General features: G+C 72.7%; 202 protein-coding genes, 3 tRNA genes, 4 pseudogenes and 2 riboswitches (1 of these 211 only partly in view). Of the genes and pseudogenes, 89 read left to right on the top strand and 120 right to left on the bottom strand.

Going from position 1 to position 226560, the window contains the following annotated elements:
* Positions 1–453 precede the first annotated feature (453 nt).
* Genes IO33_RS0121840 through IO33_RS0121850 form a run of 3 tightly spaced genes read right to left on the bottom strand, consistent with a single transcriptional unit; the run spans position 454 to position 4789 of the window.
* On the bottom strand, positions 454–1920 hold the full coding sequence (locus IO33_RS0121840) for an NAD(P)/FAD-dependent oxidoreductase (RefSeq protein ID WP_037685788.1): 1467 nt from the start codon (positions 1918–1920) through the stop codon (positions 454–456).
* Positions 1917–3362 (bottom strand): FAD-dependent oxidoreductase, encoded by a 1446-nt coding sequence (locus IO33_RS0121845; protein WP_031167573.1) that lies wholly within the window; start codon positions 3360–3362, stop codon positions 1917–1919. The genes IO33_RS0121840 and IO33_RS0121845 overlap by 4 nt, the downstream gene beginning before the upstream one ends.
* Entirely contained in the window at positions 3359–4789 is a 1431-nt protein-coding gene (locus IO33_RS0121850) for an FGGY family carbohydrate kinase (RefSeq protein WP_031167576.1), read from the bottom strand. Before IO33_RS0121850 ends, IO33_RS0121845 begins: the two co-directional genes overlap by 4 nt.
* 250 nt (positions 4790–5039) lie before the next feature.
* On the opposite strand from IO33_RS0121850, the gene IO33_RS0121855 reads away from it, so the two are divergent.
* The 7 genes from IO33_RS0121855 (at position 5040) to IO33_RS0121885 (ending at position 13947) form a co-directional block, all read left to right on the top strand.
* Positions 5040–6026, top strand: a complete 987-nt coding sequence (locus IO33_RS0121855; RefSeq protein WP_031167578.1) for a hypothetical protein — start codon at positions 5040–5042, stop codon at positions 6024–6026.
* Positions 6027–6078: 52 nt separating this feature from the next.
* On the top strand, positions 6079–7608 hold the full coding sequence (locus IO33_RS0121860; protein ID WP_031167580.1) for an amino acid permease: 1530 nt from the start codon (positions 6079–6081) through the stop codon (positions 7606–7608).
* Between the two features lie 182 nt (positions 7609–7790).
* Complete coding sequence (locus tag IO33_RS0121865) at positions 7791–8876, top strand: mechanosensitive ion channel family protein (protein ID WP_031167582.1); 1086 nt, start codon at positions 7791–7793, stop codon at positions 8874–8876.
* A gap of 19 nt (positions 8877–8895) precedes the next feature.
* The gene (locus IO33_RS0121870; RefSeq protein ID WP_031167584.1) at positions 8896–9306 is read left to right on the top strand and encodes a DUF4186 domain-containing protein; all 411 of its coding nucleotides are present in this window, start codon (positions 8896–8898) and stop codon (positions 9304–9306) included.
* 253 nt (positions 9307–9559) lie between these two features.
* Positions 9560–11779 (top strand): NADP-dependent isocitrate dehydrogenase, encoded by a 2220-nt coding sequence (locus IO33_RS0121875; protein WP_031167587.1) that lies wholly within the window; start codon positions 9560–9562, stop codon positions 11777–11779.
* 107 nt (positions 11780–11886) lie between these two features.
* The gene (locus IO33_RS0121880) at positions 11887–12666 is read left to right on the top strand and encodes an N-formylglutamate amidohydrolase (protein WP_031167589.1); all 780 of its coding nucleotides are present in this window, start codon (positions 11887–11889) and stop codon (positions 12664–12666) included.
* A 63-nt stretch (positions 12667–12729) separates the two neighbouring features.
* Positions 12730–13947, top strand: coding sequence for a cytochrome P450 (locus IO33_RS0121885; protein ID WP_031167591.1), 1218 nt, complete (start codon positions 12730–12732; stop codon positions 13945–13947).
* Positions 13948–13953: 6 nt separating this feature from the next.
* Here the strand turns inward: IO33_RS0121885 and IO33_RS0121890 are convergent, their stop codons facing one another.
* The 3 genes from IO33_RS0121890 to IO33_RS0121900 form a co-directional block, all read right to left on the bottom strand.
* Positions 13954–14385, bottom strand: a complete 432-nt coding sequence (locus tag IO33_RS0121890) for a hypothetical protein (protein ID WP_051926920.1) — start codon at positions 14383–14385, stop codon at positions 13954–13956.
* A 131-nt stretch (positions 14386–14516) separates the two neighbouring features.
* Entirely contained in the window at positions 14517–15155 is a 639-nt protein-coding gene (locus IO33_RS0121895; protein WP_209438895.1) for an RNA polymerase sigma factor, read from the bottom strand.
* Complete coding sequence (locus IO33_RS0121900) at positions 15152–16576, bottom strand: S8/S53 family peptidase (RefSeq protein WP_031167599.1); 1425 nt, start codon at positions 16574–16576, stop codon at positions 15152–15154. Before IO33_RS0121900 ends, IO33_RS0121895 begins: the two co-directional genes overlap by 4 nt.
* A gap of 84 nt (positions 16577–16660) precedes the next feature.
* Here IO33_RS0121900 and IO33_RS0121905 point away from each other — a divergent pair, with 84 nt between their 5' ends.
* Positions 16661–19264 carry a CHAT domain-containing protein gene (locus tag IO33_RS0121905; RefSeq protein WP_031167601.1) on the top strand — a complete coding sequence of 868 codons (2604 nt, stop codon included), beginning with the start codon at positions 16661–16663 and terminating at the stop codon, positions 19262–19264.
* A 43-nt stretch (positions 19265–19307) separates the two neighbouring features.
* Here IO33_RS0121905 and IO33_RS0121910 read toward each other — a convergent pair whose 3' ends face one another.
* On the bottom strand, positions 19308–21026 hold the full coding sequence (locus tag IO33_RS0121910; protein WP_031167603.1) for a LuxR family transcriptional regulator AbsR2: 1719 nt from the start codon (positions 21024–21026) through the stop codon (positions 19308–19310).
* A gap of 94 nt (positions 21027–21120) precedes the next feature.
* Here IO33_RS0121910 and absR1 point away from each other — a divergent pair, with 94 nt between their 5' ends.
* Positions 21121–22203 carry a beta-glucuronidase AbsR1 gene (gene absR1, locus IO33_RS0121915; protein ID WP_031167605.1) on the top strand — a complete coding sequence of 361 codons (1083 nt, stop codon included), beginning with the start codon at positions 21121–21123 and terminating at the stop codon, positions 22201–22203.
* A 65-nt stretch (positions 22204–22268) separates the two neighbouring features.
* On the opposite strand, the pseudogene IO33_RS47590 reads toward absR1, so the two are convergent.
* From IO33_RS47590 to IO33_RS53560, 3 genes and pseudogenes are all read right to left on the bottom strand, one after another.
* Positions 22269–22550, bottom strand: a pseudogene (locus tag IO33_RS47590) (F420-dependent methylene-tetrahydromethanopterin reductase); the annotation flags it as partial.
* A 135-nt stretch (positions 22551–22685) separates the two neighbouring features.
* Positions 22686–22799, top strand: a riboswitch (SAM riboswitch).
* A 190-nt stretch (positions 22800–22989) separates the two neighbouring features.
* Positions 22990–23877 carry a glutathione S-transferase C-terminal domain-containing protein gene (locus tag IO33_RS0121925; protein WP_031167609.1) on the bottom strand — a complete coding sequence of 296 codons (888 nt, stop codon included), beginning with the start codon at positions 23875–23877 and terminating at the stop codon, positions 22990–22992.
* Between the two features lie 78 nt (positions 23878–23955).
* The gene (locus IO33_RS53560; RefSeq protein WP_280921806.1) at positions 23956–24078 is read right to left on the bottom strand and encodes a putative leader peptide; all 123 of its coding nucleotides are present in this window, start codon (positions 24076–24078) and stop codon (positions 23956–23958) included.
* A gap of 176 nt (positions 24079–24254) precedes the next feature.
* Here IO33_RS53560 and IO33_RS0121930 point away from each other — a divergent pair, with 176 nt between their 5' ends.
* The 9 genes from IO33_RS0121930 (at position 24255) to IO33_RS0121970 (ending at position 33739) form a co-directional block, all read left to right on the top strand.
* Entirely contained in the window at positions 24255–25487 is a 1233-nt protein-coding gene (locus IO33_RS0121930) for an NAD(P)/FAD-dependent oxidoreductase (RefSeq protein WP_051926893.1), read from the top strand.
* Positions 25484–25786, top strand: coding sequence for a (2Fe-2S)-binding protein (locus tag IO33_RS0121935; protein ID WP_031167613.1), 303 nt, complete (start codon positions 25484–25486; stop codon positions 25784–25786). Before IO33_RS0121930 ends, IO33_RS0121935 begins: the two co-directional genes overlap by 4 nt.
* The gene (locus IO33_RS0121940; protein ID WP_031167615.1) at positions 25779–27167 is read left to right on the top strand and encodes an NAD(P)/FAD-dependent oxidoreductase; all 1389 of its coding nucleotides are present in this window, start codon (positions 25779–25781) and stop codon (positions 27165–27167) included. Before IO33_RS0121935 ends, IO33_RS0121940 begins: the two co-directional genes overlap by 8 nt.
* A gap of 96 nt (positions 27168–27263) precedes the next feature.
* Positions 27264–28169 carry a dihydrodipicolinate synthase family protein gene (locus IO33_RS0121945; RefSeq protein WP_031167618.1) on the top strand — a complete coding sequence of 302 codons (906 nt, stop codon included), beginning with the start codon at positions 27264–27266 and terminating at the stop codon, positions 28167–28169.
* A gap of 2 nt (positions 28170–28171) precedes the next feature.
* On the top strand, positions 28172–29173 hold the full coding sequence (locus tag IO33_RS0121950; protein ID WP_031167620.1) for a proline racemase family protein: 1002 nt from the start codon (positions 28172–28174) through the stop codon (positions 29171–29173).
* A gap of 34 nt (positions 29174–29207) precedes the next feature.
* Positions 29208–29909, top strand: a complete 702-nt coding sequence (locus tag IO33_RS0121955) for a GntR family transcriptional regulator (RefSeq protein ID WP_031167622.1) — start codon at positions 29208–29210, stop codon at positions 29907–29909.
* A gap of 204 nt (positions 29910–30113) precedes the next feature.
* Positions 30114–31520, top strand: a complete 1407-nt coding sequence (locus IO33_RS0121960) for an amino acid permease (protein WP_031167623.1) — start codon at positions 30114–30116, stop codon at positions 31518–31520.
* Between the two features lie 41 nt (positions 31521–31561).
* Complete coding sequence (locus IO33_RS0121965; RefSeq protein ID WP_031167624.1) at positions 31562–32689, top strand: ABC transporter substrate-binding protein; 1128 nt, start codon at positions 31562–31564, stop codon at positions 32687–32689.
* Positions 32690–32818: 129 nt separating this feature from the next.
* Positions 32819–33739, top strand: coding sequence for an amidohydrolase family protein (locus tag IO33_RS0121970; protein WP_031167625.1), 921 nt, complete (start codon positions 32819–32821; stop codon positions 33737–33739).
* Here the strand turns inward: IO33_RS0121970 and IO33_RS0121975 are convergent.
* Positions 33716–36694 (bottom strand): tetratricopeptide repeat protein, encoded by a 2979-nt coding sequence (locus IO33_RS0121975; protein ID WP_031167627.1) that lies wholly within the window; start codon positions 36692–36694, stop codon positions 33716–33718. The two genes, IO33_RS0121970 and IO33_RS0121975, sit on opposite strands and share 24 nt — an antisense overlap.
* A 74-nt stretch (positions 36695–36768) precedes the next feature.
* Complete coding sequence (locus IO33_RS51270) at positions 36769–37320, bottom strand: hypothetical protein (protein WP_051926894.1); 552 nt, start codon at positions 37318–37320, stop codon at positions 36769–36771.
* Positions 37321–38236: 916 nt separating this feature from the next.
* Here IO33_RS51270 and IO33_RS52575 point away from each other — a divergent pair.
* From IO33_RS52575 to IO33_RS0122000, 4 genes and pseudogenes are all read left to right on the top strand, one after another.
* Positions 38237–39066 (top strand): annotated as a pseudogene (locus IO33_RS52575) (transposase); the annotation flags it as partial.
* 26 nt (positions 39067–39092) lie between these two features.
* Positions 39093–39464 (top strand): reverse transcriptase domain-containing protein, encoded by a 372-nt coding sequence (locus IO33_RS52580; RefSeq protein WP_051926896.1) that lies wholly within the window; start codon positions 39093–39095, stop codon positions 39462–39464.
* A gap of 64 nt (positions 39465–39528) precedes the next feature.
* A complete protein-coding gene (locus tag IO33_RS52585; RefSeq protein WP_245235847.1) occupies positions 39529–39678 on the top strand; it encodes a group II intron maturase-specific domain-containing protein in 150 nt (49 codons plus the stop codon).
* 569 nt (positions 39679–40247) lie between these two features.
* Complete coding sequence (locus IO33_RS0122000; protein ID WP_031167631.1) at positions 40248–40685, top strand: hypothetical protein; 438 nt, start codon at positions 40248–40250, stop codon at positions 40683–40685.
* A gap of 135 nt (positions 40686–40820) precedes the next feature.
* Here the strand turns inward: IO33_RS0122000 and IO33_RS47605 are convergent, their stop codons facing one another.
* The 23 genes from IO33_RS47605 to IO33_RS0122115 form a co-directional block, all read right to left on the bottom strand.
* The gene (locus IO33_RS47605; RefSeq protein ID WP_157857884.1) at positions 40821–41735 is read right to left on the bottom strand and encodes an AfsR/SARP family transcriptional regulator; all 915 of its coding nucleotides are present in this window, start codon (positions 41733–41735) and stop codon (positions 40821–40823) included.
* Positions 41736–42032: 297 nt separating this feature from the next.
* Positions 42033–42347 carry a hypothetical protein gene (locus IO33_RS0122010; RefSeq protein ID WP_031167636.1) on the bottom strand — a complete coding sequence of 105 codons (315 nt, stop codon included), beginning with the start codon at positions 42345–42347 and terminating at the stop codon, positions 42033–42035.
* A gap of 40 nt (positions 42348–42387) precedes the next feature.
* Entirely contained in the window at positions 42388–45681 is a 3294-nt protein-coding gene (locus IO33_RS0122015) for a DUF6519 domain-containing protein (protein ID WP_031167638.1), read from the bottom strand.
* A 32-nt stretch (positions 45682–45713) separates the two neighbouring features.
* Positions 45714–47933 carry a hypothetical protein gene (locus IO33_RS0122020; protein WP_031167640.1) on the bottom strand — a complete coding sequence of 740 codons (2220 nt, stop codon included), beginning with the start codon at positions 47931–47933 and terminating at the stop codon, positions 45714–45716.
* Positions 47930–50542 carry a baseplate J/gp47 family protein gene (locus tag IO33_RS0122025; RefSeq protein ID WP_031167641.1) on the bottom strand — a complete coding sequence of 871 codons (2613 nt, stop codon included), beginning with the start codon at positions 50540–50542 and terminating at the stop codon, positions 47930–47932. The genes IO33_RS0122020 and IO33_RS0122025 overlap by 4 nt, the downstream gene beginning before the upstream one ends.
* Entirely contained in the window at positions 50539–53100 is a 2562-nt protein-coding gene (locus IO33_RS0122030) for a putative baseplate assembly protein (protein WP_031167643.1), read from the bottom strand. The genes IO33_RS0122025 and IO33_RS0122030 overlap by 4 nt, the downstream gene beginning before the upstream one ends.
* Entirely contained in the window at positions 53097–53462 is a 366-nt protein-coding gene (locus IO33_RS0122035; protein ID WP_031167645.1) for a GPW/gp25 family protein, read from the bottom strand. Before IO33_RS0122035 ends, IO33_RS0122030 begins: the two co-directional genes overlap by 4 nt.
* Positions 53459–53761 carry a hypothetical protein gene (locus IO33_RS0122040; protein WP_031167648.1) on the bottom strand — a complete coding sequence of 101 codons (303 nt, stop codon included), beginning with the start codon at positions 53759–53761 and terminating at the stop codon, positions 53459–53461. The genes IO33_RS0122035 and IO33_RS0122040 overlap by 4 nt, the downstream gene beginning before the upstream one ends.
* Before the next feature lie 5 nt (positions 53762–53766).
* On the bottom strand, positions 53767–54483 hold the full coding sequence (locus IO33_RS0122045; protein WP_209438896.1) for a phage baseplate assembly protein V: 717 nt from the start codon (positions 54481–54483) through the stop codon (positions 53767–53769).
* Positions 54480–55583: a phage late control D family protein gene (locus IO33_RS0122050; protein WP_031167652.1), complete on the bottom strand. Its 1104-nt coding sequence runs from the start codon at positions 55581–55583 to the stop codon at positions 54480–54482. The genes IO33_RS0122045 and IO33_RS0122050 overlap by 4 nt, the downstream gene beginning before the upstream one ends.
* Positions 55580–55885: a hypothetical protein gene (locus tag IO33_RS0122055; RefSeq protein ID WP_051926898.1), complete on the bottom strand. Its 306-nt coding sequence runs from the start codon at positions 55883–55885 to the stop codon at positions 55580–55582. The genes IO33_RS0122050 and IO33_RS0122055 overlap by 4 nt, the downstream gene beginning before the upstream one ends.
* Positions 55886–55902: 17 nt before the next feature.
* Positions 55903–56571, bottom strand: coding sequence for a hypothetical protein (locus IO33_RS0122060; RefSeq protein ID WP_031167654.1), 669 nt, complete (start codon positions 56569–56571; stop codon positions 55903–55905).
* Positions 56572–59751 (bottom strand): eCIS core domain-containing protein, encoded by a 3180-nt coding sequence (locus tag IO33_RS51740; RefSeq protein ID WP_031167657.1) that lies wholly within the window; start codon positions 59749–59751, stop codon positions 56572–56574. It abuts the gene before it with no gap.
* Complete coding sequence (locus IO33_RS0122070; protein ID WP_031167659.1) at positions 59748–59996, bottom strand: hypothetical protein; 249 nt, start codon at positions 59994–59996, stop codon at positions 59748–59750. The genes IO33_RS51740 and IO33_RS0122070 overlap by 4 nt, the downstream gene beginning before the upstream one ends.
* Complete coding sequence (locus IO33_RS0122075) at positions 59996–61942, bottom strand: ATP-binding protein (protein WP_051926899.1); 1947 nt, start codon at positions 61940–61942, stop codon at positions 59996–59998. Before IO33_RS0122075 ends, IO33_RS0122070 begins: the two co-directional genes overlap by 1 nt.
* Positions 61943–61947: 5 nt before the next feature.
* Complete coding sequence (locus tag IO33_RS44395; RefSeq protein ID WP_037685789.1) at positions 61948–63189, bottom strand: Pvc16 family protein; 1242 nt, start codon at positions 63187–63189, stop codon at positions 61948–61950.
* 844 nt (positions 63190–64033) lie between these two features.
* Positions 64034–64807 carry a hypothetical protein gene (locus IO33_RS46000; protein WP_051926900.1) on the bottom strand — a complete coding sequence of 258 codons (774 nt, stop codon included), beginning with the start codon at positions 64805–64807 and terminating at the stop codon, positions 64034–64036.
* Positions 64804–65322 carry a phage tail protein gene (locus IO33_RS0122090; RefSeq protein ID WP_031167665.1) on the bottom strand — a complete coding sequence of 173 codons (519 nt, stop codon included), beginning with the start codon at positions 65320–65322 and terminating at the stop codon, positions 64804–64806. The genes IO33_RS46000 and IO33_RS0122090 overlap by 4 nt, the downstream gene beginning before the upstream one ends.
* 31 nt (positions 65323–65353) lie before the next feature.
* Entirely contained in the window at positions 65354–67273 is a 1920-nt protein-coding gene (locus tag IO33_RS0122095) for a phage tail sheath C-terminal domain-containing protein (protein WP_031167668.1), read from the bottom strand.
* A gap of 159 nt (positions 67274–67432) precedes the next feature.
* Complete coding sequence (locus IO33_RS0122100; protein ID WP_037685791.1) at positions 67433–68125, bottom strand: COG4705 family protein; 693 nt, start codon at positions 68123–68125, stop codon at positions 67433–67435.
* A 15-nt stretch (positions 68126–68140) separates the two neighbouring features.
* Positions 68141–68266 (bottom strand): mycothiol transferase, encoded by a 126-nt coding sequence (locus IO33_RS47610; protein ID WP_078963841.1) that lies wholly within the window; start codon positions 68264–68266, stop codon positions 68141–68143.
* Between the two features lie 151 nt (positions 68267–68417).
* Positions 68418–68491 (bottom strand) — tRNA-Pro (locus IO33_RS0122110).
* Positions 68492–69919 (bottom strand): MFS transporter, encoded by a 1428-nt coding sequence (locus IO33_RS0122115; protein ID WP_031167673.1) that lies wholly within the window; start codon positions 69917–69919, stop codon positions 68492–68494. It lies immediately after the preceding tRNA gene.
* A gap of 220 nt (positions 69920–70139) precedes the next feature.
* On the opposite strand from IO33_RS0122115, the gene IO33_RS0122120 reads away from it, so the two are divergent.
* A complete protein-coding gene (locus tag IO33_RS0122120) occupies positions 70140–70718 on the top strand; it encodes a TetR/AcrR family transcriptional regulator (protein WP_031167674.1) in 579 nt (192 codons plus the stop codon).
* A 31-nt stretch (positions 70719–70749) separates the two neighbouring features.
* On the opposite strand, the gene IO33_RS0122125 is transcribed toward IO33_RS0122120, so the two are convergent.
* A complete protein-coding gene (locus IO33_RS0122125) occupies positions 70750–71265 on the bottom strand; it encodes a hypothetical protein (protein WP_031167676.1) in 516 nt (171 codons plus the stop codon).
* 128 nt (positions 71266–71393) lie between these two features.
* On the opposite strand from IO33_RS0122125, the gene IO33_RS0122130 reads away from it, so the two are divergent.
* Positions 71394–71738 (top strand): cupin domain-containing protein, encoded by a 345-nt coding sequence (locus tag IO33_RS0122130; protein ID WP_031167679.1) that lies wholly within the window; start codon positions 71394–71396, stop codon positions 71736–71738.
* Positions 71739–71817: 79 nt separating this feature from the next.
* On the opposite strand, the gene IO33_RS0122135 is transcribed toward IO33_RS0122130, so the two are convergent.
* Positions 71818–72849 (bottom strand): LacI family DNA-binding transcriptional regulator, encoded by a 1032-nt coding sequence (locus IO33_RS0122135; protein ID WP_031167682.1) that lies wholly within the window; start codon positions 72847–72849, stop codon positions 71818–71820.
* 148 nt (positions 72850–72997) lie between these two features.
* On the opposite strand from IO33_RS0122135, the gene IO33_RS0122140 reads away from it, so the two are divergent.
* On the top strand, positions 72998–74155 hold the full coding sequence (locus tag IO33_RS0122140; protein ID WP_031167684.1) for a Gfo/Idh/MocA family protein: 1158 nt from the start codon (positions 72998–73000) through the stop codon (positions 74153–74155).
* A gap of 30 nt (positions 74156–74185) precedes the next feature.
* On the opposite strand, the gene IO33_RS46005 is transcribed toward IO33_RS0122140, so the two are convergent.
* Entirely contained in the window at positions 74186–74854 is a 669-nt protein-coding gene (locus tag IO33_RS46005) for a poly-gamma-glutamate hydrolase family protein (RefSeq protein WP_031167686.1), read from the bottom strand.
* 10 nt (positions 74855–74864) lie between these two features.
* Positions 74865–75896 carry a LacI family DNA-binding transcriptional regulator gene (locus IO33_RS0122150; RefSeq protein WP_031167688.1) on the bottom strand — a complete coding sequence of 344 codons (1032 nt, stop codon included), beginning with the start codon at positions 75894–75896 and terminating at the stop codon, positions 74865–74867.
* Between the two features lie 110 nt (positions 75897–76006).
* Here IO33_RS0122150 and IO33_RS0122155 point away from each other — a divergent pair, with 110 nt between their 5' ends.
* From IO33_RS0122155 to IO33_RS0122165, 3 genes are all read left to right on the top strand, one after another.
* The gene (locus tag IO33_RS0122155) at positions 76007–77173 is read left to right on the top strand and encodes a phytanoyl-CoA dioxygenase family protein (RefSeq protein ID WP_031167691.1); all 1167 of its coding nucleotides are present in this window, start codon (positions 76007–76009) and stop codon (positions 77171–77173) included.
* A 19-nt stretch (positions 77174–77192) separates the two neighbouring features.
* Positions 77193–77981, top strand: coding sequence for an SDR family oxidoreductase (locus IO33_RS0122160; protein ID WP_031167693.1), 789 nt, complete (start codon positions 77193–77195; stop codon positions 77979–77981).
* 107 nt (positions 77982–78088) lie between these two features.
* A complete protein-coding gene (locus IO33_RS0122165; RefSeq protein WP_031167696.1) occupies positions 78089–79093 on the top strand; it encodes a Gfo/Idh/MocA family protein in 1005 nt (334 codons plus the stop codon).
* Positions 79094–79140: 47 nt separating this feature from the next.
* Here the strand turns inward: IO33_RS0122165 and IO33_RS0122170 are convergent, their stop codons facing one another.
* The 5 genes from IO33_RS0122170 to IO33_RS0122190 all read right to left on the bottom strand — a co-directional run bounded on the left by IO33_RS0122170 (position 79141) and on the right by IO33_RS0122190 (position 83405).
* The gene (locus IO33_RS0122170) at positions 79141–79335 is read right to left on the bottom strand and encodes a hypothetical protein (protein ID WP_031167697.1); all 195 of its coding nucleotides are present in this window, start codon (positions 79333–79335) and stop codon (positions 79141–79143) included.
* A gap of 147 nt (positions 79336–79482) precedes the next feature.
* Positions 79483–80391: a sugar phosphate isomerase/epimerase family protein gene (locus tag IO33_RS0122175; RefSeq protein ID WP_031167699.1), complete on the bottom strand. Its 909-nt coding sequence runs from the start codon at positions 80389–80391 to the stop codon at positions 79483–79485.
* A 2-nt stretch (positions 80392–80393) separates the two neighbouring features.
* Positions 80394–81305 carry an ATP-binding cassette domain-containing protein gene (locus IO33_RS0122180; RefSeq protein ID WP_031167703.1) on the bottom strand — a complete coding sequence of 304 codons (912 nt, stop codon included), beginning with the start codon at positions 81303–81305 and terminating at the stop codon, positions 80394–80396.
* Positions 81306–81309: 4 nt separating this feature from the next.
* Positions 81310–82386: an ABC transporter permease gene (locus tag IO33_RS0122185; protein ID WP_031167706.1), complete on the bottom strand. Its 1077-nt coding sequence runs from the start codon at positions 82384–82386 to the stop codon at positions 81310–81312.
* Positions 82386–83405 (bottom strand): substrate-binding domain-containing protein, encoded by a 1020-nt coding sequence (locus tag IO33_RS0122190; RefSeq protein WP_031167708.1) that lies wholly within the window; start codon positions 83403–83405, stop codon positions 82386–82388. Before IO33_RS0122190 ends, IO33_RS0122185 begins: the two co-directional genes overlap by 1 nt.
* Before the next feature lie 176 nt (positions 83406–83581).
* On the opposite strand from IO33_RS0122190, the gene IO33_RS0122195 reads away from it, so the two are divergent.
* The 6 genes from IO33_RS0122195 to IO33_RS46010 all read left to right on the top strand — a co-directional run bounded on the left by IO33_RS0122195 (position 83582) and on the right by IO33_RS46010 (position 90641).
* Positions 83582–84373 carry a GntR family transcriptional regulator gene (locus IO33_RS0122195; RefSeq protein WP_051926902.1) on the top strand — a complete coding sequence of 264 codons (792 nt, stop codon included), beginning with the start codon at positions 83582–83584 and terminating at the stop codon, positions 84371–84373.
* 224 nt (positions 84374–84597) lie between these two features.
* Positions 84598–85911, top strand: a complete 1314-nt coding sequence (locus tag IO33_RS0122200) for an ABC transporter substrate-binding protein (protein WP_031167711.1) — start codon at positions 84598–84600, stop codon at positions 85909–85911.
* An 8-nt stretch (positions 85912–85919) separates the two neighbouring features.
* Positions 85920–86900, top strand: a complete 981-nt coding sequence (locus IO33_RS0122205) for a carbohydrate ABC transporter permease (RefSeq protein WP_031167713.1) — start codon at positions 85920–85922, stop codon at positions 86898–86900.
* Positions 86897–87784 carry a carbohydrate ABC transporter permease gene (locus IO33_RS0122210; RefSeq protein WP_031167715.1) on the top strand — a complete coding sequence of 296 codons (888 nt, stop codon included), beginning with the start codon at positions 86897–86899 and terminating at the stop codon, positions 87782–87784. The genes IO33_RS0122205 and IO33_RS0122210 overlap by 4 nt, the downstream gene beginning before the upstream one ends.
* Before the next feature lie 349 nt (positions 87785–88133).
* On the top strand, positions 88134–89468 hold the full coding sequence (locus IO33_RS0122215; protein ID WP_078963843.1) for a PP2C family protein-serine/threonine phosphatase: 1335 nt from the start codon (positions 88134–88136) through the stop codon (positions 89466–89468).
* Positions 89469–89555: 87 nt separating this feature from the next.
* On the top strand, positions 89556–90641 hold the full coding sequence (locus tag IO33_RS46010) for an MASE1 domain-containing protein (protein WP_107069354.1): 1086 nt from the start codon (positions 89556–89558) through the stop codon (positions 90639–90641).
* On the opposite strand, the gene IO33_RS0122225 is transcribed toward IO33_RS46010, so the two are convergent.
* Positions 90620–90696 (bottom strand) — tRNA-Pro (locus IO33_RS0122225). The two genes, IO33_RS46010 and IO33_RS0122225, sit on opposite strands and share 22 nt — an antisense overlap.
* A gap of 116 nt (positions 90697–90812) precedes the next feature.
* Here IO33_RS0122225 and IO33_RS0122230 point away from each other — a divergent pair.
* Both IO33_RS0122230 and cobF read left to right on the top strand, forming a co-directional pair.
* Positions 90813–91319 (top strand): DUF309 domain-containing protein, encoded by a 507-nt coding sequence (locus IO33_RS0122230; RefSeq protein ID WP_031167722.1) that lies wholly within the window; start codon positions 90813–90815, stop codon positions 91317–91319.
* 67 nt (positions 91320–91386) lie between these two features.
* Positions 91387–92160, top strand: a complete 774-nt coding sequence (gene cobF / locus IO33_RS0122235; RefSeq protein ID WP_031167724.1) for a precorrin-6A synthase (deacetylating) — start codon at positions 91387–91389, stop codon at positions 92158–92160.
* A 69-nt stretch (positions 92161–92229) separates the two neighbouring features.
* Here the strand turns inward: cobF and IO33_RS0122240 are convergent, their stop codons facing one another.
* A complete protein-coding gene (locus tag IO33_RS0122240; RefSeq protein ID WP_031167726.1) occupies positions 92230–92976 on the bottom strand; it encodes a cobalt-precorrin-6A reductase in 747 nt (248 codons plus the stop codon).
* A gap of 70 nt (positions 92977–93046) precedes the next feature.
* On the opposite strand from IO33_RS0122240, the gene IO33_RS0122245 reads away from it, so the two are divergent.
* Positions 93047–93826: an HAD-IIA family hydrolase gene (locus IO33_RS0122245; protein WP_209438903.1), complete on the top strand. Its 780-nt coding sequence runs from the start codon at positions 93047–93049 to the stop codon at positions 93824–93826.
* Here the strand turns inward: IO33_RS0122245 and IO33_RS0122250 are convergent.
* The 3 genes from IO33_RS0122250 to IO33_RS0122260 all read right to left on the bottom strand — a co-directional run bounded on the left by IO33_RS0122250 (position 93815) and on the right by IO33_RS0122260 (position 97482).
* Positions 93815–94594 (bottom strand): sulfite exporter TauE/SafE family protein, encoded by a 780-nt coding sequence (locus IO33_RS0122250; protein ID WP_031167729.1) that lies wholly within the window; start codon positions 94592–94594, stop codon positions 93815–93817. The genes IO33_RS0122245 and IO33_RS0122250 overlap by 12 nt on opposite strands.
* 112 nt (positions 94595–94706) lie before the next feature.
* Entirely contained in the window at positions 94707–96221 is a 1515-nt protein-coding gene (locus IO33_RS0122255) for a long-chain-fatty-acid--CoA ligase (protein WP_031167732.1), read from the bottom strand.
* Positions 96222–96294: 73 nt separating this feature from the next.
* Positions 96295–97482, bottom strand: coding sequence for a thiolase family protein (locus IO33_RS0122260; RefSeq protein WP_031167734.1), 1188 nt, complete (start codon positions 97480–97482; stop codon positions 96295–96297).
* A 162-nt stretch (positions 97483–97644) separates the two neighbouring features.
* On the opposite strand from IO33_RS0122260, the gene IO33_RS0122265 reads away from it, so the two are divergent.
* The 4 genes from IO33_RS0122265 to IO33_RS0122280 all read left to right on the top strand — a co-directional run bounded on the left by IO33_RS0122265 (position 97645) and on the right by IO33_RS0122280 (position 100077).
* The gene (locus IO33_RS0122265) at positions 97645–98454 is read left to right on the top strand and encodes an alpha/beta hydrolase (RefSeq protein ID WP_031167736.1); all 810 of its coding nucleotides are present in this window, start codon (positions 97645–97647) and stop codon (positions 98452–98454) included.
* 93 nt (positions 98455–98547) lie between these two features.
* A complete protein-coding gene (locus IO33_RS0122270) occupies positions 98548–99039 on the top strand; it encodes a Dps family protein (protein ID WP_031167739.1) in 492 nt (163 codons plus the stop codon).
* Positions 99040–99071: 32 nt separating this feature from the next.
* On the top strand, positions 99072–99413 hold the full coding sequence (locus tag IO33_RS0122275) for a DUF3140 domain-containing protein (protein WP_031167741.1): 342 nt from the start codon (positions 99072–99074) through the stop codon (positions 99411–99413).
* 16 nt (positions 99414–99429) lie between these two features.
* Positions 99430–100077, top strand: a complete 648-nt coding sequence (locus tag IO33_RS0122280) for an endonuclease (protein WP_031167743.1) — start codon at positions 99430–99432, stop codon at positions 100075–100077.
* Positions 100078–100143: 66 nt separating this feature from the next.
* Here IO33_RS0122280 and IO33_RS0122285 read toward each other — a convergent pair whose 3' ends face one another.
* Entirely contained in the window at positions 100144–100998 is an 855-nt protein-coding gene (locus IO33_RS0122285; protein ID WP_031167745.1) for a Cof-type HAD-IIB family hydrolase, read from the bottom strand.
* Between the two features lie 139 nt (positions 100999–101137).
* Between IO33_RS0122285 and IO33_RS0122290 the strand changes: the two genes are divergently transcribed.
* From IO33_RS0122290 to IO33_RS0122310, 5 genes are all read left to right on the top strand, one after another.
* Entirely contained in the window at positions 101138–101989 is an 852-nt protein-coding gene (locus tag IO33_RS0122290; protein WP_425347972.1) for an SAM-dependent methyltransferase, read from the top strand.
* A gap of 53 nt (positions 101990–102042) precedes the next feature.
* Complete coding sequence (locus tag IO33_RS0122295) at positions 102043–103446, top strand: type I glutamate--ammonia ligase (protein ID WP_031167748.1); 1404 nt, start codon at positions 102043–102045, stop codon at positions 103444–103446.
* Between the two features lie 2 nt (positions 103447–103448).
* On the top strand, positions 103449–104630 hold the full coding sequence (locus tag IO33_RS0122300) for an amidohydrolase family protein (RefSeq protein ID WP_031167750.1): 1182 nt from the start codon (positions 103449–103451) through the stop codon (positions 104628–104630).
* Between the two features lie 16 nt (positions 104631–104646).
* Positions 104647–105174 (top strand): NUDIX hydrolase family protein, encoded by a 528-nt coding sequence (locus IO33_RS0122305; protein WP_031167752.1) that lies wholly within the window; start codon positions 104647–104649, stop codon positions 105172–105174.
* Positions 105175–105357: 183 nt separating this feature from the next.
* Positions 105358–106155 (top strand): COG4705 family protein, encoded by a 798-nt coding sequence (locus IO33_RS0122310; protein WP_031167754.1) that lies wholly within the window; start codon positions 105358–105360, stop codon positions 106153–106155.
* A gap of 113 nt (positions 106156–106268) precedes the next feature.
* On the opposite strand, the gene IO33_RS0122315 is transcribed toward IO33_RS0122310, so the two are convergent.
* The 4 genes from IO33_RS0122315 to IO33_RS0122335 form a co-directional block, all read right to left on the bottom strand.
* Positions 106269–108110, bottom strand: a complete 1842-nt coding sequence (locus IO33_RS0122315; protein WP_031167756.1) for an APC family permease — start codon at positions 108108–108110, stop codon at positions 106269–106271.
* Positions 108111–108344: 234 nt separating this feature from the next.
* Positions 108345–110540 (bottom strand): bifunctional polysaccharide deacetylase/glycosyltransferase family 2 protein, encoded by a 2196-nt coding sequence (locus tag IO33_RS0122325; protein ID WP_245235848.1) that lies wholly within the window; start codon positions 110538–110540, stop codon positions 108345–108347.
* Positions 110541–110554: 14 nt separating this feature from the next.
* Positions 110555–111256, bottom strand: coding sequence for an RAD23 family protein (locus IO33_RS50485; protein ID WP_031167761.1), 702 nt, complete (start codon positions 111254–111256; stop codon positions 110555–110557).
* A 112-nt stretch (positions 111257–111368) separates the two neighbouring features.
* A complete protein-coding gene (locus IO33_RS0122335; protein ID WP_031167763.1) occupies positions 111369–111863 on the bottom strand; it encodes a DUF1877 family protein in 495 nt (164 codons plus the stop codon).
* A 181-nt stretch (positions 111864–112044) separates the two neighbouring features.
* On the opposite strand from IO33_RS0122335, the gene IO33_RS0122340 reads away from it, so the two are divergent.
* Together IO33_RS0122340 and IO33_RS0122345 are read left to right on the top strand one after the other, a co-directional pair.
* Positions 112045–112677 (top strand): RNA polymerase sigma factor, encoded by a 633-nt coding sequence (locus IO33_RS0122340; RefSeq protein ID WP_031167765.1) that lies wholly within the window; start codon positions 112045–112047, stop codon positions 112675–112677.
* Positions 112674–113600, top strand: coding sequence for a hypothetical protein (locus IO33_RS0122345; protein WP_157857886.1), 927 nt, complete (start codon positions 112674–112676; stop codon positions 113598–113600). Before IO33_RS0122340 ends, IO33_RS0122345 begins: the two co-directional genes overlap by 4 nt.
* Positions 113601–113732: 132 nt before the next feature.
* Here the strand turns inward: IO33_RS0122345 and IO33_RS44410 are convergent.
* Together IO33_RS44410 and IO33_RS0122355 are read right to left on the bottom strand one after the other, a co-directional pair.
* Positions 113733–114447: pseudogene (locus IO33_RS44410) on the bottom strand (SDR family NAD(P)-dependent oxidoreductase).
* Positions 114448–114508: 61 nt separating this feature from the next.
* Positions 114509–115900: an MFS transporter gene (locus tag IO33_RS0122355; protein WP_245235863.1), complete on the bottom strand. Its 1392-nt coding sequence runs from the start codon at positions 115898–115900 to the stop codon at positions 114509–114511.
* 224 nt (positions 115901–116124) lie between these two features.
* On the opposite strand from IO33_RS0122355, the gene IO33_RS0122360 reads away from it, so the two are divergent.
* A complete protein-coding gene (locus tag IO33_RS0122360) occupies positions 116125–116691 on the top strand; it encodes a TetR/AcrR family transcriptional regulator (protein ID WP_031167770.1) in 567 nt (188 codons plus the stop codon).
* Positions 116692–116818: 127 nt separating this feature from the next.
* On the opposite strand, the gene IO33_RS0122365 is transcribed toward IO33_RS0122360, so the two are convergent.
* Positions 116819–116892 (bottom strand) — tRNA-Pro (locus IO33_RS0122365).
* A gap of 70 nt (positions 116893–116962) precedes the next feature.
* Between IO33_RS0122365 and IO33_RS0122370 the strand changes: the two genes are divergently transcribed.
* Complete coding sequence (locus tag IO33_RS0122370) at positions 116963–117670, top strand: thiamine pyrophosphate-dependent enzyme (protein ID WP_031167772.1); 708 nt, start codon at positions 116963–116965, stop codon at positions 117668–117670.
* A 33-nt stretch (positions 117671–117703) separates the two neighbouring features.
* The gene (locus tag IO33_RS0122375) at positions 117704–118618 is read left to right on the top strand and encodes a transketolase family protein (protein ID WP_031167773.1); all 915 of its coding nucleotides are present in this window, start codon (positions 117704–117706) and stop codon (positions 118616–118618) included.
* 89 nt (positions 118619–118707) lie between these two features.
* On the opposite strand, the gene IO33_RS0122380 is transcribed toward IO33_RS0122375, so the two are convergent.
* The 12 genes from IO33_RS0122380 to IO33_RS0122435 form a co-directional block, all read right to left on the bottom strand.
* Complete coding sequence (locus IO33_RS0122380; RefSeq protein ID WP_031167776.1) at positions 118708–119067, bottom strand: MmcQ/YjbR family DNA-binding protein; 360 nt, start codon at positions 119065–119067, stop codon at positions 118708–118710.
* A 30-nt stretch (positions 119068–119097) separates the two neighbouring features.
* Positions 119098–119613, bottom strand: coding sequence for a GNAT family N-acetyltransferase (locus tag IO33_RS0122385; protein WP_037685798.1), 516 nt, complete (start codon positions 119611–119613; stop codon positions 119098–119100).
* Between the two features lie 2 nt (positions 119614–119615).
* Positions 119616–120185, bottom strand: a complete 570-nt coding sequence (locus IO33_RS0122390; RefSeq protein WP_031167780.1) for a helix-turn-helix domain-containing protein — start codon at positions 120183–120185, stop codon at positions 119616–119618.
* A gap of 46 nt (positions 120186–120231) precedes the next feature.
* Positions 120232–121137: a LysR family transcriptional regulator gene (locus IO33_RS0122395; RefSeq protein WP_031167782.1), complete on the bottom strand. Its 906-nt coding sequence runs from the start codon at positions 121135–121137 to the stop codon at positions 120232–120234.
* 31 nt (positions 121138–121168) lie between these two features.
* Positions 121169–122362, bottom strand: coding sequence for a glycine C-acetyltransferase (locus IO33_RS0122400; protein WP_031167784.1), 1194 nt, complete (start codon positions 122360–122362; stop codon positions 121169–121171).
* A 43-nt stretch (positions 122363–122405) separates the two neighbouring features.
* A complete protein-coding gene (tdh, locus tag IO33_RS0122405; protein ID WP_031167787.1) occupies positions 122406–123434 on the bottom strand; it encodes an L-threonine 3-dehydrogenase in 1029 nt (342 codons plus the stop codon).
* 192 nt (positions 123435–123626) lie between these two features.
* The gene (locus tag IO33_RS0122410) at positions 123627–124202 is read right to left on the bottom strand and encodes a GAF domain-containing protein (RefSeq protein WP_031167789.1); all 576 of its coding nucleotides are present in this window, start codon (positions 124200–124202) and stop codon (positions 123627–123629) included.
* A 61-nt stretch (positions 124203–124263) separates the two neighbouring features.
* Complete coding sequence (locus IO33_RS0122415) at positions 124264–124863, bottom strand: GTP-binding protein (RefSeq protein ID WP_031167792.1); 600 nt, start codon at positions 124861–124863, stop codon at positions 124264–124266.
* The gene (locus IO33_RS0122420; RefSeq protein WP_031167794.1) at positions 124841–125212 is read right to left on the bottom strand and encodes a DUF742 domain-containing protein; all 372 of its coding nucleotides are present in this window, start codon (positions 125210–125212) and stop codon (positions 124841–124843) included. The genes IO33_RS0122415 and IO33_RS0122420 overlap by 23 nt, the downstream gene beginning before the upstream one ends.
* Positions 125213–125214: 2 nt before the next feature.
* Entirely contained in the window at positions 125215–125649 is a 435-nt protein-coding gene (locus tag IO33_RS0122425; RefSeq protein WP_031167797.1) for a roadblock/LC7 domain-containing protein, read from the bottom strand.
* Positions 125650–125738: 89 nt separating this feature from the next.
* Positions 125739–128315, bottom strand: coding sequence for a sensor histidine kinase (locus IO33_RS0122430; RefSeq protein ID WP_209438898.1), 2577 nt, complete (start codon positions 128313–128315; stop codon positions 125739–125741).
* Between the two features lie 522 nt (positions 128316–128837).
* Positions 128838–130004, bottom strand: coding sequence for an MBL fold metallo-hydrolase (locus tag IO33_RS0122435; protein WP_031167801.1), 1167 nt, complete (start codon positions 130002–130004; stop codon positions 128838–128840).
* Between the two features lie 470 nt (positions 130005–130474).
* Between IO33_RS0122435 and IO33_RS0122440 the strand changes: the two genes are divergently transcribed.
* Positions 130475–131659: a Glu/Leu/Phe/Val dehydrogenase dimerization domain-containing protein gene (locus IO33_RS0122440; protein ID WP_031167805.1), complete on the top strand. Its 1185-nt coding sequence runs from the start codon at positions 130475–130477 to the stop codon at positions 131657–131659.
* A 179-nt stretch (positions 131660–131838) separates the two neighbouring features.
* Complete coding sequence (locus IO33_RS0122445; RefSeq protein ID WP_031167807.1) at positions 131839–132453, top strand: TetR/AcrR family transcriptional regulator; 615 nt, start codon at positions 131839–131841, stop codon at positions 132451–132453.
* Between the two features lie 238 nt (positions 132454–132691).
* On the opposite strand, the gene IO33_RS0122450 is transcribed toward IO33_RS0122445, so the two are convergent.
* The 3 genes from IO33_RS0122450 to IO33_RS0122460 all read right to left on the bottom strand — a co-directional run bounded on the left by IO33_RS0122450 (position 132692) and on the right by IO33_RS0122460 (position 137099).
* A complete protein-coding gene (locus IO33_RS0122450) occupies positions 132692–133477 on the bottom strand; it encodes an SGNH/GDSL hydrolase family protein (protein WP_031167810.1) in 786 nt (261 codons plus the stop codon).
* Positions 133478–133695: 218 nt separating this feature from the next.
* Positions 133696–134559, bottom strand: coding sequence for a M23 family metallopeptidase (locus tag IO33_RS0122455; RefSeq protein WP_031167812.1), 864 nt, complete (start codon positions 134557–134559; stop codon positions 133696–133698).
* A 2-nt stretch (positions 134560–134561) separates the two neighbouring features.
* Positions 134562–134725: riboswitch (cyclic di-AMP (ydaO/yuaA leader) on the bottom strand.
* A gap of 301 nt (positions 134726–135026) precedes the next feature.
* Positions 135027–137099: an alpha-galactosidase gene (locus tag IO33_RS0122460; protein ID WP_031167814.1), complete on the bottom strand. Its 2073-nt coding sequence runs from the start codon at positions 137097–137099 to the stop codon at positions 135027–135029.
* 173 nt (positions 137100–137272) lie between these two features.
* On the opposite strand from IO33_RS0122460, the gene IO33_RS0122465 reads away from it, so the two are divergent.
* Positions 137273–138070, top strand: a complete 798-nt coding sequence (locus tag IO33_RS0122465) for a tyrosine-protein phosphatase (RefSeq protein WP_031167815.1) — start codon at positions 137273–137275, stop codon at positions 138068–138070.
* A gap of 51 nt (positions 138071–138121) precedes the next feature.
* On the opposite strand, the gene IO33_RS53565 is transcribed toward IO33_RS0122465, so the two are convergent.
* The gene (locus tag IO33_RS53565) at positions 138122–138244 is read right to left on the bottom strand and encodes a DUF6126 family protein (RefSeq protein WP_037685801.1); all 123 of its coding nucleotides are present in this window, start codon (positions 138242–138244) and stop codon (positions 138122–138124) included.
* Positions 138241–138864 carry a helix-turn-helix domain-containing protein gene (locus tag IO33_RS0122475; protein WP_031167817.1) on the bottom strand — a complete coding sequence of 208 codons (624 nt, stop codon included), beginning with the start codon at positions 138862–138864 and terminating at the stop codon, positions 138241–138243. The genes IO33_RS53565 and IO33_RS0122475 overlap by 4 nt, the downstream gene beginning before the upstream one ends.
* A gap of 137 nt (positions 138865–139001) precedes the next feature.
* Between IO33_RS0122475 and IO33_RS44420 the strand changes: the two genes are divergently transcribed.
* Entirely contained in the window at positions 139002–139283 is a 282-nt protein-coding gene (locus IO33_RS44420; protein WP_051926903.1) for a hypothetical protein, read from the top strand.
* Between the two features lie 17 nt (positions 139284–139300).
* On the opposite strand, the gene IO33_RS0122485 is transcribed toward IO33_RS44420, so the two are convergent.
* From IO33_RS0122485 to IO33_RS0122565, 17 genes are all read right to left on the bottom strand, one after another.
* Complete coding sequence (locus IO33_RS0122485; RefSeq protein ID WP_031167821.1) at positions 139301–140686, bottom strand: aspartate aminotransferase family protein; 1386 nt, start codon at positions 140684–140686, stop codon at positions 139301–139303.
* Positions 140683–142581 carry a 1-deoxy-D-xylulose-5-phosphate synthase gene (gene dxs, locus IO33_RS0122490; protein ID WP_031167823.1) on the bottom strand — a complete coding sequence of 633 codons (1899 nt, stop codon included), beginning with the start codon at positions 142579–142581 and terminating at the stop codon, positions 140683–140685. The genes IO33_RS0122485 and dxs overlap by 4 nt, the downstream gene beginning before the upstream one ends.
* Before the next feature lie 35 nt (positions 142582–142616).
* Positions 142617–143750: a flavodoxin-dependent (E)-4-hydroxy-3-methylbut-2-enyl-diphosphate synthase gene (gene ispG / locus IO33_RS0122495; protein ID WP_031167825.1), complete on the bottom strand. Its 1134-nt coding sequence runs from the start codon at positions 143748–143750 to the stop codon at positions 142617–142619.
* A gap of 4 nt (positions 143751–143754) precedes the next feature.
* The gene (hpnH, locus tag IO33_RS0122500; RefSeq protein WP_031167827.1) at positions 143755–144777 is read right to left on the bottom strand and encodes an adenosyl-hopene transferase HpnH; all 1023 of its coding nucleotides are present in this window, start codon (positions 144775–144777) and stop codon (positions 143755–143757) included.
* Positions 144778–144782: 5 nt separating this feature from the next.
* On the bottom strand, positions 144783–145424 hold the full coding sequence (locus tag IO33_RS0122505; protein WP_031167829.1) for a phosphorylase family protein: 642 nt from the start codon (positions 145422–145424) through the stop codon (positions 144783–144785).
* 1 nt (position 145425) lies between these two features.
* Positions 145426–147459 (bottom strand): squalene--hopene cyclase, encoded by a 2034-nt coding sequence (shc, locus tag IO33_RS0122510; RefSeq protein WP_031167831.1) that lies wholly within the window; start codon positions 147457–147459, stop codon positions 145426–145428.
* A 118-nt stretch (positions 147460–147577) separates the two neighbouring features.
* Positions 147578–148711 carry a polyprenyl synthetase family protein gene (locus IO33_RS0122515; protein WP_078963846.1) on the bottom strand — a complete coding sequence of 378 codons (1134 nt, stop codon included), beginning with the start codon at positions 148709–148711 and terminating at the stop codon, positions 147578–147580.
* Positions 148711–150144: a hydroxysqualene dehydroxylase HpnE gene (gene hpnE, locus IO33_RS0122520; RefSeq protein WP_031167835.1), complete on the bottom strand. Its 1434-nt coding sequence runs from the start codon at positions 150142–150144 to the stop codon at positions 148711–148713. Before hpnE ends, IO33_RS0122515 begins: the two co-directional genes overlap by 1 nt.
* A 223-nt stretch (positions 150145–150367) precedes the next feature.
* Complete coding sequence (hpnD, locus tag IO33_RS0122525) at positions 150368–151330, bottom strand: presqualene diphosphate synthase HpnD (protein WP_031167836.1); 963 nt, start codon at positions 151328–151330, stop codon at positions 150368–150370.
* A complete protein-coding gene (hpnC, locus tag IO33_RS0122530; RefSeq protein ID WP_031167837.1) occupies positions 151327–152223 on the bottom strand; it encodes a squalene synthase HpnC in 897 nt (298 codons plus the stop codon). Before hpnC ends, hpnD begins: the two co-directional genes overlap by 4 nt.
* Positions 152224–152582: 359 nt before the next feature.
* On the bottom strand, positions 152583–153278 hold the full coding sequence (locus IO33_RS0122535) for an ABC transporter ATP-binding protein (RefSeq protein ID WP_031167838.1): 696 nt from the start codon (positions 153276–153278) through the stop codon (positions 152583–152585).
* Positions 153271–154200, bottom strand: a complete 930-nt coding sequence (locus IO33_RS0122540; protein WP_031167840.1) for an ABC transporter permease — start codon at positions 154198–154200, stop codon at positions 153271–153273. Before IO33_RS0122540 ends, IO33_RS0122535 begins: the two co-directional genes overlap by 8 nt.
* Positions 154201–154260: 60 nt before the next feature.
* Entirely contained in the window at positions 154261–155106 is an 846-nt protein-coding gene (locus IO33_RS0122545) for a glycosyltransferase family 2 protein (protein ID WP_051926923.1), read from the bottom strand.
* A gap of 32 nt (positions 155107–155138) precedes the next feature.
* Complete coding sequence (locus tag IO33_RS0122550) at positions 155139–155918, bottom strand: CDP-alcohol phosphatidyltransferase family protein (RefSeq protein WP_078963847.1); 780 nt, start codon at positions 155916–155918, stop codon at positions 155139–155141.
* The gene (locus IO33_RS0122555) at positions 155896–156957 is read right to left on the bottom strand and encodes an iron-containing alcohol dehydrogenase family protein (RefSeq protein WP_031167845.1); all 1062 of its coding nucleotides are present in this window, start codon (positions 156955–156957) and stop codon (positions 155896–155898) included. The genes IO33_RS0122550 and IO33_RS0122555 overlap by 23 nt, the downstream gene beginning before the upstream one ends.
* Positions 156945–157697, bottom strand: coding sequence for a phosphocholine cytidylyltransferase family protein (locus tag IO33_RS0122560; RefSeq protein ID WP_031167847.1), 753 nt, complete (start codon positions 157695–157697; stop codon positions 156945–156947). The genes IO33_RS0122555 and IO33_RS0122560 overlap by 13 nt, the downstream gene beginning before the upstream one ends.
* Complete coding sequence (locus IO33_RS0122565; RefSeq protein WP_031167849.1) at positions 157694–159496, bottom strand: DUF5941 domain-containing protein; 1803 nt, start codon at positions 159494–159496, stop codon at positions 157694–157696. The genes IO33_RS0122560 and IO33_RS0122565 overlap by 4 nt, the downstream gene beginning before the upstream one ends.
* 394 nt (positions 159497–159890) lie before the next feature.
* Between IO33_RS0122565 and galE the strand changes: the two genes are divergently transcribed.
* From galE to idi, 3 genes are all read left to right on the top strand, one after another.
* Positions 159891–160862, top strand: coding sequence for a UDP-glucose 4-epimerase GalE (galE, locus tag IO33_RS0122570; protein ID WP_031167851.1), 972 nt, complete (start codon positions 159891–159893; stop codon positions 160860–160862).
* 156 nt (positions 160863–161018) lie between these two features.
* Complete coding sequence (locus IO33_RS0122575; RefSeq protein ID WP_031167853.1) at positions 161019–161960, top strand: cation diffusion facilitator family transporter; 942 nt, start codon at positions 161019–161021, stop codon at positions 161958–161960.
* A gap of 178 nt (positions 161961–162138) precedes the next feature.
* A complete protein-coding gene (idi, locus tag IO33_RS0122580; RefSeq protein ID WP_031167855.1) occupies positions 162139–162732 on the top strand; it encodes an isopentenyl-diphosphate Delta-isomerase in 594 nt (197 codons plus the stop codon).
* A 36-nt stretch (positions 162733–162768) separates the two neighbouring features.
* On the opposite strand, the gene IO33_RS0122585 is transcribed toward idi, so the two are convergent.
* Together IO33_RS0122585 and IO33_RS0122590 are read right to left on the bottom strand one after the other, a co-directional pair.
* A complete protein-coding gene (locus tag IO33_RS0122585; RefSeq protein WP_031167857.1) occupies positions 162769–163263 on the bottom strand; it encodes an ATP-binding protein in 495 nt (164 codons plus the stop codon).
* Positions 163264–163462: 199 nt separating this feature from the next.
* Complete coding sequence (locus IO33_RS0122590) at positions 163463–164044, bottom strand: HdeD family acid-resistance protein (protein ID WP_031167859.1); 582 nt, start codon at positions 164042–164044, stop codon at positions 163463–163465.
* A 121-nt stretch (positions 164045–164165) separates the two neighbouring features.
* Between IO33_RS0122590 and IO33_RS0122595 the strand changes: the two genes are divergently transcribed.
* Entirely contained in the window at positions 164166–164915 is a 750-nt protein-coding gene (locus IO33_RS0122595) for an enoyl-CoA hydratase/isomerase family protein (RefSeq protein WP_031167862.1), read from the top strand.
* Here the strand turns inward: IO33_RS0122595 and IO33_RS0122600 are convergent.
* Together IO33_RS0122600 and IO33_RS0122605 are read right to left on the bottom strand one after the other, a co-directional pair.
* Positions 164893–165537 carry a DJ-1/PfpI family protein gene (locus IO33_RS0122600; RefSeq protein WP_031167864.1) on the bottom strand — a complete coding sequence of 215 codons (645 nt, stop codon included), beginning with the start codon at positions 165535–165537 and terminating at the stop codon, positions 164893–164895. The genes IO33_RS0122595 and IO33_RS0122600 overlap by 23 nt on opposite strands.
* Positions 165538–165571: 34 nt before the next feature.
* On the bottom strand, positions 165572–166531 hold the full coding sequence (locus tag IO33_RS0122605) for a GlxA family transcriptional regulator (protein ID WP_031167866.1): 960 nt from the start codon (positions 166529–166531) through the stop codon (positions 165572–165574).
* Between the two features lie 203 nt (positions 166532–166734).
* On the opposite strand from IO33_RS0122605, the gene IO33_RS0122610 reads away from it, so the two are divergent.
* A complete protein-coding gene (locus tag IO33_RS0122610) occupies positions 166735–169149 on the top strand; it encodes a Tex family protein (protein ID WP_031167868.1) in 2415 nt (804 codons plus the stop codon).
* 63 nt (positions 169150–169212) lie between these two features.
* Here IO33_RS0122610 and IO33_RS0122615 read toward each other — a convergent pair whose 3' ends face one another.
* Together IO33_RS0122615 and IO33_RS0122620 are read right to left on the bottom strand one after the other, a co-directional pair.
* Positions 169213–170853: an ABC-F family ATP-binding cassette domain-containing protein gene (locus tag IO33_RS0122615; RefSeq protein ID WP_031167870.1), complete on the bottom strand. Its 1641-nt coding sequence runs from the start codon at positions 170851–170853 to the stop codon at positions 169213–169215.
* A 35-nt stretch (positions 170854–170888) separates the two neighbouring features.
* Positions 170889–171920, bottom strand: a complete 1032-nt coding sequence (locus tag IO33_RS0122620; protein ID WP_031167872.1) for a hypothetical protein — start codon at positions 171918–171920, stop codon at positions 170889–170891.
* A 101-nt stretch (positions 171921–172021) separates the two neighbouring features.
* Here IO33_RS0122620 and IO33_RS0122625 point away from each other — a divergent pair, with 101 nt between their 5' ends.
* Positions 172022–172936 (top strand): FAD-dependent oxidoreductase, encoded by a 915-nt coding sequence (locus IO33_RS0122625; RefSeq protein ID WP_031167874.1) that lies wholly within the window; start codon positions 172022–172024, stop codon positions 172934–172936.
* A 277-nt stretch (positions 172937–173213) separates the two neighbouring features.
* Here the strand turns inward: IO33_RS0122625 and IO33_RS0122630 are convergent, their stop codons facing one another.
* Positions 173214–175190 carry a Xaa-Pro dipeptidyl-peptidase gene (locus IO33_RS0122630; protein ID WP_031167876.1) on the bottom strand — a complete coding sequence of 659 codons (1977 nt, stop codon included), beginning with the start codon at positions 175188–175190 and terminating at the stop codon, positions 173214–173216.
* Between the two features lie 187 nt (positions 175191–175377).
* Here IO33_RS0122630 and IO33_RS0122635 point away from each other — a divergent pair, with 187 nt between their 5' ends.
* Positions 175378–176874, top strand: coding sequence for a M1 family metallopeptidase (locus IO33_RS0122635; protein WP_031167878.1), 1497 nt, complete (start codon positions 175378–175380; stop codon positions 176872–176874).
* 160 nt (positions 176875–177034) lie between these two features.
* Here IO33_RS0122635 and IO33_RS0122640 read toward each other — a convergent pair whose 3' ends face one another.
* Genes IO33_RS0122640 through IO33_RS0122650 form a run of 3 tightly spaced genes read right to left on the bottom strand, consistent with a single transcriptional unit; the run spans position 177035 to position 179961 of the window.
* Positions 177035–177952 (bottom strand): PfkB family carbohydrate kinase, encoded by a 918-nt coding sequence (locus tag IO33_RS0122640; RefSeq protein WP_031167881.1) that lies wholly within the window; start codon positions 177950–177952, stop codon positions 177035–177037.
* Positions 177949–178437 (bottom strand): macro domain-containing protein, encoded by a 489-nt coding sequence (locus tag IO33_RS0122645; RefSeq protein WP_031167883.1) that lies wholly within the window; start codon positions 178435–178437, stop codon positions 177949–177951. The genes IO33_RS0122640 and IO33_RS0122645 overlap by 4 nt, the downstream gene beginning before the upstream one ends.
* A 54-nt stretch (positions 178438–178491) precedes the next feature.
* On the bottom strand, positions 178492–179961 hold the full coding sequence (locus IO33_RS0122650; protein WP_031167885.1) for an amino acid permease: 1470 nt from the start codon (positions 179959–179961) through the stop codon (positions 178492–178494).
* A 235-nt stretch (positions 179962–180196) separates the two neighbouring features.
* On the opposite strand from IO33_RS0122650, the gene IO33_RS0122655 reads away from it, so the two are divergent.
* A complete protein-coding gene (locus IO33_RS0122655; protein WP_031167887.1) occupies positions 180197–180904 on the top strand; it encodes a MerR family transcriptional regulator in 708 nt (235 codons plus the stop codon).
* Here the strand turns inward: IO33_RS0122655 and IO33_RS0122660 are convergent.
* The 3 genes from IO33_RS0122660 to IO33_RS0122670 are packed head-to-tail and all read right to left on the bottom strand — an operon-like array spanning position 180890 to position 185541.
* Positions 180890–183082: a 3-hydroxyacyl-CoA dehydrogenase NAD-binding domain-containing protein gene (locus IO33_RS0122660; protein WP_031167889.1), complete on the bottom strand. Its 2193-nt coding sequence runs from the start codon at positions 183080–183082 to the stop codon at positions 180890–180892. The genes IO33_RS0122655 and IO33_RS0122660 overlap by 15 nt on opposite strands.
* A gap of 39 nt (positions 183083–183121) precedes the next feature.
* On the bottom strand, positions 183122–184336 hold the full coding sequence (locus IO33_RS0122665) for an acetyl-CoA C-acetyltransferase (protein WP_031167890.1): 1215 nt from the start codon (positions 184334–184336) through the stop codon (positions 183122–183124).
* A gap of 44 nt (positions 184337–184380) precedes the next feature.
* Positions 184381–185541 (bottom strand): CaiB/BaiF CoA transferase family protein, encoded by a 1161-nt coding sequence (locus IO33_RS0122670; RefSeq protein WP_051926905.1) that lies wholly within the window; start codon positions 185539–185541, stop codon positions 184381–184383.
* A gap of 294 nt (positions 185542–185835) precedes the next feature.
* Between IO33_RS0122670 and IO33_RS0122675 the strand changes: the two genes are divergently transcribed.
* Together IO33_RS0122675 and IO33_RS0122680 are read left to right on the top strand one after the other, a co-directional pair.
* Positions 185836–187035, top strand: coding sequence for a saccharopine dehydrogenase family protein (locus IO33_RS0122675; RefSeq protein ID WP_031167894.1), 1200 nt, complete (start codon positions 185836–185838; stop codon positions 187033–187035).
* A gap of 114 nt (positions 187036–187149) precedes the next feature.
* Positions 187150–187338, top strand: coding sequence for a hypothetical protein (locus IO33_RS0122680; RefSeq protein ID WP_031167896.1), 189 nt, complete (start codon positions 187150–187152; stop codon positions 187336–187338).
* Here the strand turns inward: IO33_RS0122680 and IO33_RS0122685 are convergent.
* Positions 187302–188042 (bottom strand): endonuclease V, encoded by a 741-nt coding sequence (locus tag IO33_RS0122685; protein WP_031167897.1) that lies wholly within the window; start codon positions 188040–188042, stop codon positions 187302–187304. The two genes, IO33_RS0122680 and IO33_RS0122685, sit on opposite strands and share 37 nt — an antisense overlap.
* A gap of 60 nt (positions 188043–188102) precedes the next feature.
* Here IO33_RS0122685 and IO33_RS0122690 point away from each other — a divergent pair, with 60 nt between their 5' ends.
* Positions 188103–188399: a YciI family protein gene (locus IO33_RS0122690; RefSeq protein ID WP_031167899.1), complete on the top strand. Its 297-nt coding sequence runs from the start codon at positions 188103–188105 to the stop codon at positions 188397–188399.
* A 10-nt stretch (positions 188400–188409) separates the two neighbouring features.
* Here IO33_RS0122690 and IO33_RS0122695 read toward each other — a convergent pair whose 3' ends face one another.
* Both IO33_RS0122695 and IO33_RS0122700 read right to left on the bottom strand, forming a co-directional pair.
* Entirely contained in the window at positions 188410–188748 is a 339-nt protein-coding gene (locus IO33_RS0122695; protein WP_031167902.1) for a hypothetical protein, read from the bottom strand.
* Positions 188749–188826: 78 nt separating this feature from the next.
* Positions 188827–189894, bottom strand: coding sequence for a WD40/YVTN/BNR-like repeat-containing protein (locus IO33_RS0122700; protein ID WP_031167904.1), 1068 nt, complete (start codon positions 189892–189894; stop codon positions 188827–188829).
* A gap of 246 nt (positions 189895–190140) precedes the next feature.
* On the opposite strand from IO33_RS0122700, the gene ssgD reads away from it, so the two are divergent.
* Together ssgD and IO33_RS0122710 are read left to right on the top strand one after the other, a co-directional pair.
* On the top strand, positions 190141–190557 hold the full coding sequence (gene ssgD, locus IO33_RS0122705; protein WP_031167906.1) for a spore wall synthesis regulator SsgD: 417 nt from the start codon (positions 190141–190143) through the stop codon (positions 190555–190557).
* A gap of 282 nt (positions 190558–190839) precedes the next feature.
* Positions 190840–192465, top strand: a complete 1626-nt coding sequence (locus IO33_RS0122710; RefSeq protein ID WP_031167908.1) for an ABC-F family ATP-binding cassette domain-containing protein — start codon at positions 190840–190842, stop codon at positions 192463–192465.
* Positions 192466–192557: 92 nt separating this feature from the next.
* On the opposite strand, the gene IO33_RS0122715 is transcribed toward IO33_RS0122710, so the two are convergent.
* Positions 192558–193073 carry a hypothetical protein gene (locus IO33_RS0122715; RefSeq protein WP_031167910.1) on the bottom strand — a complete coding sequence of 172 codons (516 nt, stop codon included), beginning with the start codon at positions 193071–193073 and terminating at the stop codon, positions 192558–192560.
* A gap of 135 nt (positions 193074–193208) precedes the next feature.
* Here IO33_RS0122715 and IO33_RS0122720 point away from each other — a divergent pair, with 135 nt between their 5' ends.
* The 4 genes from IO33_RS0122720 to IO33_RS0122735 all read left to right on the top strand — a co-directional run bounded on the left by IO33_RS0122720 (position 193209) and on the right by IO33_RS0122735 (position 197782).
* On the top strand, positions 193209–194483 hold the full coding sequence (locus tag IO33_RS0122720) for a sensor histidine kinase (protein WP_031167913.1): 1275 nt from the start codon (positions 193209–193211) through the stop codon (positions 194481–194483).
* Positions 194471–195121: a response regulator transcription factor gene (locus IO33_RS0122725; protein ID WP_031167915.1), complete on the top strand. Its 651-nt coding sequence runs from the start codon at positions 194471–194473 to the stop codon at positions 195119–195121. Before IO33_RS0122720 ends, IO33_RS0122725 begins: the two co-directional genes overlap by 13 nt.
* A gap of 648 nt (positions 195122–195769) precedes the next feature.
* Positions 195770–196546 (top strand): dimethylargininase, encoded by a 777-nt coding sequence (ddaH, locus tag IO33_RS0122730; RefSeq protein WP_031167916.1) that lies wholly within the window; start codon positions 195770–195772, stop codon positions 196544–196546.
* A 261-nt stretch (positions 196547–196807) separates the two neighbouring features.
* Positions 196808–197782, top strand: a complete 975-nt coding sequence (locus IO33_RS0122735; RefSeq protein WP_031167918.1) for an acyl-ACP desaturase — start codon at positions 196808–196810, stop codon at positions 197780–197782.
* 22 nt (positions 197783–197804) lie between these two features.
* On the opposite strand, the gene IO33_RS0122740 is transcribed toward IO33_RS0122735, so the two are convergent.
* On the bottom strand, positions 197805–198050 hold the full coding sequence (locus IO33_RS0122740) for a WhiB family transcriptional regulator (RefSeq protein ID WP_031167920.1): 246 nt from the start codon (positions 198048–198050) through the stop codon (positions 197805–197807).
* 267 nt (positions 198051–198317) lie between these two features.
* On the opposite strand from IO33_RS0122740, the gene IO33_RS0122745 reads away from it, so the two are divergent.
* Complete coding sequence (locus IO33_RS0122745) at positions 198318–199109, top strand: VOC family protein (protein ID WP_031167925.1); 792 nt, start codon at positions 198318–198320, stop codon at positions 199107–199109.
* A 10-nt stretch (positions 199110–199119) separates the two neighbouring features.
* On the opposite strand, the gene IO33_RS0122750 is transcribed toward IO33_RS0122745, so the two are convergent.
* Positions 199120–200226 (bottom strand): LacI family DNA-binding transcriptional regulator, encoded by a 1107-nt coding sequence (locus IO33_RS0122750; protein ID WP_031167933.1) that lies wholly within the window; start codon positions 200224–200226, stop codon positions 199120–199122.
* Between the two features lie 108 nt (positions 200227–200334).
* Positions 200335–201354, bottom strand: coding sequence for a non-homologous end-joining DNA ligase (gene ligD, locus IO33_RS0122755; RefSeq protein ID WP_031167934.1), 1020 nt, complete (start codon positions 201352–201354; stop codon positions 200335–200337).
* Between the two features lie 74 nt (positions 201355–201428).
* Here ligD and IO33_RS0122760 point away from each other — a divergent pair, with 74 nt between their 5' ends.
* On the top strand, positions 201429–202505 hold the full coding sequence (locus IO33_RS0122760) for an ATP-dependent DNA ligase (RefSeq protein WP_031167935.1): 1077 nt from the start codon (positions 201429–201431) through the stop codon (positions 202503–202505).
* Positions 202506–202540: 35 nt separating this feature from the next.
* On the opposite strand, the gene IO33_RS0122765 is transcribed toward IO33_RS0122760, so the two are convergent.
* Together IO33_RS0122765 and IO33_RS0122770 are read right to left on the bottom strand one after the other, a co-directional pair.
* Positions 202541–203731 (bottom strand): zinc-dependent alcohol dehydrogenase, encoded by a 1191-nt coding sequence (locus tag IO33_RS0122765; protein WP_031167936.1) that lies wholly within the window; start codon positions 203729–203731, stop codon positions 202541–202543.
* A gap of 98 nt (positions 203732–203829) precedes the next feature.
* Complete coding sequence (locus IO33_RS0122770; protein ID WP_031167937.1) at positions 203830–204294, bottom strand: MarR family winged helix-turn-helix transcriptional regulator; 465 nt, start codon at positions 204292–204294, stop codon at positions 203830–203832.
* A 182-nt stretch (positions 204295–204476) separates the two neighbouring features.
* Here IO33_RS0122770 and IO33_RS0122775 point away from each other — a divergent pair, with 182 nt between their 5' ends.
* The 7 genes from IO33_RS0122775 to IO33_RS0122805 all read left to right on the top strand — a co-directional run bounded on the left by IO33_RS0122775 (position 204477) and on the right by IO33_RS0122805 (position 210687).
* Positions 204477–205232 (top strand): CoA transferase subunit A, encoded by a 756-nt coding sequence (locus IO33_RS0122775; RefSeq protein WP_031167939.1) that lies wholly within the window; start codon positions 204477–204479, stop codon positions 205230–205232.
* Positions 205232–205876 carry a CoA transferase subunit B gene (locus IO33_RS0122780; RefSeq protein ID WP_031167941.1) on the top strand — a complete coding sequence of 215 codons (645 nt, stop codon included), beginning with the start codon at positions 205232–205234 and terminating at the stop codon, positions 205874–205876. The genes IO33_RS0122775 and IO33_RS0122780 overlap by 1 nt, the downstream gene beginning before the upstream one ends.
* Positions 205877–205953: 77 nt before the next feature.
* A complete protein-coding gene (gene pcaH, locus IO33_RS0122785; protein ID WP_031167943.1) occupies positions 205954–206727 on the top strand; it encodes a protocatechuate 3,4-dioxygenase subunit beta in 774 nt (257 codons plus the stop codon).
* Positions 206728–206731: 4 nt separating this feature from the next.
* Positions 206732–207343 carry a protocatechuate 3,4-dioxygenase subunit alpha gene (gene pcaG, locus IO33_RS0122790; protein WP_031167945.1) on the top strand — a complete coding sequence of 204 codons (612 nt, stop codon included), beginning with the start codon at positions 206732–206734 and terminating at the stop codon, positions 207341–207343.
* The gene (gene pcaB, locus IO33_RS0122795) at positions 207340–208680 is read left to right on the top strand and encodes a 3-carboxy-cis,cis-muconate cycloisomerase (protein WP_031167947.1); all 1341 of its coding nucleotides are present in this window, start codon (positions 207340–207342) and stop codon (positions 208678–208680) included. Before pcaG ends, pcaB begins: the two co-directional genes overlap by 4 nt.
* Positions 208677–209831, top strand: a complete 1155-nt coding sequence (gene pcaDC, locus IO33_RS0122800) for a bifunctional 3-oxoadipate enol-lactonase/4-carboxymuconolactone decarboxylase PcaDC (RefSeq protein ID WP_031167949.1) — start codon at positions 208677–208679, stop codon at positions 209829–209831. Before pcaB ends, pcaDC begins: the two co-directional genes overlap by 4 nt.
* 64 nt (positions 209832–209895) lie before the next feature.
* On the top strand, positions 209896–210687 hold the full coding sequence (locus tag IO33_RS0122805) for an SDR family NAD(P)-dependent oxidoreductase (RefSeq protein ID WP_031167951.1): 792 nt from the start codon (positions 209896–209898) through the stop codon (positions 210685–210687).
* A gap of 7 nt (positions 210688–210694) precedes the next feature.
* Here the strand turns inward: IO33_RS0122805 and IO33_RS0122810 are convergent, their stop codons facing one another.
* Positions 210695–213376, bottom strand: a complete 2682-nt coding sequence (locus IO33_RS0122810) for an ATP-binding protein (protein ID WP_031167953.1) — start codon at positions 213374–213376, stop codon at positions 210695–210697.
* 172 nt (positions 213377–213548) lie between these two features.
* On the opposite strand from IO33_RS0122810, the gene IO33_RS0122815 reads away from it, so the two are divergent.
* From IO33_RS0122815 to IO33_RS0122825, 3 genes are all read left to right on the top strand, one after another.
* Positions 213549–214898, top strand: coding sequence for an MFS transporter (locus IO33_RS0122815; protein ID WP_078963848.1), 1350 nt, complete (start codon positions 213549–213551; stop codon positions 214896–214898).
* The gene (locus IO33_RS0122820) at positions 214889–216058 is read left to right on the top strand and encodes an anhydro-N-acetylmuramic acid kinase (RefSeq protein ID WP_031167955.1); all 1170 of its coding nucleotides are present in this window, start codon (positions 214889–214891) and stop codon (positions 216056–216058) included. The genes IO33_RS0122815 and IO33_RS0122820 overlap by 10 nt, the downstream gene beginning before the upstream one ends.
* A 105-nt stretch (positions 216059–216163) precedes the next feature.
* Complete coding sequence (locus tag IO33_RS0122825; RefSeq protein ID WP_031167957.1) at positions 216164–217231, top strand: DUF2510 domain-containing protein; 1068 nt, start codon at positions 216164–216166, stop codon at positions 217229–217231.
* A 203-nt stretch (positions 217232–217434) separates the two neighbouring features.
* On the opposite strand, the gene IO33_RS0122830 is transcribed toward IO33_RS0122825, so the two are convergent.
* On the bottom strand, positions 217435–218061 hold the full coding sequence (locus tag IO33_RS0122830; RefSeq protein ID WP_031167959.1) for a TetR/AcrR family transcriptional regulator: 627 nt from the start codon (positions 218059–218061) through the stop codon (positions 217435–217437).
* Positions 218062–218301: 240 nt separating this feature from the next.
* On the opposite strand from IO33_RS0122830, the gene IO33_RS0122835 reads away from it, so the two are divergent.
* A complete protein-coding gene (locus IO33_RS0122835) occupies positions 218302–219102 on the top strand; it encodes a phosphatase PAP2 family protein (RefSeq protein ID WP_031167961.1) in 801 nt (266 codons plus the stop codon).
* Complete coding sequence (locus IO33_RS0122840; protein WP_031167963.1) at positions 219099–220064, top strand: DMT family protein; 966 nt, start codon at positions 219099–219101, stop codon at positions 220062–220064. Before IO33_RS0122835 ends, IO33_RS0122840 begins: the two co-directional genes overlap by 4 nt.
* Before the next feature lie 103 nt (positions 220065–220167).
* Here the strand turns inward: IO33_RS0122840 and IO33_RS0122845 are convergent, their stop codons facing one another.
* The 4 genes and pseudogenes from IO33_RS0122845 to IO33_RS0122860 form a co-directional block, all read right to left on the bottom strand.
* Positions 220168–221034: an LURP-one-related family protein gene (locus IO33_RS0122845; protein ID WP_031167965.1), complete on the bottom strand. Its 867-nt coding sequence runs from the start codon at positions 221032–221034 to the stop codon at positions 220168–220170.
* 66 nt (positions 221035–221100) lie between these two features.
* Positions 221101–223149 carry a phosphocholine-specific phospholipase C gene (locus IO33_RS0122850; RefSeq protein ID WP_031167968.1) on the bottom strand — a complete coding sequence of 683 codons (2049 nt, stop codon included), beginning with the start codon at positions 223147–223149 and terminating at the stop codon, positions 221101–221103.
* A 293-nt stretch (positions 223150–223442) separates the two neighbouring features.
* Positions 223443–223728, bottom strand: a pseudogene (locus IO33_RS0122855) (discoidin domain-containing protein); the annotation flags it as partial.
* Between the two features lie 115 nt (positions 223729–223843).
* Positions 223844–224515, bottom strand: a complete 672-nt coding sequence (locus tag IO33_RS0122860) for an MmyB family transcriptional regulator (RefSeq protein WP_031167972.1) — start codon at positions 224513–224515, stop codon at positions 223844–223846.
* A 240-nt stretch (positions 224516–224755) separates the two neighbouring features.
* Here IO33_RS0122860 and IO33_RS0122865 point away from each other — a divergent pair, with 240 nt between their 5' ends.
* From IO33_RS0122865 to IO33_RS0122875, 3 genes are all read left to right on the top strand, one after another.
* Entirely contained in the window at positions 224756–225412 is a 657-nt protein-coding gene (locus tag IO33_RS0122865) for a helix-turn-helix domain-containing protein (protein ID WP_031167974.1), read from the top strand.
* 32 nt (positions 225413–225444) lie between these two features.
* Positions 225445–225984: a toxin-antitoxin system, toxin component gene (locus IO33_RS0122870; RefSeq protein ID WP_078963873.1), complete on the top strand. Its 540-nt coding sequence runs from the start codon at positions 225445–225447 to the stop codon at positions 225982–225984.
* Between the two features lie 211 nt (positions 225985–226195).
* Positions 226196–226423, top strand: coding sequence for a hypothetical protein (locus IO33_RS0122875; protein ID WP_031167976.1), 228 nt, complete (start codon positions 226196–226198; stop codon positions 226421–226423).
* A 48-nt stretch (positions 226424–226471) separates the two neighbouring features.
* Here IO33_RS0122875 and IO33_RS0122880 read toward each other — a convergent pair whose 3' ends face one another.
* Positions 226472–226560 carry the final stretch of a 4'-phosphopantetheinyl transferase family protein gene (locus IO33_RS0122880; RefSeq protein WP_031167977.1) on the bottom strand. Its footprint extends 592 nt past the window's final position, so only the last 89 of its 681 coding nucleotides appear in the window; its start codon lies off the right edge, out of view; it ends in the stop codon at positions 226472–226474.

Below are 226560 nucleotides of genomic sequence, written 5' to 3' on the forward strand. Positions count from 1 at the left end.
CACCACCCCCCAGGTCATCCGTTCGACAGGGGGGAACAGTCATGCCGGGCCCGGAGGCCAGCGGTCCTCTTGCAGGACCGCGGAAAACATAACGGGGGGACGGGCGGGAAGGGGCTTGGGGTGGCGCCAGTGGCGGGGGGCCGGCCTGCGGGGCGCGAGGCTTGAGACGGAACCGCTGGCGGGGGGCGGCCCGGGACGCCATCACGGGCGGACGCTGGGCGGAGCGTTGTGAGGACCGGGGCGGCGAGCGTAGCCACTGGCGGAGCCGGACCAAGCCACACGGGGGCGGAGCGGAAGCCCTGTTGCGCGGCCGGTCGAGCCCTGTCATTCGCCAGGGCCGGTCAGACCCTCGGCGGAGGGGCCGGGCGCAGCCCATGGCACGGGGCGGGCGAAGGCTCCGGAGCCCCGGAAGGGGGCGGTGGCGGAGTGTTGTCGGGGGTGGGGGCGGGGTGGTCAGGCTGTGCTCACCCGGACCTCCCCGCCCTTCGGGTCGACTCGGTCGTGCCAGTGTGCGCTGAGGGTGAGCGTGCGGTTCGGCAGTGCGGTGCCGAGTACCGGCCGCTCATGGTGCAGGAGGCGGCCGTCCTGGTGGATCCGCAGGACCGGGCGGGTGAGCGGGGCGCCGGTGCGCAGGACGTAACGGGCGGGCGGCCCGGTGGGGGTGACGCGGTTCGGGGCGATCCAGCGCAGCGGCTCCTCGACGACGAGCGGGACGCCGGGGTCCGGCCAGGGGGCTCCCGCCAGGAAGTCCAGCACCGCGCCGGCGGCCCTGGCCCCCTCACCGGCCGCCGCACCGGCGCGTTCGACGGCGTGCAGGACGTTCCCGGCGGCGAAGACCCCGGTCCGGGAGGTGTGCAGGGTGCCGTCGACGGCGGGGCCGCGGGTGCCGGGGTCCAGGGCGAGGGCGCCGCGCCGGGCGAGTTCGTGATCGGGTACGAAGTCGCCGGTGAAGACGACGGTGTCGCAGGCCAGCAGGGTCGTACGGCCGTCGCGGTGCCGGACGCGGACGCCGGACAGGCGGCCGTGGCCGAGGAGTTCGGCGACCGTGGTCCCCGTCAGCAGCGGGATGCCGTGGCGCAGCCGGGCGGTCTGGGCGCGGGCCCGTCCGGTCTGGGCCCGCGGGTGCTCGGTCAGCAGGGCGACCACCTCGGCGCCGGCCGCGCGCACGGTGGCGGCCGCCGCGTACGAGACGTCCTCGGCGCCGACGACGACCGCGCGGGTGCCGACGCGCTGCCCGTAGAGATGGACCGCCTGCTGGAGTTCACCGGTGGTGTAGACGCCGGCGGGGCGGGTGCCGGGCACCAGCCGGGCGGCGCGCGGGCGCTCCCGGGCACCGGTGGCCAGGACGACGACCCGTGCCTCGACGGTCTCGGGGCCGCCGGGACCGACGACGTGGAGCGCCGGGCCGGTACCGGAGCCGGTGGCGGGGGGCACCCGGCCGGTACCGGAGCCGGCGAGGGGCACGCTCGTGGACGCGCACGGGCCGGTTGCGGCGGCGGTCTGCTCCGGCGGGCCGCTGGTCGGCGTGGGGGACGCCTCGGCTGCGGCCTCCTCCGGAACGCCCGCCCCGGACTCCCCTGCCACCGCCGGATCCGCGGCCCCCGGCCCCGGACCGAAGAGACCCACCGCCCCGGGCGCCCCGGGCCCTGCCCAGTCCAGGGCCGTCACGCCGGTCCGGACCACCGCGCCCGCGCGGGCGGCGGCCTCCGCGAGCAGGCGGGCGTACCCCGGACCGGTCAGCGGACGCGTCCACGTGCCGAAGCCGCCGTGTACGCAGTGCCGTGGGACTCCCCCCGGCTCGGCCTCCCGATCCAGCACCTCCACGTGCCCGGCACCGGCGGCGGCCAGCCGTGCGGCGGCGGCGAGTCCGGCGGGGCCGGCACCGACGACGAGGACGTCGACCCGGCGCGGGCTCGTCATGGCCGCCCCTTTCCCCACGGCCCCCGGCCGGCCGGACCGGCCTCCGCGAGACCCTGTTCCAGCAGGTCCCGTACGGCCGCGCCGCAGTAGAACCCCTGGCACCGGCCCGCCCCGGCGCGGGTGCGTCGGCGCAGGGCCTCCAGGGTGCGGGGCGGGATCGGAGCGGCGAGGGCGTCGCGGATCTCTCCCCGGGAGACGCGCTCGCAGTGGCAGACGAGGGCGCCGTACTCGGGGTCGGCGGCGATGAGGTCGGGCCGTTGGCAGGGGCGCGGGAGGACCTCGCCGAGGTCGGGCATGGTCACCGGGTCCGGCTCGCGCACCGGGCCGAGGTCGAGGCCCGTGCCGGCCAGCAGGCCGGTGACGTGGGCGGCGATGGCCATCGACGCGGTCAGGCCGGTGGAGCGGATGCCGCCGACGGTGACGTACCCCTGCTCGGGGTGAGCGGTGATCCGGTAGTCCTCCTGCCCGGTGGCCGCGCGCAGCCCGGCGTAGACGGCGGTGACCTCCTCGTCGAGGAGGTCGGGCAGGATACGGCGGCCCTTGTCCCGCAGTCCGGCGAGGCCCTCGGCGGTGGAGCCCGTGGCCCGCTTGTCGTCGAGGTCCTCGGCGGTGGGCCCGAGCAGCACGTTGCCGTGGACGGTGGGCGCGACCAGGACACCCTTGCCGAACGCGGTCGGCACGGGCAGGAGGATGTGCCGGACGAGCGGGCGGGCGAGCCTGTCGTACACCAGGAGCTGGCCGCGGCGCGGGGTGACGGTGAAGTCCTCGTGGCCGAGCAGCCGGTCGACGGTGTCGGCGTGCAGTCCGGCCGCGTTGACCAGCCGGCGGGCGCGCAGGGTTCCCCGGGACGTGGCCAGGTGGTGGCCGGCCTGCCAAGTCGCCCGTGCGACCGCGGTGTTCAGGTGCAGGTCCACTCCGGCGCGGACCGCCTGGGTGGCGTAGGCCAGGGTCGTCGTCCAGGGGCAGACGATGCTCTCGCCGGGCACGTGCAGGGCGCCGAGGGCTCCGGGTCCCAGGCGGGGTTCGCGGGCGTACACCTCGCCGGAGCCGAGCAAGGACGTCTCGCCGTAGCCGTTGCGCTCGGCCTTCCCGGCCAGCCGGGGCAGGGCGGCCAGCTGTTCCTCGTCCCAGGCGACCAGCAGGGCGCCGACGCGTTCGACGGGGATGCCGGTCTCGGTGGCGTAGGCGCCCAGCCGGTGGTGGCCCTCGCGGACCAGCCGGGCCTCCAGGGTCCCCGGGACGGCGTCGAAACCGGTGTGCAGGATCGCCGTGTTCGCCTTGGACGTGCCCTGGCCGACGTCGTCCTGGGCCTCCACCAGGGCGACGCTCAGCCGGGGCCGGCGGGCGAGTTCACGGGCGAGGGCGCAGCCGACGACTCCGGCGCCGACGATCACGACGTCGTACGTCCGACCGGGCAGCGGGCCTTCCCGGGTGACGGTCATGAGCCGAGCAGCGCGGCCACGGCGGTACGGAAGCGGTCGCGGCGTTCGGCGGCCTGGTCGGCGGTGACGCGGGGTTCGTACACGGCGGCGGGCTTCCAGTCGGGCAGTGCCTGTTCGACGGTGAGGGTACGGTCCGCGCCGAGGCGGGCGAGGGCGGCCGCGCCGAGTGCGGTCGCGTCGGGCAGCGCGGACACCTCGACAGGGCGTTGCAGCAGGTCGGCCTGGGTCTGCAGGAGCAGCGCCGAGCGGGTCAGGCCGCCGTCGACACGGAGCGTGTCCAGCGGGGCGCCGAGGTCGGCGGCGGCCGCGTCGGCGAGTTCGGCGACCTGGGCGGCGATGCCTTCGCACAGGGCGCGCACCAGATGGCCTGGGCCGGTGTCGAGGCCGAGGCCGGTGAGCGAGCCGCGCAGGTCGCCGCGCCACCAGGGGGCGGCGAGTCCGGCGAGGGCGGGCACGAAGGTGACCCCGCCGCTGTCGGGGACGGCACCGCCGACGGGGTCGAGGTCGGCGGCGGAGGAGATGACGCCGAGTTCGGTGAGCCAGCGGACGGCGGAGGCGGCCGTGTAGACCTGGCCGTCGAGGCAGTAGGCGGGCGTTCCGGCGAGCCGCCAGGCGACACAGCTGACCAGGCCGGAGCTGCCGCGCCGGGGGCGGTCGCCGGTGTGTGCGAGCAGGAACGCGCCGGTGCCGTAGGTGCACTTGGCGGCGCCGGGCGCGGTGACGCGCTGGGCGAGCAGCGCGGCCTGCTGGTCGACGATCAGTCCGGTGAGCGGGATCTCGCGGCCGAAGGCCGTGGTGGTGCCCACCGGTCCGGCCGTGTCGGTCACCTCGGGGAGGCGTTCGCCGGCCAGGCCGTACAGGTCGAGGGCGCGCGGGGACCACTCGGCGCGGTCGAGGTCGAGGAGCTGGGTGCGGCCGGCGGTGGCGGCGTCGGTGACACAGGCGCCGGTGAGGCGGTGGACCAGCCAGGCGTCGGAGGTGGTCACGACGCCCTCGCGGGTGAGGTGGCGGCGGATCCAGGCCATCTTCGGCGCGGCGAAGTACGGGTCGAGGGGCAGCCCGGTCAGCCGGCGCAGTTCCTCGGCGTGCTCGGCGAGTTCGGCGCACACCGATTCGGCGCGCCGGTCCTGCCACACCAGGGCGTCGGTGAGCGGGCGGCCGTCGGCCGGGTCCCAGGCGAGGACGGTCTCGCCCTGGTTGGCCAGGCCCAGGGCCACGACGTCCTCACCGGCCTCGGCGAGCGCCTGCCGGCCGGCGTGGACCACGGAGTCGTACAGCTCGGCCGGGTCCACCTCGACCAGGCCGCCGGGCAGGTACCGGGGGCGGACCTCGGCGAACCCGGAGCCCAGGACGCCGCGTTCCGGGCAGACCACGAGGGCCTTGGTGCCGGACGTGCCCTGGTCGACGGCGAGCACCGGCTTCGCCATCACACCTCCCGCCACTTCGCACCGAAGATCACCGCGTCAGCCTGCCGCCGCGCCCTGGCCGCCGTCAAGCTTCTTCCCGCCGCTCAACTCGCCTGAACAGGTGGTTGAGTTGGCAACAATGGCAAGGCGGAACCGGCACCTCTATAGTGACCGCCGACCCGCGCGCCACCCCACGACCGCCGCCCACAGGAGGGCCGTTGCCACGCGACCCCGTCAGCTCGCCCGTGCGCCGGCCCGGGACCGACGGCTGATGGCCAGAGAAGCCCCCCGCCCCTCCTACGACCCCGCCGGCCCCGACCACGCCCTGCGCGCCGCGCTCCAGGATCTGCGCACCGGCCGCTGGATGGCGATGCGCGCGCTGCTGGCGGACACCGCGCACGGCTGGCAGTGGACCCAGCGCACCCAGGTCCTCGCGGCGGCCGCCGCCGGCACCGACGTGGTGCGCGCCTGGCTCGCGGAGGAGCCGGAGAGCGTCCATGCCGCGGTGATGCACGCGCGGGTCGGGGTGGAGCGGGCGCTGCGGGCCCAGCGGGAGAGGCACCGCCGTACCCACGAGTTGTGGATCGAGTCCTGGGACGCCGCCCAGTCCGCCACCCGGATCGCCCCGCAGGACCCGGTGCCCTGGGTGTGCCTGCTGGCGCTGGCGCAGCTGGATCCGGAGCAGCGGTGGGAGGAGCACCGGGTGGCCGCGCCCGAGCCGGTGCTGCCGCCGGGTCCCTGGGGACTGCTGGCCGAGGCGGACAAGCGCGACCCGTACAACCGCGAGGCGCACCACCGGATGCTGCAGTTCCTGTATGTGCGGGGCGGCTCGGGCCGGCTCGCGGAGGCCGCCGGCTACGCGCAGTGGGCCGCCGCGCGGGCCCCGCACGGTTCCGCGCTGCACGTGCTGCCGCTGTACGTCCGCGTCGAGCGCTACCGGCGTGCCAGCGGGCACGACGCGGCGCTCGACCTGCACTGGGTGGCGGAGGACTCGGCCCGGGAGGCGCGGCGTGCCCTGGAGTCCTGGTTCGGGCACACGCGGCCCGCCGAGCGCTCCCTGCTGGACCTCAACCACCTGGCCCACGCCCTGTGGGGCTCGCTGCAGTTCCGCGACGCGGCCCGGGTGTTCGACGCCATCGGCCCGTACTTCACGCCCCCGCCGTGGCTGTACCGCACGCCCGACCGTGCCCGTGCCGTGGAGGTGTTCACCCAGGCCCGGGAGCGCAGCCGGGCGGCCGCGGACGGCACCAGCCCCTGAAGACCCCCTGAACGTGCCCTGTCCCCAGCCCGTCGACCCGGAGGTCCCCCGCATGTCCACCCCCGATCCCGCGCCCGCCCCGGGCCTGCCCCAGCAGGACGAGGAGCAGCGGCTGCGCGAACTCGGCTACCGGCCGGTCCTGGCCCGCCGCATGGGCGGCTTCGGCAACTTCGCGATCAGCTTCTCGGTGATCTCGGTCCTGTCCGGCTGCATGACCCTGTACGGCTTCGGCCTGAACACCGGCGGACCCGCCGTGATGCTGTGGGGCTGGGCGGGCGTCGGCCTGTTCGTGCTGTGCGTCGGCCTGGCGCTCGCCGAGGTCACCAGCGCCTATCCGACCTCCGGCGCCCTGTACTACATGGCCGACCGGCTCGGCGGCCGGCGCTGGGGCTGGTACACGGGCTGGCTGAATCTGCTCGGGCTGCTCGGCGCGATCGCCGGCATCGACTACGGCGCCGCGCTGTTCACCGGCGCGTTCGCGAACCTGCAGTGGGGCTTCACGCCGACGCCGGGCCGGACCATGCTCATCTTCTGCGCCATTCTGCTCCTGCACGCGGTGCTGAACCTGTTCGGCGTCCGCCTGGTCAGCGTGCTCAACTCGGTGAGTGTGTGGTGGCACCTGGCGGGCGTCGCGCTCATCGTCGGCGCGCTCGCGATCGTCCCCGACCACCACCGGTCGGTGTCCTTCGTGTTCACGAAGTTCGTCAACGAGACCGGCTGGCACAACCCGCTGTACGTGGCGGCGGTCGGCCTGCTGCTCGCGCAGTACACCTTCTCGGGTTACGACGCCTCCGCCCACCTGTCCGAGGAGACCGCGCAGGCCTCGGTGGCGGCGGCGCGTGGCATCGTCAGGTCCATCTGGGCGTCCTGGATCGCCGGGTTCGTGCTGCTCGCCGGACTGACCTTCGCCATCCAGGACTACGACGCCACGCGCACCACCGCGACCGGGGTGCCGCCCGCGCAGATCCTGCTCGACGGCCTCGGCACCGGCGGCGCCAGCGCGCTGCTGCTGGTCGTGATCATCGCCCAGCTGTTCTGCGGCAACGCCGAGGTCGCGGCGGCCAGCCGGATGCTCTTCGCGTTCAGCCGGGACGGCGCGCTGCCCGGCTCGCACCTGTGGCGCAAGGTGAGCAGCCGCACCCAGACGCCGGTCGCCGCCGTGTGGCTGGCCGTCGTGGTGGCCGGCGTCCTCGCCCTGCCGTCGCTGTACTCGGCGACGGCGTACAACGCGGTGACCGCCATCAACGTCATCGGCATCACCCCGGCCTACGCCATCCCCGTGCTGCTGCGGCTGCGCGCGGGCGACCGTTTCCGGCCCGGGCCGTGGCATCTGGGCCGCTGGAGCAGGCCGGTCGGCTGGATCGCGGTGATCTGGGTGGCCTGCGTGACCGTGCTGTTCTGCCTGCCGCAGACCTCACCGGTCACCGTGGACACGATGAACTACGCCTCGGTGGCGCTCGCCGTCGTGCTGGTCCTGGCGAGCGTGTGGTGGTACGTCGCCCGCCGGTCCTACGGCACTCCCACCGCCGCCGCGTACGGCAGCGACCGCGACCAGGCCGAACTGGCGGAGGGCATCGTCTGAGCCACGTGCCCGAAGAGCGCCGGTCCCGGTGCGAACTGGTGTGCCGGATACGGCAGGATGAACGATCGCGCCGGTCACCGGAGTTCCCGGACCGGCGCGTTCGCACTTCCCGCACATCGAGCAGGTGACCACGTGACGAGACCTCCCCACTCCGCAGCCGGCGCACGCCGCGGAGGTGACCGGTGAACCGCGCGCTGACCCTGGACGACCTCGTCCTCGCCGGCATCTCCCTCGCGGCGGGCCTGTTGCTCGCGTTCCTGTCGCGCACGCTGCTGCGCTGGCTCGCGGGGCACGCCAAGCGGACCCGCTGGAGCGGCGACGACGTCATCGTGGACGCGCTGCGCTCGGTCGTCCCGTGGGCGGCGATCGCGGGCGGCGCGGCGGCGGCAGCGGTCGTGCTGCCGCTGACCCGGACCGTGCAGCACCACACGAACCAGATCCTCGAAGTGTGGCTGATCTTCGTGGTGACCCTGTCCGCGGCCCGGGTGATCTCCGGCCTGGTCAGCTCGGTCACCCAGTCCCGCTCCGGCGTGGCGGGCTCGGCGACCATCTTCGTCAACATCACCCGGGTGCTGGTCCTGGCGATCGGCTTCCTGGTCGTCCTGCAGACGCTCGGAATCTCGATAGCGCCCCTGCTGACCGCCCTGGGCGTCGGCGGCCTGGCCGTGGCCCTGGCCCTGCAGGACACCCTCGCCAACCTCTTCGCGGGCATCCACATCCTGGCCTCCAAGACCGTGCAGCCCGGCGACTACATCCGGCTGAGCGGCGGCGAGGAGGGGTACGTCGTGGACATCAACTGGCGCCAGACGACGGTCCGTCAGCTGTCCAACAACCTGGTGGTCATCCCCAACGGCCAGCTCGCCAAGGCCAACATGACCAACTACACGCACCCCGAGCAGCGGTTGACGGTGCTGGTGCAGGCCGGGGTGGGCTATGACTGCGACCTGGAGCGCGTGGAGCGGGTGACGGCGGAGGTCGTCACGGAGGTCATGCGCGAGGTCGAGGGCGCCGTCCCGGACCACGAGCCCGCCATCCGCTTCCACACCTTCGGCGACTCCCGCATCGGTTTCACCATCGTCCTCGGGGTCGGCGAGTTCAGCGACCAGTACCGGATCAAGCACGAGTTCATCAAGCGCCTGCACCGCCGCTACCGCGCGGAGGGCATCAGCATCCCGCCCCCCACCCGTACCGTGGCGCTGCAGCAGGGCGCGGTGGTGATTCCGCAGCAGCGCAGCGGGGAGGACGTCGTCTCGGGGGCCGCCGAGTAGCTCGTATGCTCGAAGCAGCATGACCGCCTCGCCCGACCCCCGTGCCCTGGACCGGAAGCTGGACGCGCTCGCGCGCCAGCCGTTCCGTGCGAGGTTCCGCCTGCGGGGGCGGGACCGGGCGACCGCGGAGCTCAAGGGCCCGGCCACGATCCGGTGGCACGCCTACGACCTGATCGCGCGGCGGCTGGCGCCGGCCCGGCCGCACAAGGACGGCAAGCAGACGCCGTACCGCGGCCACCCGGTCTTCGTCGCCCAGCACGCGACCGCCACCTGCTGCCGGGGCTGTCTGGAGCGCTGGCACGGGATCCCGAAGGGGCGGGAGCTGACCCGGGCCGAGCATGTGTACGTGGTGGACGTGATCTGCCGGTGGATCGAGCGCGAGATGACGGGCGGGACGCCGGGCGGGCCAGGCCCCGCCCGGCCGGGCTGACCGGGGCACCGCCGCATCTTCGCCGTCGCCGCGTGCGTGGCCCCGGGCGACGGCGAGCGCAGCGGGCACGCCGGCCGGCCGCCCTCACCCACCTCGCCGCCGCTGAGCAGGCCGTTCGCGACCGCGTGCGGCCGGCGCGGGCCTGCGGCCGCGCGGACGGGAACGATTTCCGGTCAGGACCCCTGTCGAGCCGGACTCCATCACGAGATATCTTGATGTCGAGCAATGTTGCAGACGTGGAGCGGAGCACCCGGTGACTGACTCGACCATCATCTACACCTACACAGACGAGGCCCCGGCCCTGGCGACGCATTCGTTCCTGCCGGTGATCCAGGCGTACGCCTCGCAGGCCGGTGTGCCCGTGACCACCCGGGACATCTCGCTGGCCGGGCGCATCATCGCCGTCTTCCCGGAGTACCTGAACGAGGACCAGCGCATCCCGGACGCGCTGTCCGAGCTGGGCGAGCTGGCCAAGACCCCCGCGGCCAACATCATCAAGCTGCCGAACATCTCGGCGTCCCTCCCGCAGCTGAAGGCCGCCGTCGCCGAGCTGCAGGGCAAGGGCTACGCGCTGCCGGACTACCCGGACGACCCGAAGACCGACGAGGAGCGCGAGATCCGCGCCCGTTACGACAAGGTCAAGGGCTCCGCCGTCAACCCGGTCCTGCGTGAGGGCAACTCCGACCGCCGCGCCCCGGCCTCGGTGAAGAACTACGCCAAGACCCACCCGCACCGCATGGGCGCCTGGACCTCCGAGTCCCGCACCAACGTGGCCACGATGGGCGAGAACGACTTCCGCTCCACCGAGAAGTCCGTCGTCATCGCCGAGGACGGCGCGCTGAGGATCGAGCTGGTCGCCGCGGACGGCACCACCACCGTCCTCAAGGAGTCCGTACCGGTCCGCAAGGACGAGGTCGTCGACGCCTCCGTCATGCGCGTCGCCGAGCTCGAAGCGTTCCTCGCCGCGCAGGTCGCCCGCGCCAAGCAGGAGGGCGTCCTGTTCTCCGTGCACCTGAAGGCGACGATGATGAAGGTCTCCGACCCGATCATCTTCGGTCACGTGGTGCGCGCCTTCTTCCCGAAGACGTTCGCGAAGTACGGCGAGACGCTCAAGGCGGCGGGTCTCACCCCGAACGACGGTCTCGGCGGCATCCTGAAGGGCCTGGAGAACCTGCCCGAGGGCGCCGAGATCAAGGCCTCCTTCGACGCCGAGATCGCCGACGGCCCGGCCCTCGCCATGGTCGACTCCGACAAGGGCATCACCAACCTGCACGTGCCCTCCGACGTCATCATCGACGCCTCCATGCCGGCGATGATCCGCACCTCCGGCCACATGTGGGGCCCGGACGGCCAGGAGGCCGACACCCTCGCCGTCGTCCCGGACTCCTCCTACGCCGGCGTCTACCAGGCCGTGATCGAGGACTGCCGGGCCAACGGCGCCTTCGACCCGTCCACCATGGGCTCGGTCCCGAACGTCGGCCTGATGGCGCAGAAGGCCGAGGAGTACGGCTCCCACGACAAGACCTTCGAGGTCGCCACGGCCGGCACGGTCCGCCTGGTCGACACCGCCGGCAACGTGCTGATCGAGCAGCCGGTCGCCGCCGGCGACATCTTCCGCGCCTGCCAGACCAAGGACGCCCCGATCCGCGACTGGGTCAAGCTGGCCGTCACCCGCGCCCGCACCACCGGCGACCCGGCCGTGTTCTGGCTGGACGAGGGCCGCGCGCACGACGCCAACCTGATCGCCAAGGTCAGGCAGTACCTGCCCGAGCACGACACCGAGGGCCTGGACATCAGGATCCTGACCCCCGTCGAGGCCACCAAGCTGTCGGTGGAGCGCATCCGCCGCGGCGAGAACACGATCTCGGTCACCGGCAACGTCCTGCGCGACTACCTGACCGACCTCTTCCCGATCCTGGAGCTGGGCACCAGCGCCAAGATGCTGTCGGTCGTCCCGCTGATGGCGGGCGGCGGCCTGTTCGAGACGGGCGCCGGCGGCTCCGCGCCGAAGCACGTCCAGCAGCTGGTCAAGGAGAACTACCTGCGCTGGGACTCCCTCGGTGAGTTCTTCGCGCTCGTGCCCTCCTTCGAGCAGTACGCGACGACCACCGGCAACACCCGCGCCAAGGTCCTCGCCGACACCCTCGACCGCGCCACGGCGACCTTCCTCAACGAGGACAAGTCCCCGACCCGTCGCGTCGGCGGCATCGACAACCGCGGCAGCCACTTCTTCCTGTCCCTGTACTGGGCGCAGGAACTGGCCCGGCAGACCGACGACGCCGACCTGGCCAAGGCGTTCGCGCCGCTCGCCGAGACCCTCGCCGCGAACGAGCAGCAGATCGTGGACGAGCTGATCGCGGTCCAGGGCTCCCCGGCCGACATCGGCGGCTACTACCAGGTCGACCAGGCCAAGGCGGACGCGGTCATGCGCCCGTCGGCCACCTGGAACGAGGCGCTGGCGTCCCTGAGCTGACGCCTGCGGCGCCCGAGCCGCTCACCCGCGTGATCCTCCGCCCCGGCCGGCGACCCCGGCCGGGGCGGAGCCGTGTCCACACCGCCGACAACGCCCCGGAGCAGCCCGTGTCCTCGTTCGAACTCCTGCCCGGCGCCCCCGGCTCACCCGTGCTGCTGCACGTGCCGCACTCCGCGCGGGCGGTCCCCGCGGACGTGCGGGCCGGCATCGTGCTGGACGACGCCGCACTGGAGCGGGAGCTGGACCACATCACGGACGCGCACACCGCCGAGCTCGCCGAGCGGGCCGCGGAGCTGGCCGGCGTCACGCCGTGGCGGTTCGTGAACCGGCTGTCCCGGCTGGTCGTGGACCCGGAGCGGTTCCCGGACGAGCGGGAGGAGATGACGGCCGTCGGTATGGGCGCCGTCTACACCCGGACCACGCACCGCGCCGGGCTGCGGCCCGCGGACACCGATCCGGAGCCGCTGCTGGCGCGGTACTTCCGGCCGTACGCGCGGGCCATGACCGAGGCGGTCGCGGACCGGCTGGCCGCGACCGGACGGGCCGTGGTGATCGACGTCCACTCCTATCCGAGCGAGCCGCTCCCCTACGAGCTGCACGGCAGCGGGCCGCGTCCGCCGGTGTGCCTGGGCACGGATTCCCTGCACACCCCGCCGGACCTGGCCAAGGCCGCCCGCAGGGCGTTCACGGCCTGCGGTGGGACGGGGCTGAACAGCCCCTTCGCCGGGACATACGTGCCGCTGGACTTCTACGGCACCGACACCCGGGTCGCGGCCCTGATGGTGGAGATCCGCCGCGACACCTACATGACGGAACCGGGCGGCCCGGCCGGGCCGGGACTGGAACGGCTGGCGACCGCCCTGGCCGCACTCGTGGACGCGGCCTGAAGCGCCCCCCGCCTGGCGCAGGCCCACGAGACAGCCACCGCCGCCCGTACCAGTGTGGTGCGCATGACCGAGGAGACCACGCTCACCGGCCGGCCCCCCGTGCGCGACTGGCCCGCGTCCGACCTGGACGGGACGGACTTCGACCCGGTGCTCGCCGATCTCATGCGCGAGGGCCCGCTGACCCGCATCCGGCTGCCGTTCGGCGAGGGCTGGGCGTGGCTGGCGACCCGCTACGACGACGTGAAGCTGATCACCAACGACCCGCGGTTCAGCCGCGCCGAGGTGACCCGGCGTCAGATCACCCGGCTCGCACCGAACTTCGCGCCCCGGCCCGGCTCGCTGGCCTGGGCCGACCAGCCCGACCACAACCGGCTGCGCAAGCCGATCGCCGGCGCGTTCACGGTGAGCGCGATGAAGCGGCTGCGGCCCCGCGCGCAGGCGATCCTGGACGAGCTGGTGGAGGGTGTCGTCCGGGACGGGCCGCCGGCCGACCTGGTCGAGCGGGTGCTGGAGCCGTTTCCGATCAGCGTCGTCAGCGAGGTCATGGGGGTGCCGCCCGCCGACCGGGACCAGGTGCGCACCTGGACCCGGGAGATCATCTCCACCACCGGGGCCGAGGCCGCCGGCCAGGCCAAGGACGGTCTGTACGGCTGGATCGGCTCCCTCGTGCGGGCCCGCGCGCACAGCACGGGCGAGGACGTCTACGCGCTGCTCGGCCGGGCCGTGGCGGCCGGGGAGATCAGCGAGGAGGAGGCCGTCGGACTGGCCGGCCCGCTGCAGATCGGCGGCGAGGCCGTCACGCACAACTGCGGGCAGATGCTGTACCTGCTGCTGACCCGGCCGGAGCTGATGGAGCGGATGCGGGCACGGCCCGAGGCGCGCGGTCCGGTGCTGGACGAGCTGCTGCGCCACATCCCGCACCGCAGCACGGTCGGGCTCGCCCGGATCGCGCTGGAGGACGTGGAGATCGCCGGTCACCGGATCACCGCGGGCGAACCGGTCTACGTCTCCTACCTCGCCGCCAACCGGGACCCGGACGTCTTCGCGGACCCGGACCGCATCGACCCGGACCGCGCTCCCCGTCCGCATCTCGCGTTCGGCAACGGCCCGCACTTCTGCACCGGCGCGGTCCTGGCCCGGCTGCAGACCGAGCTGCTGGTGGACACGCTGCTGGACCGGCTGCCCGGGCTGCGGCTCGCCGTTCCGGCCGAGCAGGTGCGCTGGCGGCACAAGACCATGATCCGCGGCCCGCGGACGCTGCCCGTGACCTGGTCCCGCTGACCGGGTTCAGGCGCGCAGCCACTCCGTGACGATCACCTCCGCGCCGGTGCGCAGCCTGAGGGCGAACGGGCCGGCGGGCGCCGTGTCGCTCCTGAAGCGGCCGAGGGTGTCGACCGTGACCGGGCGGGCGGTCTGCGGGCCGCCGAGCACCTCGATGCGCGCCGACTGCGGCGGCAGCAGCTGGCCGATCAGCCCGTGGTCGGTGACCTCGACGTCGACGGTGACCTCACCCGCCCGGAACGTCAGCATCCGGGGCGCGTCCGTGACGCCCCTGACGGGCAGCGCGTCCACGAGCGAGTCGAAGGTCAGCTCCGCGAGCTGCGCGTCCAGGTCGTGCAGGGCGTAGGCGTCCAGGGCCAGTTGGCGCAGGAAGTCCGGGACGGGGTCCAGGACGGCGGCGGCCTGGCGCAGCCCCTCCTCCAGCACGGCGTCCGCCAGCTCCTCCTCGTCCCCGGCCCGTCGGTACTCGTCCCCGGCCGGGCGATGCTCGTCCCCGGCCTGCCGATACCGGTCCCCGGCCTGTCGCTGTTCGTCCGCGCCGTGTCGCGGGAACCGGTCCTCGTCGTCGCTCACGCCACACCCCGTGCGTCCATCCGGGCCCGCAGCCGGCGCAGACAGCGCTGGCGCAAGGGGCCGATGCTGCCGACCGCGATACCGAGCGCGGCCGAGATCTCCCCGTAGCTGGGCGGCGGGGAGGCCACGAGCACGCGCAACAGCTGCCGGCAGCGCTCCCCCAGTCCCTCCAGCTCCTGCCACAGGCAGCGCACCCGCTCGGCCCGGTCCGCCGCCTCCTCCGAATCGATCAGCGACTCCTCGGGGGTCCGGTCGTCGCTGGCCCGGTCCAGCACCCGCGGGTCGTCCGTCAGGGTCAGCCGGGTCAGGGCCTTGAGCACCTTCAGGCACTCGTGGCGGGTGGTACTGGCCAGCCAGGAACCGGCCTTGTCGGGTTCGCGGATGCGGCCCAGGTTCTGGGCGAAGCGGAACCAGACGGTCTGATAGACCTCGTGCCCGTCGGCGTCGGAGAGCCGGTGTGCGCGCACGACCGACCACACGAGCGGACTCATCCCTTCCACCAGCGCTTTCCAGGCCGCGGCGTCCCCGTCGACGGCGGACTGGACCAGCGCGCCGACCTCTGTTCGGTCCACGGCTCCACCCCTCGTGTACGGCACGTCATGGTACGCCGTGGAGCGGAGGGTTCCGGCCCTCATGCGGGCAGGGCCGGGACGACGACGGGGACGGGGCGCCAGCTGGGCGGCCGGAGCGCCGGGACGTGCGCCCCGCGCACATCGGCCGTGTCGGTGGTGGCCGCCAGCAGGCGCGTGCGCGCGGCGCGCGGGTCACGTTCCCGATGCGCCGTCATATGGGCGGCGACCAGGCCCGCGGCGACCGGCGTGGCGAAGGACGTGCCGCTCCACTGCGCGAGTCCGTCGAACATCACCTGGTCCGGCTTGGCACCGGTGCTCTCCCGGCCCTCGCTCAGCACACCGGTGTGGCGCGGGAACTGGCAGGTGCACAGGTAGTCGGAGCCGTACCGGCAGCTGTCGTAGGTGGAGTGCTGGTAGACGTACGGCACGGGGGTGCCGAACCCGGTGAGGGCGCTGGTGAGGCGCTCACCCGGGGCGTAGGCCCGCACCCAGGGGCCGTGGTTGCTGAAGCAGGCGGCGCCGTCGCCGTCCGCGCGCAGCGCGCCGACCGACAGCACGCTGTCGGCGTACTCGGGCAGGGCGGCGTAGGCGGCGGGCCAGAACGGCGTGTCGCTGGCGTTGTTGCCCGCGGCGGCCACCAGCAGGGTGCGCCGGCCGCGCAGTTCGCGCATGAACGCGTCCAGGCCGATCAGGCCGTCGCCGCCCTCGGTGGGGGTGCCGGCGGAGAGGCTGATGATGTCGGGCCAGCCGCCCCGGTCGACCGCCTCGAAGAGCCGGGCACCGAACTCGGACTCCAGGATCGCCCCGGCGTCGTTGAGGGTGCCCCGGACGGTGAGGGCGGTGTTGGGCGCGACTGCCGCGAGCACCCCGGCGATGAACGTGCCGTGGCCGACGTACTGGCCGAGCACGCCGTCGGCGTCGGTCTCGGCCGCCTGGGCGTCGCCCGTGGTGTGGGCGAGCAGCGGGTAGGAGCCGTGGTCGTGCACGAGGCCGGTGTCGATCACGAGGACGCCGACGGCGCTGTCCGCGTCGTAACGGCCTTCGGCGGCGGCCGGGTTGGCCGGCTGGGTGCGCGCGACGGGCACCGGCTCGTCGCCGGGGCAGGCGTTGACCGCGATGTGCACCACGTGGTTGCGGCTCACCAGCCGGCGGCCCCGGCGGTCCTCGGCCTCCCGCAGGGCGCGCAGCGCGTGCCCGACGGTGTCCTCGCCGGCGTCCGGGGCGCCGGTGCGGATGCGGGTGACGCCGGTGCGGCCGGTCTCCGGGCCGTCCCGGCGGACGTGGTCGGGGACGAGACCCTCGGTCGCGGTGAAGTGGGCGCGCACGGTGTCCTCGACGACGCGGGCCTCCTCGCCGTCGCGGGCCAGGACGACCCCCTTCTCGTAGAGGAAGTGGGCGTCCTCCTCCGGCCCCATGGCCAGCGCCACGCCGGGCATGGAGTGCTGGATGTGTGCGAACTGCTCGTGGAACCGCTGTGGTGCCATGACCTTCCTCCCCCTGAAGACGGTGTTCGACAGTGAGAGTCGTGGGACCACCGTCTGATACAGCAGGCCACTACCATGCGAGACGTGACAGCGGGAAGCGAGTCGGTGCTCGAACTGCTGCCCTTGGTGTTCGCCGACCCGGGCGAGGCCCGGGCACGCGCGGAACAGGTGCTGCACGCCGCTCCGCCGCCGCTGCACGCCAGCGTCGCCCACCAGGTGCTCGGCATCTGGCAGCGGGACTTCGGGGACCTGCGGATCGCGCTCCGGCATCTGCGCCGGGCCCGGGACCTGGCCGCGCGCGCCGAGTCGGCTGACCGTGAGGCGGACGTGCTCGCGACGCTCGGGGTCGCACTGGTGCACGCGGGGCGCACGCGGCAGGGGCTCACCTCCTTCGAGCGCGGGGTCGCCCGGGGCTCCGGGCACACCCGGGCCCGGGTGCTGTACCGGCGGGCGTATGTGTGGTGGGTGCTGGGGCATCACCGGGAGGCGCTGGAGGACGTACGGCGGGCGCTGCCGGTGCTGCGCCAGGTCGGCGACGACATCTGGACCGCGCGGGCGCTGACCCTGCGGGCCACCGTGCATCTGGCGCTCGGCGCGGTGGACCGGGCGGTCGCGGACTTCACGGCGGCGGAGCGGCTGTGGGACACCACCGGCCAGGAGCACGACAAGGCCGACGCGGTGGAGAGCCGGGGCCTCGCCGCGTTCCGCTCGGGGGACATCCCGGCGGCGCTGCGGCTGCTGGACGAGGCCGAGGAGCGGTACGCGAAACTCGGCACCCCCACCTACATGCTGTCCATCCGGCGCTGCGAGGTGCTGATGGCGGCCGGTCTGGCCCCGGAGGCGCTGGCCGAGGCGGACGCGACGATCGCCCTGCTGGACCGGATCGGCGGGCAGTCGACGCGCAAGGCCGAGCTGCTGCTGGCGGCCGCGCGGGCCGCCCGCTCGGCCGGGGACCCGCACACCGCCGTGGCCCGCGCCGCCGTCGCCGTACGGCTGTTCGCGGCACAGCGGCGGCTGTGGTGGCAGACCCATGCCCGGCTGGTGCTGATCGAGGCACGGGTGGCGGCCGGGCGCCGCTCGGGGCGGCTGGTCGCGGACGCGGCGGCGGTCGCCGGGAAGCTGGCCTCCTTCGGCTCGCCCGCCGCACCGGAGGCGTCGCTGCTCGCGGGCCGGATCGCGCTGGCGCTGGGCTGGACGGCCGACGCGGAGCGGCACCTGGCGGTGGCCGCGCGCAGCCGGCGCGGCGGCCCGCCGCCGGCCCGGGTGACCGGCTGGGCGGCGCAGGCGCTGCGGGCGCGCGCGGCGGGGTCCCGGCGGGGCGTGCTGGAGGCCTGCCGGCGGGGGCTGGAGGTGCTGGACGACCACCGGATGACGCTCGGCGCCTCGGAACTGCGCGCCCACGCCTCCGCGCAGGGCGCCGAACTGGCCGCGCTGGCCCAGGAGGTGAGCCTCGCCCACGGCACACCGCGCCGGCTGCTCCAGTGGAGCGAGCGCTGGCGGGCGACCGTGCTGTCCGCGCCGCCCACCCGGCCGCCCGCCGACCCGGCGCTGCTGAGCGGTCTGACCGCCTACCGGGAGATCGCGGCCCGCGCGGAGGAGGCCCGGATGGAGGGCCGCCCCATACCCGCGCTGGAGCGTGAACAGCGGCGCCTGGAACGGGAGATCCGCTCCCGCACCCACCACATCCGCGGCGCCGCCCCGCACGAGGGCGACCGCTTCGACGTGGCCCGGCTGCTGGACCGGCTGGGCGAGGCGCACCTGGCCGAACTCGCCGTGGTCGACGGGCGGGTGCACGTCCTGCTGTGCGGGCAGGGCCGGGTACGGCGGTTCAGCGGCGGCCCGCTGGCCGAGGCGGTGGCCGAGGCCGAGCACGTCCAGGCCGGACTGCGGCGGCTCGCCCACCCCGGCGCCGAGGCGCGGCTGCCCCTGGTGGAGGCCGCGGGACTGCGGCTGCAGGAGCTGCTGCTGGGCGGGGCGGCGGCACAGCTCGGTCCGGGTCCGGTGGTGATCGTTCCGCCGGGAGCGCTGCACCGGGTGCCGTGGGCGCTGCTGCCCGCGCTGCGGGACCGCGTCCTCAGCGTGTCGCCGTCGGCGGGCAGCTGGCTGCGCGCCCGCGAGACGGAGCCCCCGCCGGGCGGCCGGCACGTCCTGGTGCGCGGCCCCGGCCTCGCCACCGGCGGCGCGGAAGTACCGGAACTGGCCGGCCGCTACGGCACGGCGACGGTCCTGGAGGGCGACGCGGCCCAGGTCCCCCGCGTCCTGGAGCACCTGGACGGCGCGGCTCTGGCGCACATCGCCGCCCACGGCACGTTCCGCGGCGACAGCCCCCTCTTCTCGGCCCTGCGCATGGCCGACGGCCCGCTGATCGTGCACGACTTCGAACGGCTCGCCCGCAGCCCGTACCGGATCATCCTCTCCAGCTGCGACACGGCCCGCCTGGCGTCCGTCGGCGCCGACGAACTCCTCGGCCTGGTCACCGCGTTGCTGCCGCTGGGCACGGCCGGGGTGGTGGCGAGCAGCGCCCCGGTCAACGACGCCGCCGTGGTCCCCCTGATGCTGGCCCTGCACAAGGGCCTGGGCGCGGGCCTGTCGCTGGCGGAGGCGCTCCGGGACGCCCGTACGACCCTGCCCGAGGACCCGGTACACCAGGCGACGGGCTGGGCGTTCGCGGCTTTCGGGGCGGCGTGAAGAGGCTCTCGGGCCGTGCAGGGGCGGGTGCGGCCGGCGGACGCTAGGCGGACTGGCACAGCGCCGGCAGAGCCCCCCGGTCGCCGGTACCGAGGCGGCTGTACGCGCTGTACAGATGATTTCCCACGGTCCGCACGGACAGGGTCAGCCGCTCCGCGATCTCCCGGTTGCTCAGGCCCGCAGCGGCGAGTGTCACGATCTGCCGCTGCCGAGCCGTGAGTTCGCCAAGGACCAGCCCCGCCAACGCCGGCGTGCGCGCCCCCTGGCACCGCCGTGCGAGCGAGACCGCCCGGGTCCGGGACATCCGTGCCGACCGCGGATCGCGATGCACCCGCACGGCCTGGGCCCGCGCCTCGGCCGCGAACAGCAGGAAGCCCCGCTCCTCCAAGGCCTCGGCGGCACGGTCCAGCGCGGCCCCGTCACCACGCGACAGCGCCTCCGCGTGCCGGGCGACCACACTGCCCGCCGGCAGCGTCCCGGCGACCCGCTCCGGCGCACCGAGGCGTACGCAGTCGTAGCGGGCGAACACGTCGCCATCACGACCGGCCTTCAACTCACCTTCCGCCAGGGCGAGTTCCTCACCGCAGCCGACATCCCCCGGCGTCCGCCGCAGCCCCTGACGAGCCCAGGCCGCGGCGTCCCGGACCTCGCCGCGCAGCCGGGCGAACCGGGCGCGGACGGCGGCGTACCCGGCGGGCAGCCCGGCGGCCTCGGTGACCAGCCACTCCCCCACCGGCGTCGGCACCGGCCGGACGTCCAGCTGCTCGATCCGCCGTGCCAGCAGCCGTTGTTCGGCCTCCAGGGCCGCCGCGTACGAGCGGGGCGCGCCGGCCCGACGGCGTGCCCGCAGCCGCCCGGCCGTGGCGCGCAGGAACGGTCCGTGCAGCGGATGCGCGAGCGTGACCGCACCCTGATCGCCGACGTGGACCAGGCCGTCCGTCTCCAGTCGCTCCAGCACCTCCAGATCGAGGTCGGCCGGCGCCGGCGACAGCTGCAGGGGCAGCGGCTCGGCGAAGGCCAGGCGTTCCAGGATGTCCCGCTCGCCCCGCGCGCAGCGCTCCAGCGCCGGGGCGAGCCGCTCGCGCACGGCCGGGGTGACCGGCAGCTCTCCCCGCCAGGCCCGCTCCCGCGTACCGGGAACGGGCAGCAGCCGCCCGGCCCGGTCGAGCGCGTCGACCAGGTCGCGCAGCAGCCGCAGGTCGCCGCGGCACATCCGGTGCAGGCGGCGCACGGTGAGCGGTTCCAGCCCTGCGGCGGCGAGCAGGTGGGCGACGTCCTCGCAGGGCAGCGGGTCGAGGGTCAGCCGGGGCAGCAGCTCCCCGGTCCACAGCCGGGACACCGCGCCGGGTGCGGGCGCGCCGTCCACCGCGGCCACCACGAGCCGGGTGCGGCCGTGCACGGCGAGCTGGTGGACGAGGGCGGCGGAGGCGTCGTCGAGCAGATGGGCGTCGTCCACGACGAGGAGCCGCAGTCCGGACAGGATCCGCACCGCGCGCTGCGGCGAGACGGCGTCGGGCAGCAGGTGGGCGAAGGCCGCGAAGGGCAGGTCCCGGGCCTCGGGCGTGCCGGTCACCCGGGCGTGCCCGGTGCCCCGGACCGCCTCGGTGATCAGCCGGGTCTTGCCGTGGCCGGGCGGCCCGGTCACCACGATGCCGGGCCGGCCGGCGGCCGACGCCGCGCGCACCAGCTCCCGTTCGTCCTCGCGACCGGTGAACGGCCAGGGCTGCTCCAGCGTCTTCGCGTCCAGTTCTTGAGTCCTCACAGTGTTCTGAGCGCGCCTACTCACCTTTGATACAGGGTGACTTGAGTAGCTCCCGACTCAGGCGCCCGGCGCGGGCGGACGGCACGCTGGCCGCATGACCCGACGCCTGTGCGCGCTTGTACGGCGGCCGGCCCCGTGCTTCGCACCGGGGCTGACCGCCGAGCGGCTGGGCGCGCTGCTCGCCGGGCGGCGGATGTGGGTCAACGGCACGGTGCTGCACTACTGGTTCTTCGACGGCTGCGACGCCTCGGTGATCCCGGTACCCGGGACCGGTGAGCTGCGCCGCGTGCCGTGGGCCGGGGGCGCGGAGCAGCGGGACGTGGTCCGCGACTGCTTCCGCGAGTGGCAGGGGCTCGGCATCGGCCTCACGTTCGCCGAGGCCGATGACCGGGCCGAGGCGGAGCTGCGGATCGGGTTCCAGGCCGGCGGGGGTTCCTGGTCGGCGGTGGGGCGTGAGGCGCTGTCGGCCGGCCGGAGCGAACGCACCATGAACCTGGGCTGGGACGTGACCGGGCCCGGGGAGCGGGGGACGGTCCTGCACCAGATCGGGCACGCGCTCGGCATGGTGCACGAGCACCAGAGCCCGTACGCCGGGCTCCACTGGGACGACGAGGCCGTGTACGCCGAGCTGGCGGGCCCGCCGAACCACTGGAGCCGGGAGACGACGTACACGAACGTGCTGCGGGAGCTGGACGCCGGCGAGGCGAGCGCCTCGGTGTGGGATCCGCAGTCGGTGATGACGTTCCCGTTCGGGCCGGGGCTGGTGCTGGAGCCGGAGCAGTACCGCGGGGGGCTGTCTCCGTCCGCCGGCCCGTCCCCGGCCGACAAGGAGTTCGTGCTGCGCTGGTATCCGCCCGCCGGCCCCGCGAGGCCGGCCGGGCTGGTGCCGTTCCGGTCGGTGCCGCTCGGTCTCGGGCCGGGCGAGCAGGCCGACTTCACCGTCGAGCCGCCGGAGACCCGCGAGTACACCGTGGGCACCTTCGGCGACGCCGACACCGTGCTCGTGGTCTTCGAGGAGCGCGACGGGGTGCCGCGCTTCCTCGCGGGGCACGACGACGGCGGCGGCCCGGACAACGCCGCCGTCCGCGTCCGGCTCGTCAGGGGCCGGCGCTATGTCGTCCGCGTCCGCCTGTACTCCACGTGGGGTTGCGGGCAGACAGCGGTCATGTGCTGGTGACGGCACACGACCGGGGACGACCACGGTCCGGCGCCGGGGGATCGGCCGCGGACGTCACCTACGGGGGAGGTGACGTCCGCGGCCGCGCCGGCGTCCGGGGGGGCGAGGCCGAGGTGGTCGCGCAGGGTCGTGCCCTCGTACTCGGTGCGGAAGACGCCCCGTTCCTGGAGCAGGGGCACGACCTGGTCGGCGAAGGGGTCCAGGCCGCCGGGGGTGATGTGCGGGACGAGGATGAAGCCGTCGGAGGCGTCGGCCTGCACGAAGTCGTCGATGGTCTGCGCGACCGTGGCCGGGGAGCCGACGAAGGTCTGCCGGTTGCCGGTGTTGATGACGAGGTCCCGGATGGACCCCTTGTACGGATTCGGACACCCCGCGACCGCGGCGGGCGGGTGCGGGCCGCGACGGCGCTACGCACGAGGCGGCGCACGGTGGCGCGCGGGAACCGGGGGCTGGGCGGGCGTGACTTGCTTACGGCTCAGAACGGTCATGAGCGTCAGCGCCAAGCCCTGGCTCGCTGACCGGCAACCCTCGCATCGCGGTGGGGGTGCCCCAGGTGAGGACCGGACCGGAACAGACGTTTTCGGTAAGCGCGAGGGCCCCGCGGGGCCGGACAGTGACAGGTGACGCCATGCACGCAGCTCCCAGGACGGCCGCGAGCCGCCCGCAGGGCCGCGTACGGTCGTACGCCGGGCTCCTCGTCGCCGACCGCGCCGTCGATCTGCTCCGCGTCAAGCCGTCCGCCGGAAGTCAACGGCCGTCCGCTCATCGGACATCGCCCGACCGCTCTCACCTGCGAGAAGTGTCCCCGGCATCCGCGGCATGGCCCGCCCAGTCCAGGATCTGGACAGCGGCTCCGGCGGCTTCCAGGCCCCTGCAACGGCCGTGGTGGCGGCGGGAGATGCCGTCGAGGTCGAGGTGGCGGCCGAAGGCCGGGTGGGCGGCGAGCCGGCGGGCGTAGGCCCACAGGGCGCCGTGGCCGGCGATGCGGTGCACGGCGGAGGCGTCCAGGTGGCAGCGGTGGACGGTGTCCAACTGCACCAGCGCCGCCCACAGTTCCACGTCGGCGGCGGTGAGCCGGTCGTCGACCAGGTACTCCTCACCGGCCAGCCGGTTCTCCAGTCGGCCCAGGGTGTCGAGGAGCGCGTCGAGGGCGGCGGCCCGTTCGGCCGGGTCGCCGCCGGCCCGCCCGGCGCGCTGCGCGGCCTCCTCGATCCCTTCGGAGCACATCCGTTCGGCGGCCTCGATCACCGACTCCAGGCCGCAGGGGCGGAGGGAGACCTGCCCCTCGTGCGGGAAGCGGTCGAGGTCGCGCAGGATGTCGGGGGCGTGGGTGCTGACGATCCGGCCGGACCAGTCGTCGCTGAGCACGGGTCCGAGAGCGGGGCCGGTGTAGTGGTGGGCGCTCGCCTCGTACAGCGGGCGCAGCGCGGAGTGACCGCCGCCGGGACAGTCGGGGACGGCGGGCAAGAGGCTGACCGGACAGCTGTCGTCGAGGCCGAGGAGGCTGTGGCCGACGGCGAGGCGCAGTCCGTCGGGGCACGCGGTGGACAGATGGAGCCGGTAGCGGTGCGGCACGGCGTGGTGGCCGCTGCGCGCGTCCCGGCCGAGCCGGCCCCGGAAGAGGGGAGCGGCGCGGTGGACGGGCGGGACGGCGGCGAGCTGGGTGATGGACATGCGTCTCCCCGGGTGGTGGGCATGCGAAGGTGCGCGCCGGCGGGCGGCGCGGGGCCGGTGCGTGCGAGGGGCCCCGGCTCAGCGGTGGAGGCTGATGGCGCTGCAGACGCGCAGCAGATCGATGTGGCGACGGGAGGTGAGCAGGGGGGCGCGCAACGGCGTACGGCCCGTTCGGCCGGTGACCGCTTCGAGGCGCCTCATGATTTCCTACCTGTTCACTAGGATTCCCTGACTGGAGTGTCGATCCGGCTCAAGTCGGCGTCAAGGGGGCGTCCACGCCTGGAAACAGGTGACGTGTGCGGCGCCGGTCGGGCGGAGCCGGGACCCATGTCTTCCGAGGTCTCCTCAGAACCAGCGCCATGTGACATAGTACTGGCGTGCCGAAGCGACTGACCTGCGACGTCGTGGTCGTAGGAGCCGGAATGGTGGGCGCGGCCTGCGCGTGGTACGCCGCGCGGGCCGGCCTCGACGTACGAGTGGTGGACCGGGGCCCGGTGGCCGGCGGCACCACCGGGGCGGGTGAGGGCAACCTGCTGGTCTCCGACAAGGAACCCGGCCCCGAGCTCGATCTCGCCCTGCTGTCCGCCCGGTTGTGGGCAGAGCTGGGCGACGAACTGGGCACGGCGGTCGAATACGAACCCAAGGGCGGCCTGGTCGTCGCCTCCTCTCCCGGCGCCCTCACGGCGCTGCACGCGTTCGCCGACGGCCAGCGGTCCGCCGGAGTCGTGGCGGACCCGGTCCGCGCGGACCAACTCCCCTCCCTGGAGCCCCACCTGGCCACCGGCCAGGCGGGCGGCGTGTTCTATCCGCAGGACGCCCAGGTCATGCCCGCCCTCGCCGCCGCCCATCTGCTCCGCGCCTCCGGCGCCCGTCTGCACACGGGCTGGACCGTGACCGGTGTACTGCGCACGGCCGACGGCGCGGTGGCCGGGGTGCGCACCGACCGGGGCGACCTGCACGCACCGGCGGTGGTCAACGCGGCCGGCACCTGGGGCGGCGACCTCGCGGCGCTCGCCGGCGTCCGGCTGCCGGTGCTCCCCCGGCGCGGCTTCGTCCTGGTCACCGAGCCCCTGCCGCGGATGGTCCGGCACAAGGTGTACGCCGCGGACTACGTGGCGGACGTCGCCAGCGACTCGGCCGCCCTGCGCACCTCCCCGGTGGTGGAGGGCACGGCCGCCGGACCGGTGCTGATCGGTGCCAGCCGGGAGCGGGTCGGCTTCGACCGCTCGCTGTCGCTCGCAGCGGTACGGGCGCTCGCGGCCGGGGCGATCGGTCTGTTCCCGTTCCTGGAGCGGGTGCGCGCGATGCGGACGTACGCGGGCTTTCGGCCGTACCTGCCCGACCACCTCCCGGCGATCGGCCCCGACCCCCGCGCGCCGGGCCTCTTCCACGCGTGCGGGCACGAGGGCGCCGGCATCGGACTGGCCGTCGGCACGGGGCAGTTGATCGCGCAGCGGCTCACCGGGAAGACACCGGAGCTGGATCTCAGACCGTTCCGTCCGGAGCGGTTCGAGACCTGTGAGGAACACGAGGCGTTCGCGGACTCCGAGGACTCCGAGGACTACGAGGGCTTCAAGGACTACGACACCGACGGAGGCGACACACCGTGAACCCCCTGGAGCTGGCCCGGGCCCGGCCGGGCGAGGCCTTCACCGTCACCTTCGACGGCCGCCCCCTCACCGTCCTGCCTGGGCAGACGGCCGCGGCGGCGCTGTGGGCGGCGGGCGTCACGGCCTGGCGCAGCACCCGCGGCTCCGGCCGGCCGCGCGGCGTCTTCTGCGGGATCGGGGTGTGCTTCGACTGCCTGGTGACCGTCAACGGCCGGGCGAACCAGCGGGCCTGCCTGGTGCCGCTGCAGCCGGGCGACGAGATCCGCACACAGGAGGGGACGGGACGGGATCATGAGTGAGCGAGCGCATCTCGCCGTCGTCGGGGCGGGTCCGGCGGGACTCGCCGGGGCACTGGCGGCCGCCTCCAGAGGCGTGCGGGTCACCCTCGTGGACGCGGCCGAGCAGGCGGGAGGGCAGTTCTACCGGCAGCCCGCCCGTGCCCTCGGCGCCCGCCGCCCCGAGGCCCTGCACCACCAGTGGCGCACCTGGGAACGGCTGCGGGACGGCATCGGCCGGCACCTCACCGCCGGGCGTGTCACCCATCTGACCGGTCATCACGTCTGGTGCGTGCAACGGGAGCCGGACTCCTTCACGGTGCACGCCCTGCGGGGCCGGGCACAGGAGGAGGGGGTCACCGTCCGCGCCGACGCCGTACTGCTCGCCACCGGCGGCTACGAGCGCGTCCTCCCCTTTCCCGGCTGGACGCTTCCCGGCGTCGTGACGGCGGGCGGCGCACAGGCCATGCTCAAGGGCGGCCTGGTGCTGCCCGGCCGCACGGTCGTGGTGGCCGGTACCGGGCCGCTGCTGCTGCCGGTGGCCACGGGGCTCGCCGCGGCGGGCGCGCACGTGGCCGCGCTGGTGGAGTCCGCCGGTCCCGGGGCCCTGCTGCGCCGCACGCCGGCCGTCGCCGCGGAGCCCGGCAAGCTCGCCGAAGGCGCCTGGTACGCGGGGCGGCTGCTGCGGCACCGGGTGCGTACGCTGCTTCGGCACACCGTGGTGGAGGCGCACGGCACCGACCGGCTGGAGGCGGTCACGGTCGCCGCACCGGAGCGCGACGGGCGGACCCGGCCCGGCAGCGCGCGCCGCATCCCGTGCGACACCCTCGCCGTCGGACACGGCATGCTGCCGCACACCGACCTCGCCGAGACCCTCGGCTGCACCCTGACCGGCACGGCCGTACGGGTCGACGAGGAGCAGCGCACCGACGTACCCGGGGTCTGGGCCGCCGGGGAGAGCACCGGCATCGGCGGGGCGGCCCTGGCGCTCGCCGAGGGCCACATCGCCGGCCGCTCGATCGCCGCCCGCCTGTACGGCGCCGTACCCGACCCGCGGACCTGGGCCGCGGCCGCCCGGGCCAGGGCCCGGCAGCGGGCGTTCTTCGCGGCACTCGACCCGGTGTACGCGCCGCCCGCCGGCTGGGCGGACCGGATCACGGACGACACGGTGGTGTGCCGGTGCGAGGAGGTCACCGCCGGCGAGGTCCGTACGGCCGCCGGCCCGCTCGGCGCGGGGGACCTGCGCACCGTGAAGCTGCTGACGCGGGCCGGCATGGGCTGGTGCCAGGGCCGCGTGTGCGCGCCCGCGGTGGCCGGCCTGACCGGATGCCCGCTCACCCCCGGGCGCCGGCCGTTCGCCCGCCCGGTGCCGCTCGGCGTCCTGGCCGAGCCGCCGGACGCCTGACCGACCGCACCGAGGCCGGAGCCGAAGCCGGACGAGCTCCTGTCCAGAAGGCACATCACTCAGTAATATGTCACACGCCATAGAGGGGGATCACCCATGACCCACGCACCGAACCGCCCCTGGCGGGGCGTCCTCGTCGCCACGGCCCTGCCCCTGCGCGAGGATCTGTCCGTCGACCACGACCGCTATGCGGAGCACTGCGCCTGGCTGGTCGCGAACGGCTGCGACGGCGTCGTACCGAACGGCTCGCTGGGCGAGTACCAGGTGCTCGGCCCCGACGAGCGCGCCCGCGTGGTGGAGACGGCCGTGGCCGCGATCGGCGGCGAGCGGGTGATGCCGGGCGTCGCCGCCTACGGTTCGGCCGAGGCCCGGCGCTGGGCCGAGCAGGCGGCCGAGGCCGGCTGCGCGTCCGTGATGCTGCTGCCGCCCAACGCCTACCGCGCCGACGAGCGCTCCGTCCTCGCCCACTACGCCGAGGTGGCGCGCGCGGGGCTGCCGGTGGTGGCGTACAACAACCCGATCGACACCAAGGTCGACCTGGTGCCCGAGCTCCTCGCCCGGCTGCACGGCGAGGGACACATCCACGGCGTCAAGGAGTTCTCCGGCGACGTCCGCCGCGCCTACCGCATCGCCGAACTCGCCCCGGAGCTGGACCTGTTGGCCGGCGCCGACGACGTCCTGCTGGAACTGGCGGTGGCGGGAGCCAAGGGCTGGGTGGCCGGCTACCCGAACGCGCTCCCGCGTGCCTCGGTGGAGCTGTACCGCGCCGCGGCCGCCGGGGACCTCGGCACCGCGCTGCCCCTGTACCGGCAGTTGCACCCGCTGCTGCGCTGGGACTCGAAGGTCGAGTTCGTCCAGGCGATCAAGCTGTCGATGGACGTCGTCGGCCGGTACGGCGGCCCGGTGCGCCCGCCCCGCGTGCCGCTGGCGCCCGAACAGCAGGCCGCCGTCCGGGCGGCCACCGAGAAGGCCGTCGCCGCCGGTCTCGCCCAGGGAGTCTGACCATGCGCAGCAAGCTCGTCCTGCACGCCGTCGACTCGCACACCGAGGGCATGCCGACCCGGGTGGTCACCGGCGGGATCGGCACCGTACCGGGTGCGACGATGAACGAGCGGCGGCTGTACTTCCGCGAACACCGCGACTCCCTCAAGCGGTTGCTGATGAACGAGCCGCGCGGCCACTCGGCGATGAGCGGCGCGATCCTGCAGCCGCCGACCCGGCCCGACTGCGACTGGGGTGTCATCTACATCGAGGTCTCCGGCTGTCTGCCGATGTGCGGGCACGGCACCATCGGGGTCGCCACGGTGCTGGTGGAGACCGGCATGGTGGACGTCGTGGAACCGGTGACCACCATCCGGCTGGACACCCCCGCCGGACCGGTGGTCGCCGAGGTGGCGGTGGAGGACGGCGCCGCGCGGAACGTGACCCTGAGGAACGTGCCGTCGTTCGCCGTCGGCCTGGACCGCACGATCACCCTGCCCGACGGCCGCACGGTCACCTACGACCTCGCCTACGGCGGCAACTTCTACGCGATCCTGCCGCTCGACGCCTTCGGACTGCCCTTCGACCGCGCCCGCAAGGACGACATCCTCGCGGCCGGTCTGACGCTGATGGACGCGATCAACGCCGAGGCGGAACCGGTACACCCCGAGGACCCCTCCATCCACGGCTGCCACCACGTCCACCTCCACGCACCGGGCGCCACCGCCCGCCGCTCGCGCCACGCCATGGTCATCCACCCGGGCTGGTTCGACCGTTCCCCGTGCGGCACGGGCACGAGCGCGCGCATGGCGCAACTGCACGCACGCGGCGAACTGCCCCTGCACACCGAGTTCGTGAACGAGTCGTTCATCGGCACCCGCTTCACCGGACGGCTGCTGGGCACGACGGAGGTCGCCGGCCGCCCGGCGGTCCTGCCCAGCTTCACCGGGCGGGCGTGGATCACCGGCACCGCGCAGTACCTCCTCGATCCCACCGACCCCTTCCCGGAGGGCTTCGTCCTGTAGAGCGTCCTCTAGACTCACCCCGGTGATGCGTGACATGGCACAGAACACGCGGGGCACGGAGATGCCCGCACTCCCCCGGCTGGGCGGCCGGCGCAGCAGTTACCGCGAGCGGGTCGCCGACGCGCTGCGCGCCGCGCTGATCGCGGGGGAGCTGCGACCGGGCGAGGTGTACTCCGCGCCCTCGCTCGCCGCCCGCTTCGGCGTCTCCGCGACGCCGGTGCGCGAGGCGATGCTGGACCTGGCCAAGGAAGGCCTGGTCGACACCGTGCCGAACAAGGGTTTCCGGGTCACCGCGGTCTCCGACCAGCAGCTGGACGAGTACACGCACATCCGCGCCCTCATCGAGATCCCGACCGTGGCCGAGCTGGCCCGCACCGCCGACCGCGTCTCGCTGGAGGCGCTGCGCCCGGCGGCCCGGGAGATCGTCACCGCGGCGGTGGCGGGCGACCTGATCGCCTACGTCGAGGCCGACACCCGCTTCCACCTCGGCCTGCTGGCCCTCGCGGGCAACGCCCACCTGGTCGAGGTGGTGGCCGACCTGCGGGGCCGCTCCCGCCTGTACGGCCTGACGGCCCTGGTGGAGGCCGGCCGGCTGCTCGCCTCCGCCGAGGAACACCTGGAACTCCTCGACGCCCTGCTGGAGCGGGACGGGAAGGCCGTCCACGCGATCATGACCCGGCACCTTGGGCATGTGCGCAGCCTGTGGGCCGGCGGCGAGTCCGACCGCGGCGCCTGACGCCGCGCCGCGTACGAGCCGCGTAGCCGCGTCCGAGCCGCCGGACATTTCACTGCACACAGGCCGCAACAGTGCACTTTTTGCAGGATCGGCGGGGTCGGACGGCACAAGGAACGGCGATTTTGCGGCGGATGGGCCCGTCCCCGACCATGGGCTGCGCCCCGGCGATCCCGGGACGTCTGTTCGATGAGAGGTCCACCCCCCATGCACGTCACCGGAACCGTCCCCCCGTCGGCTCCGGCCCCTTCGGAGAGCCCCGAGGCTCCCACAGCGGGCACCCACGGCAGCACCAGCAAGCACGCCCGCCGCTTCGGACTGCCGGTCGCGACCGCGCTGGTCATGGGCAACATCATCGGCGGCGGCATCTTCCTGCTGCCCGCCTCCATCGCCCCCTACGGCACGGTGAGCCTGGTCGCCTTCGCCGTCCTGACCGTCGGCGCGATCGCGCTGGCCCTGGTCTTCGGCCGGCTCGCCGCGCGGGACCCCCGTACCGGCGGCCCCTATGTCTACGCGCGCGAGGCCTTCGGTGACTTCGCGGGCTTCCTCGCCGCCTGGTCCTACTGGATCACCACCTGGGTCTCGAACGCGGCGCTCGCCGTCGCCGCCGTCGGCTACCTGGACGTACTGATCCCGGTCGACGACCACCGGTGGACCGCCTGCCTGGCCGCCCTGGCCCTGCAGTGGCTGCCCGCCCTCGCCAACTTCGCCGGCACCCGGTACGTGGGCGCCGTCCAGCTGGTGTCGACGGTGCTCAAGTTCGTGCCGCTGCTGCTCGTCGCGGTCGGCGGTCTGTTCTTCTTCGACCCCTCCCGGCTCGGGCCCTTCAACGCCGGCGGTCACAGTGCCGTCGGTGCCGTCTCCGCCTCCGCCGCGCTGCTGCTCTTCTCCTACCTCGGTGTGGAGTCCGCCGCGGTGAGCGCCGGCGAGGTCAAGAACGCCCGCCGCAACGTGGGGCGCGCCACCGTCATCGGCACCGCGGGCGCCGCGCTGGTCTATCTGCTGGGCACGCTGTCCGTCTTCGGCACGGTCGCGCACCACCGGCTGATGACCTCCACGGCCCCCTTCTCCGACGCCGTGAACACGATGTTCGGCGGCAGCTGGGGCGGTACGGCGGTGGCGCTGGCGGCGCTGGTGTCGATGACCGGCTGCCTGAACGGCTGGACGCTGCTGAGCGCCCAGACCCCGTACGCCGCGGCCAAGGACGGCCTGTTCCCGGCCGCCTTCGCCCGCCGCCGACGGGGCGTGCCGACGGCCGGCGTCGCCGTCACGGTCGTCCTGTCCTCCCTCCTGACCGCGTACAACTACCTGTCGGGCTCGGCGAAGGTCTTCGACGTCCTGGTCCTCGTCACCACGTTCACCGCGACCGTGCCGTACCTGCTGGCGGCGGCCGCGCAGATCTTCCACCTGGTCTGCGGCAAGTCCGTGGACCGCGCGCGTCTGGTGCGCGACTCGCTGATCAGTGCCATCGCGGCGGCCTTCTCCCTCTGGCTGATGGCCGGCGCCGGCTACGCGGCGGTGTACCAGGGCGCGCTGTTCCTGTTCGCCGGCGTCGTCGTCCACGCGGTACTGGCGGCCCGGCAGCGGCGCAGGTCTGCCGGGACACCCGCATAATCGGTTGTCCGCCGGCGACGGTGGCCGATGCAATGTCCCGCATGGTCACCCCTGCGCCACCAGCACCCCCCTCGCCGCCCGGAGCGGAGCGGCCCGGCGGCTCATCCGTCCGGGTCGGCGCTCTCGTCCCGCTGACCCCGCCCGGCTGGGTCGGGGCGGGCCGGCACCTGCTCGCCGGGCTGGAGCTGGCCGTGCGCGAGGTCAACGAGGCCGGCGGGATCGCCGGAAGTCCACTCGAACTGGTGGTCCGGGACACCGCGGCTGATCCGCACAGGGCCGCGGCAGCCGTGGACGAACTGGGCCGCCTGGGCGTGTCCGCCCTGGCGGGGGAGTATCACAGCGTCGTCGCCCGCGCCGCCGCCGCCAGGGCCGACGCCCTCGGGCTGCCGTTCCTCTGCTCGTCGGCGGTTCTCGACGCGCTCACCGAAGAGCCGACGGAATGGGTCGCGCGCCTCGCCCCGGCGCAGTCCCGCGGCTGGCGGGTCTACGCGGACTTCGTCCTCGGCGCGGGACACCGCCGCATCGCCGTGGCGGCCGACCCGAGTGTCTACTGGGCCTCCGGGACCCGCATCCTGCGGGACCACCTCGCTCCACGGGGCGGTACCGTCGTCGAACTCGACATGCGCGCCCTGTCCCCCGCGGACGTGTGCGACGAACTCGTCGCCCGTCGTGCGACAGCCCTCCTGCTTCTCGTGGGCCACCCGGAACCGGCCGTGCCGATCGTCAGGTCCGTCCGCCGCGACCAGCGCCTCACCGACATCATGATCGGTGCCCCGGCCGGGCAGCCGGAGTTCGCCGAATGGGCGACGCCGCTGGGCGACGACGGCGCCGCGATCCCGTTCCTGCGCTACCTTCCCGAGCGCCTCGGCCCCCTCGGTGTCCGCGTCGGGACGGCCCTTGGCGAGCGGCTGGGTGAAGCGCCCTCCTTCGTCGCCTTCGAGGGCTACGACACGATCGCCGTGCTCGCCGATGTGCTGCGTACCCACGGCACGGACCGGGCGCGCACTGCCGGATCCTGGCCGCGCGTCGCCGTCGAAGGCACCCGCGGGCGGATCCGGTTCACCCGCACGCCGGGCATCGGCGTCTGGCAGTGGGCCTGGCCGCCGATCCAGGTCGTCGACCGGGATCCGGCGCGACCCGACCGCTTCCGGGTCCTCCACGCCGGCTGAGGGCGCACGGTCGCCGGCCCGCCGAACGCCTGCCGTGGGCGCTCGGGCACCGGAGCACGGCGAACTCGCCAGGCGCGGGCGGCCTTGCGACACTGCGGGCGACCGTGTTCGAGAGAGAGGCGGTATCAGGTGAGTTCCCCCCGCACGGGAGTGGAAGACGAGGCCGGTGAGGTCCGCCGGTTCTGGAACGGGCTCGGTCTTCCCGGGCTGATCGACGTCCACACCCACTTCATGCCCGAGCGTGTCCTGCACAAGGTCTGGAACTACTTCGACGCCAACGGGCCGCTGACCGGCGGACTGCGGTGGCCGATCACCTACCGCAGGCAGGAGGAGGAGCGCACGGCCCTGCTGCGACGGTTCGGCGTCCGGGCCTTCACCGCCATGCTCTACCCGCACAAGCCCGGCATGGCCCGATGGCTGAACGGATGGGCGGCCGACTTCGCCCGCCGCACCCCCGACTGCCTGCACACCGCCACCCTCTACCCCGAGCCGGACGTCGAGGGCTACGTCCGCGAGGCCGTCGCATCGGGCGCGCGCGTGTTCAAGGCTCACGTACAGGTGGGAGCGTACGATCCGGCCGACGAACGTCTCCAGCAGGCGTGGGGGGTGCTGGCCGAGGCCGGGATCCCCGTGGTGGTGCACTGCGGCTCCGGGCCCGCCCCCGGCAAACACACCGGCCCCGAACCCATCGCGCGCGTCCTGGCACGGCACCCGCGACTGCGGCTGATCGTCGCGCACCTGGGCATGCCGGAGTACGAGGAGTTCCTCGGCCTCGCCGAACGGTACGACCAGGTGCGCCTCGACACGACGATGGCGTTCACCGGCTTCACCGAAGCACTGATGCCGTTCCCCCGCCAGGCCCTGCCCCGGCTCGCCGCGCTGGGCGACCGCGTCCTGCTCGGCTCCGACTTCCCCAACATCCCCTATCCCTATCTGCACCAGCTGCACGCCCTGGAACGGCTGGGCCTCGGCGACGAGTGGCTGCGGGCCGTGTGCCACGACAACGCGGCAGAGCTGTTCGGCCTGTCACCCGGGCAGGCCGGCGCGTGAATCGGCCGGAGCCCCGCTCGCGTACTCTCCGACGCGTGTGCGGACCTGTTCGGCGTCCTCCCCCCGGTCGAGCCGGGCGTAGAGGGCTGCGGCCAGCTCTCCGGTGGCGACCGCCGCGGCGGTTTCGCCCGCCCCGGCGAGCGTTTCCGCGAGGTTGAACAGGGACAGGGCCTCGCCGGGTTCGTCGCCCGCGGCGCGGCAGATGCCGAGATCCTCGCGGATGGCGCTCTCCGACGCGGCGTACCGCTCCATGCCGCGCAGGGTGACGCCCAGGTTGTTCAGGGCGCACCCGCGCATATGGAGCTCACCTGCCTGGCCGAAGAGGTCGGCGGCGCGGTGCAGTTGGTGCGCCGACTCCTTCAGGCGGCCTCCCTTCTCCAGCAGCAGGCCGGCCGAGTTGCGCAGCCATCCCTCGTGCACTCTGAGGTCTTTGCGCCTCAGCAGTGCGGCCGCCGCCAGCAGCGCGTCGATCGCGTCGTCCCGCGCGGACTCCTCTCTGCCGAGCGCCGCACGGATGCCCGCCAACAGCCTGACGGCCTCTTCCTGCTGCTCCCCTTCCAGCAGCAGGACCGCGCGGGCACAGGGGACCGCGGCGGCGGCGTACCGGCGTTGATTCCACAGGGCCGCCGCCGCGCTGGCCCACGCGTTGCCCTCGCCGGCCCGCTCGTCGAGGGCGCGCAGCAGGGCGGCCGCGCGACGGCAGATGCCGACGACCCCCGCCCAGTCCGCGGCGGACTGCAACTCCCGCCCGGCGGACGCGAGGACGTTGGCCTCGCCGGCCGGGTCACCGGCGTCCCGGAGCAGATCCGCGATCGCGAGCCAGGCGCCGGCCGCCTCGGAGTGCCGGCCGGCTTCCCCCAGGTAGCCCGCGAGGTTCGACAGGGCGTGGATCTGCCCGGACTTGTCGCCGGCGGCCCGGAAGAGGACCTCTGACCGCCGGAACGCGGCCGTACTCTCCTCGAACCGTCCCGCGTCCCCGAGCGCGTTGGCGAGGTTGTACAGTGCCTTGGCCTCCATGTAGCCGTCGCCGAGCTCCCGGCACGCTCGCACGGACCGCTGGTGGACGTCGACGGACTCCGTATGGCGTCCCGCACCGCGCAAGGCGTTGCCGAGGTTGTTGAGTGCCCACTGCCGCTGCCGGGGCCGTCCGATGCCGGAGTAGACCGCGATGGCCGCCCGGCTGTGCTCGGCCGATTCCTCGTACCGGCCCGCCGCCTTGCAGGCGATGCCCAAGGCGACCCGGATCATGGCCACTTGCTCGGGTTCGGCGCCCGGGTCCGCGGCGCCGAGCGCCGCGCGCAGGATCTCCACGGCCTCCAGCGGGCGGTCCGCGTTCGACAGCGCGACCCCGTGGGCCGACAGCATCTCCAGCCGGGTATGGGCGTCGCCCCCGGTGGCGGCGCGTTCCAGAGCCAGGCGGGTCAGTGTCACCAGTTCCTCGCCCGACTCCCACTGCACCAGCTGTGTGGCGAGGTTGCGGATGAGGTCGAAGGCGGCGGCCTCGTGCCCCTCGGAGTCGAGGGCGAGCCGGGCGCAGGCGGTGATGTTGTCGTACTCCTCCTCCACCCAGGCCAGTGCTTCGGCCGTGCTGGTGAAGCGCTTCTCCGCCGGCACGTTGTCCAGGTGTTCCACCTGGCACCGGACCGCTGCGGCACGCCATGCGTAGAAGGTGAGCAGCCGTCGCAGCGCGGTGTCCCGCTCGCCGCGGTACTCCGGCTCCTCGCCCCGCTCGCGCGCGTAGAGCCGGACCAGGTCATGCATCGACCAGCGTTCGAGCCCGCCGGGGGTGCGACCGCGTTCGACCAGGTGGGCGCGGGCGAGTTCGGCCAGCGTGCGTCGCGTCTCCCGGACCGGTCGCCCGGTCAGGGCCGCCACCGCCTCGGCGGCCAGATCCGGGCCGGGATGCACCGCCATGATGCGGAAGGCATGAGCCAGAGCGGGCCCCAGGTGCTGGTAGGAGAGGTCGAAGGCGGCCCGTACGGCCGGGCCGGTACCCGGCCCCCCGCCCCCTTCGGGCGACAGTGCCTCCAACCGCTCCCGCGCGTCGGTCAGTTCCTCGATGAGATCGGTCAACGGCCGCTCGGGATCCGCCCGCAGGATGGCCGCGATGACCAGCAGCGCCAGCGGAAGGCCTCCGCACAGTGCGGCGAGCCGTGCCACCGTCGCGCGCTGGGCGCCGGATCCGCGTGGATCGGAGCGGCGGGCGACGTGCAGGGCCCGCTCGATGACCCGCGCCCCCTCCCCCGACTCCATGACCTTCACGTCGAGAAGCCGGGCGTCGAGCGTGGACAGTGTGTGGCGTGAGGTGATCAGCACACGGTGGAACCGGGTGGCGGGCAGCAGCGGGGCGACCTGGCCGGCGTCGAACGCGTTGTCCAGCACGACGAGGACGGGTGAGGCCGCGCGGTCCAGGACGGTGAGGTGCCGGCGCAGGGCGGTCAGCACGTCGTCCGGGCCGGACGGTACATCGTCGTCGTGCAGGCCGAGGGATCGCAGCAACTGGGCGGCCGCCGCCTCCGGTTCCACGCGTGCGGCCGGTCCGTGGCCGTGCAGGTCGACGAAGACGGCACCGCCACGGAACCAGCCCTGTGCGACGGCCTCGCCCGCGGCGTGGAGTGCCAGGGCGCTCTTGCCGACGCCCGCCATCCCGGCCAGCGCCATGACGGGCACGCCCGGCTGGTGCTCCCGGCCGGTGCGGGCCGGCCGCAGGAAGTCGAGGAGCAGGCGCACTTCGGTCCGCCGGCCGGTGAAGGCCGCCGGAGGCGGGGGGAGGCCGGGGACCGCGCCGGAGGGATGGGACCGGGCGGCGCGCGGCACCGCGGTGGAGAGGTGCTCGGTGCGCGCCGCAGGAACGCCGCCTCGCCGTCCGCCCGCGTCTTCGCGTGTCAGGAAGAACTGGAAGACGTCGCCCTGGATGTGGCCCGCGGCCAGGGACTGCTCCGACGCCTTGGTCACCGTTGCGGCCGCAGCCGTTTCGGGTGCGGCGCCGGGCCGAGCCGGCGGGTGAGCTGGTGGGGTGCCGGGCGGGCTCAGCTCGTCTGCCCGCCCGGCAGGGTGGGGTTTTCGCGGCCCGTGTCTCCCGGGGCCTTCGCCCCGGGAGCGCCGTTGCTCCCGTGACCGGTGTTCCCGCTGCCCAGGCCCACGTTCCCCATGGTCACATCGCCGACCCGTTGCGCCGCGACGGAACCGCGGTCCGCGCGGTTGCTCACGTTCCCGGCCACGGCCACGCTCGCACCCGAGGCGGCCGCGCCGCCGGCCGACTCCACGGCCGACTCGGCCTCCCGTACCGCCGCGTCGAGGGCTTCGGCGAGTTCCGGGTCGTCCTGGGAGGCGGCGGTCAGCGCGTCGGCCACCCGGCGGCGCGTCAGCTCCGACACCTCGCCCGTCTCGGCCGCTGCCTCCGCCCGGGCGCGCTGCAGCGCCGAGTCGTCGCCCAGCGCCCGCGACACCAGGTCGTGCACCCTTTCCGTCGCGGCGTCCACCAGCCGGTCGACCTCCGCGTCCGCCGGGCCGGCGGCGCGGCGCGCCTTGCGCACCAGGTAGGCACACACATATCCGACGGCGACCTCGATACCTGTCATTCCCCGCCCCCCTGTCGTCTCCCCCGACGGTATTCCCGCTCGAACCCCGTGCGCAGTCGAACCACACAAGAGCAGCTTCCCGACGGGCCGACACCGGGGCGCCGTTCACGGGCAGGGACCCACAGGGGCCTGGAGAAACCAGCAGGGCTTGGAGAAGGAGGACCCCGGAGAAAAGGAAGAGTCTGTTCCGGACCACGCCGAAACAGACTCTGACCTGCGTCTTCGCAAGTCGGGACGACAGGATTTGAACCTGCGACCCCTTGACCCCCAGGAGTGAGGGGTGGCCACCCTTTCTGGGCATAACAGGCGAATCTTGGGCGCAGGGCGTGCGTCGGCGTGGGTGCCGCTCAGTGCTGCTGACACCGTGTGGTCCCCAACTGGTCCCCAGGCTCACAAGCCCCCGGCTTCCCTCACCACTGCCGGGACCGACGCCGCCTCGTCTACTCACCAGCGCGCCCCGAACCGCTAACTCGTCTTGGTGACCGAGGTCTCGCCCGGCTCCTCCTACAGAAGTCCGCGGCGATCAATCACGGACACAACGGCAAGCTTTCGGAATACGTGCATGAACCACAGGTCCCCAAATGGAGATCGAACCGAGTAGCGATCCGTGGCGCAAGACAATGCGGCAGTGCCTGGAGAGCCTGGAATCCTTCGGCAACGAGATCACGCTGACCGGCACCGGCTCGGAGTGACCGCCTCCGGTCCGGTTCATGGGCTGGAGGTTCTGCGGAGCCTAGCTGCCTACGCCACCGCCCAGAAGAGTGAGCGTGATCTTCTGAGGCGGCTCCCAGTTTTAGGCCAGGACCACCGCCGGGTCTGGAGGCATCTGGCGGTCACCATCCACGATCTACTCGAAGAGCGCGGCGCCACGGATCCCCCGCATGAGTTGGTGGAGTCGACTGCCTTGCAGGAGTGGGACGAGATCGCGGTCGACCTGCGGATCCTCACCGCCCGCCGCTACGACCTGTCCGCAGACCGCACCCGCGCCATCAACCGGCTTCGCGCCCAACTGCTGGAGTACTTTCCGGCCCTTGAGCGTGCCTTCGACTACAACACCTCCAAAGCCGCGCTCACCCTCCTGGCCGGCTACCAGACCCTGCCGGCCTGCGGAGCATGGGCCAGTCACGGCTCGCCGCCTGGTTGGCCAACCGCAAGGTCCGCAATGCGTCCGCCGTCGCGGCCACAGCGATCGAAGCCGCGAACCTGCAACACACCCAGGTACCCAGCGAGAAGACGGCCGCGGCCATGGCATGCACGCTGACTCGAGCGGTCACAGACCTGGACCAGGAGATCGCCCGCATCGATACGCAGATCGAGGCCCGGTTGCGCGAGCACCGGCACGCCGAGGCGATCACCAGCATGCCCGGCATCGGCACCCTGCTCGGCGCCGAGTTGGTTGCCCGCACCGGTGGAGACATCGCCTCCTTCGGCAGCGCAGGGTGCCTGGCCGGCGTTGCCGGCCTGGCCCCGGTCCCGAAGGACTCCGGGAAGATCAGCGGCAACATGCGCCGCCCTCGCCGCTACCATCGCCGACTCCTGCGTGTCTTCTACCTGTCCGCTCAAGTCGCCGCCCGCTGCTGCCCCGCCTCACATGCCTTCTACCAGCGCAAACGCCATGAAAAGAAGACACACAAGCAGGCCGTGCTCGCACTCGCCCGGCGGCGCCTCGACGTGCTGTGGGCGCTCATACGCGACCAACGCACCTTCACCGTCGAGCCACCTCGGCCCGACCACGCAGCGGCATAGCCACCACACCAGGCGTCACATCAGGCTTGACAATCCACATTGGGAATCACTGGGTCCTGGAGGCGGACATCACGGCGTGCTTCGACGAGATCGACCACACCGCCTTCACGGGCCGGGTGCGCGACCGCGTCGGAGACAAGTACGTTCTGGGTCTGGTGAAGGCGTTCCTGAAGGCCGGCATCCTCTCCGAGGGCCAGATGGTCAGGAGCACCGACACCGGCACCCGGCAGGGCGGCATTCTCTCGCCGCTGCTGGCCAACATCGCCTTGTCCGTGCTCGACGAGTTCTTCGCCGAGCAGTGGAAGGTGGCCGGGAACAACAGCAACGCGCGGATCCGGCACCGCCGTCGCGGAGGAGCGACATCCGCCTGGTGCGGTACCCCGACGACTTCGTGGTGATGGTCGCCGGGGCCAAAGCGCACGCTGAAGGGGTCGGGGAGAAGGTCGCAGAGGTGCTCTCGCAGTGGGCCTGCGCCTGTCGGAGGAGAAGACGGACATCGTCCATCTCGACGAGGGCTTCACCTTCCTGGGCTTCTGGCTGCGGGGCTGGACTGTGTACTTCCAGCACTGCGTTTCGTCGCACGCCTTCCACTACCTCAGTCACTACGTGTGATGGCCGGTTCTGCGATTTCGGTGTTCAACGAAGTGCCGCGTGACATCCGACGTCCCGACGGGAGGATCGCTCCGATCCGCAGACTCTGTGGTGTCGTTTTCCCTGGTCCGCGCTCGCGTCACTTTCCCGTTTTTCTTCGCCTGCCCAAACGTGATCGGCTGCCTTCGGATTGACGGGAACCGTTCTCCGTCTCATAGTCAGAAGGGTGGACAAGTCAAGTGGCCCCTTCTGGCCTGGGAGTGCCAGGTCTGCCCTGATAGAAGCGGCCGTGATCTTGGTTTGCCTGCTCGCCGTGGCGGCTGTCTTGCGGGCAACCGCCGGGTGGCCGAGTGATAAACATGAAAACCTTGTCCTCATTGGAATTCTGATACTTGCATTGATTCCGATATTTCTCGTGGTCCTGGGCACGGTGAGTTCAGTCCAAGCATTCGGCTTGCGTCTACAGTTTCCGGAGGCCCGGCATGAAGTGCGGGAAGTCGCCGCCTCCCCGTCTATGGGCCTCCTGCCCGGTATTGCACTGATTGACAGCAGCACGGCGGAGAAATGCCACTCGGAATGAAGTAGCGGTTGTGGACATCGAAGACGGGACGGCTTGGTGGGAATCACGCTTGCTGGTGTTGTGCGCTGGTGCCGCAAGACTGCAACGACCCAAGGCGATCGTCTTCTTGGCCACAATGGGCGACAGTGGCCCGGGCGTCTACCGCGGGTGGGCCCCGCCCGCTGATCTTCTTGGCCAGCTGCTGGCTCGCCCGGATCTGGCGAGCGCCTATCACCGGGCCATGCTCAAATATCGGCAGGCCCAGGAACCGCCGGCGTCTTTGCGGACGGACCATGAACGCTATAGCTTCATTCCTGAGCGGTTGCTGGCGGCGGAAGTCGGCCAGGAATTTGAGGTGCATGGAAACCAGAGACTGGTCACAGTTGCACGGCTTGATGAACTGTTCGAGCCGGTGCTCCGACGCGCGGCTGCGGACGTGGACGCCACACCGGGTACGTCGGAATCGTAGGAACAGAGAATTTTGAGCACAGAGGACGCTTTCGTCGCACTTACCCGCTGTGGGCGCTACCAGGGAATGTTTTCCAGAGAGAAGGGCGTCAACGACATTCTCCGGGCTATCCTCAAAGCGCAGACATAGCTCGTCTCAGTACGATCGTGTTCCCACATCCGAATGCCGACTATTGAGTGTTTTCCCGTCTGGTTGGCTTCGTAGCCGACGCCCGGTCGCCTGATCCACCCCACCGTCAGGGCCCCTTCGACCGAAGGCCGAAGTCCAGCTGTGGGAGCCGCCTTCCCATGCGACATCCTGCTCACAGGAGATGACGTGGACCGGGAGCAGAGTCACGAGCTCGGCGCTGGGCGCCACACCGAGCTCTTCGAGCAGAGCGTGTCGACACACCTCGAACTGGCGGATGGCATCAACCAGATTGCCCTCGGCCAGGTGGGCGCGGATCACCGCTCGGTGTGCGCTCTCCCGCAGTGGCTCGGCGCGAACCGCGGCAAGGCCCGCGTCGATGGCCTCGGCGTATCGCATCTGCCGGAGCATCAGGTCGGAGAGGGCCTCGAGGGCGTGAAGACGGGTCTGCCGAATCCGCTCCTGCTCGATCATCAGCCAGTCTTCGTACCAGCCGGGGAGGAGATCCTCTTCGAACACGTCGACCGACGCCGCATCGTGTGGCAATCGGTCCGTCGACGTTCTGCCCCGGGTAGCATCCATCAGCGTGCGGGCCGTGTGCAGCATGCGACGGACGTCCACCGAGACGGAGGCGGCCAGCACAAGTTCCCCAGCCCGGATATCGACCAGGCGGCATCCCTGTGCCAAGCGCCACAGCGCTGTGCGAAGCCGGGACGATGCAGTGGCTTCATCGGCTTCCGGCCAGAGTATGCAGGCAACCGCGGACCGAGTGAGCGGCCCCTGTAGAGCCAGCAGCGTCATGATCCGACGTGCGGTAGCCGGCAGTTCGGCCGGTTGCCCGTTCACCGACAACTTCCAGGTGCCGAGTAGTCGCAGAACCGCGCCCTGTTCCGGGTCGGTCGATGCCACGCTCTGACCAGTCATCTGCGGCTCCCACGGTCGGCCCGTTGGTGCCGACCATCGCGGGCGGCCACGGGGGATGTCAATGATCATCGCCGGGTGACTGGGCCGTTCGAGTAGTGGGCGGCGGCGGTGAAGTGGACGTGCGGGTAGGAACAGGCTGGATCTCCAGGTCGGCGCCGGTGGTCGCCGACCCGGAGATGCCGGCCGCCGGACCGGTCAACGAGCGAACCCTCAGCCCATGGGCGAAGGCTGGGATGGTCAGCGGTGTGACGTGCTGTCGGTTCTCCTGCCTGAGAAATCGGCACCGCGTCCATGCCCTCAGGACCCCCGTTCGTTGCTGGTGAGCAGCACCTCCAGGTCATACAGGGCCCGGACCAGTGCCTGGCGCCGGGCATCGGCAAGCCGTCCGACCTCCTCGAGCTGTTCTTCGCTCGCCTGTCGGGCGCCGGTGGCAGCGTCGTGGGTTGGCGAATCCGACGGCGAGTGCTCGATCACGGCATGCGCCAGGTGCATCCGCTGTCGCAGTTCGTCCGATCGCCGGGCCTCCAGGTCGTCGATACCGTTCAGCTCCTGGTGGACGAGGGTCTGCAGGGTCCGCAGGGTCGTCTCCCGCGGGTCGGCTCCACTGATCAACTCTGGCTCCTAGATACTCGAACCGGCGGGATACTTCGTTTTACAGCACGACGTTCAGCCGTTCCCACCACCAGGCGGACTGTGACCCGTTGAGCTCGATCGCGCCGTTGGTCACGTTCCCCACGACAGCCGCGGCAGGCTGGCCCTCGTGGTTGCGGTCCGTTTGCTGGACCTCCACTTGCATCGGCACACCACCCGACCCGATGTGATTGGCGGAGGCCACCAGGGATTCGACGCTTCCGGCGACGATGGCGGGTGCTGCGTCGGTGTCGTCCGCGCCCGTCCGCCGCACCCGGTTGTCGCTGAACAGCAGCGGCCCGGCGAGGGCGAAGACGACCACTTCGGTGATTCCCGCCGCCTCGATCTGGTTGCCCCGGATCGTGGTCGCGGGGGTCGCGGCGGGCCGGGCACCGAACACCCGCGACGGGGTGACGCGGACGACGCCCTCCGGTAGCTCGACGTAATGGACCGGGGACGCCGCCTCGAACTCGTGCACGACGGCCCCGGGGATCCTTGTCGGCCGTGCTGCGGTAGCCGGCTCCAATGCCCTCAGCATGATCGCCCAGGCCGCCCGGGAGATTCCGACGCTGTCGGCCGGCTCGGGACTGCCGTCGATCACGTTGTCGACGATGTCCAGTCTCCGGTGCCAGGGCTGCGCCGCGATGCCGATGGTCTGCGCCCGGCCCTCCGCCGACGCCAGGCCGGTGATGGTGTTCTCGCGCACGATCAGCGCATCGCAGTCCTCGACGGAGATGCCCGTGAGCAGCTTGTCGCGGGCCCCGATGTCGTGCACCAGGTTGCCTCGGACCTCGCCATCGCTGACCCGTACCAGTTTGATGCCCACGTACCGCCCCAGGCGCTCACGGGATCCCGAGGTCGAGCGGATGTCGTTGTCCCGGACCACGATCCGCACGCCGTCGGCCGTGCTGTTCTCCATGGCGATGCCACCCTGGGCGCCGTCCACCCTACAGCCACTGATGTCCACGTCCTGTTGGGTTCCCTGCAACAGGACGCCGTAGCCGGCGGCCCGGATGACGCAACCGCCTACCCGGACGTCGGACAACACCCCGGTGAGCCTGCCAGCGTTGAGCAGCACGCCGGACCCGTCCGTGGACTGCTCGGTACCGCTGGGCAAGCCCACGATCTGCGAGTCGAGGAGATCAGCACCCGAGGACCCGATCCATGCCCCGGCGGGCCTGCCCTTGAGCAGGCATCCGCGTACCGTGAGCGTTCCCCCGGCCGTGGCTGCCGCTTCCCAGAGCAGGGCCGGATACCGCGCCCCCGAAACCACCGAGTCCCGGATGACCACCCCCAGCGCGGTACTCACCGATTCGTCGGCATACACGCCGGCCAGTGCGCCGACCACGACCGAGTCGGCGAGTTCGAAGCCGCCGAGCAGCAGGCCCCGGGTATCGGAGCCGAACAGGTCCAGCGGCGCGACACCGATCCCGGCGACCAGCACGCAGTCGCGTACCGCGAGAGATCCGACCGCCCCGCCCAGTGCCAGCGCCACGCCTGGGGACAGGTCGGCCTCGGCCAGCGAGACCAGGTCCCGTGCACCGGTGTCGTCGGCCGTCGCCTCACCGGCCGAGGCGAACCAGCCCAGTTCCCCGAGCAGACCGGAGTGGACAATCCCGCACCGCACCACCTCGAGGCCGATCGAGCGGGTCACCGCGATGCCCACGGGCATCTCGTCCTGTCCCTGCTCCGCCGCCCCCATGACGATCGACAGGTCACTGATCACCACGCCCTGACAGCCGTCCAGCCTCAGCGCGGGTCCGTTACCGGGGTATTCGAGGACCGTCTGCCAGCCGTGGCCGGAGATGGTTACCGACCGGCCGGAGGTGACCGCCACCGTTTCACGCAGCCGGTACCGCCCGGTCTGCAGACAGACCCGGCCGCCGGTGGCCGCGACTCGGTCCACCGCCTTCTGGATGGTCAGCTTCCCGGAGGCGTGCGACTCCGGCGTCACGCACACCGTGCAGTCGCCGCACCCACCGCCCTCTCGCACCGGCGGCCAGATCGTCCGGCAGTCGCTCACCGAGCCGCCCGCGAGGTCGATCACGGCCAGCCGGCCGTAGAAGTGCTTGGGGCCCTGGGGCGGCGCCTTGTCGAGGTGCTCGATCCGGCCGTCGGCCGAGCGGGCGGTGAACGTCCAGTGGTCTCCGGTGCGCAGCAGGCCGCCCGCCGGGGCGTCGGAGAAGGCGACCTGGACGCCGTCCTCCAGGACCAGGCCGCCGGTGCTGTCGGCGACTTTGAGCGTGCCGGCCGTGCCGGCCTGGTCCCACTGACGCAGCCGGGTCCGTCTGCCGGGCGTCACCGGCAGGAAGGCGGTGGGCAGTGCGGCCGACAGGGTCACCTCCTGGGTCATGTCGTCGACCCGGTCGACGGTCATCACCTGGGCCAGGAAGCCCGGCTTTCCCAGCAGCTCGTGCTCCTCGTCCACCACCTCCACCCAGGCACCCTCGCGCAGTCTCTCGACGTCGTCGCGCCCGGTGCGAGCGACGGAGAGGACGGTGCCGGTCGTGTCCACGCCGAGGACGGCCGTCGCCACGCTCGCGTTGGTCCGCGACCATTTGAAGGTGGCCTGGGCGAGCGTCCCGCCGTCGTGCACCTCCACCCGGTACAGCCGGTTGTCCCAGCCCCGGTAGCCGCTGTCCGGCGGCACGCTGCACGGATCGGTGTCGGCCGGCACGCCGACCTCGGCGGTGGTGAGCCGGCCGGCCGAGGGGGCGGTCGCCGCCGCCCAGCCCGGCACCTTCTCGTTCGGCGTGCTGCACCTGAGGTCACTGGAGCCGGCGGCGAGCAGCTTCACCTGCCAGACCGTTTGCATGCGTGCCGCGGTGTCCACCCCGACCGCGGGGTCGGTGAGACCCGCGTCCTCGACCGCGGTGACCTCCCGCTCCCACGCGTCGACGTACACCAGGTACCGTCCGGCGCCCACCGCGGGCGGGTTCGGGTAGTAGGGCTGCTTCTCGTAGGGAACGGGCGCGTCGCCGCGCAGGTCCTGCAGCCCGCGCTCGACGTGCCAGGGGCTGCTGCCGTGGTTGTCCAGCTCCAGGCCGTGGACGTAGAGACGGCCGAGTCCGATGGTGAAGGACGCGCCGGCGGCGGCGATCCGGAAACCGGTGGCGCCCGGCGTGGCGCCCGCATCGAGGTCGAGCGGGGCTGTGCACGGGCCGAGGACGTCCAGGGCGAGCGCGCGCAGCCGGTGGTCGACCGCATCCGCGAGCTCGTTGAGGTCGGCGTCCAGCAGCACGCGGCCCTGCTGCGTCCTGGGGCGGTTGAAGTCGTCCACCGGGTCGTAGCTGAGGCGGGTGTAGTCCCCCGGCATGCGCTGCTCCTTCGGGTGTGCTCAGACGTGGTTCAGTTGATGAGGCTGGTGCCCGCTGTGATCCCCGCGGGGAGGTACTCGTCGAGCCGACGGCGGAGATTGTCCAGCCGCTGGGCCTGCTTGACGTGTCCGTATGCGCCGATCTCACTGCCGTCCTCGGCGCCGGTGGCGATCTCGGCCGGGCAGGACGGCCCGAGTTGGGCGAAGCCCGGGTCGCCGTACCGGCGGGAGACGAACACCGGCCGGACCCGGCGGCGTTCGGCCGCGGCCGAGGCGGCCCGGGCAGCGAGGTCGGTCATCCCGGCGAGCGCTCGGGCCACCGCGAGCTCGGGCTGGCAGGCGAACCGGCGCGGGGTACGGCTGCCGTCGGGCGCGACGTAGCAGTAGCGCAGGCAGCCCTGCTGGGTGCGGGCAGCCATCACCCGGTCACCGAACAGGCACTCGCTCGCCTCCACGGTTCGGGCGGAGACCTTGCCGAGGAAGGTGCTGCGCTCGGCGCGCAAACCGGTCTCCGGTGCTGCCGGGCCGCCCAGCGTGTCGGTGCCGGTGCCGCGCGAGAGCACCGAGTCGAGCAGAAGGACCTCGTCGGCGGCCGCGTCCAGCACGATCTCGCCGAGGATGCTGAAGGCGAGCTGGACACGCAGCCGCGGCGACGGCCCGGAGACCCTGAGGCTCGGCCCGTCCGCCAGCGGGGCACCGGTGGCATCGTGTGCTCCGCCCGGAGGCAGGGTGCAGTGCAGCAGCCGCAGTCGCGCGAGTTCGGCCCCGGTGGTGATCCGGCCGTCCAGGGCGACACCGGACAGGGTCAGCGAGCCGTCGCCGTCCACGGTCAGTACGGCATCCTGTGTGACCGGGCGGAGCACCGGGCGCTCGAGGTCCGCGGCCTCGATCACCAGGGTGCGTCCGGCGAGCGCGAGGTCGCCCGGGAGCCGGTAGGTCTCGCTGTCCAGGAGCCGGACGAGGGTGTGCCGGGCCGTGCTCGCGGCCCAGTCGGTCAGAGCGTCGGTCAGCGCGGTGCGGTCGGCGCCCTGGGCGGCCACGGTGATCACCTGGTCGGGCGCGGTCCCGACCAGCCAGCCCGACCGGTCGTAGTTGCCGCCACCGATCGTTCCGGCCGCGCCGTGGAAGAACGAGGCGCGCAGCTCGGACGGCAGTGCCAGCTGGTCGCCCACCGCCACCCGACCGTGGCGGACGTCGACGGCGAGCACCCGCCCGGTGGGCCGGGCGGCGGGCCACGGGGCGAGGCGGCGGCTGACCACCTGGGCCGCGTACGCCGTGTCGGGGGCGGTCTCGTCGGCGGCGGGCGTGACGAACAGTTTGTCCAGCCAGACGCCCAGGCTCGCCGCCGGGGCGCCCGGTTCCTCGCCCACTGCGCCGTACAGCACTGTGTGCGCAGGACGGGCGTCGGCGGGCGGCAGGAGTGGCGCCTGACGGTGCGCCAGCAGATCGGTCTCGAACAGCGCCGGGGCCAAGGGGGCCGGTACTGCCGCGGCCTGGAGCTGCGGTGGCAGCTCGGCATCGCGGCTGCCTGGGGTGAACAGCGGTCGGTCCAGGCCGAGCGGGTCGAGCCGGAAGCGCCAGGGGCGGTCCGCCGGGCTCGCCATCACCCGGCGATGGGCCACCGCACGCTGCCGGTGGACGGCGATCGTCACGTGGGCCGGGTGGTACCAGCCCCGCGGGCCGTCCGGGCGGCGGACGTCGGCGAACCGGCTGGTGCGGTCGAACGGGGTGCCGGTCAGGCTGCTGTCGAGCCGGGTGGTGGGCCGGGCGGTGCCGAGGTCGGGCCGCGAGTGCCGCAGGTGCTGTGTCCAGCCGGTCCGGGCGAGACCCTCGACCAGGTGCACCGGGAAGCCCGACGCGTAGTGGGCGATGTCCGCGATGCCGAAGACCGTTCCCTTGCGGCGGCGCAGGGCGATGGTGCGGGCGATGTCCGCGCGGGCGCTCGCCCCGGCGGGCGGCAGCAGGCGCGGGCCGCGCAGGTCCTCGAACTCGATCAGCGCGGTGGCGTCGTCCTGGGACCGGGCGGCGTCGTACAGCGGGACGGCGCCGATGAGTTCGGCGAGGTAGGGGACGACCCAGTCCTCGCACGTCTCGATGAACAGGTTGTCGTAGCCGCGGGCCATGTCTGCGGCGAGCGCGTCCGCCTGCTCGCCGATGATGCTGAGCAGCGCCCGCAGTGGTTCGCCCGCCTCGGCATCGCTCACCCGGATCGCGGCGGGGAGCTGGGCGTAGAGCCGGTCGGCTGCGGTCATTCGAGGCCTCCGGTGGTCGGCGTCGGTGGAGCGGCGACCAGAGTCACCGTCAGGTCCTCGGCGGTGAGGGACGGCAGCTCGGCGGGCAGGACGGTGCCCTGGGGGTCCGTGCGGACGCCGAGCAGGCGCAGCCGTTCCGGCAGCGGATCGGTGCCCGCTCCATGCGCGGTCAGGTAGGCATCCCACTCGGTGTCGGTCAGGCCGTCCGGACGGAGGAATGCGAGCTCGGTGATGTTCACCGCCGCGACCCCTCGCACGTCGGACGTCGCGAGGTACAGGTCCGACAGGTGCAGGGGGCGGGCGAGTGCGGTGCGGTCGAAGGAGAGCCGGTGGGACAGGGCCTGGCGCACGGCTGCGAGCACGCTGTTGGCATCCGCGCCCGGATCGGGCACGACCGTGGCGGTGATCGTGACCGGGACCGGGACGTGGTCCTGGACCACCACCCGGCGGTAGGGCGGGCTCGCCGAGGCCACCACTTGGGCCAGCAGCCGGAGGCTGGCCGGGGCGAACGTGCCGCCCGCCGGAGCGGCGACCGTGACGGCGATCAGCATGCCCCGGCCATCCCAGAGCGTCGCTGAACTCGCCTTGGCCACCAGACCGGTGGCGATCAGCATGTCCACGCAGTCGGCGGCACTGACCGCCCGGCCGAGTACCCGGGCGATGCCTGGGGCCCGCTCGCGTAGCGCAGTAGCGTTCTCCTGGTCGGCACCTCCCTGCGCGGCGGCCGGGTTCACCACCGCCTCGACGCCGGGCAGCCGGTGGAGTGCCTGGGTCAGGCTGCCCGCGCGCACCCGGCCGGCGAGCCCCGCGCCGTGCCGGTAGACGGCGACGAGGTTGGATGCGCCGGTACGGGGGCGGGCACCGGTGGCCGAGTCGCCGAACTGGACGGTGGTCGAGCCGTCGGGTTCGGTGCGCAGGGCGAACACCTCGTCCTCGGGGCCGGCCGCGAGCAGTTCGGGCACCGCGGTCCAGGCCAGGCCGTCCACCCGGACGGTCAGCGCGGGCACCGAGCCCTCGGGCGTCGGCGCGGGCACCCGGGTCAGCGGGCCCTTGGCGAGCGCGAACCGCTGGAACGTGGCCGAGGCGTCGCCGGAGCCGAGCACTTCGCCGGGCACGGTGGTGCCGTGGCCGGCCGCGGCGGCGTTGCCGAGCAGGCTGGTGGTGGCGGCGTCGAGGGCGGCCGTCTCGTCCGGGCTCGCGCCGACTGGCACGACGAGATGGCAGGACGTGCCCGGCACCGCGTCCGGGGGCTCGCGTCGGGCCTGGTGTTTCAGGGCGGTGGCGACGACGTGCCCGGAGGAGTCGGCGAGCATCACCCGCCGTCCCTCGATCAGGTCTGCCGGGGAGATGACGGGTGCCTGCGACCGGTCGGCGTCGGGAGGACCGACCACCCTGACGGCATCACCCTCGGCGAGCCCGGGAATCCACAGTTCGCTCCCGAGCGTGGCCGGATAGTCGTAGTCCAGCAGCGGCAGGCGGTCGCCGTGCAGTTCGGTGATCCGCACACAGCGCCGGTCCGGGATCTCCGGAAACGCCGGTGAGGTGCTGACCAGCGCGACCGGGGCCGTCACACCGGCGATGGTCTCGACGTCCGTCTCGACCGCGGTCACCGTGACGACCTGGGTGAACTCCTCGGTCTTCGCGGAGTTCCGAGGGGTGATCACAACGAGCAGCCAGGTGCCGACGGCCAGGTCCTGGTGCGTGCCTTCCAAGGGCAGTGGCCGGCCGGCTCCGACATCGAGTCCGGGGGTGGGCTGCCCCCAGTCCCAGCGGACGCCCCCCGGCACGGACGGGTCGGGATGCGCTGTGGGTGGTGTGGTGTCCGGCGCATCGTGGCCGAAGACGCGGAGCGTTCGCTTCGGCCGGAAGACCGCGGTGCCCTTGCCGGGGCCGAAGTGCAGCCGCAGGCCGGCCGGTCCGGAGTCCACCGCGGTCACGACAGTGCGGACCGCTCCGTCGGGGCCGTGTCCCTGGGTGACCAGCACCACCGGGTCGCCGGGTCGGACCTGATCCCGGACCGCGGGCGAGTCGGCCGGATCGACCAGGACGCCCCCCGGGGCGGTCAGCGGGTTGTCGCCCTTGTCGAAACGGACGGGCTTTCCGAACGCGGGAAGCGAGTTGAACCGCCAGTCGGCCGCGCAGTCCTCCAAGGTCTCGAAGGTCTGCGGTTCCTCCCCGGGACCGGGCACACTCTGGACCGCGAAGCCGGTCGGTACGCTGACGGCAGTACGCGCGCCGAGGGTGAAGGCGAGCGTGGTGGTGGCGGAGACGCCCGGACGGGGGCGGTAGCCGATCAGCCGGACCAGGCGGTGCAGGCTCTCGTCGCGGGTGGCCGTGCCCAGGTAGGCCTCGTTGGCGTACCGCTCGCCGTAGAAGGTGAGCACGTCGGCGAGCACGGCCCACTGTTCGACCAGCGCGACGGCGTGGTCGTCCGGGTCGCGGGTGGTGAGCGCGGCGAGCTCGGAGCGGACGGCGATGCGTTCCAGCATGGTCCGGCGAAATGAACCGAAGGTGCCGATCCGGGTGCGCAGGCTCGGCAGTCCGGGCGGGTTGTCCACCGGCAGTGGCGTGTCGGGCAGGGTGCTGGGGCAGGTGTCGCGGGGCCTCACGGGGTACCTCCGTCCATGTCCAGGCGCAGCACGCCGCGCCCCGGCAGGCTGGGGTCGTCGTCGAGCCGGAGCACCTCCCAGGGCGCCACGTCGAGTCGCCCTGCGGCGAGTTCGCCGTTGTCGGACTGGTCGTAACGCCGCAGCAGGACAGCCTTCACCGAGTCCACACCGGGTACGGCGGCCACCGTCGCGTAGAGCTCGCCGAGCAGCAGGGGCTGTCCGAAGGTGAGCGTCGCCGGAGCCAGCAGCCCTGGGCGCCCGCCGGGCAGCCGGCGGGCGAGCAGGGCGTCCCGGACGGCGTGGCGCACCACGGACCGGCTGTGGCCGGCCGCGGCGCACACGTGCAGTTCCAGCTCGACGGGGACGAACCAGGGCGGCCGGACGTCGACGTCCTGCCCGGCGAGCCTGACGGCGTCCATGGCGGCGAGGATCCGGGCCCGCAGGCCGGCGGACAGTTCCTGGTGGCTGCCGCCGGTGTCGACCAGGTCGGCCGGGTCGGTGGGGTGCGCGGCGATCAGCCAGGTGTACCAGCTGCCGGTCCACCGCAGGGCGGCCACGGCCGCCCGTACGCTCGGCAGACGCAGTACGGCGTCGACGGCATCCCGTTCGGTGACGGCGCGTTCCGAGTGGGACCGGTAGGCGTCGGGGGCGAGCTGCCTGGCGTGCTCGGTGGTCTCCGGCTCGGTGCCGCCGGTGGCGGGCAGCGGGTTGCGGACCGTCTCCACCTTGCCGGTGTCGGCGGCGGCCAGGCCGATGTGGATCAGTGATTCGGCTCCGACATTGCCGGCGGTGCCGTTGCCGGTGCGGTACCGGGCCAGGAAGGTGCTCGCCTCCAGTGGGGGGCGGCCGAGCGTGCCGTCGCCGAACCGGACCAGGCCGTGGCCGGTGTCGTCCACCTCGACGACCAGATGGAGGTCGTTCGGGCCGCTGTCGAGCAGGTCCGGTACGGGCGTGTACACCTGATCCCGACCGGAGCCGGGACGGGCGGTGACCGACAGGGCCGGCACCGCGTCCTCCGGTCCTCCGGTCAGCTGCGTGCGCTCGGCGCCGAGGGCGCCGATCTGGTGGGTGAGCGGGGCGTCGGGCAGGCGCAGCCGGAGTGGCGGCGGGCCGCCGAGCGGTCCGGCGGCGGTGGGGCTCCAGTCCTGGGGGCGGACGTCGACGCCGTCGTGGGTGATGCCGTGATCGGCCAGGACCAGATTGCCACGGGCGACCGAGACGTCCGGCACCGGGTCCCCGTCGGCTCGTACCGCGCGGACGCACACTGCGCGGTCGGGCGCGTCCGTCTCGGCCCAGCGCACGGCGAGCAGCGGGAGCGCCGGAGAGGTGTCGTCGGTGCGCTCGGCGAGCTGTACCTGGCCCTCGGAGTCCCGCCCGTAGTCGGCGAGGTACGCGGGGTCGCTGCCGGGCTGGACGTCCGTCAGCCGGACCACCCAGCGGGCGGTCGGGTCGGCGTCGGCGGGCGCGCCGGTGCCGGGCGAGCGGACCTGCTCCAGCAACAGCAGGTCACCGACGGTGAGTCGGGGAAGTACGGCGGTGCTCGGCTGCGCCCGGTCCTCGGCCCACAACCAGGCGGTCGTGGCACCGGGAGGCAGCCGGAAGACATCCTCACCCCAGTGGTGGACGTGCAGCAGGTTGCCGCGCGGATGGGCCTTGAGTCGGTGCGTGGTCTCGAACACCACCGAGCCGGACAACGGCGGGAGTTGCAGGGCGGCCGGGGTCAGCAGGCCGGCCGGGACCGCCACGGGCGGGGCGGTGCTGGTGCCCGGCAGCGGCCCGGGGATCCGGGTGAGCACCCGAGTACCGGCCGGTACGGTGACCGGCGCCGTGACGGCCAGGTGCACGGCCGTCGCCGCGTTGCGGCCCTGGTGCAGCCGGTAGTCCACGAGGGTGAGGTGCCTGCGGACGGACACCCGGCGCCGGGCGGTGTCCAGGTACGCCTCCAGGGCGGTTGCGTCCTGGGCGTACGAGAGCTGGTCGGCGTGGAATGCCAGCAACTCCAGGAGGGTGATCGCCAGGTCGGCCGGGTGCTGGTCGGACAGCGAGGGGTGGCGCTGGGCGGAGAGGTCGAGCAGCAGCCGGCGGAAGCTCGCGAAGTCCTTGGCGAGGGTGTCGAGCAGCGGTTCCGGCCCGGCCGGGTCGTCGGCCTCCCCGGGCGGCCGGCAGTCCAGGTCGGACGGACAGGCCGCCATGAAGGAGAACCCGATCCGGCGTAGCACCGGGTCCAGGTCGGTGACCGCGAGTTCCAGCTGGTACGTCGAGTGGTCGCCGCCCCTGTCCACCCGGACGTCGAGGGTGCGCGGGTCGTGCACGGCGACCGTCAGCGTCCGGATGGCGCGCACCCGTTCCCCGCCCTTGACCAGCACCCGGTCCGGCTGGCTGACCAGCTGCCAGGGGTCACCGCCGGTGGGCAGGTCGCTCAGCACGCCGACGGTGAGCCTGGTGTGGTCGGTGGGATCGACCTCGACGTAGTCGATGCCGTTGCCCCGGCCCTCCTCGGTGATCAGCTCGGCGCGGCGGCGGGAGAGCGGCGACGGCGGCAGGATGGCGTCCGTCATGCCGGCACCACCACCTGGCTGCTGCCGGGCGTGCCGTCGGCGCGACGGCGGTAGGCGACCGTGACGACCAGGCTGCCGTCCTCGCGTGCCTCGACCGTCACCTGGTCGATGCTGATCACGTCGTCGAGCCACGTGTGCAGCTGTGCCTGGACCAGCGCCTGGGTGGTGGTGGCCATGACATCGCCGAGCGGGGCGAAGACCATCGCCCGCAGGCCGCAGCCGAAGTCGGGCCGCATGACGCGTTCTCCGGGCTCGGTGAGCAGGACGAGTGCGATCAGGTCGCGGATGTGCTGGTCGGGATCGGCGCTCGCGGTGCGGCCGGTCCCGTCGGGGCGGAGCGGGAAGGCGAGCGGACCGGTCATGAGGCGTCCACCCTGATGTTCACGGTGCAGGGGTGGTGGGCCGAGTCCCACGCCAGCAGCCCGTCCGAGGCATGGTCGTGCAGAAGCTCGACGACCGCCTGCGAGATCGCCACGAACAGTGCGCGGCGGGCGCGGGCGTCAGGGCTGTTGTCGTCCAGCGCGAATGGCTCCTTGCCGGTCTCGGTGCGGACCAGGTCGTGGAGCTTGTGTTCGATCGTGGCGGCGAGCGAGCCTGCGAAGGCGGCCGGAGTGTCGGTGCCGCCCTTGTCGCCCATGCCGCCGGGCCGGAATCCCGTCATGTTCCTCACTCCACGAGGTTCTTGGTGCTGAGCATGCTGGCTGGTGGCGGGGTGAACGGGGCCACCGGCGGGGCTGGGGTCACCGGCAGCGCTCCCGCGGCGAGCTGGCCGGGGTGGATGTGCGTGTTGAAGAGCGTGGTGAGCTGAGTGAGGTAGCTCAGCAGCTGGGTGCCGAGCACCGCCGGTTCGGTGGCCTGCTGCCCGTGGGCGATCACCGGTGCTTCGAGGGTCACCTGGGTGAGCGCCTTCAGGGTGACCTGGCCGGACTGTGCCTTGATCTCCAGCAGGTTCTGGCCGGTCAGGTCACTGACCGTCAGGGTGTGGCCATCGTCGTCCAGGGCCACGGTCAGGCCGGTCTCGCTGGTCAGCTCGCGGCGGGCCGGACTCGGCAACGGCGAGGTCGGTTCGCCCGGGGCCTCCAGAGGACCCCACCAACCGCCGGACCAGATCGGGCGGGAGGGATCGCCGGCCTCGAACTCGACCCAGGCCGGGGCACCGACCGGCGGGATGGTGTACAAGCCCGAGCGCTGCCCCGCGTACGGCGTGCAGGGCAGCGCCCAGCCGGTCTCCACATCGCCGAGGACCTCGGGCACCTTCGCCTTGACCCGGCCGGACTTGAGCGGGTCATCGACGCTGGTGATCGTTCCCCGGTACTTGCCGTAGTAGCCGTCGGTCCTCGCCCCGACCGCGAGCAGCGCATGGTCCAGCATGTCCGCGGTCACCCCCCGAGTGCGCCGAGCAGCCCGTCATTGCCCACCGCGTTGCGCACCGCGGTGAACCGCTGGGTGTAGCCCCCGGCTGGGCTGATCCGGTGCACGACTCTGCGGACCAGCCAGGAACCGCTGTACGCCTCGCCCGCACCGCCGAGCCGGATGACGTCGCCGGGCCGCAGCGGCCCGACGGAGGCGTCCACGGTGCCTTCGGCGGTGATCGCCAGGGCCGATCGGTCGACCACGGCCTGTGCTGCCGTGCGTAGGTCGCCCGCGTTGGTGAGCCCGGTGCCGGTCAGTCTCGTCACCGGGGCCGGGCTGATCCGGGACAGCACGCTGGTCCGGCCGATGGTCGAACCGGCCTCGTCGACGGTGGCGGACTGGGTGGCGTGCCGGAAGTCCAGCGCGTCTGCCGTGGCGGTGGTGGGCCGCAGCATGTCCTGGCTGATCCGCAGGTCGGTGACACTACTTGAGTCGCCGGCCCGGACGGCGAGCGTGGCGACGGGGTCGCCGTCGGCGGACACCTGGTGGAAGTGTCCGATCTCCAGACCGGTGTTGGGCTGAGGCAGGGTGTACACCTCGAAGCCGTTGCGTCGGGCCAGGTGGCGCAGGAAGCGGATGTCGCTGCCGCGCTGGATCGTCGTACCCTCCGGTTCGATCAGCACCGGTCCGGTCGGTGTCACCTGGGGAATGAGCCGGTGGGAGGCGAAGATCTGGGTGGCGATGAGGAAGTCGGGAAGATTGGGCCAGGCCTTGGTGTGGTCCTGGAGGTTCATCAGGGCGGTGGCGTCCACGCCGCCGATCTCCATGGAGGAGCCGCCGGTGGTCTCGCTGTAGATCACGGACCGGGTCGCCACGTAGCCGGTGAACAGGAAGGTGGGCAGCGGGCCGGTGCCGATCACGGCGCCGATCCGGACGCTCTGGCCAGGGGTGAACCGGTCCGGTTCGGTCAGTGGCCAGTCCCCGCTCGGGCCCAGCCCCGTGCCGAGCCGGAGCCGGAAGGTGCCGGAGGTGTCGAGAGTGGTCTCGATGACGAGCTCCTGAAGGGAGTTGACCACTTCGGCGGGCCCGGGGCGGTTGTCGAGCAGCAGGACGACGGTGGTCGCGGTCACGGCAGCACCTCCGCCGAGACCGGTTGGGGAAGGTCGATCCGGCTTCCCGGGCCGTCCAGCATTGCCGCCGGTCCGTCAGCGGCGGTGGCCGGATTGGCGTCCGCGATGTGCCACCAGGCACCCGCGTCGCCGTAGGCCCGGGCTGCCAGCATGTCGAGCCGGTCGTGCGCCCGGACCAGGTAGCCGGTGGTGGGGCCGGTGGCAGGCGGGATGCGCAGGTTGACCCACGGCCGGGCCCGGCCCTGGTCGTCGACGTACGTGGCGACCGGGACGTCCCGGTAACGGCTGCTCGGGTCGAACATGCATGGCCTCACGGTGCTCAGAGGGGCAGGACGGACGGGGCGTGTGCGGCTGACTGGGCCGTGTTGACGGCCGCGAGCGCCTCGCGGGCCACGGCGTGCACGGTGACGAGCGCCTTGACGGCCGACGGTGCCTGGTCGAGCTCGTTCTTCGTCAGGGTGGTCAGCTGGAGGTCGGCGCGGGCGCTGATCGGGTTCAGGCGGGCGTCGAAGGCCTGCTCGGTCACGGTCAGCCCGGCGACCCTGACGGGCAGCACCCGTCCGATGCCCCAGACGAACACCGTCCACGGCACGGTGGCCGGCTTGATGGTGCTGAGACCGATCTTCGACAGTTGGTCGGTCAGCGCGGTCATCACGGTGGACGGGTGGATCAGCTGCTCGATCGCCGAGATCACCGGCAGTAGACCGCTCACCACGGTGACGGGGTTGGCCGACGGCTGTTCCAGCTGGTCGGTCGCGTCCAGGTCGAGCGTGACGGTCAGGTTCTCGACGGGTGTGTTCACCGGGGTGGTCGGTTCGCCGGCGCCGGGCGCAGCCTTGCCACCGGTGGCCTGGCCGAGATCGAAGCGACGGGTGAGAGTGTCGGGGTTGAGTGGGAACACGATCAGCTGGGTGGGCACCGGGACGCTCAGTCCGAACGCCAGAATCGCGCCCTTGGTGACCCGCGGCCGCCCGGGGAACTCGGTCATCTACAGCCCCAATCCCGCGCGGATCTGGGCGCCGATCCGGCCGGCCAGCGCGCGTACGTCGATGTCGGGCACGATCCACTGGATGTCCTTGGCCTCGGGCAGCCGCAGCGGCTGGTCCGACTGGTAGTGGAAGGGCGCGACCATTCCGAACTCCAGCCCCGTGGCGTACGAGTAGGCCGCCAGCCGGTAGGGCCAGCGCTTCTCGCCCAACAGCACCGCCTGGGCGACGATGTCCGCGTCGATGGCCAGCGTGAGCACCGGCTGCACCCGGATGGCCGCCGACGTGTCGAAGGTCAGCACATGCCTGGCGTACGTCAGCTTTGCACCGGCCTCCAGGCCGCCTTTCAGCACGACCCCACCGGTGACGGTGATGCCGGCGGTCACGCTCCCGACCGCGACCGAGAGGCCCACCCCGGCCCGCACATCGAGCTCCAGCCCCGCCTGCGCGGGCAGCACCAGCCGCGCCTCGGCCCCCACTTCGAGGTCGGAGTCCTGCTCCAGCGGGTTGAACGCGGCCGAGATCACCATGTCGCGGATCTCGCCCGGGCCGAAGCTGTACTGCGCCGCCATCCCGGCGCTGATCGTCGCCACCAGGCCGATCGACTTCGGCCCCAACGGGATGGCGAAGAGCGGGATCTCCGGCAGGTCGTAGTGGAACAGCTGGTACCGGTTGCCGCGCCGCTCCAGGAACCTGTACGGCGGGAACCGCAGCTCACCTTCCACCCGGAGCCGCTGATCCGGCGACAGAACGAGCACGGCCTTGCCGGTCAGGCCTTCCCGCACGGTGACGAGAGCCTCGCCCCGGCCGGAGATCCGGCCCTGCTCGTCCAGCACGACCTTGAGGCTGCCGTGGACCCGGCCGTGCTCCAGCGCGGCGGTGCCGTGGCCGGTGAACCTGTCGTCGCGGTAGGCGACGGTGAGATCGCCGGAGACGCCGTGGACGGCGAATGTGGTGTGCCCGGTGCCGGTGAGGTGCTCACCGTCGTAGGAGACGTGGAAGTCGAGCTCCTGGAGCCCGGGAGGGGTGAGTTTGACCAGCCCGGCGTAGACGATGCGGTCGCCCTTGCTGGAGACCTCCAAGTTCGCGACGGTGGTGCCGATCTGCAGGCCGGCGGTGCCGGACGCCTGCCACCCCACGCCGTCGAAGCCGACCCGTACGTCCGCGCTGCGCACCAGCCCGGACGGGCGTGTGCTCTTGACGTCGGCGTGACCGCGGAGTCCGGTCCCCGGCCGGTACTCGACGGTGCCCTTAGCCTCGTCGGTCCCCGGAATCCGGGCCCGTACCGCGCCTGCCGCGAACAGCCCGTCGGAGTCCACCTTGGCATCCAGCCGGCCGGTGATCCGTTGCCCCAGTGCGAAGCCGACGTGTCCCTCCGCGGAGAACGGCTCGGCGAGGTTCACACTCAGCGTGGACTCGGTGACCTCGAAGGGCGGCAGTGTGAGCTCTTCGGGCTTGGGGTTGACGGAACCCTTCAGGCCGTCGGAGTCCAGCTCGATCCCGATGTCCACTCCGCGCAGCAGCGGCACGTCGGGCTTGATGACGCCCTTGCCGACCAGCCCGCCTTCCGTGAGGTCCACATCGAGGTGACCACTGCTCAGAAAGGGGTAGGCGACCTTCATTTTTTTGTCCTGCGGGTTCAGCTTCAGTACCCCGTCGGCCCCCACGTTCAGCCGGATCGGTGCCCTCGCTTCCTCGGACTCGCCCTTCTTGGGCTTCGCGCCCTTTGCGTGTTGCAGGAGGAGCGGGATCTTGGTGCCCTTCTTGGAGTTCGCACCACGGGTGTCCACCCTCGCCGTGATGTAATCGGCTTTCTTCCCACGGTGCAGGGTGTCTAGGATCAGAACCGGAATCAACAGGCGGGCGTTGTAGTTCTGCGCGATGGGGCTGCCGTCGAGCTTGACGGGCTCGTCGGCCGGTTGCCCGGGCACCAGCAGAACGGCAGAGCTGGCCCCGGCCTTGATGGTGTAGGGCACCAGGCCTTCGGTGCCCGCCGACACCACCGGCCCGGGCCTGGTTCCTTCCTCCAGATCCTGGAGCGCGGTGAAGTGGATCTGCAGCGGCTCCGTTGCCTTGCCCCGGCGCTGCTTGTCGAGGAATTCCTCGACGTTGGTCTGCCTCTTCAGTGAGGGCAGGGAGGCCGGCCGCGGGTACTTCGACGGCTTTTGCGTGGCACCGGAGAACTTGAGTACTACATTCTCCACTCGCTCGGCTTCGGGATGCCCCTTCACGGCGTCCTGTGCAGACCGTGCGGCCCTGAAGAGGCTCTGCGCGATGGTCGCGCCACTGCTCATGTTCAGGTCCGCCTTGTGAGGGGCGAAGTTCTGCCTGTCGTTGGAGCCGCCTACCTGGAGCTCCACGATGTGGTCGAACTGGACGCCATCGGCCGTGGTCTGCTCCCTGAGCGTGGCGCCGGCGGACCCACCGGCGTCGTGCCACAACCTGGGGGCATCCTTCTCGGGCCACTGGACGCGCTGCAACCACAACCGGCTGGTGGGTTCCTCCCTCTTCTGCTTCATCGCAACACTTGGATGCTGACCTGGCACGACGCAGATGGTCGCTTCCAACTGATCTGCCTTGGCGGCCTCTTGGTAGACGTCCTCCCATGGGCCCTTCTCATAGGGAAGGATGAACTCGCCCATGTCGACGGCGATGACACCGGACGTGCCCCCCGGCTTCCACTTGACCGGCCGCTGCTCACCCGCTTTCACGTAGTCGACCGTGATCGGGTTCCAGCCGGTCTCCGCCCGTCCCAGGAACGGGGCCGTGGCGCGCTGCCAGGCCCAGGCGCGGGGCAGCGGGCGGTCCGACAGCGCCGCCGCCAGGTCGGCCTGGCGTTCCAGGGGTGCCGACGCAGCCGGCAGGCGGCCGCCCTCACCGGCAAGGAAGTTGGGCGCGTGGGCCGTCCCGCCATGCTGGACGACATGGGCCAGCTCGTGGGCGATCAGGGACCGGCCGGAGGCGGTCAGCGGGTCGTAGGAGCCGTGCGCGAACGCCACGTCATGGCCGACGGTGTACGCCTTCGCGTCCAGCGCGCGGGCCGCGGCATCCGCCTCCGGGCCGACGTGCACCCGCACGGGCGAGAAGTCGTGCCCGAAACGCGCCGAGAGCTGGTCGCGCACGCCCGCCTCGAGCGGTTGCGGGCGCCCGGTGAGGCCCGCGGCCGCGGTCGACCCGCTCATCGCCGCACCACCCGCGCCACGGTGAACGCCAGCTGTCGGCCCAGGAGTTCGCCGTCCGGCACCGACTGCCGTCCCTCGCTCTCGCGTGGCGGGCGCTCGGTGGTGACCGACGGTCCCGGCGCGGCCGGATCGGCGAGCAGGGCCGCCAGATGGCGCCGGAAGGCGGCCAGCACGGCCGGTGCGTCGGGCTCCTGGATGCCGCGCAGCACCAACTGCTCGATCGCCACCTCGATCGGCGCGGTCATCATTCCCACCCCCGGATCTCGTGTGGGGACAGCGGGCGGTCCAGCTTGTCGCACTCGATCTGCAAGGCCTCACGGACGTGCGTCATCCGCACCGGCTCTCCGGCCTCCGCGGCCAGGAACGCGGCGTGCAGGGCGAGTTGGACGATCGTGCCGCCCGCCACGGCGACCTGCGACAGCCGCGCCGGGTCGAGGCCCTCCACCGGGACGCCCGGCGGGAAGGCCCGCTCCCACAGCCGGGTCCGCTGCGCGGCATCCGGGAAGGGGAAGGTGACCACGAACCGCATCCGCCGGGTGAAGGCGGAATCGATGGCCTCCTTGACGTTGGTGGTCACGATGCAGATGCCGGAGTAGGTCTCCAAGCGCTGGAGCAGGTAGCTGACCTCCAGGTTGGCGTACCGGTCGCGGCTGTCGCGCACCTGGGTGCGGCGGCTGAACAGGGCGTCGCCCTCGTCGAACAGCAGCACCGCACCGGCCTCGGCGGCGTCGAACAGCCGGGCCAGGTTCTTCTCGGTCTCCCCGATGTACTTGCTGACCACCTGGCTCAGGTCCGCGCAGATGACATCGAGGCCGAGATCGGCGGCCACGGCCTCGGCTGCCGTGGTCTTCCCGGTGCCACTGGGGCCGGTGAACAGGGCGGTCACCGCCAGGCCGCGGCTGTGCTCGGGACAGCCCCATTCGCCGTGTACCCGGCTGCGCTGCCGTACCTGCGCCAGCAGGGCGCTCAGGGCGCGCCGGGCCGGCTCGGCGAGTACCAGGGAGTCCAGCCGGGCGATGGGACGGCGCAGTTCGGCCAGCCCGTGCAGCGGCCGGCCCGCAGCGGCGCGGCAGGCGGCTGCCACGTCCGGGTGTGCGCCGGGAACGGTGGCGAGCCGGGCCGCCCGCTCGACGCCCAGGGCGATGGCGGCCGGGGTGAGCGGGTGGCGGTCCGCCAGAGCGGCCGGATCGTCCCGCAATCCGGCCTCGGCCAGGGCGTGGGCGAACAGAGTGCGGCGCTCCGCCGGGCCGGCCGCGGGCAGGCGCAGCACCGGCAGATCGGCGCGCGGCGGCGGCTCCGTCAGGGCGAGCACGGTCGGCACGCCGTGTGCGCTGGTCCCTGCCGCCAGCCGCAGCACGGCCGCCACGGTTTCCGGTGCTCCGGCCACCGGTGCCGATTCGATCAGCAGCAGCCGGCCACCCAGTGCGGCCTCCCGCGCGAGCATCCGGCCGTACAGGTCGGCGGTGGGGGCGTCGGCCGGGATGTCGCCACCGTCGACGAGCAGGCAGGTCAGTCCATGAGAACCGGCCGCGGCCAGCACGGCCTGGCGTCTGGTCAGGTGGTCCTCGCCGACCAGGACGACCGCCCGGGCGGTCGGACCCGGCGCGGTCAGCGCGGCAAGCGCGTCGGCGACGTCCCCCTGGTTGTCCGTCAGCCGGCAGAGGTCGGCGGCCAACCGAGCCCGGCCGCACAGCCGTTCGTCCAGGGTGGTGGCTCCGACCAGGCCGTGCAGGATCCGCTCGTCCACGGTCAGCGGCAGCTGGGAGATCCCGCCGGGCCGGGCCGCCGGCGGCTGGGGAGGGAGGTCGACCAGCCGCCAGTGCCGCAGCGGCGCGTCGGGCAGCAGCGCACTCCAGTGCGCGTCGGACAGCGCGGCGAGCGCACGGGCGAAGGTCACCGGCCCGGTGGCGGACGGCAGGCCGAGATCGGGTGCGGCCGCGGCCACCAGCACGTCCCGCTCGAAGCGGGTCAGGCCGAACAGCAGCGCGATCCGGTCGAGTGCGACCGGTGATCCGGTTGCGGCCTGCACGTCCTCGGCGAGCAGCGCCGCGGCGCGTTCCGGCTGCTCGGCGTCGGCAGGGCGGGCGTCCAGGCGGACCGCGACCGCCTCGGCCTGCAGGACCAGGTGGCGCTGGTTGTCGCGGGCCCACACCGCGGCCCTGTCGTCCTTGCCCACCACACGATCGGCCATTGCCGTCACAGCGTCACCTCCAGCAGCCTGTACCGGCCCTGGCTGTCGAGCGGTGGCATGCTGCGAACGCCGTCGACCTCCAGCGTGACCCGGTAGGTGCCGCGAGGGGCGTCGGCCACCGGTGCACTGACGGCCGCTGAGGGCAGGGCGCCTGCCGGGGGCGATGCGTCGAGTGCGAGTGCCACGACGGTGCCCGGCGCCACACTGTCGAGCAGCAGGCGCACCCGCTGCGGGGCGGCGACCGCCGGGACGACGGCGGCGCTGATCGTGCCGTGGTAGTCACCCGGCCCGGGGCTGGGAGCCGCGGTGACCGACGACAGAGTCGGTACGACCGTGAACGCCACCGGATCGCTCGCCGCCGCCGGACTGGTGGAGGACAGAGCCGGGTCGAGAGGCGGAGTCACTCGCTGGACCTGCACGCTGTGCGCGCCGGCCTTGAGACCGGTCAGCGGGATCGTCAGGTGTCCGGGGTCGACCACGGTCACGGTAGCGACCGGGGTGCCGTTCAGCACCACCCGCAATGTCTCGCCGGGCAGCGGGGCGAGCGCGCCGCCGTACAACTGTAGGAGCGGCATCGGGTCGGTCGCCCGGACCGGGGCACCGATGCCTTCCGGACCTGCCACCGCGTCCAGCCGCGGAGCGGCCAGCGAACGGGCACCGGACGCGACCTGCCGTACCGGGAGCACGGTGCCCGGCACTTCCGACGACTCGACCAGTACCGGACCCGCGGCGGCAGCGAGGGTGACCGTGAACGAGCCGGGCTGGTACAGCGCCCACAGCCGGCTCACCTCGTCCAGAGTCAGCGACTCCGGAATGATCCGGACCCGTTCGACGGCCTGGCCCAGGTCGCTGCCCACCAGGTCCTGGTGGCCGTTGACCACCGTCGTGATCAGCTCGGCGGTGAGTTCGGGCACCGCATGCAGAGTGGCCGCGCACAGCGCGAGCAACTGCTCGGACTGGTAGGTGGTCGTACCGCGGAAGGTGAAGAGATAGTGCAGTTCAAGGGCGGCCCGGGGCTTGCTGCGCAGGACGCCGGTGGACGTACGGGTCGGCAGGTCGGCGAACGACAGTGCCTCGTTTCGGGTGATCCGGTACAGGTGGACGCCGACCCGAGGGGCGTGTCCGTCGTCGTCCAACGGGCCCGGCGCCACCAGCGGACGTGGCGCGATGCCGGCCGCGTCCACGCGGCTCTGGAGCAGGGTGGTGATCGCGGCGGTGACCGTGGGCACGGCCAGCGCATTGCTCATCCGGCCCACTCCCCGGCGAGGTGGCGGCGGTAAGCGGCGAGCAGATCGGGATGTGCGGCCGGCGTCGGCTGTGCAGGTCTGGCCGTGGCGGGCGCGGCTGGTGGCGCGGGCGGCGGTACCACCAGTTCGACCCGGCCGATCCGGACCACCACGGGCGGGGGAGCAGGCGATTCGGCCGCCCGGGCTCGGCGGGCTGCGCGGGCCGAGGTCAGCGCCGGCGGGAGCGGACGGTCGGCAGGCGTCGTCGCGCTCGGGATCGGCCGGGGACGCAGTACGACACATGGCTGCTTGGAGGGCGCGGGCGGGGTGCCCCCGCGGGCGGGTGCGGTGGCCCGTGGCTCGGGACGGGCTGGTGGCACGGGTGGCGGCGCCGGGCGCAGTGGGAGCTCGGGGGCGATGGGCAGGGCCTGCTGCATCCGGGGCGGAGCGGGGTCGGGTCGTACCGGGCGGGGATCGGTGGGTCCAGGCGTGTCCTGGGGTGGTGCGGGTGCCGTGCGCGGCCGCCGGTCGTGGGCGGCGGTCCGGGGAGTGGCCGTCGGGCGAGGGGCAGGCGGGTCCGAGGCTGCCGCCCCGGCCGGTCGCGGTGCCTCGGTAACCTGGTGTTCGACGGCGGGTACCACGGTGATCCGGGGCGGTGTCTGCGGTTCGGCAGGGAGGACTGAAGGCCTGTCGGCATGCCGGTCGATCGGCATGGGCACGCCCGGCGGCTCCGCGACGGTGGAAACGGCCGCCCGGGCCGCGAACCGCGCGAGGTGCCAGTCGGTGGGCGGACGGGGTGTTCCCGCGCGGTCGGTGGTGCGGAGCGCGCGTGCCGCGAGCCGGTGCAGGTAGCCGCCGGAGCCGCTCACACCCCACCGTCCGCGATCAGAGTGAGGTACTCGGCCCGTCGGGGCGCGGGCAGCGCGAGGACGTCTGACTCGGTCCAGCCGTAGGCCAGTGCCAGTGTGTGGACGTCCTCCAGGAGTTCATGGGGCGTGGCGAGCCGGGCGGCCAGCTCGGCGGCCGGGTCGAGAAGGCCGGGCACCGCCGCCGTACAACTGGCACAGTGCAGCAGCAGCTCGATGTCCGCGAGCGGGTCGGCCGCGGCCATGGACGCCTCGACGGCCGTGAGAGCCTCCTCGCCCAGGGTGCGCCATCCGTCGACGCAGCGATCCAGCAGCAGGTGACGGCCCTGGCCGGCGTCGGCGATCGCGACAACCGCCTCCAGGTCGGCGCCGGTCGGAAGCCGGTAACCGATCTGGCCGTCCGCTCGGGCACCTGGTTCGCCTGCGTCCCGGATCAACTCCTGGACATCGACGGCGGCATCCAGCTGCTCACCGCAGGATGGGCATGCGACCATCCATTCGATGGGTGCGCCGTACGTCACCGCGACCACCGCGAGCAGCAGCGCGTTGCGGTCGCCGATGCAGAGTGCCCGGAGCCTGTCCACGCTCGGAAGCGATCCGCCGACTTCCTCGACAGCTGCCGACAGCACCCGGGTGACCCACTGTTCGTCGACGTGCAGGTCCGGTGCCCCCAGCGCTGCCTCGTCGGCGCCGGTGAGCACCCGTACCACCGCGGTGTCCGGCTCATGACGCAGCGGCACTTGCTCGACCTTCCTGGCGATGCCGTACCTCATGGCGTGTACGAGACCTCCTTGGGTTCCGCCACCGCCGGGTCGCGTTCCCACCCCTCGTTCTCCAGCTTGAGATGGGCGATTGCCACGGCGTTCGCATTGGCGTCCAAGTCGGGCAGCGACTGGTACTCGCTCACCCAGCACCGGAACACGTTGTAGGCGATGACGAGCTGCCCGGCCTCGTTGTAGAGCTCGATCACGATGTCCTTGCGGAAGTCCGCGAGGCTGACCTCGGCACCGAAGGCCGCGCCGTGCTGCCAGACCTTGGCCGCCCAGTTCTCGAATTCGAGATCATGGGTGACGCCGCGTTCCAGCGTGATCGCCTCGTACTTGGTCCGGCCGGGTGAGCGGCGCGCACTGGACGGGTCGCCGCCCTCGCGGTGCTCAACCACCTCGGTGGTCCGTTTCAGGGAGCTGACCTTGCTGACTCCGGCGACGTAGCGGCCGTCCCACTTCACCCGGAACTTGAAGTTCTTGTACGGGTCGAACCGGTTGGTGTTGACTGCGAACTGGGCCATGGATGGCGCCCCTTCGAACTCTGGATCTGGCTCAACTCTGCGTTTGGCCGGCCAGCTGCTGGATGCGCAGGACCACGAACTCGGCTGGCCTCAGTGGCGCGAAGCCCACCAGGACGTTGACCACGCCCAGCGCCTGGTCATCCGGCGTGGTGGTGGTCGCGTCGCACCGCACCAGGTACGCCTCTTTGGGAGTGCGCCCGGCGAAGGCCCCCTGGCGGAACAGGCCGTGGAGGAACGAGCCGATATTCAGCCGGATCTGGGACCACAACGGCTCGTCGTTGGGTTCGAAGACCACCCACTTCAGCCCCCTGAGCAGGCTCGACTCCAGGAAGTTCGCCATCCGCCGGACCGGGACGTACCGATAGTCCGAAGGCGTGGCATCGCCGCCTGCCAGCGTGCGCGCACCCCAGGCCACTTGGCCGTACGCGGGGAAGGTCCGAAGGCAGTTGACTGCGATGGGGTTGAGCACGCCGTTCTCGGGGTCGGTCAGGTCGTAGTCGAGCTGGCGCACGCCGAGCAGGGTCGCCTCGGTACCGGCCGGTGCCTTCCAGACTCCACGGGCCGCGTCGATCCGCGCCATCAGGCCTGCGATCGTGCCACACGGTCCGATCGAGCGGGGCAGGTAGTTGCTGGTCGGATCGGAGATGGTCAGGCGAGGGTAGTAGAGGGCGCTGTACTCGTCCCGGACGTAGTTGTGGCTCTGCAGCCAGGACCGCAGCGCGGCCGGGGTGTCCACGGTGTCCGGCGGGTCGAGGAGCAGGATCGCCTGCTTGGCCCGGCAGTAGGCGATGGCGTTGCCGACGATGTTGTCGTACCCAGTATCGCCGGACAGCCCGTCGCGGTCGCCGGACTGCTGGTTGGCGATGCTGGGCAGGCAGAGGAGCGTGAAATCGGTGTTCTCCAGGGCGTGCATGCCGCTGCCGCCACCGGTCGCACCGCCCACGAGATCCGCGGCGGAGGGGTGCGCGCCGTCGCTGCCGGAGGTCAGGGGGAGGGAGCTGTCCGCCTGGGCGGCGCGACGGTTGGAGTCGAGCAACAGCTGTTCAGCGATGGTGCTGCTACCGGTGTTCGCGATCGTCACGAGTGCGCTGTCGGCCACTCCGGCGAGCACCTGCAGGGCGTTGTGTCCGGGCAGGACGTGCACGATGGCCTGGGCCCACACGGGGTCCGCGCCCTTGGCGGTACGGATCGCGGACTGGAGGTCGGCCGCCAATTCCTCCAGCGAACCGGTCGTCTTGGGAAGCGCCACTGTCTTGGTGACCGTACCCACGGTGATGTCGAGATGCGGCGTGTCGGTCTCCGCCAGGTTCGGGACGTTCGGGCCGGAGAGCAGTCCGGTGACGGCGGGTTGCACGGGAGCCCCAGCCGGAATATCCTTGATCCGTACCAGAGTGGACGCCGAATTGACCACGTTCGGAAGGTAGTTGGGATCGCCTGGGGCGCTGACGGTGAGCCCGCGGAAGACCTCCTGCTGGACGACGGCCACGCTGTGGCCGTCACTGCCGACCAGGCTGATCACAAGGTCGAACCGCTCGACGCCCTGCGCGTCCGGATCGGGCCCGATCACCTGGACGCGCAGGCTGTTCCCCCACTCACCCTCGCTGAGCGCGGCCACCCTGAACGCGGTGGCTCCGCCCGTGCCGGTGACATCGACCCACGCCTTTGCGGGCGAGGCCGTGGACGAGGTTCCGGCGACCCGTACCACCCACGCCCGAGCCCCGCCGTTCAGGAAGTACTGCGCCAACGCGAATGACGCATCGCTGTCCCGGTGCAGTCCGCCGAACTGGCGTTCCACGTCCGCGAACGACAGGACCTCTACGGCCTGGTTCATCGGGCCGCGCGGGAACCACCCGACGAAGGCCGCGATCGCGGTGGGCACACCGGTGATCGGATGGACGCCGCTGGGCACCTCCTCGACGTACACGCCCGGATACGTGGGTGCGACGGGCATGACTGCTCCTCTCCTCCTGGGATTGGACGCAGTATCCCGACAGGCCGTCACCTCACCGTCTACCGAGCCGTCACGGCGGCGTCACAGGATTCACCCATCGCGGTGGATCCGGACGCACTCCTTCCGTACCGCCGGACTCGTGGCCCTGCTGCTGAGGGTTCAGACCGCGGATTCGGTGTCGCGCCGGGTGAGCGCCAGGAAGGCCACGAAGCCGACGATCGCCACCGTCCAGGCCAGCGTCACCGGGCCCAGGCCCCATCCCAGGCCGTCCGCCTTGCTGACGGCCATCCAATCGGCGAGGGAGGCACCGAGCGGGCGGGTGATGACGTAGGCCGTCCAGAACGCGGTCACCGCGCCCAGCAGGCTGGCGCGATGGGTGACGGCCGGGAGGCAGATCGCCACGGCGAACAGGACGGCCGAGCCCAGGTAGCCGAGGCCGATCGTCGCGGTGAGGTCACCCGCGGCGGCGCCCAGGGCGAAGGGGGCGAGGACGGCCGCCCGGTAGAAGAACTCGCGGCGCCGGGTGCGGATGGAGTGGATGGACAGGGTGCGCTCGGACCTGTACCAGAGGGCGAAGACGGCGGCCAGGGCGATCATGAACAGCGGGGTGGACAGGGTGTACGGGACACCGAGACCGACGTGGAGCACGTCCGCGGCCATCGTGCCGAACACGCTGACCATCACGATCGCCGTCCAGTAGATCCAGGCCACGTACCGGCGGACCGCGCACTGGAGCACGAGCGAGGCGGCGAACGCCAGACCGCCGAGGCCGACCGCCGGGATCGGGCCCAGCAGATGGGCCAGGAAGTCGGACGCGGTCTCACCCATGCCGGTGGTGAGGACCTTGATGATCCAGTCGGAAGGTGGCTACGGAAAGGCCAGGTAGTTGCGGGGATCGTGTGCCCCGTCGGTCCGTTCCCGCAGGAAGTCGGCGTGGCCGTTATGGCGGGCGCACTCCTGGATCATCAACACATCTCTCACCACGTAGGACACGACCTTAGTCCTGTCGTGGGGGCTGCAGGGCCCACCTTGACTGAGTCAAAATGGGCGTTCAAGCGGACTGGTCCCCAGCATGTCCCCGAAAATGATCAAAGGCCACTCCAGATCCTCTCTGAAATGACCTCTGACCTGCGACTTCGCAAAGTCGGGACGACAGGATTTGAACCTGCGACCCCTTGACCCCCAGTCAAGTGCGCTACCAAGCTGCGCCACGTCCCCCTACCGCACCTGGGCGGGTGCCCGTGTCGTCCCCGGCGCGGCGGGGGTCGTCGTAGGGGCGGGGCGGCGGGCCGGGACGAGGAGGGCGGCGCCGGCCGCGGCCAGGCAGAGGAGGGTGAGCAGCGCCCAGCCGTGGGTGTAGCCGGAGGCGTAGGGCAGGCCGGAGGGCTGGAGGCGGCCGGTGACCAGGACGCTGGTGAGCGCGGCGCCGATGGAGCCGCCGATGGTGCGGATGTTGGCGTTCATACCGGTCGCGGCGCCGGTCTGCTCGGGCGGGACGCTGCCGACGATGAGGTGGGCCATGGAGGCGAAGGCCAGTCCGATGCCCAGGCCGAACAGTCCGGCGACCACGGCTGTCTGCCACGGGGCGTCGTGCCAGAGGGTGAGGAACCCGCAGGCCAGCGCGCCGAGTGCGGCACCCGTGGCGAGGAGCGCCCTGGCGCCGACGCGGGGCTCCAGACGCCCCGAGAGGACACCCGAGAGGAACATCGCCAGCAGCATCGGCAGCATGAGCAGGCCGGAGGCGGTGACGCTCGCGCCGAAGCCGTAACCGGCCGCGGACGGCGTCTGTACGAAGCCCGGCAGGAAGGACCAGATCGCGTACATGCCGGCACCGAAGAGCAGGGCCGCCGCGTTGGTGGTCCACACCGCGGGCAGCCGCATCACGCGCAGGTCGATCAGCGGGGTGCGGGAGCGGGCCTCGGCCGTCAGCCACACGGCGAACAGCACGACGGCGGCGGCGAACAGGCCGAGCACCTTCGGCGAGCCCCAGCCCCACTGCCCGGCCTGGCTCAGCGGCAGCAGCAGCGCCACCAGCCAGGCGGAGAGCAGCCCGGCGCCGTACCAACTGACCTTCCCCTCGGCCCGCTTGGGCGATTCGGGGACGTAGCGCAGGGCGATCAGGACCGTCGCGGCGACGATCGCCACGGGGATCCAGAAGAGCCAGCGGTAGTCGAGCGCGGAGACGATCGGGCCGGCGGCCACCATGCCGACTCCGCCGCCCGCGGCGATCACGGCGGACAGGTTGCTGATGCTGCCGCTCACCTCGGCGGGCTGGAACTCGTCCCGGATGACGCCGAAGGACAGCGGGAACAGGGCACCGCCCACGCCCTGGACGACGCGGGCGACGATGAGGACGCCGATGTTCGGGGCGAGCGCGGCGACGAGACAGCCGGCGAGGACGGCGAGCAGGACGCCGACGAGGGTGCGCTTCTTGCCGATGAGGTCGCCGACGCGGCCGAGGATCGGGGTGAAGACCGAGGCGGACAGCAGGTAGGCCGTCATCACCCAGGTCGCGGTGGACTGGGAGGTGTGCAGGGCGTGCTGGACGGTCGGCAGGGCCGGCGCGATCAGTGACTGGAGCATGGAGAACACGCCCGCACCGGTCGCGAGGACCGTGAAGGTGAGGCGGGTGGACTTGCGGGGCATGAGGGAGCCTCTCCGAAGGGGGAGCGCTGCGGGTGGTGAGAAGAGGGAGCGCCGTGGGGTGGGCGGACGGGGCCTTGCCGCGCGGGCACGTCTGCCCAGGGCGCGGGCACCCCCGCACTGCTAAAGTGGAGGTGCCCCTCCACTCTAACGGAGGCACACCTCCGGTTCAAGGAAACCGGATGAACGCCTCCGGTTCATCGATTCCCTCCGGGAGGCACCAGTGACGGCCACCTCGTTCCCCGTCGGCGAGATCGTGGCGGCCCGCCGGCCGCACCGCAAGGACGCCGCCCGCAACTTCGACGCCCTGCTCGACGCGGCCCGGGAGGCGTTCGCGGAACACGGCGCGGACGCCTCCCTGGAGGACGTCGCCCGCCGCGCGGGCGTCGGCATCGGCACGCTGTACCGGAACTTCCCGACCCGCCGCGACCTGTTCGAGAGCGTCTACGCCGACGAGGTCGACGCGCTGTGCCGGACGGCCGTGGAGCTGGCGGACCTGGAACCGTGGGAGGCGCTGACGGCCTGGCTGGACCGGTTCGCCGGCTACATGGTCACCAAGCGCGCGGTGCGCGAGGCGCTGAACGACGAGTCGCAGATCTTCCAGACCTGCCGCGAGTCGATGTACTCGGCCGGCGGCCCGCTGCTGGAACGCGCCCAGCGGGCGGGCGTGGCCCGCACCGACATGGACTTCACCGACCTGCTGCGGATGGTCGCCGGCATCACGGCCACGGCGTTCGACGACGACGCCCAGCGCGACCGGGTTCTCGCGATCGCCCTGGACGGCGTCCGCACCGGCCGCTGACCCGCCCCGCCCTCAGGCGCACCCGCGAGCCCTACTTGATCAGCGCGTTCGCCACCACCACGATCACCCCGAGCAGCGCGTCCCCCATCCCGACGAGAACGGCCTTCGGCCACCGCCGCGCCGACCAGCGGGCGGTGATGAGGCCGAGCACGAACAGGATCACGATGTTGAGCGCGAACGCCGCGTACTCGACACCCTTCGCCGGGAACCACCCCAGGCGCGCGCCCGCGAGCAGGAAGACCGTGGGCAGCACGGCCGCGACCAGCGGCCACTCGTTGCGCAGCGCGCGCAGCCCGTCCCACCGGCTGTGCGGGGCGCGCTCGGCGATGTAGTGGGCGTAGCCGTGGGCGAGGGCGGAGGCCAGCGCGGTCACCAGGACCCAGGCGGCGTCGTAGCCGCGGACCTTCGCGGACGTGTGCCCGTACTGGGTGAGCGCCGCCACCATCGAGCTGGCGAGGACGGCGCCGTACACCCCGCCGAAGAGCACGGCCTCACGGGTGTCGTGCTGCCGGGGAGGTGCCGTGCCGACCGCCGTGGAGTCAGCCATGCCTCCCACGATCACCCGTGCCGGGTCCGTCCGCCAGTCCGTGCACCGACGAAGTGTCCTCCGACCAGCCCCGATGCCCCACACACTGTCGGCCGCGGGGCGCGGTCGGCACTGGTTAGGGTCACGGCATGACGCACAGCTTCGCGCTCCACATCCCCGACGCCGACCTCACCCCCGAGCCCCTCGACCCGGAGCAGATCGTCTCCGGGAACCCGGAGGTCACCGGGAAGGTGGTCTGGGAGTCACCGGACGGCCGGCAGATCCGCGGCATCTGGCAGATCACACCGGGCGTGGTCACCGACACGGAGGCGGACGAGCTGTTCGTGGTGATCAGCGGTTCGGCGACGATCGAGGTCGCGGACGGGCCGACGCTGAGGGTGGGACCGGGCGACATGGCGGTGCTGCGGGCGGGCGACCGTACGACGTGGACCGTGCACGAGACGCTGCGCAAGGCGTACGCCATCGACCTCTGAGTGCGCCGTCGCCCCCGGTCCGCCGCCGCCCCCCGGTCCGCCATCACCCGCAGTCCGCCGTCGGCCTCCCGCTTCGCCGTCAGTCTCCCGGTTCGCCGCAGGGCGGTGCCGTCGTCCCCCGGATCTCCAGCGTCGGCACGGCGAGGTGGACGCCGCCCTCGCCGTCCGGCCGCTCGAACCGGTCCAGCAGGCAGCGGGCGGCGCGCCGGCCGATCTCGTACGGTGCCGCGTCGACCGTGGTCAGCCACACATGCCGCAGCCGGGAGATGCTGGTGTTGTCGTAGCCGGCCACCGACAGGTCGCGCGGCACCCGCAGGCCCAGCTCCTCGGCGGCCGAGAGGGCGCCCACCGAGGCCATGTCGTTGACGGCGAACAGTGCCGTCGGCCGCTCGGGGCGGCTGAGCAGGCGTACGGTCCCCCGGTAGCCGCCCTCCTCGGTCAGATCGCCCCGCTCGACGACCGGTTCGGCGCCGTGGGCCCGCATCGCCGTCTCGAAGCCCCGCCTGCGCAGCGCGCCGACCGCGCCGTGGCCCGCGAGATGGGCGATCCGGCGGTGGCCGAGCCCGAGCAGGTGCTCGGTGGCGAGCCGGGCCCCGTGCTCGTCGTCGCCGGCGACGACGTCCACGCGCTCCGGCCGGGGCTCACGGGCGCCCGCCACCACCACCGGCATGCGCCGCGCGAGCGCGCCGAGACCGCCCGCGCCGGGGACCGTGCCGACGATCACCAGCCCGTCGACGCCGAGCTCCAGGAACGGTTCGGCGAGGTCGTGGCCCATCCGCCGGTTCAGCCGGGCGTCGGCGAGCAGCATGTGCAGACCGGCGGCGTGCAGCAGGGAGTTGAGGCCGTCGAGGAGGTCGACGAACCAGGGGTTGCGCAGGTCGTCCAGGAGGACACCGACCATGCGGGTCCCCCCGCCGGAACGAGGCAGGGCGCGCTGTTCGCTCAGGCTGCGGGCGGCCGCGTTGGGCCGGTAGCCCAGCTCGCGCGCGGCGCGCAGCACGGCCTCCCGCTTCTCCTGGCTCACCGGTCCCGAACCGCGCAGCACCAGCGAGACCAGCGACTTGGACACGGCGGCCCGTTCGGCCACGTCACGGATCGTCGGCGGTCTCATGACGTGGACCGTTCCATGCGGCGTGCCGTCCTGTCAAAGGGTTGACACCCTGGCCATGTCAGCACAAAGGTGGCCTGGACCGGGCAGGGGCCGGACATACGGACCGGCAACATGGACCGGTCCAGCGGCTGTCGTGAAGGGATCTGTCATGGTGGACGAGCTGGGTGTCGCCGTCGTCGGGTTCGGCTGGATGGGCCGGGTGCACACCCAGGCGTACGCCCGTCTCCCGCACCACTATCCGCAGTCCCCGCGCCCTCGGCTGATCACGGTCGCCGAGGAGGTGCCGGGGCGGGCCGAGGAGGCCGCCGAGCGGTTCGGCTTCGCCACCGCGACCCGCGACTGGCGCGAGGTGGCCGCCGACCCGCGGGTACGGGCCGTCAGCATCACCGCCCCGAACTTCCTGCACCGCGAGATCGGCGTGGCGATGGCGCAGGCGGGCAAGCACATCTGGATCGAGAAGCCGGTCGGGCTGACCGCCGGGGACGCCCGCGCGGTCGCCGACGCGGTCGCCAAGGCCGGCGTGCAGGGCGCGGTCGGCTTCAACTACCGCAACGCGCCCGCCGTCGAGGCCGCCCGCGACCTGATCGCCTCCGGGGAGCTCGGCACGGTGACCCACGTCCGCATCCGGCTGTTCAGCGACTACGCGGCCCATCCGGACGGCGCCCTGACCTGGCGGTACGAGCGGGCGCGCGGCGGCAGCGGGGTGCTCGGGGACCTCGCCTCGCACGGCGCCGATCTGGCCCGCTTCCTGCTCGGCGCCATCACCTCGCTCACCGCCGACACCGCGGTCTTCGTCCCGGAGCGCGCCCGGCCGACCGGCGCCACCGCAGGCCATGCCCGTGCCTCGGGCGGCGAACCCGGCCCGGTGGAGAACGAGGACTACGTGAGCTGCCTGCTGCGCTTCGCCTCCGGGGCGCGCGGGGTGCTGGAGGCCTGCCGGGTCTCGGTCGGCGAGCAGAACAACTACGGCTTCGAGGTGCACGGCACGAAGGGAGCGGTCTTCTGGGACTTCCGGCGGATGAACGAGCTGGCGGTGAGCCGGGGTTCGACGTACCAGGACCAGCCCGTGAGCACGGTGTACGTCGGCCCCGGGGCCGGTGAGTTCGCGGCGTTCCAGCCCGGGGCGGCCCATGCGATGGGGTACGACGACCTGAAGGTGATCGAGGCGTACCGGTTCGTGCGGTCCGTCGCCGAGGGCGTGCCGTACGGGGCCACCCTGGGGGACGCGGTGGCGAGTGCGGCTGTGCTGGATGCGATGACGCGCTCGGCTCAGCGGGGTTCCTGGGTGGACGTCGGGTCGGGCTGAGCGCGCGGCACGTGGCGCCGCGGTGTGCCGTCAAGGCGTCCGCGGCACCTGCGTGGTTGCTCGCGCCCACGCGGCGGCGCCCGGACGTGAGCGGAGTTCCGCGCCCCCGGGGGACGCTTTCCCGCTCAGCTCCTTCACCCCCGCGACCAGCGCCTCGACCACCTGAGGCGGCGGGGTGCCGGTGCCCCCGCCGGTGCGGGCCAGGAGCGGGAGTTCCACCTGGACGCCGCCGAGGCGCGTCAGGTTCACCGGGTTTCGGGGGTGCACCCCCCGCAGGGCGGCCGGGATCTCCGTCAGGTCGGTGACCGCCGGGAAGTGCGGGACGTGCTCGGTGAACGCCTCGGCGAGGACGTGGGCCGCGTCGCGGTTGCCGCCGCCGAGGAAGACGGCGTGCGGCGCCGCGGGTCGCATATGGCCGTGCAGGGAGACCGTGAGGGAGACCCGCTCAAGGAACTCCCGCAGCAGCGCGCAGGGGGCGGCCGCCCAGCGCGTCGACGTGATGTGCACGGGCCGCCGGACCCCTGGCTGGGTGAAGACGAGGCTGGTGGCACCGCACCGGCGGGCCACCGTCCCGGCGAGCTGGGCCGTGCCCCCTTCGTTGCTGCCGTGCAGGGCGAGCAGCCCGATGCCGGCGTCGCCCGGGACGAGGGTCGCGACCATCGGGACGCCCTCGATCTCCACCTGTTCCGTACGTGTCATCGCTCCCCCTCTAACGGTCCGCCGGCCCCGGCAGGTTGTACGGCGTGACGACCTGGATCGCCGACGGTAGCAGCGGCCCGGCGGGCGGCAGGGCGCCGTGGAAGCGCATCACCGCGTGGCAGGCCTCGCGCAGGTCGTGCCGCAGGTCGTGGTGGAGCACGGCGGACAGCCGGTGCTCGCGCAGCAGCCGGGTGTTGTCGTGGTCGAGGTCGTGGGCGATGAAGACCGCGCACGCGCGGCCGGCATCGGCGAAGGCGCGCAGGGTGGCGTTGTTGCCGCCGCCGATGGAGTACACGGCCCGGATCCCGGGGTCCCGTTCCAGGGCGGCGCGCACCAGGTCGTACTGGGTGGCGTCCAGGCCCTGGCCCTCGGCGATCTCCACCAGGGTGCGCTGCGGGTGCCGGTACCGCATGCCACTCCTGAACCCCATCTCGCGCTCCTCCTCGTTACGGAAGAAGCCGCTGCTGAGGCTGGTGAGGACATTGCCGGGGCGGTCGCCGAGCCACTGGCCCATCAGGTAGGCGGCGGTGGCCCCGGCGGCCCGGTTGTCGCTGCCGACGTAGCCGAGCCGGCCGCTGGCGGGCAGGTCGGTGACCAGGGTGACGACCGGGATGCCGGCCGCGGTGAGCCGGCCCACGGCCGCGGTGACCTCCGGGACGTCCGGGGCCTTCAGGATCACGCCCTGGGAGCCGCGCCGGGCGATCCGGTCCAGCGTGCCGACCTGCTCGGCGGCCGGGCCGGTCTCGCGGAAGTGGAAGCGGGACCGGACCACGGCCGGATGCAGGGACGGCAGTTCGGCCTCCAGGGCGGCGCGCACGGCGGTGCTGAACCGCTCGGGGGCCTGCACCACGATGTCGACCATGAAGGTACGGCCGACCAGCCGTACCTGGGTGCGCTGCCGGTCGAGGTCGGCGATGGCCCGGCGCACCTCCTGCGCGGTGCTCTCGCGCACCCCTCCCCTGCCGTTCAGCACCCGGTCCACGGTGGCCTCGCTGAGGCCCGCCTGACGCGCGATCTCCCGGATGGGGAACGGGTGGCCCATGGACCGGCTCCTTGAGGGGTTTTTGATGGCTGCCTGCTGGTTGTTCGAGGGGTTTGTACTGACAAGAATGACAGGGCTGCGCCGTTCCTGTGACCGAAAGAGGGACACCGATGTCCGTCGCCGCCGTAGCCGGCCGTGTCTGGCTGTCCGAGCAGGACTGCGACCTCGAACCCTTCCGCGCGCTCGTCGAGCGGCCGACCGATCTCGCGCACCATCCGCACGCCGCCGCGGTGACGGACGGCGTCCTGGTGTACGAGGGTGAGCGGCTGCGGGAGGCGGGTGACCGGCGGGCGCTGGCGGCGGAACTGGTGCGCGCGCTGTCCGAGGGGCCCGGGATCGTGGTCGTCCGGGGCGCGTTCCCCGACGTCACGGCCGTCGACCGGGTCACCGACGTGTTCGAGGCGCTGATCACCGAACAGCGGGCCCCGGGGGCCGGGGCCGGCGACCACTTCGCCAGGCCGGGCGCCGACGACCGGGTGTGGAACGCGCTGGAGAAGACGGCCCTGTACGACCCGGAGGCGTTCGCCGACTACTACGCCAACGACGTCCTGGCCCTGGTCTCCTCGGCCTGGCTGGGCCCCGGCTACCAGGTCACCTCGCAGGTCAACGTGGTCAACCCGGGCGGCACCGGCCAGACCGCGCACCGGGACTACCCCCTCGGGTTCCTGGGCAACGCGGTGGCCGCCGCCTACCCCGCGCAGGTGCACCGCCTCTCCCCCGCGCTCACGCTGCAGGGCGCGGTCGCCCACTGCGACATGCCGGTGGAGTCGGGACCGACGCGCTACCTGCCGTACTCGCAACTGTACGAACCGGGCTATCTGGCGTGGCGGCTCCCTGAGTTCCAGGCGTACTTCGAGGCTCGGCACGTCCAGCTCCCGCTCGCCCGGGGCGACGCGGCCTTCTTCAACCCCGCGCTCTTCCACGCCGCCGGCACGAACCGCACGGCGGACGTGCGCCGCACGGCCAACCTGCTCCAGGTGTCCTCCGCCTTCGGGCGCGCGATGGAGACGGTCGACCGTGAGGCCGTCGCCAACGCCGTGTTCCCGGTGCTGCTGCGGCGCGCGGCCCAGGGCGCCGGCGAGGAGTGGCTGGAGAACGTGATCGCGGCGAGCACCGAGGGCTACCCCTTCCCGACCAACCTCGACAGCGACCCGCCGGTCGGCGGTCTGGCCCCGCCGGCGCCGGCGGACGTGCTGCGGCGGGCGGTGCGCGAGGCATGGGCCCCGCAGCGGCTCCGGGCGGAGCTGCGGGCCGGTGCGGGACGCCGGGAGAGCTGAGGAAGGGGCGATGCGGGTCATGGGACTTCTCGACGGACTCCTGCGGGGAAAGACCGTCCTGGTCAACGGCGGCAGTCAGGGGGTCGGCGCCGCGATCGCGCGGGCCGCCGTCCGTGCGGGCGCCGCGGTGGCGGTCACCGGGCGCCGCACCGAACCGGGTGAGGCGCTGACGGCCGAGCTGGCGTCGGCCGGGGGCAGGGCGATGTTCGTGCGCGCCGACCTGGCGGACGCCGAGCAGGCCAAGGCGGCGGTGGCCGAGGTGGTCGACGTCTTCGGCCGGATCGACTGTCTGGTGAACTCGGCGGGGCTGACCTCCCGGGGCACGCTGCTGGACACCCCGCCGGAGCTGTTCGACGCGCACATCGCGATCAACCTCAAGGGTCCGTTCTTCGCCATGCAGGCGGCGGTCGCCGACATGGTGGCCCGCAAGGCGCCCGGCACGATCGTGACCATCATCACCTCGTCGGCGCACGGCGGGCAGCCGTTCCTGGCGCCGTACGTCGCCGCCAAGGCGGGCCTCGTGGGCCTCACCCGCAATGCCGCCCACGCCCACCGCTGGGACCGGACCCGGATCAACGGCCTGAACATCGGCTGGACCGCGACGGAGGGCGAGGACGCCACCCAGCGTGCCTTCCACGGCGCCGGCGCCGACTGGCGGGAGCGGGCCGCGGCGCGGCTGCCGATGGGCAGGCTCGGCCAACCGGACGAGATCGCCGACTTCGTGGTGTTCCTGCTGTCCGACCGGTCGGGGGTGGTCACGGGGTCGGTGATCGACTGGGACCAGAACGTTCTCGGCGGACTCGACTGACAGAAACCGGCCCGTCCGGTGACCGAGGACGAGCCCGAAGAGCGCACGGGGCCCGGGGGCAGGCCCCGGCAACGGACAGCAACCACGTACAAGGAGCTGCGGAGCACATGCGTATCGGAATCCTCGGCCTCGGCCGCATCGGCGCCTTCCACGCCGAGACCCTCTCCGGACTGGACGCCGTGGAGTCGCTCGTCGTCGCCGACCCGTTCGCGGACGCCGCCAGGGCCGCCGCCGAGCGGTTCGGCGCCGACGTCGCGGACTCCCCGAAGGCGCTGCTGGCCGCCGGGGTGGACGGCCTGGTCGTCGCGGCGGCCACCGACGCCCACCCGGCGCTGATCCGGGCCGGCGTCGACGCGGGTGTGCCCGTCTTCTGCGAGAAGCCGGTCGCCCGCACCATGGCGGAGGGGGTGGAGGTGCTGAAGGCCGTGCGGGACAGCGGCGTGCCGATCCAGATCGGGTTCAACCGGCGCTTCGACGCCGGTTTCACGGCCGCACGGGCCGCCGTACAGGCCGGTGAGCTGGGGGAGCTGCACACGGTCCGCTCCACGACCCTGGACCCGGCGCCGCCGCCGGCCGCGTACGTCGCCGCATCCGGGGGCATCTTCCGGGACTGTTCCGTGCACGACTTCGACATCATCCGCTGGGTGACGGGCCGTGAGGTCACCGAGGTGTACGCGGTCGGCGGCAACCGGGGTGCCGACTACATCCGGGCGGCGGGTGACGCCGACACCACCGGGGCGGTCCTCACCCTGGACGACGGCACGATCGCGGTGGTCTCCAACTCCCGCCACAACGCCCGTGGTCACGACGTCCGCATGGAACTGCACGGCTTCGCGGACTCGATCGCGGTCGGCCTGGACGACCGGCTTCCGCTGCGCTCGGTCGAACCCGGCGTGACCTTCCCGTCCGGCACCCCGCACGACTTCTTCATGGACCGCTTCGCGGACGCCTACCGCGCCGAACTCAGCGCGTTCACGGAGGTCGTGGCCGGCACCCGCCCCTCCCCCTGCACCATCGAGGACGCCCTGGAGGCGGGCTGGATCGCCGAGGCCTGCACCCTGTCCCTGCACGAGCACCGGCCGGTGACGCTCGCGGAGGTCCGGCAGGCGTGAACCGACGGATGCGGCGCCGGGCATCCGCCCGGCGCCGCATCCGTGTCTCAGCCGCAGTAACGGATCAGCCACTCGTCAGGGTTGTAGGTGTCCCGCGCCGGGTCCGGCACGGTGGCCGGCCTGGTCTCGATCATGTCCTCGGGGCGTATCCGGTCCGGCAGCGAGCCGAAGCGGTCGTGGCGCAGGGCGGCCGCGTCGGCAGGGTCCCCGGGCGTCTTCCGGGGCGGTGTGCGGTGTGTCATCTCGTCCTCCCGTCTGCGCGGGCGTCCCCCGTCATCGTGCACAACGCCCGCGTGCCCCCGGTTGGTTCCCGGCCGGGCGCCGGCCGAATCCGTTGCCGTCCCGCAGGAACCGGGCCCCCGGCGGGGGCCCAGCGCCGGGAGGTCCGCTCAGGCCCCGCAGGAGCGCAGGAACCGGCGGGTGCGGACCGCGATCGGGAGGGGCTTGTCCGGCTCGCACGGGTACATGTCCTGCTCGACGATCGCGAACAGCTCCACGCCCAGTTTCTGCGCGGCTTCCAGGACGGGCCCCAGCTCCGGTACACCGGACGGGGGTTCGCACATCACGCCCCGCTGCACGGCCGGCCCGAACGGCACTCCGTGCGCGACCACCTCGGCGAGGACGTCCGGGTCGACCTGCTTGAGGTGCAGGTAGCCGATGCGCTCGCCGTAGGTCTCGACGAGCTTGACGCTGTCCCCGCCGCAGTAGGCGTAGTGCCCGGTGTCCAGGCAGAGGCTGACCAGCTCGGCGTCGGTCGAGTCCAGGAAGCGTTCGACGTGCTCCTCGGTGTCGATGTGGGTGTCGGCGTGCGGGTGGACCACGATGTCCAGGCCGTACGTCTCCTTGACCTCGTGGCCGAGCCGCTCCATGCCCTTGGTCAGGTGCGCCCACTGCTCGGCGGTCAGCTCCGGCGGTTCCAGGATCTCGGCGGTCTTGTCGTCCCGCCAGAAGGAGGGGATGACCACCAGGTGCCGCGCGCCCATCGCCTGGGTCAGCGCGGCGACCTGGCTGACGTGGGCCCAGGTGTCCGCCCAGACGGACGGGCCGCGGTGCATGCCGGTGAAGACCGTGCCCGCCGAGACCTTCAGGTTCCGCCGGGCCACCTCGTCCCGCAGGCGCGCGGGATCGGTGGGGAGGTAGCCGTAGGGGCCGAGTTCGATCCAGTCGTAGCCGGCCTCGGCGACCTCGTCGAGGAAGCGTTCCCAGGGCACCTGCCGCGGGTCGTCGGGGAACCAGACGCCCCAGGAGTCGGGGGCCGAGCCGACCCGGATCCGGTCCAGCGGGGTGGGGGTGACCATGCTCAGGGGGTTCCTTCCGGGGAGGGTGCGACGGGTGCGGTGAGGTCGTCCTCTTCGGGGAGTTCTTCGGTGTCGACGCCGCGTACCTGGGCCAGTTCGTGCTTGAGGGCCGCGAGTTCGGCGCCGCCGGCCATGTGGTTGGTCAGTTCTTCGAGGCTGACCTCGCTGCGGTCGGCGGACAGTTCCAGAGTGCCCAGGCGCAGGACGCTGAAGTGGTCGCCGACCATGTAGGCGTGGTGGGGGTTGTGGGTGATGAAGATGACGCCGAGGCCGCGGTCGCGGGCGGCGGCGATGTACTTCAGCACCACGCCGGACTGCTTGACGCCGAGGGCCGCGGTGGGCTCGTCCAGGATGAGGACGCGGGCGCCGAAGTAGACGGCGCGGGCGATGGCCACGCACTGGCGCTGGCCGCCGGAGAGGGTGCCGATGGGCTGTTCCAGGTCGTCCAGGACGATGCCCATGTTGCGCAGTTCCTGGTCGGCGGTGGCCTTCATGCGGGGGATGTCCAGGCGGCGGACCGGCCAGGGGCCCCGGGTCATCTCGGAGCCGAGGAAGAAGTTGCGCCACACCGGCATCAGCGGCACCGTCGCCAGGTCCTGGTAGACGGTGGCGATACCGCGGTCGAGGGCCTCGCGGGGGGTGGAGAAGCGGACGGCGGTGCCGTCGACGAGGAACTCGCCCTCGGTGTGCTGGTGCAGCCCCGAGATGATCTTGATGAGGGTGGACTTGCCCGCGCCGTTGTCGCCGAGCACGCAGGTGACCTGGCCGGCGTGGACCTTCAGGTCGACGCCGTGCAGGGCGCGGATGTTGCCGTAGGACTTGCCCGCGCCGCGCAGCTCGACCAGCAGGCCGTCCTGGCCGCGTGCGGAGTCCTGGACGACGGCGCCGTGCGTTCCGGATGTCTTGTCGGTCATCGCTTTACCTCCGGGTCGCCGTGCGCTGGACCCACAGATTGATCAGGACGGCGCCGAGCAGCATCACGCCGAGGAAGGCCTTGAACCAGTCGGGGTTCCAGCCGGCGAAGACGATGCCCTGGTTGACCATGCCGAACATGAACGCGCCGAAGACCGGGCCGATCGCGGAGCCGTAGCCGCCGGTGAGCAGGCAGCCGCCGATGACGGCCGCCGCGATGTAGATCAGCTCCTGGCCGACGCCCTCGCCGGACTGCACGGTGTTGAAGGAGAACAGGTTGTGCATGCCGACGAACCAGGCGCCGAAGCCGACCATCATGAACAGCGAGATCTTGGTGAAGGTGACGGGGACACCCACCGCGCGGGCGGACTCCTTGTCGCCGCCGACGGCGAAGATCCAGTTGCCGTACCTGGTGCGCAGCAGCACCCAGGTGGCCAGCGCCGCGAAGACCAGCCACCACACGACCGTGATCTTCACCTCGACCCCGGCCACGTCGAACGAGGACGCGAAGATCTTCTTCGCCTGGTCGAAGCCGTCCATGTCGCTGATGTCGTCGGTGGCCACGTTGCCGGTGACCCACTTGGTCACGGCCAGGTTCACGCCCTGCAGGATCAGGAAGGTGCCCAGTGTGATCAGGAAGCTGGGCAGGCCGGTCCTGACCACCATCCAGCCGTTGAAGAAGCCGATCGCCAGGGAGACGGCCAGGGCGACGAACACGCCCGTCCACACGTTCAGGGTCAGCTGGTAGCTGAGCATGCTCGCGGTCAGTGCCGAGGAGATCACCGCGACGCCGGCGGAGAGGTCGAACTCGCCGCCGATCATCAGCAGGGCGACCGGCAGGGCCATGATCCCGATGGTCGAGGACTGGTAGAGGATCGTGGCCATCGAGCCGCCCTGGCGGACCGAGGGCGCGGCGATCAGGAAGAAGACCAGTACGGCGGCGGCGCCGAGGAAGACGCCGACCTCGGGCCGGGCCAGCAGCCGCAGCGCCGGCGGGCGTCGGACGGTACGGCCGTCGGTCTGTTTCGGACCGGATCCCGGCGGGGTGGTCTTCGCCGGCTCAGCCTGCTGGGCCATGCTCATCACCGGGTCCCCTTCGCGGCGAACTCGGCGACCTTGTCGACGTTGGACTTGTCGACGAAGGCCGGGCCGGTGAGCACCGGCTGGACACCGCCGCCGCTGTAGTTGCCGTTGTTCTTGTAGAGCCACAGCGCGTCGACCGCCAGGTAGCCCTGCAGATAGGGCTGCTGGTCGACGGCGAACTCGATCGAGCCGTTCCGGACGGCCTTCACCAGGTCCTTGTTCAGGTCGAAGGTGGCCACCTTGGCCTTGCTGCCCGCGTCGCCCACCGCCTGCACGGCGGTCAGCGCGAAGGGGGCGCCGAGGGTGACGACCGTGTCGACGGAGCTGTCCTGCTTCAGCTTGGCCGTCATGGTCGCCCTCACGGACGGCATGTCGGTGCCGTTCACGTACAGCGTCTCGGTGGTGCCCTTGAACGTCTTCTTCACGCCGTCGCAGCGCTGGGTGAGGCCCACGTTGCCCTGCTCCTGGACGACGCAGACGATCTTCTTGGCGCCGGTGGTGTTCAGCTTGTCGCCGAACGCCTCGCCCGCCACGCTCTCGTCCTGCCCGAAGAACTCCACCAGCCCGAGCCTCCTCCAGTCGCTCAGTCCGGAGTTCAGGCCCACCACCGGGATGCCGGCCCGCTCCGCCTTGCCGATGACGTTCTTCATCGCGTCGGGCTTGGCCAGGGTGACCGCGATGCCGTCGACCCCCTGGTCGATCGCGTTCTGCACCAGGTTCGCCTGGTTGCCGGCGTTGGGGTCGGCCGAGTAGATCAGCTTGACGTTGTCCTTGGCGGCGGCCGCCTCGGCACCCTTGCGGACCGTGTCCCAGAAGGTGTCGCCGGGTGCCTGGTGGGTGACCAGCGCGACGGTCATGCGCGGGGTGTCGGCCCTGCCCGCCGAGGCGTTCTGCGCCGCCTCCTCGGCCTTCTTGCCGCCGTGGGCGCTTGCGCAGCCGGCGAGGGTCAGGGCGGCCGCGGTGGCGACCGCGACGAAGGGGGCCAGTCTCCGGGAGCGGGAGGGGGAAGAGCGGTCCATCTTTCCTGCACCTCACTGTGCGTGTGACGGGGAAGGGACGCTGTTGCGTTGGGACGGGATCCAAGTCCGTGGTGAGCCCGCTGTCAATACTTTGTTAAGACATCATTTCACACGGTGGTCCGAATGTAAGTACAAACCATTGACACCCTCACCTCCCCGACCTACACCTGAGAGGCATGAGCCCAGTACACCGCACCCCGCAGCGAACGGCACCGGGTGATCGCGCCCTCGACTCCCTGGGCTTCGCCCTGGACCGCACCAGCCCGGTGCCGCTGTACCACCAGCTCGCCCAGCAGTTGGAGGCCGCCATCGCGCAGGGCACGCTGGCCCCGGGCAACCTCCTGGGCAACGAGATCGATCTGTCGGTGCGGCTCGGCCTGTCCCGGCCCACCGTGCGCCAGGCGATCCAGTCCCTGGTGGACAAGGGGCTGCTGGTGCGCCGCCGCGGGGTGGGCACACAGGTCGTGCACAGCAAGGTCAGACGGCCACTGGAACTCAGCAGCCTCTACGACGACCTGGAGTCGGCCGGACAGGACCCCACCACCCGCGTGCTGCGCAACGAGCGGATCCCCGCGAGCGCGGAGGTGGCCGCGGCCCTCGGCGTGGCGGAGGGTGCCGAGGTCGCCGTACTGGAGCGACTGCGCCGCACCCACGGCCATCCGGTGGCGTTTCTGTGCAACTACCTGCCGGCCTCCCTGCTCGAACTGCCCACGGAGCGGCTGGAGTCGACAGGCCTCTACCGCATGATGCGGTCCGCCGGGATCGTCCTGCACAGCGCCCGCCAGTCCATCGGCGCCCGCGGCGCGACGGCCGGAGAGGCCGCCCTGCTGGACGAGAAGGAGGGCGCGGCCCTGCTCACCATGCGGCGCACCGCGTACGACGTCACGGGCCGGCCGGTGGAGTACGGCAGCCATGTGTACCGGGCGTCACGGTACGCCTTCGACTTCCAACTGCTGGTCAGGACCTAAAACGGAACCACCTGCCCGTTCTTCAACAAAGTTGCAGGTGACGGTGACGATTACGTTTCGGGCAAGACGCACCCCAGCGCGACCCGGCCTATTGACTCATGAGCGGACCTGGGGCTGTTATTACGCCCACGATGTTCGGTCGAGTTGGTTTCTGAGCGGTTTCGACAACCTTTCGGTGATCGACTCACTCCCTTGACCGAGCCCTGTATTCCTCAGGAGCCGCCATGCGCCTCTCCCCCTCCGGTCTTCCCGTCCCGGGTCCCAGCCGCCGTTCGGTCCTGCGCACAGCGGGCGCCGCCGCCCTGCTCGCCGGTGCCGGCACACCCCTGCTGTCCGCCTGCGGAGGCGGCGGTTCCTCCTCCGACCCGAAGACCGTCACGCTCGGCTCCAACGCCTCGGACGCCGTACCGAAGGCAGCGTTCGAAAGCGTCTACGCGGCCTTCAAGAAGCAGTCCGGCCTCACCGTCGATGTGAACACGAAGGACCACAACACCTTCCAGGAGCAGATCAATTCGTATCTGCAAGGCACGCCGGACGACGTGTTCAACTGGTTCGCCGGCTACCGGATGCAGTTCTTCGCGGCGAAGAAGCTGGCCACGCCCATCGACGACGTGTGGCAGAAGATCGGGGACAACTTCCCGGACGCGATGAAGAAGCTCAGCAAGGGCGAGGACGGCAAGTACTACTTCGTGCCGCTGACGACGTACCCCTGGGCGGTCTTCTACCGCAGGAGCGTCTTCCGGCAGCACGGCTACGAAGTTCCCGCCAACTGGGACGACTTCGTCGCGCTGTGCCGGCAGATGAGGAAGGACGGCCTCGTCCCGCTCGCCTTCGGCGACAAGGACGCCTGGCCGGCGATGGGCACCTTCGACCAGATCAACTTCCGGCTCAACGGCTACGACTTCCACGTCCAGCTGATGGCGGGCAAGGCGTCCTGGACCGACGCCAAGGTGAAGGCCGTCTTCGACCACTGGAGCGAGATCCTCCCCTACCACCAGGACGGCTTCATGGGCCGCACCTGGCAGGACGCCGCGCAGACGCTGGTGGCGAAGAAGGCCGGCATGTACCTCCTCGGCTCCTTCGTGGCCCAGCAGTTCACGAACAAGGCCGACCTGGACGACCTCGACTTCTTCCCCTTCCCGGAGATCAACTCCGCGTACGGCCAGGACACGGTCGAGGCCCCGACCGACGGCTTCATGGTCAGCAAGGCCCCGAAGAACCACGCCGGTGTCGTCAGGCTGCTGGAGTACCTGGGCAGCCCGGCGGCCGAGGAGCTGTACCTGAAGACCGACCCGAGCGTGGTGGCCGCGTCCGGCAAGGCCGACACCTCCTCATACTCGGCGCTGCAGAAGAAGGCGTTCGACATGATCGGCGGAGCCAAGAGCCTCACCCAGTTCATGGACCGCGACTCCCGGCCCGACTTCACCTCCACGGTGATGCAGCCGGGTCTGCAGAAGTTCCTGCAGAATCCCAAGGGCGTGGACAGCCTGCTGTCCTCCATCGAGCGCCAGAAGAAGCAGATCTTCGCGTCCCAGTGAGCGGCCCGATGACGACCGACACGACGACGAAGACCCCAACGGCGGCCGCCGTGCCGCCGCCGGGGCCCATGCCCGGGAAGAAGCGGGTCACGCGGGGCCACCGGCGCCTGCTGACCCGCCGTGACCGGTTCACGCTCGCCGTGATGGCGGGCGTGCCGACGATCCTGCACGTGGCCCTGGTCTGGGTCACCGCCATCGCCTCGATCTTCCTCGCCTTCACCACCTGGGACGGCATCGGGTTCGGCTCGATCAAGTGGGTGGGCCTGGACAACTTCCGTCAACTCTTCAGCGACAACCCGCAGTTCTGGCCCGCCGTCCAGCACAACGTCATCTGGTTCGTCGTACTGATCCTGATCCCGACGCCGTTCGGCCTGTTCCTGGCCGTGCAGCTGGACAAGCGGATCCGCTTCAGCCGGGTCTACCAGACCGCGTTCTTCCTGCCGGTGGTCATCTCGATGGCCTGCATCGGCTTCGTCTGGCAGCTGGTCTACAACCCGGACACCGGCCTGATCAACAGCATCCTCGGCGCCAACAAGCCCGGCCACTACATCGACTGGATCGGCGACCCGCACCTGAACCTGTGGGCGATCCTGATCGCCGCGTCCTGGCGGCACACCGGCTACATGATGATCCTGTACCTGGCCGGCCTGAAGAGCGTCGACCCGTCGCTCAGGGAGGCCTCGGCGCTGGACGGCGCGGGCGAGTGGCAGACCTTCAGGAGCGTCATCTTCCCCACCCTGCGCCCGACCAACACGGTCGTCCTGGTCGTCACCATCATCGAGGCACTGCGCGCCTTCGACCTGGTCTTCGTCTTCAACAAGGGAGCGCAGGGCACGGAGTTGCTGTCGATCCTGGTCACCGACAACATCATCGGCGAGTCCAGCCGCATCGGTTACGGCTCGGCGATCGCCGTCGTCCTCCTGGTGATCTCCCTCGCGGTGATCATCCCGTATCTGATCGCCACCTTCCGGAAGGAGCGGCGCGCATGAGCAGCACCACTGTGCCGCTGAAGCGGCGCGCCCCGCTCCGGCCCGCCCGGCTCCTGCTGCACGTCTTCCTCGCCGGTACGGCGCTGGCGTGGCTGGCGCCGCTGCTGTGGGCGGTCTTCTCGGCGCTGCGGCCCTACAGCGAGACCAGCGCCAAGGGATACGTCTCCTGGCCGGACAAGCTGACCTTCGACAACTTCACGAACGCGTTCCGGCAGTCGGACATGCCGCACTACTTCGGCAACACGCTGCTCATCGCGGTGCCGGCCGTGCTGCTGACCCTGTTCCTGTCCTCCTGCGTCGCGTTCTACGTCGCCCGGTTCGACTTCCGGCTCAACCTGGCACTGCTGCTGGTGTTCACGGCCGGCAACCTGCTGCCGCAGCAGGTCGTCATCACCCCGCTGTACCGGCTGTACCTGCTGACGGACCTGCCGGGCATCACGCAGAGCGGCAAGCTGTACGACTCCGCGCTCGGTCTGGTCCTCATCCATGTGGCGTTCCAGTCGGGGTTCTGCGCGTTCGTGCTGAGCAACTACATGCGCTCGCTGCCGCACGAGCTGACCGAGGCCGCGCTGGTCGACGGCGCCTCTGTGTGGCGGCTGTACTGGCAGATCACGCTGCCGCTGTGCAAGCCGGCCATGGCGGCCCTGGCGACCCTGCTGTCGATCTGGATCTACAACGATTTCTTCTGGGCGCTGGTGCTGATCTCGACCGGCGAGAACATGCCGATCACCTCGGCCCTGAACAACCTCTCCGGGCAGTACTTCACCGATCCCAACCTGGTCGCCGCGGGCTCCCTGCTGACCGCGATCCCGACGCTGATCGTGTACTTCGCGCTCCAGCGCCAGTTCGTCAGCGGTCTGACACTCGGCTCCAGCAAGGGCTGAGCCACGGGGGCCGTGAACGCTTCCGGCGGTTCGACCACCGTCGGCCTCCGGTCGATCCGCCGGGAAGCGGGGCCCCCGGAGCGCCTCGCGCGGTGCGCCGGCGGTGCCGCGGCGGGCGATCCGGACCACGAGCGGGGCGCCGATGCCACAATCGGAGGCGAGACACCCGCCGGGGACGAGGACATCGTGCCGGCGGCCACCACGGTGGCCGTTCCGCCCCGATGGAGCGTGCCACGCCGTGGTCGCGGCCCCGGTCGGGTCAGGAGGTCGCCATGTACCGCTCGGGTGAGGGGCCGGCGCACAGCTCGGCCCGGCCGTACCAGGCGCACCGAGCCACCGGACGCTTCTGATGGCGCCGGGGAAGGAAGGCCGGCACCCCCGCCCGACACGCCTGCCCGACCTGCAGCTGCGTCTGCGGTCCGAGCTGTCCCGGATCGACGAGCAGCTGCGCGCCCTGATGTCCTCCATGGACCGGCTGCAGGGCCTGCTGGACGCGGTGGTGGCGATCAGCCGCGAGGTGGAGCTGCCCGCGGTGCTGCACCGGATCGTGACCACCGCGATGGACCTGGTCGGCGCCCGCTACGGGGCACTGGGCGTGCTCAACGAGTCCGGGGAGCACCTGGAGCAGTTCATCTCGGCGGGCCTGTCCGAACACGAACGCGCCGCCCTGGCCGAGACCGGCCTGCCCCGTGGTCTGGGCGTCCTCGGCCATCTGATCCGCTACCCCGAGCCCCTGCGGATCGACGACATCCCGGCCCATCCGTCCTCCGCCGGGTTCCCGCCCGGCCACCCTCGCCTGCGCACCCTCCTCGGCGTGGCCGTCAGCGTGCGCGGCGAGATCTACGGTGACCTCTACCTCTCCGAGCGGCTCGACGGCCGGCCCTTCGACCTGCACGACGAGAACGTCGTCGTCGCCCTGGCCGGCGCCGCCGGAATCGCGATCGAGAACGTCCGCCTGTTCGAACGGATTCGCGTCGGCGCCGAGCAGTTCCAGCGGCTTCTGCTGCCCACCCTGCCCGACCTGCGGCCCTTCACCGCCGCCGCCATCTACCGGCCCGCCGCCGAGCCCAGTCAGCTCGGCGGGGACTGGTACGACGCCATCCCCCTGCCCGACCACGTGGTGGCGCTGGTCATCGGCGACGTGGTCGGCCACGATCTGCGGGCCGCGGCCGCCATGGCCGCCACCCGCAACATGCTGCGCGCGCTGGTGTTCGACCAGAACAGTCCGCCCGGCGCGATCCTCACCCAGCTCGACCGGGCCCTGGAGGCGATCACGGACAATCCCGTCACGACCACCGCGCTGGCCCGCATCCAACCGGAGTCAGACGGCTGGCGTCTCCGCTGGAGCACCGCGGGCCACGTCCCGCCGCTGCTGCTGACCCCCGACCGCCGCGCGGTGTACCTGCTGGCCGAGCCCGGCCTGCCGCTCGGCGTGGACAGCCGGCAGCCCCGCCCGGACCACTCCCGTCTCCTGCCCCCGGACGCCACCGTGGTCTTCTTCACCGACGGGCTGATCGAGCACCCCGGCCACTCCATCGACGAGAGTCTGAACGCGCTCGCCGAGCTCGCCGTGGCACACGCCGCGCTGCCCCTGCCGGAGTTCGTCCAGGCCCTGGCCGATCACCACCCCAGCGACGGCCACGACGACATGGCCGTCCTCGCCCTGCGCACCCCGGCCGCCTGACCCCGCGCGCCCGCACCGGTGCCGTGGAGGATCCGGCGGATCCGGCGGATGATGGCCTCGGGGCGATGTCGACACGGAGGTCGCCCGATGTCTGTCGCGCGGCGTGAACGACTGCGGCGCGGTGGTGTAGCCGCCGTCGAGATCTGTGCCACCGCCGCGCTCTACTTCGGTGCGGCCAGACTGGGACTGCTGCAGCAGCTGGTGCGCGGCCAGGTCACCCCGCTGTGGCCACCGAGCGGTATCGCCGTGGCGAGCCTGCTGCTGCGCGGCCCGCGCGTCTGGCCCGGGATCGCCCTGGGCGCTTTCCTGGTCAATGTCTCGCTGGGGCCGTCGGTCCCGGCCGTGCTCGCGATCGTGGCGGGAAACACCCTCGCGCCCGTCTGCTCCTACGTACTGCTGGGCAGAGCGGAGTTCCGTACGGAACTGGACCGTCTGCGGGACGCGCTCGCACTGATCTTTCTCGGTGCCTTCACCGGGATGCTGGTCAGCTCGACGACGGGCACCAGCACCCTGGTCCTCGCCGGTGCGCTGAGCCCCGCGCACTTCTGGCCGACGTGGTCGGTCTGGTGGACCGGCGACGCGATGGGTGTCCTGGTGGTCACACCGGTCCTGCTCGTGCTCCGCTCGGCCCGCGTGCCGAGGAACGCGCCGGTGTCCCGGTGGGCGGAGGGGCTGCTGCTGGTGGCCGCCACGCTCGGCGTCGGTTTCCTGGAGACCAGCCAAGTGCCGCTGCTCTTCCTCGGCTTCCCGCTGCTGATCTGGGCGGCCTTCCGCTTCCAGCTGGCCGGTGCCGCGCCCTGCGCGCTGGCCGTGTCGACGTTCGCGATCCTGTCCGCTGTCGAGAGATCGGGCCCGTTCGCCGGCCACACCCTGGTCACGGACATGATCACCCTGCAGGCGTTCAACGGTTCCGCCGCGCTGACCGCCCTGCTGCTCTCCGCCGTCATCAGCGAGCGGAACCAGACCCAGCGCGAGATCGCGCGCGCCTGCAGTCAGCTCGCCGGGATGGCGGCGAAGATCGCGACCGGTGACCGCAGCCCGATGTCCCCCGACGGCGAGGCCGGGCGGGAGGAGCACCGGGCGGCCCCGACGGCAACGACGAAGGCCGCCTCCTCGTTGACGAGAAGACGGCCTGTGACCGGCCAGAAGGCTGGTCGGGACGACAGGATTTGAACCTGCGACCCCTTGACCCCCAGTCAAGTGCGCTACCAAGCTGCGCCACGTCCCGATGCGCTCACTCGCGGTGACCCGCGTGATCGCGCGAACAGCACTTTACCCCACCGGAGGGGGTGCGCCGAAGAGGGCCGGGCAGGACGTGACGGGTGGCGGGGGACAATCGGCCGTATGACGAGTGCGGGCGCATCGGATGCCAGGGACCGGGACGTGGAGGGGCGGGCACGCAACGCCCGGCCCCGGGACGGGCTCGGACGCCCGCTGCCCTACGGCGCGCGGGGCGTCCCCCGGCAGCCGGAAGGGGTCCTGCGGACGCCTGAGGAGACGGTCGGCGAGGCACAGGAGCTGCTGGACGCGGGCAGGCCGTTCCACGCCCACGAGGTGTTCGAGGACGCCTGGAAGGCGGGCCCGCAGGAGGAGCGCGCACTGTGGCGCGGCCTGGCGCAGCTGGCGGTCGGGCTCACCCACGCGGCCCGCGGCAACGCCGTCGGCGGTGCGCGCCTGCTGCGGCGGGGCGCCGGGGCACTCGCGGAATGGGAGACGGAACAGGGCGAGGACCGGCCGTACGGGATCGATCTCGCCGCTCTGACCCGGTGGGCCCGGGCGCTGGCGGGGCGGGTGGAGGGCGGGGGCCGGCCCGTGGACGCGACTGCCGAGGCGCCCCGGCTGCGTTCCTGACGCGTGCCGTCGCACGGCGTGCGGAGGCGCCGCACCCGCTCGCGGTGGCATGCGGCAGACTCGGGGCGTGCGAAAGATTCATGTCATCGGTATCGGCGCGGGCGACCCCGAGCAGCTGACCCTGCAGGCCGTCAGGGCGCTGCGGGACACGGACGTGTTCTTCCTGCTCGGCAAGGGTGAGGTGAAGAGCGACCTCACCCGGCTGCGCCGGGACATGCTGGAAGCGCATCTGCCCGAGGGGTCCTACCGGGTGGTGGAGGCCCGGGACCCGGAGCGGGACCGGGAGGCGGGCGGGTCGGCGTACTCGCCGGCCGTGGAGGACTGGCGCAGCGCCCGCGCCGGGATCTACGAGCGGCTGATCGCCGGGGAACTGGGCGAGGACGGCACGGGTGCCTTCCTGGTGTGGGGGGATCCGGCGCTCTACGACAGCACGCTCGGGATTCTGCAGGAGGTGCTGGAGCGCGGCACGGTCGCGTTCGAGTACGACGTCGTGCCCGGTATCAGCAGTGTCTCCGCGCTGGTCGCCCGGCATCGCACGGGCCTGAACCGGGTGGCGCGGCCGGTGCAGATCACCACCGGGCGGCGGCTGGCCGAGGGCTTCCCCGAGGGCGTGGACGACGTGGTCGTGATGCTGGACGCACACCAGGCCTTCCAGCGGTACACCGGCGAGGACATGGACATCTACTGGGGCGCGTACATCGGCACCGCGGACGAGATCCTCGTCTCCGGCCCGATCGCCGAGGCCGGTCCCCGCATCGAGCGGGTGCGGGCCGAGGCGCGCGAGCGCAAGGGCTGGATCATGGACACGTATCTGCTGCGCAGGAACCCCGGGGACGCCTGACCGCCGCGGCGGGGCGCCGGGAACCGGGACGAGGTGCTGCGCGCCGTCGGCCGGCTCCGGGGGCGGCGCTCACGCGGGGCCGAGGCCCAGCCAGTCCAGTACGCCCGCCACGTCCGGCACCGCCGTCACGCCCGGCGGCAGCGGCGGGCGCCGTACGACGACCACGGGCAGGCCGAGTTCCCGCGCGGCGGTCAGCTTCGCCGCCGTGGCCTCGCCGCCGCTGTCCTTGGTCACCAGCACCTCGATGCGGTGGGCCCGCAGCAGCCGTGTCTCGTCGGCGAGGGTGAACGGGCCGCGGGCGAGGACCTGTTCGGTGTCCGGCGGCATGGGCGGCTCGGGCGGGTCGACCGAGCGGACGACGAAGTGCAGGTCCGTCAGATGGGCGAAGGCCGCGAGGCCCAGGCGTCCGGTGCTGAGGAACACCCGGCGGCCGAGGCCGGGCAGCGCCTCGGCGGCCCCGGCCAGGGACGGGACGTCGTACCAGCGGTCGCCGGGGGCCGGCCGCCAGCCGGGGCGGCGCAGCACCACCGCCGGCACTCCGGTGACCGCCGCCGCGCGGGCCGCGTGGGCCGTGACGGCCTCGGCGAAGGGGTGCGTGGCGTCGACCAGGGCGCCCACGTGGTGCGTGCGCAGCCAGTCGGCCAGGCCCTGGGCGCCGCCGAAGCCGCCGATCCGTACCTCACCGGCCGGTGTCGCGGGGCGCGCGACGCGGCCGGCCAGCGACGTGGTGACCCGGACGCCGGGCCGGGCGGCGAGGTCCGTGGCGAGGCGGCGGGCCTCGGTGGTGCCGCCGAGGATCAGGACGTGCGCGGGCATAGGGGTGAGGGTACGAGGTCGTACGGGCCGGTTCGCGGGCCGGGTCGCTACGGTCTCGGTCATGGAGGTCATCGATTCCGTGCGCGCCGTGCTGATCGACATCGACGGTGTCCTCACCGTCTCCTGGAAGCCGCTGCCGGGTGCGGTGGAGGCGCTGCGGAGGATCCGCGGGGCCGGGCTCGGCGTGGCGCTGGTGACGAACACGACGTCCCGGACCCGGGCGTCCATCGCCGCGACACTGTCGGCGGCCGGGTTCGAGGTGGGTCCGCGGGACGTCCTCACCGCGCCCTCGGCCACCGCCGCCCACCTGGCCGAGCACTGCCCTGGCGCCCGCTGCGCGCTGCTGAACAGCGGGGACATCGCGGAGGACCTCGGTGATGTCACGCTCGTGGACGACGATCCCGACGTGGTCGTCCTCGGGGGTGCCGGGCCGGAGTTCGACTACGCGGCGCTCAACCGGGCCTTCGGGCACCTCCAGCGCGGTGCCCGGCTGATCGCCATGCACCGCAACCTGTACTGGCGGACCGAGTCCGGGCTGCAGCTGGACTCGGGGGCCTTTCTGCTCGGTCTGGAGCGGGCGGCCCGGGTCGAGGCGGAGGTGACGGGCAAGCCGTCCCGGGCCTTCTTCGAGGCGGCGCTGGCCCGGCTGGGGGCCGGCGCCGGGCAGGCGCTGATGGTGGGCGACGACGTGGAGTCGGACGTGCTCGCGGCCCAACGGGCGGGGCTGACCGGGGTGCTGGTGCGGACGGGGAAGTTCCAGCAGGAGACGCTGGAGGGGGCGAGCGGCGCCCCCGACCATGTCCTGGGCTCCTTCGCCGACCTGCCGGCGCTGCTCGGGCTAGCGGAGTAGCAGCTGGGCTCCGCCCACGATCGTCGCCGCGATCACGAGTTGTTCGAAGAGTCGCTGGTTGATCCTGTTCACGGCCCATGTGCCGAACAGCGCGCCGGGCACGACGAACACCGCGAGTGCGGCGTCGAGGAACAGCGAACGGCCGTCGATCAGGCCGAGGCCCGCGCTGAACGGCACCTTGGAGACGTTCACGATGAGGAAGAAGAACGCCGACGTGCCGAGGAAGCCGAGTTTCCGGAAGCCCGCCGACAGCAGGTACAGCGACATCACCGGGCCGCCCGCGTTGGCGACCATCGTGGTGAACCCGCCGAGCACGCCGTACGAGCGGGCCTTGGCGCGGCCCGCCCGGCTGGTCACCGTGTCCGGCGCGTCCCCCCTCCCGCCGTTCTCCCGGCGCCTGCGCCACAGCGTGACGCCGGCCATCAGCAGCAGGATCGCGCCGATCGAGGTCCGTACGATCCCGTCGTCGGCCCACATCAGGAACAGCGTGCCGGCCACCACGCCGGCCGCGACGGCCGGGAACAGCCGCCACAGGGTGGGCCAGTGGGCGTGCCGCCGGTAGGTGAGGACGGCGAGCACGTCACCGGCGATCAGGACGGGCAGCAGCACGCCGGTGGACGCGCGGGCCGGCAGGACCGCCGCGAAGATCGCGAGGCTCACCGTGTTGGCGCCGCTCACCGCGGTCTTGGAGAAGCCGACGAGCAGGGCCGCGAAGGCGAGCGCGGCGAACCCCCAGCCGGATATGTGCCAGAGCGTCATCGTGTTCATGCGGGGACCGATGTTATGTCCGGACAACCCTCCGGCGTAAGGACCGTCTCGCCAGGTGATCCAGCCGTCCGTGCCGACTGAACGGCGCGGCCGGCGCGGTCCGTCCGGTCCGTCAGGGCCGGTCCGCGTACCGCGCCCGCAGTTCCCGCTTGAGCACCTTCATGCTGGGTCCGAGCGGCATCGCGTCCGTGAACTCCACGCGCCGCGGGTACTTGTGCCGGCCGAGGTGTTCCCTGGACCACTCGGTGATCGCGGCGGCGTCGGGCGCGGTGCCCGGTGCCGGCACGACGACGGCGCAGACCTCCTCGCCGTGCAGTTCGTCGGGCAGGCCGATGACCGCGACCTGGGCGACGCCCGGGTGGCGCACCAGGACCTCCTCGACCTCCCTCGGGTAGACGTTGTACCCGCCGCGGATGATGACGTCCTTCTTGCGGTCGGCGATCCGCAGGAAGCCGTCCTCGTCCTTGGTGCCGAGGTCGCCGGTGCGGAACCAGCCGTCGACGAGGGCCTCGGCGGTGGCCTCGGGACGGCCGAGGTAGCCGGAGAAGACGTTGTGGCCGCGGATGACGACCTCGCCCAGCTCGCCGGGCGGCAGCAGTTCGACGCGGCTCTCCACCTCGGCACGGGCGATCTCCACGTCGATGCCCCACAGCGGGTGGCCGATGGTGCCGGCCCTGGTGCCGAACGCGGGCTGGTTGACGGTGGCCGTCGGCGAGGTCTCCGACAGTCCGTACCCCTCGTGGACCCGCGCCCCGAAGGCGGCCTCGAACCGCTCCAGTACGGCGACGGGCAGCGAGGCGCCGCCGGAGACGCACACCCGCAGTTCCGGGAGCGCCTCGGCGTCCTGGGCCGCCGCCGCGAGGGCGACGAACATGGTCGGCACGCCGTGGAACGTGTTGACGCCCTCCTTCACCATCAGCTCGATGGCGCGGGCCGCGTCGAAGCGGGGCAGCAGCACGAGCGTGGCGCCCGCCCGCCAGGTGGAGTTGAGCGACACCGTCTGGCCGAACGCGTGGAACAGCGGCAGCGCGCCGAGGGCGATGTCGTCGGCGCGGACGTCGTTGGCGTCGAAGGCGTTGACGGTCGCGTTCATCACGATGTTGAAGTGGCTGAGCACGGCGCCCTTCGGCACACCGGTCGTGCCGCTCGTGTAGAAGATCACCGCCGGGTCGTCGACGGCGCGCGTGACGTACGACGGCAGCGGCTCGGCGTTGGCGGCGAGCTGGTCGAACTCCTCGCCCAGGGTCACGGTGCGCAGGCCCAGGGCGTCGGCGGCGGCCCGTCCGGTGCCGGCCTTGGCGGGGTGGACGAGCAGCAGGCTCGCCCCGCTGTCTCCGAGCACGTGCCCGACCTCGCCGGCCGACAGCAGCAGATGCACGGGGACGACGACTCCGCCCGCCGCGGCGATGGCGTAGTAGGCGACCGGGAACTCGGCGGTGTTGGGAGCCATGAGGGCGACCCGGTCCCCGGGCCGTACGCCGAGCGCGGCGAGCGCACCCGCCTGGGCCAGCGCCCTGTGCCACACCTCGGCGAAGGTGAGCCGCAGGTCGCCCTCGACCAGCGCGGTCGCGTCGGGGCGGCGCCGGGCGTTCTCGGCGAGGATGGCGGCGACGGACAGGGTTGCCATGGGGTGCTGCTCCGTTCCTTGCTGCGGCTCGTGCCGGCGGCTCCCGGTGCGGGGAGCCGCCGTCGAAGACGTCTCAGTGCCTCTCGACCAGCACCGCGCTGCCCTGCCCGACGCCCACGCACATGGTCGCCAGGCCCCGCTCGGCGCCCGTGCGCCGCATCCGGTGCAGCAGGGTCGTCAGGATGCGGGCGCCCGAGCAGCCGAGGGGATGGCCGAGGGCGATGGCGCCGCCGGTCGGGTTGACCAGGTCCGGGTCGATGCCCAGCTGGTCGACGCAGGCGAGGGCCTGTGCGGCGAACGCCTCGTTGAACTCGGCCTCCTGCAGGTCGGCGACGTCCCAGCCGGCCCGGGCCAGCGCCTTGCGGGTGGCGGGCACCGGGCCGATGCCCATCACGTCCGGGTGGACCCCGGCGGAGGCGCCCGCGACATAGCGGCCGAGGGACTCCAGGCCCAGCTCGTTCAGGGCCTCCTCGCTGACCAGCAGCAGTCCGGCCGCGCCGTCGTTCATCGGCGAGGCGTTGCCCGCCGTGACCGTGCCGCCCGGGCGGAAGACCGGCTTGAGGCGGGCCAGCTTCTCCAGCGAGGTGTCCTCGCGGACGCACTCGTCCTGGTCGACCACCAGGCCGTCCGGGCGCTCCACGGCGAGGAGTTCGTCGTCGAAGTGGCCGTTCTTGCGTGCGGCGGCGGCCCGCTGGTGGCTGCGCAGCGCGAAGGCGTCCTGCCGCTCGCGGGAGATGCCGTACCGCTCGGCGACCTCCTCGGCGGTCTCGCCCATGGACAGCAGGCCGTGCAGCTCCTTCATCGCCGGGTTGACCAGGCGCCAGCCGAGGCGGGTGTCGTGGGTCTCGACGCGCTGCGGCAGGGCCTCGTCGGGGCGGGGCAGGACGAAGGGGGCGCGGCTCATGGACTCGGAGCCGCCCGCGATCACGATGTCGGCCTCGCCGGCGGCGATGGTGCGGGCGGCGGTGGTGACCGCTTCGAGGCCGGAGGCGCACAGCCGGTTGACGGTGGCGCCGGGAACCGAGTCGGGGAGCCCGGCGAGCAGGGCGGCCATCCGGGCGACGTTGCGGTTGTCCTCGCCGGCCTGGTTGGCGGCGCCCCAGTAGACGTCGTCGATCCGGGCCGGGTCGAGTCCGGGCACCTCGGCCACCAGGTGACGGATCACACCGGCCGCCAGGTCGTCGGGCCGGACGCAGGACAGGGCTCCGCGCAGCTTGCCGATGGGGGTGCGGCGGGCGGCCGCGAAGTGGACGGGACGCACGGCTTCGACTCCTGACCTACGACCGATCCACGGCACTGTGGATCAGCGGACCACGGGGACACTTAATTAGCACTGCTAGTTTTGGACTATAGACCTCCGACCGGCCCGCTGGGAAGATCCCCCCGGACCTTCAGCGAGTCGGCGCAGCAGAGCGGAGAAGAGATGCCCCGCGTCCGCGAGCACACCCTCGACGGCACCCACGGCCTGGTCGCCGTGCGCGAGTGGCCGCACCCGGCCCCGAGGTACCTGGCCGTGCTCGTGCACGGATACGGCGAACACGCCGGCCGGTACGACGAGCTGGCCGCCGCCCTCACCGGGCACGGGGCGGCCGTGTTCGGCCCCGATCACGTCGGCCACGGCAGGTCGGCCGGGGAGCGGGTGCTGATCGAGGACTTCGAGGACGTGGTCAGCGATGTGCACGGCGCGGCCGAGCTGGCCCGGTCCGCGCACCCCGGCCTGCCGCTCGTCCTGGTCGGCCACTCCATGGGCGGCCTGATCTCCGCCCGCTACGCCCAGCGGTACGGCGCCGAGCTGAGCGCGCTGGTCCTTTCCGGGCCGGTGATCGGCGCCTGGGAACTGCCGGGGCGGCTGCTGGCCCTCCCCAAGATCCCGGACACCCCGGTCAGCCCGTCGGCGCTCTCCCGGGACCCGGCCGTCGGTGCCGCCTACGCGGCCGATCCGCTGGTGTGGCACGGGCCGATGAAGCGGCCGACGCTGCAGGCGTTCACCCGGACCCTGGAGGCCGTCGACCGGGGCGGAGACGTGGGCGAGCTGCCGCTGCTGTGGCTGCACGGCGACGACGACCGGCTGGTGCCGCTGCCCGGGAGCCGGAGCGGCGTGCGACGGCTCGCCGGCGGCCGGCTGACCGAGCGGATCTTCGCCGGGGCACGGCACGAGGTGTTCCACGAGATCGGCAAGAAGGAGGCCTTCGCGGAGGTGATCCGCTTCCTGGACCGCGTACTACCCCGCTGACCAGGCCTGTTTTGCCCCCCTTGACGGTGGGCACCCGCCCTTTCGGACAGAGACGACGATCGGACAGAGGCGACGAAAGGGGACGGACACACCATGACCGTGGTGAAGAGCACGCTGCCCGAGGAGGCGCTCGGTGTCACCGGGAGCGCTCTGCAGGACACCCTGGTGGATCTGCTCGGGCTCTCGCTCATCGGGAAGCAGGCGCACTGGAACGTCGTGGGGCCGCGGTTCCGGTCGATCCACCTCCAGCTCGACGAGGTGGTCGCGGCGGCGCGCGCCCACTCCGACACGGTCGCCGAACGCGCCGCCGCGCTGGGCGTGCCCCCGGACGGCCGGCCCGAGACCGTCGCCGCGACCTTCGCGCTGCCCACCACCAAGGACGGCTGGCTGCGCGACACCGAGGTGGTGGAGCTGATGGTGTCCTCGCTCGAAGCGGCCATCGGCCGGCTGCGCGAACGCGTCGCGGCGACCGAGAAGCCCGACCCGGTCACCCAGGACCTGCTCATCTCCGTCACCGCCGACCTGGAGAAGCAGCGCTGGATGTTCGAGGCCGAGAACCAGCCGCGCGAGAACGCGTCCAGCTAGCACGAGACCCCCGCACGGAAGGGGAAGAACCCATGGCCGACGCCCTCGAACTCCAGGCGCTGTGGGAGGACTTCCACCGCGTGGTCAACATGACCTCCGCGGAGCTCGCGGCCTGGCTGCGGGTGCGCGACGCCGACGAGGAGACGGAGCCCCTGCCCGAGGCGGCGGGCACGCCGACCGGGCAGCACGTCCTCGCCATCCTCCAGAAACGCCGTACCGACCTCACCGACGACGACATCCGTGTGATGTACAAGGTCGTCGACACGGTCGGGGACCTTGTCGACATGGAGGACGAGCCGGAGCCGGAGACGGCAGCGGACGGCGCCCGCCGCCACCGGCTGATGACCCTGGGCCACGACCCGCTCAAGCCGTAGAGCGGAGGCCCTGGTCATGAACCGGGAGGAACGGGTGCTGCGCGCGCTGCTGTCGGCGTACGGACAGACGTACGCCGAGGAGGCGGGCATCACACTGAAGGACACACCGCAGCCGCTGTACCGGCTGCTCGTGCTGGCCCTGCTGCTCAGCGCCCGGATCCGCGCCTCGGTCGCGGTGGCCGCCGCGCAGGCCCTGCACGAGGACCGCCTGGACAGCCCCCGCCGGATGGCCGACGCCGGCTGGCAGCAGCGGGTGGACGCGCTCGGCCGCGGCGGCTACCGGCGCTACGACGAGCGCACCGCCACCCAGCTCGGCGACGGGGCCGAACTGCTGCTGGACCGGTGGGCCGGGGATCTGCGCCGGCTGCACGAGGAGGCGCACGGCGACACCGGCGAACTCAGGCGGCTGCTCCAGGAGGAACCCGGCATCGGCCCGGCCGGCGCCGACATCTTCCTGCGCGAGGCACAGCAGGTGTGGCCCGAACTCGCGCCCTACCTCGACGGCAAGGCGCTCGACGGAGCGCGGCGGCTCGGGCTGCCCGAGGACCCCGGGAAGCTGACACGGCTGGCCGGGGACGTCGAACCCGCCGCCCTGGCCGCCGCGTTGGTGCGGGCCGCACTCGACAAGGAGGTGGCCGAGGACTGTCTCCGCCGCGCCGGATGACCGTGCCGGAACGCCGACCGGCCGCGCGCCGGACGTCGTCCGGCTGGTGGCCCCCGGGCCGCAGCACTAGAGGCCGAGCACGCGGGAAATGGTCCGCAGCACCCCGTCCTCGTTGTTGGACGGCGCGAGGTGGCGGGCCCGGCGGACCACCTCGGGGTGGGCGTTGGCCATGGCGAACGACCACTCGGCGGCGTCCAGCATCCCCAGGTCGTTGAGGTAGTCGCCGAAGACCATCGTCTGCGCGGGCGTGATGCCGAGGGCCCGCTGCAGGCCGCGCAGCGCGGTGCCCTTGTCGGCGGTGCGGTTCATGACGTCCACCCAGTGCTCGCCGGAGACCACGACCCGGTGGGTGGCGGCGAGCTCGGCCAGGACCGGAGCCGTGGAGGCCTCCGCGGCCCCGAAGTCGAACAGCGCGACCTTGATCACCTCGTCGCCGACGGCGGTGACGTCCTGCACGATCCGGTGCTCGACGTAGTACTTGCGCACTTCCGCCAGGAACGCCTCGTCGGTCCGCTCGACGTACGCCGCCCGCTTGCCGCAGACCACGGCGCCCACGTCCACGCCCTCCGCGACCAGCCGCCGTACCGTGCGGGCCACCCCGGCGGCGACGGACCCGTCCAGCGTGTCGGAGCTCAGCTCCACGCCGTCGCGGACCACGTACGTGCCGTTCTCGGCGATGAACACCATGCCTTCGGCGACGTCCGCGAACTGCCTCGCCAGCGTGGCGTACTGGCGGCCGCTCGCCGGGCTGAACAGGACGCCCCGCCGGCGCAGTTCGGCGAGCATCGGCCACAGGCCCTCAGGGATCCGCTGGGCGTCGTCCAGCAGGGTGCCGTCCATGTCGGAGACGATCAGCCGGATGTCGGTGGGGCCCGCGGGCAGGCCGGGGACGTCCAGGAGGGGTGCGGGCGTGGCGGGCATGTCCTGCTTCCGGTCGGCGACGGAGGTACCGGTCCAGTGTTGCTCATGCGCCCGGGCACCCCTCGGCCGCCCCGGACCGACCGCCCCGAACCGCCCGTGGTGCGCGTTTCCCGGGACAGCGCGATCACCGGACGGCACAATGACGGCGGAGCACCGCAACCGTCAGAAGGGCGACGACGTGACCGAGGGCGACTCCCCGACCGGCGGACCGGCGAGGCTGAACACCTCCGTGGCGCACAACGCGCGGGTGTGGAACTACTGGATCGGCGGCAAGGACAACTACGAGGTCGACCAGCGGGTCGGTGAGCACGTCGCCGGCATGTTCCCGGTGATCCGGGAGGTGGCCCGCGCGGACCGGGAGTTCCTGGCCAGGGCGGTGCGGTTCCTCGCGGCCGAGCGCGGCACACGGCAGTTCCTGGACGTGGGCACCGGGCTGCCGAGCGAGGACAACACCCACGAGATCGCGCAGCGGATCGCCCCCGAGTCACGGATCGTGTACGTCGACAACGACCCGATCGTGCTCGTGCACGCCCGCTCGCTGCTCACCAGCTCTCCGGAGGGCGTGACGGACTACGTCGACGCCGACGTCCGCGACCCGGACGGCATCCTGCAGCGCGCCGGCGAGACCCTGGACCTGTCCCGGCCGGTCGGGCTGATGATGCTCGGCATCCTGAACTTCGTGCTGGACACCGGGGAGGCCCGCGCCATCGTGCGCCGGCTCATGGCGGCGCTGGCCCCGGGCAGCCACCTGGTCCTCACCCACCCTACCTACGACGGTGACGTGGGCGGCGAGGGCAACGTGGCCGCGATGGAGTTCTGGAACGCCCACGCCACCCCGCCGATCACCGCCCGCAGCCGCGCGGAGATCGCCGGTTTCCTGGACGGCCTGGAACTGGTCGAGCCGGGCCTGGTGCCCTGCTCGCAGTGGCGTGCCGAGTCGGCGTCCGCCGCCGCGGTGCCGCAGTACGGCGCGGTGGCCGTGAAACCCTGACGCCGGCACCGGGCCGCCGCCCCGCCGACGCGGACGCGAGCCGAGGAGGACGTATGACCACCCTTGCCGACCCCGTGCCCGGCGGACGCCCGGAGGATCTGCGCCGGGTCGCCGGACTCACGGCGCGCCTCACCGCGCAGGACGTGCGCGGGATCGTGCTGGCCTATGTGGACACCGCGGGCGTCTGCCGGGTCAAGACGATCCCGACGGCGCGGCTGGAGGCGGCGGTGTCCTGGGGCGTCGGCATGTCCCCGGTGTTCGACACCTTCCTGGCCGGCGACTCGATCGTCAGCACCGACGTCCTCGGCTCCCCGGACGGCGACCTGCGGCTCTACCCGGACCTGGACCAGCTGGTGGCGCTGGCCGGGCAGCCCGGCTGGGCGTGGGCGCCGGTGGACCGGATCACCCAGGAGGGCGAGCGGCACCCCGGCTGTGCCCGGACCTTCCTGCGCCGGACCGTCGCGGACGCCGCCGCACGGCACGGCCTGGTGTTCCGGGCGGCGATCGAGGTGGAGTGGGCGGTCGGGCTGGGCTCGGCGCCGGCCGGGGAGTTCGTGCCGGCGGTGTCCGGTCCGGCGTACGGCGGGATCCGGCAGGTGGAGCTGAGCGACTACACCGCCGATCTGCTCGCCGCGTTCGCCGGGCAGGGCGTGGACGTCGACCAGCTCCATCCCGAGTACGCGGCCGGGCAGTTCGAGGTCTCGGTGGGCGCGCTGGACCCGGTTGCCGCCGCCGACCGGAGCGTGCTGGTACGGCAGACGATCCGGGCGGTCGCCCAGCGCCACGGCCTCAGGGTCTCGTTCTCGCCCGCGGTGTCCGCCGAGGGCGTCGGCAACGGCGGCCATCTCCATCTGTCCTGCTGGCGCGACGGGGTGAACCTGCACGCGGGCGGGGAGCGCCGGTACGGGATGACGCCCGAGGCGGAGTCCTTCGCGGCCGGGATCCTGGCCCGGCTGCCCGCGCTGACGGCGGTCACCGCGCCCAGCCCGGCCAGCTATCTGCGGCTGAAGCCGTCCCGGTGGGCCGGGGTGTTCACCGGCTGGGGCCGGGAGACCCGCGAGGCGGCGCTGCGGATGATCACCGGTACGGCGGGCCGCCGGGCGCAGGACGCCAACCTGGAGGTGAAACCGGTCGACCTGGCCGCCAACCCCTATCTCGCCCTCGGCTGCGTCATCGCCGCCGGTCTCGACGGGCTCGCCGCCTCCCGCGTCCTGCCGGAGGAGATCACCGGCGACCCGGCCCGGTACGGCGTGGACGAGGCGGCGGCCCTCGGCGTACGGCGGCTGCCGCAGTCGCTGCCGCAGGCCGTCGAGGCGTTCCGGCCGGACCAGGTGCTGCGGGCCGCGCTGGGCCCGGTCCTCGCGGACGCGGTGACCGCCGTGCGGCTCGGTGAGGCGGCGGCCGTCCGGGACCTGGACGACGCGCGGGTGGCGGCGGCCTACCGCTGGGTGTACTGACCGTGGCCACGTCGGGGCCGGTCCACGAGGCCCTCGCCGAGCTGGAGTTGGTGGACCACCACTGCCACGGCGCGGTGACGGCCGATCTCGCGCCCGGGGAGTTCGCCTCGCTGCTGACCGAGGGCGAGGCCTGGCCCGGTGTCTCGCCGTTCGACAGCCCCGTCGGCCTGGCCGTGCGCCGCCACTGCGCACCCCTGCTGGATCTCCCCCGGCACGCTGCGCCGGCCGACTATCTGGACCGGCGCACGGCCCTGGGCTGGCGGGAGGTCAACCGCCGTTTCCTGCGTGCCGCGCGGGCCGGGGTGTTCCTCGTGGACACCGGCTACGCCCCGCACCCGCTCACCTCGCCCGCCGAGCTGGCCGAGGCCGCCGGCGCCGCCGCCCACGAGGTCGTACGTCTGGAGCCGGTGGCGGAGGCGGTGGCCGCGCGGGGCGTCGAGCCGGACGCGTACGCGGCCGCCTTCCGCAGGGCCGCCGAGGAGGCGGTGCGCCGGCCGGACGTGGTGGCGGTGAAGTCGGTGGCCGCCTACCGCACCGGCTTCGCCCTGGACCCGGCCCGGCCGACGGACGACGAGGTGACCGGGGCCGCCCGGCGCTGGCTCGCGGGCGGCGGCCGGCTCGCCGACCCGGTCCTGGTGCGGCACCTGCTGTGGACCGCCGTCGACCTCGGCCTGCCCCTGCAGCTGCACACCGGCTTCGGGGACGCCGATCTGCGGCTGCACCACGCCGACCCGGCCCTGCTGACCGACTGGCTGCGCCTGGTCTCCGGTACGGTCCCGGTCCTGCTGCTGCACTGCTGGCCGTATCACCGTCAAGCCGCCTACCTGGCCGCGGTGTTCGAACGGGTGTACCTGGATGTGGGCCTCGCCCTGCACCACACGGGCCCGGCCCGCTGCCGGGCCGTGCTGGAGGAGGCGCTGGAGATCACCCCCTTCCGCAAGCTGCTGTACAGCTCCGACGCCTATGGAGTGGCCGAATTCCACCACCTCGGTGCCCTGTGCTTCCGTCAGGGACTCGCCGATCTGCTCCAAGCCCGCGTCGACGCGGACGAGGTGAGCCTGCCCGACGCCCTGCGGATCGCGGCCTGGACGGGGCGCGACAACGCCCGACGCCTGTACGGACCGCCCGTGTCCGGCGACGCTCCGGCCCGTGACCCCGGCACCCGCCCCACCCGGAAAGTATGATCAAGCAATGTCTGACATGACTGAGACGACGCCCGGCTGGCTGACCACCGACGAGCTGGAAATGGCCAGGGCCCGGATGCCGATCCTGTACGTCGAGGCCGTACCCGTGCGCGTGGACGACAGCGGCGAAGTCACCAGCATCGGACTGCTGCTGCGGATCGGCCCCGAGGGGACGGTCAGCCGGACCCTGGTCTCCGGCCGCGTCCTGCACCACGAGCGGGTCCGCGACGCCCTGCTGCGTCACCTGGAGAAGGACCTCGGCCCGGTGGCGCTGCCCCGCGTCCCGGCGTCGCTGCAGCCCTTCACCGTCGCGGAGTACTTCCCGACGGCGGGCATCACGCCCTACCACGATCCGCGTCAGCACGCGGTGTCCCTCGCCTACGTCGTCCCGGTCACCGGGGACTGCCGCCCCCGCCAGGACGCGCTGGACCTCGTCTGGTTCAGCCCGCAGGAGGCCGCGTCGGCGGCCGTGCAGAGCGAGATGCCGGGCGGACACGGGGTCCTGCTGAAGCAGGCGCTCGCCCACGTGGGCCTGACGTACTGACGCCGGCGGCCGCCCGACCCGCCTGTCTAGCAGGCCGGTCGGGCCGCCGGCCAGGGCTTTCGGGTACGCGTTCAGGTTGCTGTCAGGTTCGCGGTCACCCGTGGCAACAGCAGCACCAGAAGCCCCAAAACAATGGCAAAGGGGACTGGGGAAAGGGCAGTTGGACGTGCCAGGGTGCGGGCCATGAGCACAGAGCACGTCCTGGACGACCGGCCTCGGGGGCACACCCGCGCGCGCATACGCGAGAGCGCGACGAAGGTGCCGGAGGTCACCGTCTACTTCTGGATCATCAAGGTCCTCACCACCGGCATGGGTGAGACCGCCTCCGACTTCCTGGCCCATCTGCTGGGTCCGATCCCGGCGGTCGGCCTTGGCGGTCTCGCCTTCGCGGCGTCGCTGGTCCTCCAGTTCGCGGTCCGCCGGTACGTGGCCTGGATCTACTGGACGGCGATCGTCATGGTGAGCGTGTTCGGCACGATGGCCGCGGACGTGCTCCATGTGGGCCTGGGCGTCCCGTACCTGTTGTCCACCCCGCTGTTCCTCGTCGCCCTGGCCGCCGTCTTCGCGCTCTGGTACGCGACCGAGCGCACCCTGTCCATCCACTCCATCCGCACCAGGCGCCGTGAGGTCTTCTACTGGGCGGCCGTCCTCGCCACGTTCGCGCTGGGCACGGCGGCGGGCGACCTCACCGCGACGATCGGCCTGGGCTACGCCGGCTCGGTCGTCCTGTTCGCCGTGGCGATCTGCGTCCCGGCGCTCGCCCACCGTTCCGGGCTGCTGGGCGCGGTGGCCGCGTTCTGGACGGCGTACGTCCTCACGCGCCCGCTCGGCGCGTCCCTCGCCGACTGGATGGCCATGTCGACCGGCCGCGGCGGCCTGGGCTGGGGGCTGGGCCCGGTCACCCTGTCCTGGACGGTGGCGATCGTAGGCTTCGTGACCTACCTGGCGGTGTCGCGCCGGGACACCGAGCGCGCTTTGTGACACCGGCCGGCCGCCGGGGTGGCGCGTGACCCCCGCTCACCACGACCACCCGGTGGCCGGCCCCGCCGCTTCCCCGGCTCGGTCGGCCTCGCGCCGCCGGCGCGTCTCCGGGCTCAGAGCAGCCGGAATCGCAGTCGGCAGATCACCGCGTCCGTTTCCCGCCGCACGGCGTGCGCGACGACCGCGCCCCGCTGGTTCTGCAGGAGGCGCTGCCACAGGCGCTCCGGCTCGGTCTCCGGAATCAGTACGGTGACCCGTGTGCCGGGCTCGGCGGCGGCCACCTCACGGACGTACGCGGCGATCGGACGCCCCAGGCTGCGCCGCGCGCACGCCAGCCGCACCAGCTCCACCCCGGGGTCCCACTCCGCCCAGGCCCGCTCCAGTGCGTGCAGGTGCGCTCTGTCCTCGGGATCGGGGTAGCTCACGGTCACCGCGCGGACCTCGTCGCCGAGCGAGGAAGCCGCGGTCAGGGCCTCGGAGGTGAGCCGGGACAGGGAGGACACGGGCACGATGACGAGCGAGCGGTCGCGGTGCGGGGCCTCGGGGATGCGGCCCAGGCCGAGCCGCTCGCCGATGCGATCGTAGGCGCGGCGCACGGTCTCGAAGGCGGTCACGAGCACGGGCAGCGCGATCACGACCAGCCAGGCGCCGTCGGTGAACTTGCTCGCGGTGACGACGACCGTCGCGACCCCGGTGAGCAGCGCACCGAAGCCGTTGAGCAGCGCCTTCCCCCGCCAGCCCCGCCCGCGCTCCAGGCGCCAGTGCCGGACCATGCCCACCTGGGCGATCGTGAAGCCGACGAACACCCCGATCGCGAACAGCGGCACCAGGGTGTTGGTGTCTCCGCCGGAGAAGACCAGCAGCGCGGCCGAGACCAGCGCGAGGGCCAGCACACCGTGCCGGTGGACCTGGCGGTCGGCCTTCAGCGCGAACACGTGCGGCGCGTAGTTGTCCCGGGCGAGCAGCTTCAGCAGCACCGGCAGCCCGCCGAAGGAGGTGTTCGCGGACAGCGCCAGCAGGAGCATCGTCGCGAACTGGATGACGTAGAAGGCCCAGTCGTGGCCGAGCGAGGCGTCCGCGAGCTGGGCGAGGACCGTGACGCCCTCCACCGGCTGCAGATGGAAGCGGCCGATCAGCACCGACAGCCCGATCAGCATCAGACCGAGCACCGCGCCGAGGGCGACCTCCGCACGCTGGGCCCGCCGCACGCGCGGCACCCGGAAGGACGGGACCGCGTTCGCGATGGCCTCCACGCCGGTCAGCGCGGCACATCCGGAGGCGAAGGCCTTCAGCACGAGCAGCGCACCCACGGTGGAGGCGTGGTCCGCGACGACCGAGGCATGTCCGGCCGCCGTGACGGTGCTCACCGGCGCCGACCGGAAGAGCCCCACGACGACCAGTGCGAAGACGGCTCCGACGAAGACGACCGTCGGCACGATGAACGCCTTCGCGGATTCCACGATCCCGCGCAGGTTGACGCCCGTGATCAGCGCGAGGACCACCAGGCACAGCCACAGCCGGTCGTCGTAGAGGGAGGGGAAGGCGGAGGTCAGGGCGGCGACGCCCGCGGTCACCGCGACCGCGACGTTGAGCACGTAGTCCAGCACCAGCGAGGCCGCGGCCACCAGGCTCGTGCGCGCCCCCAGATGGGTCCTGGCCACGGCGTAGGAGCCGCCGCCGTCCGGGAAGGCCGCGATCACCTGCCGGTAGGAGGCCACCAGCACCGCCAGGAGGGCGGCGATGGCCAGCGTCACCGGCAGCGTGAAGCCGAGGCCGTGGGCTCCCGCGCCGGCGAGCACCAGCACGATCGACTCCGGGCCGTAGGCCACCGACGCCATCGCGTCCAGCGACAGCGCGGCCAGGCCCGTCACGGCGGTCAGGCGGTGCCGTTCGCCGGTGTCGGGCGGTTCTTCTCCGGCGGGGGTCGCGCCGGGCTCGGCGGTCAGGACGGACATCAGTACGTGCTCCTCGGGCAAAGCCGCGCAGGGGGACTGTGTTCTGCGCGGTGCACTCAGGTTGTGACCATTTCCGCCCCCACCTGTCCGTTCCTTGCGGCATCTTCGCACCGATCAGGCCGACTTTGACGGGACTTTGGCGCTCACCCGTTCCAGCAGGGGCGGATCGGCCAGCACCGCCGGGATCTCCTCCGTGTCCGCCACTTCCACAGCGGGGACGTCCGCCAGTGGCGTTCAGTGCGGCCGCGTGGTCTCGTGGGGGGCCGGCCGCTTGAGGGGCGCTGCGGCCAGCGGGGCCTGCAGGCTGCCGTAGCGCTCCATGCGCTGCCAGCGCAGCCGGGTGCCGGAGACGGCGGTGAAGACGGACTGGATCACCACCAGGTACATCAACTGCCGGTAGACGAACTGCTGCAGCGGCAGGCTCCACAGCGGGCCGGGCCGCTCTCCGTCCAGGCGGAACGCGTACAGGCCCATGGCGAGTTGCAGCAGCAGGAAGCCGAGCCAGAGCCCGGTGATCCGGACCGGGTCGAGGAAGAGCAGCCCGTAGACCGCGAAGATGTCCACCACGGGTGCGAGCAGCGGCAGCAGCACCTGGAAGAGCAGCAGATAGACCAGGCCGCGGCGGCCCAGTTTCCCGGCCGCACCGCGCTGCACCAGCGCGCCGCGGTGCTTCCACATCGCCTGCAGGGTGCCGTAGCACCAGCGGTAGCGCTGCCGCCACAGGGCGTTCAGCGACGCGGGCGCCTCGGTCCAGGCCACCGCGCTCTCCTCGTAGACCACACGCCAGCCGGCCCGGCACAACGCCATCGTGAGGTCGGTGTCCTCGGCGAGGGTGACGTCACTGACACCGCCGAGGGCGAGCAGCGCCCGGCGGCGGAACGCACCGACCGCCCCGGGGACGGTCGGCATGCATTCGGCGAGGTCGAACAGGCGGCGGTCGAGGTTGAAGCCGACCACGTACTCGATGTGCTGCCAACGGCCCAGCAGACCACCGCGGTTGACGACCTTGGCATTGCCCGAGACGGCACCCACGCGAGGGTCGGCGAAGGGCTGCACGAGCGTGCGGACGGTGCCGGGCTCGAAGACCGTGTCGCCGTCGACCATGACCACCAGCTCGCAGGTGGCCGCGGCGAGCCCCGTGTTGAGCGCGGCGGGCTTGCCCGCGTTCCGCTGCCGGATGACCCGCACGCCCGGCAGGCGGAGCGCTTCCACCAGGTCGGCGGTGCCGTCGGTGGAGCCGTCGTCCACCACGATGATCTCCACCGGATGGTCCGAGGCGAGCAGGGAGCGTACGGCCGCCTCGATACCGGCGCTCTCGTTGTACGCGGGGACGATGACACTGACCGGTTCGGTCACCGGCGGCCCCCAGGAGCGGCTCCGTGCGCGCTGCCGCCGGTGCCGGCGGGCCGCGACGAGGACGACCGCCGCGCGCAGGACGCTGAGCGCGCCGGCCGTGTACATCAGTACGCCCAGCAGCCACACGGCCCGGTCACCGGCCTGCAGCACCTTGATGAGGGCCATCCCCTGCAGATGGGCACCCGGCCCGGCGTGCTGGACGGGCCCGGCCATGCCGACCGCGGCGCCGACCGTCGCGAACCGGAAGCCCCGCGCCTTGAGCCGTGGAATCAGGGCGCTCAGTGCGGTGACGGTCTGGGACCGGTCGCCGCCGGCGTCGTGCATGAGCAGGATCTGCCCGGAGTGGCCGTGGGGGGTCGCGTTGGCGAGGATGCGTTTCGCTCCGGGGCGCTGCCAGTCCTCGGCGTCCTGGGTGGAGAGCACCGTGACGTAGCCTGCCGCGTCGGCCTGCTTGAGGACGGACCAGTCGGCGTCGTCCAGCGCGTCGTTCTTCGAGGAGTACGGCGGCCTGAGCAGTGCGGTGGTGACGCCGGCGGCGCCGGCCACCGCCAGCTGCGTCTCCCGCAGTTCCAGGGAGCGCTGCCACGGGGCGAGACGGGCCAGGTCCGGATGGGTGAAGGTGTGGATACCGATCTGATGGCCTTCGGCGACGATCCGGCGGAGCAGTTCCGGGTGGGCCACGACCTGGGTTCCGACGACGAAGAACGTCGCGTGCACATGGTTGCGGCGCAGTACGTCGAGGATGCGCGGTGTCCAGACGGGGTCGGGCCCGTCGTCGAAGGTGAGGGCGATGGTGCGGGCCTTGACCCGGGCGGTGTGCGCGGAAGCGGCGGCGTCCGCGATCACGGGACCGCCGTGGGTCACCTGGCCGGGCACCGTCTGGCTGCGCCCCCGGGCGCCCGTCACCGCGTCCGACGTGATGCCGAACATGTGGTGGGTGTACCCCTGCAGCAGGAGGGCCGTCGACAGGGTCACCGTGAGCACGCTCAGCAGGAGCCAGTGGGTGCGGGGTGTCACCTGGCGGGCGCCGCCCGGGCGGCGGGCAGGAGCGTCGCGGTGTCGGTTGTCCGTCACGTCAGGGCCTTGGATCACTTCACGGGTCTGTGGGACGAGCCGAGCGCGCGCCCCTTGGAGGAGGGGGCGGGTGCGGCGGTCGGGGCCGGGGCGGCGGGCCGGGCCGGGGACGTGGCCGAGGCCGTGGTGGCGGCCGTGGTGGGCGCGGCCGTGGACCGGGACGTGGCCGCGGGGGCGACGGCGGCCGGCGACCGGTCGGCGGGGCTGGGGGCCTTGCGCCCGGCGGTGCCGGAGGTCTTCCGTTCCGCGAGGGGTCCGGTGTTCTTCCGCGCGTGCACGGTGCCCGGTGGGGAGTCGGGTGCGGTCGGCCTGGGCGTGGCCGGGTGCGGGGGATCCGCCTGCGGGACGAACGGGGAGCTGATGGCGGGGCCGCCCAGCAGTGCGCTGATCAGCAGGGCGACATAGCCGCCGGCCGGGATCACCAGCAGGCGGGCGGTGCGGGCCACGCGCCGCTGGCGCCGCCCCGAGGAGTCGACGAAGACCGGCCGCGCGGACTCGCGCTCGGAGGTGTCCGGCTCCGGCACGGGTGGGACGGCCGGGGCGCACGCCGGGAGCCGCACGGTGTCGGTGGTGACGCCCCCGCCGTACTCGTGGCCGTAGGCATACGTGTGCCCGACACCGCCGTACGGCTCCCCGCCGCACACCGCTCCGTCTTCGTCTGTCCACCGCACGAGTCGTGTCCCCTTGTCCTGGCCGACCGACACGGTCGCCCGCATGGACAGAGCGAACGCGGCCGGAAGTGTTACACCTCCGGCTGACGGAGCGTACGAACCAGCAGAAAAGGGGTGATCCGAACAAGGTGGTGAAGCCACCGTGCCGATTCCCTGGTCAGCTCGGCAGCCACTTCACCACCGCGTCACCACACGCGGCCGTCCCGGCGTAGAACGTCCTCAGCTCCTGGTGTGCCGCGGCGAACGCGGCCCACGTCTCGGGCTCCGCGGCCGCGCCGCCGTAGCGCGGCAGGAGTTCCCCGCGGACGGATCCCCACAGCGCGTCGAAGTCGGCCGTGCTCAGGAACCCGGCCACCCTGCGGGCCTGGGCGGCCGTCAGCACCAGGAGCCGGGGCTTGTGCCGGTCGCGGCGGAACACCGGTCGACCGCCGAGCACCACCTGGGCCTGGGGCTGGTCCTCGGCGCGCTGCGGGACGGCGCCGGCGTAGATGCGCTCCTGGTCCACATAGCGCTCGTCCAGCGCCTCCTCACGGCACCGACCGCACGGGTGCCGGACCACCTCCACCCCCTCCTCGAACTGCCGTTCCAGCCATGTCGCGCTGTTGCGCAGGGCCGGGGGCGGCACCGCGCGCAGACGGAGGTACGCACTCATGCCAGAGGAAGCGCACGGCGGCTCCGAAGCGTCACCCGGCCGCGGACTCCCCCTCGACAAGGCACGGCACCTTGTGACACTTCCGCGCCGGCAGACGCTGTTCAGCACAGGGCCGTCCGTGCGACCGGAGCACGGTGGACGGCACGGACCCGCTGTGAACCCGGTGCGAACGAGGACGGTCTTGGGCCACGTACGGCAACCCCGGCGCGTACAGACGTACGACGGGGAGTTGGGCGCCGCGGTCGCGCGGGCCCAGGACGGCGACGAGGCCGCTTTCGCGGTGGCCTACCGGCTGGTGCAGCCCGGTCTGCTGGGCTATCTGCACGGCCTGGTCCGTGAGGACGCGGAGGACGTCGCCTCCGACGCCTGGCTGGAGATAGCCCGCAGCCTCGGACGCTTCAAGGGCGACGGGGCCGGATTCCGCGGCTGGACCGCGACCATCGCCCGCCACCGCGCCCTGGACCACCTGCGCCGCCAGCGCACACGTCCCCGGGCCGGCGGAACCGAACAGGACGTACTGCACCTGCCCGCACAGCACGACACCCACGACCAGGCCCTGGAGTCCCTCTCCACCGAGCAGGCCCTGGAGCTGGTCCGCGCGCTGCCCCCGGACCAGGCCGAGGCCGTGCTCCTGCGGGTCGTCGTCGGCCTCGACGGACCCGCCGCCGCACGCGTCCTCGGCAAACGTCCGGGAGCAGTGCGCACGGCCACCCACCGGGGCCTGAAACGTCTCGCCCGCCAGCTGGGCGCCGACGGGGAGGCGGACGGCGGCGTGACGGACGGGACCTCCCGAACGCTGAGGGAGTGGGCATGAACGACGCGGGCGACATCGAGCGGCCGGAAGGTGCCGGGCGCGGCACCTCGCCGCATCAGAACGGTCATACAGGAACGGAAGCGGGCATGGGTGAACGGCTGAGCCGCGACGGGGTCCCGGTCCGTCACCGGCACGCGCACCCTGGCCCCACCGGGCCCGGCCCGTCGGGCACGCATGACTGCGCCGCGCTGGAAACGGCGCTGGCCTCCGCCCTGCGCACGGACCACCTCGACGCCGAGGCCGAACAGCGGGCCGTGGCCGTGTTCCGGGCCGCCACCCAGGGTGCGGGCGCACGCCGGACCCGTACCCGGCGGCGGGACGACTGGCGGCCGGCCGAGGAGCGGCGCGTCCGGCGCCCGGTCCGGTTGACGTTCGGCGTGGCGTTCGCCAGCCTCGCGCTGGGCGGTGTCGCGGTGGCGGCCATCGGCTCCGCCGGCTCACCCGAGGGCGGCGCCGGTGCCGGCCGAAAGACCGCGCACCCCTCGGCGGTCGCCCCGCACCAGCCAGGCGGTGCGGCTTCGCCGGCGTCCTCCGGCGGCCCGGTACCGGCGGGCCGCCCCTCCCTGGGCCAGGACACCGAGGCCCGCTGCCGCGCCTACGAGCAGGCCGGCCGGCACGGCAGGGCGCTCGACGCGACGGCCTGGCAAAGGCTCGTCGCCACCGCCGGCGGAAAGGACGAGGTCGCCGCGTACTGCTCCGAACAGCTGGCGCGGGCGACGGCCGAGCCGAGAGGTCCGGCCGGCATGGGCAGACCCGGCAAGCGTGCCGCACACCCCGGCAACGGCACCACGGGCAACACCGGCGTACCCGGCCATGGCGCGTCCGGCACCGGTACGTCCGCCGCCCACCCCGGCAGCACGCACGACACGGCCGGGAACAGACGGGCAAGCGGCGGCGGGAAGGGCGGCGGCAAGCACCCGTAGCGCCGTCAGCCGGCGCCCGGGGAGCTCCAGGGGTGTCGCCCACGGTGAGTCGCGCTCGGCCATGCCGTTCGACGACGCCTCAGCGGCGGATTCGAGCGAGTGCACAGGTGGTGCCCCTCGGGAGTGCGGCTCTCACGCGATCTGTTCCCCGTCGGGGTGGTCGGTGGACGTCGACCGCTCGTCCCAGGCGGCTGTCTCCGCATCGAAGGCGGAGCGGGCGTCGGCGACGAGGCGGAGGGCGTCGCTGCCGAGGATGGGGTGGGCCGGCGGCTTTTCGGCCTCCACGACGGCGAGCAGGGCGCGGCCGGCCTGGGCGGGATCGCCGGGCTGCTGACCGCGCATGTCGAGGCGGCGTTCGCGGATCGGGCGAAGACCGGGTCGTAGTCGGCGATGGTGCTCTCCACGCGGTGCATGGAGCGGCCGGCCCAGTCGGTGCGGAAGGAGCCGGGCTCGATCGCCGTGACGTGCATGCCGAACGCTGCGACCTCCAGGGCGAGCGTGGCCGCGATGCCCTCGACGGCGAACTGGGAGCCGTGATAGACGGCCGGACCGGGGAAGGCGCGCAGACCTCCCATGGAGGTGATGAAGCCGTAGCCGGCGTTGTTGAGAGCACGTCGATGGGGCCCACCTTGGCCTCGACCGCTGCGACGGTCTGCGCGATGGCATCGGTGTCGGTGACGTCCGGCACGCGGGCGTGAGCGCGGCCCGGGGCGAACTGCTCGAAGGCGGCGATCCGGTCCGGGTTCCGGACGGTGCCGATGACGGTGTGGCCGGCCTCCAGGGCGGCGGTGGCGAAGGCGCGGCCGAGGCCGCTGCTCACGCCGGTGACGAGAAACGTGCGGGACATGTCTCTCTCCGTGGGAATCGGAAGTACCGGACGGGGGAGCGCACAAGCGTCGGTGTCGCCGTCAACGGCTGTTCGCGGACACCTCGTCCGACGTGGTGACCGCGTCCGGATCGGTGGAACGGTGCGGCACCGCCGGGCCTTCCACCGGCTTGGACCTAGCCAGCCACAGGCCGGTGAACACGGCGGTGGCCAAGGTGACGGTGCCGGCAGCGACGAAGGCGCTGTCGAGGCCGGTCTCGAAGGAGGCGCCGCCGGACTGCCGGGTGCGGACGACGGCTCCGAGTACCGCCACGCCGAGCACCGCGCCGATCTGCCGGGTGGTGCTGCTGATGCCGGAGGCGAGGCCGCCTTCTTGCGGGCTGACCGCTTGGATGGCGGCGCCGGTCAGTGGGGACATGGCCAGGGCGAAGCCGGTGCCGACGACTCCCAGCCGCCACCACACGTTCCCGTAACCGGTGTCGGCGTGCACCGTGCCCAGCGCCAGCAGCCCCCCTCCGGCCAGGGCCAGGCCGATGGTGACCACGAGGCGGAAGCCGTACCGGGCGGCGAGCCGGCCCGCGAACGGGCTGACGATCACCATGGCGAGGGAGGCGGGGAGGGTCTGCAGGGCGGCGCGCAGGATCGAGCTGCCCTGGACGTACACGAAGAACTGGGAGAAGAAGAACGACGAGCCCATGAGCGCGAACCCCACCACGACCATGGCGGTGTTGGACACCGTGAACAGCCGCTGCCGGAACAGCCGCAGCGGCAGCATCGGTGCGAAGCGGCGCGCCTCGACGGCGACGAAGCCGGCGAGGAGGATCGCCGCGGCGGCGAAGCTTCCCAGGATGACCGGTGAGGTCCAGCCGCGGGCGCCGCCCTCGGTGAGCCCGTAGGTCAGTGCCCCCACCGCCAGGACGGACAGCACCGTCCCCGGGACGTCGATCGCGGGGGCGCTCGGGTTGCGGGACTCGTCGAGGTGGCGCAGGCCGACCAGCAGCAGGATCACGCCGATGGGCAGATTGACCAGGAAGATGGCGGGCCAGCCGAAGGCATCTGTCAGCACGCCGCCGGCCACGGGTCCGGCGACCAGGCCGATTCCGCTGAATCCGGCCCACAGCCCGATCGCCTTGATGCGTTCCTGAGGAACGGGATGGGCGGCGGCGAGCAGGGCCAGCGAGGCGGGGCTCAGCGCCGAGGCCCCGATGCCCTGCAGCACCCGGCCGGCGATCAGCCATCCGGCCGAGGGCGCGAGGCTGCACAGTACCGATGCGGCGGTGAACACCACCGCACCGGCCAGGTACACCCGCTTGCGGCCGAACCGGTCGGCGAAGACGCCGCCGGACAGCAGCAGCATGGCGACCAGCAGCACGTAGGCGTCCACGATCCACTGCAGACCGGTCAGTTGAGTGTGCAGCCGGTGCTGCATGTCGGGCAGCGCTGCTCCGACGATCGTGTTGTCGAGCAGCACCATGAACTGGCCCAGGCAGGTCACCGTGAGCAGCACGGCCCGGTTCGGTCGACTGCCTGCGGCCGTAGGCGATGCAGCCACGGGGATTCCTCTCCATCGGTGGTTGCGCCCCTCCACGACCGACACGGTCAGCCTCCGGGCGCACTAACGCAGTCGTTGACTGCGTTAGGCGACTGTAGGGAGGTCCACCCCACAAACGCAAGTCCCAACTGCGTTAAGGTGGGGGCATGGACGAGCGACAGCGAGCCCGGCGACCCGGCGGCCGCGCCGCCCGCGTCGGCGCGGCGGTGCACCAGGCCGTCACCGACTTGATCGGCGAGCGCGGCTACGGCAAGTTCACCGTCGGAGAGGTCGCAGCCCGCGCGGGCGTGGCCGACAGCAGCATCTACCGCCGGTGGGGCAGCCTGGAAGCCCTACTCACCGACGTGGCGCTCACCCGCCTCAACGAGCGGTCACCGATGCCCGACACCGGGAGTCTGGAGGGCGACCTGCGCACGTACGCGGCCAACGTGGCCCGCGAGATCACCGGACCCGAGGGCCTGGCGCTGGTGCGCCTGGCCGTCGCCCTGTCGAACACCGGCCGGCAGGGCCGGCAGGCGCGTGACGCCCTCCTCGCCGCACGCACGCGGCAACTGCAGGCCATGCTCGATCGCGCCCGCGAACGCGGCGAGAACGCACCCGACGCGTTCGGCGTGCTGGACCACGTGCTGGCCCCGATGTACATCCGCGTCCTGTTCGGCGTGGGCCCGCTCACCCCGGACTACGTCGACGGGCTGGTCGACCGATTGCTGTGAACTGACGTACCGTCAGGTGACATTTCGGCCGTGTCCGAGCGGGCTGGTCCCCGACGGGTCCCCGGAAACGACCGAGAGGCCGCTCCAGATCCCTCTGAAACGACCTCTGACCTGCGACTTCGCAAAGTCGGGACGACAGGATTTGAACCTGCGACCCCTTGACCCCCAGTCAAGTGCGCTACCAAGCTGCGCCACGTCCCCACTCGGATCGGTGATCGCGCCCCACTTTTCCGGTTGACCTCAAGCTTGGTCGAGGTTGCACGATCACGGTATGACGATCACAGCGGACCACGGCCGCACGTACGGCTACGACGACCTGCCCGGCCTGATGAGTCTCATGACCGGCGACGAGAAGCACGGCCCCGCGGCCACCTCCACGCTCGACGTGCTGTGGGTGCTCTACGACCGGGTCCTGCGCATCACGCCGGAGCGCCGGGAGGATCCGCACCGGGACCGGTTCCTGCTGAGCAAGGGGCACGGACCCATGGCGTACTACGCGGTGCTCGCCGCGAAGGGCTTCCTGCCCGTCGACTGGCTGCCCGGCTTCGGCGCGTACGACTCCCCGCTCGGACATCACCCCGACCGCGTGCTGGTGCCGGGGGCCGAGATCGGCAGCGGGTCGCTCGGGCACGGGCTGCCGATCGCCGTGGGCAGCGCGCTGGGACTGCGGGCGCAGGGGCTGCACGACCCCGCGGTGTGGGTGCTGATCGGGGACGCCGAGCTGGACGAGGGCAGCAATCACGAGGCGATCGCGTTCGCCGGGCCCGCGGGCCTGGAGCGGCTGCACACCGTGGTCGTCGACAACTCCTCCGCCAGCCATGCCCGGCCCGGCGGGATCGCCGCCCGGTTCGAGGCCGCGGGCTGGTCCGCGGTGACCGTCGACGGGCGCGATCACGAGGCCCTGTACGCCGCGTTCACCGCACCGCACCCCGGGCGCCCGCATGTGGTCGTGGCCCGCGTCGAGCCGAAGAACGCCTGACTCCCACCCGCTCCCCGGAAAGGGCACACCTTCATGGACACCATGCGTGACCGCTTCGCCCCCGTCGTCTCCCGTCTGCTGGACGAGGACCCCCGGGTCGCGGTCGTCCTCGCCGAGATAGGCAAGGACGGCTTCCGCGAGGCCATGGCCCGGCACCCCGACCGGGTGATCAACGTCGGCATCCGCGAGCAACTGCTGGTCGGGGCGGCGGCGGGGCTGGCGCTCACCGGCCTGCGACCGGTCGTGCACACCTTCGCCAGCTTCCTGGTGGAGCGGCCGTTCGAGCAGGTCAAGCTGGATCTCGGGCACCAGAACGCGGGGGCGGTGCTGGTGAGCGCGGCGGCCTCCTTCGACTGGCCGGCCGGTGGTTTCACCCACATGGCGCCCGGTGATGTGGCTCTGCTCGACACGCTGGACGGCTGGACCGTGCATGTGCCCGGGCATCCCGACGAGGCCGAGACGCTGCTGCGCCACGCGGTCGCCGCGGGCGACGACAAGGTGTACGTACGGCTCTCCGCGCAGGCCAACCGGGAGGGCCGGGAGACCGACGGCACGCACGCCCTGACGGTCCGCGAGGGCCGCTCGGGCGTCGTCGTCGCCGTCGGCCCGATGCTGGACGCCGTCCTCGCCGCCACGGAGGGGCTGGACATGACGGTTCTGTACGCGACGACCGTACGGCCCTTCGACGCGGCGGGTCTGCGCCGTGCGACTCGGGCCGCGGGCACGGACGTCGTGCTGGTCGAGCCGTATCTCGCGGGGACGTCGACGGGCGCGGTGAGCGAAGCGCTGTCCGACGTACCGCACCGGGTGCTCGGCCTCGGCGTCGGCCGTCGCGAGCTGCGCCGCTACGGGACGATCGAGGAACACGTGTCCGCCCACGGCCTGGACCCGGCGGCCTTGCGTGAGCGGATCGGCCGCTTCACGGACCCCACCCCGGGAAACGGTTGAGCGCCGTACGCGGCCACGGCCGCGTGGGCGCCCAGGTCCCGTGACCACACGGCCCGCACGCCGGTCCGGGCCGCGCGCACCCGGGATTCTCACTCCCCGGGCGGCAGCCCCAACTCGGGGTAGGCGTCGAGGAGTCGGGGCGGGGCGGCCTGCCGCCAGGAGTCCGCCAGGATGTCGCGCAGCTCGTCCTCGTCCTCCAGCGCGGCGAGTCTCGCTCTGACCCAGGCGAACTGGGCCTCGTGCCCGGCGATCCAGAACTTCTCCGGCTCGGCCGTCACCAACTCGTCGCGCTCCTCCTTGGGGCAGCGCACGGCGAGGGACGTCTCGTCCTCGGGCAGGGTCGCGAACATCTTCCCGGCCACCCGGAACGTGGGCATGCTCCAGGCGGTCTTCTCGCTGGTGTCCGGCAGGGACAGGGCGATACGGCGTACGTCTTCAGCGTCCGGCATGCAACGCACCGTAGCCCCTGCCACTGACAGTCACCCGGCCAGGCGCTTGAAGTACAGCGTCGTGGGCCGCAACTCGCCCGCGGGGCTCGCCGCGTAGTCGGGGATGGTGCCGGCCTCGGTCCAGCCGGCCGAGCGGTAGAGGTGCTCGGCGGGGCTGCCGGTCTCGGTGTCGAGGTGCAGCAGGGTGACACCGGCGGCGGCGGCCGCGCCCTCGGCGGTGGCGAGGAGCCGGCGGCCGAGTCCCTGCCCGCGCGCGCAGCGGTGCACCATCAGTTTCACCACTTCCGCCCGGTGGCGGCTGTTCGGCTTGTCGGGGTGGGCCAGACTCACGGTGCCGGCCGGCCGCCCCGTGTCGTCGACGGCCGCCCACACGGCGAGCCGCCCCGCCGCCGTCGCCTCCGCCCGCTCCCGCCACCAGGCGGCGGCCTCCTCGTGCCCGAGCGGGGCGAGGAAGCCGACCGAGGCACCACCGGCCACGGTGTCCGTCAGCAGCTCCGCCAGTTCCCCGGCGCGCCGCCGCAGCCGCGCGGCGCTCCAGCGCTCCACCCTCACGGCCGCACCACCGCCAGCACATAGCGCGCCTCGACGTCTGTGCGGCACCGGAACCGGGTCGGGCCGAAGACCCGCATCCGCAGGCAGTCGCCGGTGTCCAGCTCGTGGGCCTGTTCCCCGACGGTCACCTCCAGGGCGCCGTCGAGGACCCACAGGTGCTGTTCCAGTCCGGCCACCGGCGGGCGGTCGTAGGCGATGCAGGCGCCCGGCGCGAGCCGGCCCTCGACCAGTTCGCCGCGGAGCCCCGCGTGCGGCGGGGACACGGACCGCCGGACGAAACCCGAGCCGGGGTCCCGCCAGATCTGCTGGCCGGCGGCCCGGACCAGGGGCGCGGGTGCCGCCTCGACCTCGCTGAGCAGCTGGGACATGGTGCGGCCGTAGACATGGCAGAGCCGGTTCAGCACGGCGGCGGTGGGGCTGATCTCGGCGCGTTCGGCACGCGACAGGGTCGACCGGCTCACTCCGCTGCGGTCGGCCAACTCCCCCAGCGACCAACCGTGCTGGGTGCGCAGTGCGGCCAGCCGGGCGCCGAGGCGGGTGTCGAGGGCATCCTCCGGGCTTCTCATATCCGGGAAGCTATCCCGGATATGAGACAGACGCGTTACGCAGACCTCACGCGTCCTGCGCGGCCCGCCCCAGCGCCTCCAGCACCGGCCGGATCAGCGGGTGCTCCTCGGCACCGCGCCGTACGGCGGCGAAGACCCGGCGGGTCGGGGCCACGCCGTCGACGGGGCGTACGACGACGCCGGTGAGGTCCATGCCGTTCAGGGCGGAGCGCGGTACGAGGGCCACGCCCACGTCGGCCGAGGCGAGGGCCACGACGGCGCGGAAGTCGTCGGAGGAGTGCTCCAGACGGGGCTGGAAGCCGGCGTGCTCGCAGGCCAGGACGACCACGTCGTGGCAGGGATTGCCCGGGTAGGGGCCGATCCACGCGTCCTTGGCGAGCTCCGCGAGGGGGATCTCGGCGGCGTCCGCGAGGCGGTGGCCGAGGGGGAGGACCGCGTCGAACGGCTCGGCGTACAGCGGGACATGGGCGAGCCGGGGGTCGTCGGCGGGCGGGGCGCCGCGGTACTCCACGGCGACCGCCACGTCGACCTGCCGGTCCAGCACCATGGGCAGGCTCGCGTCGCCCTCGGCGTCCTGGACGCGGATGCGGATGCCGGGGGCGCAGTGGGCGAGCCGGGCCACGGCCGGGGCCACGACCTGGGCGATGCCGGTGGCGAAGGCGGCGACGGTGACCGTGCCCGCCTCGCCCGAGCCGTAGGCCGCCAGCTCCGCCTCGGCCCGCTCCAGCTGGGCGAGGACGGCGTTGGTGTGGCTGAGCAGGATCTCGCCGGCCGGAGTGAGCCGTACGCCCTTGGCGCCGCGCTCGACCAGCCGGTGGCCGGTCTCCTGCTCCAGGGCCGTGAGCTGCTGGGAGACGGCCGAGGGGGTGAGATAGAGCGCGGCGGCTGCCGCGGTCACCGTGCGGTGGTCAGCCACCGCACGGAGGATGTGGAGCCGCCGTGCCTCGATCATGCCGTCCATTATCCCAGGGCGTCCGCCCTGGTCAGGCCTCCAGTTCGGCGCGCGCCGCGACGAACGCGTCGACCGCGCGGTCGACGTCGTCCGTGGAGTGCGCGGCGGACAGCTGGACGCGGATGCGGGCCTGGCCCTGCGGGACGACCGGGTAGGAGAAGCCGATCACGTACACGCCCCGCTCCAGGAGCAGCTCGGCCATGCGGGCCGCCTTCGCCGCGTCACCGATCATGACGGGGGCGATGGCGTGATCCCCGGGGAGGATGTCGAAGCCCTCCTCGGTCATCCGGCGGCGGAACAGCGCGGTGTTCTCGGTGAGCCGGACGCGCAGGTCGTCGGCGGACTCCAGCAGGTCGAGGACCTTCAGGGAGGCGGCGGCGATCACCGGGGCGAGGGTGTTGGAGAACAGGTACGGCCGGGAGCGCTGGCGCAGCAGGGCGACGATCTCGGCGCGGGCGGCCACGTAGCCGCCGGAGGCACCGCCGAGGGCCTTGCCGAGCGTGCCGGTGATGATGTCCACGCGGTCCATGACGCCGTGCAGCTCGGGGGTGCCGCGGCCGGTCGGGCCGACGAAGCCGACGGCGTGCGAGTCGTCGACCATGACCATGGCGTCGTAGCGGTCGGCGAGGTCGCAGATCTCCGCCAGCGGCGCCACATAGCCGTCCATGGAGAAGACGCCGTCGGTGACGATCAGCCGGCGGCGGGCGTCGGACGCCTCCTTGAGCTTGGCCTCCAGGTCGGCGAGGTCGCGGTTGGCGTAGCGGAAGCGGCGGGCCTTGGACAGGCGGATGCCGTCGATGATGGAGGCGTGGTTGAGGGCGTCGGAGATCACCGCGTCCTCCTCGCCGAGCAGCGTCTCGAAGACACCGCCGTTGGCGTCGAAGCAGGAGGAGTAAAGGATCGTGTCCTCCTGGCCGAGGAACGCCGACAGCCGGGCCTCCAGCTCCTTGTGGACCTCCTGGGTGCCGCAGATGAAGCGGACGGAGGCCATGCCGTAGCCCCAGCGGTCCAGGGCCTGGTGGGCGGCGGCGATCACCTCGGGGTGGTCGGCGAGGCCGAGGTAGTTGTTGGCGCAGAAGTTGAGGACCTCGCCGGGGCGGCCGCCGGCGGTGACGTTGACGGTCGCGGACTGCGGGGTGCCGATGATCCGCTCGGGCTTGTGCAGACCGGCGGCGCGGATCTCGTCGAGGGTGGCGCGCAGGTCGTCGCGCACGGTGTCGAACATGGGGGTCTCCTGAAGGCCTGAAGGTGCTTGCGGGCGAAGGGGGTCACGCAGTCCAGTCGAGGATGACCTTGCCGCCGGTGCCGCTCGCGGCGTCCGCGAACGCGGCCTCGAAGTCGCGGTAGCCGTACCGGCCCGTGATCACGGGGGCGAGGTCCAGGCCGCCCTCCAGCAGCACCGACATCGCGTACCAGGTCTCGAACATCTCGCGGCCGTAGATGCCCTTGATGGTGATCATCGAGGTGACGATCCGCGACCAGTCGACCGGGAAGTCCTCGGCGGGCAGGCCGAGCATCGCGATCCGGCCGCCGTGCGTCATGTTGGCGATCATGTCGCGCATGGCCTCGGGCCGGCCGGACATCTCCAGGCCGATGTCGAAGCCCTCGCGCAGACCCAGCTCCCGCTGGCCGTCGGCGATCGAGGACTCGGCGACGTTCAGGGCGAGACTCACCCCGATCTTCCGGGCGAGCTGGAGCCGCTCCTCGCTGACATCGGTGACGACGACGTTGCGGGCGCCGGCGTGCCGGGCCACCGCGGCCGCCATCAGGCCGATCGGGCCCGCACCGGTGATCAGGACGTCCTCGCCGACCAGCGGGAACGACAGCGCGGTGTGCACGGCGTTGCCGAACGGGTCGAAGATCGCGGCGACGTCGAGGTCGACGGGGACGCGGTGCACCCAGACGTTGGACGCGGGCAGGGCGACGTACTCGGCGAAGGCACCGTCGCGGCCGACGCCGAGGCCGACGGTGGCCCGGCACAGGTGGCGGCGGCCGGCCAGGCAGTTGCGGCACTTGCCGCAGACCAGATGGCCCTCGCCGCTGACCCGGTCGCCGATACGGATGTCGGCCACGTCCCGGCCGACCTCGACGACCTGCCCGACGAACTCGTGCCCGACGACGAGCGGCGTGCGGATCGCCTGCTGCGCCCAGCCGTCCCAGGCCCGGATGTGCAGATCGGTGCCGCAGATACCGGTCCGCATGACCTTGATCAGTACGTCACCGGGACCGACCTCGGGCTCCGGGACGTCCGTCAGCCAGAGTCCCGGCTCTGCCTTGTCCTTGACCAGCGCCTTCACGCTTCAGGCTCCTGTGGGTGAGGTCCCGGCCCGCGGGCATGCCGAACAAGCCCGCACCGGGTCAGAGGGGTGGAATCACCCTGCAATCTGCCGTATGCGAGGGCCGCGGGTCCATCGAGCTTTTCTTAACCGCCGCCTCAGCTTTCCTTCACGCCCCTTGTGCCGACTGGGCAGACGGGCCGTCGTCGTCCGTCACAGCGGCAGACCGTCCTCGGCGCTTCGTTCGAGGCGTACGACGAGATCGGCGGCCAGCGCCTTGATGGTCTCCAGGCCTTCCCTCCCCCAGACGCGCGGGGATGTGTCGGACGCGCACACGGTGCCGAGCGCCATGCCGGAGCTGTCGATGAGCGGGGCGCCGAGATAGGAGCGGATGCCGTACTCGTCCACGACCGGGTTTCCGGCGAACCGCGGATAGTCACGGACGTCCTCGAGCACCAGTGCCTTGCGGCGGACCACCACATGGGGGCAGAACCCGTGGTCGCGCGGCAGGACGCGGCCCAGCTCCGGCCTGCTGCCGTCCTCCCGGACGAACGGGGCGACGGCAGGGACGCACAGGCCCGCGAAGAACTGGAGGTCCTCGCCGATGAAGTTGACCATGGCGTAGGACGCGCCGGTGAGCCGGGCGAGATGGTCCGCGAATCCGTCCAGCACCGGGTCGGGACGGTCCACCAGGCCGAGCAGGCGCAAGCGGTGGACGCGCGCGGGGGCCTCCTTGTCCTCGGGGGTGAGCAGCAGGCCCCGGACCGGCCGGGGCGGCTCGTACGTCATGGCCGGGCTCCGGACCTGTGGGCGTACCTCATATAGCGGCTCCGTGGGCGATAGGGCGGGATCACATGTGGGCGCCATGGCTCGGCGCGGGCGCCGGCGCGTGGGCGAGGAGGTGACGGACGAGGGTGAGCAGGGTCTGCACGCTGGAGCTGGAGATCCGGGCGTCGCACGGGACGACGGGGACGGCGGGGTCGAGGTCGATCGCGGCACGCACCTCGTCGGGGTCGTAGCGGTGGGCACCGTCGAACTCGTTGACGGCGATGACGAAGCCGAGGCCGCGCTCCTCGAAGAAGTCCACGGCGGCGAAACAGTCCTGCAGCCGGCGGGTGTCGGCGAGGATGACCGCGCCGAGCGCGCCCTCGGACAGCTCGTCCCACATGAACCAGAACCGCTCCTGCCCCGGGGTGCCGAACAGGTACAGCACATGGTCCGGATCGAGGGTGATCCGGCCGAAGTCCATGGCGACGGTGGTCTCCATCTTGTTCTCGACGCCGTCGAGACTGTCCGTGCCGACACTGACCGTGGTGAGCAGCTCCTCCGTGCTGAGCGGCGCGATCTCGCTGACCGCGCCCACGAAGGTCGTCTTGCCGACCCCGAACCCGCCCGCCACCAGGATCTTCAGCGCGGTGGGGAACGGGTCAGAGCTGTCGTCGTAGTCCATCGAGCACTGCCTCCAGCAGAGACCGGTCAGTGGGTGTGTGGTGGAAGACGGGGGGCTTGGTGGTCAGCGCCCCGCAGTCGACGAGGTCCGAGAGCAGCACCTTGGTGACCACGGCGGGCAGTTTCAGATGGGCGGCGACCTCGGCGACCGAGACCGGCGCCCGGCACAGGTCGAGCGCCTGTGCGTGCTCGGGGCCGAGGTAGCCGAGCGGGGTGACGCCGGTGGCCATCACCTGCGACATCAGGTCCAGGGCGATGCTGGGCTCGGTGCGTCCGTTGCTGACCGTGAACGGGCGCACCAGGCGTCCGGCCGCGTCGTCCAGCCAGGGCCCGTCGCCGGCTGCGGCCACGCTCAAGGCCTCGTCGCCGTGGGTTCGACGGCGTGCTGCCGGGGCGCGGTCACCAGGTAGGGGCGGACGCTCTTGACGAGCATCGCCATCTCGTAGCCGAGCACGGCGGCGTCGGCCTCGCGCCCCGCGAGCACGGCGAGGCAGGTGCCGGAGCCGGCGGTGGTGACGAACAGCAGGGCCGAGTCGAGCTCGACGACGACCTGGCGGACGTCCCCGCCGTCGCCGAACCGGACGCCCGCGCTGCGGCCGAGGGAGTACAGGCCGGACGCCAGGGCCGCCATGTGGTCGGCGCTGTCGATGTCGAGACCGTGCACGGACTTCACCAGCCCGTCGCAGGACAGAAGCACCGCGCTGGTGGTGTGCGGTACACGCTGCACGAGGCCGCTCAGCAGCCAGTCGAGGTCGGAAGCGTGGGCGGTCGGCGCATCGCTCGCCATGGTGGATCGACTCCTTGGGTACGGGAAGGTATCTGCGGGAGCGCTGGGGGTGGTGGGCAGGGTGGTGGGGGTGGGTACGGTGCGGGCGGTCAGCCGGCCGGGGCGCTCCCGTCGGGCCGGCCGACGCCGCGGGCACCGTCGGACGCGGGCGCGGGGGCCCGCTGCTGGGATATGGGGGTCGGGTCTGTGTGGTCCGGGCCCATGTGGTCTGGGCCGATGTGGTCTGCGCCCCTGTGGTCTGCGCCCATGGGGGATGGGTGGGTGTGGCGTGGGTCCGTGTGGCCTGGGCCCATGGGGTCCGCACGCAGGTGCTCTGCGCCGACGTGGTCTGCGCCGGCGTGGTCGGGGACCCGGTGCCCGGGCTGCTGCGGATGACGCGTCCGCTCGGTGAACTCCACCGGGACGGGCCGGAGGTAATGGCCTGCCCTATGCGCCGAGTCCATGTGCAGGGAGTCCATGGGGAGGGCGTCCATGGGGAGGGCGTCCATGTGCGTCGACTCCACGTGCGCGGCCGCCCCGTGGGCCGAGAGGCTGTGGGACGAGTCCCTGGGGGCCGAGGCCGTGCCGGCTGAACCCGGGGGGCTGCTTGAGTCCATGAGGCCGGCGCCCGGGTGGCTGCTTGCGTCCAGGAAGCCGCTGGAGATCATGTGGCCGGAGTCCATGGGGCCGGAGTCCATGGGGCCGGCGTCCAGGTGGCCGGCGTCCAGGGCGGATGGCTCCTGGCTCTCCATGTGCTGCTGGGCCTCGGCGAGTCCGATCCCGCGCTGGAAGGCCGCCATCAAGCCCGGGTCGTGGCCCGGGACGGTGTCCGCCTCCTGGCGCGGAGCGGGGCCACCCCGCAACTGAGGGACGATGTGCTCCTGGGCACGGCGACGGGGCAGCGGCGGCTTGCTCATGGTGCCGCGCACCGTGCCGGTGCGCGGCGTGGGCAGGATGCCCGTGTGCGCCTCGACCGCCGCCCGGTCCCCGGCGCTGATGCCGGGCACGGCCTCGGCGGGGGTACGCCGCTCCTGCCGGGCCCCGCGCACGGGAAGCGGTGCCGGGGCCGCTTCGCCGGGTCCGCCGTCACCGTTCCCCGCACCGCTCTCGGTGCCGTGTCCGCCGCTCCCGCGCGGGGCGTGACGGTGCCGACCGGCCACCGGAGCCTGCCCGGCGGCGGATCCCGCGTCGCCCACGGAGGCGGGCGCGGCCCCGGAGGCGGCCAGGGCAGCCCCCGTTCGCGTCCCGGTGCCGTCCTGCACGGGACTCGCCTCGCCGGACCCCGCTCCCGGCGCCGTCGCGGGCGCGGGCACACGTGTCTGCCCCGATCCGTGCGCCTGCCCGACGGCGTGTCCATGCCCCTGCGCGTACCCCTGCCCCTGCGCATGCCCCTGGTGCGGCACGTGGGGCACCGCGCCGGTGTCCGCCGGAGCGTGCGGCCGGGGTGTCCCGGCCCCGGCGGCCGCGCCGGGCACTGCGGGCGCCGTACCCAACAACGCCTGCGGGACGACGAGTACGGCCTGCACGCCGCCGTAGATGTTGGTCTGCAGGCGCACATGGATGCCGTGCCGGCGGGCGAGCTGTGAGACGACGTAGAGACCGATGCGGCCGTCGGCCAGCAGGCTGGCGACGTTGACCTGGTCGGGGTCGTCGAGCAGGGCGTTCATCCGGTTCTGTTCGCCGACGGGCATGCCGAGCCCGCGGTCCTCGACCTCCACGGCGAGCCCGGAGGTGACGAGGTTGGCGCGGAGCAGCACCTGGGTGTGCGGGGCGGAGAACACCGAGGCGTTCTCGATGAGTTCGGCGAGCAGATGGATGACGTCGGCGACCGCGTGACCGCGCAGCTCGCCGTCGATGGGCGGCACGAGTTTCACCCGGGAGTACTGCTCGACCTCCGCGATGGCGGAGCGCAGGACCTCGGTCATGCTGACCGGGTTGCTCCACTGGCGCCGGGAGACGGCACCGCCGAGCACGGCGAGGTTCTCGGCGTGCCGCCGGATGCGGGTGGCCAGGTGGTCCACGTGGAACAGGCCCTTGAGCAGGTCGGGGTCCTCGATCTCGTTCTCCAGCTCGTCGAGGATCGAGATCTCCCGGTGCACGAGTGACTGCAGCCGGCGCGCGAGGTTGACGAAGACCTCCAGCTTCTGTTCGTTGCCCGCGTGGCTGGAGAGCTGGGCGGCGCGCACGACGGCGGTGACGGCGCCGTCGTGCGCGCGGGCCAGGTCGGCGGCGAGGAGGTCGAAGTCGTCGGCGTCCGCGTGCGGCCGGCGGCGCGACGAGCGCTGCGGCGGGGCCTCGCCCTGGCGCAGCGCGTCGACCAGTTCGTGCAGGTCGGCCTCACCGCGCGCGGCGCTGCGGCGCAGTGCGGCGACCCGGTCGGAGACCGAGCGGGCGGCGCGGTCGGCGGCCACGGCGGCGATGAGGATGCCGGCGACGGTCACGGTGACCGCTCCGGCGAGGACGGCCCAGAGCACGGGCCCGGTGGGTGTGCCCGCGGAACGGATGCTGAAGAGGACCGCGGCGGTGCCACTGAGCGCGACCGCGAGGGGCGGCAGCACGGCGAGCCGCATGAGCTGGGGCCGTATGTGCCTCTCGGGCAGTGCGGGAGCGGGCCGGGCGACCGGTCGCCCGTGCCGGCCACCCTCCCGGCGGTCGGCGCGGGTGGCCGGTGCTCGGAGGTGAGACATCTGCGTCCTCGTACTGGTCCGTCGGGCCTGGTCCTCACGCGGTGCGCGAGGCGGGCATGCGTCATCGCGGTGTCGGCGGGGGGACCGGCGAATCCGGCCTCGCGACGCGACGGCCACTCACAGTAGTCGCCCGCGCATCATGTGCGGTGGGCAGTTGACAAAAGCACCCGAGGAGCGTCCCGCTCTGGTATGAAGCGTCGTACGACAGACCGATAACCCGGCCAGGTCCCGCCGACCGGATCGAAACGCGGCGAAAAGACCTGATCGGAAGCGGTCAGAAAAGGAAGGCGCGCGGGAGCGGGCCACCTGCGCGTTCACCCCGCCGTCCGGCGTCGCGTGCTCCTGCACCCGGCGCGCCGCGCGGAGCCCAGCCCTTCCCGAGGGCCACCGCCCCCCCCAGCCCGTCACGGAGAGTATTTGCTTTGGCCTTGGGTGGCCGGAGGTGAGGTCATGGCCCCCGACAGCACTCGGGGGGAGCACGATCGGCTCCCCCCGAGATGCCGGCTGTCGCCGGCCGGATCGTCAGCCGCGCTTCGGCGGCTCGGCGACGAACGCCCCGACGGACGGCCAGGTGCGCCGGAGCTCCCCCGACACGCCGCGCCACCAGGCCTCCGCCGGAAGCTTGCCCGCGGGCTCGAAGGGCTCGCCGGGACGGGGCAGGGCCACCGCCTGGCCGGCCTCCTCGGCCGCTTCCTTCGTCCACTCGCCCGGCTCGGCCCAGGGGTGCGGGGCGAGGTTGAACGTGCCCCAGTGGATGGGCAGCAGCACGCCGTGCGGCGCTCCGCCCTGCAGGTCGAGATGGGCCCGCAGGCCCTCCTCGGGGGTCATGTGGATGTCCGGCCAGAACTCGCTGTACGCGCCGATCTGGATCATCGTGGCGTCGAACGGACCGTGGGCGGCGCCGATGTCCTCGAAGCCGTCGAAGTAGCCCGTGTCACCGCTGTGGTAGATGCGGTGCTCCTCGCCCGCGACGACCCAGGACGCCCAGAGGGTGTGCTGGGTGTTGCGCAGGCCCCGGCCGCAGAAGTGGCGGGCCGGGGTGGCGGTGAGCGTGAGCCCGCCGATCCCGGTGGACTCGTGCCAGTCCAGCTCGCGCAGCCGGTCCGGGGAGACGCCCCAGTGTTCGAGGTGGGCCCCGACGCCGAGCGGCACGGCGAACACGGTGTCCGTGCCGGCCAGCGCCTTGATCGTGGGCAGGTCCAGATGGTCGTAGTGGTCGTGCGAGATGACGACGGCGTCGACCTCGCCGAGCGCGGCCACCGGCAGCGGCACGGGGTGCAGCCGCCTGGGGCCGGCGAAGGGGAACGGGGAGCAGCGCTCGCCCCAGACGGGGTCGAACAGCACGCGGTGGCCGTCGATCTCCGCGAGGACGCTGGAGTGGCCCATCCAGGTCAGCCGCAGTCCGGTGGCGGGCGCCTTGGCCAGGTCGGCGAAGGTCGTGGGGTGCACCGGGACGGTGCCCTTCGGGGCACGCAGGGGCCGGGTGTCCTTGTCGAGGAACACCTTGGCGAGGTCCAGCGTGGAACCGGAGGGCCGGGTGCGGGCCGGACCGCCCGGGTTCTGGAAGACGCCGTCCTTGAAGTGGGGGGAGCGGCGGATGCGTGCCAGGCGCTCACCGCCCGGATCCGCGCCGAAGGCCGCCGGCCGCAGCGCGCGGAGCCCGGAGCTCGAGGAACGCAATCCGGTCACGGTACCTCCCGGTGGAGTGGGTGAGGCTCCCCATTATGGTCGGACCTCCCGACAGCCCCGGACGTCCGGGGTGCCCCTGTGGCCCCAGCCCGGTCCACTGAACCGTCGTTCAGCACGTTGACAGGCGCGGAGCCCCGCCGGATACTGACTCGCTGTTCAGTAAAGGGATCGTGCCGCGCTCTGCCCGGATCCCTTCGCCGACTCCCGTCCGAGGCCGCCCCGGAGGCACCATGGCCACCCTCCCCACCGAGCCGGTCCCGCTCCGCCCCGCCCAGTGCGACGGCGCCGGTCCCGGGCGGGGAGACGTCCCGGACGCGGTGGGGCTCCCTCCGGCCGGCCCGCCCGCCCCGGCCGGCGGCCACGGCGGTCACGGCCCGCGCGCGTGCGGTCCCGTCAGGCCCCCGCGCCCCCTCACCGAGGGCCTCGGCCGGCCCGATGCCACCCTGATCACCGTCCCCGAGGAGACCCCCATGACCGCCCCGGCTCCCCTGATGTCGCTCGTCTGGACCGATCACGTCACCGGCCGTCGGGGATTCCTCGTCGTGGACCGGCTGGTGCGCGGCGTGGCCAGCGGCGGGCTGCGGATGCGGCCCGGCTGCACCCTGGAGGAGGTGGCGGGGCTCGCCCGCGGCATGACGGTGAAGGAGGCCCTGCACTACGACCCCGAGGCCCGCTACGTCCCCCTGGGCGGCGCCAAGGGCGGCATCGACTGCGACCCCCGGGACCCGGAGGCGTACGGGCTCCTCGTGCGCTATCTGCGGGCCGTGCGGCCGTACGTCGAGAACCTCTGGACCACCGGTGAGGACCTCGGCCTCACCCGGGACCTGGTCGACCGCGCGGCCGCCGAGGCGGGCCTGGTCTCCTCCGTCCAGGCGGTGTACCCGCTGCTCGACGACGAGGCGACGGCCCGCAAGCGGCTCGCGGACGCCTTCGCGGTCGTGGTGGACGGCATCGGCCTGGACGAGCTGGCCGGCGGCTGCGGGGTCGCCGAGTCGGTGCTCACGGCGCTGGACCGGGCGGCGGTGCCGTACACGGGCACCCGGGTGGCCGTGCAGGGGCTCGGGACGATGGGCGGGGCCACCGCCCGCTTCCTGGCCCGGGCGGGGCTGACGGTGGTCGCGATCGCCGACATCAAGGGCACGATCGCCAATCCGGCGGGGCTCGACGTCGAGACCCTGCTGGCCGCGCGGGACGCCTACGGCACCGTCGACCGCCGTGTCCTGCGCCCCGGTGACCGCGAACTGCCCGGTGACGCCTGGCTGTCCGCCGACGCGGAGGTGCTCGTCCCGGCCGCGGTGTCGTACGCGATCGGCACCGGCGACCAGGAGCGGATCCGCGCCCGCTGGATCGCCGAGGCCGCCAACATGCCCGTCGTGCCCGAGGCGGAGCGGCTGCTGGTGGCGCGCGGGGTGACCGTGCTGCCGGACGTGGTGGTCAACTCCGCCACGAACGCCTGGTGGTGGTGGACCCTGTTCGGCGACATCGGCGCCGACGCCGGCGAGGCGTTCGCGCACATCCGGCGTTCCCTGCGCACCCTGGTCGGCCTGGTGCTCGACCGGGCGGACGCCGACGGTACGACCCCGCGCACGGCCGCCCACGCCCTGGCGGCCGACCGGTTGCCGGTGATCGCGGACCGCTTCGGGTGGTACCGCTGACCGGCGCCGGCGACACGGGCCGACGGTGGGGACGGGCCGGCGGGGACCACGGACCGGCGGGGAGGACCCACCCGTCACTGACTGAATGCTCAGTCAGTAGCGAGGCGCCGTGATGCTGGCGGAGCGGCGGTGCCGACTGGCCGTCGGCGCATGTCCGGGCGGCTGTGTAGGGTGACCGCGTGGCGAGAGTGCGGTTGAGCGTGGCCGAGCGGCGGGAGGAGCTGCTGCGGGCCGCCATCGGGCAGATCGAGGCGCGGGGCGTGGCGGCGGTGAGGATCGCCGACGTGGCGGCGGCGCTCGGGGTGAGCAACGCGCTGGTGCTGTACCACTTCTCGACGAAGGAGAAGCTGGTCGCCGAGGCGTTCACCTACGCGGCCGAGGACGATCTCACGCATCTGCGCAAGCTGCTGGGACGGCGGACGTCGGCGCTGCGCCGGCTGCGGTCCGCGGTGCGCTGGTACGCGCCGACCGGGCAGGCCAAGGGCTGGCGGCTGTGGATCGAGGGCTGGGCCGTGGCCCTGCGCGAGCCCGCCCTGCGGGAGGTCACGCGGGACCTGGACAGGCAGTGGAAGGCGGCGATCACCGAGGTCATCGCCGAGGGCGTGGCGGCCGGTGAGTTCGTCTGCGCCGACCCGGCCGGTACCGCGCTGCGCCTGACCGCGCTGCTGGACGGGCTGGCGGTGCAGCTGACGTCGTACCCGGGAGCGGTGCCGCGGACACGCGCGCAGGAATGGGTCGACGACGCCCTGGCCCGGGAACTGGGCCTGGACCGGAAGGCGTTGACCGAGCGCTAGCGTCCGCCGTACGCCTCAGGCTGGTTGCACGGCACTGGGCGGGGGGAGCCGCCACGGCTGTCCAGGCCCGGTCGGGGCGGGTCGCTCATCGATCCTGCGGGGTGCCCCACTCGCACCCCAGCATCCTCGGCGCCCCGGCATCCCCGGCGCCCCGGCATCCCCGGCGAACAGCGTCCGGCCGGACACCCTCATGCCCCGCACCGCGGGGTGTCCGCGGTGCGGGGCATGAGGGCGGCCGTCAGGCCACCGAGGTGATGCGCAGCTTGATGTCGTCCGGGGACAGGGTGCCCTTCGCGGTGACATGGTCGCCGGAGGACTCGCCGCGCAGGCGGCGGCCGATCCACGGGACCAGGAACTCGCGGGCCCACTGGACGTCGTCGCGGCGGATCTCCAGCGTGCCCCGGGGCGGCTGCGGCGGCCACGGCTGCTCCGGGTCGGCCGGGATGTCGAGGCCGAGGGCCTGGCCGGCGCGCAGCGCCACGCGCGTGTGCCCCTCGGGCGAGAGGTGGAGCCGGTCGCTGTCCCACGCCCTGCGGTCCTGAACCGACTTCAGGGACCACAGGTCGAGCACCGGGCAGCCGTACCGGTCGGCGATGGCGCGGACGTGCCCGTTGTAGGTGGCGATCTTGCCGCGCAGATGCTTGAGCACGGGGACGCCACGGGTGTCGAAGCCGGTCGTGACCAGCACCGTCCCGGCGGCCTCGGCCAGTCGGGCGACGGCGCGCTCGAAGCGCTCGGCCACCTCGTCCGGGTCGGTGCCGGGGCGGATGATGTCGTTGCCGCCCGCACAGAAGGAGACCAGGTCCGGGGCGAGTTCGACGGCCTGCGGGAGCTGGTCCTGCACGATCTGGTCGAGCAGTTTCCCGCGCACCGCGAGATTGGTGTACTTGAAGTCGCCCTCGGGCCGCCGGTCGGCGAGCAGGACCGCGAACCGGTCGGCCCAGCCCACGAACGCCCCGTCGGGCCCGGGGTCGCCGACGCCCTCGGTGAAGCTGTCCCCCACCGCCACGTACGACCCGATCACTGATTTGTTGTCATTCTTCGAATCGTCTGCCACATCGGACCATGATTCACCTTGCGATGTGACTTACGCGACCGTAGGCAGGGATTGACGAACGGTGAGATAAGACACCCTTAAATGATTTGCCAATCCGGAATAAGGCGAACACACCGAAGGCCGGACCCGGGGATCGTGGGTCCGGCCTTCGGCGGCGTGTCAGGCAGGTGGTTCGGGCGGGGGCGTCAGACGACGGCGACGCCGTGCTCGCGGAGGTAGCCGACCGGGTCGATGTCGGAGCCGTAGTCCGGGGTGGTCCGGATCTCGAAGTGCAGGTGCGGGCCGGTGACGTTGCCGGTGGCGCCCGACAGGCCGACCTGCTGCCCCTCGGTCACGGTCTGCCCGGCCCAGACGGAGAGCCGGGAGAGGTGCCCGTACTGCGCGTAGTGGCCGTCGTGCAGCTTGATGACGACCTGGTTGCCGTACGCGCCGCCCCAGCCGGCGGAGACGACCGTGCCCGCGGCGACGGCCTTGACCGGGGTGCCGGTCGGGACCACGAAGTCGACGCCCGTGTGGTGGCCGCTGGACCACATGCCGCCGGCCACGTGGTAGCCGGTGCCGATGGTGGCGCCGGTGACCGGGAGGGTGAAACCGGTGGAGGCGGCCGTCCCGGCGGCGCCGGAGGTCCCGGTCCCCGGGGCCGCCTGGGACGCGGAGGAGTGCGAGGCACGCGCGTCGTGCGAAGAGTGCGCGAGCTTCAGGCCCGGGTGGATCAGCGACGGGTCGTCGCCGACGGCCTGCCGGTTGTCGGCGTAGAGGCGGTGCCAGCCGCCGGCCACATGGTGCTCGTAGGCGATCTCGAAGAGGCAGTCGCCGGGCTTCACCGTGTACGCGCCCGGGCGGGAGTCCGGCTGTGCGGCGGCCTTCTGCACCGGGGTCTGGGGGGACTGCGCGGCCGGTGCGGAGACGGACTGCGTGGTGCCGGCGGCATGCGCCCCGGTGGTGCCGATGAGCGGGAGGGCCAGGGCGGCGCCACCGGTTCCGGCGACGGCGATCGAGCGGGAAAAACGCGGGGTCTTGGGGCGTCGGTGCTTGCCCTTACCAGGCATGGCGCATTCCTCTCCGACGCCTGCGAGGTGAGCTGTCGGGTTCGGACTGGAGTCGCCCGGCCGTGCGCGCACGGCTTCACCCCGAGCCTGTCGCGGAGACCGGACAGGCAGTCGTACCTGGTGGGTCCCCCGCTCCTGCCGAACGCGGGTCAAGTGTGTGGGACTCCGGGCGGCGGCAGGATTCGGCGTTCCGTCCGGATCGGTGGCGAACGTAAGGGAGCAAGACGCGCGGAAACAAGCAGCCGGTTCCCGCCGTTCGCCTTTCCGGAGATCGCATGCGGGAATTCTCGGTCACCCTCCGTATATTCCCGCCTCCCGCGTTCTTTCAATTTCCCTTTTCATCGTGGAGATTACGTGAACATGACGCGCGACACAGGGTCACGAATATGACGCTCCTCACGCGGACCGGGCCAGGTGCCCTTATTCCGCGACGAGTTGGAATCAAGGCAGCAATTCAGACAGAGAGGTCAGATGCGGCGTAGACGGAGAACCGTTGCATCGAGGTCACCTGTGAGCGCGGTGCGCAGCCCGTGATGGAGAAGCACGGCACCTCGACACACTTCGCCCGTTTCGCGGCATTCGTACGACGCCGTCGGGTCGAGGCCGCGCAGACGCAGCGCCGGCACGGGCTCGCCGTGGCTCTGCGCCTGGAGCCAGGCGAGGACCACCGTCTCCCCGCCCAGGACGTACTGCACGGCGCTCAGACCGCCGGCCGGCGGCCGCAGCCGGTACAGCTCGCCCCGCTGGACGACCGGGCGGATCTCCTTGTAGAGACCGACCCACCGCCGGGCCTCGGCCAGCTCCTGATCGGTCCACCCGGTGAGGTCACCGCCGACCCCGAGGACGCCCGCCATGGCGCTGACGAAGCGGAACCGCAGGGAGCTGACCCGCCCGTTGAGCTGGGTGTTCGGGCTGTCGGTGACCCAGGCGGCCATGACTGTGGCGGGGTGGACCTGGCTGAAGCCGTGCTGGATGGCGAGGCGGTCCAGCGGGTCGGTGTTGTCGGAGGTCCACACCTGGTCGGTGCGACTCATGACCCCGAGGTCGATCCGCCCGCCCCCGCCCGAGCAGGATTCGAAGGCGACGCCGGGATGAGCCGCGCGCAGTCGGTCCAGCAGGGCGTACAGGGCCCGGACGTGGTCCACCCACAGGCGCTGGGGGTACGGCTCGCCGGGCCAGCCCGCGTCGGTGAAGCAGCGGTTGAAGTCCCACTTCACATAGTCGACCGGCACACCGGAGAGCAGGGTGTCCAGCCGCTCCCACAGGTAGTCCTGGACGTCCTCGCGGGCGAGGTTGAGGACCAGCTGGTTGCGCAGCTCTGTCCGCTTCCGTCCCGGTTGGTACTGCACCCAGTCGGGGTGCGCGCGGTACAGGTCGCTGTCCGGGTTGACCATCTCGGGCTCGACCCAGATGCCGAAACGCATGCCGAGGCCGTGCACCTGGTCGGCGAGGGGCTTCAGGCCGTGCGGGAAGCGGTCGGGGTTGGGGGTCCAGTCGCCGAGGCCCGCGCGGTCGCTGGTCCGGGCGCCGAACCAGCCGTCGTCCACGACGAACAGCTCCACGCCGATCTCGGCGGCCCGGCGGGCGAGCGCGAGCTGCTGCTCCTCGGAGATGTCGAAGTTCGTCGCCTCCCAGGAGTTGAAGAGGACCGGCCGGTCACGCCCGGCGTCCGGGATGACGTGCTCGCGCTGGTAGGCGTGCCAGGCGCGGCTCGCGCCGCCGAAGCCGCCGTCGCTCCACAGGCCCGCGAAGACCGGGGTGGTGTACGACTCCCCCGGCTCCAGGAGCAGCAGCCCCGAGTCGTCGTAGCCGGCGCCGCCGGTGATCTGCACGCGCGCGTCCGGGAGTTGGGCGACGGCGATGCGCCAGGAGCCGGACCAGCCGAGCGCGCAGCCGTAGACCTCGCCGTGCTCCTCGGTGGCGTCGGTGTCCAGTGCCACCCAGGGCAGGTGCTGGTGGCCGGTGTGGCCGCGGCGGCTGCCGACGACCTTCTCGCCGTAGGTGAGCGGGGCGGTGGTGAGGCGGGACTCGGCGGCCCAGCGGCCGTGCAGCTGGGACACCCGCCAGCCCTCGCGGTCGGGCAGGGTCCAGGTGGCGGCGTCGGCCCGCAGCAGCTCCACGCGCGCGTGCCCGCCGTTCTCCACGGTCACCCAGCGCTCCACGACGTCGCCGCGCATCCGGTAGTGCAGGATGACGGCGAGGCCGTCGTCGTCGAAGCGCAGCCGCAGCTCGTCGCCCTGCGTGTCGTACGCCCGGAAGGTCCACTCCGTGCCGCGGCGCCGGGCGGTGCGCACGGACAGGGCCGGGCGGACGAAGCGGGGGCCGCCCTCGACGGGGTACTCCTCGCGGCCGTCGAGCGGGGACTCGAAGGGCCGGTAGCCGGGCAACGGGTCCTCGGCCAGGGCTAGTGCGTCCGCGAGGGCGATGCGGGGCCCCCAGTGCAGGTGGAGCAGCTCGTCCGCGTCGGTCAGATGCAGGGCGTAGCCGCTGGTGGGCCCCGAGAGGAGCCAGGTACGACCGTCTTCGGCGATGTCCACCACGTAAGACCTCACAGGTGCCAACAGATCCGCTCAAGTGCCAACATCATCGGCCGGGTGGGCGCCCGTGACAATGCCTGTGGACAACTCCTTGCCCGAGGAAACCGATGTCGTATGGTCGACGGAGCGCCCGCCGACGAGCCGCGACGGCGGGGTCCGACCGCGAGGAGCCCCCCGTGACGCAGCAGGTCCCGTCGACCGAGCCGGAGCTGGCCGGAGTGCGCAATTTCCGTGACGTGGGCGGGCTGCCGACCGTGGACGGGCGCAGGGTCCGGCACGGGGTGCTGTTCCGCAGCGGACACCTCGCGCACGCGACGGAGGACGACGCGTCCTTCCTCACCTCCCTGGGCCTGCACACGATCTTCGACTTCCGCAACGCGGCCGACCAGAAGCTGGAGGGCCCGGACGTCGAGCTGCCCGGCGTGCGGAACGTGAACCTGCCGCTGAGCGACCCGGCGGACGGCGCCGAGTTCTGGAAGATGGTCCGTGACGGCGACCTCGACCAGCTGCGAGGGATCCTGTCCGACGGCAAGGGCGCGGCCCGGATGGTCGCCTCGTACCGGACGATCGTCAAGGAGCGCACCGCCGAGCACTCCCGGGTGCTGGGCGCGCTCGCCGAGGACAGTGTGCCCGCCCTGATGCACTGTGCGGCGGGCAAGGACCGCGCGGGCATCTCGATCGCCGTGACGCTGCTGGCGCTGGGCGTGGAGCGCGAGGCGATCATCGCCGACTACCTGGAGTCCAACGCCAAGCACCGGCGCTACAAGGTCCGCCGCAGCGGCAGCGCGGAGACGGCGTACACCCCGGAGGTCATGGAGCTGCTGAGCCCGCTCTTCGACGCCCGCGCCGAGTACCTGCAGGCGGCCTTCGAGACCATCGAGCAGACCTGGGGCGGGGTGGACCCCTACCTGGAGCAGGGCCTCGGCCTCACCCCTGCGGCCCGCGACCGGCTGCGCGAGCGCCTGCTGGACTGAGCGGACGACGCCGGCACCGGCTGCCGCTCCGCCCCGGCCGGGGCCGCCCCGTCAGCTCTTCGCGCCCACCGCGAAGAGCAGGAAGAGGAACGCGGCCAGGACGTGGCCCAGGGCGATGTAGATGATCAGTCGGATCCAGAGGGAACGGGGGAACTTCTCCTCGAAGTTGCTCATGGCAGCTCTCCGGTCAGCGGCCCCAGGCACAGCGTGGCCGTGGGGCTCTGCAGCAGGGTGTGGACGAACAGCAGCTCGACGCCGTCGTGGTCCTCGGCGGCGAGGCGGTGCGGGGTGAGCGAGTCGAAGTGCGCGCTGTCACCGGGCGCGAGCAGGTGCGTGGTGTCTCCGAGGCGCAGCCGCAGCCGGCCCCCGAGGACGTAGACCCACTCCTCGCCCGGGTGGACGCGCACGATGTCGCCCTGCGAGCCGTACGGCACGCGCACGCGCAGGGCCTGCATGCCGCGGCCCGGCGCCCCGGCCTGGAAGTACGTCCAGCCGCCCGCCCGGGTCGGCTCCATGTCACCGGCCCGCACGATCGCGTCCCGGTCGGCGACCGTCTCGCCCAGGAGTTCGGAGACGGTCGTACCGTAGATACGGGCGAGGGCCAGCAGCATCGGCAGCGACGGCTGCCGCTGTCCGGTCTCCAGCCGGGACAGATGGGCCGGTGAGAGTCCGGCGGCGCGGGCCGCGGCCTCCAGGGTGAGGCCGGAACGACGGCGCAGTCCGCGCAGTTGCGGGGCGACCGACGGCAGTTCGTCGCCCGGGCCCGCCGCCGGCCCGGCTTCTGAGGCGTTCATGCCTTCATTGAGCCCGATTTTTGCCTGTGCGGCAATTTCCTTGCCTCTCAGGCAAAAGGCCTCCGGGCGCTCCTGCCGCGGCCTTCCCCTGTTACGCTCCCCCTAGCAGTTGAACACGTTCAAAACTGGGGGATCAGATGTCCGTACGCACTCCGTCCCGGGACGCCGACGCGCCCGCCGCCGCCCTCGGCCCCCTGGCTCTGGCGCTGGGGCTCGTGGCCGGGGCGAGCACGTGGCCCACGCTCACCTTCATGCTGCTGCCCTGGTCGCTCCTCGCCGGCGGTCTCGCCGTCACCTTCGGCGCCATGGGCGCCCACTACGCCGGCCGGGGCATCGGCCGGCTGTGGACCTCGGTCGCCGGTATCGTCCTCGGAGCGATCGGGCTCGCCGATCTCCTCCTCCTCGTCGTGATCCTCTAGGGCCGGGGCCGGCACGGTCAGCGGCCCGCCACCGCCTGCTTGATCAGGGTCTTGCCGAAGTCCCACATCAGGCCGCCGCCACTGTGGGCGTCGTCCATCACGGCGGTGAAGGCGGCCACGAACCGGTCGACGTCCGCCTCGTCGATGACCAGCGGCGGGATCAGCTTGATCACCTCCAGGTGGTCGCCGGAGACCTGGGTGAGGATCCGGTGCCGCTGCAGCAGCGGTACGACGACCATCTGCGCGAACAGGCCCTTGCGGGCGGCCTGCAGCATGGTCCAGCGGCCGCGTAGCTTCAGCGAGGACGGCCGGCCGAACTCGATGCCGATCATCAGGCCCCGGCCGCGGACGTCGGCCAGCAGCTCGTACCGGTCGATCAGCGCGGTCAGCCGGGACTTCAGCAGCTCCCCGGTGGCGCGGACGCCCGCGACGATCTGCTCGTTCTCCATGACCGACAGCACGGCGAGGCCGCACGCCATCGCCTGGGCATTGGCGCCGAAGCTCGCCGAGTGGACCAGCACGCGGTCCATGGACGAGTAGACCTTCTTGAAGATCCAGTCCCTGCCGAGGGTGGCGCCGACCGGGACGTATCCGCCGGACAGGGCCTTGGCCACGCACACCAGGTCGGGTTCGACGCCGTCCTCGTGCTGGTAGGCGTAGAAGTCGCCGGTACGGCCGAGACCGGTCTGCACCTCGTCGGCGATGAGCAGCGCCTTGTGCCGGTGCAGCAGTTCCTGCGCGGCACGCAGATAGCCGGGCGGTGCCTCGTGCACGCCCTTGCCCTGGATCGGCTCCACGATCAGCGCGGCCACGTCACCCTTCTTCAACTCCCGGGCGAGGGCGTCGAGATCACCCAGGGGTACGGGCGTGTCGGGCAGCAGCGGGGCGAAGCCGTCCCGGAATCCGCTCTCACCGTTGACCGACAGGGATCCGGTGGTCAGGCCGTGGAAGGCGTGGTCGCAGTAGAGGACGCGGGGCCTGCCGGTGGCGTACCGGGCGAACTTCAGGGCCGTCTCGACGGCCTCCGTGCCGCTGTTGCCGAAGAACACCCGGTCCAGGTGCGGACTGTGGGCCAGGAGGCGTTCGGCGAGCAGTCCCGGCAGCGGCTGGCAGTCGAAGCGGGTGAGGTCGGCGAGGTCGAGGTCGAGCACGTCGTGCAGGGCCTTGCGGACGACCGGGTGGTGGCGCCCGAGGCCCATCACGCCGAACCCGGCGAGCATGTCCAGGTGGTCGTTGCCGTCCGCGTCGAAGAAGTGGGCGCCCTCGGCCCGCTCGTAGACCTTGTCGAAGCCGATGGTGTGCAGCATGCGCGGGAGCTGCGGGTTGAGGTACCTGGTGTGCAGCTCGTAGCGTTCGGCTCCGCGCTCGGCGAGGAGGGCGCCGAGGTCGAACTCCGTGCTCATTCATTCTCCTTGGCTGGGCCGCCCGTGTCCTTGACGGCCAGGCTCGCGCTGATCCGCCCGGCGATCTCGACGGGCGTGAGACCGATGTCGGCCAGCACCTCGCCGCGCTTGGCGTGCGCGAGGAACTGCTCCGGGATGCCGAACCGCCGTACCGGCACGTCGACATCGGCGTCACCGAGGGCCAGCGCCACGGCGGAACCGACACCCGCGGAACGGCTGTTGTCCTCCACCACGGCCACCAGCCGGTGTCCGGCGGCGAGGTCCGGCAGCGCGGGGTCGACGGGCTTGACCCACCGCGGGTCGACCACCGTGCAGGGGATGCCGCGCGCCTCCAGCAGGTCGGCGGCCTTCAGGCACACCGGCGCCATCACGCCGACGGCCACCAGCAGCACCTCGGGGCGTTCGGCGCGGTGCAGGACGTCCATGCCGCCGACACGGCCGAGCGCGGGGACGTCCGGGCCGACCGACTCCTTCGGGAAGCGGACCAGGGTGGGCGCGTCGTCGACGGCCACGGCCTCGCGCAGCTGGGCGCGCAGCTGGCCGGCGTCGCGCGGCGCGGCGATCCTGAGGCCGGGGACGACCTGCAGGACGGACATGTCCCACACGCCGTTGTGGGAGGCCCCGTCGACGCCGGTGACACCGGCCCGGTCCAGGACGAAGGTGACCCCGCAGCGGTGCAGGGCGACGTCCATCAGCAGCTGGTCGAAGGCGCGATTGAGGAAGGTGGCGTAGACGGCGACGACCGGGTGCAGCCCGCCGGTCGCGAGGCCGGCCGCGGAGACGGCCGCGTGCTGTTCGGCGATGCCCACGTCCCACACGCGGTCGGGGAAGCGCTCGGCGAACGCGCCGAGGCCGACCGGGTGCAGCATGGCCGCCGTGATGGCGACGACGTCGTCGCGTTCCTCGCCGATCCGCACGATCTCGTCACCGAACACCGAGGTCCAGGACGGCCCGCTGGAGGGGCTGAGCGGTGCGCAGGTCAGCGGGTCCATCACGCCGACGGTGTGGAAGTGGTCCTCCTCGTGGTTGAGGGCGGGCTCGTAGCCGCGTCCCTTCTCCGTGAGGCAGTGCACCAGGACGGGGCCGTGGAAGCGCTTCGCGCGGCGCAGCGCCGACTCGACCGCGCCGATGTCGTGCCCGTCGATCGGGCCGAGGTACTTCAGGCCCAGGTCCTCGAACATGCCCTGCGGGGCGAAGGCGTCCTTGAAGCCCTTCTTCGCACCGTGCAGGGACTCGTAGAGGGTGTGGCCGACGACGGGTGTCCTCAGGAGGACTTCCTTGCCCCAGGCCAGGACCTTCTCGTAGCCGTCGGTGGTGCGCAGGGTGGCCAGGTGGTTGGCGAGGCCGCCGATGGTCGGGGCGTAGGAGCGTTCGTTGTCGTTGACGACGATGATCAGCGGCCGGTCCTTGGCCGCCGCGATGTTGTTCAGCGCCTCCCAGGCCATGCCGCCGGTCAGCGCGCCGTCGCCGATGACCGCGACCACATGGCCCTTGTCCCCCTGCACCTGGTTGGCCTTGGCCAGGCCGTCGGCCCAGCCGAGCGCGGTGGAGGCGTGGCTGTTCTCGATGACGTCGTGCTCGGACTCCTCGCGCGAGGGGTAGCCGGACAGGCCGCCCTTGCCCCGCAGCTTGGAGAAGTCCTGACGTCCGGTCAGCAGCTTGTGGACGTAGCTCTGATGGCCGGTGTCCCACAGGATGCGGTCGGCCGGTGACTCGAAGACCCGGTGGAGCGCGACGGACAGTTCCACCACGCCCAGATTGGGCCCGAGGTGACCACCGGTTCTCGACACCGCGTGCACCAGGAACTCACGTATCTCCTCGGACAGTTCGCCGAGTTCCGCCTCGGACAGCGCCTTCAGGTCGCGTGGTCCCCGGATGGTCTCCAGAATGGTCACGCTGGTCCCCCTCTCGGTCCGTGCCGTGCTGTGCCTCAACTCATCTGGTCTGCGGGGCTCGTCCGCTCGGCGAGCTTCATGGCCTCTTCGATGAGGGTCTCGACGATCTTCGACTCGGGGACGGTCTTGACCACCTCGCCCTTGACGAAGATCTGCCCCTTCCCGTTGCCCGAGGCAACTCCGAGGTCGGCCTCACGGGCCTCGCCGGGGCCGTTGACCACACACCCCATCACCGCGACCCGGAGCGGCACTTCCATGCCGTCCAGGCCCGCCGTGACCTCCTCGGCGAGCTTGTAGACGTCCACCTGGGCCCGGCCGCAGGAGGGGCAGGAGACGATCTCCAGACGCCGCTGCCGCAGCCCCAGAGACTGCAGGATCTGGATGCCGACCTTGACCTCCTCCGTCGGCGGCGCGCTCAGCGAGACACGGATGGTGTCTCCGATGCCCTGGGACAGCAACGCCCCGAAGGCCACGGCCGACTTGACCGTGCCCTGGAAGGCCGGGCCGGCCTCGGTCACCCCCAGGTGCAGGGGGTAGTCGCACTGCTCGGCGAGCCGGCGGTACGCCTCGATCATCACGACCGGGTCGTTGTGCTTCACGGAGATCTTGATGTCCCGGAAGTCGTGCTCCTCGAAGAGCGAGGCCTCCCACAGCGCGCTCTCGACCAGCGCCTGCGGGGTCGCCCTGCCGTGCTTCTGCAGCAGCCGCCGGTCCAGCGAACCGGCGTTGACGCCGATCCGGATCGGCGTGCCGTGGTCCTTGGCGGCGCGAGCGATCTCCTTCACCTGGTCGTCGAACTTCTTGATGTTGCCCGGGTTCACCCGGACCGCCGCGCAGCCGGCCTCGATGGCCGCGAAGACGTACTTCGGCTGGAAGTGGATGTCCGCGATCACCGGGATCTGCGACTTGCGCGCGATGGTGGCGAGCGCGTCCGCGTCGTCCTGCGTGGGGCAGGCGACGCGGACGATCTGGCAGCCGGACGCGGTGAGTTCCGCGATCTGCTGCAGGGTGGCGCCGATGTCCGACGTACGGGTCGTCGTCATCGACTGCACCGACACCGGGGCTCCGCCCCCGACCGCCACCGGCCCCACCTGGATCTGCCGCGCCACACGCCGCGGCGCGACCGGACGGGCCGGTACCCCGGGAACGCCCAAGGGGACGGCGGTCATCGCGTCACTCCCGGTTTCCGGAGACGGTCTCGCGCATGGCCCGCAGCGACTCCTTCAGGGAGCCCATGGTGGCAAGGACGGCGGTGGGCTCGTAGCCGCAGTGCGCCATGCAGTTGGCGCAGCGCGGGTCCTTGCCGCGGCCGTACTTGTCCCAGTCGGTCTTCTCGATGAGTTCGCGGTACGTCGGCACGTACCCGTCGCTCATCAGGTAGCAGGGCCGCTGCCAGCCGAAGAGCGAGTAGTTCGGGATCGCCCACGCGGTGCACGGGAAGTCGACCTTGCCCTCGAGGAAGTCCAGGAAGAGCGGGGAGTGGTTGAGCCGCCACTTCCTGCGGTTGCCGCCCGCGAAGGCCTTCCTGAACAGCTCGCGGGTCTGCTCCACGCCGAGGAAGTGCTCCTGGTCGGGGGCCTTCTCGTAGGCGTAGGCGGGCGAGATCATCATCTCGTCGACCTTCAGGTCGTCGTTGAGGAAGTTGAGCACCTCGATGATGGTCTGCGGGGTGTCGGTGTTGAAGAAGGTCGAGTTGGTGGTCACCCGGAAGCCGCGTCGCTGGGCCTCCTTGATCGCCTCCACCGCCTCGTCGAACACGCCCTCCTTCGCGACGGACTCGTCGTGCCGCTCGCGTAGCCCGTCGATGTGCACGGCGAAGGCGAAATAGGGAGAGGGCCGGAATTGATCGATCTTCTTGCGCAGGAGCATCGCGTTGGTGCAGAGGAAGACGTATTTCCGCTTGGCCACCAACTGACGGACGATCTCGTCGATCTGAGGGTGCATCAACGGTTCGCCGCCGGCGATGGAGACCATCGGCGCACCGGACTCCAGCACGGCGCCCACGGCCTGGGCGACCGGCATGCGCTGCTTGAGCACCCCGGCCGGATGCTGGATCTTGCCGCAGCCCTCGCACTTGAGGTTGCAGGCGAAGAGCGGTTCCAGCTCGACGATGAGCGGAAACTTGTCCCGCCTGCGCAGCTTCTGTTCAGCCAGGTATGTAGCGACCTTGATGGACTGGCGCAACGGCATGGCCATCTGGCTCACCTCCGGGGGAGCAGCAAAGAACGGTGCCATTCGAAGAAAGCAGGAAGAACGGATCGAAGAACACGGAAAGCCGATATTCCACCGCGTACCGTGCCGATCCGGACGAGTTCATGTTCGGGGGCGTCCACGACCACCCGTACGGCCGCGACCGGCCGCTCGCCCAGGCGGACGGCGGTCAGCAGCGTGGCCGCCGACTCCATGTCGACCGCGATCGCGCCGGTGGCGAGCAGCTGGGACCGCTCGGGGCCGCGTACGACGTGGTCGGAGCCGGTGAGCGGGCCGGTGTGGACGGTGCGCCCGGGCAGCAGGCGCACGAGTTCCTTGACGAGCAGTTCGGTGCCCACACAGGCGACGGTGCCGCGCGGGTCCCGGGTCTCCTCGGCGACGACCAGGTCGCCGGGGTGCATGCCGGGGGCGAGCCCGGCACAGAAACCGGTGGCCAGCACGGCGGCCTCGGTGTGGGCGTCCTCGGCCAGGCACCGGGTGACGGAGCGTTCCGCCGCGCGGGGACCCATGCCCGTACGGACGAAGGTGACGGGCCCGCCCGCACCGCCGTGGTCGCCGGTGCGCAGGGCGAGGTGCTCGATGCCGAGGGCGCAGGCGATCAGCAGCGGGGCAGGGGCGGGCTGGGTGCTCACCTCAGCTCACCCTGGCCTCGGACCGCGGTTTCCCGGCGAGGAGGCCGCGCTCGAAGGGGTCGCCGTGCAGGTACCGGCCGAGCGCGGTGAGCGGGAAGACCTGCCGGTACAGGTGGTAGTTGATGGAGAAGTCCCAGGGGAAGCCGGTGCCGGTGAAGTACGGCTCGTCCCAGCTGCCGTCCGCCCGCTGGGTGTCGGCCAGCCACCGGATGCCGCGCTCGACGGCCTTGGAGTCCTTCTCCCCCGCCGCGAGCAGCGCCATCAGCGCCCACGCGGTCTGCGAGGCGGTGGAGGCGCCCCGGCCGCTCCATTCCTTGGCGTACTTGTACGAGCGCAGGTCCTCGCCCCAGCCGCCGTCGTCGTTCTGGACCGACTCCAGCCAGGCCACGGCCCGCCGGATCGCCGGGTGCGCACCGGGCAGCCCGGCCGCGGTCAGCGCGGGGACCACCGAGCCGGTGCCGTAGATGTAGTTGACGCCCCAGCGGCCGAACCACGAGCCGTCCGGCTCCTGTTCGGCGAGCAGCCAGTCGATGCCCCGGCGGGTCCGCGGGTCGTGGGCCAGTCCCTCTGCGGCGAGCATCTCCACGACATGGGCGGTGACGTCCGCGGACGGCGGGTCGATGACCTCGCCGAAGTCGCAGAACGGCAGCCGGTTGGGGAACGGGCTGGTGTTGTCGACGTCGAAGGCGCCCCACGCGCCGTTCTTCGACTGCATCCCGAGGTTCCAGCGCACCGCGCGCCCGATGGCGTGGTCCGTGCGCTCGGGATCGTGGTGCCGGACGCGGCGCAGCGCGAGAACGACCTCGGCGGTGTCGTCGATGTCGGGGTAGTTGTCGTTGTGGAACTCGAACGCCCAGCCGCCGGGCGGGAGCCCCGGCCGGCGCACGGCCCAGTCACCGGGCCGGACGATCTCCTCGCCGAGCATCCAGTCGGCCGCCTTGACCAGTTGCGGATGGTCGGCCGGGAGCCCCGCGTCGACGAGCGCGATGGTGGCGAGGCAGGTGTCCCACACCGGGGACTGGCAGGCCTCGATCATCCGGGCGCCGTCCTCGCGCCACACGGCGAAACGGTCCAGCGAGGCGAGGCCCTCGCGCATCACCGGATGCTGGAGGTCGTAGCCGAGCAGATACAGGGCGATGACCGAGTACACGGCCGGGGGCTGGATGCCCCCCCAGCAGCCGTCGTTCTCCTGGCGCTCGATGATCCAGCGGGCGGCGGAGTTCATCGCGGCCCTGCGGAGTCGCTTCGGGGCGACCTTGCGGAACCGGTGCAGCGCCTTGTCCAGGCGCTGGAAGGCACCGTCCCAGCTGGCCAGCGGTGCGAGCGGCCGCACCGGGTTCGGGTTCGCCGGGTCGGTGTGCAGCTCGTCCAGCGGGAAGGGCGCGGGGCGCACCGGGCGCTTGGCCGAGACGATGGTCAGCGGCACGATGGTCTGCCGGGCCCAGCACCCGAAGTCGTAGATGTTGAGCGGCATCCAGGCGGGGAAGTAGATGAGCTCCGGCGGCAGTTCGGGCAGGTCCTCCCACTTCCACCAGCCGAACAGGGCGAGCCAGATCCGGGTGAAGACACGGGCGGCGGCGATGCCGCCGCGCTCGCGGATCCAGGCGGACGCCCGCGCCATGTGCGCGTCGTCGGGGGCGTCGCCGGCCAGGCGCAGGGCGACGTACGCCTCGATGGTGGCCGACAGTTCGCCGGGCCCGCCGTAGAAGGTGGCCCAGGTGCCGTCCTCGCGCTGCTCGCCGCGGATGAACAGGGCCGCGGCCTGTGCGGTGCTCTCGTCGAGGATCCCCAGGAACTGACGGAGCAGCAGGTCCTCGGCGTCCATGGTGACGTTGGTCTCCAGGTCGCCCTTCCACCAGCCCTGGGCGTCCTGCCGGGCGAGCAGGAAGTCGGTGGCGCGCCTCGCGGCGCCTGCGGCGGCTTCTTGTACCCCGGCCGCCTCGGGGGTGGTGAGGGTGGTGAGGGTGGTGTCGCTGGCCGCGGCAGCGCGGGACGGCACAGTCGCCCCGGTGCTTCCGTCGGTCGTCGCTGTCATGGCTTCCCCTTCGTGCAGTCGTGCGAGTCGTGCTGCTGTGGGTCCGCCGTCGGCCGGTGTCCGCACCATCCTGCGGCACCGGCCGGCGACTACGCGAGATGTGTTCGACCGATAGGGATCATCTCTTCCGTACGACGACGAAGTCGGCGAGCGCCGTGAAGGAGTCGCGCACCCGGGCGGGCATGTCGACGGCGTCCAGGGCCTCGACGGCGACGGTGTGCTGACGGCGCGCTTCCTCGGCCGTCCAGGCGCGGCCGCCGGCCTCCTCGATGAGGGCCGCGCGGGCCGCGAACTCCTCCTCGGAGAAGTTCTCGAAGTCGCTGCTCTTGGCGTCCGCGGCGAGGATCTCGCCGAGCCGCTCGGAGGCGGGGCCGCCGGCCGCGAGCGCGGCGACGACCGGCAGGGACTTCTTGCGCTGGCGCAGGTCGCTCCAGGTCTGCTTGCCGGTGGCCTCCGGGTCGCCCCAGATGCCGAGCAGGTCGTCGACGGCCTGGAAGGCGAGGCCGAGGTGGTAGCCGTACTTCTCCAGCGCGTCGGCGGTGGCGTCGTCCGCGCCGCCGAGGACCGCGCCGATGGAGCTGGAGGCGGCGAGCAGCGCGCCGGTCTTGTTGCCCTCCATCTCCAGGCACTCCTCGACGCTGACCCGGTCGCGGTGCTCGTAGGAGATGTCCTGCGCCTGGCCGTCGATCAGGGCGCGGGTGGCGGTGGTCAGCCGGCGGGTGGCCCGGCCGGCCTCGACGGTGCCGAGTTCCAGCAGCACCTCGTTGGCCAGGGCGAACAGGGCGTCGCCGACCAGGATCGCCTGGGCGGGACCGTGCACCTTCCAGACGGTGTCGCGGTGCCGGCGCTGCTCGTCGCCGTCCATCAGGTCGTCGTGCAGCAGCGAGAAGTTGTGGACGAGTTCGACGGCCACGGCGCCCGGGATGCCCACCTCGGGCGCGGCACCGGTGACCTCGGCGGAGAGCACGGCGAGGGCGGGGCGCACGGCCTTGCCGCCGTCGCCGTCGGCCGGGTTGCCGGCGGCGTCGATCCAGCCGAAGTGGTAGGCGGCGACGGTGTCCATGGGAGACGCCAGCCGGTCGACGGCCGCACGCAGGACCGGAGTGGCCAGGGTCCGGCCGCGCTCCAGCAGCGCGGTCACGTCCACCGCGGCCCGTGGGACGGGCGTCGAAGCCGGGGGCACAGTGGGCACAGTCTCTCCTCTTGTTGCGGTACCGGGGGTGCGGGGGCCCGCCGCGTGCCGGTCGGGCATCAGGCCGCCTCCTCGAACTCGAAGAGATGGCGGGGGCGGGGCCGGCCCAGGGCACTGAGGGCGGCGTCGGCCGCGCTCACTCCGCTGCGGACCGCACTCTCCATGGTCGCGGGCCACCCGGTGGCGGTCCACGCTCCGGCCAGGTACAGGCCGGGGGCCTTGGTGCGGGCGCCGGGCCTGAGGCGCCCGACGCCGGGGGCGGGGGCGAACGTGGCCGTGCGCTCCCGGGTCACGAAGAAGTCCAGCACCTCGGCGCCGCGGGTACCCGGAATCAGCCGCTCCAGTTCGGGCAGGTAACGCTCGCGCAGTTCCGTGACCGGCAGGTCGATCTCGTCGTGCGCGGCCGACTGCGAGAGCGCGAGGTACTGGCCCTCGGCGAGGCCGGAGGCGTCGGTGCGGTCGAAGACCCACTGCACGGGGGTGCCGAGGGCGGCGAAGAAGGGGCGCGCGAGCACCGTGCGGTCGTAGACGACATGGACGTTGAGGATCGGCGCGGTGCCGATGTCCAGCAGCTGTGCGGGGGCGTCGAGGGCGCCGGGCGGCAGCAGGTCGTGCGCCTCGCGCTGGGGTACGGCGAGGACGACGGCGTCGGTTTCCAGGCGTTCGCCGGGAACCTGAACGCTCCAGGTGCCGTTTTCGTTGTAGGAGACGGAGGTGACGCGTGTACGGACCTCGGTGCGCACGCCCGCGGAGTCGAGCGCCTTGCGGGCCAGCCGGTCGTGCAGTTCGCCCAGCGGGACGCGGGCCCAGCCGATGTCGGCCGCGCCCGGGTCGGACAGCAGACCGGTCTTGAACACCATCGCGGCGAGCCCCAGCGAGGCGTCGCCCGCGACCGCGTTGAGGGTGGCGACGCCGACCAGGTCCCACAGGGCCTCGATGGCGCGCGCCGACTGACCGTGTGCGGCCAGCCAGCTGCCGAAGTCCTGGGTGTCCAGGGCCGGATCGGCGAGGTCGAGCCCCTTCAGCGCGAGCGCGGCCCGCCCGACCGCGGCGCGCTCGGCGAGCGAGAGATGCGGATAGGCGGCCAGGCTGCGCCCCAGATGGAGGGGGACGGGCAGCGGGTCGCGCCGCAGCCGGCCGAGCCGCCTGCCCTCGGGCTTGGCGACGTCGACGACGGGCACGTCCAGGCGGTCCTGCAGCGGTGCCAGCGCCGCGCCCTCGATCCGGTCGAGGAACCAGCGGTAGGCGGTGCAGCAGCGCAGGTACACGTGCTGGCCGTTGTCGACGGTCAGGTCGCCGCGCCGGAAGGAGAAGGCGAGGCCGCCCAGCCTGGGCTTGCCTTCGAGCAGGGTGACGCGGACGCCCGCGTCGGCGAGCGCGAGCGCCGCGGTGATCCCGGCGAGCCCGCCCCCGACCACGACGGCGCGGCGGCCTGCGGCGCCTTCCGGTTCCGCGGTGCCGTGCGCCCGTGCGGGGCGTGGGCCTTCGCTCATCGTGCGTCCTTCCATGGGCGAGCGCTCCGCGAGGAGTGCCGCGACAGGCCGTCCATCGCCCGCGGGCCCGTCGTGGCTGCTCGCGCAGTTCCCCGCGCCCCTTCGGGGCGCCGGCCTGCTGAGCATGCTGGTTGAACGGTGCACGCTCGGTCGTCGCCGTCAGGGACGCCACGCCGCTGCTGCAGGTTGCCTGGCACCTGTCTCCTGGTTCGGTGAGGGTCCATCAGGCGCGCCTCCTGACGGACCGTGCGGAGACATGGCGGGTCACATGCCGGGTGTCGAGGCCGGACAGGCCGCGCACGGCGACGTAGGCCTTCTCGCGTCCGGGCAGCGAGACCCGGCCGCGCAGCACGGCCTCGGGGTCGCGCTCGATGCGGTCCAGCAGCCGGCGGTAGATGCCGGCCATGGCGGCCACACAGGCTCCGCTGCGCCGGTCGAGCATGGGCAGCAGCCGGTAGCCCTCGGCGAAGAGGGCACGGGCCCGCCGTACTTCGAAGTGCACGAGGCCCGCGAAGTCGGAGCCCTCCGGGGGCGTCGGCCCGTCGAAGCCGGCCGAGCAGCCGAACTTGGCGAGGTCGTCGGCGGGCAGGTAGGTACGGCCGCCGGCCGCGTCCTCGCGGACGTCCCGGAGGATGTTGGTGAGCTGCAGGGCGAGCCCGAGGGTGTCGGCGTACTCGGGTGCGCGCTCGGCGCCGCGCGCTCCCCGTTCGGTGCCGAACACGCCGAGCGAGAGGCGGCCGATGGCACCGGCGACACACCGGCAGTAGACCTTCAGGTCGTCCCAGGTCTCGTAGGTCTCGCCGCGCACGTCCATCTGGACGCCGTCGATCAGCTCGTCGAGGCCGCCGAGCGGGATCGGGAAAGCGCGTGCCGCGTGGGCGAGGGCCACCGCGACCGGATCGGTGTCGTCCTCCTCCACCTCGTCCTCCCGGACCCGGGCGAGCAGCGCCCTGGTGTCCTCCAGCCGCTTCAGCTTCACCTCGTCGGCCAGGTCGCCGTCGCCGATGTCGTCCACGCGCCGGGAGAACGCGTACAGCGCCGACATGGCGCGGCGCTTGGACGTGGGCAGCAAACGGATGCCGTACGCGAAGTTGCGGGCCTGCTGCCCCGTGACGGTCTCGCAGTAGCTGTAGGCGGCGAGTACCGGTGCGGACACGTGTGACGGAGAATCCACGGTCCGGATCACCCCTCTCCTCGCAGGATCACGCCCGCCTCACGCAGCAACTGGACCTTGCCGGGCTTGGGCGGGCCGTGAAGTACGTCGTATTCGGCGGCGGCGATCGCGCTGACCGCCGCCCTTCCCCCCGCCACGAACCCTGCGAGCAGCAGCTTCAGTCTGCCGTGGACGCTACCCACCAGGGGGGCGCCTTCATTCAGCAGATCGCGGGCGCGTTGTGCTTCGTATGCAACCAGGGCGCGCACCGATGCGCTCGCGGTTTTTGCGCCAAGATCCGTTTCCTGGACGTGAAAGCGCTTCATGTCCTCGGCCGGCAGATAGATCCGGTCGCGGCCGAGGTCCTCGGCGACGTCCTGGAGGTGCTCCACGATCTGCAGCGCGGTGCAGATCGCGTCGGACAGCCGGATCCGCTCGGGGGTCTCGGTGCCGGTGACGGCGAGGACGAGGCGGCCCACGGGGTTGGCGGACAGGGCGCAGTAGGCGAGGAGGTCGTCGTAGGTCTCGTACCGGGTGACGAGCTGGTCCTGGCGGTTGGCGGCGATCAGGCCGAGGAAGGGCTCGGAGGTCAGGCGGTGGCGGCGGACGGTGGGCTGCAGACGGCGCAGCAGCGGATGGCGCGGGGTGCCGTCGAAGACGCGGCGCAGATCGGTCTCGAACGCGTCGAGGAGGGCCAGGCGGTCCTCGGCCCCGGCGGGCGACACGCCGAGCGCCCGGGCGTCGGCGCCGCCCGGGGCGAGGTCGCCGTCACCGATGTCGTCGACCAGACGGGCGAAGCCGTAGACGGCCATGAGGTCCTCGCGCCACGCCCGGGGCAGGAAGAAAGGGGCCACCGGAAAGTTCTCACGCGTGGCTTTGTCCAGGGTGGCGCGTTCCAGGCCCGGCGCCGTCTCGGTGGCCGTCATCGGGCGCTGCCCGCGGCGGGGACGGCACATGCTGCGTTGAGCTGGGGAGTTTCCGTAGCCATTGCCGTCACATCTCCCGTTCTACACTGCCGACCCAATACACACTATTTCGGACACGCCGCCCGGCAATTCCCGGGGTCGCCCTCACTCAGGGTGTCGCGCATTATCGCCCCACTTGCCACTTTCCGGCACTGGTACAGCTTACGTTGTACAACGCGACACGGTCCGCCGGGGTGTCCTGCGCATCACAACAACACACCGATTGGTTCCAAGATTCCTGGCGCTGGCCGGAGTTGACGGTCCCTTTACAGACGCAGGGCCCCGCCGGACGGTTGCCCGCGGGGCCTGGCCGAAACAGGCTACTTGCCCGTGAACTTCTCGTACTCCTTCAAAACCTCTTCGGTCGGTCCGTCCATACGCAGCTCACCGCGTTCCAGCCACAGGACGCGGTTGCAGGTGTCGCGGATCGACTTGTTGTTGTGACTGACCAGAAACACCGTTCCGGCCTCCTTGCGCAGTTCCCGGATGCGTTCCTCGGAGCGCTTCTGGAACTTGCGGTCACCGGTGGCGAGCGCCTCGTCGATCATGAGGACGTCGTGGTCCTTGGCGGCGGCGATGGAGAACCGCAGCCGGGCGGCCATGCCGGAGGAGTACGTGCGCATCGGCAGGGTGATGAAGTCACCCTTCCGCTCGCCGGTCAGGTCGTTCATCAGGGCCGCGTTGACACCGAGCAGCGAGGGCTGGCCGTCGGTGTAGACCTTGCCCTTCTCGGCGGGCAGCAGGCCGGCGATGGCCCGCAGCAGGGTGGACTTGCCGGAGCCGTTGGAGCCGATCAGGCCGACGGCCTCGCCGCGATAGGCGACGAAGGACACCCCGCGCACGGCGTGCACCTTCCGTACGCCCCGCTCCTCGCCGCGCTTGAGGATCCGGCTCAGCGCCGCCGTCGCGCTGCCCTTGCCGGTCTTGGCGCCGTTGACCCGGTAGACGATGTGCAGATCGTCGGCGATGACCGTCGGGCGGCGTTCCTCGCCGGCCCGGTCGTTGTGCTCAGCCACGGCCGTACCTCTCCTCCGCCTTCCAGAAGTACACGAAGCCGCCGGCGAAGGCGGCCACGGCCCAGAACAGGGCGATGGCCCACACGTGCGGCGGCAGGTTCGAGGCACCGTAGCCGTCGATCAGCGCGTAGCGCATGAGGTCCATGTAGACCGCGGCCGGGTTGACCTGCAGCAGCCGGACCGCGATCTCGGAGCGGCCCTCCATCATCTTGTTGATGGAGAACATGACGCCGGAGGTGTACATCCAGGTGCGCAGGATGAACGGCATCAGCTGGGCGAGGTCCGGCGTCTTGGCGCCCATGCGGGCCACGATCAGCGCGAGCCCGGTGTTGAACAGGAACTGCAGCAGCAGGACCGGCACGATCAGCAGCCAGCCCGGGCCCGGGTAGCTGCCGAAGCCGATCGCCACGACGAACATCACGATCATCGAGAACAGCAGCTGCTGGAGCTGCTGCAGCGAGAACGAGATGGGCAGCGAGGCACGCGGGAAGTGCAGGGCGCGCACCAGGCCCAGGTTGCCGGAGATCGCCCGGACGCCCGACATGACCGAGCTCTGCGTGAAGGTGAAGACGAACACGCCCGTGACCAGGAACGGGATGTACACGTCCTGGGACAGACCGCGGCTCGCGTGCAGGATCACGCCGAAGATGAAGTAGTACACGCCCGCGTTGAGCAGCGGTGTCGCCACCTGCCACAGCTGGCCGAGCTTGGCCTGGCTGTACTGGGCCGTCAGCTTCGCCTGGGAGAAGGCGAGGATGAAGTGGCGCCGCCCCCACAGCTGGCGGACGTACTCGGCCAGTGAGGGCCGGGCGCCGCTCACGGCGAGCCCGTACTTGGCGGCGAGCTGCGCCGCCGTCAGCCCCTCGTCGGGCGACGGTATCGCGTTCACCGCGACACCGCCGTCATGCGTTGTGTGACTCACGAGTGGAAATCCGGAACTCTCTCGGTAAGAAGCTTGCTCTCTTCAGGTAAGAGAAGCTTCTCAGATCACCGGGGGCCGGCCCAGTCGGGTCAGCCGCCACACCGTGCGCCAGCGCATCGGACGGCGCGGTCCGCACGGTGTGGTCCAGCCTTCCCGGAATCCGCCGAACCACGCCTTCAGGGCCGGCCCCGAGGGGCGGCGCAGCAGCGTGAGCAGCAGCCAGACACCGAGGTAGACGGGGACCAGGGCCGCGGGGAGGTTGCGGCGGGCCAGCCACACGCGGTTGCGGGCGACCATGCGGTGGTAGACGGCGTGTCGCGAGGGCGCGGTCGTCGGGTGGTACAGCACCATGTCCGACCGGTAGTCGATCATCCAGCCGGCGTCGAGGGCCCGCCAGGCCAGGTCGGTCTCCTCGTGGGCGTAGAAGAAGTCGTCCGGCAGGCCGCCGACCTCGGCGAACACCCGGGTGCGGACGGCGTTGGCGCCGCCGAGGAAGGTGGTGACCCTGGAGGAGCGCATCGGGTCGGAGGCACGCAGCCGGGGCACGTGCCGGCGCTGGGTCTCGCCGGTCTCCGGGTCGGCGATGCGGAAGCTGATGATGCCGAGCTTCGGATCGGCCTCGAACGCCGCACGGCACAGCTCGGCGGTGTCGTGACGGGCGAGCAGGCCGTCGTCGTCGAGGAAGAGCAATATGTCGACATCGCGGCCGCCGGGACCGAAGGCCTCTGTGCCGACGTTGCGGCCGCCGGGGATGCCCAGGTTCTCGGGCAGCTCTATGGTGCGTACGCCGTCGGGGACGTCCGGGACGGGCGAGCCGTTGCCGACGACGACCACCTCCACCCGGTCGCCGTCCTGCTTGGCGACCGAGTCGAGCAGGGCGCGCAGCTCCTCGGGCCGGTTGCCCATGGTGATGATGACGGCGCCGACCTTCACGGCACTCACTTCAGCCTGCTCGAAGCGAGGATGGAGACCAGGTGCAGCAGGGTCTGCAGCAGCGCGATGCCGGCCAGCACCGCGACACCCAGCCGGGAGAAGAACAGGTCACCGCGGACCTGGTCGACGATCGCCAGGGCCAGGATCAGCAGGGACGCCTCGATACCGAGGATCAGCCGGTGGAACTTCAGGGCGGCGGCGGCCCGGCGGGCCAGCGCCATGCCGGAGGAGCGCATCTCGGCGGCGGCCTCCTTGACCGGCGGCTTGCCGGCCTGGTGCCGGGCGACGCCGACCAGGTCGGTCTCCGCCTTGACGAGGATGGCGCCGAGCGCGGCCAGCGTGCCGAGGAAGGCCCACAGCCAGTCGATACGGCCGCCGCCCCACAGGTCGGCGGCGCGCAGCCCGAAGCCCACGAGCACGGCGGCGTCGGTGAGGTAGGCGCCGACCCGGTCCAGGTAGACGCCGTTCAGCGAGTACTGCTTCTTCCAGCGCGCGATCTCGCCGTCGACGCAGTCCAGCAGCAGGTACATCTGGACGCACACCACGCCGAGGACGGCGCCCGGGATCCCCGGCACCAGGAGTGCCGGGGCCGCGAGCACGCCGAAGACGGTCATCAGGTACGTGAGCTGGTTGGGCGTGACCCTGGTGTTGACCAGGTAGCGGTCGACCCGCAGGGACACCTCGCGCATGTAGAGGCGTCCCATCCAGTGCTCACCGCTGCGCCGGTCCTTCACCCCCGCGGGGTGGACGACCGGACGGAGTTCAGCTACCGATGGCCTTGACATAGTCGGCGTAGATGTCCTTGATCTGGTTCGGCTTGAGGTCGAGGTGTTCGAGGATCGTGTAGCGGCCGGGGCGGGTCTCCGGGGCGAACTCCACGGCGCGGACGAACTCGTCCACGGTGAAGCCGATCTCCTCCGGCAGCACCGGAAGCCCGTGCCGGCGCAGCACTTCGGCGGTGTGGGCCGCTTCCTCGTGGGCCCCGCGCAGATACGTCGCGAAGGCCGCGCCGAGTCCGCACTGTTCGCCGTGGGCGGCCGCACGTTTGGGGAACAGCAGGTCGAAGGCGTGGTTGATCTCGTGGCAGGAGCCGGAGGACGGGCGGGAGTCGCCGGAGATCGACATCGAGATGCCGCTGAGCACCAGCGCCTCGGCCAGCACCTGCAGGAAGCCGTTGTCGCCGATGCCGCCGGGATGCCTGAGCACCGCCTCGCCGGCCTGGCGGGCCATGGCCGCGGCGAGACCGTCGATCTTCTCGCCGTTAACGCGGTTGGACAGCTCCCAGTCCGCGACCGCGTTGATGTTGGAGATCGCGTCGCCGATGCCGGCCCGGACGAAGCGGGCCGGGGCCTCGCGGATCACGTCCAGGTCGATGACGACCGCGATCGGGTTCGGCACGCCGTAGGAGCCGCGCCCGGCGTCGTTGTCGAGGGTGGCGACCGGCGAGCACAGGCCGTCGTGCGCGAGGTTCGTCGGCACGGCGACCAGGGGCAGACCGATGCGCGCCGCGGCGAACTTGGCGCAGTCGATGATCTTGCCGCCGCCGAGCCCGACGACGGCGTCGTAGTGGCCGGACTTCATCTCGCCGGCCAGCCGGATCGCGTCGTCCAGGGTGCCGCCGCCGACCTCGTACCAGCTGGCGCCGGGCAGCGAGGGGGCGATGCGCTCGCGCAGCCTGGAGCCGGAGCCGCCGCTGACGGCGACGGCGAGCCGGCCGGACTGCGCGATGCGCTCGTCGGCGAGGACGCAGGCCAGGTCGTCCAGGGCACCCGGGCGGATGTCCACGACGACCGGCGAGGGAATCAGCCGGGTCAGTAGCGGCACGCGATCTCCCGTCCCTTGGCGAGGTCGTCGTGGTTGTCGATCTCGACCCACTTGACGTCGCCGATCGGCGCCACGTCGATCCGGAAGCCGCGGTGGACCAGCTCCTGGTAGCCGTGCTCGTAGAACTGCTGCGGGTCGGTCTCCCAGACCGTCTTCAGCGCGTCGGCCAGCTCGGGGGCGGCGTCGCCCTCGATCAGGGTGACGCCGATGTACTCGCCGGTCGCCTCGGCCGGGTCCATCAGCTTGGTGATCCTGGTCATGCCCTGCTCGGGGTCGACGACGACCTTCATCTCCTCGTCGGCGAGCTCCTTCACGGTGTCCAGGGCCAGGATGATGCGACGGCCCTCACCGCGCGCGGCCAGCAGCGTCTTCTCGACGGAGACCGGGTGAACCGTGTCGCCGTTGGCGAGGATCACACCGTCCTTGAGGGCGTCACGGCCGCACCACAGGGAGTAGGCGTTGTTCCACTCCTCGGCCTTGTCGTTGTCGATCAGGGTGAGCTTGAGGCCGTACTTCTGCTCCAGGGCGGCCTTGCGCTCGTAGACGGCCTCCTTGCGGTAGCCGACGATGATCGCGACCTCGGTCAGGCCGACCTCGGCGAAGTTGGCGAGGGTGAGGTCCAGCACGGTCGGTTCGCCCTCTATACCCGCGGGCCCCACCGGCACCAGCGCCTTGGGCAGGGTGTCGGTGTAGGGGCGCAGACGCCGTCCGGCGCCGGCCGCCAGCACGAGGCCGATCATGCGGGTTCTCCTTCGTCGTGTACGGCTGGGGCGCCTTCCCTATGAGCGGCGGCCCAGAAGCGGATGCTCTCGACGAGCACCACGAGGGCGACGGCCACGGCGAGGACCGTGAGCGCGACCGTGAACTGCGCGGCGCTGAGCACCGCGGCCAGGACGCAGACGAGCAGCGTCCGCCCCTCGTGCCCCCCGATGGCGCGCACCAGCCAGGCCGGGGGCGCTCCGGCGTTGCCGCGGATGCGGTACACCGTGTCGTAGTGATGGTAGGCGACGGCGGCCACCAGCCCGAAAGCCGCAGGGAGGGCGCCGTTCACCCCGGATGTGGCCGCGAGGATCAGAACGGTGGCGTATTCGGCGGCCCGGAAGAACGGCGGCACCAGCCAGTCGAGGGCGCCCTTGAGCGGGTGGTCGACGGCTTCGGCCGCCAGGACGACGTAGAGGCCGGCGGCGGCGACGGTCTGCCAGCTCGCCCCCCACACCCCGGCCACGACCACGAGGAGCGCGCCGCCGAAGCCCGCGCTGAGGGGCGCCAGGGAGTGGGCCTTGATCTTGAGGCCCCGGCAGAGCAGCTCGGCGAGCGGACCGGAGTCGGCGAGGTCGGCGAGGGCCTGCGCGGCCCGGTCGGTCCGCCGTGCCTTGCGGGTCAGCGAGCGCAGCACCCGGCCCGCCGTCGTGTACGTCGCGGCGAAGGCGCAGCCGACGAGCAGGACGCACAAGGTGATCCGGGGCGTGGTGGCCGCGGTGAGGACCGCTATCAGCGCCCAGCGCTCGCCGATGGGCAGGACGATCATGCGCCGCACCCAGACCGTCCAGCCGACGCCGTCCAGCTTGTCGGAGAGGGCGGCGGTGGGGCTGGTGTTGGCGGTGGCGTCGTGGTTGGCCTCGTTGAAGGAGAAGTCGACCACGTGCCGGCAGGTCTGCAGGACCATCGCGCCGAGGGCGAGGGCCCACACGTCGTCGCCGCCGCGGGCCGCGCCGAGGGCGAGGCCGGCGTAGTAGGCGTACTCCTTGGCCCGGTCGAAGGTGGCGTCCAGCCAGGCGCCGAGCGTGGAGTACTTCAGGGCGTAGCGGGCGAGCTGGCCGTCGGTGCAGTCCAGCACGAAGGAGGCGATCAGCAGCACGCCCGCCGCGACGAAGCCGCCGCGGGTGCCGGTGGCCGCGCAGCCGGCCGCGATCAGGGCGGTGAGCAGCGAGGCGGTGGTGACCTGGTTCGGGGTCAGGCCCCGGCGGGCGCACCAGCGGGCGATGTAGCGCGAGTAAGGGCTGATGAAGAAGGTGGTGAAGAAACCGTCGCGGGACTTCACGGCCGACTTCAGGCGTACGGCCTCGTCGTCGACGGCGGCGACGGCCTGCCGTGCCTCGTTGCGGGCCTGCGGGTCGGCGGGGACGGCGGCGACCAGGCTGCCCAGCTCGGGCCGGTGCACCTCACAGCCGTCCGTGTCGAGGGCGGTGACGATCCGGTCGGCGAGGCTGTCCACGGCCAGCGCGGTACCGCCGCCGGCCGAGGTCTCGCGGGCCACGGCCCGGGTCAGCGCCTGCCGGGCCTCCGGCTGGGCGGTGACGGCACCGGGGATCGCGGAGAGCGGGAAGCGGGGGTCGGTCAGGCCCAGGCGCAGGGCGTGCGGGTGGCCGACGAAGCGGGCGTCGGCCAGGGCCACACGGTCGCCGGCGGGAGCGGCGGCGAGCAGGGTCTCGGCCTCGGCGGCGTCCACTGCCACCCGGACGTCGAAGCCGAGCGACCGCAGATCGTTCTCGAGGGACGATCCGGGGACCGGCTGACCGGTGACGATGGCGGTCGGCAACCGAACTCACTCCCTGGGTGCCGGCGCGCGGGCGCCGGTCTCTCACGTGGTGGGGCGCCCTGCCTGCGGCACCCGGGCGGCATGTCGGCAGAGGCTATCGGATGGACGGGAGCCCTTGTTCACCGGCCGTTCACGGCCCGGCCCACGGGGGCTGCCCCGGCCTTTGCCGCGATCATCATCGGGGATCGCGGGCCCGGCCCACAAACCGTGGGCGCAGACCCGGGCAGAAGCCTCCGAAGAGGCGCGAGCTGCCACCTTACGCGGCTGCCCCCGCCGGGCCACAGCCGCGGACGTCCCGGGCCCGGGGCGCACAGCTGCGCGCCCCGGGCTCCACCCCGACGCCCCCGCACCGGCGGCGACCGGCACCGGCACGGCGCCCTTAGGGTGGACGACCATGACCTGGCTGATCACCGGCGGAGCCGGATACATCGGGGCGCACGTGGCACGGGCCATGGCCGGCGCCGGGGAGAGCGTCGTGGCGCTGGACGACATGTCGGCGGCGGTGCCCGAGCGGCTCCCGGCAAACGTCCCGCTCGTGCGGGGCTCGACGCTCGACGGCCGGCTGCTGAAGGACGTCTTCGCGGAGTACGGCGTCACGGGCGTCGTCCACCTCGCGGCGCGCAAGCAGGTCGCCGAGTCGGTGGCCCAGCCCACCCGCTACTACCGGGAGAACGTGGGCGGCCTCGCCACGCTGCTGGACGCGGTCGCCGAGGCGGGGATCGGCCGGCTGCTGTTCTCCTCGTCGGCGGCCGTGTACGGCAACCCGGACGTGGACCTGATCACGGAGGACACCCCGTGCGCGCCGGTCAACCCCTACGGCGAGACCAAGCTGGCCGGGGAGTGGCTGGTACGGGCGGCCGGAAAGGCACACGGAATCTCCACGGTCTGCCTGCGCTATTTCAACGTGGCGGGCGCCGCCGCCCCCGAGCTGGCGGACACGGGCGTGTTCAACATCGTGCCGATGGTCTTCGACCGGCTCACCCGTGACGAGGCCCCGCGGATCTTCGGCGCCGACTACCCGACGCCGGACGGCACCTGCGTCCGGGACTACATCCACGTGGCCGACCTCGCCGAGGCCCACCTCGCGGCGGCGCGGCGGCTCGCCGACGGCGGCCTGACCGGAGATCTGACGCTGAACATCGGGCGGGGCGAGGGCGTCTCCGTGCGCGAGCTGATCACTCTCGTCGGGGAGGTCACCGGGGACCGCCGGGAGCCGGTGGTGGAGGGGCGCCGGCCCGGGGACGCGCCGCGTGCGGTCGCCTCGGCCGAGCGGGCCGCCGAGCAACTGGGCTGGCGGGCCGCGCGCGGGGTGCGCGAGATGGTCGAGTCGGCCTGGCAGGGCTGGCGGCTGCACCACGGCGGCTGAGTCGGCCCGAGGCCCCACCCGCCCCCACCCGCCCTGACCTGCGGAACATTTGCGCAGGTCAGGGCACATGACAACGGTGTTCAGTACCGCGTTGCCCCATACCCCCCGCCCGTAGTTCACTGGGCCCTGCCGGACGGACACGAAAGGGCGGTTGTCATGGGGGCAGGGCACGACCACGGGCACGCGCACAGCCATGCGCCGCCCACGGGGACGGCCGCGGCCGCGTACCGGGGCCGGTTGCGGATCGCGCTGGGCATCACGCTCACGATCATGGTCGTGGAGATCGTCGGCGGCCTGCTCGCGGACTCGCTCGCACTGATCGCGGACGCGGCCCACATGGCGACCGACGGGGTGGGCCTCGGCATGGCCCTGCTCGCGATCCACTTCGCCAACCGGCCGCCGAGCACCAACCGCACCTTCGGCCTGGCCCGCGCCGAGATCCTGGCCGCCCTGGCCAACTGCCTGCTGCTGCTCGGGGTCGGCGGATACGTCCTGTACGAGGCGGTCGAGCGGTTCATGACCCCCGCGGACACCCGCGGCGGCCTGATGGTCGTGTTCGGTCTGATCGGCCTGGTCGCCAACAGCATCTCGCTGACCCTGCTGATGCGCGGGCAGAAGGAGAGCCTGAACGTACGGGGCGCCTTCCTGGAGGTGGCCGCGGACGCGCTGGGCTCGGTCGCGGTGCTGATCTCGGCCTCGGTGATCCTGACGACGGGCTGGCAGGCCGCCGACCCGATCGCCTCGCTGGTCATCGGCGTGATGATCGTGCCGAGGACGCTGAAGCTGCTGCGCGAGACGCTGGACGTGCTGCTGGAGGCGGCCCCGAAGAACGTCGACATGGCCGAGGTGCGGACACACATCCTGGCGCTGGACGGCGTGGAGGACGTACACGACCTGCACGCCTGGACGATCACCTCCGGCATGCCGGTGCTGTCGGCGCACGTGGTGGTCAGCTCGGAGGTGCTCAGCGCGGTGGGCCACGAGAAGCTGCTGCACGAGCTGCAGGGCTGCCTCGGCGACCACTTCGACGTGGAGCACTGCACCTTCCAGCTGGAGCCGGGCGGGCACGCGGAGCACGAGGCACGACTGTGCCACTGACGGCACGCACAGGTGTTCGACACCCGCCCCGTACGGTTCCGTGATCGCCTGACCGGGCACGATGATCTACCGGGTCCGCCTTCCGGTGCGGCGCCGCGCGCGGACGTGCCGGGAAGTGCCGGGAGTGCCGGATTCGTACGGCAGACTTGGGGTGCGAAGACCGAGGCGAAGGATGGGTATGCCGATCACACCTGCCACCGCGACGCACAGCTCGTCGAATGGCACCGCAGAGGCGATTTTGCTGGAACTGGTCGACGAGAAGGGCGTGACGATCGGTACAGCGGAGAAGCTCGCCGCCCACCAGCCGCCGGGACAGCTGCACCGTGCGTTCTCGGTCTTCCTCTTCGACGAGCAGGGCCGGCTGCTGCTGCAGCAGCGGGCGCTCGGCAAGTACCACTCCCCCGGTGTGTGGTCCAACACCTGTTGCGGCCACCCCTACCCGGGCGAGGCGCCGTTCGCCGCCGCGGCCCGGCGCACGTTCGAGGAACTGGGTGTGTCGCCCTCGCTGCTGGCGGAGGCGGGCACGGTCCGCTACAACCACCCCGACCCGGCCTCGGGCCTGGTCGAGCAGGAGTACAACCACCTGTTCGTCGGCCTGGTGCAGGCGCGGCTCGCGGCGGACCCGGAGGAGGTCGAGGCCACGGCCTTCGTGACGGCGGCCGAGCTGGCGGAGCGGCATGCCCGTGACCCGTTCTCGGCCTGGTTCATGACCGTACTGGACGCGGCCCGTCCGGCGATCAGGGAGCTGACGGGCCCGTCCGCGGGCTGGTGAGCGGATCCCGCGGCAGGGCCGCCTGCGCGTGCGGTGTTACGGCAGCATCGCGGGCTTGAGCGGCAGCGCCGCCCAGATCACCTTGCCGCCGCTCGCCGTGTGCTCCACGTCGACCGTGCCGCCCGCCTCCCGTGCCACCTCGCGGACCAGGAGCAGGCCCCGGCCGCCGGTCTGGCCGTGGTCGGCCTCCAGGGCGGTGGGGCGGTAGGGGTGGTTGTCCTCCACGGACACCCGCACCCACTCGGCTCCGACGGCGACCTCCACGGCCAGCACCGGCGACAGCAGCGCCGCGTGCCTCACCGCGTTGGTGACCAGCTCGGAGACGATCAGCAGCAGGCCGTACTCCAGCTCGTCGGAGACCGGCACGCCCTGGCGCAGCAGCAGGTCCCGGACCGCGTGCCGGGCCTGCGGGACCGAGGCGTCCACCGCGGCGGCGGTGAACCGCCAGACGCCTTCGTACGGCAGTGGATCGGGAGGCCGCGCGGCCTCCTCCGCTGGGCGCGGGCCGTCCCCGCGCCCGTGGTTGTCCATCGTCCGGTCGCCACCCTCGCGCTCGATTGTCACCACACGTCGAGTGTTGGTAACGATGCGCGGCCGCCTTTGTACCTGAACACAAGTCAGCGTGTATCGAGCGGTTCATGACCGAGTGCGTATGACACGGTCACGTGTGGGACTGTTCCTGACACCCCTGGCGCCGCTTCCCGAACTAATCAGGTCGTACGGGTTTGGGCTAGTGCTGGTCGGAGACGAGCCCGACGACCCGGTGTCCGCTGTAGCCGGTGGCCAGGAGGGCGAGGCCGTCGAAGAGCAGGGCGAGCGAGAAGAAGGCGCCGATGACGTACTGGCTGCTGCTCGGCCAGGAGGCGAGGACCAGGATCCCGAGCAGCAGGTCGAAGGCGCCGAGGAGCAGGGTCCAGCCGAACTGCGGACCGCGTACGACCAGGCTGCCGACCAGCCGGAAGAGGCCCGCGGAGAGGAACAGCAGCGCGGCGAACATGGTGAGCGCGGCGGCCGCCGCGTGCGGCAGGCGGATGACGACGACACCGGCCGCGATGTTCAGCGCCGCGACGATGACGCCGAGCCAGAAGAAGTTGGTGCCGCGGGACTGGATCGCGTGCAGCAGGCCGACGATCCCGCCGATCAGCAGCAGCCAGCCGAACAGCAGCATCGAGGTGAGCGTGGCGACGGCGGTGTAGACGAGTCCGACGACGCCGGCGAGCACGAGGAGCACGCCGAGCACGGCCAGCCAGCCGAAGCCGTGGCGCAGCTTCGTCACCCTGTCCTTGGGCTTACGTGTGCCGAACTTGGCCATCGCCGCCTCCTCCGTCACCGGCGTTTCGCACCCTCCCTCCCTATGTGTCCCCGCTGGACCGGATCGGTAACGCCGGGGCGGGGTACCCCCCGGGGGCGCGGCCCCCGATAGCATCCGGCGCATGGAGCCCCAGCTGTCGCACCGTGTCGAAGGCGCTGTCGCCACCGTCGTCATCCACAACCCGGCCAAGCGCAACGCCATGACCGCGGCGATGTGGCGGGCGCTGCCGCCGCTGCTGGACGAGCTGGCGCACGACCCGGGCGTACGGGTGCTGGTGCTCACCGGGGAAGGCGGGACCTTCTGCGCGGGAGCGGACATCTCCACGCTCCGGGGGTCACCGGACGAGACGCCGGGACTCGCGGTGGCGGCCGAGGAGGCGCTCGCCGCGTTCCCCAAGCCGACCCTGGCCGCCGTGCGCGGGCACTGCGTGGGCGGCGGGTCGCAGCTGGCGGCGGCCTGCGATCTGCGGCTGGCGGAGGAGGGCGCCCTGTTCGGGGTGACACCGGCGCGGCTCGGCATCGTCTATCCGGCCTCCTCGACCCGCCGGCTGGTGTCGCTGGTCGGCCCCTCCGCGGCCAAGTACCTGCTGTTCACGGCCGAGTTGATCGACACGGGGCGGGCGCTGGCCACCGGGCTGGTGGACGAGGTGCTGCCGGAGGGCGAACTGGGCAAGCGCGTCGCGGAGCTGACCCGGATCCTGGCCTCCCGCTCGCTGCTCACCCAGGCCGCCGCGAAGGAGTTCGCGAACGGCAGGACGGACCGGGACGCCCACTGGGCGGCGCAGGCGCGCGGCAGCGGCGACACCGCGGAGGGCGTCGCCGCGTTCCTGGAGCGCCGGCAGCCGCGCTTCAGCTGGACTGCGACAGGATGAAGCGGCTCCGCGCGCGCAGCAGGTCCACGATGTGCGCCGGTGCCTTGTCCGGCGAGCCCGCGTCGTAGGGCGGCTGCGGGTCGTACTCGGTGGCGAGCTGGACCGCCTGGGCGTGCTCGTCGCCGGCGATCCGGCCGAGCAGCGTGAGCCCCATGTCGATGCCGGCGGACACACCCGCCGCGGTGACGTACTTTCCGTCGAGTACGACGCGTTCACCCGTGGGCTCGGCTCCGAACCCGGTCAGCTGGTCCAGGGCCAGCCAGTGGGAGGTGGCCCGGCGCCCCTTGAGGAGCCCGGCGGCGGCCAGGAGCAGGGAGCCGGAGCAGACGGACGTGGTCCAGGTGCTGGTGGCGTCGGCGGCGCGCAGCCAGTCCAGCAGGGGTTCGTGGTCCATCAGCGCGCTCTGGCCGGGGCCCCCGGACACCAGCACGATGTCGGGGGCGGGCACCTCCGCCAGTGCCTTGTCGGCGTTCAGGGCGAGGGCTCCGGTGTCGGTGCGCACGAGGCCGGCCTCCTCGGCGACGAACACCGTCTCCGCGTCCGGGAGCCGGGACAGGATCTCGTACGGGCCGACGACATCGAGGGCGGTGAAGCGGTCGTAGACGACGATGGCGATCTGCATGGGATGTCCTTCCGTGGGCGGGTGCGGGCCGGATTCAGTGGGCGGGTGCGGGCCGGAAGCGGCGGCGGTACTCGGCCGGGGCGGTACCGAGGGCCTTGACGAAGGCGCGGCGCATGGCCTCGGGGGTGCCGTAGCCGCCGGCGCGGGCGATCTCCTCGATGCCGTCGGCGGTGTCCTCCAGCAGCCGGCGGGCGTGTTCCAGGCGGACCCGGTCGACGTAGCGGCCGGGTGTCATGCCGGTCTCCTCCCGGAAGGCGCGCGCGAAGTGGCGCGGTGACAGCCGGGCCCTGGCGGCGAGCGACTCGACCGTGAGGTCGCCGGCCGGGTGCTCGGTGATCCACCGCTGGACCTCGCGCAGCGGTGCGCGCTGTGCGGTCTGGGCGGCGAGCTGCGCGCTGAACTGCGCCTGGTTGCCGGGCCGGCGCAGGAAGACCACCAGGTGCCGGGCGACGGCGAGGGCGACGTCCCGGTCCAGGTCCTCCTCGACCAGGGCGAGCGCCAGGTCGATGCCGGAGGTCACGCCGGCCGAGGTGGCGACGTGTCCGTCGCGGACGTAGATGGGCTCCGGTTCCACGGCGACGGCCGGGTGGTCGCGGGCGAGCCGGTCGCAGTAGGCCCAGTGGGTCGTCGCCCGGCGCCCGTCGAGGAGCCCGGCGGCGGCGAGCAGGACGGCGCCCGTGCACACCGAGACCAGGCGCGGTGCGCGCGGGCCGTGGGTGCGCAGCCAGTCGATCAGCCGCGGGTCGGGGGCACGGGTGCCCTGGCCGCCCGGGACCAGCAGGGTGTGCGGGTCGGGGGCCGCGGTGAGCGCCTCGTCCGGTACGAGGGTCAGGCCGGCGGAGGTGCGCACGGGGCCGCCGTCCAGGGAGGCGGTACGGATCCGGTAGGTGCCCGGCGTGTGCTTCTCGGCGCCGGCGAACACCTCCAGCGGCCCGGTGACGTCGAGGCTCTGGACGCCGTCGAAGAGGACGAAGAGGAGGGTGCGCTGGGGCATGTCCCGATTCTTCGCCGCACGGGGGGTGGCCGCAATGACATGTTCCCCACCTTTCCTGCCATGGCCGGGGATGCGGCCGGCCGGTGCGGGAGCCGGGCCCGGCATTCGGCCGGTGGCCCGCCACGCGCCGCCCTGATCCCCGGTTGTCGGTGTCACCTGCCACAATTGCCGCGCAACCTCAGTGGAGAAGGCGGTACGGGATCGTGACGACACCCGGATCCATCGAAGCAGGATCCATCGAAGGCAGGATCGCCGAGGAGCTCGGCGTACGGGAGCGGCAGGTGAAGGCCGCGGTGGAACTGCTCGACGGCGGTTCGACCGTGCCCTTCATCGCCCGCTACCGCAAGGAAGCGACCGAGATGCTCGACGACGCGCAGCTGCGCACGATCGAGGAGCGGCTGCGCTATCTGCGGGAGCTGGAGGAGCGTCGGGCGGCGATCCTGGAGTCGGTGCGCGAGCAGGGCAAGCTCACCGACGAACTGGAGGCCCGCATCCGCGGCGCCGAGACCAAGGCGCGGCTGGAGGACGTCTACCTCCCCTACAAGCCCAAGCGGCGCACCAAGGCGCAGATCGCGCGCGAGGCCGGCCTGGAGCCGCTGGCGGAGGGCCTGCTGGCCGACCCGACGGTGGAGCCGGCGGCGGCCGCCGCCGCGTTCGTGGACGCCGACAAGGGCGTCGCCGACCCACAGGCCGCCCTGGACGGCGCGCGGGCGATCCTGGCCGAGCGGTTCTCGGAGGATGCCGACCTGATCGGTGAGCTGCGCGAGCGCATGTGGGTGCGCGGACGGCTGGCCGCGAAGGTGCGGGAGGGCAAGGAGGAGGCGGGCGCGAAGTTCGCCGACTACTTCGACTTCGCCGAGCCGTTCACCGAGCTGCCCTCGCACCGCGTCCTGGCGCTGCTGCGCGGCGAGAAGGAGGAGGTCCTGGACCTCGTCCTGGAGCCGGAGGAGCCGGCCGAGTCCGCCTCGGTCCCCTCCTCGTACGAGGGCATCGTCGCTTCGCGGTTCGGGATCGCCGACCGGGGCCGGCCCGCCGACAAGTGGCTGACCGACACGGTCCGCTGGGCCTGGCGCACCCGGATCCTGGTGCACCTCGGCATCGACCTGCGGCTGCGGCTGCGCACGGCCGCCGAGGACGAGGCGGTGAACGTCTTCGCGGCGAACCTGCGCGACCTGCTGCTGGCCGCCCCGGCCGGCACGCGCGCGACGCTGGGCCTGGACCCCGGTTTCCGTACGGGCGTGAAGGTCGCCGTGGTCGACGCCACGGGCAAGACCGTCGCCACCGACGTCATCCACCCGCATGTCCCGGCCAACAAGTGGGACGAGGCGATCGCGAGGCTCGCGAAGCTCGCCGAGGAGCACGCGGTCGAGCTGGTCGCGATCGGCAACGGCACCGCCTCCCGCGAGACCGACAAGCTCGCCGGTGAACTGATCGCCAGGCACCCGGAGCTGAAGCTCACCAAGGTGATGGTGTCCGAGGCGGGCGCGTCGGTGTACTCGGCGTCCGAGTACGCCTCGCGGGAGCTGCCCGGCATGGACGTGTCGCTGCGCGGCGCGGTGTCCATCGCGCGCCGTCTGCAGGACCCGCTGGCCGAGCTGGTGAAGATCGACCCGAAGTCCATCGGCGTCGGCCAGTACCAGCACGACCTGTCCGAGGTGAAGCTCTCCCGTTCGCTGGACGCGGTGGTCGAGGACTGTGTGAACGGCGTCGGCGTGGACGTCAACACCGCCTCCGTGCCGCTGCTTTCCCGGGTGTCCGGCATCTCCTCCGGCCTGGCCGAGAACATCGTGGCGCACCGGGACGCGAACGGCCCGTTCACGTCCCGCTATGCGCTGAAGAAGGTCGCCCGGCTCGGTCCGAAGGCGTACGAGCAGTGCGCGGGCTTCCTGCGCATCCGCGGCGGCGACGACCCGCTGGACGCCTCCAGCGTGCATCCCGAGGCCTACCCGGTGGTGCGCCGCATGGTGAAGGCCACGGGCCAGGAGGTGGCCTCCCTCGTCGGCAACACGGGCGTGCTGCGCTCGCTGAGGCCCGCCGACTTCGTGGACGACACGTTCGGTCTGCCGACCGTGACGGACATCCTGAAGGAGCTGGAGAAGCCGGGCCGCGACCCGCGGCCCGCGTTCAAGACGGCCACCTTCAAGGAGGGCGTGGAGAAGATCTCCGACCTGGCCGCCGGGATGGTCCTGGAGGGCGTGGTGACGAACGTGGCGGCCTTCGGCGCGTTCGTGGACGTCGGCGTCCACCAGGACGGCCTGGTGCATGTCTCGGCGATGTCGAAGACGTTCGTCAAGGACCCGCGGGACGTCGCCAAGCCCGGTGACATCGTCAAGGTGAAGGTCCTCGACGTGGACATCCCGCGCAAGCGGATCGCGCTCACCCTGCGCCTGGACGACGAGGCCGCGCCGCAGGGGCAGGGCGGTGGCCGTCAGCAGCGCGGTGGCGGCCCCCGTCCGCCGCAGCAGCGGCAGGGCGGTGGACAGGGCCAGCGCCACGGCGGCGGGCAGCGGCAGGGCCGGGGCGGTGACCGGGGCGGCCGTCAGGCGCCGGCACCGGCCAACAGCGCGATGGCGGACGCGTTGCGCCGGGCCGGGCTGCTGGACCCGAAGAAGCGGTGACCCCGCGGGGCCGCTGACACGGCACCCTCCCCTGGCGGAGGGTGCCTTCGTCCAGCTCCCGCGCTAGCGCTCCGTCACCTTCCCGTCCGCGACCTCCAGCCGCCGGGTCACCCGGACCGCGTCCAGCATGCGCCGGTCGTGGGTGACCAGGAGCAGGGTGCCCGCGTAGGAGTCGAGGGCCGCCTCCAGCTGTTCGATGGCGGGCAGGTCGAGGTGGTTCGTCGGCTCGTCGAGGACGAGGAGGTTGACCCCCCGGCCCTGGAGGAGGGACAGGGCGGCGCGGGTGCGCTCGCCCGGGGAGAGGGTCGCGGCCGGGCGCAGCACATGCTCGGACTTCAGGCCGAACTTGGCGAGCAGCGTGCGCACGTCCACCGGCTCGGTGTCGGGCACGGCCGCGCAGAACGCGTCCAGCAGGGTCTCGGGTCCGTGGAACAGCTTGCGGGCCTGGTCGACCTCGCCGACCAGCACACCGGAGCCGAGCGCGGCGTGTCCGGCATCGAGCGGGACGCGGCCGAGGAGCGCGCCGAGCAGGGTCGACTTGCCGGCGCCGTTCGCCCCGGTGACCGCCACCCGGTCCGCCCAGTCGATCTGCAGCGACACCGGGCCGAAGGTGAAGTCGCCGCGCCGCACCTCGGCGTCCCGCAGGGTCGCCGCCACCGCGCCGGAGCGCGGCGCGGTGGCGATCTCCATGCGCAGCTCCCACTCCTTGCGCGGCTCCTCGACCGTCTCCAGGCGTTCGATCATGCGCTGGGTCTGCCGTGCCTTGGCGGCCTGCTTCTCGCTGGCCTCGCTGCGGAACTTGCGGCCGATCTTGTCGTTGTCGTTGCCGGCCTTGCGCCGGGCGTTCTTCACGCCCTTGTCCATCCAGGACCGCTGCATCTGCGCGCGGTCCTGGAGGGCGGTCCGCTTGTCGGCGTACTCCTCGTACTCCTCGCGGGCGTGCCGGCGGGATACCTCGCGTTCCTCCAGGTAGGCCTCGTAGCCGCCGCCGTAGAGGCTGATCTGCCGCTGGGCGAGGTCGAGTTCGAGGACCTTGGTGACGGTGCGGGTGAGGAACTCGCGGTCGTGGCTGACGACGACCGTGCCGGCGCGCAGCCCGGAGACGAAGCGTTCCAGGCGCTCCAGGCCGTCCAGGTCGAGGTCGTTGGTGGGCTCGTCCAGGAGGAAGACGTCGTAGCGGGACAGCAGCAGCGAGGCGAGCCCGGCGCGGGCCGCCTGGCCGCCGGACAGGGCGGTCATCGACTGGTCCAGGCCGACGGCGAGGCCGAGGGAGTCGGCGACCTCCTCCGCGCGCTCCTCCAGGTCGGCGCCGCCGAGGCCGAGCCAGCGCTCCAGGGCCGTGGCGTAGGCGTCGTCGGCGCCGGGCGCGCCCTCCACGAGTGCCTGGGTGGCCTCGTCCATGACGCGCTGGGCCTCGGCGACACCCGTACGGCGGGCCAGGAACTCCCGGACGGTCTCCCCCGGCCTGCGCTCCGGCTCCTGCGGCAGATGACCGACGGTGGCGGACGGCGGGGACAGGCGGAGTTCGCCCTGTTCCGGCGGGGTGAGTCCGGCGAGGAGCTTGAGCAGGGTGGACTTGCCCGCGCCGTTGGCGCCCACGAGACCGATCACGTCGCCGGGGGCGACCACGAGGTCCAGCCCGGAGAAGAGGGAGCGGTCGCCGTGGCCGGCGGCGAGGTTCTTGGCGACGAGGGTGGCAGTCATCAGGAGGCAGATCCTAACGGGCCGCTCTCCCCGTCTCAGTCGCGTTTCCGGCCGGTGACCGGCGCCGTGAGCACGCCTCCGGTCGTGCGGGCGACGACGAACGCCTCCCCCTTGACCGCCTTCGGGTCGAGGGGGACGCGGTGCCGGCCGGGCTCCAGGACGCCGTCGAACACCTCGCGCACCTGGGTGCGGTAGAGCCGGTCGAGGCGGTAGGCGGTGATCCGTACCCGGCACGCGGAGGTCACCTCCACGTCCGCGGTGCTGCCGGCGGCGGCCAGCCCGGTGAGCCGGCGCTGCGGGAGCGGGCTGCGGTCCAGGGCGTGCTCGATCTGGGCGACGAGCAGCGGCACGATGGGCGCCAGCCCGTCCACGCGGGCGACCTCGACGCCGGCCCGGTCGAAGGCCTCCAGCACGGCGGACCGGTCGGCCTCGCCGACCGCGCGGCCGAAGGCGACCGCGCCGTAGCCGCGCAGCTCCTCGGCGGGCACGGCCCGGGCGTCCTGCGTGATGTCGGCGCCGATGCCGATGGTGCGCAGCGCGGCGGCCAGCCTGGCCAGCACCGCGACCCGGGCGCCGATCAGCAGCACCCGCCGGCGGGGCGCGACGGAGCCGTCCCTCAGGGCGCCGAGTGCCGCGCGGTACTCGGCACCGTGGAAGCGGAACGGTCCTATGCCGTGGTAGCCGTTGAGCTGCAGGTCGGCGTGCTCCTCCGTCTGCCAGGCGAAGTCCCGCCAGATGTAGTCCTCGCCGTCGCGCTCGATGACGGCGGTGACCGCTCCGCAGGCCAGGTCCGCGCACTCGGGGCAGCCGTAGATGACGAACCGGCCTTCCGGGAGCGGCGGTTCGGCTTCCAGGAGCAGCGCGCGCACCTGCTCGGTGAAGATGGCGGGCGGGATGTCCGAGGCGAGCGGGGAGACGGCGTCGAGGTCGGACAGCCGGAACAGCAGCGGACGGCCGTCCACGACGAAGTCCACGAAGTCGCGGTGCGCCTGGTAGCCGCCGTCGGCGAGCACACCGCCGGCGCGGGTCGCCGGTGCCAGGCCGAAGGTCGCGTATGCGGCAGACATGCTGTGAGTATCCCCACGCCGGCCCGGATCTGAGCCCGGCGGGACGCAGCCGGCCCAAGTGGGCCTATCGTCCTGGCGTGGACAGCGAGCCGAGTGACGAAGTGATCGTGGTCGGGAGCGGGGTCGCCGGGCTGACGACGGCCGTGGTGCTGGCCGAGTCCGGACGGCGGGTACGGGTGTGGGCGCGGGAGCCCGCCGAGCGTACGACCTCGGCGGTCGCCGGCGGTCTGTGGTGGCCGTATCGCATCGAACCCGAGCCCCTGGTCGGCGCGTGGGCGCTCGCGTCCCTCGCCGTGTACGAGGAGCTGGCGCGGCGGCCGCAGGAAACGGGCGTACGCCTGGTCGACGGCGTACACCGGGGGACCCTGCTGGACGGGCTCGGCGCGTGGGCGGGCCGGGTGGCGGGGCTGCGGGCCGTCGCCGAGGGGCTGGCGGCGCGGCTGCCGCTGATCGACATGCCGGTGCATCTGGCCTGGCTGCGGGAGCGGCTCGCCGAGGCGGGGGGCGTGGTGGAGGTGCGCGAGGTGTCCGGCCTCGCCGCCGTACCGGCGCCGGTCGTGGTCAACTGCACGGGTCTGGGGGCGCGTTCGCTGGTGCCGGACCCGGCGGTGCGTCCGGTGCGCGGGCAGCTGGTGGTGGTGGAGAACCCGGGGATCACGACGTGGTTCACGTCCGTCGAGCACGCCTCGGACGCCTCCACGTACTTCATGCCGCAACCGGGCGGACTGCTGCTGGGCGGTACGGCGCAGGACGACGACTGGTCCCTTCGGCCGGACCCCGCCACCGCCGCGGCGATCGTCGCCCGGTGCGCGGCGGTCCGGCCGGAGATCGCGCGGGCCCGGGTGCTGGGCCACCGGGTGGGGCTGCGGCCGGCCCGGGACGCGGTACGGCTGGAACGGCAGCGACTGGCCGACGGCCGCGTCCTGGTGCACAACTACGGGCACGGCGGGGCCGGGGTCACCGTGGCGTGGGGATGTGCCCGTCAGGCGGCCGAGCTGGCGTTCCCGGCCGCCTGACGGGGCTCAGGGCGGGGTCGCTCCGGGCGTCGGCGGGGCGGCCCGGACCGCCGCGCCCGCCCGTGCCGCTCTCGGGGCCCCCGGGCCCTTGGGGCACTGGGGCACTGGGGCACTGGAGGAAGCACGGCCGCCCGCGGTCGCGGGCGGCCGCACCGTCCCAGGGGCGCGGGAACCGGCGGGGCCGGGGCCGCGACGGACCCCGCCCGGCGGCGCTCAGGCCCCCGACGGCGCGATCCCGCAGGAGCTCTCACCCGCCGCGGCCCAGGCCTCGCCGCGCCTACATCGGGATGTGCTCGGCGGCGCGCGGTGTACGGACGCCGTTCAGGATCCTCGGCGCGGGAGCCGTACCGGCCGCACCGGCCGTGGCCCGGGCGAACGCCGGTGCGCCGCCGGCCAGCGGGAGAGCCGCCCGCGTACCGGACAGGTCGATCGTCAGGGCCGGCTTCGTCGACGGCGGGTCGATCAGGTCCTTGTCCGTGCCCGCGATGATCAGGGCGAGCCGGTGTCCTCGGGGGACGACATGGTCGGTGGCCGCCAGACGCAGGGTCATCGTGTACGCCTTGCCCGGCGTGAGCGGGACGCCCTTGGCGAGGGAGGCGTGGTGGCCGAGGTCGGCCCAGCCGCGGCTGAACACGGTGTAGTCGACCTTGGCGGTCTTGGCCCGGGTCTCCTTGAAGCAGGCGCTGTCCCCGGCCGTGCTCTCGCCCCAGCAGGTGCGGTCGGTGAGCGTGGTGATGCCCTCGTGCGGGTCCGCGTAGTCGCGGATCGTGTCCGGGCCGAGGTCGACCAGGACCGCGGAGACGTGGGCCGAGGTGGTGGTCGGGGTCGCGGTCACCGTCACCGTGGACGAACCGGCGAGGCGCAGGTCGCGGGTGAGCGGCGCGGTGAGGAAGCCGGTCTTCTCGGCCGTGGGCGTGGTCAGGTGCGCGGCCCAGTCGGTCTCGCTCAGCTTCGGGTCGTCGGTGAAGCTCTCGGTGCCGGTGGCCGGGCGCAGGCCGAGCGTGCCGACGCCGGCCCGGGTGCCGGACGCCGGGTGCAGGACGGTGGCGCGGGTGGTCTGCGGCGGCCAGACGCGGGAGGTGACCCACTGGTCGGGGTGGCGTTCGACGTCGGCCATCGGTTCACGGTCGATACCGTTGTCGTAGCCGAGGAGTTCGTGGTCGAACCAGCGGTGCAGGGTGTCGACCCAGGCGCCGCGCCGGTAGTCGAACGGGTCGACGTGCCCGGTCTGGGACAGCCAGATCTTGCGCTGGACACCGTGCTCGGCGAGGGCGTCCCACCACTGGCCGAAGTGCTTGGTGCGGACGTTGAGGTCCTGCATGCCGTGCACCAGGAACACGCTGGCGCGCACCTTCGCCGCGTCCTTGACGTAGTCCCGCTCGCTCCACAGCCCGGTCCAGTCGCCGCTGCGCGGGCTGCCGTCGGCGAGTTTCTTCTGTACGGCGGCGCAGTGGGCGTGCGCCGCGTCGCTCTCCACGTAGCCGGCCAGTTCGTCGGGGCCGCCGTGGTACAGCGGGGCGCCCTGTGCGAAGTAGTAGTCGTACCAGGAGGAGATGCCGCTGATCGGGACGATCGTCTTCAGGCCTTTGACACCGGTGGCGGCTACGCCGTTGGCGATCGTGGCGTCCCAGCTCTTGCCGATCATGCCGGTGCTGCCGTTGCTCCAGACGGCCTTGACGGTCCTGGCCCCGGTCCGGCTCGTGTACGCGGTGGCGCGGCCGTTCAGCCAGTCGATGACGGCCTTCGCGGACCGGATGTCGGAGCGGCCGCCGACGTCGACGCAGCCGTCGGAGCGGTTGGTGCCGGCGAGGTCGACGCCGACGAAGGCGTAGCCGCGGGGCACGAAGTAGTTGTCGTAGAAGAGCGGCATCCGGACGACGTGGCCCTGTGGGTCGTACGTCTTCTTCTGGCTCTCGTTGCCGCGTCCGCAGCAGGAGTAGTAGGGGCTGGCGTCCATGATGACGGGCACCTTGCGGCCCTGGCGGGCGGGTTCGGCGGGCCGGACGATGTCGGCGGCGACGCGGTCGCTCCTCCCGTCGCCGTCCCCGTCGAGGCCGGTGTCCACCCACACGGACTCGCGGACGGCGTGGGCGTAGGAGTAGACCGGCCGGCTCTCGCGGGTGGTCCGGCCCGCGCCGGTGGCGGCCTGTGCGGCGACGGGGGTCAGGAAGGCGGCCGCCAGGACGGCGGCGACCGCGGTCGCGAGCGTTCTCCAGATCGTGAAGCGCGTTCTCATCGGCGTGCGAAGTGGCATGCGCGGACGGTACTCCGGTCAACTCCCTGGCAGAAGGGTGATTTCCGGCGCCTCGCGTGTCGCGTGACGGCTGAATGGCGATCGTGTGACAGCGGGGGCCATGGACAGGTCAGGGGCCTCAGGGACTGAATAGGCTCCGTACAGAGTTCTCCGAACGGACCTGCAGTCCCTACGACTTGGAGCTGACGTGCACCGCAGAATCATCGCGCCGGGCGCGCTCGCGGCGGCCTCCCTCCTGCTGGCGATCCCGGCATCGGCCGCGAGCTACTCCCCCGGCGCGCCGGGCATCGGCGACCCCTACTACCCCGACTACGGCAACGGCGGCTACGACGTCTCCCACTACGACCTGAGGCTGCAGTACCAGCCGAAGACGGACGAGTTGCAGGGCACGGCGACGATCCTGGCGCGGACCACGCAGGACCTGTCCAGCTTCGACCTGGACTTCCTGCTGGACGTGAGCGAGGTACGGGTCAACGGCGCCAAGGCCGCCTTCACGACCTCCGGGCAGCACGAACTGGTCGTCACACCGAAGACCCCGCTGGCCAAGGGCACGCCGGTCACCGTCGTCGTCCGCTACAGCGGTGTGCCGTCCACGAAGGCCGCCTACGGCTTCACCGCCTGGCACCGCACGCCCGACGGCGCGGTCGCGGCCGACGAGCCCGAGGCCGCCTGGTGGTGGTTCCCGAGCAACGACCACCCGAGCGACAAGGCCACCTACGACGTGTCGGTGGCCGTGCCGGACGACACCCAGGCGATCTCCAACGGCACCCTGCAGGCGACGAGTTCGAAGCTCGGCTGGACCCGCTACAGCTGGCGGCAGAACAAGCCGCAGGCGACGTATCTGGCCACGCTCGCCGTCGGCAGGTTCGACATCACGACCAGTACCTCCGACGGCGGGGTGCCGGTCGTCAACGCCTACAGCAAGGACCTCGGCGACAACGACGGGGCGGCGCGGGCGAGCGTGGAGCGCACCGGCGAGCTCGTCGACTGGCTGAGCGGCTACTTCGGGCCGTATCCGTTCAGCTCGGCCGGCGGGTACGTGCCGAACACCACCACAGGGTACGCGCTGGAGACCCAGGGCCGCGTCTACTACAGCCCGAAGCAGTTCGCGAAGGGCTCCAACGCCTCGGTGGTCGTGCACGAGCTGGCCCACCAGTGGTACGGCGACGACGTGTCGGTGAAGGACTGGAAGGACATCTGGCTCAACGAGGGCTTCGCGACCTACGCGCAGTGGCTGTGGTCCGAGCACGAGGGCGAGGGCACCACGCGGCAGCTCGCCGACTACGTGTACGCCTCCCACCCGGCCGACGACGCCTTCTGGACGGTCAAGCCGGGTGACCCGGGCCCGGACAACCAGTTCGACGACGCCGTCTACGACCGGGGCGCGCTCGCCATCCAGGCGCTGCGGGACGAGATCGGCGACGACGCGTTCTTCCGCATCCTGAAGGGCTGGCCGCAGGAGCACGCGTACGGCAACGCCTCGGTGGCCGACTTCCAGAGGTACGCCGAGCAGGTGTCCGGCAAGCCGCTCTCGGCGCTGTTCGACACCTGGCTGTTCCAGCCGTCGAAGCCGGCCGCGTCCGCGGCCCGGTCCCTGGCGAAGGCGGACGCGCCGGTGGCCCGGCCGAAGTCGTGGAAGAAGGTCGAGGCGGCGCACGACGCGCACGCCACGCCCGGGCACTGACCCGGCGCGGTCTGGTGCTGTGGCCTGAAAGGTTTGCCGGAAAGCTCGCGGCGTCCGGTGCGGAGCATCGCCCGCGTACCGGATGTACTCGGGTGGCGCGACAACGCGGCGAGGTGCCGTGCCGGGCGTCGCGAGCCGGTGAACCTTTCCGGCCGCGGTACTAGGGTCTCGGCGCCGTCGCCCGCTTCAGCAGCTCGTCCCGGCCTATCGACTCCGCCCGGGAGGCCGGGACCGTGCAGGCGTGGGCGCCCGCGACGGCGCCGTAGCGGGCGCACGTCCCGGGCGGCTCGCCGCCCAGGCGGCCGTAGAGGAAGGCGGCGGCGAAGGCGTCGCCCGCGCCGTTGGAGTCCACCACCGGCGCGGGCGGCACCGCCGCGGGGACGCGGGACAGCTCGCCGTCGGCCAGCAGGTACGCGCCCTCGGCCCCGGCGGTGGCGACGACGGCCTCGGCCCGGCCCCGCTCGGCGATGCGCCGCATGGTCCGCTCGGGGTCGGTCAGCGCGGCGGCCGACAGGAAGACGACGTCCGCCGCGTGGGCGAACGGCTCGTGGTACGGGTTCTCGCCGTCCCAGTCGTGCAGGTCGGTGGAGAGCGGGATGCCCGTCGCGGTCAGCACGGGCAGGGCGTCGGCGCAGGGCGGGGTGATCGTGACATGGACGTGCCGGCTCGCCCCGGCGAGCGTGCGCAGCGTCTGGGGCGGAAACCGGTCGCCGGGACGGGCGCGGCTGGTGTCGTACAGGGACAGGCGGCGGCCGTCCGGGCCGACGAGGTTGACCGCCCGTCTGGTGCCGGCGGGCTGCGGGAGCGCGGTCAGTGCGATGCCGTGCTCGCGGTGCAGGGCGCGCACGAGGTCGCCCTCGGGGTCGTCGCCGAGCAGATCGAGGTGGTGGGCGCGCAGGCCGAGTGCGGCGAGGCCCAGCGCGACGAAGTCGCCGGTCTGTCCGGCCCGGGTGCGGATCCCGGAGTCGATCAGGTAACTGTCGGCGTAGGGCAGGGGGAGCTCGGGGACCTGGATGATCGTGTCCACGCCGGCTCCGCCCAGCACCAGGACATCCGTCGCACCGCTGCGCGAGGTCATCCGCCGCCCTCCCCGTGGTCGTAGACCGTCACCGCGATCCCCCGTTTCACCAGTCGCTCGTCGATGAGCGGCGCTACGCGGGACCACCTGCCGCCCGCCAGGCCGCAGCCTATGCGGGGCATGTGCACGGACGCACCGAGTCCGGCCGCTTCGCCGGCGAGGGTGTTCAGGGCGGTGTCGATCGCCTCGTAGCGCACGGGGACGCCCTTGCTGCCCCTTCTGATGCCGCGCTGGCCGATCATGTTGGCCACCCACACATACGGCTCGACCCGGACCAGCTGGACCGCGCCCAGGGCGAAGTCGTTGCGCGCGCGGTCGCGGTGCCAGGCGCGGTACGCCGCCTCCGGCTGGGGCCAGCGGCGCGAGAGCGCGAGCACGAAGCCCTTCCCCCAGCCGCCGATGTCGTTGCAGACATGGGCGATCACCTTGACGCCCTTGACCGACGGCACGGTGGCGTCACCCCGGACATACGTGATCTCCGACATGACGCCACCGTAGGCGATGCCACCGACAGTGGCGGAGGGCCTCCTCCCGGGCCGCTACTTCGTCAGCCCGGACAGCTCCTGGTCGGTGTTGCGCGACACGCGGCGGCGCACGCCGAACCAGCCGGCGACCAGCATGAGGGCGATCACCGGGATCAGCAGGATGGTCTTCCGGCCGACGTCGGGGTCGTTCCACATCATGCCGAGGCAGACCAGCAGGAACACGATCGTGGCGATCTCGGTGACCGGGCTGAACTTCAGCTGGAAGTGCGGCCGGGTCGCCAGGCCGGCGCGGGCACGGCGGACGAAGATCATGTGACAGAGCATGATGATCACCCAGGTGCTGATGATGCCGAGGGAGGCGACGTTCAGCACGATCTCGAAGGCCTGGCTGGGCACCAGGTAGTTCAGGCCGACGCCGAGGACACAGACCGCGCAGGTCAGCAGGATGCCGCCGTAGGGGACCTGGCTGCGGTTCATCCGCGCGGTGAACTTCGGGGCGGAGCCCGCCATGGCCATGGAGCGCAGGATGCGGCCGGTGGAGTACAGACCGGAGTTCAGCGAGGACATGGCGGCGGTCAGCACGACCAGGTTCATCACGTCACCGGCCGCCGGAACGCCGATCTTGGACAGCACGGTGACGAACGGGCTCTGGTCGGCGGAGTACACCGAGCCGGGCAGCAGCAGGGCCAGCAGCACGACCGAGCCGACGTAGAAGAGGCCCACCCGCCACATGATCGAGTTCACCGCGCGCGGGACGACCTTCTCCGGCTCGGCGGTCTCGCCGGCGGCGACGCCCACCAGTTCCAGGGCGGCGTAGGCGAAGATCACGCCCTGCATGACCAGGACGACCGGCATCATGCCGTGCGGGAAGAGCCCGCCGTTGTCGGTGATGACGCTCAGGCCGGGGGTGTGGCCGCCGACCTTGTGCTGGGTGGCGAGCAGGAAAATGCTGATCAGCATGAAGCCGACGATGGTGGCGACCTTGATGATCGCGAACCAGAACTCCATCTCGCCGAAGATCTTCACCGAGATCAGGTTCACGGCCAGGACCACCGCGAGGGCGATCAGGGCGAGCACCCACTGGGGAATGCTGGTGAACATGGACCAGTAGTGCGTGTAGAGCGCGATCGCGGTGATGTCGGCGATGCCGGTGGTCGACCAGTTCAGGAAGTACATCCAGCCGGCGACGTAGGCGCCCTTCTCGCCGAGGAACTCGCGCGCGTAGGACACGAAGGACCCGGAGGACGGGCGGTACAGGACCAGCTCGCCCAGGGCCCGGACGACGAAGAAGGCGAAGACGCCGCAGACCAGGTAGGCCAGGGCGAGCGCCGGGCCCGCGTTGTGCAGGCGGCCGCCGGCGCCCAGGAGGAGTCCGGTGCCGATGGCGCCACCGATGGCGATCATGTTGACGTGGCGGGCCTTGAGGTCCTTGCTGTAACCGGCGTCGCCCGCGTCCGCGGGCGTCGGGGCCACCTCGGGATGGGTGGTGGCCTGCACCGATTCCACGGTGTCCTTGCTGCTCACGGGTGGTTCCACTTCCTGGTGCGCCCGGGCCTCGTGGGCCCGGGGGTCGTGCAGGGCTCGGCCCGCACCACCCTGTTGAGTCGCGGTACAGACCAAGACAGCAGCTTCCCAGAGAGATCCGCGGATACGCGGTGGCCGATGTCACAGAGCGTCGCTTGTCACACGATCCACTCAGGGTTCACCCGGCGTTCACCATGGGTTTCACACTCCTGGTGAGACAGCGATACTGCTGCACATGACGACCGAGGCCGGGGAGACGCCCCTCACCATCGACGAGCTGGCCGCCCGGGCGGGCGTCACGGTCCGCACCGTGCGCTTCTACGGCAGCAAGGGTCTGCTGCCGCCGCCGGTGATCGGCCCGCGCCGGGTGGGGCACTACGGGCCGGACCACGTGGCACGGCTGGCCCTCATCGAGGAGTTGCAGCAGCAGGGCATGACCCTGTCGGCGATCGAGCGGTACCTGAAGCAGCTGCCGCACGACCTCACCCCGCATGACCTGGCCATTCACCGGGCGGTGGTCGCGTCCTGGGCGCCGGACGCGGTGGACACGGTGTCCCGGCGGGAACTGGAACGGCGGGCGGGACGGCCGCTGACCGTCGAGGACCTGGAGCGGCTGGCGGCGATGAACGTCGTCGCCGGGGCGGGCGACGACACCTTCCGCGTCGACTCGGGGCTGCTCCGGCTCGGTGTGCAGCTGCTCGACGTGCCGTTGTCGCAGGAGGTGATCCTCGCGGCGCGCAAGGTGCTCATCGAGCACTCGCGCGCCGCGGCTCACGAGCTGTCCCAGCTCTTCCGCGGCGAGGTGGCGGAGCGTGACGCCCAGGACGTGAGGTCCCTGTCGGCGCACATGCACCCCTTGGTGGTGCAGGCGCTGCTGACGACGTTCCAGCGCTCGCTGCGGGAAGAGCTGGGCCAGTGGGTCACCGGGTCAGGAACGGACTGAGTCGCCGAACGGTTCGCCCTTCTCGCCCTTTGCCGCCTTCTCGACGAGCAGCGCGGGCGGGGTGAACCGCTCGCCGTAGGTCTCGGCGAGTTCCCGCGCGCGGGCCACGAATCCGGGCAGGCCGCCTTCGTAGCCGTTGATGTACTGCAGGACGCCGCCGGTCCAGCCCGGGAAGCCGATGCCGAGGATGGAGCCGATGTTGGCGTCGGCGACCGAGGTCAGGACGCCCTCCTCAAGGAGCCGCACGGTGTCGAGGGCCTCGGAGAAGAGCATCCGCTCCTGCATGTCGCGGAACGGGATCTCGTGCCCGGGCCTGCCGAAGTGCTCGCGCAGTCCCGGCCACAGCCCGGCCCGCCTGCCGTCCTCGGTGTAGTCGTAGAAACCGGCGCCGCCACTGCGGCCGGGGCGGCCGAACTCGTCGACCATGCGGTCGATGACCGCGTCCGCCGGGTGCGGGGTCCAGGTGCCGCCCGCCTCCTCCACGGCCCGCCTCGTCTCTCCCCGGATCTTGCGCGGCAGGGTGAGCGTCAGCTCGTCCATGAGGGAGAGCACCTTGGCCGGGTAGCCGGCCTGGGCTGCGGCCTGCTCCACGGAGGCGGGCTCGATGCCCTCGCCGACCATGGCGACGCCCTCGTTGATGAAGTGGCCGATCACCCGGGAGGTGAAGAAGCCGCGCGAGTCGTTCACGACGATCGGCGTCTTGTTGATCTGCCGGACCAGGTCGAAGGCCCGGGCGAGCGCCTCGTCACCGGTGCGCTCACCCTTGATGATCTCCACCAGCGGCATCTTGTCGACCGGCGAGAAGAAGTGCAGCCCGATGAAGTCGGTCTGGCGCTGCACGCCCTCGGCGAGCGTGGTGATGGGCAGGGTGGAGGTGTTGGAGCACAGCAGCGCGTCCGGGGCGATGACGGACTCGATCTCCTGGAACACCTTGTGCTTGAGCGTGGTGTCCTCGAAGACGGCCTCGATCACCGCGTCACAGCCCGCGAGATCGGCCACGTCGGCGGTCGGCGTGATCCGGGCGAGCAGCGCGTCCGCCTTCTCCTGGCTGGTACGGCCCTTGGCGACGGCCTTGGCGCACAGCGTCTCGGAGTAGCCCTTGCCCTTGACGGCCGCCTCCAGGGCGACGTCCTTGAGGACGACGTCGATGCCCGCGCGGGCGCAGGAGTAGGCGATGCCGGCGCCCATCATGCCGGCGCCGAGGACGGCGACCCTGCGGACCTGGCGGGGCTCGATGCCCTGGGGCCGGTTCGCGCCGGAGTTGACGGCCTGGAGGTCGAAGAAGAACGCCTGGATCATGTTCTTCGAGGTCTGCCCGGCGGCCAGCTCCACGAAGTAGCGGGCCTCGATGACCTGAGCGGTCTCGAAGTCGACCTGGGCGCCCTCGACGGCCGCGGCGAGGATGTTGCGGGGGGCCGGGTACGGCGCGCCGTTCGTCTGCTTGCGCAGGCTCGCCGGGAAGGCCGGCAGGTTGGCCGCGAACTTCGGGTTGGCGGGGGTGCCGCCGGGGATCCTGTAGCCGGGCTTGTCCCAGGGCTGCTGGGACTCGGGGTTGGCGTCGATGAAGGCGCGGGCCTTGGCGAGCAGTTCCTCCGGCGTGGCGGCGACCTCGTGGACGAGGCCGTTGTCCCGGGCGCGCCGTGCGTTGTACTGCTGCCCCTGGAGGAGCACCTTCAGCAGCGCGTCCGTGATGCCGAGCAGCCGGACGGTGCGGACCACTCCGCCGCCGCCGGGGAGCAGGCCGAGGGTGACCTCGGGGCAGCCGATCTTCGTGCCGGAGGTGTCGAGGGCCACCCGGTGGTGGCAGGCGAGGGCGAGCTCGAAACCGCCGCCCAGGGCGGCGCCGTTGATCGCCGCGACGACCGGCTTGCCGAGGGTCTCGATGCGGCGCAGGTTCCGCTTGATGGCGAGACCGCCGTCGAACAGCTCCTGCGCGGTCTCGGGCGTGACCCGGATCAGGTCGCGCAGGTCGCCGCCCGCGAAGAAGGTCTTCTTCGCCGAGGTGAAGATGATGCCCCGGACGGAGTCCTTCTCGGCCTCCAGCCGGTCGGTGATCGCGGCGAGGGAGTCCCGGAACGCCTGGTTCATGGTGTTCGCGGACTGGCGCGGGTCGTCCAGGACGAGGGTGACGACACCGGTGTCGTCCTGCTCCCAGCGGATGGTGGTGCTCTCGGTCATGACAGTCGTCTCCGTTGAAGTCCGTTGGTCCGCGGGGAGTCAGATGCGCTCGACGACGGTGGCGATGCCCATGCCGCCGCCGACGCACAGGGTGGCGAGGCCGTAGCGCTTGTCCTGCCGCTCCAGTTCGTCCACGAGGGTGCCGAGGATCATCGCGCCGGTCGCGCCGAGCGGGTGTCCGAGGGCGATGGCGCCGCCGTTGACGTTGACCTTGTCGAGGCTGAGGCCCATGTCCCTGACGAAGCGCAGCACGACCGCGGCGAACGCCTCGTTGATCTCGACCAGGTCGATGTCGTCGATGGTGAGTCCGGCCTTCGCCAGGGCCTTGCGGGTGGCGGGGGCGGGGCCGGTGAGCATGATGGTGGGCTCGGAGCCGGAGACGGCGGCCGAGACGATCCGCGCGCGCGGGGTGAGGCCGTAGCGCTCGCCGACCTCCTTGGAGCCGATCGCGACGAGGGAGGCGCCGTCCACGATGCCGGAGGAGTTGCCCGCGTGGTGGACGTGGTCGATCTTCTCCACCCAGTGGTACTTCTGCAGCGCGACGGCGTCGAAGCCGCCCAGCTCGCCGATGTCCGCGAACGACGGCTTGAGCTTCGCCAGGGAGTCGGCGGTGGTGCCGGGGCGCGGGTGCTCGTCGTGGTCGAGGACGACCAGGCCGCTGCGGTCCTTGACGGGGACGACCGAGCGGTCGAAGCGGCCCTCCTTCCAGGCCGTGGCGGCGCGCTCCTGGGACAGGGCCGCGTACTCGTCGACGTCGCGGCGGGAGAAGCCCTCGATCGTGGCGATCAGGTCGGCGCCGATGCCCTGCGGGACGAAGTTGACGGCGAGGTTGGTCATCGGGTCGTTGAACCAGGCGCCGCCGTCGGAGGCCATCGGGACGCGGGACATGGACTCGACACCGCCCGCGAGGACCAGGTCCTCCCAGCCGGAGCGGACCTTGGCGGCGGCCAGGTTGACGGCCTCCAGGCCCGACGCGCAGAAGCGGTTCTCCTGCACGCCCGCGACCGTGTCCGGCAGTCCGGCGGCGATCGCCGCGATCCGGGCGATGTCGGAGCCCTGGTCGCCGACGGGTCCGACGACGCCGAGCACGATGTCGTCGACGGCGGCCGGGTCGAGGCCGGGGAAGCGGTCGCGGATCTCGTGGATGAGACCGACCACCAGGTCGATGGGCTTCGTGCCGTGCAGGGCGCCGTTCGCCTTGCCGCGGCCGCGCGGGGTGCGGATCGCGTCGTACACGTACGCTTCGGTGCTCACTGGTGTGCCTTTCCGAGAGGGTGGGGCGAGCGGGGGCGGGCGGGTCAGCCGGCGTCGGTGACCGGTTCCTCGTTCACGGGTGCGGGTGTCCCCCAGTCGCGGGCCACCGTCTCCGTGTCGGCGCCCGGCAGGGCGGGGCCGGTGCGGACGGCGGTGGGGGTGGCGGAGAAGCGGGGGGCGGGGGCGGGCTGGGTGATGCCGGCGTGGTCGGTGAAGGTGCCGCGGGCGGCGAGGTGCGGGTGGTGCGGGGCCTCGCGCAGGGACAGCACGGGGGCCACGCAGGCGTCCGTTCCCTCGAAGACGGCCGTCCACTCGTCCCTGGTGCGTGCCGCGAAGCGGGCGGCGATCCGCTCGCGCAGTTCGCCCCAGCGCGTCCAGTCCTTGCGGGCGGGCACGAGGTCCTCCAGGCCGAGCAGGCGCAGGAACTCCTCGTAGAACCGCTCCTCCAGGGCGCCGACCGCCATGTACCTGCCGTCGGCGGTCTCGTAGGTGCCGTAGTAGGGGCAGCCGCCGTCGAGGAGGTTGGCCCCGCGCCGGTCCTGCCAGCCGCCGGCCGCGAGCATGCCGTGGATCATCGCGGACAGATGGGCCGTGCCGTCGACGATGGCGGCGTCGACGACCTGTCCGGTGCCGCCCGCGCGCGCGTGGTGGAGGGCGGCGAGGACGCCGACCACCAGGTAGAGGGAGCCGCCCGCGTAGTCGCCGAGGAGGTTGGCGGGAACGGCCGGGGGCTCGCCCGGGCGGCCGATCATGCCGAGGGTGCCGGTGAGCGCGATGTATGCGACGTCGTGGCCCGCGCGGTCGGCGAGGGGGCCGTCCTGGCCCCAGCCGGTCATCCGGCCGTAGACCAGGCGGGGGTTGCGGGCGTGGCACTCCTCGGGGCCGATGCCGAGCCGCTCGGCGACGCCCGGGCGGTAGCCCTCGATGAGGATGTCGGCCCGCTCGGCGAGCTCCAGCACGCGCGCGGGGCCGTCCGGGGACTTCAGGTCGACCAGGATCGAGCGCTTGTTGCGGTTGGTCACGTCGTGGGCGGGGTCGATGCCGAGGCCGGGGCCGCCCGGCCGGTCCACGCGGACCACGTCGGCGCCCAGGTCCGCCAGGAGCATGGCGGCGAACGGGCCCGGCCCGATGCCGGCCAGCTCCAGTACGCGCACACCCAGGAGCGGACCGCTGCCCGGCGTCGCCGGCGTCCCTGCCGTCGTCATGCGTCCAGCCCCCTGAGCATGTGTGACACAACTGATGTAACACCGGTGATGCTAAGAACGCGTTCCACCGGACACAAGACCCAACGAGCAAGCGCTTAGCCAAGTGCCCGGCCACGCGCCGATCACCCGGGAGGGTGAGCGGCCGCCGCGGCGCGGCTCGCGTGGTTTCTCCCGCTTTCTCAGGGCGTTCCCGACTGCGCCCACCGCTGCCTCCGGGCTGGTCGTCGTCGCTGACTCCGCCCACGCTAGCCTCAGCCACCGACAGCGGCGCGATCTGCGGGACGAAGGGGTGTCATGAGCAGGCTGAACAGGGCGGACCGTCCCTACGACCTCGTGCTCTTCGGAGCGACCGGCTTCGTCGGCACCCTCACGGCGGAGTATCTCGCCGCGCATGCGCCGGAGGACCTGCGCTGGGCGGTGGCCGGGCGCGACGAGGGGAAGCTGGAGCGGCTGCGCGAGCGGCTGCCCGGCGGCGCGCGGGTCGGCGTCCTGCGCGCCGACGTGAGCGAACCGGCCGGCCTGCGCGCCCTCGCCGAGCACGCGCGCGTGGTGGCCACGGCCGTCGGGCCGTACGTGCTCCACGGCGAGGAGCTGGTCGCCGCCTGCGCGGACACCGGGACGGACTACCTGGACCTGACCGGCGAGCCGGAGTTCGTGGACCTGATGTACGTCCGGCACGACACCCGCGCGCGGGAGACGGGCGCGCGTCTGGTGCACGCCTGCGGCTTCGACTCCGTGCCCCACGACCTGGGCGTGTACTTCACGGTCCGGCAGCTCCCGGAGGGCGTGCCGCTGACCGTGGACGGCTATGTGACCGCCGACGCCGCCTTCTCCGGGGGCACCCTGGCCTCGGCGCTGAACCAGTTCGCGCGCGGCCGGCAGCTGCTGGCCGCGGCGCGCGAACGGGGCCGGCACGAGCCGCGGCTGATGGGACGCCGGGTCGCGGCGCCGACGGGTGCGCCCCGGTTCGCCCGGGAGGTCGGCGCGTGGGCGCTGCCGCTGCCGACCATCGACCCGCAGATCGTGCGCCGCTCGGCGAAGGCGATCGAGCGGTACGGCCCCGACTTCCGCTACCGGCACTACGCGGCGGTGCGGCACCTGCCGGTCGCCCTCGGCGGGGTCGCCGCCGTCGGGGCGGTGCTGACGGCCGCCCAGCTGCCGCCCGCGCGGCGCTGGTTGTCGGGCCAGCTGCGGCCGGGGGACGGGCCGAGCCCGGAGCGGCGGGCGAGGAGCCGCTTCGCGGTGCGCTTCGTCGGCGAGGGCGGCGGGCGGCGCGTGTGCACGGAGGTCGCGGGCGGCGACCCCGGCTACGACGAGACGGCGAAGATGTTCGCCGAGGCGGCCCTGTGCCTGGCCTTCGACGACCTGCCGCCGACGGCCGGTCAGGTCACCACGGCGCAGGCGATGGGCGACGCCCTCACCGGGCGGCTGCGGGCCGCGGGCATCACCTTCCGGGTGGCGGCCACCGGCCCGGCCGCCTCATCGCCCGTTTGAGACTCGCGCACCCGGAAGTCCCGGCTGTCCGCGGCCACTGCCCGGAAAGTCTCACAGGGCCTTTCAATGACACGATGGAGTCCCGGGCAAAGAGCCGAAGGAGGCGGGCCAGGCATGAAGTTCGTGCTCGAAGTGACCGTGGACGAGGACGCGCCGGCGCAGGACCGCGCCGGCGAACTGGGGCGGATCCTGCGCTACTGGGGCGGCAACCTGCACCACTACGCCCTCGAACCCGGCGACGGCTCGGCCGTCTACGACGCGGCGTATCAGGAGGTCGGCGCCTGGCGGGTCGTGGCCTCCTGAGCTCCGCCCCCGGTGCCCCCCACCGCCTCGCGAAGCGCACGGCGGCACAGGGCGTCCGCCCGGCGCGTGGTCTCCGGCAGCCGGTAGCGGGGGGTGAGGGCCAGGGTGTGGGCCAGCGCGTTGTCCAGGCTCACCCGGTGGCCGACGGAGACGAAGACCGGTTTGACGGCGTCCCGGGTGCGCAGCGCGCGCCCGACCTCCTCGGTCCCCGCGAGCAGCGGCGCGAAAGCGCCCCGCCGCGGGCCGGGCTCGTCGTACGTGAAGGTGAACGGGTTCTTGGCGACGCCGATGACCGGCAGCCCGGTGAGCACACCGAGGTGGCTGGCGAGGCCGAAGCGGCGCGGATGGGCCAGTCCGTAACCGTCGCAGACGACCAGGCCGGGCGGGCACGGCAGCCGGTCCAGGACGGCCCGGACGGTGGGGATCTCACGGAAGGCCAGCAGGCCGGGCACGTACGGGAAGGACACCCGGCCGACGGCCGTCGCCTCGGCCACCACGTCCAGCGTGGCGGCGTCCAGCACGACGGCCGCCGCGGCGACGAGGTCGAGGGTGTCGTCGTAGGCGACGTCGACCCCCGTCACATGGCCCGTCCCGGGCTGCGGCCCGCTCTCGTCGAGCACCACCCGGCCGCGCAGCTCGTCCTGGACGGCGCGGGCCTCTTCCTCGGTCGCGGGCCAGCCCGCGGGTACGCCTACGGTCGTCATGGTGACGCCGACTCTACGGGCCCGGGGCGGCTGTCGGAGCCGGGGGGTAGGCTCGCGATCATGTTCGTTCTGGAGCTGGCCTACACCGCCCCCCTCGACGCCGTCGACGCGCTGCTCGCCGACCATGTGGCCTGGCTGGAGGAGCAGTACGAGAAGGGCTTCTTCCTGGCCTCCGGGCGGAAGAACCCCAGGGACGGCGGTGTGATCCTCGCCGTCGCCGAGGACCGCGCCCGGATCGAGGAGATCGTGGCGGGCGACCCGTTCACCGTCGGCGGTGTGTGCACGTACCGCGTCACGGAGTTCGTCGCCACGAAGACGGCTCCCGAGCTGGCCCGCCACCGGCAGACACCGAACTGAGGCCCGGCGGTCATCCCTTCTTCGCGTTCAGCGCGCGCTGCAGCTGGTCCTTGTTCATGTTCGAACGGCCTTCGATGCCGCGCTGCTTCGCCTCGTTGTACAGCTGGTCCTTGGTCGGGCCCTGGGGGCCGGACCGGTTGCCCGACCGCTGGCCGCCGCGCTTGCCGGACGACATGTCCTGCGTCGAGCTGCGGCTCGCGGTCTCGGACTCGCCGGAGCGGGCGCGTTCCTTGTTGACCGTCCGCGCGGCGATCTCCTTGGCGCGGCCGGCGCTCTCGCCCCGGTCCTGCGCGCTCTTCTTGATGTGTTCGTACTGACGCTCGCGCTTGGAGCTGGAACCGGCGGGCATGACCGCTCCCTTCCTCTGGGTCCTCTGGGTCCTCCTGATTCCCGTGCGGGACGAGTACCCGGTTTCCCGGCGCTCACCTCAGCGTTCCAGCCGGGCCACCCTCCCCTGCTCCCCGGCCGCCCAGCAGCTCAGGTCGGCGGTGCAGGCCACGGTGTCGTACGAGCCGGAGTCGATCGTCCGCCAGGTGCGGCCGGCGTCCGTGGTGAGGTCGGTGCCGGTGGGGCCGACGGCGAGCGCGGCGGTGCGGCTGTGCGGCAGCCAGGCGGCGCCGGAGCGGTAGGCGGGCGGCGGTGTGGCGGCCGGGGTCCAGGTGCGGCCGCCGTCGGCGGTGACGGCGGCCGCCTGCGGCGAGGGCCGGCCGGGGCGGTAGTCGCCGCCGACGGCGAGGCCGTGGGTGCGGTCGCGGAAGGCGAGGGCGAAGACACCCGTGGCGGGATCGCCGGCCGGCACCGGTGTGCCGGCGGCCGTCCAGGTGAGTCCGCGGTCGGCGGAGTGCAGCACGCGCGCGTGGGCGCCGCCGCCCGTGGCCAGCCAGACGTCCTTCGGGCCCGAGGTGACCAGGCACTGGCCGCTCGCCGCGAAACCGGCCTCGCCGTCCAGGGCGGGCGGCATGCCGGCCGAGGGCAGCACCCGCCAGGAGCGGCCGCCGTCGCTCGTGGACAGGACGCGGAACCTCCCGTCCACGGGGTCACCCACCGCGAGGCCGTGCCGCCGGTCGAAGAAGGACAGGCAGTCGTAGAACGCCTTGGGGTCGGTGTTGCGGAAGGACTCCGCCCAGGTCGCTCCGCCGTCGTCGGTGCGGTACACCCGGGACGCCTCGCCCTCGCCGACGGCCAGCACCACCGCGCGCCGCGCGTCGAACGCCTCGACGTCCCGGAACTGCAGGTCCCCCGCGCCCGGCGGAGAGACGTTCCGCCAGCTCGCCCCGCCGTCCGTGGTGCGCAGCACCGTGCCGCCGGTGCCGGCCAGCCAGGCGGTGCGCCGGTCCACGGCCGCGAGGCCACGGAAGCGGATCTGCGGGGTACCCGGGTCCTTCGGCGCCCAGTGCGGGCCGCCCGCCCCGAGGGACCCGGCCTCGGCCGCCGGAACGGTCAGCGTGGCCAGCACCGCCCCGCACGCCACCCCCGCCGCCACCAGCCTGCCCATACGTCCTCTGCGTCGCGTGCTCCCCGAACGCCTCATGGCGGGCGAAGCTAGCCCACCGGGCCGGTACCGTCCAGAGGCCGAGCGCCCGCCGTCGCGCGCGAAAACACCCGGTGTCCCACCGTGCATGAAGGCGGTGACCGAGGTCACTCGGTCCGCGTGTGCACGGATCGGCCGGATCCGTCGTCTCTTCCAGTGCCGGGTAGCGCACACCCGGGCGTAGTCCAGCCGTCACGAGGGAGCAAGGCGTTGTCCACCGTCATCGAGCAGCCCGTAGAGGCCCGTCTCGTCGCCGCCGCACCACGCATGCCGAGCATCCCCGCGACGCTGCGCTACGACCGGAGCGATCCGTTCGCCGTCGTCATGACCTTCCCGGCCCCGGCCACCCTGGAGGGTGTCGACGTGTGCTGGACCTTCTCCCGCGAGCTGCTCGCGGCCGGGCTGCACGGCGCCGAGGGCCACGGGGACGTCCGGGTGCGGCCGTACGGCTACGACCGCACCGTGCTGGAGTTCCACGCCCCCGAGGGCACCGCGATCGTGCACGTGCGCTCGGGTGAGATCCGGCGCTTCCTGGAGGCGGCCAACGCACTCGTGCCCGTCGGCCTCGAACACCTCCAGCTCGACCTGGACCACGGCCTGGCCGAACTGATGCGGGACGCCTGCTGAACGCCACGCACGCGTGAAAACGCGTTGACAGCCATCAGGCCCCCTCGTACGGTGTACATCGGTCCTGTTGCCGTCGATTGGAGAAGGACGTTGCTCGTCTGAGGTTCTGAGACATCGCGTCGCACCGGTGAGGTGTGCGCGGCGTACGACCTCGGCGTCCGAGCCGTCCTCCGGCACAGGCCTTTTCACGTTTCACGGCCTTGCCCCACGACCTTTCGGTTCCCGCCTCGCGGTGTCTCGACATGCGCTCACCGACCGCACGACACCCCTCGCGAGGCCCTCATGTCATCTTCCCTCACCTGCACGTCCCTGTCCTTCACCTGGCCCGACGGCACCGCCGTCTTCGACGGCCTGGACGTCGCCTTCGGCCCCGGCCGCACCGGACTCGTCGGCGTCAACGGATCGGGGAAGTCCACCCTGTTGAGACTTCTCGCCGGTGAACTCACGCCGTCCGACGGCACCGTCAAGGCGGTCGGCGAGGTCGGCTGCCTCCCGCAGAACGTCACCCTCGACACCGCGCTCCGTGTCGACCAGGCCCTCGGCATCGCCGAACGGCGGGCCGCGCTGCACGCCATCGAGGCGGGCGACGTCGCCGAGGAGCACTTCGAAACGGTCGGCGACGACTGGGACGTCGAGGAACGCGCCCTGGTCACCCTCGGCGAACTGGGCCTCGGTCACATCGGCCTGGACCGCACCGTCGGCGAGGTCTCCGGTGGCGAGTCGGTGCTGCTGCGACTGGCCGCGCTGCTGCTGCGCCGCCCCGACGTGCTGCTGCTGGACGAGCCCACCAACAACCTCGACCTGTACGCGCGCCGCCGGCTGTACCAGGCCGTCGCCGCCTGGCCGGGCGTGCTGGTCGTGGTCAGCCACGACCGGGAACTGCTCGACCTGGTCGACCAGATCGCGGAGCTGCGCTCCGGGGAGGTCACCTGGTACGGCGGCAACTTCTCGGCCTACGAGGAGGCCCTGGCCGTCGAGCAGGAGGCGGCCGAGCGGATGGTCCGCGTCGCCGAGGCCGATGTGCGCAAGCAGAAGCGCGAACTGGCCGACGCCCAGGTCAAGCTGGCCCGCCGCAAGCGGTACGGGCAGAAGATGTGGGACTCCAAGCGCGAGCCGAAGATCGTCATGGGCGCCCGCAAGCGCGCCGCCCAGGAGTCGGCGGGCAAGCACCGCATCATGCACGAGGAGAAGCTCGCCGACGCCAGGGATCGCCTGGACGAGGCGGTGGAGGGGGTACGGGACGACGACGAGATCCGCGTCGAACTGCCGTACACCGCCGTGCCGCCGGGCCGGCAGGTGCTCACGCTGGAGAACCTGGCGACGGCCTACGGGGCGCGGATCGAGGGGGTCCTCGATCTGCGCGGTCCGGAGCGGATCGCGCTGGTCGGCCGGAACGGCTCCGGCAAGACGACGCTGCTGCGGACGGTAGCCGGGGAGCTGGCGCCGGTCGCCGGGGAGGCGCGGGCGCACGTCCCGTTGCGCTTCCTGCCCCAGCGGCTGGACGTCCTGGACGACGCGCTGACGGTCGCCGAGAACGTGGCCCGGTTCGCGCCGGACGCCACCAACAACCGGATCCGGGCACGGCTGGCCCGCTTCCTGTTCCGGGGCGCGCGAGCCGACCAGAAGGCGGACACCCTGTCGGGCGGCGAGCGGTTCCGGGCGGCCCTGGCCGCGCTGATGCTGGCGGAGCCTGCGCCCCAGCTGCTGCTGCTCGACGAGCCGACGAACAACCTCGACATGGCGAGCGTACGGCAGCTGACCTCCGCCCTGGAGTCGTACGAGGGCGCGCTGCTCGTGGCCAGCCACGACCTGCCGTTCCTGGAGTCGATCGGCATCACCCGCTGGCTGCTGATGGAGGAGGGAGAACTGAAGGAGATCACGCCGGAGGACGTCGGGTATCCCGCCTAGCGTCGGCGGCATGCCCGGGGCGGTGGTGAGGCGGTGCATGGTGTTCTCCGGTGGATTGGTTCGGTCCGTGGCATGTGGCTGCGCGGTCGGCGTCACGCGTGCCGGCTCAGCGCCCGCAGCGCCAGCCGGCCGCACAGCGCGGCGAGCGGCAGCTCGGCGCCGAGCGCCATGGCGACCGCGGTGGCGAAGTCGCCGCCCGGGGCCGCGGTCGTGGTGTCGAACCAGGCGTCCACCACAAGCAGCGCCGCGGTCGCGGCGGCTGCCAGGGCGTGCCGCCGGTCGCCGCGGGCGGCGAGGAGGCCGGTGGCGATCAGGCCGAGCGCCTCCAGCGCGTCGAGCCCGACCCAGGCGACCGGCCAGTGCGCCGCGGTCGCGGTGGCCGGCAGGCCGGTGGCCAGCACGTACAGCCACGGCAGCAGGGCGAGCCCGCAGGCGACCAGCAGCCACCCGGCCCGCCGCATGCCCCGCGCCGGGCGCGGCTCCTCCGCCTCTTCGTGGAGCGGGATGACCTCGGCGCGGTCGAAGCCCTCGGTACCGACCGATTCCTCATCGCACAACACCAGTTGACGCATCGTCTTCCCCCGCTCCCCGCCGGCTCTCCCCTTCACGTGCTCCACCCTCCGCCGCACACCGGGGCGCCGTCAGTCACGCAGGGTTCCGACCCGGGGTGGAGACAAGTGCACCCCCGAACCGGGCGGGAGCGTCATGGCACGGGGATCGCCTGCGGCTTTACCGTTTGGCGCATGCAACTCACCACGTGGCTGCACCTGTTCCTGGGCCGGCCGTTCCGCAGGGCGGGACACCGGACCGCGCTCGTCGCCGCCGGCCTGCCGCTCCACCTCGCCGTGGTGCCCCTGTGGCTCTGGCTGCTCGGCACGATGGCGGCGTTGGTGCGCGCGCCCGGCGCGGTGGCCGTGGCTCCGCTGCCTGTGCTGCTCACGCTCGTGGTGACACCCCTGCTGACCGTCGGGCAGCGGCGACGCTACCGGGCGCTCGTCGGCAAGGACCTCCCGCGCCCCGCCGTACCAGGGCCGGGACGCAACTGGAAGTCGGCGGTGCGCCGGCTGACCGGCCGGGCCTTGTGGCGGCAGGTCTGCTACCACGCCGTGGCGGGTCCGCTGCTCGCCGTCCTGGACCTCGCCGTCCTCGCCGTCTGGGCCGCCGCTCTCGTGGCAGCCTCCATCTACGTGTGGATCTGGGCGCTGCCCCCGCAGTGGCGGGTCACCGACCTCGGGTACACCACGCAGGCCGCGTACATCACCGCCGGCGGCCTCGCCCTGCTGTTCCTCGGGCCCCGGCTGACCGGCGCTCTGGTGCGGCTGGACACCCGGGCGGCCGAGGTCCTGCTCGGCCCCAGCCGCACGGAGAAGCTGGCCCGCCGGGTAGCCGACCTCGCCGAGAGCCGGGCCGGCGTGCTCGACGCCGCCGACGCCGAGCGGCGGCGGATCGAGCGCGACCTGCACGACGGCGCACAGCAGCGCCTCGTCTCACTCGCCGTCAACCTGGGCCTGGCCAGGTCCACCCTCGGCGACCTGCCGGAGGACGCCCGCAAGGTGATCGACGAGGCGCACCGCGAGGCGAAGGAGGCGATCGCCGAGCTGAACAACCTGGTGCGCGGCCTGCATCCGGCCGTCCTCGAGGACCGCGGCCTCGACGCCGCGCTCTCCGGAGTCGCCGCCCGCCTCCCGGTCCCGGTGCGCGTGGCGGTGGACCTGCCGCAGCGCCCCTCACCCACGGTCGAGGCCGTCGCGTACTTCGTGGTCTCCGAAGCCCTGACGAACGTGGTCAAACACGCCCAGGCGACCCGGGCCGACGTGACCGTGGAGCGGATAGGGGAGACACTGCTGGTGGTCGTCGCGGACGACGGCGCGGGCGGCGCGGATCTCGCGGCGGCCGGCGGTGGCACCGGGCTCGCCGGGCTCGCCAAGCGCGTCGCGTCCGTCGACGGCACGTTCTCCTGCCGCAGCCCCGCCGGGGGCCCGACCGTCATCACCGTGGAGCTGCCGTGCGCGCCGTGATCGCCGAGGATTCCCTCTTGCTGCGCATCGGCGTGGTCAAGGTGCTGGAGACGGCCGGCTTCGAGATGTGCGCACAAGTCGCCGACGCGGAAGGGCTGCTGGCAGCCGTCGAGGAGCACCGGCCCGACATCGCCGTGGTCGACGTGCGCATGCCCCCCGGTTTCACCGACGAGGGAGTACGCGCCGCGCTGGTGATCCGCCGCCAGTATCCGCGTACCGCCGTGCTCCTGCTGTCGCAGTACGTGGAGGAGCGGTACGCCGCCGATCTGCTCGCCGCCAACACCTCGGGCGTCGGCTATCTGCTCAAGCAACGCGTCGCCGACGTCGAGGAGTTCGCCGAGGCGGTACGCCGGGTGGCGGCCGGCGGCACCGCGCTCGACCCGCAGGTCGTCGCGCAGCTGCTGGTGCGCCGGCACAGCGATCCGCTCGACCGGCTCACACCGCGCGAGCGGGAGGTGCTGGAGCTGATGGCGGGCGGCCGGTCCAACTCCGGCATCGCCGCCGAGCTGGTGGTGAGCGAGAGCGCGGTCGCCAAGCACATCAACAGCATCTTCACCAAGCTCGACCTGCCCAAGGCCGACGCCGACCACCGCCGCGTCCTGGCGGTGCTGCGCTTCCTGGGCGTCGCGACCGCATAGTGCGCGATCAGGCCGCATGCCCGGTCGACAACGGTGCTGAGCAGCACTCGGGGAATGCGTCGCCTTCGGACAGGTGCTCTCGACCAGGCTTTGCCGCGCTGGGCGCCGAAGGCGGTCGTCAGCGCCTTCGTCCCGGGTTCGGCGGCGCCGGTCACCCTCGACGTGCCAGGCAAGGTCGCCGACTTCCTCCGCGCGGGCGACCTGGAGCCCGCCGAGCGGGCCGCGCTCGACCAAGGGGTGGCCGTACGGCGCGGCCAGGGCTACACCCTGCGCGTCACGGCCGTGCCGGCGATCCACCGCCAGCTCCTCGCCCGCTGCCAACCGCTCGACGGGGGCCAAGGGATCCCCCGCCGTCCCTGTCCAGCGCAAGGCCCGACGCGCGTACGAAAACCGCGTCACCCGCCTCGGAGCCCCGGCCTGACCAAGGTCACTGGCTTGGCGTCAACCGCTGTACCGATGTTCCCCGAGGTCGGAGCACGACCTCGAGAACGCCGGTCTCCGCATGACGAGGTGTGACGTCTCAGGAGGGGCACAGCCTGACAACGAGGGTTTTGTCCAGGCCGGAGCGGACTGCATGATGGCGGACCGGTGCCGCAACCAGCGGCGCCGCCGCCGCACCGCCGACCGCACCGATTCGAAAGGCCCCTCGTGCCCAGCAAGAAGGCCCTCGTCCGCCGCCCCAGCCCCCGCCTCGCCGAAGGCCTGGTGACGCACATCGAGCGGGAGAAGGCCGATGCCGGGCTCGCCGTCGAGCAGTGGGAGGCCTACGTCGAGGCCCTGCGCACGCACGGCTGGGAGACCATCGAGGTGGATCCGGCCGACGACTGCCCGGACTCGGTGTTCGTCGAGGACACCGTCGTCATGTACAAGAACGTGGCGTTGATCACCCGCTCCGGCGCGGAGTCCCGGCGCGAGGAGACCGTCGGCGTGGAGGAGGCGGTGGCCCGTCTCGGCTGCTCGGTGAACTGGATATGGGAGCCGGGAACGCTGGACGGCGGTGACGTGCTGAAGGTCGGTGACACGGTGTACGTCGGCCGCGGCGGACGTACCAACGCGGCCGGTGTGCAGCAGCTGCGGGCCGCGTTCGAGCCGCTGGGCGCGCGGGTGGTCGCCGTCCCCGTGAGCAAGGTGCTGCACCTGAAGTCGGCGGTGACCGCGCTGCCCGACGGCACGGTGATCGGGCACATCCCGAAGGTCGACCGGCCGTCGCTGTTCCCCGGTTTCCTGTCGGTGCCGGAGGAGGCCGGCGCGCATGTGGTACTGCTCGGCGGGCACAAGCTGCTGATGGCGGCGAGCGCCCCGAAGACGGCGGAGCTGCTGACCGATCTCGGCTACGACGTGGTCACGGTCGACATCAGCGAGTTCGAGAAGCTGGAGGGCTGTGTGACCTGTCTCTCGGTACGCCTGCGGGAGCTGTACGCCTGATCGGGGGAACCCGTCACCCCGACAGCCCCTGGGTCATGGGTCCTGGTGCCGTCGGTACGCCTGTGAGAGCGTTGACGAAAGCGGACGTAACACGCCGGGAGGACCCGTCTCGGCCCTGCTGATCAGCGATGTTTACGACGTCCTTAACCTACGGCTTCGTAACCTACGGCTTCGTAGCCTACGATCTCGTAGGTTTCCGGCACCGCTCGCCGGACCGTTGCCTTTTTCTCCCCCGTTGTTCGGCGTCCCTCTGGAGTTCCTGTGACGATCACTTCTCCTCACCTCGGCAGCCCGTCCGCCTGGACCGACGCGCGGCTGCTGTTCGCGCTGGAGGAAGTGGTCGAGACCGAACTGAACCGGCATCTGAAGGTCGCCAAGGACTGGATGCCGCACGAGTACGTGCCGTGGAGCGACGCCCGCAACTTCCCGGGCCTCTTCGAGGACGGCGAGGCCTGGGGCAAGGAGCAGTCCAAGGTGACCGAGGTGGGCCGCATCGCCCTCGTCGTCAACCTGCTGACCGAGGACAACCTGCCGAGCTACCACCACGAGATCGCCACGCTCTTCGGCCGTGACGGCGCCTGGGGCACCTGGGTGCACCGCTGGACGGCCGAGGAGGGCCGGCACGGCATCGTGATGCGTGACTACCTGCTCGCCTCGCGCGCGGTGGACCCGGACAAGCTGGAGCAGTTCCGCATGTCCCACATGAGCGAGGGCTTCGAGTCCGACAACCGGCACTCGATGCTGCACTCGATCGCCTACGTCGCCTTCCAGGAGCTGGCCACCCGCATCTCGCACCGCAACACCGGTCACCAGTCCGGCGATCCGGTCTGCGACCGCATGCTGGCCCGCATCGCGACCGACGAGAACCTGCACATGGTCTTCTACCGCAACCTGCTGAAGTCCGCCTTCGAGCTGGCCCCCGACCTGACCATGCAGGCGGTGCGGGACGTGGTCGTCAACTTCCGGATGCCCGGGCACGGCATCCCCGGCTTCGAGCGGGCCGCCGCCCAGATGGCCATCGGCGAGGTGTACAACCTGCGCATCCACCACGACGACGTGCTGCAGCCGGTGCTGCGCTTCCTGAAGGTCATGGAGATCGACGGCCTCGGCCCCGAGGGGCGCCAGGCGCAGGAGGAGCTGGGCCTGTTCCTGGGTGGCCTGGACGCGGAGGCCGCCAAGTTCGACGAGAAGCTGGCCGCCCGCAAGGCCCGTATGGCGGCGCGCGCCGGGGCCTGAGGCCCGGGACGGCGGTGCGGTGTCAGCGGGAGGTGCGGCGCAGAGCGAGGCGTTCCTTCTCCGAGAGGCCGCCCCAGACGCCGAAGCGCTCGTCGTTGGCCAGCGCGTAGTCCAGGCAGGCCGGGCGCAGCTCGCACATGGCGCAGATGCGCTTCGCCTCGCGCACCGAGCTGCCGGGCTCGGGGAAGAAGAAGTCCGGCCCGGTCTGCGCGCACAGGGCCTGCGCCTGCCAGGTGTCATCGGCCGGAGTGATCGTTTCGAAGTGCATGGACAGGATCGTGCCGCGCGGCGAAAAACGTTCGATCAACGCCGGGTCAACGCTGCCGCCAGGGCTTCCGCCGTTGCGATGATCCTCCCCGGACCCCACCGGCGCACGGCGGCGCGCGGGGCGACCCGGATTCCGGGGGCGTGCCCGGTCACCCGGCGGGAGAGCGGAGGCCGGTCCGGCACGTGGCGGCGTTGCGGCGGCGATTGTCGGTGGGCGGTGCCAGACTCGGCAGTGCAGAGGACGGGACCCCTTCCGAGGAGGGCGACGATGCTCACCACCCGCTTCGTCAACGGCGCGCCGAACTGGATCGACCTCGGCACCCCGGACATCGACGGTGTCCTCTCCTTCTACGGCGGCCTCTTCGGCTGGCAGTTCCAGTCGGCGGGGCCCGACGCCGGAGGGTACGGCTTCTTCCAGCTGGGCGGCAGGACCGTCGCGGGCGGTATGCCGTCCGGCCCCGAACAGGGCCCGCCCGCCTGGACGGTGTACTTCCGGAGCGAGGATGCGCAGGCCACCGCCAAGGCCGCCGAACAGGCCCACGGCCACGTGCTGTTCCAGCCGACGGACGTGATGGGCCAGGGCCACATGGCGGTCCTCGCGGACCGGGCGGGCGTACCGTTCGGGATCTGGCAGCCGGCGCGGACCCAGGGCGTCGACGTGGCGAACGAGCCGGGTGCGCTGTGCTGGGTCGAGCTGTGCACCCCGGACATCGCGGCGGCCGCCGCCTTCTACCACCGGGTGCTGGGTCTGGAGACCTCCGCCGTGCCCTTTCCGGGCGGGACGTACACCTGTGTCAACCCGGCCGACGGCGGGGAGGACGCGATGTTCGGCGGGATCGTGCCGCTGGCCGACGCCCCGGCCGAGGCCGAGGGCGGCCCGCACTGGCTGCCGTACTTCGAGGTCACGGACACCGACGCGGTGGTCGACACGGCACGGCAGCTCGGCGGCGCGGTGCGCATGCCGGCGACGACCCTGGAGGGCGTCGGCCGCATCGCCAAGCTCAGCGACCCGTACGGCGCCCGCTTCGCGGTGATCAGAAGCGCGCCGCGACAGGGCTGAGCCGGGCCGGCTAGGCGGAGGTGCGGCGTATCAGGGTGGTCGGGAGGATCACGCCGCCGGCCGGTGGCGGGGTCGCCGGGGCGCCGGTGCGGTCGCGGCCGTCGGCCAGGCCGCGCAGCAGCAGGCGGGCCATCAGGCGGCCCATCTCCTCGATGTCCTGACGGACCGTCGTCAGCGGCGGGTCGGCCTCTTCGGCGACGGGCAGCATGTCGTCGAACCCGATCACGGCCACGTCCTCGGGCACCCGCCGGCCGCTCGCGCGCAGCACGCGCAGGGCACCGAGCGCGGTGAGGTCGTTGGCGGCGAACACGGCGTCCACGTCCGGGCACCGGCCGAGGAGTTCCCGCATGGCGCGTTCACCGCCGGACGGGGTGAAGTCGCTCTCCACGACCAGCCGGGGGTCGTTCCCGCCCGGCACCTCGCCCATGACGTCCCGGTAGCCGTCGAGCCGGTCCACCGCCGAGGTCTGGTCCAGCGCCCCGGTGAGGTGCGCGACGCGTCGGCGGCCGAGGTCCACCAGGTGCCGTACGGCCGTGCGTGCCCCGCCCCGGTTGTCGCAGTCGACGTACACCACGCCGGGTCCCGGACCGCGCCCCGTACGCGTGGCGCGCGCCGGCCCGTCCGCCCCGCCGTCGTCGCTCCAGCCCGGCCGTCCGCCGAACACGGTGGGCACGCCGACCTGGCGGATGAGGCCGGGCAGCGGGTCGTCCAGGTGCAGGGAGAAGACGAGCGCGCCGTCGACGTGGCCTCCGGCGAGGTACCGGGCCACGCGCGCGTGATCGTCACGGCCCTCGGTGAGCAGCAGCACCAGCTGGTTGTCGTGGGCGGTCAGTTCCTTGCTGATCCCGCGCAGCTGCAGGGCGAAGAAGGGGTCGGCGAAGACCCGGGTCTCGGGCTCGGCGATGACGACCGCGACGGCGTCGTGCCGTCTCGTGACGAGGCTGCGCGCCGCCTGGTTGGGGACGTACCCCAGCTCCGCCACGGCCTGCCGGACCCGCTCGGCCACGGGTTCGCGCACCCCGTCGCCGCCGTTGACGACCCGGGACACGGTGGCCCGGGACACACCGGCCCGCGCGGCCACGGCCTCCAGCGTGGGACGCGACACTGCCTCGGTCACTTCGGGACTCCTCATCGGCGGCTGCCGGTCAGGATATCCGCGGGGCGCGAGCGGCGCCGGGGCGGCGACAGCGGCCCACCGGTGGGAAGCCGGCGGCGGGACCGGCGTTCAGGACGTCTTCTCCCGCCGGGCCCGGCTCGGCTGGACGCGCTTCGGTTCGCCCGGCATCTTCGGGTACTCCGGTGGGTAGGGCAGGTCGCCCAGGCCGTGGTCGTGTTCGTCGCGGCGGGCCAGCTCCAGCAGCGCCTCCAGGGAGTAGGCGTGGTCGTCCATGTCGGCGTGCACGTCGCCGAGTTCGGCGAAGCGGGCCGGCATGGTGGCGAGGTCGAAATCGGCGGGGTGGGCCACGCCGACCTCCTCCCAGCTCAGGGGCGCCGATACGGGGGCGTTCGGGCGGGGGCGCACGGAGTAGGCGGAGGCGATGGTGCGGTCGCGGGCCGTCTGGTTGTAGTCGAGGAAGATACGGCGGCCTCGCTCCTCCTTCCACCACTTGATCGTCACCTGCTCGGGCATCCGGCGTTCCATCTCGCGGCCGACGGCGATCGCGGCGCGGCGCACCTGGGTGAAGGTCCAGCGCGGTTCGATCGGGACGAAGACGTGCAGGCCACGGCCGCCGGAGGTCTTCGGCCAGCCGCGCAGCCCGCCGAACTCGTCGAGGACCGCGCGCAGTTCGTGGGCTGCACGGGCGGCGTCGTCGTAGTCGGTGCCGGGCTGCGGGTCGAGGTCGATGCGCAGTTCGTCGGGGCGGTCGACGTCGGTCGCGCGCACCGGCCAGGGGTGGAAGGTGAGCGTGCCGTACTGGGCGGCCCAGACGACGGCGCCCTCCTCGGTGGGGCACATCTCGTCGGCGCTGCGGCCGCTGGGGAAGGTGATGTGCGCGGTCGGGATCCAGTCGGGCATGCCCTTCGGCGCCCTCTTCTGGAAGAACCACTCCCCGCCGACGCCGTCCGGGTAGCGCTCCAGGGTGGTGGGGCGGTTGCGCAGGGCGCGCAGGATGCCGGGGCCGACGGCGGCGTAGTACCGGGCGAGGTCCAGCTTGGTGAAACCCCGTTCCGGGAAGAAGACCTTGTCGGGGCTGGACAGGCGTACCGTCCGGCCGCCCACCTCCAGTTCCACCGCAGCACCCATGCGGCCACGGTAGGCGCACCCCGCGTCGCTCGCACACCGGGCGGCAGGGGACGTATGCGCGCAGAATCAGGGGCATGGACCTGCCGGTGATGCCGCCTGTGAAGCCCATGCTCGCCAAGTCGGTGGCCAGGATCCCGCCGGGTATGCACTACGAGGCGAAGTGGGACGGGTTCCGTTCGATCGTGTTCCGGGACGGGACGGAGGTCGAGCTGGGCAGCCGTACCGGAAAGCCGCTGACCAGGTACTTTCCCGAGCTGGTGGCGGCCCTGAAGGAGCGGGTGCCGACGCGGTGCGTGCTCGACGGGGAGATCGTGATCGCCCGGGACGGGCGGCTGGACTTCGACGCGCTGACCGAGCGCATCCACCCGGCGGACTCCCGGGTGCGGATGCTGGCGGAGCGGACCCCGGCGTCGTTCGTCGCCTTCGACCTGCTCGCGCTGGACGACGAGTCGCTGCTCGACGTGGAGCTGACCGGCCGCCGGGCGCTGCTGGACCGGGCGCTCGCCGAGGCCGCGCCGCCGGTGCATCTGGCGCCCGCCACGACCGATCTGGAGGTGGCCGGGCAGTGGTTCGAGCAGTTCGAGGGTGCGGGACTCGACGGGATCGTCGCCAAGCCGCTGACCCTGCGCTACCGGCAGGACGAGCGGGCCATGTTCAAGATCAAGCACGAGCGGACGGCGGACGTGGTCGTGGCCGGATACCGCTTCCACAAGAGCGGCCCGGTGGTCGGCTCGCTGCTGCTGGGGCTGTACGATGACCGCGGCGGACTCCAGCACGTGGGCGTGTCGGCCGCCTTCACCATGAAGAGGCGCGCCGAGCTCGTCGAGGAGCTGGCGCCGCTGCGCATGGACGACGTGGCCGGGCACCCGTGGGCGGCCTGGTCGGACGAGGCCGCCCATGAGACGGCCCGGCTGCCGGGGGCGCCGAGCCGCTGGTCCGGCAAGAAAGACCTGTCCTGGGTGCCGCTGCGGCCCGAGCGGGTCGCCGAGGTGGCCTACGACCACATGGAGAACGGGCAGCGCTTCCGGCACACCGCCCGCTTCCGCCGCTGGCGCCCGGACCGCACACCGCGCAGCTGCACCTACGCCCAGCTGGAGGAGCCGGTCCGCTACGACCTCGCGGAGATCCTCGGTGAGAAGGACCCGGGCTGACCGGCCGACCGCACGGCTCGGGGCCCAGGGCCGGCTCAGGGCTGCATGAGGATCTTGATGGCGCCGTCCTGCTTGCGCTGGAACATCTCGTAGGCGTGCGGGGCCTCGGCGAGCGGCATCCGGTGGGTGGCGAAGTCCTCGACCCCCAGCGGGTCCTCGTCGGTCAGGTACGGCATGATCCGGTCGGTCCAGCGGCGGACGTTGGCCTGGCCCATGCGCAGCTGGATCTGCTTGTCGAACAGGGTGAGCATCGGCATCGGATCGGCCATCCCGCCGTAGACACCGCTCAGCGAGATGGTGCCGCCGCGCCGGACCAGGTCGATCGCCATGTACAGGGCGCCGAGCCGGTCGACGGCGAAGCGCTCCGCGAGCGGCGCGCCGAGTTTGCGGGGCAGGAGCCCGGTGGCGGCCTGGGCGAGCTTGGCGGCGGCGCTGCCGTGGGCCTCGGTGCCGACGGCGTCGATCACGGCGTCCGGGCCCCGGCCGCCGGTCTCGTCGCGGATGGCGTGGACCAGCGCCTTTTCGTCGTCGAAGGCCCTGAGGTCGTACGTCTGGACACCGTCCCGGCCGGCCCGCGCGAGCCGTTCCGGCACCAAGTCGACGCCGAACACACGCTCCGCGCCCAGCGCCAGCGCGATCCGGCAGGACATGTCACCGATGGGCCCGAGACCCAGGACGGCGAGGGTGCCGCCGGGCGGTACGGCGGCGTACTCGACGGCCTGCCAGGCGGTGGGCAGCACGTCGGAGAGGTAGACGAAACGGTCGTCCGGCGGGCCCTCCGGCACCTTGATCGGACCGAACTGCGCCTGCGGGACGCGCAGATACTCGGCCTGGCCGCCGGGGACGGCGCCGTACAGGCGGGTGTAGCCGAACAGCGCGGCGCCCATGCCCTCGCCGGTGACCTGGGTGGTCTCGCACTGGGTGGGCAGACCGGTCTCGCACATGAAGCAGCGTCCGCAGGCGATCTGGAAGGGCACCACGACACGGTCCCCGGCCATGAGATCCGGCACGCCGGCGCCGACCTCCTCGACGATGCCCATCGGTTCGTGCCCGAGGATGTCGCCCGGGGTCATGAACGGGGTGAGCACCTCGTACAGATGCAGGTCCGAGCCGCACAGTCCGGTGGATGTGACGCGGATGACGGCGTCCGTGGGCTCCTCGATCCGCGGGTCGGGCACGTCCTCCACCCGGACGTCCCGCCTGCCCTGCCAGGTGACTGCCTTCATGGGGTCGCGCTCCCTCGGTCGCGTGGGCGTTTCGCGGTGGCGCCCGGGTACCCGTGCTCCCCGGCGCCCAACCCCCGCCCGGCCCGCCGCCGTGCCGGTCAGCTCCGGGTGACCGCCGGCTCCGCCGGGTCGCGCAGGTCCTCGGCCGCGGCCGCGACCCGGCGGATCAGGTCGAAGAACACGGTCCGTTCCCCGGCGGACAGCGGCGCCAGGAAGACCTGGTTCATCCGGGCGGTGCGCACGGTCAGCCTGCGGTGGGTGCGCAGGCCCTCGTCGGTGAGGCGGAGCAGGTAGCGCCGGCCGTCCTGCGGGTCGCGCACCTTGTGCAGCAGCTCGCGGCGGCCGAGCCGGCTGATGACCTCGGCGATGGTCGACCGGTCCAGCCCCACCCGCTCCCCCACGGTCCGCTGGTCGAGGCCCGGTTCGGCGACGAGGGCGTTCATGACCGCGAACTGGGGTGAGGTGATCTCCTCCGAGACCATGGTGTTCCACAGCAGGTAGTGCGCCTGCTGCAGCCGCCGGGCCAGGTGCCCGGGATGGGTGGTGAGGTCCACCGCGGCCATGCGCGCTCCTCCGGTTCAGTTCGTTTGCGCACTGACGATAACCGACGTACGACTCAGCCGCCTCCCCTTCGAAGCACACATATGCCGAGGCCTTGACGGCTCTCTGCTCCGGTGGCAGCGTGAGGCGCACCTCGTTTGAATACTCAGTGCCCTGACTAATTCGAAGAGATGGGGCTGCACGGATGGACAAGGTGGTCTCCACGGCCCGGGAGGCGGTGGCCGATGTGCCGGGCGGCGCGTCCCTCGCGGTCGGCGGGTTCGGGCTGAGCGGTGTGCCCGACGTGCTGATCCGGGCGCTGTACGAGCGCGGGGTGGGCGCGCTGAGCGTGGTGTCGAACAACTGCGGGGCGATGGAGTCCGGGCTCGCGGTGCTGCTGGCCGCGGGGCGGATCGCCCGGGTGACCGGCTCGTACATCGGCGCCAACAAGGAGTTCGCCCGCCAGTACCTGGCCGGTGAGCTGGAGGTGGAGCTGATCCCCCAGGGCACGCTGGCCGAGCGGCTGCGCGCGGGCGGCGCCGGCATCCCCGCCTTCTACACCCCCGCCGGGGTCGGCACCCAGGTCGCCGACGGCGGACTGCCCTGGCGCCACGACGGCGAGGGCGGCGTCGCGCTGGCCTCCCCGCCGAAGGAGGTGCGGGAGTTCGACGGCGTCGAGCACGTCCTGGAGCGGGCCATCCGCACCGACTTCGCGCTGGTCAGGGCGGCGAAGGGCGACCGGCACGGAAACCTCGTGTTCCACCGGTCCGCCCGCAACTTCAACCCCCTGGCCGCCATGGCCGGAAAGGTGACGATCGCCGAGGTGGAGGCACTGGCCGAGCCCGGCGAGATCGACCCGGACGCCGTCCACCTGCCGGGCGTCTTCGTGCAGCGGGTCGTGCCGCTGACCCCGGAGCAGGCGGTGGACAAGCGGATCGAGCGGCGGACGGTGAGCGGCTGATGGCCTGGACACGCGAGGAGATCGCCGCGCGCGCGGCACGCGACCTGCGCGACGGCCAGTACGTCAACCTCGGCATCGGCCTGCCGACGCTGATCCCGAACCATCTCCGCCTGGGCGTCGAGGTCGTCCTGCAGTCGGAGAACGGCATCCTGGGCACGGGCCCCTACCCGTCCGACGACCGGGTCGACCCGGATCTGATCAACGCCGGCAAGGAGACGGTCACCGTCCTGCCAGGCGCCTCCTTCTTCGACTCGGCGCTGTCCTTCGCGATGATCCGCGGCGGGCACATCGACGTGGCCGTGCTCGGCGCCCTGCAGGTCTCGGCCGGCGGCGACCTGGCCAACTGGGCCGTGCCGGGCAGGCTGGTGACCGGGATCGGCGGCGCGATGGACCTCGTGCACGGCGCCCGTCAGGTGATCGTGGTGATGACCCACACCGCGAAGGACGGCTCCCCGAAGATCCTCAAGGAGTGCACGCTGCCGCTCACGGGCAGGGCCTGTGTGAACCGGGTCATCACCGACCTCGCGGTCCTGGACGTCACCGAGCGGGGACCAGCCCTGGTCGAGACCGCCCCCGGTGTGACCGTCGAGGAGGTCGTCGCCCGGACCGACGCGGAACTGATCCTCGCGGAGAACCTGCTGTGAACGCGGTCAACACCGAACGCCGCGCACGTCGCTCTCGCCCTCGCCCTCGCCCTCCAGGAAAGCATCAGGTATCCCCGATGACTCTCACCCAGCAGGACGTCGACCAGGAGATCGCCGCCGAGCGCGCCGCGTACGAGGAGCGCCTCGCCGGCGGCGCGCCCGTCGAGCACCACCCCCGCCGCGACTACGCGCCCTACCGCTCCTCCGTCCTCCGCCACCCCCAGCGGCCCCTGGTCGCCGTCGACACCGCCCAGGACCCCGAGATGGTGGAGCTGTACTCCCCCGCCTTCGGTGAGCGCGACATCACCGGGATCGACAACGACCTCACCCGGCACCACCGGGGCGATCCGGTCGGCGAGCGGATCACCGTATCCGGCCGGCTGCTGGACCGCTCCGGGCGCCCGGTACCCGGCCAGCTGGTCGAGATCTGGCAGGCGAACTCGGCCGGCCGCTACGCGCACCGGCGCGAACAGCACGACGCCCCGCTCGACCCGAACTTCACCGGCTCCGGCCGCACCCTCACCGACGCCGAGGGCCGCTACCACTTCACCACCATCCGGCCGGGCCCGTATCCGTGGCGCAACCACGTCAACGCCTGGCGCCCCGCCCACATCCACTTCTCGGTGTTCGGCACGGCGTTCACCCAGCGGCTGGTGACGCAGATGTACTTCCCCGGCGACCCGCTCTTCCCGTACGACCCGATCCTGCAGTCGGTGACGGACGACGCGGCCCGGCAGCGGCTGGTCGCGTCCTACGACCACGGCCTGTCCGTGCCGGAGTTCTCCCTCGGCTACCACTGGGACATCGTGCTGGACGGCCCGGTCGCCACCTGGATCGAAGAAGGGCGCTGAGTCCATGACGAAGACCGGCACGAGCAGCCCCGGCCGGCCGGACCAGGTCCTGCCCACCCCGTCCCACACGGTCGGCCCGTTCTACGGCTACGCCCTGCCCTTCCGCGGCGGCGAGGAGATCGCACCGCTGGGCCACCCGGACACGATCACCGTGCACGGGTACGTCCTCGACGGCGCGGGCGGGCCACTGCCGGACGCGCTCGTCGAGCTGTGGGGTCCGCGCCCCGACGGCACGGTCCCGCGGGTGGACGGCTCCATCCGCCGGGATCCGGCCACCGGCGGCTGTCCGGGCCGCAACGGCGTGGAGTTCACCGGCTGGGGCCGCGTCCAGACCGACGCCGGCGGCCACTGGTACGCCCGCACCCTGCGCCCCGGCGCCCGCGGGCGCAGCGCCCCCTGCCTCAGCGTCTGTGTCTTCGCGCGCGGCCTGCTCGTGCACCTGTTCACCCGGATCTACCTGCCGGGCGACGACGCCGCCCTCGCCGCCGACCCGCTGCTCACCCGGGTGGGCGACCGGCGCGACACGCTGATCGCCGCCGAGGAGGCCCCGGGCACCTACCGTTTCGACATCCGCCTTCAGGGTGAGGGCGAGACGGTCTTCCTGGAGTTCCGGTGACATTCGCATCCCCTCCGTACGCCGACACCGGCCTGCTCGCCCCCGAGTGGGGGCTGTCGGACGCCGCGGCCGAGACCGGTGACCTCGCGTACCTGCAGGCGCTGCTGGACGCCGAGGCCGGGCTGACCAGGGCACAGGCCGCGCTGGGGCTGGCCCCGGCCGAGGCCGCGACGGCGGTGACGCGGGCCGCGGTCCGGGACCGGTTCGGCGTGCGTTCGTTGGCGGCGCGCACCCGCGAGGGCGGCAACCCGGTCATCCCGCTGGTGGCCGACCTGACGAGGGAGGTCGGCGAGGAGTACGGCCCCTACGTCCACCGGGGCGCCACCAGCCAGGACATCATGGACACGGCGACGATGCTGGTGGCCGCGCGCACCCTCGGGGTGGTCCTGGCCGGCCTCGGCCGCACCGAGCGGGCGCTGGCCGCACTCGCCACCGAGCACCGGGACACGGTGATGCCGGGACGGACGCTCACCCAGCACGCCGTACCGACCACGTTCGGGCTGAAGGCGGCCGGCTGGCGCTCGCTGGTCCTGGACGCGACGGACCGCGTGACCCGGGTACGGGCCGCGCTCCCCGTCCAACTCGGCGGCGCCGCCGGCACCCTGGCGGCGTTCCAGGCGTACGGCGCCGCGGACGCCGCCGCCCTGGTCCGGGAGTACGCCGGTCAAGTCGGTCTCGCGGCACCGGTGTTGCCCTGGCACGCGCTGCGCACGCCGATCGCGGACCTGGCGGGGTGCCTGGCCTGCACGGCGGGGGCTCTGGGCAAGTTCGGGGTGGATGTCCTGACGCTGTCGCGCACCGAGATCGGCGAGGTGAGCGAGGGCAGCGGCGGCGGCTCGTCGGCCATGCCGCACAAGGCGAACCCCGTACGCTCCACCCTCCTGGCGGCCGCCGCCCGGCGCGCCCCCCAGCTCGCGGCCACGCTGTACGGCTCCCTGGCCGCCGAGGACGAACGGCCGGCCGGCGCCTGGCATGCCGAGTGGGCGCCGCTGCGCGACCTGCTCCGGCTGGTGGGCGGCACGGCCGAGCACGCGGCGGGGCTGGCCGAGGGACTGCGTGTGCACCCGGCCGCGATGCGCCGCAACCTCGGCACCACCGGGGGGCTGATCGTCTCCGAACGGCTGGCCGCCGCCCTCGCCCCGGTCCTCGGCCCTGCCCGCGCCCGCGCGCTGCTGACCGAACTGGCCCGCCGTGCCCACGCCGAGGGCCGGCCACTGTCCGAACTCCTCGCCGGGCAAGAGGAGTTGAGGGGAGTCGATCTGGACGACCTGAGCGACCCCGCCCACTACACCGGCTTCGCCGAGTCCCTCACCGACCGTGCCCTGGAGCGACGTTGACCGAGACCCTCCCGCATCACCTGGCCGAAGGCCCGGCTTCCGCTCCTCCGCTGCTGCTCGGGCCCTCGCTCGGCACGTCGTACGCCCTGTGGGACGCGGTCGCGCCCGAGCTGTCGGCCGCCCACCGCGTGGTGCGCTGGGACCTGCCGGGGCACGGCGGGTCGGCCCCGGGGCTGATCGGACCGGGTGCGACCGTCGGTGACCTCGCCGCACTGGTGCTGGCGCTCGCCGACGCCCTCGGCCACGACCGGTTCGCCTACGCGGGCGTCTCGCTCGGCGGCGCCGTCGGCCTCCACCTGGCCGTGCACCACCCCGAGCGGCTGACCTCGCTGGCCGTGCTGTGCTCCTCCGCCCACTTCGGCGACGGCACGGCCTGGCGGGAGCGGGCGCGGCGGGTGCGCGACGAGGGCATGGCGTGGCTGGCGGAGAGCGCCGACGCGCGCTGGTTCACCCCCGGGTTCAGCGTGCCCAGGCTGGTCCGGGACCACCGCGAGGCCGATCCGGGGGCGTACGCCGCCTGTTGCGACGCGCTCGCCGCGTTCGACCTGCGCGACCGGCTCGGCGACATCGCCGTACCGACGCTCCTGGTGGCGGGCCGGGAGGATCCCGCGACGCCGCCCGCGCATCTGCGGGAGATCGCCGACGCCGTGCCCGGCGCCACGCTGCTGGAGCTGCCCGGTGCCTCCCATCTGGCGCCCGCGCAGTGCCCGCGGGCCGTGCTGAGCGCACTGCGCACCCAGCTCGACTGGCCGGCGGCCGGCGGGATGGCGGTGCGCCGGGAGGTGCTGGGCGATGCGCACGTGGACCGGGCGCAGGCCCGGCAGACCCCGTTCACCGCCCGCTTCCAGGACTTCGTCTCCCGCTACGCCTGGGGGGAGATCTGGACCGACCCGACGCTGTCGCGCCGCGAGCGCAGCATGATCACGCTGACCGCGCTGGTCGCCCACGGCCGCGACGACGAGCTGGCGATGCACGTCCGGGCGGCGCGGCGCAACGGACTGACGGCGCAGGAGATCGGCGCGGTGCTGCTGCAGACCGCCGTGTACTGCGGGGTGCCGGCCGCGAACTCCGCGTTCGCGACGGCCCAGCGGGTCCTCGCCGAGGAGCACGGGGAGCACGGGGAGGAGGCCCGGTCCGAGGGCCGAGGGTGACCCTGCTGGTCGTAGCTTCACCAGCACCCCTGTCCCGGTGCCGGACCGTGCCTAGGGTGAGAGCATGTCCACCATTCTGATCACCGGTGCCACCTCCGGACTCGGCCGGTACGTCGCCTTCGAACTGGTCCGCTCCGGTCATGTGGTCCTCGCCCACGGCCGCGACCGGCAGCGCACCGAGCGGCTGGTCGCGGAGCTGCGCACCGAGGGCGAGGCCGAGGGTTTCGTCGCCGACCTGGCCCGCCTCGCCGAGGTGCGCGAGCTGGGTGCCCGGGTCGCAGGGACGTATCCCGGCCTCGACGTGCTGATCAACAACGCGGGAGTGGGCGGCGGCACGCCCGGTTCGAGGCGGGAGCTGAGCGCCGACGGCCATGAGCTGCGGCTCGCCGTGAACTATCTCGCGCCCGTCGTCCTCACCCGGTCCCTGCTGCCGGTCCTGCGCGCGAACCCGCCGGCCCGGATCGTGAACGTCGGCTCGGCCGGCCAGGAACCCCTCGACTTCGGCGACCCGGAACTCACCCGCGGCTACGACGGTGTGTCGGCGTACTGCCGCAGCAAGTTCGCCCTCGCCGCGCACACCTTCACGCTCGCCGCGGAACTGGCGGACACCGGGGTGTCGGTGAACGTCGTGCACCCCGCCACCTACATGGACACGGCGATGGTCCGCGAGGGCGGCATCGCCCCGTGGAACTCGGTCGCCGACGGAGCGCCGGGCGTGCTGGCGCTGGCCACGCAAGAGCGGGGCAGCGGAGGCTACTTCGACGGGACGCGGCGGGCGCGGGCGCACGAGGAGGCGTACGACCCGGAGGTACGCAGGCGACTGGCGGCGGTCACGGAGCAGCTGCTCGCGATGTGAGGCCGGCCTACCGCAGCCCCCGGCCCGTCTCCAGCACCTCCCTCGCCTGGGCCACCAGCCCCTCCGCGCCGCAGGCCCGGGCGAGGTCGAGGCCCCTGCCCAGTTCCGCGACGGAGCGGGCGGCGATGCCGTACTCGACGCGGGCCGCCGCGTGTTCGTACTGGCAGGGTGAGGCCTCCAGATAGGTGACGGCCTGGGCGGCGAGCTGGACCGCCCGACCACCCGTCTCCAGGGCGGCGGCGCAGCGCAGGGCCTCGCCGATGGCGGTGTCCGTGCCGAAGCGCTCGGCCTGCCGGCGGGCGTCGGAGGCGAGCCGGGCGGCGCGGGCCGGGTCCTGGTCGGCGACGGCCCTCGCGAGGTCGACGGACCAGGGCGACAGGACGGGGTTGTGGCCGCCGCGCGAGGCGGCCGTCTTCTCGGCGGCCTCCAGTTCGTGGACGCCCTCGCTGGTGCGGCCGACGGCCAGCAGCAGCCGGCCGCGCACGCAGCGGATGTCGGGCAGCACGATCGTGGACGGGTAGGGCGGCGCGAAGCCGTACTGCTCGGCGATCGACCAGGCCTCCTCGACACGGCCGCGGGCCAGCAGCGTGTCGACCAGTCCGCAGGTCGCCGACCAGTACAGCGGCAGGCGGCGGCCGACGCGTTCGGCGAGGACGAGGGCCTCGCGCAGGGTGGACTCGGCGTCGCGCAGCCGGCCCTGTCTGCGGTAGGCGAGCCCGAGGAAGGCGTTGGCGAGGGAGAGGTGGCCGCCGCGCCAGCCGGCGGTGGTGTAGGCACGCAGGGCCTCGGCGAAGAGGCTCTCGGCGCGGTCGAGCCGGTCGGCATAGGCGTACGCGCTGCCGAGCATCATCAGCAGCTCCATGCCCCACTCCTGGTCGGTCCAGCCGAGGCCGGGTGCCAGGCGGCCGTTGACCAGGGCCCGGTCGCACAGTTCGAGGACCTCGTCGGCGCTCTCGCCGTGGGTCATGGCGTCGAAGCCGCGCAGGATCAGCAGGGCGCGTTCGGCGTTGTCGCGGCCGGTGCAGGTGCGCGCGAGGTCGGCCAGGCGCCGGGAGCGGGCCGGGGAGACCGTCTCGCCGTGGATGCCCTCCCACATGAACTGCACCGCATGCAGGCGCAGCTTGACGGGGCCGGGTTCGTGCCGTGCGGCCTCGGCCTCGACCGTGCGGACGGCCTCCTCCAGCTGGTCGTTGTGGAGCAGGGCCCGGGACAGCCGGACCACGGCGTCGACCCGCCGCCGGCCGTCGAGGCCGGGCAGGCCGAGGGCGTGCTGGAGGTGCTCGATGGTGACGGCGGGCGCGGTGAGCAGGGTGGCGCAGCCCAGTTCGTACAGGACGTGCGCGTGGACGTCGGGGAGCGGCGGCTCGCGCAGGGCGCGTTCGAGGCAGATGCGGGCCGCGTCCGGGGCGCCGACGGCGAGGTGGTCGCGGGCGGCCTCGCGCAGCTGCTCGACGAGTTCCTCGTCCCCGTCCGGGTGCACCTTCAGCAGGTGCCGGGCGGCCTGGGAGGCGCCGCGGCCCAGTTCGGTGATGATCTGGGCGGCGACACCGTGCATGGCGGTGCACACGCCGGAGGGGATGGAGTTGTAGACGGCGGTGGCGATGAGCGGGTGGACGAACTCCAGCTCGCCCTCCTCGCGCTCGGTGCCGGCCACCGGCGCGGGTTCGGTGAGGATGCGGGCGGTGCAGAGCAGGTCGGCGCAGTGCCGGGCCACGGCCTCGTCCATGGTGGCGAGGCGGGCGACCATGTCGACGGTGATGCCGGTGCCGAGGATGGCGGCGGCCCAGGCGAACTGGGTGGCCTCCAGGCCGAGCCCCTTGAGCCGGTCGACCAGTCCGCCGCCGCGCGCGGCGCGGTTGAGGGCGCGCAGTTCGCCGGCCCGGCCCTCGACCGGCTGGAGTTCGCTGTCCTGCACCTTGGCGAGGAGTTCGACGGTCTCGTAGGGGTTGCCGGCGGTCACGGCCCAGACCTCGCGGCAGAACGCGTCGTCGGCGTGCCGGCCGAGGGTGGCGCGGGTGAGTCCGGCGGCGGCGTCGGGGGTGAGGGCCCTGAGGCTGCTCACGGTACGGCCCGCGGCGGCCACCGCGTCGAGGTGGCGGGCGCTGTCGCCGCTGACCTCGCCGGGCCGGCGGGCGACCACGACGAGGACGGAGAGGTCGTCCAGGCGTTCGGCGAAGGCGGCGAGCCAGCGCAAGGTCTCCTGGTCGGCCCAGTGGGCGTCGTCGATCAGCAGCACGAGCGGCCACTCGCGGCGGGCGAGCCGGCGTACCGCCGCGACGAGTCCGTCGCACACGTACTGCGGGTCGGCGCTGCCTTCCTGCGGTTCGGCTATGCCGAGGGCGGGGCCGGCGATGTCGTACCAGTCGCCGAGGTACTCGCGGGCCTCCTCCGGCAGCAGGGACAGCAGAGCGGGCTGGAGCAGCTGCCGTACCACGTTGAACGGGACCGACCGCAGGGTTTCCGCACCCCGCGCGGACCACACGGCGCAGCCGCGGCGTTCGGCGATGCGGCGCGTCTCGGCCAGCAGCGCGGTCTTGCCGAGGCCCGCCTCGCCGCGGATGACCAGCAGACTCCCCGCGGACGACTGGTCGGCGCACAGGAGGTCGAGTGCCTGCGCGACGGTGGCGATCTCCCCGTCCCGCTCCCACAGGCAGGCCGAGGCGGCCGCCGGCGGCCGTCCCTCCGTCATTCCGATACCTCCCCAGGTCGCCCGAATGACGTACAGACCACGAGCCTAGCCGTCCGGTGGGATGTGTGGTGGCCGGTCGGGGCAGCTGTTGCCCCGGTGGGTGAACGCGGGTGCGGGCAGGCGACGCGCACCCGGCCCGAGCCGCCGGTCAGCAGCGGACGGAGCGTCAACCATGGCTGGCACGAAACCTGTTTCCGGCGCCCGCGCGCCCTCGCGGCGGCCGACGGTGCGCGCGGTGGCGGCGGGGTCGGTGGGCAATCTCGTCGAGTGGTACGAGTTCGGGGTCTACGGCTTTCTGGCGACGGTGCTGGCCGAGCGGTTCTTCGCCCCGGCGGGCGGCGGCTCCGCCGAGGCACTGGTCCGCACGTACGCCTCGTTCGCGCTGGCCTTCTTCTTCCGGCCGCTCGGCGCGGTGCTGTTCGGCCGGCTGGGCGACCGGTGGGGGCGGCGGCCGGTGCTGATCGCGGTGGTCGCGCTGATGTCGGGCACGACGACGCTGATCGGCGTACTGCCGACGTACGCCACCGCGGGCGCGCTCGCACCGTGGCTGCTGACCCTCCTGAGGGCCGTTCAGGGGCTGGCGGCGGGCGGCGAGTTCGGTGGTGCGGTCACGGTGCTGACGGAGTTCGCTCCGCCGCGCCGGCGGGGTCTGTACGGGGCGTGGCAGTCGTTCACGGTGGCACTGGGGCTGCTCTGCGGGGCGGGCGTGGCGGCGCTGACGGCCACGGCGCTCACCGGATCCCAACTGGCCTCCTGGGGCTGGCGGTTGCCGTTCCTGCTCGCGTTGCCGCTCGGGCTGGTGGCGCTGTGGCTGCGGGCGGGACTGACGGAGACGCCGTCCTTCCTGGCCCACGCGGGCGCGCCGGGCGCGCGGACGGCGCGGCTCGGGTCCGGGGCGCTGCTGCTCGCGGCGGCGCGGGTGACGGGCTGGTCGGCGGCCGGCTACACCTTCCTGGTGGTGCTGCCCTCGTACCTCCAGGTCTCGCTGCACGCGGACGTCCGGCGGGCGCTGCTCTCCGCGGCCGTGGCGAACGCCGGTTTCGCGGCGGCGATCCTGCCCGCGGGGCTGCTGAGCGACCGGGTCGGGCGGCGGCCGGTGCTGTTCGCGGGGGCCGTGCTGGTGACGGTGACGGCGCTGCCCCTGCTCGACGTCCTGCAGGATCCGGCCGCTTCGGGCGTCGCGAAGGGAGGGGCGCTGGCCGCCGCGGGCGCGGTCGTGGGCCTGATGGCGGGTCCGGGTCCCGCTCTGCTGGCCGAGACGTTCCCGACCGGGGTGCGCTGGACGGGCCTCGGACTCGCCTACGCCCTGGCGAACGCGGTGTTCTCCGGCTGTGCGGGTCTGATCATCACGGAGGCGGTGCGCCGCACCGGTAACCCGGACGTACCCGCGTACTACGCGGCGGCGGCGTGCGCGGTCAGCGCCCTGGCCCTGCTGGCCCGGCCCACGGGCGACACAGGGCCCACGGACGACGCGCGGTCCGCGGAGAACGGAAGCGGAGAGGGAGGTGACCGATGCTGGTGATCGGGTTGATGTCGGGGACGTCGTACGACGCGGTCGACGCGGCGGCGGCCGAACTCCGGCTCGACGGTGACACGCTGCTGCTGCGGCCCCTGGGGATGGTGAGCAGCCCGTACGACGCCGGTCTGCGCGCCGCCCTCACACGGGCCCTGCCGCCGGCCGCCGTACCGCTCGCCGAGGTGTGCCGGCTGGACACCGGCATCGGGCGGGCGTTCGCGGCGGCGGCCGTCCGGGCCGACCGCGAACTGTGCGCGGGGCGGGCCGAGCTGGTGGCCTCGCACGGGCAGACCGTCTATCACTGGGCGGACGGCGGCCGGGTGCACGGCACGCTCCAGCTGGGCCGGCCGGCGTGGATCGCGGAGGCGACCGGACTGCCGGTGGTCGCCGACTTCCGGGCCCGGGACGTCGCGGCCGGCGGCCAGGGCGCGCCGCTGGTCAGCCTGGTCGACCTGCTGTGGCTGCGCGGCAGGCCGGGCCGGGCGGTGGCCCTGAACATCGGTGGCATCGCCAACCTGACCGCGCCGGACGGGACGGCCTTCGACACCGGTCCGGGCTGCGCGCTGCTGGACGCGGCCGTCCGGGAGTTCAGCGGCGGGCGCGAGGCGTACGACGCGGACGGCGCGCTGGCCGGGCGCGGGCGGCCGGAGCGACGGCTGCTGGACCGGCTGCTGGCGGAGCCGTACTACGCGCTGGCGCCGCCCAAGACGACCGGCAAGGAGGTGTTCCACCGGGGGTATCTGCGGTCGGCCGGGCTGTTCGACGGCATCCGCCCCGAGGACGCTCTGGCGACCCTCACGCTGCTGACGGCCCGGACGGTCGCGGACGCGGTGCGGGCCGTCGGCGCGACCGAGGTGATCGCGTCCGGCGGCGGCATCCGCAACCCGGTGCTGACGGGCATGCTCCGGGAGCAGCTCGGGCCCGTCCCGGTACGCGCCTCGGACGAGCTGGGGCTGCCCGGCGCCGCGAAGGAGGCGTACGCCTTCGCGGTCCTGGGCTTCCTGACCGCCCACGGCCTGCCCGGGACCGATCCGCGCAGCACCGGCGCCCGGCACGCGAGCGTGCTGGGATCGCTGACTCCGGGCGGGGACGGGTTCCGGCTGCCGCCGCCCGCGGCGCGCGGGCCGGTGCGGCTGGTGGTGGAGGGGGCGGACGGGAAGCCGTGAGAGAAGAGACGTGAGAGAAGAAAAGTGCGGGCGAAATGTCCCGTCCGACAGATTGATCGTGAATCCTCTCATCCCACTTTCACCGTCGCCTCATACGGTGGGGGCATGACGCAGGTGACTCCTCCCGGGTGGTACCCCGACCCCGGGCAGACGAACGACGGTCCGCCCACCGAGCGCTGGTGGGACGGCAAGGCCTGGACGGACCAGACCCGCTCCGCCGGGACGGCCGCCACGTGGGGTCCCCCGGCGCAGCCGCCGATGGCCGGCGCCCCGCAGCCGGCGCACCCGGCGGCGCCCTCCGCGCCCCCGGCGTACGGCGCACAGCCGGGGTATGCGGCGTATCCGGACCACCCCGCCGCGGCCCCGGCCGGGCCGCGGCGCGGTCTGCGCACGGCCGCGGCCGTCACGGTGGCGACCTCGGTCCTGGCCTGCATCGGGGTCGGTGTGTACCTCCTGGCCCAGGACCACGGCGGCGGCGACCGGGCCGGGGCGCGGCAGGGCGCCACGGGCGGGCAGGACGGCGGCCAGGGCGGCGGGCCCGGCGGCTCGGGCGGTCCCGGCGACTCAGGCGGACCGGGCGGCGGTCCGGGCGGGTCCGGCGGGGCCTCGCCGTCGCCCGGCCAGTCCGAGGCGCCCAAGGTCAAGGGCGGCGGCACGCTGCCGGACCCGGTCAACGGGATCAGCCTGCCGGTGCCCGAGGGCTGGACCGGGCAGACGATCAGCGTCGGCGCGCAGGTGACCTCCGACGACTCCTACAAGTGCCCGGGCGACTCCGCCCATGTCTGCACCTCGGGCGGCGCCTACACGGCTCCGGCCCGGTCGCTGGGGATCCAGGGCGGCACGGCCGAGAAGGTCGCCGAGACGGACATCGCGGCCAACGCCAGGCAGTCCTACGGCGGGAAGACCTACGGCAGCATCACCTCGCACCAGGTGCTGGCCTCCGGCCCGGTGACGGTGGCCGGGCAGGAGGGCTACATGGTGCGCTGGAAGGCGGTCACCAGCAAGGGCGCCGACGGCTATGTCGAGTCGGTCGCCTTCCCCTCGCCCGACGACGCCCAGCAGATCGTGGTGGTGCGCTTCGGCATCGACGTCGGGCAGAAGACGTCGGTCATCGACGAGATCCTGAAGGGGATCAAGGTCTCGTCCGGCGGCGGGAACGGCCAGGACGTCTGATCCCCTTCCCCTGACCCCCGTCCCGTGACCCCCGTCCCCGCCGGCACATGATGCGGCCGGATGGGGCTCCCCTCCGCTCAAGAGGAGCCCCACCCGGCCGGGGGGTGCGCGCCGCCCCCGTCCCCACGGTGCGGCGCGGACAGGTCGCCGTTCGGTCATCCCGTGAACGGCGGCCTGGGTCCGGTGTCAGCCCGAGCCCTGCGTCAGCCCGAGCCCTGCGTCAGCCCGAGCGCGGGCAGCACGGTGGCCTCCACGAACCGGGCGAGATAGTCGGCGTCGGCGTACTGGCCGCTGAGCACGGGCCGCACGCGCAGCACGCCGAACATCATCGCGGGGATGTACTCCAGCGCCGGATGGTCCGCTCGCACCTCGCCGCGGGCCACCCCCCGGGCGAGCATCTCCTGCAACGCGGCGATCTCCGGATGCACCAGCGCCTCGCGCAGCGCCTGCGCCAGTTCATGGTCCGCCGTCACCGCGTGCCCGAGCGCCTGCAGCAGCTTGGTGTCCTTGCCGGACCAGTCGCCCGCGGCCCGCGCGGCCTGGCGCAGGTCCTCGGCGAGCGATCCGGTGTCGATGCCGGCGAACCGCACCCGGCGGCTGGCGCGCAGCGCGGCCGCGACGAACTGGGGCTTGGTCTTCCACTGCCGGTAGAGCGTGGACTTGCTGCAGCGGGTGCTGGCGGCGACGCCCTCCATGGTGACCGACTCGTAGCCGCACTCGCGGATCTGCTCCAGCACGGCGTCGAAGAACTCCCGCTCACGCTCCGGCGTGATCTTGGAGCGGCGCGAGGCGACGACCGTCTCCGGTCCGTCCGCGTCCTGCGACGTCATGCGGTGCTTCCTCTCACTCGTGTCCGGGGGTCATCCGTGACGGCCGGCTGGAGCAGCGCTCCAGCGGGGCCTTCGACCCTGTCTCCAGTGTGTCGCACATCAATCGATACGCCAGTGTACCGGTACTCCATCGTATCGGTACACTGGCGTATCGGTACGAGGACGTATCGATGAGCCGGGGCCCGGGACCGGGGCCCGGACCCACCACCACACGCACACCGTCAGCGAGGGGGCCGGGGGATGAACGCCCGAACCGAGCCTGCAGAGGCAGAAGCGGTGCCGCACGCGCAGGCGCGTCCGGCACTGATACGTGAGTTTCTGCTGGTCGCGGGGCTCTTCCTCGTCTACAAGCTCGGCCGGCAACTGGCCACCGGGCACACCGCGAGCGCCTTCCGCAACGCCCACCGCGTGTGGGACCTGGAGCGGACACTGCACCTGCCGCACGAAACCGCCGTGCAGTCCGCACTGCTGCACGGCGACACCCTCGCCCGCCTGGCCAACACCTACTACGCCACCGTCCACTTCCCGGCGACGCTCGCCTTCCTGGTCTGGCTGTACCTCAGGCGGCCCGCGCACTACGTGTGGGCCCGCCGGGTCCTCGCGGTCGTCACCGCCGCCGCACTGGTGCTGCCGTTCACCTTCCCGCTGGCCCCGCCCCGGATGCTGACCGGCACCGGCCTGGTGGACACGGCCCGCCTGTACGGCCCCTCCGTGTACGGCCCGCCGTCCAGCGACCACCTGTCCAACCAGTTCGCGGCGATGCCGTCGCTGCACTTCGGCTGGGCGCTGATGGTGGCCGTCGGCCTGATGGCCGCCACCCGGTCGCGGTGGCGCCGGCTGTGGCTGCTGCACCCGCTGGTCACCCTGCTGGTGATCGTGGGCACGGCGAACCACTACTGGCTCGACGCGATCGTCGCGACGGCGATGCTCGGCACCGCCTTGGCCGTGCTCCGTCCGCCGCACCGGACGGCCACACCGGCGCCACGCGGCTCCGGCCGGCTCGCCCCGCGCGAGAGCGTCCTGGTGGGAGCGGGCCGATGAGCACCGCCGCCGTGATCGCCGTCGCCCTCTCCCTCGTCTCGGCCGTCGCCTACGCGCTGGCCGCCGTCGCCCAGGAACGCCTCGCCTCCCGTTCCACCGGCACCGGCCTGCTGCGGTTGCTCGGCACCGGCGCCTGGTGGTCGGCGGTGGGACTGAACGCGGCCGCCGCCCTGCTGCACGTCGTCGCCCTCAAGTACGGCCCCCTCACCCTCGTCCAGCCGCTGGGCGCACTCACCCTGGTCGCGGCCGTACCGCTCGGAGCGCGGGCGGCCGGGCGCCGGGTCAGCACGGCGGAGTGGCGGGGTACGGCGCTGACGCTGCTCGGGCTCGCCGCGCTGCTCGTCACCGCCTCCGGTCCGGCGCCCGCCCGGGTGCTGACCCTGACCGAGGCGCTGGCGGTCGCCGGTACGACCGCCGCGGCGATCGGCGTGCTCTCCCGGCCCGGCGCCCGGCCCGGCCTCAGACACGCGACGGCGTCCGGCTTCGCCTCCGGTGTCGCCTCGGCGCTGACCCAGACGGTGACCGTGGCGGCCACCGACCGCACGGGTCCGGCCCTGGGCGCGGAGGTGGTCGTCGTCGCCGTGCTCGTGGCCGCGTTCGCCGTCGGCGGGCTGCTGCTGTCCCAGACCGCCTACCGCGGCGGCCTCGGCGCGCCGCTGGCCGTGGTCACCCTCGCCAACCCGGTGGCCGCCGCCGGGATCGGCCTCACCCTGCTCGGCCAGGGCCTCAGGGGCGGCCCGGCCGGTGTCCTGCTGGCCCTGGCCGGAGCGGGCCTGGCGGCCTGGGGCGTGGTCCTGCTCACCCGGGTCGCACCGGAGCCGGTGCACCCCGTGCGGCCGGTGGCCGAGGACGACGACCATCCCGTGGCCGCGGTGCTGGCCCTGGACGCGGGCACGGCGACCGCCGAACCGGCCCTGGTGCCGCGGCAGCCGGAACAGCCGGGCCACCTCACCGCGCTCTGATCACCCGGGCCGCGGACACACGGCGGCGGCCGCTACGCGCGATGTCGCGTACCGGCCGCCGTCGCCGTACTCCCCGTGTCCCGTTCTCCCCGTCGGGCCCTGCTCAGTTCCAGCCCCGCGAGTCCTGCTTCAGCGCGGTGTCGACGGTCAGGGCCGTCGCCACCACCAGGCTCAGCAGCGGCTCGGGCAGCTGGTAGTGGATCTGCAGGACGTAGTTGTCGGCGCTGGTGAAGAGCGTCTTGGCGAGGCCCTCCCAGGTCTTGGTGATCCGGGCGACCTCGTTGTCCGCGTGGTCGACGATGGCGAAGTTCCACGCCCGCCAGTTCTCCGCCTTGATCGCGCCGACCTGCTGGCCGTTCGCGTTCATGGCGAAGTTGATCTTCCCGATCATGTTCTGCTGGACGATCTCACCGACCGTCGAACCGTCCGGCCGCGTCACGATGACCCGCGACTTGAAGATCTTCGCGGGCCGGGTCAGCAGCAGCTGCGGCTGGCCGTAGGCATCGCGGATCTCCAGCTTGTGGGTCAGGAACTGGTCCCAGCTGGAGACGAAGCGGAAGATCTTCCGCAGCACGCCCTGGCCGACCTCGGTGACCGAGCCGAGGTCGCGGCCGTTCTGATCCATGACCTTGTACTCGTTGGTCACCTCGATCAGCTTGGCCTTCTGGTTCACCACCAGGACCGGCTCGGTGAAGAGGGTGCCGCCGCCGGGGCCGCCGGCCGCGACCCCGGCCTGCTGCTGCACCTGGCGCTGCACCTTGGGGTCGGAGGCCTGCGCCTGCGGGGCGCCGTACTGCTGGGGGGCGGCCTGCTGTTGAGGGGAGGCCTGCTGCTGGGGCACCTGGCCGGCGGGCGCCTGCGCCGGGTTGGTGTGCTCTGTCCACTGAGCGCCGTCCCAGTAGCGGAGCGTCTGCGGGGCTCCGTGCGGATCCGGGTACCAGCCTGCAGGGGTGTTCGATTGCGTGGTCACCGGGGCACACTACCCTGATGTGACCGGTACCTGACCAGTCCGCACGGAGCGGTGTTCATCGCCCGTTCACTCCGCTGCGATCGCCGGGTCGCTGACGCCGGGTTGCCCGTTCTCCACGTGGCCGGCGAAGCCGCGCACGAAGGCCGGATCGGCGTCACAGGTGACCGTCACGTCGTACCAGCGCTTGCTCGCCGTGAGGTCGACGGTGTGCTTGACGGTCGCGCCGGGCCGTACGGACACGGTGGCCGGCGTGCCGCCGTAGCCGTTCACGAGCTTGAGCTTCACCGTGCCGGAAACCTTGTTGGTGAAGGTGAGTTCCAGGTGGTCGCCCACGTGCCGGGCGGTCGCCTCCGGGCCCGCGGTCCTGCCCTTGCCCTTGAAGACCCGCAGGAAGCCGTTGGGACCGTGCACGGTGAGGTCGTGGACACCGCCGGAGTAGGCCGAGTTCCAGGTGTCGGACAGGGAGGTGCCCGCCTCGGTGGTGTAGGTCCAGGGGCCGTCGGTGCGGTTGCCGGAGGTCACGAGGAAGGCGGTGCCCGCGTGCGCCCCCGGCGCGAACGTGAGCGTGAAGGTGCCGTTCGCGGTGTCCGCGGAACCGTCGACCACCGGGGCGTACTTCAGCGGGCGGGTGGGCCGGCTGCCGCGCTCCTGCTTGGGCAGGGAGGGGTGGGCGGGCGGCTTGGGCACGTAGTCGGGGTGACGGACCCGGTCCGGCGGCGCGTAGCCGGCCGTGGACGGCAGCGCGACCGGCTTCGTGTCCTTGCGGGAGAAGTCGAAGGCGCTGGTCAGATCGCCGGTGACGGCGCGGCGCCAGGGCGAGATGTTGGGCTCGTGCACGCCGAAGCGGCGCTCGATGAACCGGATGACCGAGGTGTGGTCGAAGGTCTCGGAGCAGACGTAACCGCCCTTGCTCCAGGGAGAGACCACCAGCATCGGCACGCGCTGGCCGAGCCCGTAGGGACCCGCGACATGGCTCGCGTCGCCCTTGAACAGGTCCGGCGAGGGGTTCACGGTCGACTTGCCCTGCGCCCCGGAGGCCGGCGGGAACGGCGGGATGACGTGGTCGAAGAAGCCGTCGTTCTCGTCGTAGGTGATGAACAGAGCCGTCTTGGCCCACACCTCGGGGTCGGAGGTGAGCGCGTCCAGGACCTGGGAGACGTACCAGGCGCCGTAGTTCGCGGGCCAGTTGGGGTGCTCGGTGAAGGCCTCGGGGGCGACGACCCAGGAGACCTGCGGCAGCTTGCCCGTCTTGACGTCGGCCTTCAGCCGGTCGAAGAAGCCCTCGCCCTTCTTGGCGTCGGTGCCGGTGCGGGCCTTGTCGTACAGCGGGTCGCCGGGCTTGGCGTCGCGGTACCGGTTGAAGTAGAGCAGCGAGTTGTCGCCGTAGTTGCCGCGGTAGGCGTCGTTGATCCAGCCCCAGCCGCCGGCGGCGTCGAGGCCGTCGCCGACGTCCTGGTAGATCTTCCAGGAGACGCCGGCCTGCTCCAGCCGCTCCGGGTACGTGGTCCAGCCGTAGCCCTTCTCGTCGTTGCCGAGGACCGGGCCGCCGCCCTTGCCGTCGTTGCCGACGTAACCGGTCCACAGGTAGTAACGGTTCGGGTCGGTGGAGCCCATGAAGGAGCAGTGGTAGGCGTCGCAGAGGGTGAAGGTGTCGGCGAGCGCGTAGTGGAACGGGATGTCCTTGCGGGTCAGGTACGCCATCGTCGTGGTGCCCTTGGACGGCACCCACTTGTCGTACTTGCCCCCGTTGAAGGCGGCGTGGGTGTCCTGCCAGCCGTGCGGCAGGTCCTGGATGAACGCCAGGCCCAGGTCGTCGGCGTCCGGGTGGAAGGGCAGGACGTCCTTCGTGCCGTCGGACTGCTTCCAGACGGACCGGCCGTTCTGGGTGACGGAACGGGGGTCGCCGAAGCCGCGGACACCTCGCAGCGTGCCGAAGTAGTGGTCGAAGGATCGGTTCTCCTGCATCAGGACGACGATGTGTTCGACGTCCTTGACCGTCCCGGTGCGGTGGTGCGCGGGCAGGGCCGCGGCGCGCTGGATGCTGTTGGACAGCGCGGAGAACGCGGTGGTGGCACCCGCGAGTTGGAGGAAGCGGCGCCGGTTTACTTCGGCCATGGGTGTGAGGGTCCTCTCATCCTGGTACACAGGCTCGGAGCATGCGGAAACGTGCGCGGAGCGAGTGTTCCAAGAGCACCAAACGTCAGGGAAGGGTTTGGTGGCGCCCATGTGAAAGTCGACGGTATATGTGGTGCAGCTGTGCACAGACCACACGGCTCTCTCGACACTTGCCCCAGGTCATCTTGGTGACCCAGCCCATTTGGGCGGCTACTTGTCCGGAGAGGTGATCGTTTTCCGAGGCCCGGTGGACACGCCGGGGCCCCGCACCGCGCGGCGCGGGACCGACGGGGTCAGGACGTCGGATCCGCCTCCACCTCACTGAACTGCCCCGCAGGCGAGCCGGTGTTGGCGCTGACGGTGAGACGCCCCAGCCGAGGACGGGGGCAGCTTCCGCACCGGCCGCCGCACGGCGCAGGACGAGCCGAGGCCGGCCGTCCAGGACTGCGGGAAGGCGTCGTCGGCCAACTCCCAGGAGGAGTTCGCGTCGCCGTCGACCGCCTTCCCGGGGGTGCAGACGTCCTGGGAGCCGATCGCGATGGCCGGGCGGCCCCTGGCTAGGTCGCGGTTCGGGACGGGGCAGGTGCCGGCGTGCACCGCGGTTGCCCGCGTCCCCGCCGGGGCGCTGCGTGCCGGGCCGTGGAACCTCCCCCGGCCCGGCGCCGCCGGCGACCTGAACGCCGGCGGTGCCGGGTCAGTCCTCGGGGGCGCGGACGACCGTGAGGTGCCCCGCGGGGCCACGCGGCCGGCGCGGGCGGCGCACGGGGGCGGCGGGCCGGCGGCTCTCGCGCAGGACCATCGTCAGCCGCCGGTAGCCGAGCTCGCGCAGGACCCCGGGCGTCTCCTCGACGATGCGGCACTCGGCGGGGCCGCGGCGCGGGTCGGGATGCTGCAGCAGCCGCACGGCCCCGTCGAGCCGGGTGGCCGTCTCCCCGACGGCCCGGATCCAGTGCGGCAGGCCCTGCCGGTAGGCGGCCTCCATGAGGGGGTCCTGGGCGATGTCCCGGCGGAGGGCCTGGAGTTCGTGGTCGTGACCGTACGTCTCCAGGGCGGACCGGAGATGGGCCAGCATCGGCAGACACCAGCCCTGCTCGTGCTCGCCGAGGACGTCGCCCGCGTCCGGGTGGAACAGGACGAACCGCAGGAAGTTGTCCCCCGGCATGGCCGTCGCATGCGGGCGCACGCCGCGGAAAAGTGTCTCGAACGCACCGTTGGCCATCACCACGTCCCAGCGGTGGTCGACCACCAGGGACGGGCAGCCGACGGCCTCCAGCAGTACGGCGTAGTCCTGGAGGTACGCCTGGGTCTCGCAGGTCTCGGGGACGGGCCGCGGTGCCGGCCGCCGCCCTCCTGCCTGATGTGCCATCGGGAGGTCACCCCTCTTGCCTCTGCCGCCTTCACGCGGCCCTGCGATCCTGCGGCCCCCGGCAAGACCGTGTCAACTATCGTGGCATTCGGTGCCCGTTGACGGCTGAAATTCGCCACAGTTGTGGCGACACCTGGATGTGAGTTCGAGGCACCCGCTACTCTCCGGGAAGTTCACGGCGATCGCTCGTGAGAAGCACGGACACATCTGAAGCCCTCGAGAGACGTAGGAGTTCTGTCGGTGACGGATGGCTACGAGGATCCGGGCGCCACGGCGACCGCCCAGCTGCCGGCCGTCGTCGCCCGCGTCACCGCGCTCGCCGACCGGCTCGGCGTGCCACAGGCCGAGGTCTTCGACGTCGGGCGGCTCTGCGTGGCCTGCGGCGTCCCGGAGGCGGTGGTCAAGGCGCTGCTCAGCGGCCGGCCGGCCGGCGAACCGGACGTCCAGGCGCGCTTTCTGCAGCGCCTGGGCCTGCTGCGGCGCACCCGGCTGAAACCCAACGGCCGCAAGTACACCCAGCAGGAGATCGCCGACGGCGCGGGCATGTCCCGGCAGCAGGCCGGCGCCCTCATCAACGGCGACCGGCGCCCGACCATGGAGCACTGCGACGCGCTGCAGCGCTTCTTCCGGGTGCACGCCGGCTTCCTCACCGCGGAGGACCCCGAGGCGCTGGCGGGCGCGCTGCAGCGCACCGAGCAGGAACTGCTGCAGAAGCTCGCCGACCGGGAGCGGGCCGCCGCCGGGGCCGCGCAGGACCCGCTGGAGCGGCTGCTGCAGGACCACGGGGTGCGCGGCATAGCCTGGCGGGCCGCCCAGCTGCCCACCGACCAGCACCGGGACAAGGTCGCGGAGTGGCTCGACATGCTCCTGGAGAGCGTCAAGCGGCCCGAGTCGTGAGCCGGGGGAGGACTGTGGGCATCGGCAGGGACATGCGCCGGCTGTGCAACGAGCTGGTGGGCGGGCTGGGGCTGCCGGCGCCGGCACCGCCGGGGGAGCTGTACCGCGCGCTGTGCGAGGCGATGAGCCGGCGCCGCGGCCGGCCGGTGCACTTCCGGGCCGCGGCCTTCCCGCCGGGCACGGCGAGCGGGCTGTGGCTGGACCTGACCGACCGGGACCTCGTCGTCGTGGAGGAACGCACCGCGCCCGACCACCAGTTGGTGATCCTCGGCCACGAGCTGTGGCACATGCAGGCCGACCACCGCGGACACCACGTCGACGGTGTCCCGGTCGCCACGCGGCTGCTGTACGACGACACCGACCGGGACGCGCTCCAGGCCACGGTGCAGCGGGTCGCGGCCCGGACCCGCTTCGACCTCGCCGAGGAGCGGGACGCCGAGACCTTCGGCCTGCTGCTGGCCCGCAAGTGCCGCACGTGGCTGCCCGGTTCCGCCCTGCGTGGTCCGGTGCAGCGGGACGACGTGGCCGGGCGCATCGAGGCCTCCCTCGGATATCCGGGCGCACAGGGCTGAGGCCCCGGGTGCCGCGGCGCCCTGGGGCACGGGCCCGGCCGCGCCTCGAACTCGGCGTGGCCGGTTCTCGCCTGCGCTGAGCGGGCGAACCGGCGCGGGGCCGAGCGGCGTTGTCAGTGGTGGACGGCAAGCTGGGGGTGTGCGCCGTCCTGTGCGGTGCGCTGCGCCGCCGTGCGCATGACCGCGACGCCTACCCGGGGAGAGCCGACCGATGCCCACCGCCGTACTGACCGACCGTGAGCGCACCGCCGTACAGGCCTATCTGCGGCTGCTCCATACGGTGCGCGCCGCCTTCGACGGGCCACCCGAGGAGAGCCGGCCCGTCGTACTGCCGCCGGCCGCGCTGGCCGAGGCGGAACAGGCCCTGGCGCGCGCCGGCCTGACGGGCAACGAGGAGCGGTTCTTCCGTCTGCTGCGCCACTGGTGCCCGCCGGCCTGAGCGGACCGCCGCACGCGGCCTGCGCCCGCGGCCGGCCCGGCCGGGGCTTCAGGGGTGCGGGACGACCACGGCGGTGGCGACCAGCCCGTCGCGCACGGCCCACCGGCCCTCGAAGACCTGCAGCCGGCGGTCGCCGA

The sequence above is a fragment of the Streptomyces durhamensis genome (assembly GCF_000725475.1).
Taxonomy (GTDB): Bacteria; Actinomycetota; Actinomycetes; order Streptomycetales; family Streptomycetaceae; genus Streptomyces; species Streptomyces filipinensis.

Bases quoted from the DNA above. Each gene is read 5' to 3' on its own strand.
- IO33_RS0121840 (WP_037685788.1), bottom strand. From the start codon at position 1,920: ATGACGAGCCCGCGCCGGGTCGACGTCCTCGTCGTCGGTGCCGGCCCC.
- IO33_RS0121845 (WP_031167573.1), bottom strand. From the start codon at position 3,362: ATGACCGTCACCCGGGAAGGCCCGCTGCCCGGTCGGACGTACGACGTC.
- IO33_RS0121850 (WP_031167576.1), bottom strand. From the start codon at position 4,789: ATGGCGAAGCCGGTGCTCGCCGTCGACCAGGGCACGTCCGGCACCAAG.
- IO33_RS0121855 (WP_031167578.1), top strand. From the start codon at position 5,040: ATGGCCAGAGAAGCCCCCCGCCCCTCCTACGACCCCGCCGGCCCCGAC.
- IO33_RS0121860 (WP_031167580.1), top strand. From the start codon at position 6,079: ATGTCCACCCCCGATCCCGCGCCCGCCCCGGGCCTGCCCCAGCAGGAC.
- IO33_RS0121870 (WP_031167584.1), top strand. From the start codon at position 8,896: ATGACCGCCTCGCCCGACCCCCGTGCCCTGGACCGGAAGCTGGACGCG.
- IO33_RS0121885 (WP_031167591.1), top strand. From the start codon at position 12,730: ATGACCGAGGAGACCACGCTCACCGGCCGGCCCCCCGTGCGCGACTGG.
- IO33_RS0121895 (WP_209438895.1), bottom strand. From the start codon at position 15,155: ATGAGGGCCGGAACCCTCCGCTCCACGGCGTACCATGACGTGCCGTAC.
- IO33_RS0121900 (WP_031167599.1), bottom strand. From the start codon at position 16,576: ATGGCACCACAGCGGTTCCACGAGCAGTTCGCACACATCCAGCACTCC.
- absR1 (WP_031167605.1), top strand. From the start codon at position 21,121: ATGACCCGACGCCTGTGCGCGCTTGTACGGCGGCCGGCCCCGTGCTTC.
- IO33_RS0121925 (WP_031167609.1), bottom strand. From the start codon at position 23,877: ATGTCCATCACCCAGCTCGCCGCCGTCCCGCCCGTCCACCGCGCCGCT.
- IO33_RS53560 (WP_280921806.1), bottom strand. From the start codon at position 24,078: ATGAGGCGCCTCGAAGCGGTCACCGGCCGAACGGGCCGTACGCCGTTG.
- IO33_RS0121940 (WP_031167615.1), top strand. From the start codon at position 25,779: ATGAGTGAGCGAGCGCATCTCGCCGTCGTCGGGGCGGGTCCGGCGGGA.
- IO33_RS0121945 (WP_031167618.1), top strand. From the start codon at position 27,264: ATGACCCACGCACCGAACCGCCCCTGGCGGGGCGTCCTCGTCGCCACG.
- IO33_RS0121950 (WP_031167620.1), top strand. From the start codon at position 28,172: ATGCGCAGCAAGCTCGTCCTGCACGCCGTCGACTCGCACACCGAGGGC.
- IO33_RS0121955 (WP_031167622.1), top strand. From the start codon at position 29,208: ATGGCACAGAACACGCGGGGCACGGAGATGCCCGCACTCCCCCGGCTG.
- IO33_RS0121960 (WP_031167623.1), top strand. From the start codon at position 30,114: ATGCACGTCACCGGAACCGTCCCCCCGTCGGCTCCGGCCCCTTCGGAG.
- IO33_RS0121965 (WP_031167624.1), top strand. From the start codon at position 31,562: ATGGTCACCCCTGCGCCACCAGCACCCCCCTCGCCGCCCGGAGCGGAG.
- IO33_RS51270 (WP_051926894.1), bottom strand. From the start codon at position 37,320: ATGACAGGTATCGAGGTCGCCGTCGGATATGTGTGTGCCTACCTGGTG.
- IO33_RS47605 (WP_157857884.1), bottom strand. From the start codon at position 41,735: ATGACTGGTCAGAGCGTGGCATCGACCGACCCGGAACAGGGCGCGGTT.
- IO33_RS0122015 (WP_031167638.1), bottom strand. From the start codon at position 45,681: ATGCCGGGGGACTACACCCGCCTCAGCTACGACCCGGTGGACGACTTC.
- IO33_RS0122020 (WP_031167640.1), bottom strand. From the start codon at position 47,933: ATGACCGCAGCCGACCGGCTCTACGCCCAGCTCCCCGCCGCGATCCGG.
- IO33_RS0122030 (WP_031167643.1), bottom strand. From the start codon at position 53,100: ATGACGGACGCCATCCTGCCGCCGTCGCCGCTCTCCCGCCGCCGCGCC.
- IO33_RS0122035 (WP_031167645.1), bottom strand. From the start codon at position 53,462: ATGACCGGTCCGCTCGCCTTCCCGCTCCGCCCCGACGGGACCGGCCGC.
- IO33_RS0122040 (WP_031167648.1), bottom strand. From the start codon at position 53,761: ATGACGGGATTCCGGCCCGGCGGCATGGGCGACAAGGGCGGCACCGAC.
- IO33_RS0122055 (WP_051926898.1), bottom strand. From the start codon at position 55,885: ATGTTCGACCCGAGCAGCCGTTACCGGGACGTCCCGGTCGCCACGTAC.
- IO33_RS0122060 (WP_031167654.1), bottom strand. From the start codon at position 56,571: ATGACCGAGTTCCCCGGGCGGCCGCGGGTCACCAAGGGCGCGATTCTG.
- IO33_RS51740 (WP_031167657.1), bottom strand. From the start codon at position 59,751: ATGAGCGGGTCGACCGCGGCCGCGGGCCTCACCGGGCGCCCGCAACCG.
- IO33_RS0122070 (WP_031167659.1), bottom strand. From the start codon at position 59,996: ATGACCGCGCCGATCGAGGTGGCGATCGAGCAGTTGGTGCTGCGCGGC.
- IO33_RS0122075 (WP_051926899.1), bottom strand. From the start codon at position 61,942: ATGGCCGATCGTGTGGTGGGCAAGGACGACAGGGCCGCGGTGTGGGCC.
- IO33_RS44395 (WP_037685789.1), bottom strand. From the start codon at position 63,189: ATGAGCAATGCGCTGGCCGTGCCCACGGTCACCGCCGCGATCACCACC.
- IO33_RS46000 (WP_051926900.1), bottom strand. From the start codon at position 64,807: ATGAGGTACGGCATCGCCAGGAAGGTCGAGCAAGTGCCGCTGCGTCAT.
- IO33_RS0122090 (WP_031167665.1), bottom strand. From the start codon at position 65,322: ATGGCCCAGTTCGCAGTCAACACCAACCGGTTCGACCCGTACAAGAAC.
- IO33_RS0122095 (WP_031167668.1), bottom strand. From the start codon at position 67,273: ATGCCCGTCGCACCCACGTATCCGGGCGTGTACGTCGAGGAGGTGCCC.
- IO33_RS0122115 (WP_031167673.1), bottom strand. From the start codon at position 69,919: ATGCCCCGCAAGTCCACCCGCCTCACCTTCACGGTCCTCGCGACCGGT.
- IO33_RS0122125 (WP_031167676.1), bottom strand. From the start codon at position 71,265: ATGGCTGACTCCACGGCGGTCGGCACGGCACCTCCCCGGCAGCACGAC.
- IO33_RS0122130 (WP_031167679.1), top strand. From the start codon at position 71,394: ATGACGCACAGCTTCGCGCTCCACATCCCCGACGCCGACCTCACCCCC.
- IO33_RS0122135 (WP_031167682.1), bottom strand. From the start codon at position 72,849: ATGAGACCGCCGACGATCCGTGACGTGGCCGAACGGGCCGCCGTGTCC.
- IO33_RS0122140 (WP_031167684.1), top strand. From the start codon at position 72,998: ATGGTGGACGAGCTGGGTGTCGCCGTCGTCGGGTTCGGCTGGATGGGC.
- IO33_RS46005 (WP_031167686.1), bottom strand. From the start codon at position 74,854: ATGACACGTACGGAACAGGTGGAGATCGAGGGCGTCCCGATGGTCGCG.
- IO33_RS0122150 (WP_031167688.1), bottom strand. From the start codon at position 75,896: ATGGGCCACCCGTTCCCCATCCGGGAGATCGCGCGTCAGGCGGGCCTC.
- IO33_RS0122155 (WP_031167691.1), top strand. From the start codon at position 76,007: ATGTCCGTCGCCGCCGTAGCCGGCCGTGTCTGGCTGTCCGAGCAGGAC.
- IO33_RS0122160 (WP_031167693.1), top strand. From the start codon at position 77,193: ATGGGACTTCTCGACGGACTCCTGCGGGGAAAGACCGTCCTGGTCAAC.
- IO33_RS0122165 (WP_031167696.1), top strand. From the start codon at position 78,089: ATGCGTATCGGAATCCTCGGCCTCGGCCGCATCGGCGCCTTCCACGCC.
- IO33_RS0122170 (WP_031167697.1), bottom strand. From the start codon at position 79,335: ATGACACACCGCACACCGCCCCGGAAGACGCCCGGGGACCCTGCCGAC.
- IO33_RS0122175 (WP_031167699.1), bottom strand. From the start codon at position 80,391: ATGGTCACCCCCACCCCGCTGGACCGGATCCGGGTCGGCTCGGCCCCC.
- IO33_RS0122180 (WP_031167703.1), bottom strand. From the start codon at position 81,305: ATGACCGACAAGACATCCGGAACGCACGGCGCCGTCGTCCAGGACTCC.
- IO33_RS0122185 (WP_031167706.1), bottom strand. From the start codon at position 82,386: ATGAGCATGGCCCAGCAGGCTGAGCCGGCGAAGACCACCCCGCCGGGA.
- IO33_RS0122190 (WP_031167708.1), bottom strand. From the start codon at position 83,405: ATGGACCGCTCTTCCCCCTCCCGCTCCCGGAGACTGGCCCCCTTCGTC.
- IO33_RS0122195 (WP_051926902.1), top strand. From the start codon at position 83,582: ATGAGCCCAGTACACCGCACCCCGCAGCGAACGGCACCGGGTGATCGC.
- IO33_RS0122200 (WP_031167711.1), top strand. From the start codon at position 84,598: ATGCGCCTCTCCCCCTCCGGTCTTCCCGTCCCGGGTCCCAGCCGCCGT.
- IO33_RS0122205 (WP_031167713.1), top strand. From the start codon at position 85,920: ATGACGACCGACACGACGACGAAGACCCCAACGGCGGCCGCCGTGCCG.
- IO33_RS0122210 (WP_031167715.1), top strand. From the start codon at position 86,897: ATGAGCAGCACCACTGTGCCGCTGAAGCGGCGCGCCCCGCTCCGGCCC.
- IO33_RS0122215 (WP_078963843.1), top strand. From the start codon at position 88,134: ATGGCGCCGGGGAAGGAAGGCCGGCACCCCCGCCCGACACGCCTGCCC.
- IO33_RS46010 (WP_107069354.1), top strand. From the start codon at position 89,556: ATGTCTGTCGCGCGGCGTGAACGACTGCGGCGCGGTGGTGTAGCCGCC.
- IO33_RS0122230 (WP_031167722.1), top strand. From the start codon at position 90,813: ATGACGAGTGCGGGCGCATCGGATGCCAGGGACCGGGACGTGGAGGGG.
- IO33_RS0122240 (WP_031167726.1), bottom strand. From the start codon at position 92,976: ATGCCCGCGCACGTCCTGATCCTCGGCGGCACCACCGAGGCCCGCCGC.
- IO33_RS0122250 (WP_031167729.1), bottom strand. From the start codon at position 94,594: ATGAACACGATGACGCTCTGGCACATATCCGGCTGGGGGTTCGCCGCG.
- IO33_RS0122255 (WP_031167732.1), bottom strand. From the start codon at position 96,221: ATGGCAACCCTGTCCGTCGCCGCCATCCTCGCCGAGAACGCCCGGCGC.
- IO33_RS0122265 (WP_031167736.1), top strand. From the start codon at position 97,645: ATGCCCCGCGTCCGCGAGCACACCCTCGACGGCACCCACGGCCTGGTC.
- IO33_RS0122270 (WP_031167739.1), top strand. From the start codon at position 98,548: ATGACCGTGGTGAAGAGCACGCTGCCCGAGGAGGCGCTCGGTGTCACC.
- IO33_RS0122275 (WP_031167741.1), top strand. From the start codon at position 99,072: ATGGCCGACGCCCTCGAACTCCAGGCGCTGTGGGAGGACTTCCACCGC.
- IO33_RS0122280 (WP_031167743.1), top strand. From the start codon at position 99,430: ATGAACCGGGAGGAACGGGTGCTGCGCGCGCTGCTGTCGGCGTACGGA.
- IO33_RS0122285 (WP_031167745.1), bottom strand. From the start codon at position 100,998: ATGCCCGCCACGCCCGCACCCCTCCTGGACGTCCCCGGCCTGCCCGCG.
- IO33_RS0122290 (WP_425347972.1), top strand. From the start codon at position 101,138: ATGACGGCGGAGCACCGCAACCGTCAGAAGGGCGACGACGTGACCGAG.
- IO33_RS0122295 (WP_031167748.1), top strand. From the start codon at position 102,043: ATGACCACCCTTGCCGACCCCGTGCCCGGCGGACGCCCGGAGGATCTG.
- IO33_RS0122305 (WP_031167752.1), top strand. From the start codon at position 104,647: ATGACTGAGACGACGCCCGGCTGGCTGACCACCGACGAGCTGGAAATG.
- IO33_RS0122310 (WP_031167754.1), top strand. From the start codon at position 105,358: ATGAGCACAGAGCACGTCCTGGACGACCGGCCTCGGGGGCACACCCGC.
- IO33_RS0122315 (WP_031167756.1), bottom strand. From the start codon at position 108,110: ATGTCCGTCCTGACCGCCGAGCCCGGCGCGACCCCCGCCGGAGAAGAA.
- IO33_RS50485 (WP_031167761.1), bottom strand. From the start codon at position 111,256: ATGCGGGCGACCGTGTCGGTCGGCCAGGACAAGGGGACACGACTCGTG.
- IO33_RS0122335 (WP_031167763.1), bottom strand. From the start codon at position 111,863: ATGAGTGCGTACCTCCGTCTGCGCGCGGTGCCGCCCCCGGCCCTGCGC.
- IO33_RS0122345 (WP_157857886.1), top strand. From the start codon at position 112,674: ATGAACGACGCGGGCGACATCGAGCGGCCGGAAGGTGCCGGGCGCGGC.
- IO33_RS0122355 (WP_245235863.1), bottom strand. From the start codon at position 115,900: ATGGTGCTGCTCGACAACACGATCGTCGGAGCAGCGCTGCCCGACATG.
- IO33_RS0122360 (WP_031167770.1), top strand. From the start codon at position 116,125: ATGGACGAGCGACAGCGAGCCCGGCGACCCGGCGGCCGCGCCGCCCGC.
- IO33_RS0122370 (WP_031167772.1), top strand. From the start codon at position 116,963: ATGACGATCACAGCGGACCACGGCCGCACGTACGGCTACGACGACCTG.
- IO33_RS0122375 (WP_031167773.1), top strand. From the start codon at position 117,704: ATGGACACCATGCGTGACCGCTTCGCCCCCGTCGTCTCCCGTCTGCTG.
- IO33_RS0122380 (WP_031167776.1), bottom strand. From the start codon at position 119,067: ATGCCGGACGCTGAAGACGTACGCCGTATCGCCCTGTCCCTGCCGGAC.
- IO33_RS0122390 (WP_031167780.1), bottom strand. From the start codon at position 120,185: ATGAGAAGCCCGGAGGATGCCCTCGACACCCGCCTCGGCGCCCGGCTG.
- IO33_RS0122395 (WP_031167782.1), bottom strand. From the start codon at position 121,137: ATGATCGAGGCACGGCGGCTCCACATCCTCCGTGCGGTGGCTGACCAC.
- IO33_RS0122400 (WP_031167784.1), bottom strand. From the start codon at position 122,362: ATGTTCGACACCGTGCGCGACGACCTGCGCGCCACCCTCGACGAGATC.
- IO33_RS0122410 (WP_031167789.1), bottom strand. From the start codon at position 124,202: ATGACGTACGAGCCGCCCCGGCCGGTCCGGGGCCTGCTGCTCACCCCC.
- IO33_RS0122415 (WP_031167792.1), bottom strand. From the start codon at position 124,863: ATGGACTACGACGACAGCTCTGACCCGTTCCCCACCGCGCTGAAGATC.
- IO33_RS0122425 (WP_031167797.1), bottom strand. From the start codon at position 125,649: ATGGCGAGCGATGCGCCGACCGCCCACGCTTCCGACCTCGACTGGCTG.
- IO33_RS0122430 (WP_209438898.1), bottom strand. From the start codon at position 128,315: ATGTCTCACCTCCGAGCACCGGCCACCCGCGCCGACCGCCGGGAGGGT.
- IO33_RS0122440 (WP_031167805.1), top strand. From the start codon at position 130,475: ATGACCGCCCCGGCTCCCCTGATGTCGCTCGTCTGGACCGATCACGTC.
- IO33_RS0122455 (WP_031167812.1), bottom strand. From the start codon at position 134,559: ATGCCTGGTAAGGGCAAGCACCGACGCCCCAAGACCCCGCGTTTTTCC.
- IO33_RS53565 (WP_037685801.1), bottom strand. From the start codon at position 138,244: ATGAGCAACTTCGAGGAGAAGTTCCCCCGTTCCCTCTGGATCCGACTG.
- IO33_RS0122475 (WP_031167817.1), bottom strand. From the start codon at position 138,864: ATGAACGCCTCAGAAGCCGGGCCGGCGGCGGGCCCGGGCGACGAACTG.
- IO33_RS44420 (WP_051926903.1), top strand. From the start codon at position 139,002: ATGTCCGTACGCACTCCGTCCCGGGACGCCGACGCGCCCGCCGCCGCC.
- IO33_RS0122485 (WP_031167821.1), bottom strand. From the start codon at position 140,686: ATGAGCACGGAGTTCGACCTCGGCGCCCTCCTCGCCGAGCGCGGAGCC.
- ispG (WP_031167825.1), bottom strand. From the start codon at position 143,750: ATGACCGCCGTCCCCTTGGGCGTTCCCGGGGTACCGGCCCGTCCGGTC.
- hpnH (WP_031167827.1), bottom strand. From the start codon at position 144,777: ATGGCCATGCCGTTGCGCCAGTCCATCAAGGTCGCTACATACCTGGCT.
- shc (WP_031167831.1), bottom strand. From the start codon at position 147,459: ATGACAGCGACGACCGACGGAAGCACCGGGGCGACTGTGCCGTCCCGC.
- IO33_RS0122515 (WP_078963846.1), bottom strand. From the start codon at position 148,711: ATGCCCGACCGGCACGCGGCGGGCCCCCGCACCCCCGGTACCGCAACA.
- hpnE (WP_031167835.1), bottom strand. From the start codon at position 150,144: ATGAGCGAAGGCCCACGCCCCGCACGGGCGCACGGCACCGCGGAACCG.
- hpnC (WP_031167837.1), bottom strand. From the start codon at position 152,223: ATGACGGCCACCGAGACGGCGCCGGGCCTGGAACGCGCCACCCTGGAC.
- IO33_RS0122545 (WP_051926923.1), bottom strand. From the start codon at position 155,106: ATGGGCAACCGGCCCGAGGAGCTGCGCGCCCTGCTCGACTCGGTCGCC.
- IO33_RS0122550 (WP_078963847.1), bottom strand. From the start codon at position 155,918: ATGTCAAGGCCATCGGTAGCTGAACTCCGTCCGGTCGTCCACCCCGCG.
- IO33_RS0122560 (WP_031167847.1), bottom strand. From the start codon at position 157,697: ATGATCGGCCTCGTGCTGGCGGCCGGCGCCGGACGGCGTCTGCGCCCC.
- galE (WP_031167851.1), top strand. From the start codon at position 159,891: ATGACCTGGCTGATCACCGGCGGAGCCGGATACATCGGGGCGCACGTG.
- IO33_RS0122575 (WP_031167853.1), top strand. From the start codon at position 161,019: ATGGGGGCAGGGCACGACCACGGGCACGCGCACAGCCATGCGCCGCCC.
- idi (WP_031167855.1), top strand. From the start codon at position 162,139: ATGCCGATCACACCTGCCACCGCGACGCACAGCTCGTCGAATGGCACC.
- IO33_RS0122585 (WP_031167857.1), bottom strand. From the start codon at position 163,263: ATGGACAACCACGGGCGCGGGGACGGCCCGCGCCCAGCGGAGGAGGCC.
- IO33_RS0122590 (WP_031167859.1), bottom strand. From the start codon at position 164,044: ATGGCCAAGTTCGGCACACGTAAGCCCAAGGACAGGGTGACGAAGCTG.
- IO33_RS0122595 (WP_031167862.1), top strand. From the start codon at position 164,166: ATGGAGCCCCAGCTGTCGCACCGTGTCGAAGGCGCTGTCGCCACCGTC.
- IO33_RS0122600 (WP_031167864.1), bottom strand. From the start codon at position 165,537: ATGCAGATCGCCATCGTCGTCTACGACCGCTTCACCGCCCTCGATGTC.
- IO33_RS0122605 (WP_031167866.1), bottom strand. From the start codon at position 166,531: ATGCCCCAGCGCACCCTCCTCTTCGTCCTCTTCGACGGCGTCCAGAGC.
- IO33_RS0122615 (WP_031167870.1), bottom strand. From the start codon at position 170,853: ATGACTGCCACCCTCGTCGCCAAGAACCTCGCCGCCGGCCACGGCGAC.
- IO33_RS0122620 (WP_031167872.1), bottom strand. From the start codon at position 171,920: ATGTCTGCCGCATACGCGACCTTCGGCCTGGCACCGGCGACCCGCGCC.
- IO33_RS0122630 (WP_031167876.1), bottom strand. From the start codon at position 175,190: ATGCCACTTCGCACGCCGATGAGAACGCGCTTCACGATCTGGAGAACG.
- IO33_RS0122640 (WP_031167881.1), bottom strand. From the start codon at position 177,952: ATGACCTCGCGCAGCGGTGCGACGGATGTCCTGGTGCTGGGCGGAGCC.
- IO33_RS0122645 (WP_031167883.1), bottom strand. From the start codon at position 178,437: ATGTCGGAGATCACGTATGTCCGGGGTGACGCCACCGTGCCGTCGGTC.
- IO33_RS0122655 (WP_031167887.1), top strand. From the start codon at position 180,197: ATGACGACCGAGGCCGGGGAGACGCCCCTCACCATCGACGAGCTGGCC.
- IO33_RS0122660 (WP_031167889.1), bottom strand. From the start codon at position 183,082: ATGACCGAGAGCACCACCATCCGCTGGGAGCAGGACGACACCGGTGTC.
- IO33_RS0122670 (WP_051926905.1), bottom strand. From the start codon at position 185,541: ATGACGACGGCAGGGACGCCGGCGACGCCGGGCAGCGGTCCGCTCCTG.
- IO33_RS0122675 (WP_031167894.1), top strand. From the start codon at position 185,836: ATGAGCAGGCTGAACAGGGCGGACCGTCCCTACGACCTCGTGCTCTTC.
- IO33_RS0122680 (WP_031167896.1), top strand. From the start codon at position 187,150: ATGAAGTTCGTGCTCGAAGTGACCGTGGACGAGGACGCGCCGGCGCAG.
- IO33_RS0122685 (WP_031167897.1), bottom strand. From the start codon at position 188,042: ATGACGACCGTAGGCGTACCCGCGGGCTGGCCCGCGACCGAGGAAGAG.
- IO33_RS0122690 (WP_031167899.1), top strand. From the start codon at position 188,103: ATGTTCGTTCTGGAGCTGGCCTACACCGCCCCCCTCGACGCCGTCGAC.
- IO33_RS0122695 (WP_031167902.1), bottom strand. From the start codon at position 188,748: ATGCCCGCCGGTTCCAGCTCCAAGCGCGAGCGTCAGTACGAACACATC.
- IO33_RS0122700 (WP_031167904.1), bottom strand. From the start codon at position 189,894: ATGGGCAGGCTGGTGGCGGCGGGGGTGGCGTGCGGGGCGGTGCTGGCC.
- IO33_RS0122710 (WP_031167908.1), top strand. From the start codon at position 190,840: ATGTCATCTTCCCTCACCTGCACGTCCCTGTCCTTCACCTGGCCCGAC.
- IO33_RS0122720 (WP_031167913.1), top strand. From the start codon at position 193,209: ATGCAACTCACCACGTGGCTGCACCTGTTCCTGGGCCGGCCGTTCCGC.
- IO33_RS0122740 (WP_031167920.1), bottom strand. From the start codon at position 198,050: ATGCACTTCGAAACGATCACTCCGGCCGATGACACCTGGCAGGCGCAG.
- IO33_RS0122745 (WP_031167925.1), top strand. From the start codon at position 198,318: ATGCTCACCACCCGCTTCGTCAACGGCGCGCCGAACTGGATCGACCTC.
- ligD (WP_031167934.1), bottom strand. From the start codon at position 201,354: ATGGGTGCTGCGGTGGAACTGGAGGTGGGCGGCCGGACGGTACGCCTG.
- IO33_RS0122760 (WP_031167935.1), top strand. From the start codon at position 201,429: ATGGACCTGCCGGTGATGCCGCCTGTGAAGCCCATGCTCGCCAAGTCG.
- IO33_RS0122765 (WP_031167936.1), bottom strand. From the start codon at position 203,731: ATGAAGGCAGTCACCTGGCAGGGCAGGCGGGACGTCCGGGTGGAGGAC.
- IO33_RS0122770 (WP_031167937.1), bottom strand. From the start codon at position 204,294: ATGGCCGCGGTGGACCTCACCACCCATCCCGGGCACCTGGCCCGGCGG.
- IO33_RS0122775 (WP_031167939.1), top strand. From the start codon at position 204,477: ATGGACAAGGTGGTCTCCACGGCCCGGGAGGCGGTGGCCGATGTGCCG.
- IO33_RS0122780 (WP_031167941.1), top strand. From the start codon at position 205,232: ATGGCCTGGACACGCGAGGAGATCGCCGCGCGCGCGGCACGCGACCTG.
- pcaH (WP_031167943.1), top strand. From the start codon at position 205,954: ATGACTCTCACCCAGCAGGACGTCGACCAGGAGATCGCCGCCGAGCGC.
- pcaG (WP_031167945.1), top strand. From the start codon at position 206,732: ATGACGAAGACCGGCACGAGCAGCCCCGGCCGGCCGGACCAGGTCCTG.
- IO33_RS0122805 (WP_031167951.1), top strand. From the start codon at position 209,896: ATGTCCACCATTCTGATCACCGGTGCCACCTCCGGACTCGGCCGGTAC.
- IO33_RS0122810 (WP_031167953.1), bottom strand. From the start codon at position 213,376: ATGACGGAGGGACGGCCGCCGGCGGCCGCCTCGGCCTGCCTGTGGGAG.
- IO33_RS0122815 (WP_078963848.1), top strand. From the start codon at position 213,549: ATGGCTGGCACGAAACCTGTTTCCGGCGCCCGCGCGCCCTCGCGGCGG.
- IO33_RS0122820 (WP_031167955.1), top strand. From the start codon at position 214,889: ATGCTGGTGATCGGGTTGATGTCGGGGACGTCGTACGACGCGGTCGAC.
- IO33_RS0122825 (WP_031167957.1), top strand. From the start codon at position 216,164: ATGACGCAGGTGACTCCTCCCGGGTGGTACCCCGACCCCGGGCAGACG.
- IO33_RS0122830 (WP_031167959.1), bottom strand. From the start codon at position 218,061: ATGACGTCGCAGGACGCGGACGGACCGGAGACGGTCGTCGCCTCGCGC.
- IO33_RS0122835 (WP_031167961.1), top strand. From the start codon at position 218,302: ATGAACGCCCGAACCGAGCCTGCAGAGGCAGAAGCGGTGCCGCACGCG.
- IO33_RS0122840 (WP_031167963.1), top strand. From the start codon at position 219,099: ATGAGCACCGCCGCCGTGATCGCCGTCGCCCTCTCCCTCGTCTCGGCC.
- IO33_RS0122850 (WP_031167968.1), bottom strand. From the start codon at position 223,149: ATGGCCGAAGTAAACCGGCGCCGCTTCCTCCAACTCGCGGGTGCCACC.
- IO33_RS0122860 (WP_031167972.1), bottom strand. From the start codon at position 224,515: ATGGCACATCAGGCAGGAGGGCGGCGGCCGGCACCGCGGCCCGTCCCC.
- IO33_RS0122870 (WP_078963873.1), top strand. From the start codon at position 225,445: ATGCGCCGGCTGTGCAACGAGCTGGTGGGCGGGCTGGGGCTGCCGGCG.
- IO33_RS0122875 (WP_031167976.1), top strand. From the start codon at position 226,196: ATGCCCACCGCCGTACTGACCGACCGTGAGCGCACCGCCGTACAGGCC.